The organism is Streptomyces sp. NPDC050439 (assembly GCF_040655335.1).
GTDB lineage: Bacteria > Actinomycetota > Actinomycetes > Streptomycetales > Streptomycetaceae > Streptomyces.
The window spans coordinates 688,181-918,295 of the sequence record NZ_JBFAJT010000002.1 but is presented as its reverse complement, the minus strand read 5'-3'; the positions used below and the strand labels follow the sequence as shown (position 1 = coordinate 918,295).

At 70.2% G+C, this 230,115-nt stretch carries 191 protein-coding genes, 1 tRNA gene and 10 pseudogenes (1 of these 202 running past the window's edge); 114 read left to right on the top strand and 88 right to left on the bottom strand.

Features of this window, described 5'->3' with window-relative positions; translation table 11 throughout:
* The 6 genes and pseudogenes from AB0I66_RS11290 to AB0I66_RS11265 all read left to right on the top strand — a co-directional run.
* A protein-coding gene (locus AB0I66_RS11290) for a class I SAM-dependent methyltransferase (protein ID WP_363207503.1) crosses the window boundary here: on the top strand, positions 1-565 show its 3' portion. 110 nt of this gene lie to the left of the window's left edge; only the last 565 of its 675 coding nucleotides appear in the window; the start codon falls outside the window, past its left edge; its stop codon occupies positions 563-565.
* Between the two features lie 413 nt (positions 566-978).
* Positions 979-1,458 carry an ATP-binding protein gene (locus AB0I66_RS11285; RefSeq protein WP_363207502.1) on the top strand — a complete coding sequence of 160 codons (480 nt, stop codon included), beginning with the start codon at positions 979-981 and terminating at the stop codon, positions 1,456-1,458.
* A 472-nt stretch (positions 1,459-1,930) separates the two neighbouring features.
* On the top strand, positions 1,931-2,305 hold the full coding sequence (locus AB0I66_RS11280; protein WP_363207501.1) for a hypothetical protein: 375 nt from the start codon (positions 1,931-1,933) through the stop codon (positions 2,303-2,305).
* A gap of 401 nt (positions 2,306-2,706) precedes the next feature.
* Positions 2,707-3,174: a hypothetical protein gene (locus AB0I66_RS11275; protein ID WP_363207500.1), complete on the top strand. Its 468-nt coding sequence runs from the start codon at positions 2,707-2,709 to the stop codon at positions 3,172-3,174.
* An 88-nt stretch (positions 3,175-3,262) separates the two neighbouring features.
* Positions 3,263-3,979 (top strand): SAF domain-containing protein, encoded by a 717-nt coding sequence (locus AB0I66_RS11270; RefSeq protein WP_363207499.1) that lies wholly within the window; start codon positions 3,263-3,265, stop codon positions 3,977-3,979.
* Between the two features lie 237 nt (positions 3,980-4,216).
* A pseudogene (locus AB0I66_RS11265) lies at positions 4,217-4,459 on the top strand (dihydrofolate reductase family protein); the annotation flags it as partial.
* A 394-nt stretch (positions 4,460-4,853) separates the two neighbouring features.
* On the opposite strand, the gene AB0I66_RS11260 reads toward AB0I66_RS11265, so the two are convergent.
* Positions 4,854-5,441: a class I SAM-dependent methyltransferase gene (locus tag AB0I66_RS11260; RefSeq protein ID WP_363207498.1), complete on the bottom strand. Its 588-nt coding sequence runs from the start codon at positions 5,439-5,441 to the stop codon at positions 4,854-4,856.
* Between the two features lie 532 nt (positions 5,442-5,973).
* Here AB0I66_RS11260 and AB0I66_RS11255 point away from each other — a divergent pair.
* Both AB0I66_RS11255 and AB0I66_RS11250 read left to right on the top strand, forming a co-directional pair.
* On the top strand, positions 5,974-6,459 hold the full coding sequence (locus tag AB0I66_RS11255; protein ID WP_363207497.1) for a TrkA C-terminal domain-containing protein: 486 nt from the start codon (positions 5,974-5,976) through the stop codon (positions 6,457-6,459).
* Position 6,460: 1 nt separating this feature from the next.
* Complete coding sequence (locus tag AB0I66_RS11250) at positions 6,461-7,714, top strand: cation:proton antiporter (protein WP_363207878.1); 1,254 nt, start codon at positions 6,461-6,463, stop codon at positions 7,712-7,714.
* A gap of 142 nt (positions 7,715-7,856) precedes the next feature.
* On the opposite strand, the gene AB0I66_RS11245 is transcribed toward AB0I66_RS11250, so the two are convergent.
* The 5 genes from AB0I66_RS11245 to AB0I66_RS11225 form a co-directional block, all read right to left on the bottom strand.
* Positions 7,857-8,969 (bottom strand): SPFH domain-containing protein, encoded by a 1,113-nt coding sequence (locus AB0I66_RS11245; RefSeq protein WP_363207496.1) that lies wholly within the window; start codon positions 8,967-8,969, stop codon positions 7,857-7,859.
* Positions 8,970-8,998: 29 nt separating this feature from the next.
* Complete coding sequence (locus AB0I66_RS11240) at positions 8,999-9,436, bottom strand: NfeD family protein (protein WP_363207495.1); 438 nt, start codon at positions 9,434-9,436, stop codon at positions 8,999-9,001.
* 252 nt (positions 9,437-9,688) lie between these two features.
* On the bottom strand, positions 9,689-11,242 hold the full coding sequence (locus AB0I66_RS11235) for a potassium/proton antiporter (protein ID WP_363207494.1): 1,554 nt from the start codon (positions 11,240-11,242) through the stop codon (positions 9,689-9,691).
* Positions 11,243-11,287: 45 nt separating this feature from the next.
* Complete coding sequence (locus AB0I66_RS11230) at positions 11,288-11,569, bottom strand: DUF3040 domain-containing protein (protein WP_363207493.1); 282 nt, start codon at positions 11,567-11,569, stop codon at positions 11,288-11,290.
* Between the two features lie 43 nt (positions 11,570-11,612).
* On the bottom strand, positions 11,613-12,911 hold the full coding sequence (locus AB0I66_RS11225; protein WP_363207492.1) for an ArsB/NhaD family transporter: 1,299 nt from the start codon (positions 12,909-12,911) through the stop codon (positions 11,613-11,615).
* A gap of 239 nt (positions 12,912-13,150) precedes the next feature.
* Between AB0I66_RS11225 and AB0I66_RS11220 the strand changes: the two genes are divergently transcribed.
* Together AB0I66_RS11220 and AB0I66_RS11215 are read left to right on the top strand one after the other, a co-directional pair.
* Positions 13,151-14,104 carry a HAMP domain-containing sensor histidine kinase gene (locus AB0I66_RS11220; RefSeq protein WP_363207491.1) on the top strand — a complete coding sequence of 318 codons (954 nt, stop codon included), beginning with the start codon at positions 13,151-13,153 and terminating at the stop codon, positions 14,102-14,104.
* 2 nt (positions 14,105-14,106) lie between these two features.
* On the top strand, positions 14,107-14,769 hold the full coding sequence (locus AB0I66_RS11215) for a response regulator transcription factor (protein ID WP_363207877.1): 663 nt from the start codon (positions 14,107-14,109) through the stop codon (positions 14,767-14,769).
* A gap of 165 nt (positions 14,770-14,934) precedes the next feature.
* Here AB0I66_RS11215 and AB0I66_RS11210 read toward each other — a convergent pair.
* A pseudogene (locus AB0I66_RS11210) lies at positions 14,935-15,248 on the bottom strand (transposase); the annotation flags it as partial.
* Between the two features lie 252 nt (positions 15,249-15,500).
* Here AB0I66_RS11210 and AB0I66_RS11205 point away from each other — a divergent pair.
* Together AB0I66_RS11205 and AB0I66_RS11200 are read left to right on the top strand one after the other, a co-directional pair.
* Positions 15,501-15,956, top strand: a complete 456-nt coding sequence (locus AB0I66_RS11205) for a CBS domain-containing protein (RefSeq protein WP_363207490.1) — start codon at positions 15,501-15,503, stop codon at positions 15,954-15,956.
* A gap of 153 nt (positions 15,957-16,109) precedes the next feature.
* Positions 16,110-17,039: pseudogene (locus AB0I66_RS11200) on the top strand (cation:proton antiporter); the annotation flags it as partial.
* Positions 17,040-17,064: 25 nt separating this feature from the next.
* Here AB0I66_RS11200 and AB0I66_RS11195 read toward each other — a convergent pair.
* The 7 genes and pseudogenes from AB0I66_RS11195 to AB0I66_RS11165 all read right to left on the bottom strand — a co-directional run.
* Positions 17,065-17,889 (bottom strand): hypothetical protein, encoded by an 825-nt coding sequence (locus AB0I66_RS11195; RefSeq protein ID WP_363207489.1) that lies wholly within the window; start codon positions 17,887-17,889, stop codon positions 17,065-17,067.
* A 77-nt stretch (positions 17,890-17,966) separates the two neighbouring features.
* On the bottom strand, positions 17,967-18,713 hold the full coding sequence (locus AB0I66_RS11190) for a hypothetical protein (RefSeq protein WP_363207488.1): 747 nt from the start codon (positions 18,711-18,713) through the stop codon (positions 17,967-17,969).
* Positions 18,713-20,029 (bottom strand): putative T7SS-secreted protein, encoded by a 1,317-nt coding sequence (locus AB0I66_RS11185; RefSeq protein WP_363207487.1) that lies wholly within the window; start codon positions 20,027-20,029, stop codon positions 18,713-18,715. Before AB0I66_RS11185 ends, AB0I66_RS11190 begins: the two co-directional genes overlap by 1 nt.
* A 2-nt stretch (positions 20,030-20,031) precedes the next feature.
* Positions 20,032-20,334: a hypothetical protein gene (locus tag AB0I66_RS11180; protein ID WP_363207486.1), complete on the bottom strand. Its 303-nt coding sequence runs from the start codon at positions 20,332-20,334 to the stop codon at positions 20,032-20,034.
* 838 nt (positions 20,335-21,172) lie between these two features.
* Positions 21,173-21,969, bottom strand: a protein-coding gene (locus AB0I66_RS11175; RefSeq protein ID WP_363207876.1) for an IS5 family transposase whose coding sequence is annotated in 2 segments (ribosomal slippage) — positions 21,173-21,633 and positions 21,633-21,969 — 798 coding nt in all. Because the reading frame shifts where the segments join, the coding sequence is not laid out codon by codon here.
* A gap of 44 nt (positions 21,970-22,013) precedes the next feature.
* A complete protein-coding gene (locus tag AB0I66_RS11170) occupies positions 22,014-23,162 on the bottom strand; it encodes a SpoIIE family protein phosphatase (protein WP_363207485.1) in 1,149 nt (382 codons plus the stop codon).
* Between the two features lie 786 nt (positions 23,163-23,948).
* Positions 23,949-24,074: pseudogene (locus AB0I66_RS11165) on the bottom strand (nitroreductase family deazaflavin-dependent oxidoreductase); the annotation flags it as partial.
* Positions 24,075-24,716: 642 nt separating this feature from the next.
* Between AB0I66_RS11165 and AB0I66_RS11160 the strand changes: the two are divergent.
* The 3 genes from AB0I66_RS11160 (at position 24,717) to AB0I66_RS11150 (ending at position 32,433) form a co-directional block, all read left to right on the top strand.
* A complete protein-coding gene (locus AB0I66_RS11160; RefSeq protein ID WP_363207484.1) occupies positions 24,717-25,340 on the top strand; it encodes a hypothetical protein in 624 nt (207 codons plus the stop codon).
* A gap of 86 nt (positions 25,341-25,426) precedes the next feature.
* Entirely contained in the window at positions 25,427-27,451 is a 2,025-nt protein-coding gene (locus AB0I66_RS11155; protein ID WP_363207483.1) for an SPFH domain-containing protein, read from the top strand.
* Between the two features lie 107 nt (positions 27,452-27,558).
* On the top strand, positions 27,559-32,433 hold the full coding sequence (locus AB0I66_RS11150) for a DNA repair ATPase (RefSeq protein ID WP_363207482.1): 4,875 nt from the start codon (positions 27,559-27,561) through the stop codon (positions 32,431-32,433).
* 104 nt (positions 32,434-32,537) lie between these two features.
* Here AB0I66_RS11150 and AB0I66_RS11145 read toward each other — a convergent pair whose 3' ends face one another.
* The 4 genes and pseudogenes from AB0I66_RS11145 to AB0I66_RS11130 form a co-directional block, all read right to left on the bottom strand.
* A complete protein-coding gene (locus tag AB0I66_RS11145) occupies positions 32,538-33,218 on the bottom strand; it encodes a hypothetical protein (protein ID WP_363207481.1) in 681 nt (226 codons plus the stop codon).
* 85 nt (positions 33,219-33,303) lie between these two features.
* Complete coding sequence (locus AB0I66_RS11140) at positions 33,304-33,834, bottom strand: MarR family transcriptional regulator (RefSeq protein ID WP_363207480.1); 531 nt, start codon at positions 33,832-33,834, stop codon at positions 33,304-33,306.
* A 35-nt stretch (positions 33,835-33,869) separates the two neighbouring features.
* On the bottom strand, positions 33,870-34,949 hold the full coding sequence (locus AB0I66_RS11135) for a PP2C family protein-serine/threonine phosphatase (RefSeq protein WP_363207479.1): 1,080 nt from the start codon (positions 34,947-34,949) through the stop codon (positions 33,870-33,872).
* A gap of 341 nt (positions 34,950-35,290) precedes the next feature.
* Positions 35,291-35,902: pseudogene (locus tag AB0I66_RS11130) on the bottom strand (STAS domain-containing protein); the annotation flags it as partial.
* A 129-nt stretch (positions 35,903-36,031) separates the two neighbouring features.
* Here AB0I66_RS11130 and AB0I66_RS11125 point away from each other — a divergent pair.
* The 5 genes and pseudogenes from AB0I66_RS11125 to AB0I66_RS11105 all read left to right on the top strand — a co-directional run bounded on the left by AB0I66_RS11125 (position 36,032) and on the right by AB0I66_RS11105 (position 39,517).
* A complete protein-coding gene (locus AB0I66_RS11125; RefSeq protein ID WP_363207478.1) occupies positions 36,032-36,439 on the top strand; it encodes a SagB family peptide dehydrogenase in 408 nt (135 codons plus the stop codon).
* Positions 36,440-37,122: 683 nt separating this feature from the next.
* Entirely contained in the window at positions 37,123-37,947 is an 825-nt protein-coding gene (locus AB0I66_RS11120; protein ID WP_363207477.1) for a hypothetical protein, read from the top strand.
* A gap of 13 nt (positions 37,948-37,960) precedes the next feature.
* Positions 37,961-38,182 carry a hypothetical protein gene (locus AB0I66_RS11115; RefSeq protein ID WP_363207476.1) on the top strand — a complete coding sequence of 74 codons (222 nt, stop codon included), beginning with the start codon at positions 37,961-37,963 and terminating at the stop codon, positions 38,180-38,182.
* Between the two features lie 111 nt (positions 38,183-38,293).
* Positions 38,294-38,647, top strand: a pseudogene (locus AB0I66_RS11110) (ISAzo13 family transposase); the annotation flags it as partial.
* Between the two features lie 651 nt (positions 38,648-39,298).
* On the top strand, positions 39,299-39,517 hold the full coding sequence (locus AB0I66_RS11105) for an EF-hand domain-containing protein (RefSeq protein WP_363207475.1): 219 nt from the start codon (positions 39,299-39,301) through the stop codon (positions 39,515-39,517).
* A gap of 734 nt (positions 39,518-40,251) precedes the next feature.
* On the opposite strand, the gene AB0I66_RS11100 is transcribed toward AB0I66_RS11105, so the two are convergent.
* The 4 genes from AB0I66_RS11100 to AB0I66_RS11085 all read right to left on the bottom strand — a co-directional run bounded on the left by AB0I66_RS11100 (position 40,252) and on the right by AB0I66_RS11085 (position 47,839).
* A complete protein-coding gene (locus tag AB0I66_RS11100; RefSeq protein WP_363207474.1) occupies positions 40,252-41,346 on the bottom strand; it encodes an integrase core domain-containing protein in 1,095 nt (364 codons plus the stop codon).
* A 426-nt stretch (positions 41,347-41,772) separates the two neighbouring features.
* Positions 41,773-45,354, bottom strand: a complete 3,582-nt coding sequence (locus tag AB0I66_RS11095; protein WP_363207473.1) for a serine protease — start codon at positions 45,352-45,354, stop codon at positions 41,773-41,775.
* A gap of 84 nt (positions 45,355-45,438) precedes the next feature.
* Complete coding sequence (locus AB0I66_RS11090; protein WP_363207472.1) at positions 45,439-45,741, bottom strand: trypco2 family protein; 303 nt, start codon at positions 45,739-45,741, stop codon at positions 45,439-45,441.
* 190 nt (positions 45,742-45,931) lie between these two features.
* Positions 45,932-47,839, bottom strand: a complete 1,908-nt coding sequence (locus AB0I66_RS11085; RefSeq protein ID WP_363207471.1) for a TerD family protein — start codon at positions 47,837-47,839, stop codon at positions 45,932-45,934.
* A gap of 327 nt (positions 47,840-48,166) precedes the next feature.
* Here AB0I66_RS11085 and AB0I66_RS11080 point away from each other — a divergent pair, with 327 nt between their 5' ends.
* Together AB0I66_RS11080 and AB0I66_RS11075 are read left to right on the top strand one after the other, a co-directional pair.
* Positions 48,167-48,799: a hypothetical protein gene (locus AB0I66_RS11080; protein ID WP_363207470.1), complete on the top strand. Its 633-nt coding sequence runs from the start codon at positions 48,167-48,169 to the stop codon at positions 48,797-48,799.
* 439 nt (positions 48,800-49,238) lie between these two features.
* Positions 49,239-50,357, top strand: a complete 1,119-nt coding sequence (locus AB0I66_RS11075; RefSeq protein WP_363207469.1) for a hypothetical protein — start codon at positions 49,239-49,241, stop codon at positions 50,355-50,357.
* Between the two features lie 794 nt (positions 50,358-51,151).
* On the opposite strand, the gene AB0I66_RS11070 is transcribed toward AB0I66_RS11075, so the two are convergent.
* Positions 51,152-52,783, bottom strand: coding sequence for an AraC family transcriptional regulator (locus AB0I66_RS11070; protein ID WP_363207468.1), 1,632 nt, complete (start codon positions 52,781-52,783; stop codon positions 51,152-51,154).
* Between the two features lie 168 nt (positions 52,784-52,951).
* Here AB0I66_RS11070 and AB0I66_RS11065 point away from each other — a divergent pair, with 168 nt between their 5' ends.
* From AB0I66_RS11065 to AB0I66_RS11030, 8 genes and pseudogenes are all read left to right on the top strand, one after another.
* Positions 52,952-54,862 (top strand): siderophore-interacting protein, encoded by a 1,911-nt coding sequence (locus AB0I66_RS11065; protein WP_363207467.1) that lies wholly within the window; start codon positions 52,952-52,954, stop codon positions 54,860-54,862.
* A 63-nt stretch (positions 54,863-54,925) separates the two neighbouring features.
* On the top strand, positions 54,926-55,918 hold the full coding sequence (locus AB0I66_RS11060; protein ID WP_363207466.1) for an ABC transporter substrate-binding protein: 993 nt from the start codon (positions 54,926-54,928) through the stop codon (positions 55,916-55,918).
* Positions 55,919-55,929: 11 nt separating this feature from the next.
* Positions 55,930-56,979: an iron chelate uptake ABC transporter family permease subunit gene (locus AB0I66_RS11055; protein ID WP_363207465.1), complete on the top strand. Its 1,050-nt coding sequence runs from the start codon at positions 55,930-55,932 to the stop codon at positions 56,977-56,979.
* A 17-nt stretch (positions 56,980-56,996) separates the two neighbouring features.
* The gene (locus AB0I66_RS11050; RefSeq protein ID WP_363207464.1) at positions 56,997-58,055 is read left to right on the top strand and encodes an iron chelate uptake ABC transporter family permease subunit; all 1,059 of its coding nucleotides are present in this window, start codon (positions 56,997-56,999) and stop codon (positions 58,053-58,055) included.
* Positions 58,052-58,261: pseudogene (locus AB0I66_RS11045) on the top strand (ABC transporter ATP-binding protein); the annotation flags it as partial. The gene AB0I66_RS11050 and the pseudogene AB0I66_RS11045, both read left to right, overlap by 4 nt.
* A gap of 160 nt (positions 58,262-58,421) precedes the next feature.
* On the top strand, positions 58,422-59,618 hold the full coding sequence (locus AB0I66_RS11040) for an alpha/beta hydrolase-fold protein (RefSeq protein ID WP_363207463.1): 1,197 nt from the start codon (positions 58,422-58,424) through the stop codon (positions 59,616-59,618).
* Complete coding sequence (locus AB0I66_RS11035) at positions 59,615-61,399, top strand: ABC transporter ATP-binding protein (protein ID WP_363207462.1); 1,785 nt, start codon at positions 59,615-59,617, stop codon at positions 61,397-61,399. Before AB0I66_RS11040 ends, AB0I66_RS11035 begins: the two co-directional genes overlap by 4 nt.
* Entirely contained in the window at positions 61,396-63,177 is a 1,782-nt protein-coding gene (locus AB0I66_RS11030) for an ABC transporter ATP-binding protein (RefSeq protein ID WP_363207461.1), read from the top strand. Before AB0I66_RS11035 ends, AB0I66_RS11030 begins: the two co-directional genes overlap by 4 nt.
* A 168-nt stretch (positions 63,178-63,345) precedes the next feature.
* Here AB0I66_RS11030 and AB0I66_RS11025 read toward each other — a convergent pair whose 3' ends face one another.
* Both AB0I66_RS11025 and AB0I66_RS11020 read right to left on the bottom strand, forming a co-directional pair.
* Positions 63,346-65,052, bottom strand: coding sequence for an alpha-amylase family glycosyl hydrolase (locus AB0I66_RS11025; protein ID WP_363207460.1), 1,707 nt, complete (start codon positions 65,050-65,052; stop codon positions 63,346-63,348).
* 126 nt (positions 65,053-65,178) lie between these two features.
* Complete coding sequence (locus AB0I66_RS11020) at positions 65,179-66,063, bottom strand: glycosyl hydrolase (RefSeq protein ID WP_363207459.1); 885 nt, start codon at positions 66,061-66,063, stop codon at positions 65,179-65,181.
* A gap of 382 nt (positions 66,064-66,445) precedes the next feature.
* Here AB0I66_RS11020 and AB0I66_RS11015 point away from each other — a divergent pair, with 382 nt between their 5' ends.
* Positions 66,446-67,534 (top strand): hypothetical protein, encoded by a 1,089-nt coding sequence (locus AB0I66_RS11015; protein WP_363207458.1) that lies wholly within the window; start codon positions 66,446-66,448, stop codon positions 67,532-67,534.
* Between the two features lie 40 nt (positions 67,535-67,574).
* On the opposite strand, the gene AB0I66_RS11010 is transcribed toward AB0I66_RS11015, so the two are convergent.
* Positions 67,575-68,870 (bottom strand): citrate:proton symporter, encoded by a 1,296-nt coding sequence (locus AB0I66_RS11010; RefSeq protein ID WP_363207457.1) that lies wholly within the window; start codon positions 68,868-68,870, stop codon positions 67,575-67,577.
* Between the two features lie 365 nt (positions 68,871-69,235).
* On the opposite strand from AB0I66_RS11010, the gene AB0I66_RS11005 reads away from it, so the two are divergent.
* The 11 genes from AB0I66_RS11005 to AB0I66_RS10955 all read left to right on the top strand — a co-directional run bounded on the left by AB0I66_RS11005 (position 69,236) and on the right by AB0I66_RS10955 (position 78,128).
* Positions 69,236-69,952 carry a FadR/GntR family transcriptional regulator gene (locus AB0I66_RS11005; RefSeq protein ID WP_363207456.1) on the top strand — a complete coding sequence of 239 codons (717 nt, stop codon included), beginning with the start codon at positions 69,236-69,238 and terminating at the stop codon, positions 69,950-69,952.
* A gap of 149 nt (positions 69,953-70,101) precedes the next feature.
* The gene (locus AB0I66_RS11000; RefSeq protein ID WP_363207455.1) at positions 70,102-70,803 is read left to right on the top strand and encodes an aspartate/glutamate racemase family protein; all 702 of its coding nucleotides are present in this window, start codon (positions 70,102-70,104) and stop codon (positions 70,801-70,803) included.
* Positions 70,800-71,666 carry a TIM barrel protein gene (locus tag AB0I66_RS10995; protein ID WP_363207454.1) on the top strand — a complete coding sequence of 289 codons (867 nt, stop codon included), beginning with the start codon at positions 70,800-70,802 and terminating at the stop codon, positions 71,664-71,666. The genes AB0I66_RS11000 and AB0I66_RS10995 overlap by 4 nt, the downstream gene beginning before the upstream one ends.
* A 73-nt stretch (positions 71,667-71,739) precedes the next feature.
* Complete coding sequence (locus AB0I66_RS10990; RefSeq protein WP_363207453.1) at positions 71,740-72,828, top strand: isocitrate/isopropylmalate dehydrogenase family protein; 1,089 nt, start codon at positions 71,740-71,742, stop codon at positions 72,826-72,828.
* A gap of 126 nt (positions 72,829-72,954) precedes the next feature.
* Positions 72,955-74,247, top strand: a complete 1,293-nt coding sequence (otnK, locus tag AB0I66_RS10985; RefSeq protein WP_363207875.1) for a 3-oxo-tetronate kinase — start codon at positions 72,955-72,957, stop codon at positions 74,245-74,247.
* Positions 74,244-74,939: a 3-oxo-tetronate 4-phosphate decarboxylase gene (gene otnC, locus AB0I66_RS10980; RefSeq protein ID WP_363207452.1), complete on the top strand. Its 696-nt coding sequence runs from the start codon at positions 74,244-74,246 to the stop codon at positions 74,937-74,939. Before otnK ends, otnC begins: the two co-directional genes overlap by 4 nt.
* Entirely contained in the window at positions 74,939-75,427 is a 489-nt protein-coding gene (rraA, locus tag AB0I66_RS10975) for a ribonuclease E activity regulator RraA (protein ID WP_363207451.1), read from the top strand. The genes otnC and rraA overlap by 1 nt, the downstream gene beginning before the upstream one ends.
* Positions 75,428-75,494: 67 nt before the next feature.
* A complete protein-coding gene (locus AB0I66_RS10970) occupies positions 75,495-76,865 on the top strand; it encodes an NAD-dependent succinate-semialdehyde dehydrogenase (RefSeq protein WP_363207450.1) in 1,371 nt (456 codons plus the stop codon).
* A 51-nt stretch (positions 76,866-76,916) separates the two neighbouring features.
* Positions 76,917-77,366, top strand: a complete 450-nt coding sequence (locus tag AB0I66_RS10965) for a cupin domain-containing protein (protein WP_363207449.1) — start codon at positions 76,917-76,919, stop codon at positions 77,364-77,366.
* Between the two features lie 40 nt (positions 77,367-77,406).
* Complete coding sequence (locus tag AB0I66_RS10960; RefSeq protein ID WP_363207448.1) at positions 77,407-77,733, top strand: antibiotic biosynthesis monooxygenase; 327 nt, start codon at positions 77,407-77,409, stop codon at positions 77,731-77,733.
* A gap of 35 nt (positions 77,734-77,768) precedes the next feature.
* Positions 77,769-78,128 carry a hypothetical protein gene (locus AB0I66_RS10955; RefSeq protein ID WP_363207447.1) on the top strand — a complete coding sequence of 120 codons (360 nt, stop codon included), beginning with the start codon at positions 77,769-77,771 and terminating at the stop codon, positions 78,126-78,128.
* 94 nt (positions 78,129-78,222) lie between these two features.
* Here AB0I66_RS10955 and AB0I66_RS10950 read toward each other — a convergent pair whose 3' ends face one another.
* Both AB0I66_RS10950 and AB0I66_RS10945 read right to left on the bottom strand, forming a co-directional pair.
* Positions 78,223-79,875 carry a methyltransferase domain-containing protein gene (locus AB0I66_RS10950; protein ID WP_363207446.1) on the bottom strand — a complete coding sequence of 551 codons (1,653 nt, stop codon included), beginning with the start codon at positions 79,873-79,875 and terminating at the stop codon, positions 78,223-78,225.
* Positions 79,876-80,112: 237 nt separating this feature from the next.
* Positions 80,113-81,249, bottom strand: a pseudogene (locus AB0I66_RS10945) (polysaccharide lyase family 1 protein); the annotation flags it as partial.
* Between the two features lie 171 nt (positions 81,250-81,420).
* Between AB0I66_RS10945 and AB0I66_RS10940 the strand changes: the two are divergent.
* The 3 genes from AB0I66_RS10940 to AB0I66_RS10930 are packed head-to-tail and all read left to right on the top strand — an operon-like array spanning position 81,421 to position 83,881.
* A complete protein-coding gene (locus tag AB0I66_RS10940; RefSeq protein ID WP_363207445.1) occupies positions 81,421-82,224 on the top strand; it encodes an alpha/beta hydrolase in 804 nt (267 codons plus the stop codon).
* Complete coding sequence (locus AB0I66_RS10935; protein ID WP_363207444.1) at positions 82,224-83,555, top strand: SpoIIE family protein phosphatase; 1,332 nt, start codon at positions 82,224-82,226, stop codon at positions 83,553-83,555. The genes AB0I66_RS10940 and AB0I66_RS10935 overlap by 1 nt, the downstream gene beginning before the upstream one ends.
* Positions 83,552-83,881 (top strand): STAS domain-containing protein, encoded by a 330-nt coding sequence (locus AB0I66_RS10930; protein ID WP_363207443.1) that lies wholly within the window; start codon positions 83,552-83,554, stop codon positions 83,879-83,881. The genes AB0I66_RS10935 and AB0I66_RS10930 overlap by 4 nt, the downstream gene beginning before the upstream one ends.
* Before the next feature lie 40 nt (positions 83,882-83,921).
* Here the strand turns inward: AB0I66_RS10930 and AB0I66_RS10925 are convergent, their stop codons facing one another.
* Positions 83,922-85,979 (bottom strand): glycoside hydrolase, encoded by a 2,058-nt coding sequence (locus AB0I66_RS10925; RefSeq protein WP_363207442.1) that lies wholly within the window; start codon positions 85,977-85,979, stop codon positions 83,922-83,924.
* A gap of 131 nt (positions 85,980-86,110) precedes the next feature.
* Between AB0I66_RS10925 and AB0I66_RS10920 the strand changes: the two genes are divergently transcribed.
* The gene (locus tag AB0I66_RS10920) at positions 86,111-87,286 is read left to right on the top strand and encodes an MFS transporter (protein ID WP_363207441.1); all 1,176 of its coding nucleotides are present in this window, start codon (positions 86,111-86,113) and stop codon (positions 87,284-87,286) included.
* A gap of 70 nt (positions 87,287-87,356) precedes the next feature.
* Here the strand turns inward: AB0I66_RS10920 and AB0I66_RS10915 are convergent, their stop codons facing one another.
* From AB0I66_RS10915 to AB0I66_RS10885, 7 genes are all read right to left on the bottom strand, one after another.
* Positions 87,357-88,355 carry an ester cyclase gene (locus AB0I66_RS10915; RefSeq protein WP_363207440.1) on the bottom strand — a complete coding sequence of 333 codons (999 nt, stop codon included), beginning with the start codon at positions 88,353-88,355 and terminating at the stop codon, positions 87,357-87,359.
* 98 nt (positions 88,356-88,453) lie between these two features.
* Entirely contained in the window at positions 88,454-89,803 is a 1,350-nt protein-coding gene (locus tag AB0I66_RS10910; RefSeq protein ID WP_363207439.1) for an MFS transporter, read from the bottom strand.
* Positions 89,804-90,032: 229 nt separating this feature from the next.
* The gene (locus AB0I66_RS10905; RefSeq protein ID WP_363207438.1) at positions 90,033-90,833 is read right to left on the bottom strand and encodes an aldolase/citrate lyase family protein; all 801 of its coding nucleotides are present in this window, start codon (positions 90,831-90,833) and stop codon (positions 90,033-90,035) included.
* Positions 90,830-91,603 (bottom strand): SDR family oxidoreductase, encoded by a 774-nt coding sequence (locus AB0I66_RS10900; protein WP_363207437.1) that lies wholly within the window; start codon positions 91,601-91,603, stop codon positions 90,830-90,832. Before AB0I66_RS10900 ends, AB0I66_RS10905 begins: the two co-directional genes overlap by 4 nt.
* Entirely contained in the window at positions 91,600-92,919 is a 1,320-nt protein-coding gene (gene hisD / locus AB0I66_RS10895) for a histidinol dehydrogenase (protein WP_363207436.1), read from the bottom strand. Before hisD (AB0I66_RS10895) ends, AB0I66_RS10900 begins: the two co-directional genes overlap by 4 nt.
* A 93-nt stretch (positions 92,920-93,012) precedes the next feature.
* A complete protein-coding gene (locus tag AB0I66_RS10890; protein ID WP_363207435.1) occupies positions 93,013-93,738 on the bottom strand; it encodes an alpha/beta fold hydrolase in 726 nt (241 codons plus the stop codon).
* Between the two features lie 5 nt (positions 93,739-93,743).
* Positions 93,744-94,883: a cupin domain-containing protein gene (locus AB0I66_RS10885; protein WP_363207434.1), complete on the bottom strand. Its 1,140-nt coding sequence runs from the start codon at positions 94,881-94,883 to the stop codon at positions 93,744-93,746.
* 132 nt (positions 94,884-95,015) lie between these two features.
* Between AB0I66_RS10885 and AB0I66_RS10880 the strand changes: the two genes are divergently transcribed.
* Positions 95,016-96,014, top strand: coding sequence for a LacI family DNA-binding transcriptional regulator (locus AB0I66_RS10880; protein ID WP_363207433.1), 999 nt, complete (start codon positions 95,016-95,018; stop codon positions 96,012-96,014).
* 4 nt (positions 96,015-96,018) lie between these two features.
* Here AB0I66_RS10880 and AB0I66_RS10875 read toward each other — a convergent pair whose 3' ends face one another.
* From AB0I66_RS10875 to AB0I66_RS10860, 4 genes are all read right to left on the bottom strand, one after another.
* Positions 96,019-97,455, bottom strand: coding sequence for an amino acid permease (locus tag AB0I66_RS10875; protein WP_363207432.1), 1,437 nt, complete (start codon positions 97,453-97,455; stop codon positions 96,019-96,021).
* Between the two features lie 180 nt (positions 97,456-97,635).
* Positions 97,636-98,997 carry a histidinol dehydrogenase gene (gene hisD, locus AB0I66_RS10870; RefSeq protein WP_363207431.1) on the bottom strand — a complete coding sequence of 454 codons (1,362 nt, stop codon included), beginning with the start codon at positions 98,995-98,997 and terminating at the stop codon, positions 97,636-97,638.
* Between the two features lie 97 nt (positions 98,998-99,094).
* Complete coding sequence (locus AB0I66_RS10865; protein WP_363207430.1) at positions 99,095-100,006, bottom strand: LysR family transcriptional regulator; 912 nt, start codon at positions 100,004-100,006, stop codon at positions 99,095-99,097.
* Between the two features lie 137 nt (positions 100,007-100,143).
* The gene (locus AB0I66_RS10860) at positions 100,144-101,502 is read right to left on the bottom strand and encodes a hypothetical protein (RefSeq protein ID WP_363207429.1); all 1,359 of its coding nucleotides are present in this window, start codon (positions 101,500-101,502) and stop codon (positions 100,144-100,146) included.
* A 128-nt stretch (positions 101,503-101,630) separates the two neighbouring features.
* Here AB0I66_RS10860 and AB0I66_RS10855 point away from each other — a divergent pair, with 128 nt between their 5' ends.
* Together AB0I66_RS10855 and AB0I66_RS10850 are read left to right on the top strand one after the other, a co-directional pair.
* Positions 101,631-102,917, top strand: coding sequence for a molybdopterin-dependent oxidoreductase (locus AB0I66_RS10855; protein WP_363207874.1), 1,287 nt, complete (start codon positions 101,631-101,633; stop codon positions 102,915-102,917).
* On the top strand, positions 102,917-103,393 hold the full coding sequence (locus AB0I66_RS10850) for a hypothetical protein (RefSeq protein ID WP_363207428.1): 477 nt from the start codon (positions 102,917-102,919) through the stop codon (positions 103,391-103,393). The genes AB0I66_RS10855 and AB0I66_RS10850 overlap by 1 nt, the downstream gene beginning before the upstream one ends.
* On the opposite strand, the gene AB0I66_RS10845 is transcribed toward AB0I66_RS10850, so the two are convergent.
* From AB0I66_RS10845 to AB0I66_RS10835, 3 genes are all read right to left on the bottom strand, one after another.
* Positions 103,336-104,028: a class I SAM-dependent methyltransferase gene (locus AB0I66_RS10845; protein WP_363207427.1), complete on the bottom strand. Its 693-nt coding sequence runs from the start codon at positions 104,026-104,028 to the stop codon at positions 103,336-103,338. The two genes, AB0I66_RS10850 and AB0I66_RS10845, sit on opposite strands and share 58 nt — an antisense overlap.
* Complete coding sequence (locus tag AB0I66_RS10840) at positions 104,025-104,690, bottom strand: DUF2064 domain-containing protein (RefSeq protein WP_363207426.1); 666 nt, start codon at positions 104,688-104,690, stop codon at positions 104,025-104,027. Before AB0I66_RS10840 ends, AB0I66_RS10845 begins: the two co-directional genes overlap by 4 nt.
* 100 nt (positions 104,691-104,790) lie before the next feature.
* Positions 104,791-105,570, bottom strand: coding sequence for a glycosyltransferase family 2 protein (locus tag AB0I66_RS10835; protein WP_363207425.1), 780 nt, complete (start codon positions 105,568-105,570; stop codon positions 104,791-104,793).
* A gap of 124 nt (positions 105,571-105,694) precedes the next feature.
* Here AB0I66_RS10835 and AB0I66_RS10830 point away from each other — a divergent pair, with 124 nt between their 5' ends.
* Both AB0I66_RS10830 and AB0I66_RS10825 read left to right on the top strand, forming a co-directional pair.
* The gene (locus AB0I66_RS10830) at positions 105,695-106,504 is read left to right on the top strand and encodes a response regulator transcription factor (RefSeq protein ID WP_363207424.1); all 810 of its coding nucleotides are present in this window, start codon (positions 105,695-105,697) and stop codon (positions 106,502-106,504) included.
* Between the two features lie 5 nt (positions 106,505-106,509).
* Entirely contained in the window at positions 106,510-107,622 is a 1,113-nt protein-coding gene (locus AB0I66_RS10825) for a HAMP domain-containing sensor histidine kinase (RefSeq protein WP_363207423.1), read from the top strand.
* Positions 107,623-107,644: 22 nt separating this feature from the next.
* On the opposite strand, the gene AB0I66_RS10820 is transcribed toward AB0I66_RS10825, so the two are convergent.
* Positions 107,645-108,694 (bottom strand): NAD-dependent epimerase/dehydratase family protein, encoded by a 1,050-nt coding sequence (locus AB0I66_RS10820; protein WP_363207422.1) that lies wholly within the window; start codon positions 108,692-108,694, stop codon positions 107,645-107,647.
* Positions 108,695-108,901: 207 nt separating this feature from the next.
* On the opposite strand from AB0I66_RS10820, the gene AB0I66_RS10815 reads away from it, so the two are divergent.
* Positions 108,902-109,306 carry an STAS domain-containing protein gene (locus AB0I66_RS10815; RefSeq protein WP_363207421.1) on the top strand — a complete coding sequence of 135 codons (405 nt, stop codon included), beginning with the start codon at positions 108,902-108,904 and terminating at the stop codon, positions 109,304-109,306.
* A 26-nt stretch (positions 109,307-109,332) separates the two neighbouring features.
* Positions 109,333-109,755: a hypothetical protein gene (locus AB0I66_RS10810; protein WP_363207420.1), complete on the top strand. Its 423-nt coding sequence runs from the start codon at positions 109,333-109,335 to the stop codon at positions 109,753-109,755.
* Positions 109,756-109,794: 39 nt separating this feature from the next.
* Here AB0I66_RS10810 and AB0I66_RS10805 read toward each other — a convergent pair whose 3' ends face one another.
* The 3 genes from AB0I66_RS10805 to AB0I66_RS10795 form a co-directional block, all read right to left on the bottom strand.
* Positions 109,795-111,228, bottom strand: coding sequence for a carboxyl transferase domain-containing protein (locus tag AB0I66_RS10805; protein ID WP_363207419.1), 1,434 nt, complete (start codon positions 111,226-111,228; stop codon positions 109,795-109,797).
* Positions 111,221-112,672, bottom strand: a complete 1,452-nt coding sequence (locus tag AB0I66_RS10800) for an acyl-CoA synthetase (RefSeq protein ID WP_363207418.1) — start codon at positions 112,670-112,672, stop codon at positions 111,221-111,223. Before AB0I66_RS10800 ends, AB0I66_RS10805 begins: the two co-directional genes overlap by 8 nt.
* A gap of 70 nt (positions 112,673-112,742) precedes the next feature.
* Positions 112,743-113,987, bottom strand: coding sequence for an SLC13 family permease (locus AB0I66_RS10795; protein ID WP_363207417.1), 1,245 nt, complete (start codon positions 113,985-113,987; stop codon positions 112,743-112,745).
* Between the two features lie 224 nt (positions 113,988-114,211).
* Between AB0I66_RS10795 and AB0I66_RS10790 the strand changes: the two genes are divergently transcribed.
* Together AB0I66_RS10790 and AB0I66_RS10785 are read left to right on the top strand one after the other, a co-directional pair.
* Positions 114,212-114,967 (top strand): FCD domain-containing protein, encoded by a 756-nt coding sequence (locus AB0I66_RS10790; RefSeq protein ID WP_363207416.1) that lies wholly within the window; start codon positions 114,212-114,214, stop codon positions 114,965-114,967.
* A 104-nt stretch (positions 114,968-115,071) separates the two neighbouring features.
* Positions 115,072-115,761, top strand: coding sequence for a triacylglycerol lipase (locus AB0I66_RS10785; RefSeq protein ID WP_363207415.1), 690 nt, complete (start codon positions 115,072-115,074; stop codon positions 115,759-115,761).
* 16 nt (positions 115,762-115,777) lie between these two features.
* Here the strand turns inward: AB0I66_RS10785 and AB0I66_RS10780 are convergent, their stop codons facing one another.
* The 8 genes from AB0I66_RS10780 to AB0I66_RS10745 form a co-directional block, all read right to left on the bottom strand.
* Positions 115,778-116,833, bottom strand: a complete 1,056-nt coding sequence (locus AB0I66_RS10780) for a YncE family protein (protein WP_363207414.1) — start codon at positions 116,831-116,833, stop codon at positions 115,778-115,780.
* 126 nt (positions 116,834-116,959) lie between these two features.
* The gene (locus tag AB0I66_RS10775; protein ID WP_363207413.1) at positions 116,960-117,496 is read right to left on the bottom strand and encodes an NUDIX hydrolase family protein; all 537 of its coding nucleotides are present in this window, start codon (positions 117,494-117,496) and stop codon (positions 116,960-116,962) included.
* A 15-nt stretch (positions 117,497-117,511) separates the two neighbouring features.
* Positions 117,512-118,579, bottom strand: coding sequence for an iron-siderophore ABC transporter substrate-binding protein (locus AB0I66_RS10770; protein ID WP_363207412.1), 1,068 nt, complete (start codon positions 118,577-118,579; stop codon positions 117,512-117,514).
* Positions 118,579-120,420, bottom strand: a complete 1,842-nt coding sequence (locus tag AB0I66_RS10765) for an ABC transporter ATP-binding protein (RefSeq protein WP_363207411.1) — start codon at positions 120,418-120,420, stop codon at positions 118,579-118,581. The genes AB0I66_RS10770 and AB0I66_RS10765 overlap by 1 nt, the downstream gene beginning before the upstream one ends.
* A complete protein-coding gene (locus AB0I66_RS10760) occupies positions 120,417-122,111 on the bottom strand; it encodes an ABC transporter ATP-binding protein (RefSeq protein WP_363207410.1) in 1,695 nt (564 codons plus the stop codon). Before AB0I66_RS10760 ends, AB0I66_RS10765 begins: the two co-directional genes overlap by 4 nt.
* A 47-nt stretch (positions 122,112-122,158) precedes the next feature.
* On the bottom strand, positions 122,159-123,010 hold the full coding sequence (locus AB0I66_RS10755; protein WP_363207409.1) for an ABC transporter ATP-binding protein: 852 nt from the start codon (positions 123,008-123,010) through the stop codon (positions 122,159-122,161).
* Between the two features lie 4 nt (positions 123,011-123,014).
* A complete protein-coding gene (locus tag AB0I66_RS10750; protein ID WP_363207408.1) occupies positions 123,015-124,055 on the bottom strand; it encodes an iron chelate uptake ABC transporter family permease subunit in 1,041 nt (346 codons plus the stop codon).
* Positions 124,052-125,077 (bottom strand): iron chelate uptake ABC transporter family permease subunit, encoded by a 1,026-nt coding sequence (locus AB0I66_RS10745; protein WP_363207407.1) that lies wholly within the window; start codon positions 125,075-125,077, stop codon positions 124,052-124,054. The genes AB0I66_RS10750 and AB0I66_RS10745 overlap by 4 nt, the downstream gene beginning before the upstream one ends.
* A gap of 214 nt (positions 125,078-125,291) precedes the next feature.
* Here AB0I66_RS10745 and AB0I66_RS10740 point away from each other — a divergent pair, with 214 nt between their 5' ends.
* The 4 genes from AB0I66_RS10740 (at position 125,292) to AB0I66_RS10725 (ending at position 128,159) form a co-directional block, all read left to right on the top strand.
* The gene (locus AB0I66_RS10740) at positions 125,292-125,834 is read left to right on the top strand and encodes an FABP family protein (RefSeq protein ID WP_363207406.1); all 543 of its coding nucleotides are present in this window, start codon (positions 125,292-125,294) and stop codon (positions 125,832-125,834) included.
* Between the two features lie 149 nt (positions 125,835-125,983).
* Complete coding sequence (locus tag AB0I66_RS10735; protein ID WP_363207405.1) at positions 125,984-126,499, top strand: lytic polysaccharide monooxygenase auxiliary activity family 9 protein; 516 nt, start codon at positions 125,984-125,986, stop codon at positions 126,497-126,499.
* Between the two features lie 95 nt (positions 126,500-126,594).
* Positions 126,595-127,674 (top strand): dihydrodipicolinate reductase, encoded by a 1,080-nt coding sequence (locus AB0I66_RS10730; RefSeq protein WP_363207404.1) that lies wholly within the window; start codon positions 126,595-126,597, stop codon positions 127,672-127,674.
* A 5-nt stretch (positions 127,675-127,679) separates the two neighbouring features.
* Positions 127,680-128,159, top strand: a complete 480-nt coding sequence (locus tag AB0I66_RS10725; protein ID WP_363207873.1) for a carboxymuconolactone decarboxylase family protein — start codon at positions 127,680-127,682, stop codon at positions 128,157-128,159.
* Positions 128,160-128,168: 9 nt separating this feature from the next.
* Here AB0I66_RS10725 and AB0I66_RS10720 read toward each other — a convergent pair whose 3' ends face one another.
* Together AB0I66_RS10720 and AB0I66_RS10715 are read right to left on the bottom strand one after the other, a co-directional pair.
* The gene (locus tag AB0I66_RS10720) at positions 128,169-129,812 is read right to left on the bottom strand and encodes a GMC oxidoreductase (RefSeq protein ID WP_363207403.1); all 1,644 of its coding nucleotides are present in this window, start codon (positions 129,810-129,812) and stop codon (positions 128,169-128,171) included.
* Between the two features lie 139 nt (positions 129,813-129,951).
* Complete coding sequence (locus AB0I66_RS10715) at positions 129,952-130,773, bottom strand: PPK2 family polyphosphate kinase (RefSeq protein WP_363207872.1); 822 nt, start codon at positions 130,771-130,773, stop codon at positions 129,952-129,954.
* A gap of 248 nt (positions 130,774-131,021) precedes the next feature.
* Here AB0I66_RS10715 and AB0I66_RS10710 point away from each other — a divergent pair, with 248 nt between their 5' ends.
* From AB0I66_RS10710 to AB0I66_RS10670, 9 genes are all read left to right on the top strand, one after another.
* Complete coding sequence (locus AB0I66_RS10710; RefSeq protein WP_363207402.1) at positions 131,022-131,678, top strand: helix-turn-helix domain-containing protein; 657 nt, start codon at positions 131,022-131,024, stop codon at positions 131,676-131,678.
* Positions 131,675-132,937 carry an MFS transporter gene (locus tag AB0I66_RS10705; protein ID WP_363207401.1) on the top strand — a complete coding sequence of 421 codons (1,263 nt, stop codon included), beginning with the start codon at positions 131,675-131,677 and terminating at the stop codon, positions 132,935-132,937. Before AB0I66_RS10710 ends, AB0I66_RS10705 begins: the two co-directional genes overlap by 4 nt.
* 143 nt (positions 132,938-133,080) lie before the next feature.
* The gene (locus tag AB0I66_RS10700) at positions 133,081-134,388 is read left to right on the top strand and encodes an extracellular solute-binding protein (protein ID WP_363207400.1); all 1,308 of its coding nucleotides are present in this window, start codon (positions 133,081-133,083) and stop codon (positions 134,386-134,388) included.
* Positions 134,385-135,365, top strand: a complete 981-nt coding sequence (locus AB0I66_RS10695; RefSeq protein WP_363207399.1) for a sugar ABC transporter permease — start codon at positions 134,385-134,387, stop codon at positions 135,363-135,365. Before AB0I66_RS10700 ends, AB0I66_RS10695 begins: the two co-directional genes overlap by 4 nt.
* Positions 135,366-135,376: 11 nt before the next feature.
* Positions 135,377-136,189 carry a carbohydrate ABC transporter permease gene (locus tag AB0I66_RS10690; protein WP_363207398.1) on the top strand — a complete coding sequence of 271 codons (813 nt, stop codon included), beginning with the start codon at positions 135,377-135,379 and terminating at the stop codon, positions 136,187-136,189.
* Between the two features lie 37 nt (positions 136,190-136,226).
* The gene (locus AB0I66_RS10685) at positions 136,227-139,625 is read left to right on the top strand and encodes an alpha-mannosidase (RefSeq protein WP_363207397.1); all 3,399 of its coding nucleotides are present in this window, start codon (positions 136,227-136,229) and stop codon (positions 139,623-139,625) included.
* Positions 139,626-139,681: 56 nt separating this feature from the next.
* Complete coding sequence (locus AB0I66_RS10680) at positions 139,682-141,397, top strand: hypothetical protein (RefSeq protein WP_363207396.1); 1,716 nt, start codon at positions 139,682-139,684, stop codon at positions 141,395-141,397.
* Positions 141,394-142,254 (top strand): ROK family protein, encoded by an 861-nt coding sequence (locus tag AB0I66_RS10675; RefSeq protein ID WP_363207395.1) that lies wholly within the window; start codon positions 141,394-141,396, stop codon positions 142,252-142,254. The genes AB0I66_RS10680 and AB0I66_RS10675 overlap by 4 nt, the downstream gene beginning before the upstream one ends.
* 24 nt (positions 142,255-142,278) lie before the next feature.
* On the top strand, positions 142,279-143,319 hold the full coding sequence (locus tag AB0I66_RS10670) for a LacI family DNA-binding transcriptional regulator (protein WP_363207394.1): 1,041 nt from the start codon (positions 142,279-142,281) through the stop codon (positions 143,317-143,319).
* A 48-nt stretch (positions 143,320-143,367) separates the two neighbouring features.
* On the opposite strand, the gene AB0I66_RS10665 is transcribed toward AB0I66_RS10670, so the two are convergent.
* Together AB0I66_RS10665 and AB0I66_RS10660 are read right to left on the bottom strand one after the other, a co-directional pair.
* Positions 143,368-143,991: a CGNR zinc finger domain-containing protein gene (locus tag AB0I66_RS10665; protein WP_363207393.1), complete on the bottom strand. Its 624-nt coding sequence runs from the start codon at positions 143,989-143,991 to the stop codon at positions 143,368-143,370.
* Between the two features lie 82 nt (positions 143,992-144,073).
* Complete coding sequence (locus AB0I66_RS10660) at positions 144,074-145,198, bottom strand: NADH:flavin oxidoreductase (protein WP_363207392.1); 1,125 nt, start codon at positions 145,196-145,198, stop codon at positions 144,074-144,076.
* Positions 145,199-145,385: 187 nt separating this feature from the next.
* On the opposite strand from AB0I66_RS10660, the gene AB0I66_RS10655 reads away from it, so the two are divergent.
* From AB0I66_RS10655 to AB0I66_RS10645, 3 genes are all read left to right on the top strand, one after another.
* Positions 145,386-147,989, top strand: a complete 2,604-nt coding sequence (locus AB0I66_RS10655) for an AAA family ATPase (RefSeq protein ID WP_363207391.1) — start codon at positions 145,386-145,388, stop codon at positions 147,987-147,989.
* A gap of 100 nt (positions 147,990-148,089) precedes the next feature.
* Positions 148,090-149,493, top strand: coding sequence for an FAD-binding oxidoreductase (locus tag AB0I66_RS10650; protein WP_363207390.1), 1,404 nt, complete (start codon positions 148,090-148,092; stop codon positions 149,491-149,493).
* A 55-nt stretch (positions 149,494-149,548) separates the two neighbouring features.
* Positions 149,549-150,208: a DUF6629 family protein gene (locus AB0I66_RS10645; protein ID WP_363207389.1), complete on the top strand. Its 660-nt coding sequence runs from the start codon at positions 149,549-149,551 to the stop codon at positions 150,206-150,208.
* Here the strand turns inward: AB0I66_RS10645 and AB0I66_RS10640 are convergent.
* The 6 genes from AB0I66_RS10640 to AB0I66_RS10615 form a co-directional block, all read right to left on the bottom strand.
* Positions 150,150-151,946: an acyl-CoA dehydrogenase gene (locus AB0I66_RS10640; RefSeq protein WP_363207388.1), complete on the bottom strand. Its 1,797-nt coding sequence runs from the start codon at positions 151,944-151,946 to the stop codon at positions 150,150-150,152. The genes AB0I66_RS10645 and AB0I66_RS10640 overlap by 59 nt on opposite strands.
* A gap of 113 nt (positions 151,947-152,059) precedes the next feature.
* Complete coding sequence (locus AB0I66_RS10635; protein ID WP_363207387.1) at positions 152,060-152,464, bottom strand: GntR family transcriptional regulator; 405 nt, start codon at positions 152,462-152,464, stop codon at positions 152,060-152,062.
* A gap of 47 nt (positions 152,465-152,511) precedes the next feature.
* Entirely contained in the window at positions 152,512-153,492 is a 981-nt protein-coding gene (locus AB0I66_RS10630; protein WP_363207386.1) for an ABC transporter permease subunit, read from the bottom strand.
* Positions 153,489-154,439, bottom strand: a complete 951-nt coding sequence (locus AB0I66_RS10625; RefSeq protein WP_363207385.1) for an ABC transporter ATP-binding protein — start codon at positions 154,437-154,439, stop codon at positions 153,489-153,491. Before AB0I66_RS10625 ends, AB0I66_RS10630 begins: the two co-directional genes overlap by 4 nt.
* Before the next feature lie 99 nt (positions 154,440-154,538).
* Complete coding sequence (locus AB0I66_RS10620; RefSeq protein WP_363207384.1) at positions 154,539-155,630, bottom strand: mechanosensitive ion channel family protein; 1,092 nt, start codon at positions 155,628-155,630, stop codon at positions 154,539-154,541.
* 198 nt (positions 155,631-155,828) lie between these two features.
* Positions 155,829-156,641: an SAM-dependent methyltransferase gene (locus AB0I66_RS10615; RefSeq protein ID WP_363207383.1), complete on the bottom strand. Its 813-nt coding sequence runs from the start codon at positions 156,639-156,641 to the stop codon at positions 155,829-155,831.
* A gap of 250 nt (positions 156,642-156,891) precedes the next feature.
* On the opposite strand from AB0I66_RS10615, the gene AB0I66_RS10610 reads away from it, so the two are divergent.
* The 6 genes from AB0I66_RS10610 to AB0I66_RS10585 are packed head-to-tail and all read left to right on the top strand — an operon-like array spanning position 156,892 to position 163,192.
* Positions 156,892-158,043: an ROK family transcriptional regulator gene (locus AB0I66_RS10610; protein WP_363207382.1), complete on the top strand. Its 1,152-nt coding sequence runs from the start codon at positions 156,892-156,894 to the stop codon at positions 158,041-158,043.
* A 22-nt stretch (positions 158,044-158,065) separates the two neighbouring features.
* Positions 158,066-159,322, top strand: coding sequence for a sugar ABC transporter substrate-binding protein (locus tag AB0I66_RS10605; protein ID WP_363207381.1), 1,257 nt, complete (start codon positions 158,066-158,068; stop codon positions 159,320-159,322).
* On the top strand, positions 159,319-160,266 hold the full coding sequence (locus tag AB0I66_RS10600) for a sugar ABC transporter permease (protein WP_363207380.1): 948 nt from the start codon (positions 159,319-159,321) through the stop codon (positions 160,264-160,266). Before AB0I66_RS10605 ends, AB0I66_RS10600 begins: the two co-directional genes overlap by 4 nt.
* Positions 160,259-161,113, top strand: coding sequence for a carbohydrate ABC transporter permease (locus AB0I66_RS10595; protein WP_363207379.1), 855 nt, complete (start codon positions 160,259-160,261; stop codon positions 161,111-161,113). Before AB0I66_RS10600 ends, AB0I66_RS10595 begins: the two co-directional genes overlap by 8 nt.
* A 34-nt stretch (positions 161,114-161,147) precedes the next feature.
* Positions 161,148-162,185, top strand: a complete 1,038-nt coding sequence (locus AB0I66_RS10590; RefSeq protein WP_363207378.1) for a Gfo/Idh/MocA family oxidoreductase — start codon at positions 161,148-161,150, stop codon at positions 162,183-162,185.
* Positions 162,182-163,192, top strand: coding sequence for a Gfo/Idh/MocA family oxidoreductase (locus AB0I66_RS10585; RefSeq protein ID WP_363207377.1), 1,011 nt, complete (start codon positions 162,182-162,184; stop codon positions 163,190-163,192). Before AB0I66_RS10590 ends, AB0I66_RS10585 begins: the two co-directional genes overlap by 4 nt.
* 434 nt (positions 163,193-163,626) lie before the next feature.
* Here the strand turns inward: AB0I66_RS10585 and AB0I66_RS10580 are convergent, their stop codons facing one another.
* Entirely contained in the window at positions 163,627-165,102 is a 1,476-nt protein-coding gene (locus tag AB0I66_RS10580; RefSeq protein ID WP_363207376.1) for a CAP domain-containing protein, read from the bottom strand.
* 180 nt (positions 165,103-165,282) lie between these two features.
* Between AB0I66_RS10580 and AB0I66_RS10575 the strand changes: the two genes are divergently transcribed.
* Positions 165,283-166,650 carry a radical SAM protein gene (locus AB0I66_RS10575; RefSeq protein ID WP_363207375.1) on the top strand — a complete coding sequence of 456 codons (1,368 nt, stop codon included), beginning with the start codon at positions 165,283-165,285 and terminating at the stop codon, positions 166,648-166,650.
* 28 nt (positions 166,651-166,678) lie between these two features.
* Here the strand turns inward: AB0I66_RS10575 and AB0I66_RS10570 are convergent, their stop codons facing one another.
* Positions 166,679-167,308 carry a TetR/AcrR family transcriptional regulator gene (locus AB0I66_RS10570; protein WP_363207374.1) on the bottom strand — a complete coding sequence of 210 codons (630 nt, stop codon included), beginning with the start codon at positions 167,306-167,308 and terminating at the stop codon, positions 166,679-166,681.
* Between the two features lie 82 nt (positions 167,309-167,390).
* Here AB0I66_RS10570 and AB0I66_RS10565 point away from each other — a divergent pair, with 82 nt between their 5' ends.
* The 4 genes from AB0I66_RS10565 to AB0I66_RS10550 all read left to right on the top strand — a co-directional run bounded on the left by AB0I66_RS10565 (position 167,391) and on the right by AB0I66_RS10550 (position 170,794).
* Positions 167,391-168,431, top strand: a complete 1,041-nt coding sequence (locus AB0I66_RS10565) for a saccharopine dehydrogenase NADP-binding domain-containing protein (RefSeq protein ID WP_363207373.1) — start codon at positions 167,391-167,393, stop codon at positions 168,429-168,431.
* A gap of 5 nt (positions 168,432-168,436) precedes the next feature.
* Complete coding sequence (locus tag AB0I66_RS10560) at positions 168,437-169,333, top strand: NAD(P)H-binding protein (protein WP_363207372.1); 897 nt, start codon at positions 168,437-168,439, stop codon at positions 169,331-169,333.
* Between the two features lie 135 nt (positions 169,334-169,468).
* On the top strand, positions 169,469-170,206 hold the full coding sequence (locus tag AB0I66_RS10555) for an SDR family oxidoreductase (RefSeq protein ID WP_363207371.1): 738 nt from the start codon (positions 169,469-169,471) through the stop codon (positions 170,204-170,206).
* Positions 170,207-170,239: 33 nt separating this feature from the next.
* Positions 170,240-170,794 (top strand): GNAT family protein, encoded by a 555-nt coding sequence (locus tag AB0I66_RS10550; RefSeq protein ID WP_363207370.1) that lies wholly within the window; start codon positions 170,240-170,242, stop codon positions 170,792-170,794.
* A 43-nt stretch (positions 170,795-170,837) separates the two neighbouring features.
* On the opposite strand, the gene AB0I66_RS10545 is transcribed toward AB0I66_RS10550, so the two are convergent.
* Positions 170,838-172,367, bottom strand: a complete 1,530-nt coding sequence (locus tag AB0I66_RS10545) for an amino acid permease (RefSeq protein ID WP_363207369.1) — start codon at positions 172,365-172,367, stop codon at positions 170,838-170,840.
* Between the two features lie 80 nt (positions 172,368-172,447).
* Entirely contained in the window at positions 172,448-173,440 is a 993-nt protein-coding gene (locus tag AB0I66_RS10540) for a hypothetical protein (RefSeq protein ID WP_363207368.1), read from the bottom strand.
* A gap of 244 nt (positions 173,441-173,684) precedes the next feature.
* Here AB0I66_RS10540 and AB0I66_RS10535 point away from each other — a divergent pair, with 244 nt between their 5' ends.
* The 7 genes and pseudogenes from AB0I66_RS10535 to AB0I66_RS10505 all read left to right on the top strand — a co-directional run.
* Positions 173,685-175,157 (top strand): FGGY family carbohydrate kinase, encoded by a 1,473-nt coding sequence (locus tag AB0I66_RS10535; protein WP_363207367.1) that lies wholly within the window; start codon positions 173,685-173,687, stop codon positions 175,155-175,157.
* Positions 175,154-176,605: an FAD-dependent oxidoreductase gene (locus tag AB0I66_RS10530; RefSeq protein ID WP_363207366.1), complete on the top strand. Its 1,452-nt coding sequence runs from the start codon at positions 175,154-175,156 to the stop codon at positions 176,603-176,605. The genes AB0I66_RS10535 and AB0I66_RS10530 overlap by 4 nt, the downstream gene beginning before the upstream one ends.
* A complete protein-coding gene (locus tag AB0I66_RS10525; protein WP_363207365.1) occupies positions 176,602-177,825 on the top strand; it encodes an FAD-dependent oxidoreductase in 1,224 nt (407 codons plus the stop codon). Before AB0I66_RS10530 ends, AB0I66_RS10525 begins: the two co-directional genes overlap by 4 nt.
* A 305-nt stretch (positions 177,826-178,130) precedes the next feature.
* Positions 178,131-179,318, top strand: a complete 1,188-nt coding sequence (locus AB0I66_RS10520) for a thiolase family protein (protein WP_363207364.1) — start codon at positions 178,131-178,133, stop codon at positions 179,316-179,318.
* Positions 179,319-179,377: 59 nt separating this feature from the next.
* The gene (locus AB0I66_RS10515) at positions 179,378-180,895 is read left to right on the top strand and encodes a long-chain fatty acid--CoA ligase (protein ID WP_363207363.1); all 1,518 of its coding nucleotides are present in this window, start codon (positions 179,378-179,380) and stop codon (positions 180,893-180,895) included.
* A 13-nt stretch (positions 180,896-180,908) separates the two neighbouring features.
* Positions 180,909-181,679, top strand: coding sequence for a sulfite exporter TauE/SafE family protein (locus tag AB0I66_RS10510; RefSeq protein WP_363207362.1), 771 nt, complete (start codon positions 180,909-180,911; stop codon positions 181,677-181,679).
* Between the two features lie 44 nt (positions 181,680-181,723).
* Positions 181,724-182,310: pseudogene (locus AB0I66_RS10505) on the top strand (precorrin-6A/cobalt-precorrin-6A reductase); the annotation flags it as partial.
* Between the two features lie 238 nt (positions 182,311-182,548).
* On the opposite strand, the gene AB0I66_RS10500 reads toward AB0I66_RS10505, so the two are convergent.
* The 3 genes from AB0I66_RS10500 to AB0I66_RS10490 form a co-directional block, all read right to left on the bottom strand.
* Entirely contained in the window at positions 182,549-184,639 is a 2,091-nt protein-coding gene (locus AB0I66_RS10500) for an MDR family MFS transporter (RefSeq protein WP_363207361.1), read from the bottom strand.
* Between the two features lie 96 nt (positions 184,640-184,735).
* The gene (gene cobF, locus AB0I66_RS10495; protein WP_363207360.1) at positions 184,736-185,515 is read right to left on the bottom strand and encodes a precorrin-6A synthase (deacetylating); all 780 of its coding nucleotides are present in this window, start codon (positions 185,513-185,515) and stop codon (positions 184,736-184,738) included.
* A 200-nt stretch (positions 185,516-185,715) separates the two neighbouring features.
* Entirely contained in the window at positions 185,716-186,231 is a 516-nt protein-coding gene (locus AB0I66_RS10490; protein WP_363207359.1) for a DUF309 domain-containing protein, read from the bottom strand.
* Between the two features lie 108 nt (positions 186,232-186,339).
* Here AB0I66_RS10490 and AB0I66_RS10485 point away from each other — a divergent pair.
* A tRNA-Pro gene (locus tag AB0I66_RS10485) sits at positions 186,340-186,413 on the top strand.
* An 81-nt stretch (positions 186,414-186,494) separates the two neighbouring features.
* Here AB0I66_RS10485 and AB0I66_RS10480 read toward each other — a convergent pair.
* From AB0I66_RS10480 to AB0I66_RS10465, 4 genes are all read right to left on the bottom strand, one after another.
* Positions 186,495-187,040, bottom strand: coding sequence for a hypothetical protein (locus AB0I66_RS10480; protein ID WP_363207358.1), 546 nt, complete (start codon positions 187,038-187,040; stop codon positions 186,495-186,497).
* A gap of 1,423 nt (positions 187,041-188,463) precedes the next feature.
* A complete protein-coding gene (locus AB0I66_RS10475; RefSeq protein ID WP_363207357.1) occupies positions 188,464-189,696 on the bottom strand; it encodes a glutaminase in 1,233 nt (410 codons plus the stop codon).
* 59 nt (positions 189,697-189,755) lie between these two features.
* Complete coding sequence (locus AB0I66_RS10470; protein ID WP_363207356.1) at positions 189,756-190,061, bottom strand: GNAT family N-acetyltransferase; 306 nt, start codon at positions 190,059-190,061, stop codon at positions 189,756-189,758.
* 209 nt (positions 190,062-190,270) lie between these two features.
* The gene (locus tag AB0I66_RS10465; RefSeq protein ID WP_363207355.1) at positions 190,271-190,738 is read right to left on the bottom strand and encodes a MarR family winged helix-turn-helix transcriptional regulator; all 468 of its coding nucleotides are present in this window, start codon (positions 190,736-190,738) and stop codon (positions 190,271-190,273) included.
* Positions 190,739-191,033: 295 nt separating this feature from the next.
* Here AB0I66_RS10465 and AB0I66_RS10460 point away from each other — a divergent pair, with 295 nt between their 5' ends.
* From AB0I66_RS10460 to AB0I66_RS10440, 5 genes and pseudogenes are all read left to right on the top strand, one after another.
* Complete coding sequence (locus AB0I66_RS10460; RefSeq protein WP_363207354.1) at positions 191,034-191,690, top strand: hydrolase; 657 nt, start codon at positions 191,034-191,036, stop codon at positions 191,688-191,690.
* Positions 191,691-191,744: 54 nt separating this feature from the next.
* Entirely contained in the window at positions 191,745-192,053 is a 309-nt protein-coding gene (locus tag AB0I66_RS10455) for a GNAT family N-acetyltransferase (protein ID WP_363207353.1), read from the top strand.
* Between the two features lie 67 nt (positions 192,054-192,120).
* Positions 192,121-192,351, top strand: a pseudogene (locus tag AB0I66_RS10450) ((4Fe-4S)-binding protein); the annotation flags it as partial.
* Between the two features lie 25 nt (positions 192,352-192,376).
* Positions 192,377-193,216, top strand: coding sequence for an alpha/beta hydrolase (locus AB0I66_RS10445; protein WP_363207352.1), 840 nt, complete (start codon positions 192,377-192,379; stop codon positions 193,214-193,216).
* Positions 193,217-193,299: 83 nt separating this feature from the next.
* Positions 193,300-193,719 carry an FKBP-type peptidyl-prolyl cis-trans isomerase gene (locus AB0I66_RS10440; RefSeq protein WP_363207351.1) on the top strand — a complete coding sequence of 140 codons (420 nt, stop codon included), beginning with the start codon at positions 193,300-193,302 and terminating at the stop codon, positions 193,717-193,719.
* Positions 193,720-193,769: 50 nt separating this feature from the next.
* Here AB0I66_RS10440 and AB0I66_RS10435 read toward each other — a convergent pair whose 3' ends face one another.
* Positions 193,770-195,050, bottom strand: coding sequence for a YeeE/YedE family protein (locus AB0I66_RS10435; RefSeq protein WP_363207350.1), 1,281 nt, complete (start codon positions 195,048-195,050; stop codon positions 193,770-193,772).
* Between the two features lie 650 nt (positions 195,051-195,700).
* Between AB0I66_RS10435 and AB0I66_RS10430 the strand changes: the two genes are divergently transcribed.
* A complete protein-coding gene (locus AB0I66_RS10430) occupies positions 195,701-197,053 on the top strand; it encodes a CARDB domain-containing protein (RefSeq protein ID WP_363207349.1) in 1,353 nt (450 codons plus the stop codon).
* Positions 197,054-197,055: 2 nt separating this feature from the next.
* Here the strand turns inward: AB0I66_RS10430 and AB0I66_RS10425 are convergent, their stop codons facing one another.
* From AB0I66_RS10425 to AB0I66_RS10410, 4 genes are all read right to left on the bottom strand, one after another.
* Entirely contained in the window at positions 197,056-197,814 is a 759-nt protein-coding gene (locus AB0I66_RS10425) for a GAF and ANTAR domain-containing protein (protein WP_363207348.1), read from the bottom strand.
* A gap of 228 nt (positions 197,815-198,042) precedes the next feature.
* On the bottom strand, positions 198,043-198,759 hold the full coding sequence (locus AB0I66_RS10420) for an alpha/beta fold hydrolase (protein WP_363207347.1): 717 nt from the start codon (positions 198,757-198,759) through the stop codon (positions 198,043-198,045).
* A 144-nt stretch (positions 198,760-198,903) separates the two neighbouring features.
* Complete coding sequence (locus AB0I66_RS10415; RefSeq protein WP_363207346.1) at positions 198,904-200,883, bottom strand: hypothetical protein; 1,980 nt, start codon at positions 200,881-200,883, stop codon at positions 198,904-198,906.
* Positions 200,884-200,994: 111 nt separating this feature from the next.
* Entirely contained in the window at positions 200,995-202,713 is a 1,719-nt protein-coding gene (locus AB0I66_RS10410) for a sulfite oxidase (protein ID WP_363207345.1), read from the bottom strand.
* An 814-nt stretch (positions 202,714-203,527) separates the two neighbouring features.
* On the opposite strand from AB0I66_RS10410, the gene AB0I66_RS10405 reads away from it, so the two are divergent.
* The 9 genes from AB0I66_RS10405 to AB0I66_RS10365 all read left to right on the top strand — a co-directional run bounded on the left by AB0I66_RS10405 (position 203,528) and on the right by AB0I66_RS10365 (position 213,698).
* A complete protein-coding gene (locus AB0I66_RS10405) occupies positions 203,528-205,684 on the top strand; it encodes a hypothetical protein (protein ID WP_363207344.1) in 2,157 nt (718 codons plus the stop codon).
* Positions 205,685-205,906: 222 nt separating this feature from the next.
* Positions 205,907-207,451, top strand: coding sequence for a GT4 family glycosyltransferase PelF (gene pelF / locus AB0I66_RS10400; protein WP_363207343.1), 1,545 nt, complete (start codon positions 205,907-205,909; stop codon positions 207,449-207,451).
* Positions 207,448-208,887 (top strand): hypothetical protein, encoded by a 1,440-nt coding sequence (locus AB0I66_RS10395; RefSeq protein ID WP_363207342.1) that lies wholly within the window; start codon positions 207,448-207,450, stop codon positions 208,885-208,887. Before pelF ends, AB0I66_RS10395 begins: the two co-directional genes overlap by 4 nt.
* A 97-nt stretch (positions 208,888-208,984) precedes the next feature.
* Positions 208,985-209,986: a GDP-mannose 4,6-dehydratase gene (locus AB0I66_RS10390; protein ID WP_363207341.1), complete on the top strand. Its 1,002-nt coding sequence runs from the start codon at positions 208,985-208,987 to the stop codon at positions 209,984-209,986.
* 47 nt (positions 209,987-210,033) lie between these two features.
* Positions 210,034-210,747, top strand: coding sequence for a nucleotidyltransferase family protein (locus tag AB0I66_RS10385; protein WP_363207340.1), 714 nt, complete (start codon positions 210,034-210,036; stop codon positions 210,745-210,747).
* 7 nt (positions 210,748-210,754) lie between these two features.
* Positions 210,755-211,717, top strand: coding sequence for an NAD(P)-dependent oxidoreductase (locus AB0I66_RS10380; RefSeq protein ID WP_363207339.1), 963 nt, complete (start codon positions 210,755-210,757; stop codon positions 211,715-211,717).
* Entirely contained in the window at positions 211,714-212,379 is a 666-nt protein-coding gene (locus AB0I66_RS10375) for a spherulation-specific family 4 protein (protein WP_363207338.1), read from the top strand. The genes AB0I66_RS10380 and AB0I66_RS10375 overlap by 4 nt, the downstream gene beginning before the upstream one ends.
* A gap of 119 nt (positions 212,380-212,498) precedes the next feature.
* On the top strand, positions 212,499-213,194 hold the full coding sequence (locus AB0I66_RS10370; protein ID WP_363207871.1) for an endo alpha-1,4 polygalactosaminidase: 696 nt from the start codon (positions 212,499-212,501) through the stop codon (positions 213,192-213,194).
* 117 nt (positions 213,195-213,311) lie between these two features.
* Positions 213,312-213,698 carry a hypothetical protein gene (locus tag AB0I66_RS10365; RefSeq protein WP_363207337.1) on the top strand — a complete coding sequence of 129 codons (387 nt, stop codon included), beginning with the start codon at positions 213,312-213,314 and terminating at the stop codon, positions 213,696-213,698.
* 67 nt (positions 213,699-213,765) lie between these two features.
* Here the strand turns inward: AB0I66_RS10365 and AB0I66_RS10360 are convergent, their stop codons facing one another.
* The 3 genes from AB0I66_RS10360 to AB0I66_RS10350 form a co-directional block, all read right to left on the bottom strand.
* Positions 213,766-215,880 carry an MMPL family transporter gene (locus tag AB0I66_RS10360; protein ID WP_363207336.1) on the bottom strand — a complete coding sequence of 705 codons (2,115 nt, stop codon included), beginning with the start codon at positions 215,878-215,880 and terminating at the stop codon, positions 213,766-213,768.
* A gap of 240 nt (positions 215,881-216,120) precedes the next feature.
* The gene (locus AB0I66_RS10355; protein WP_363207335.1) at positions 216,121-216,435 is read right to left on the bottom strand and encodes a hypothetical protein; all 315 of its coding nucleotides are present in this window, start codon (positions 216,433-216,435) and stop codon (positions 216,121-216,123) included.
* Entirely contained in the window at positions 216,432-216,815 is a 384-nt protein-coding gene (locus tag AB0I66_RS10350; protein ID WP_363207334.1) for a winged helix-turn-helix domain-containing protein, read from the bottom strand. The genes AB0I66_RS10355 and AB0I66_RS10350 overlap by 4 nt, the downstream gene beginning before the upstream one ends.
* A gap of 207 nt (positions 216,816-217,022) precedes the next feature.
* On the opposite strand from AB0I66_RS10350, the gene AB0I66_RS10345 reads away from it, so the two are divergent.
* From AB0I66_RS10345 to AB0I66_RS10310, 8 genes are all read left to right on the top strand, one after another.
* Positions 217,023-218,204, top strand: coding sequence for a sensor histidine kinase (locus AB0I66_RS10345; RefSeq protein WP_363207333.1), 1,182 nt, complete (start codon positions 217,023-217,025; stop codon positions 218,202-218,204).
* Positions 218,201-218,911, top strand: coding sequence for a response regulator transcription factor (locus AB0I66_RS10340; protein WP_363207332.1), 711 nt, complete (start codon positions 218,201-218,203; stop codon positions 218,909-218,911). Before AB0I66_RS10345 ends, AB0I66_RS10340 begins: the two co-directional genes overlap by 4 nt.
* Positions 218,912-219,011: 100 nt before the next feature.
* Positions 219,012-219,971 carry an ATP-binding cassette domain-containing protein gene (locus tag AB0I66_RS10335; protein ID WP_363207331.1) on the top strand — a complete coding sequence of 320 codons (960 nt, stop codon included), beginning with the start codon at positions 219,012-219,014 and terminating at the stop codon, positions 219,969-219,971.
* Complete coding sequence (locus AB0I66_RS10330) at positions 219,968-220,804, top strand: ABC transporter permease subunit (protein WP_363207330.1); 837 nt, start codon at positions 219,968-219,970, stop codon at positions 220,802-220,804. Before AB0I66_RS10335 ends, AB0I66_RS10330 begins: the two co-directional genes overlap by 4 nt.
* Before the next feature lie 134 nt (positions 220,805-220,938).
* On the top strand, positions 220,939-222,282 hold the full coding sequence (locus AB0I66_RS10325) for a hemolysin family protein (RefSeq protein ID WP_363207870.1): 1,344 nt from the start codon (positions 220,939-220,941) through the stop codon (positions 222,280-222,282).
* Complete coding sequence (locus tag AB0I66_RS10320; RefSeq protein WP_363207329.1) at positions 222,279-223,301, top strand: hemolysin family protein; 1,023 nt, start codon at positions 222,279-222,281, stop codon at positions 223,299-223,301. The genes AB0I66_RS10325 and AB0I66_RS10320 overlap by 4 nt, the downstream gene beginning before the upstream one ends.
* Before the next feature lie 133 nt (positions 223,302-223,434).
* Positions 223,435-223,842: an N-acetyltransferase gene (locus AB0I66_RS10315; RefSeq protein WP_363207328.1), complete on the top strand. Its 408-nt coding sequence runs from the start codon at positions 223,435-223,437 to the stop codon at positions 223,840-223,842.
* A gap of 101 nt (positions 223,843-223,943) precedes the next feature.
* Positions 223,944-224,780 (top strand): DUF1206 domain-containing protein, encoded by an 837-nt coding sequence (locus AB0I66_RS10310; RefSeq protein WP_363207327.1) that lies wholly within the window; start codon positions 223,944-223,946, stop codon positions 224,778-224,780.
* 12 nt (positions 224,781-224,792) lie between these two features.
* On the opposite strand, the gene AB0I66_RS10305 is transcribed toward AB0I66_RS10310, so the two are convergent.
* The gene (locus AB0I66_RS10305) at positions 224,793-225,398 is read right to left on the bottom strand and encodes an MBL fold metallo-hydrolase (RefSeq protein WP_363207326.1); all 606 of its coding nucleotides are present in this window, start codon (positions 225,396-225,398) and stop codon (positions 224,793-224,795) included.
* Between the two features lie 81 nt (positions 225,399-225,479).
* Between AB0I66_RS10305 and AB0I66_RS10300 the strand changes: the two genes are divergently transcribed.
* Positions 225,480-226,436 (top strand): helix-turn-helix domain-containing protein, encoded by a 957-nt coding sequence (locus tag AB0I66_RS10300; protein WP_363207325.1) that lies wholly within the window; start codon positions 225,480-225,482, stop codon positions 226,434-226,436.
* Here AB0I66_RS10300 and AB0I66_RS10295 read toward each other — a convergent pair.
* The 3 genes from AB0I66_RS10295 to AB0I66_RS10285 all read right to left on the bottom strand — a co-directional run bounded on the left by AB0I66_RS10295 (position 226,433) and on the right by AB0I66_RS10285 (position 230,073).
* Positions 226,433-227,221: a VOC family protein gene (locus AB0I66_RS10295; RefSeq protein WP_363207324.1), complete on the bottom strand. Its 789-nt coding sequence runs from the start codon at positions 227,219-227,221 to the stop codon at positions 226,433-226,435. The genes AB0I66_RS10300 and AB0I66_RS10295 overlap by 4 nt on opposite strands.
* Positions 227,222-227,314: 93 nt before the next feature.
* The gene (locus tag AB0I66_RS10290; RefSeq protein ID WP_363207323.1) at positions 227,315-228,943 is read right to left on the bottom strand and encodes a sigma-70 family RNA polymerase sigma factor; all 1,629 of its coding nucleotides are present in this window, start codon (positions 228,941-228,943) and stop codon (positions 227,315-227,317) included.
* A 239-nt stretch (positions 228,944-229,182) separates the two neighbouring features.
* The gene (locus AB0I66_RS10285) at positions 229,183-230,073 is read right to left on the bottom strand and encodes an alpha/beta hydrolase (RefSeq protein WP_363207322.1); all 891 of its coding nucleotides are present in this window, start codon (positions 230,071-230,073) and stop codon (positions 229,183-229,185) included.
* Between the last annotated feature and the right edge of the window lie 42 nt (positions 230,074-230,115).

The following is a 230,115-nucleotide window of genomic DNA, read 5'->3' as shown; positions in this document are numbered from 1 at the left end:
CGCGCCCGGGCCTGGCGTCGAACTCCTGGGCCTCCTGACCGGGGCAACCGTCGCGGAACTGGGGTGCGGCAACGGCAGCCGTCTCGCCCACATTGCCCAGCATGGGGTTGCTCGCGGGATCGGTAACGACGTCTCGCCCGTACGCATCCACCAGGCCGGCACCCAGTACGCCACGCAAGAACGTCTGGAGTGGTGGCTCGGGGACGCCATTCGTATCACCCCCCACCTACCGGTGTTGGATGCCGTGTTCTCCGTGTTCGGTGGGCTCTGGTTCGCCGACCCCCACCAACTCCTGCCCGCCCTCCGCCAACGGATCAAGCCCGGTGGGCGGCTCGTCTTCTCCTGCATGACCCGCGCCCCCGGCGCCCCCGAAGGGCGCCGCCAGATGATCGTCTACACCCCGGCTACCGGCCGCGTCCCCGTTGTGCGGTGGATGTACTCGATCCAGGGCTGGCTAAGGATCCTGGCTGAACACGGGTACCGCGTCGACACGGTCGACCAAGCCCACGACCAGCGCAATCAACGCGTCCGCAGCACCGTATTTGCCGCCCGTATCCCCCAGTGATGTCGCCGAGCGGTGCTCTCGGTACAGGGCGTCGCGTTCATCGGTGCCTGTGATCGGCCGGGCTCTCACGCGGGTCCCTATGCCGGATCGAGGGCCATAGCCATTGCGCCGGAGTCGGAGAGCGCTCCGGGCGTCTTCGGAGGTGGTCGGCGAGGACTCTGGCACCGTCGATCAATTCGGATCAGGGCGTTCCGCTCTTGTTGGAGCGGGGGGTGTGGTGGTCGCGGCCCAATGCCGCGATCACGGGAGGCCCCCATGTTTCTGTCTCTGCCACTGTCCGGCGCGCTCTTGCTGAGTGCGCTGTCCGTCTCGGCCGCGTGTGCTCTGGAGGACGTGCGAGTGTGCTTCCGCCAGGGGCGGGGTCGTCACCGCCGCGCTGGAAGCGGTCGGCACGCGCAGCGTGGCGGTGCGCGATGAGGCCCGGGGTGGGCCGCAGGGCTCCGGAATCTCGGCAGCTGTACACCTGGGGGCCGGGTGTCGAGAATCCGGTGGGGCTGGCGCGTGCCGCTGTATGCGCTGAGTTCGTCAGGCTTGAAGTGCCGGAAGATGTAGCCGAGAACGCTGTACTCGCAGTGTCCGAGCTTGTGGCCAATGCCGCCGAGCATGCATGTGGGCCATATGCGGTCTGCTTGCGCCGCACCGCGCGGGAGCTGCTCTGCGAGGTACATGACGGGTGTTGCCAGATGCCCGTAGTGACACCGGCTATCTCGACCGTGCCGTTTGAGCCCCAAGAGATCGATCGGGGCGGTGGACTGGACGCGCTGTGTGAGGCGCTGTCCGAGCGCGGGCGGGGCTTGGGCATTGTGAACTACCTCAGCGGGGGTAGTTGGGGCGTTCGCAGGACCTCGGTAGGCAAGTGCATCTGGGTGGACGTAAGTTCGTGCCGCTCGTGAGGGGTGCGGCGGGCGTCGTCGATGTAGACGCCCGCCGCGCTCACGTGACGGCAGTCCTCTGTGGCCATTTGTGGGGCTGTTCAAACCACGGAGTCGCATGTCCTTCCCGGCAGTTGAGGTGAACCACTTGCCGCGCTCCGATGCGGTACGCACCGTAAGGGTGAAGGGGAGGGCGTTCTTCCGCTGTCGGTTTAACTCACCGGAATCATCGGGCATGACGGGTGCACCAAGTGACCACGCGGACACTTTGTGTGCTTCATGGCTGGTGAGAGCGGGGCGTATGACGGTGATGAGAGCGCACGGGGTTGCGGTTCTTTGTGCCGCAGCAGGGTTGGCGGTTGGTTTGAGTGGGTGCGCGAAAGACTCGGCTCGGCAACCGGACGTGAGCGATTCGCGGGCGGTCAAGGCGGCGAGGCCTTCTTCGCCGTCTTCGGCGCCATCTCCTACAGGCGAGGGGGAGCGCGAGGCGATCGTGACGTACGGGGCGATGTGGGAGGACGCCGCTGCCGCCTCTCGCACGTCCGACTCCAAGCATCCTCGGCTCAATGACCATGCCAAGGGAGACGCTTTGAGCCTGTTGCGCTACATGATGGAGCAGGCCCGTAAGAAGGGGGTCACCAACCGGGGTACGGCCAGTACTACCCCGACGGTGGTGAAGTCGAGTAAGAACGAGTTCGAACTGTTGGATTGCGTTGACGGCTCCAAGTGGGTGCAGGTCAAACCCGCCAGGTCCCCTGATGGCGTCGCGGGTGCGCACTACCGCACGGAGGCGACCGTCGCCTTCAAATCCGGAAAGTGGATGGTTTCCAAGCTCTACTGGGGGGCGGCGGGGTCATGCATGGACTGAGGCCGCCTCTCGTGGCGAAGTCCATGGCCGCCTTCGTTGTGGCGTCAGCAATGCTCGGGGCGCTGGCAGCGCCAACTCGGGCGAGCGCTGAACCGGACCCCAGCATGGATCTTGGCACCGGCGTGAAGTGCCACGCGGGTAAGTGCGGTGTCGGGGCGGCGAGCGAAGCGCGTCCCCCGTCTCGTGGGAACCCTGCTCCCGGCTCTGCTTCCGGGGGCACGGCGGCGACGGGCGGAGATGCGAGTTCTGGAAGCGGTGCGATGGAGTGGAAGCGTCGGCCGGGCCAGATGTACGGTCCGCGCGGTGTTCCCCTGCCTGGGCAGAGCTTTGCTGAACCCGCTGACAAGAGGCCAACGGGGAAGAAGGGCGGCGGTGGCGGCGCTCGCCCGGAGCCTGCGGTCGTGGCACAGCAGGCGGTGCGGGAGTTGGTGCTGCCTGACCCGGAGATTCGGACCAACCCTGATGAAAAGCATGCGCAGTTGGTGCGAGTGCCGACGTGGATGTGGCTCGACCGGGTGATGTGGAAGCCGGTGTCGGAGACCGCGGAGGTGCCGGGTGTGTCGGTGACGGCCACGGCGATACCGCGTACCGCGACATGGCGCATGGGCGACGGCAAGAGGGTGGTCTGCGAAGGCGCTGGGACTCGGTATTCGGCGAAGCACGCGGCGCATTCGGAGTCCCCGGACTGCGGACACACCTATCTGCGGTCGTCGGCGGGGCAGCCTAAGGAAGCGTTCACGGTCTCGGTGACTGTCACCTGGGATGTGGAGTGGCACGGCGGGGGCGAGCAGGGGGTCATTCCGGGGCTGCAGACGCAGGCGCAGATGTCGTTGAGGGTGGCTGAGGCGCAGGCGTTGGTCGTGTCCTGACCGTCGGGCAGGGCTGGTGTATCGGGCGCCGGGGGGGCGGCGCCGCAGAGTTTCTCTTTGATCGAGTGGGTGAAGTGTGGGTACCTCTATGTCTTCTTCCAGGTCCGCGGACGCGAACGGTACGTGGGCGTGGCTGAAACCGTCGCGGCAGCCGGTTGAGGAACCGCCGACCGTCGAGGGGCTGGTGGGGGCGCGACGGCGCTGGCGGCCCGGCCTGATCGCGCTCGGCGTGGCGGGAGCGGTCGCCTGCGCGGGCGGGGCCGCGTGGATGGTAAGCAACGCGGGAGAGCGGCAGCCCGTGCTGTCCGTGGTGCGGCCGGTCGCCGCGGGCGAGGTGATCGAGCCGACTGATGTCGGCGTAGTGCGTCTGGGGGTGGATGACGCCAAGCAGGTGGTTCCGGTGAGACGGCTTGAGACGGTGGTCGGGCGGCGGGCTGTAGTGCCTTTGATGGCCGGGCAGTTGCTTGCGCCCGGGCTGGTGGGGGGCAGGGCGGACTTTCCTCCCGAGGGGCGGGCACTGGCTGTGGTCGGTGTGGAGCCGGGGATGCTCCCCGCGGGCCTGGCGTCCGGGCAGCGGGTGGCCGTCGTGCCGGGCATCGAGCCGGGCGGGCGTGCGGTGGCCGGTGAGGACGCGAAGCTTCCTGATCCGGTGCTGGGCGTGGTCAGTGCGGTGGGGCGGCCGGAGTCGGCTTCAGGCAAGGGGGCGGTGACCGTGCTGGTGGAGGGGGCGGCCGTGCGCCGGGTGGCGCAGATGCCCGAGCCGAGGATCGCGGTGCTGAGCGAGTCGGTGAAGGAGGTGTCGTGATGCGGCAGATCGTGGCCCTCGGCTCGTTCAAGGGGGCGCCAGGGGTGACCACGCTGGCCCTGGCGCTGGCCGCAGCGTGGCCGCAGGGCCACGTGGAGCGGCCGGTGGTGGTGGAGGCGGATGTCGACGGGGGTGATGTCGCGGTGCGTTTCGGCTTGCCGGATGCGGTGGGTCTGCTCGCGTTGGCGGCCGGGGCCCGGGAGGGCGGGGCGGAGAGGGGAGCGGGGGACCTCGTTGCTCCTCAGCACGATCGGCAGCCTCAGCCTGTGCCGCTCCCTCCTACGAGCCGGACTCGTCGACCGCTTCCGGGTCGTGATGTTCCCGGTGATCACCGGGGCCACGGGCGCAGAACGCATCTACGACGGCTATCCCGACGTGGCCCTCGAGATGACCGAGCACCGCACCTTCGACGGCCGCATCCAGCTGGTCGAGTACAAACCCCGCGTGCTCGAGCACCCGCCGCTCGCTGTTCCTGCGTGACCTCGCCCCGTCCGGCCTGCCGGGCTGGCGACTGATTCGCGGCGGTTGGGTTTGGTGAGGCTGGTGGGTGCCGCTTCAGGGCCGGAACTCGTGCTAGGACCCGCGTTCGCCGACGGCGACGAGCCTGCGGCCGTCGAACAGCCAGGTGCAGGAAAGCAGCGGCGTCTCGACGTGGCTGGCTGCGGCCCGGCCGGTGTCGGCGTTCCAGACGCGGAGCAGGGAGCCTGCGGTGGCGATCCACTTGCCGTCGCGGGACGGCGAGGCCGTTCACGGGACCGTAGGGGCCGGCGACGGTGGACAGGAGGACGCCGGTGATCGGGTCCCATCGCGCTTCGTAGTTGCGTGCGCCAGTCAAAGCGCACAGACCCGCGCATCAATGGGTAAACGAAGCTGCTCAAGTTGTACGCGCGGTGGAATTGCTGGCGACAATCAGCGTCACTGTCGCCAGCGCAAGAACGATCTCTTCGGCATGCTCTACACCTAGCCCGGCCTGTGCCAGTGCGTACGACGCCCCTGCTGATACTCGTGCGCTCCCTCTCGCCCGCGGGCGAATTGCCCGGCGGGGGACGCGCCACGGGTTTCCTCGTCGTCCGGAGACCTTGGATGGCGCACCTGGCAGCGGCGGGGACAGCACGTCGTTGATCAAAGCGTCGGCGATCATGACCGTGCCGTTGTGTGTGGTGATCCGGCTGATCTCAGCCAGCCCCTGGTGCGAGTCTTGCCAGTGGCGCAACGAGAGGGTGGAGAGGACCAGGCTGAATACGTGGTCGCCGAACGGCAGTGCCTCGGCGCGGGCTTGTAGCCACTGGGCTGGTGTCGGGCTTGTGTCAGCCTGGTCAATCATTTCGGCACAAGGGTCGATGCCAATCACCATGGCTTTGGGGAAGCAGCGGACGCATGACCGGGGGAGGCGTCCGGTGCCGCAGCCGATGTCCAGGATCAGATCGGGGTCGGGGACGCTGTGGCGGGCAAGCTCGAGCACTCTGCGGTGTACTGGCTCATACAGCATCTGTTGCAGCTGGCTGTGCTCGTAGTGCGCTGCCCATCGGGCAAAACGCACCTGCCGGACTGGCACATCCGCTGGGCCACCGGCTGCCGGCGGCTGGGACGGGGCGGAGCCTGCGGAGGGCGCCATGAGCTCAGCGTCTCATGCTCCCCACCCGTACTGAGGTTGTTTACGTCGTCTGCACGTCGTGCGAGCGCAAGCGCCGGCCTAGCGTCACGATCGGCCTGGACCTGAGCTCGATCCACATTCGCACGTCCGGTGGCCAGTGCGTTGCACACGTGCGGGCTCCGGGAACGGAGACGTCTGCGTCGGTGTCCGGCGCGGTACGCGGCCTGATTGCGCAAGCTTCTGTGCTCCTTGCCCCCGAAATCCAGCAGAAACGCCGTAGTTGGCGCTGGGTAATGTGGCAGTAAAAATAGCCCGGGCCGCAGTCGACGAACAGTCGTCGCCTGGGCGCACCGCCCGCCCCGCCGATACCTCAACTACCTGTACTTCAGGGGGACTCGACATGCCCGCTCCACGTCTGAGCCAGACGCCGCTGCCCGGTATCGGGGTGCGCTACGACCTGACCACCCGCGAGCATCGTCGTGTCTCGGTCGTCGCACACCGCGACGGCGGACGGACCCTGCACGCCTACCGCAGGGACGATCCGGATGAGTCCGTGCTGTCGTTGAAGCTGACCGTCGGGGAGAGCGCGGCGCTGATCGATGCGCTGATGCCCTCCCACCACAGCCCGAATCTTCTGCACACCACTGACCTTGGGTTGGTGGCTGAGCGCATCGAGCTGTCTGCCGTCTCGTACTGGAACGGCCGTGTGCTCGGCGACACGTGCATGCGCACCGAGACCGGCGTGTCCATCGTGGCGGTACTGCGGCGCGCGAACGCGATCCCTGCGCCTGGCCCCGACTTCCGGCTCGCAGGTGGGGACACCCTGATCGTGATTGGCACGCGCGAGGGCACCGATGCTGCCGCGACGATTCTGGGACGGGAGTGAACTGGTGCACTCCGCCGTCTTTCTGATCGAGTTCGGGGCGATCATTCTCGGCTTGGGACTGCTCGGAAGGTTTGCCGGCCGATTCCAGTTCTCCCCCATACCGCTGTACCTGCTGGCCGGGCTCGCCTTCGGCGAGGGCGGGCTGCTACCTCTGGGAGCCAGCGAGGAGTTCGTCGCAATCGGGGCCGAAATCGGCGTCATCCTCCTGCTGTTGATGCTCGGGCTCGAGTACACGGCCAGTGATCTCGTCTCCAATCTCAAGACCCAGTACCCGGCCGGGCTCATGGACGCCACCCTCAACGCGCTCCCTGGAGCCGGTCTGGCATTGCTGATGGGTTGGGGGCCGGTGGCGGCCATTGTCCTGGCCGGGGTCACCTGGATTTCCTCCTCCGGCGTGATCGCCAAGGTGATGGGGGACCTGGGACGGTTGGGTAACCGCGAGACTCCGGTGATCCTCAGCATCCTGGTTCTTGAGGACCTTGCCATGGCGGTCTACTTGCCGATCATCACCGCCCTGCTTGCTGGGGTCAGCCTGGCGGCGGGCAGTATCACCTTGGCCATCGCACTGGGCGTGGCAGGCCTGGTGCTGTTCCTCGCGGTGCGCTACGGCCGGATCATTTCCCGCTTCGTCTCCAGTGATGACCCGGAGAAGCTTTTGCTGGTCGTGCTGGGGCTGACCATCCTGGTCGCGGGCATCGCCCAGCAGCTGCAGGTCTCCGCGGCGGTGGGTGCGTTCCTGGTGGGGATCGCGCTGTCCGGGGAGGCGGCCGAAGGCGCCCACAGCCTGCTGTCCCCGCTGCGGGATTTGTTCGCCGCGGTGTTCTTTGTCTTCTTCGGCCTGCACACCGATCCGTCCACCATCCCCTCGGTCCTGCTCCCGGCCTCGGTCCTGGCCGTCGTGACCGCCGCTACGAAGATCGCCACCGGCTATTGGGCGGCTAAGCGAGCCGGGGTGTCGGTCAAGGGCCGCTGGCGCGCGGGAGGCACGCTGGTGGCGCGGGGCGAGTTCTCCATCGTCATCGCCGGACTCGCGGTCAGCGCCGGCATCGAACCTTCTCTGGGTCCGCTGGCCACCGCCTACGTGCTCGTCCTGGTGATCCTGGGGCCGCTGACCGCCCGCTGGACTGAACCCATCGCCTCCAAGCTCGCTCACCGAGGGGTTGCCGCGCCGGCGGAGGGCGCAGCCACGGTGCCGGCACCGCGTGGATCTCAGGAATCGCCGGCGACCGGGGCCGCCTCGGACGTCCATGACTGAGGAGAGGTAGTTGGCGCTCACCAGCAGTGACGCGGCCCGTCGGTCGTGCCGGCGGTGTTGTTCGCCTGTGTGCGCGAAGCGTGGTCGGGCTGAGCCTCAAAGCTCAACTGGCCGCCCAGCGTTTCCGGTGGCAGCCGGTTTGTCAGTCGCTGGATGGGCGCTCTCGGTCAGGTACTTGGGGCGCATTCGCAGCCGCTGCGGCCTCGGCCTTGGCGTCGCTCACTGCGGCGTCGGCTTGCTTTGCGGCCTCGTCCGCGGCTGCGGCAGCGTCAAGTGACGGCGGTGATTCTGCCTCGAGCTGCGCAGTCCGGTCTGTATCCGACGTGTCGTCAGCGTCGGCGGCGGTTGCCTTGGCGGACTGCGCAGTTGGAGGGAGGCCCATTGCTGACTGGTCACTGAATGCGCTGGTGACGGTGCGAACAGCTTCGGTCAGCTCCCCTGGGATCACCCAGAACGTGTTGTTGTCGCTGTTGGCCAAGTGCGGGAGCGTTTCGAGGTACTTGTAGGCAAGGATCTTCGGGTCGGCGTTGTTGCGGTGGACGGCCTGGAAGACGCGCTCTACCGCTTTTGCCTCACCGTCGGCCCGCAAAATCATGGCTTGTTGCGTGCCCTGCGCTTCGAGGATGTCCTTCTGCTTCGTGCCTTCCGCAGTAAGGATCTTGGCTTGCCGCTCACCCTCGGCGTGGAGGATGGCCGCGCGCTTGTCGCGCTCGGCCCGCATCTGCTTCTCCATCGCCTCTTTGATGGTGTGGGGTGGATCGATGGCTTTGATCTCGACGCGGTTGACTCGGATGCCCCACTTGCCGGTGGCATCGTCGAGGACCGTGCGAAGCCGGGCATTGATCTCTTCACGCGACGTGAGCGTGCCTTCCAGGTCCATGCTGCCGATGACGTTGCGCAGCGTGGTCACGGTGAGCTGATCGATGGCCTGGAGGTAATCAGCAACTTCGTAGGCCGCTGCCCGCGGATCGGTGACTTGGTAATAGAGCACCGTATCGATGTTCACCACGAGGTTGTCCTCGGTGATCACCGGTTTGGGTTCGGATGAGTACACCTGCTCACGCACGTCGAGTTTGGTGTTGATGCGGTCGGCCACAGGCAGGACAAAATTCAGACCGGGTTGTAGCGTCCGGCGATAGCGGCCGAACCGCTCGACGTTGTAGCGGCGCGCCTGCGGAACGACCCGCACAGTGGAGGCCGCGAGGAAGACGATAAAGATCGCCGCCACAAGAATGAGGATGACAACCGGATCCACACTATCTCCGATGCTCTGTCTTCAGTCGATCATGGAAGGAGTTCGCGGGGGTAGACGACAGCTATCGCACCCTCGATTTCCATCACATCCACCAACGCGCCCACCGGGATCACGTGGCTCTCGTCGAGAGCGCGAGCGGACCAGGTTTCGCCCGAAAGTTTGACCAGGCCGTGCGTCGCGGTAACTTCCTGCAGCACCTCTGCCCGCTTGCCGATCAGCGCATCGCTGCCCTCGCTGGTGAGGGGCGTCTGTGCCATCTGCCGCAGGGCGACAGGACGGATGAGGACGAGGCCCGCGGCAGCGGCTGCGGCAAGTGCCAAGAGCTGACCGAGAACGCCGACGCCCAAACCGGCGACTACAGCGGCAACCAAAGCGGCGCCCGCCAGCAAGCCGAAAACCAGCGTCAGAGTAAAGAATTCCGCGGCACCCAGTGCCGCGGCGGCGAGCAACCACAGGAACCACGGCATCGAATTAGGCCTCTCTGAGGGCTTATCTGCCAATCTACCTCGAAGGGCATCGGACGGGACAGACATGTGCCGTCTGATTGAATGCTGCGGCTCTCACCGTAATTGCGAGGAATCGGCCCCAACGGCTGCGCCCCGCACACCTACCGTCGTGCCTTGTGGGCCCAGGCGGAGCGATTTTGCACTAAGCGGCAGCGATCGACCAGGACAGGCATCTGTGTGGCAAACCGTGTGCGTGCCCAGTGTGACTGCTGCTCATGCGTGGCGTCCATCCGTGGTGGCACCCATACCGGCGTTTGCCTGGCCGGCCGGTTCGAGGGAGCCGTGTTCGCCGTGCCAGCGGGCGAGTTTTCCGCGGCGACCGACGGCTCTGAGTCTCCTTTCGGCGGCGTCTTTGGTGTCTGGGGTGGTGATCAGGAGGATTTCGTCACCTGTGCGCAGCACGGTGTCCTGGTGGGGGACGAGCGTGATGCCCTCGCGGATGATGAGTGTGATCACGGTGGGGTTCGGTAGACGCAGTTCAAATATCGCGACGCCGCTCAACAGCGAGCCGGGCGGGACGGTGGTGGTGAGCAGGTCGGCGTCGAGAACGTCGAGAGGCGCGGTTTCGACGTGCAGATCACGCAGGGCGTCCTTCTTGGTCAGACGAAGCCATCGGGCGGCTGTGGGCAGGGTGGGCCCCTGGACCAGGGTGAAGATGACGACCAGGACGAACACGACGTTCAATAGGTGCTGTGCCCCGCCCACCCCGGCCACGATGGGGAAGGTGGCAAGCACGATGGGCACCGCCCCGCGCAGCCCGGCCCAGGCGATGAACACCTGATCGCGCCAAGGGGTGCGGAAGGGGAGCAGGCACGCGGCCACGGACAGCGGACGGGCGACAAGGAGCAGGATGAGGCCTACGCCGATGGCGGGCAGGATCGCGGGGGGCAGCTCACTGGGGGTGACCAGGAGCCCGAGCATGACGAACAGGCCGATCTGGGCGAGCCATCCGGCACCTTCGGCGAAGGAACGGGTGGCGGCACGGTGCGGCAGCTTGGAGTTGCCCAGGACCAGGCCGGAGAGGTAGGCCGCGATGATTCCGCTGGCGTTGGACGCGCCGCCCGCGGCGAAGGCGATGATGCCGAAGCCCACGGTGGCCAGCGGGTACAGGCCGGTCGCGGGCAGGGCGATGTGGCGCAGAGCGGCTGCCCCGATGCGGCCGATGAGCAGGCCGAGCACGGCCCCGACGACCAGCTGGTAGAGCACGTTCCCGGCAATCGCGGCGGGGCTGGGCAGATCGGTGACGGCGGTGCTGAAGACGAGGACGAGGATGATGGTGGGGGCATCGTTGAACCCGGATTCCGCTTCGAGCAGACCGGTGACCTTCTGCGGGAGGGGCAGGGAGCGCAGAACGGCGAAAACGGCCGCGGCATCGGTGGAGGAGACGATGGCGCCCAGAAGCAGCGCCAGGTGCCAGTCCATGCCGATCAGGTAATGGGCTCCGGCGGCCGTGACGGCAACGGACACGGCTACGCCCAGGGTGGCCAGTACGCCGGCGGGGGAGAGCAGGCGGCGTACGTCAGCCCACCGGGTGGTCAGGCCGCCCTCGACGAGGATAACTGCGAGGGCGGAGGTGCCAAGGGCCTGGGCGAGTTGGGCGTCGTCGAAATGCAGGCCCAGTACGTCTTCACCGAGGACGACCCCGACGGCGAGGAAGAGCAGCAGGCCGGGCAGGCCGAGACGGTTGGCCATGCGGGCCGCGGCGATGCTGGCAAGGAGGACCGTGCCGCCGGCGAGTAGCACCACGTACAGCTGCTGCAGCATCATCTCGGTTCCTCCGTAGGGGGTATGGGGCGGTTGCGGCGAGCGCCTTCACCGATTGGCGTGGGGCCCGCGCCGTTGTCGCTCCGGCGGGTCGAACAGGTCTCCGGCGGTGCCGGCGACGACCAGTCCGGTGGCGATGAGCAGTCCATGGCCGATCGCAATACCGGTACCGAGGCAGGCCAGGGCTGCCCCCAGCACCCACCAGGCCCGACCGCGCCGGTACTCACGAGGACGGCGTGGGCGTCCGCTGGCCAGTGCCCGGGCGAACTCGGGGTCTTCCTGCTCCAGGCGGGCCGCGATGTCGCCGAGTGGGCCGTCGAAGTCGGCCATCTCTCCTCCTTCGGTGCGGGTGCCGTGAGACCCGGCAAAGCCGTCAGGCCAGAGCGAAATAGCGCAGCCACACGTACAGGCCGGCCACACTGACGGTGACGGCGGTGACGATCAGGCCGTAGCGGCTGAACTGCCAGAACGAGATGTGGTGGCCCTCGCGCTCGGCGATGCCGATGACCACGACGTTCGCCGACGAGGCGATGATGGTGGCGTTGCCGCCGAGGTCGGCGCCCAGGGCGAAGGCCCACCAGAGCATCCCGGCCTCCTCCATGCCGCCCGAGGCGGTGACGATCTCGGAGACGATGGGGCTGACGGAGGCCACGAACGGGATGTTGTCGATGACGGCCGAGGGGACAGCCGAGCCGAAGACCAGAGCCATCGAGGTACCAAGGAGTTCACCTTCGGTGGCCTGGGCGGCGGCTTTTCCCAGGTCTCCGATGACACCGGTCTGCACCAGGGCGCCGACCATGACGAACAGTCCGGTGAAAAAGGCCAGGGTCTCCCACTCCACGTCCTTGACGACCTCGGCGGCACGAAGCCGGGAGACGGCCAACAGCACCAGTCCGCCGGCTATGGCCACCACCGAGGGATCCAGGTGAAGCACGGTGTGCAGGACGAACGCGGTCATCACGAGCACGACGACCAGCCCACTGACGATCAGCAGCCGTACGTCTTTGATCGCGTCCCGCTCACGCAGCTCCATGACCGAATGCACTCGCTCAGCGTCGTAGAGGAACGCCTTGCGGAACATCACCCGGGCCATGAGGACGAAGACGCCCATCAAGACGATCACGATCGGCGTCATGTGGACGAGGAAGTCGTTGAAGGACAGACCAGCGCGTGAACCGATCATGATGTTGGGCGGATCGCCGATCAGCGTGGCGGCGCCACCGATGTTGCAGGCCATCACCTCAGCGATGAGATAGGGCACCACCGGCACACCGAGGCGCCGGCACACCAGAATCGTGACCGGAGCGATCAGCAGGACGGTGGTGACGTTGTCGAGCCACGCCGACAGAAACCCGGTGGCCACGATCAGCAGCACCATCAGCCGGTACGGTCTACCCTTGGACCGCTTGGCTGCCCAGATCGCGATGAACTCGAAGATGCCGGTCCGTTTGAGAACGGAGACGATCAGCATCATGCCGAGCAGCAAGAAGATGACGTTCCAGTCGATGCCCGCGTGCTTGGAGAAGAACGCGTGCTCCGGATCCGTGGCACCGATCAGTAGCATGACGACCGCACCGCCAAGGGCCGCCGCAACACGGTGCACTTTCTCCATGGCGATCAGGATGTAGACCAGGGCGAACACGGCCACCGCGAGCCAGGCAGTCAGGTCCATGCCCCTCTCCCTCCAGGGGACTACGTGTCGACACCACCCCCGCTGGTCCTGTGCATGGCCGGGGCTCCACCCTCACCTGAGAAGCCATCCGGCCACCATCAGGGCTGACACCCATATCCGGGGGGCCTTGACCTGCTGGTTCGCCGAGGAAATGGGTGCTGGTACCCATAGACGGCGCCGATTCACCAAGCGGACCCTGGCAGTGTTGAGACGCCCGACCTCAAGGAAGGACGTACTGCGTGTCCTTGTTCTGGCGGATCTTCCTGCTCAATGCCACGGTGCTGTTCATGGCAGCCGCCCTGCTGCTGCTCGGCCCGGTCACCGTCTCCACCCCGGTCCTGCTCACCGAGGCCCTGATCCTGACCGCCGGACTGGTCGCCATGCTCACCGCCAACGCCGCGCTGCTGCGCGTCGGCCTTGCTCCTCTGCAGCGTCTGACCCGGGCCATGACGACCACCGACCTGCTGCGCCCCGGCCAGCGGCCCGAGGCCTCGGGGCACGGCGAGATCGCCGACCTCATCACGACCTACAACACGATGCTCGATCGCCTCGAGGCCGAGCGGGCGGCCAGCAGCGCGCTCGCCCTGTCCGCGCAGGAGGACGAGCGCCGCAGGATCGCCCAGGAACTGCACGACGAGATCGGACAGACCCTCACGGCGGTCCTGCTCGAACTCAAGCACGCCGCCGATCAGGCTCCCGGCCCGCTGCGCAGCGAGTTGCACCACGTCCAGGAATCGACCCGGCAGAGTCTCGACGAGATCCGCCGCATCGCCCGCCGACTCCGCCCTGGTGTCCTCGAAGAGCTCGGGCTGACCAGCGCGCTCAAAGCCCTGACACACGAGATCACCGCCCACGCAGATCTTGCCGTCAGGCCGCACTTCGACAGTCCCGTGCCGAAGCTGGGCCACGCGGCCGAGCTGGTCCTCTACCGGGTGGCCCAGGAGAGCTTGACCAACGTCGTACGCCACTCGGGCGCGCGGCGCGTGGACTTCACACTCCGCACCACCCCCACCGGGGTGGACCTGCGGGTCAGCGACGACGGCCACGGCCTGAGCAGTGCCGCCGAGGGCGCGGGCATCCGCGGCATGCGCGAACGCGCCCTGCTCATCGGAGCCGACCTCACTCTCGCCCCGAAGCTGGGTGGCGGCACCGAAGTGCACCTTCACGTCCCAGCACCTCAAGGGAGCAAATGACCATGGCCCAGTCGGGCAGGACGACGAGGATTCTACTGGCGGACGACCACGCCCTGGTCCGTCGCGGCGTGCGCCTCATCCTCGAGAGCGAACCGGACCTGACCGTGGTCGCCGAGGCCGGTGACGGCGCACAAGCCCTAGCCATGGCCCGGGAGCAGACCCCCGACCTGGTCATCCTCGACGTCGCCATGCCACGTCTCACCGGATTGCAGACCGCACGTGAACTTGCCCGCCTGCAACCCGACGTGCGCATCCTGATCCTGACGATGTACGAACACGAGCAGTACTTCTTCGAGGCGCTCAGCGCGGGAGCCTGCGGCTACGTGCTCAAGTCCGTCGCCGACCGCGATCTCGTCGAAGCATGCCGCGCGGCCATGCGCGACGAACCCTTCATCTACCCGGGAGCCGTCAGCGCACTGATCCGCAACTACCTGGCCCGTATCAAGGACGGAGACAGGCCCCCCGCCAAAACCATCACCGACCGAGAGGAGGAGATCCTCAAACTCGTCGCCGAGGGCCACACCTCACAGGAGATTGCCGACCTTCTCTTCATCAGTGCCAAGACAGTCGAACGCCACCGAGCCAACCTGCTGCAGAAACTTGGCTTGCGTGACCGCCTCGAACTCACCCGCTACGCCATCCGAGTTGGCCTCATCGAACCGTGACCGTCGCAACGAGCGGCGCTCCGTGCATCAGTGACGGCCCCACGGCCAACCCCACGTCGTGACGCGGCTACCAACTTCCTGAAGTGGCGCGGGCGCAGTCCGGGAAGGGGCTATGCGGAACTGCGCCGATACCGTGTCTGCTCAAGCCGTGGCTGAGCTTGTTCTTTATCTTCGGTTCGCGTGGAGTTCGGCGAGGGTCTCGGTGCGTTTGACGGTTTTGCCGACGTCATAGCGGGGTGCTGGGCGGCAGTTCCGGGAGCCGGGCGGGCGTCCGGGCCCAGCGGCTCGGGGGCCGGGGAACACGGGCCGGGCAGAGCGGGTGAGCGCGGATGTTTCTGAACCCCAGGCGGACCCGAGCCGGGGTCAAGGAACCAGGTCCACTTGTCGGCGAATTCGGGCGTGCGCAGCTTCGGGGTGGTCCAGCCGAGGGTCTGTGCCGCGAAACGGAAGGTGTGCTCAAGATCGAATCTTCTGAGGAACCTGGCCGAAGTCACGGCGTCGATGACCTGCCGTGTGCCATCGGGCACTGCCTGTTGGTGGCCGGAGGCGGTGCATGCGCAGCGCTGCGCCTTGACAGAGAGTTGCCATCCGACCGCAAAGTGCGAGTAGGGTCCGTGCGGTATGCAGGGAGGCCGACGGCGGCAGCTCCAACGGCCCTCTGGTTGGCGAACGTTCGCGGTATGTCGTCCAGGCGTCGGTTGGACCGGTGGTGCCGGGTGAGGAGCTTAAAGATGCGCGCTCGAGACTTGGTGGAGTCGTACCCGTCGGTGTCCGCAGATGACGACGCTGTCGAGGCTGCCCGCATGGTTGTGGAGCGCAGGCTTCCCGCTCTGCTGGTCCTTGACTCGGATCAGCGTCCGTATGCGATCGTGCCCGGCTCCCAGCTTCTGACGGCCATGGTGCCTGATTTTGTCGTGCACGAGCCATCGCTTGCTTCTGTACTGCGGGCGGAGGACATCGAGACGTTCACCGAGCAGCTCGCTGGCTTGACAGTGGGGCAGTGGCTGCCGGCACACCGTACGTTGCCCACTGTGGTCGGCCCGGCGGCCACGCCGCTCGAGATCGCCGCATTGATGGTCCGTACGCATACACCACTGGTCGCGGTGGTGGAGTCGGACGGCCGCGACTCCCTGACCCTCGGTGCGATCAGTGCTGCACGGTTGATGGAGTACTTCCTCTCGCTGTAGAGCGCCGGTCACGAAGGCAAAAAAGGATGACGCTGCAGCAGCTGTATGGGCGCTGTTGGTCGGCGGCGTCACCCTGCTGGCCAGTGCCGCCGCTGCGCACGCGGCGTGCGCCTGGGTCTGCCGAGTCTGCTGCTGTTCCTCGGGGTCGGGTTCCCGGCTGCCGGCGTTTCCGCCCTGGTAGTAGGGCTCGTTCTGCTGGTGCTGGCACGCCCCTGTCCGTGTTGGTCTGCCTGTCGCCCTCCCGCGTTGCCTGGCACGAGCAACTCCTGGCGTCGTGGGCAGGGCTACGGGGCGCGGTACCCATTGTGCTTGCCACTTCCCGGTTGTTGACGGGGCCGGCGAGGTGTTGAGTATCGTCTTCCTGTTGGTCGTCGTCCTCACGCTGATCCAGGGCCCCACCCTGCCGAAGGTGGACCGCCGGCTCAGCGTGGCCCGCACCGGTGCATTGCGCGAGATCCAGGTCGAGCCAGCACCGTTGGACGTGCTGGACTCCGATCTGCTCACCATTACCGTGCCCACAGGCTCACTTCTGCAGGGCGTCGTCTTTTGAACTCCGCCTGCCTCCGCCCACCGCAGTGACACCGATCGTCCGCGACGGCGTCGGTCTCGTCCCCCTGCGATAGACCGTGCTACGGGCGGGAGACGGTCTTGTCCTGATCACCACCCCCGGCCGCGCAGCATGCCGCGGAAGGGCGGCTGCGGGCGATCGGACGGCGCGGGAAACTCGCGCTTGCCGGGGACGACTTCCATGGCGATTACGACCGTCAGCGGGTCACCTGCCCCCAGGGCCAGGTCAGCGCGGTCTGTCACGGCCCCTACCAGGCCACCTCGCCCACCGTGGCCCCGCTGATCGTGGCCGGGTTCAACAAGACCGAGCGTCGCCCCTGCCCGGCTCGCACCCAGGGCATCACCGCAGGGCACGGTCAACGACCACGGACACGACATCGGTGCTGCCGCTGCCGAGGAAAGATGCACGCCGAAGAGCCGGGCCGAGGCATCCGTAACGGCGGCCCGGTGTCTTCGCCCCTCTCGTCATGCCTCGGCGCCGTTCGGCGTGCTGCTGACCGCCTGGAGAAGGGGTGACTGCTGATCCGTCCGTTCTCTGGGCTCAGTCGTGCGGGACTTCCTCGACTACTGTCTCCCCGAAGCGCCACGAGCCCCGGTTTCCTGCCGCTTCCGCGTGCAGGCCCATCTCCCAGGCGATCCGGGCGGCCCGGTGCTGCGACACGTCGGGAAAGCTCTCGGGGTGCACCTTGATGTACCCGCGGCGGTCGGCAGGGTGGGCGCGCAAGGCCGTGCGCAGCTTCTCCTCCTGCTCTTCCTGCGTGCCGTGACCGGAGCCGACGGTCTTGTACATCCCGCGCAGCCCCGCCGACGGCTTGCCCTCATTTCGCCGCCCGGCTGCGTTTGATCCCCGCCAGGTCATCCAGCCGACGGAGCCGAGCGCGGCCAGGGCGAATGTCCCCGTGCCCAGCAGCTCGCCCGTGGCGCTTGCCTCGCCCGGTGTCCGAGGCGCGAGGTCGCCCTCGGGGTCCTCGATGACCGTCAAGACCTGCCCGACGTCGTACTGGTCGGAGGTTGTCTCCAGCTCGGGCCCCGGGACCAGGGTGCCGTTTTGCCGCTCCAGTGTGTAGTGGGAGTGCCGGGCCTTGCGGCCCTGCGCCGGGTCGAGACGTTCTTTGACGACGGTGGCGGCGACCTTCTTGCCGCGCTGCTGCAGCGTGAGGTCGTCGCGGGCCATTGATGTGACCGCCACTGCCATCACCGAGGCGGCCAAGATGAACACTGACGTGTACAGGCTAGATTCCCAGGAGACCCCCAGCCTCCGGACAAGCACGACGAGAAGTACCCCGTGCACTGTCCACAGGGGCACCACGACGCCGAGTCCGAAGTCGCCCGTCAGGACGAACATGCCCCCGATCACGGCAAGCACGTAGAAGCCGATTCCTACGGCGAGCGCGATGCGGTATCGCGCAGGTTTATCCTCAACGTCGTCCCTGGCAGGGGCTCTCACGTTCGCTGCTCCGTTTCTCCGGGGGCGTGGCCATCGGCCGTCAGGTCACCCTCGCCGTCCGGTTCCTCGGCAGAGATGGACTTCATGATGCCACCGAGCATCTGGAGGTACTCGGCCCAGTGTTTCCTGTCCTCGGTCATGAAGACGAAGAGCGCCGATCCCGGCCCGGTCTGCAGCGGCACACAGAACTGCACCTGCCGGATCGTGGTGGGGATGGGGTCGGCCAGCCCAAAGAGTACGCCGGGCAGTTCAAGCTCCTCATCCCGTATGCAGAGGGCCGACGGGCCGTACGGGAGCATGACCAGTGCGGCCTCGGCGTCCGGATACCGCTCGTGCCACTGAACTGCCGTGCGCCTGGCCGACCCCTGCCGGTCCTGGCTCTGCGGCCCGGCCTCCGGCCGCTCGATGAGCACGGACAGTGTTCCCTGGGATAGCTCGCCGTCGGGCATACGGAGCAGGCAGGCCGACACATGCTCCGCGCCTGCCGTAATCATGGTCTGGAGGGCGTATTCGCCGGACAGGACGAGGCTGAACTTCTGCATGGGCGTGGCGTTGATGAAGAGCGGGTCGATTGCCTCGGCCATCCGCAGCATGCGCGCCTCGGGGTCCTCTGCGAGGTCGAACTCGCAGAAGCCGGGGGGAAGTTCGAACCAGAAGTCGGGTACGTCGTCAACGGTCGGTGCTGCTGTAGAGCGTACGGCTTTGGCAGGGGGGACGCCCTGGGGCGCGTCGATGTCCGTCATCAGTCGGTTAGCTCCCAAGCACCCAGGCCGATGGCGCTGCCGATGGCGACGGCTCCGCCGAATTTCCCGCCACCGCTGCCGGTGGCGATGTTGCCTACGCCAGTGCCCCAGGTGGCGGCATCGTAGCGGCCGGTACTCGTCGCATAGGCGTTGACCGCCGTCGGAGCGGTCCAGGCCAGCGTGGCGGCGGCTTGAACACCTTCCGTGGCGGTCAGCGCGGCGCCGCGCGGAACGCCCAGCTTGGCCGCAGCGGCCATGATGGGCTTGTCGATGACCTTGGCGACCGGGTCGGCTGCCTTCATCGCACCCTTGGCGGTCGCACCAGCAGTCTTGATGCCGACCTTGGCGCCCGCAGCCGTGCCCTGCACAGCCCGCCCCGCCTTGACGCCGGCTTTCAGGCCTTGGGCCGCGGCGCCGACGCCGGGCACCATGCCGAGCGCGTCACCGCCCAGGGTCAGCCAGTTTCCGATGTTGCCGCCGGTAGGCGGGAAAAGGCCGGACATGCCGTACGCCGACGCGTGTGCGAGGAACGCGACCGCGCTCAACCCGATCGCCAACGGTGCCAGTACCGGACAGAAGATGGCGATGACGCCGATCACGGAGGCTGCGACGGTGATCCAGTCGGCATGGGCCTTGATCCATGCGCCGACGGAGGAAAGGAGCTCGCCGACCTGGCCGGGAAGGTCCGCAAGCGCTTCGCCGAGGTCTTCGATGGCGTTCCCGAGCTTCTCCCACATTCCGGGTTCGTTCGGGGCGATGTCCATGGCGCCCTTCAGCCGCTCCGCTATCTCCTCGCCGTACGTGTTGTAGTTCTTCTTCATCCGGCGGCCCTGCCTACGAAGTTCATCCAGTTCGAGATCCTGCGTATTCACCGCCCGATTGGCGTCCTGGACCTTGTCCTCGTGGTCCTTGGATTCCTTCTTCTTCTCGTCCGTGTCGTTGAGCTTGTCGACCTTGCCGTACGCGTCCTTCAGCGCCTGATTGACCACGGCCGCCTCGGCCTCCAGCTTCACGGCGGCCCGCTGCTTGCGCTCCATGTACTCCGCCCAGTCCTCCAGGGCGGAAGCGGCGCCACGGAACGAGTCACGAGCGTCGTCCATGCGGGGGCGGAAGTCGTCGTCAAACGTCTCCCGGAAGGCTTTCGCGGCCTTGCCCTCCCAGTCACCGACACCGGTGCCGTGCAGAACATGACAGATCTCAACCAGAGCCTTGGCCGTCCTGCGCACAGTCTTGGCCACCGCGTCGGCCACCACGTGATCACCAGGGCAGGGCACGAACCCCAGCGCCGGAAAGTCCTCCAACTGCGCTTCGGCCACGGCTATTTCCCCCTTGTCTTGTCCTGGTCGTTCACCTTGGCGAGTTCGTCGTCCAGGTCCTCGAAGGCCTTCTTGATCTTGAGTAGCGCGTCGGATGCCTTGCCGGAGAACTTCGTCAACTGCTTGATCCCGTAGGACCATTCGTCGCCGAAGTCATCCATACGCTTGGCCAGCTCATGGGCACCCATGGCGTCGCCGGAGACCTTCTCCATGTCCCGACCCGGCTGCTTCATCAGGTGGGCTATGTGGTCGAGGTTGTGCCGCACCCTGTTCAGGACGGCGTAGTCGACCGACAAATCACTCATGCCGTTTCCCCGTTCTCGATGCGCACCCCCACTGACGCGCACCAACGACAGTAACAAGACCACAAGAATCACCAGCCAGCAGCCGGGATCGCGCCGTTGGACAGGTGCTTGTCGAAGTTCCTATTGCGGGTCAGAGCCAGTCCGTGCCCGTGACGGGCGCCTCTTGCCGCCCTGGAGGCGGAGTGAGATCCGCGTCGTCAATGTCGTTATAACCCGCCCGCCCGGCCAGGACTCGTACGGTGCCGCTAGCCAGGGTGCTGGCGGCGCCGCACGCGCGCGTCCACGCGCCTTGCGCCCGCGAGTGACTGAGCCAGCCGAACTCTCCCAGGGCCGCGTCTAGTTGCTGGTTTCGGCCGCCCCGACACCCCGGTCTGCTGGAAATATGCTGGTAGTTGCGTCTGTTGCACCTTGCGGCATTGGCCGCCGGTAGCTCGGTGTGCACCCGCTTCGGCTGGGCCTCGTCGGCGTACAAACGGACTTGCGCATTTGGGTCTACAGAAGCCCGAGCAGCCATAGGCGGGACTTGGCCCAACTGCTTGGCCGGGGAGCCTGATGATCGGGCAGGATCGTGGAGAAGCAGCGGATCAATGCGCGCAGGGGCCCGCTTCGGGCCCCTGGCCCGGCTCCTAGCCTTTTGCCGTGCTCCGCGGTGACGTGTTCGCGTCGCGGTCGGCCCATGGCTCTCTGTGTGAACGTTGGTCTACAGAAGCCCTCAAGGGCGGCTCAACGGCAGGATGGCCGCACACGGCAGGTGCAAGTAAGCCACATAGCCGTGATGGATTGAACCGTGCCACGAGCTATTTCCGCAGGTCAGTCCATTTATGTCTTAGAGATCATCTCATTTGGCCAGTCTGCGGTAGCAGATCAGGGTGCAGGCGATGCTGGTGAAGGCGAGGAAGTGGATGGCCTGGCGCTCGTAGCGGCGGTGGAGTCGGCGGCATCCTGCCAGCCAGGCCATGGTGCGCTCGATGGTCCAGCGGTGACGGCCCAGCTTCTGTGACGTCTCGACTCCTTTGCGGGTGATCCGCGGTGTGATGTGGCGGGAGCGGAGCCATTGCCGCAGGCGGCGGTTGTCGTATGCCTTGTCGGCGTGCAGTTTGGCGGGACTCCGGCGGCGGGGGCCGCGCCGGGATCGGATCGGCGGGATGCCGCGTACCAAGGGTTCGAGGGCCTGACTGTCGTGGAGGTTGGCGCCGGATATGCCGACGGAAAGCGGCAATCCTGTCCGCTCCGTGATCAAGTGGATCTTCGACCCATACTTCCCGCGATCCATCGGATTGGGACCTGTCAGGTCCCCTTTTTCAGCGCCCGCATGTTCACCGAGTCGATTGCGCACCGCGACCAGTCCAGCTCACCCCGCGAGCCCAGCTCGTCCAGAACCAGCCGGTGCAGCTTCGCCCACACCCGCTGCCGGCTCCACTCCATGAACCGGCGGTGCGCGGTGGCCCCAGACAACCCGAACACCGGCGGGACCTGCGCCCACGTACATCCGGTCGTGGCCACGAAGATGATCGCTGTCAGCACCTCACGATCTCCATGGCGACGTCGCCCGCCGCCTTGCGGCCGTGTCGGCGTCTCTGGCACCACCCGTTGGAACAACTCCCACAGTCCGGCAAGCACCAGACGCTCAGTCAGCAGCACCGCCACAGACGACCGGCATCGCCAATTGAGATGATCTCTTAAGCCAGAGCCTGATCGGCTTGTGGCCGGGTCGGGGCGTCGAGCCAGGTCGGTGGGGTGCGGAGCGCCGTTGTGACGTGCTGGAAAGGGCGTTCTTCTTGTTGGAGGAGGAGCAGCAGCGCTTCGTCGCGGAGGCCGCCGAGTCCGCTTGCCGCATGCCGGTCGAGCTCGGTCACCAGGGCGTCGAGCAGCGCCGCAAATGGTCGGTCGCCCAGCGTTTGTGCCAGCTGTAGCAGTGGGAAGGGGGAGCCGTCCTGGTCCATGGCGTAGCCAACGCCGTCGGTGTAGACCAGGAGTTGCTGAGTGCTTCGAAGGGTGAAGGACGTGGTGAAGACGGTGCAACCGTGGGGCACGAGGCTGAACAGTCCGAGTGGTGGCAGCGGGGTGAGGGGGCTTACCTCCCGGACGCGGCCGCCCTCGCCGCCGAGGACGAGTGGCGGCGGGTGCCCGCAGCACACGAATTCCCCACGGCCGTTGTGGAGCGTGATGAGCAGTGTCTTGGCGAACCGGTCGGAGCAGCCGTCGAGTTCCGCATCGAGGCGGCGCGTGATCTCCGCGAGGCTCGGCTCGCTCGCGGCCAGATGCCTCCAGCTCTCGAGTAGATGGTCACCCGCGACTCGGGTGGCGTCGTCCTTGCCCATGAGGTCGGCTACGAGGATGCGCGTTCCGTACGGTGTTTCCCGCACATCGCACATATCGGCCACCATGGTCGTGTGGTTCGCCTGCGGAAGACTGCACAGCGCCATCTTGGCTTCGCCCAGGTGAAATGTTCGAGAGGACCGCTGGGGCGTCGGCAGCGCTGCGGGTTGGGGCGCGGCCGGTGACGAGGACGGGGCAGCTGAGGGGGTCTCGACGGAAGGGGAGCCGGGGGTCATCCGTCTGCGTTGCAACTGACCGGTGACGCAGGTCAGGAGGACGATGTTGATGATGGTTGCGAGCATCACAACGGGGCGGTCGCGCCAGTCCACCGCGCTGCTCACCAACGCGCCGGTCAAGGCGAGACCGCCGACATAGTAGGGCTGACATGCTCGCTGAGGGCCGGGCAAGGCCAGGAAGATCGCGGGGACGGCAACGAGCCCGACCACGATGCCACTCCGCTGCTCGTGGAAGGTGACGTCCAGCGAGGTGAGCAGAGCTGTGAGTGCCATCGGAGGGAGGTAGGCCATCCACGCCATGTTTTGAACGCTCAAGTGAACACGCATCGCACGCTCCCTCCCGGTTTGTGAGGCACATAGTAATGAGCATTGGGCGAAAGCAGGGCAGGAGTCCAGTACTGCGCAATTCTGATCAGTGACGCCCTCGTGTTCTGCCGGACCATTTCCGAGGCTCTGCGGGGTGCTCGTGGACGCCGATGGCTGGGTCGGTCCAGGGAAGGCTCCGCCGAGGCGGAGGCTCAGCGCTATTGCGGTGGTTTGCGTGTGCTGGAGACGCATGGCGGGTTGCCCTGCTCATGGCGGAGGAAGTGTCGGGGGCAACCCGTCTGACGCTTCTTCGGTCTGCTGGAGCGTGACACCACCTGGGAGGTCGCTCTCGGGGCCCGTCCCGCTGGGCGGGCGGGAGAGCGCGGCCAGCATGGCGATCAACACAGCGGCGGCACCCAGTAAGCCCGAGGCGCGGCGCACTCGGCCCCAGCTGTCCAGGTGGTGCCAGGCGGGCTGGTTCTGTGAGGGCTGGGGCTGCCACGATTCGCCGATAACCTCGAAGTCGTTCGGCGAGGGCTGTTGATGTGCACGATCGGTGTCCAGTCGTCGTGCCGCATCCTCGATCCGCTTTCGGGCCGAGGGCTCTTCGGGGGCGGTGCGGCGTATGGCGTTCTCGCTGTCCTGCAAGAATCTGCGCCATATCGCGTCCGACTCGTCCATTGATTTGCCGTCCCCCGAATCCCGTCTGCTGCCGGTCTGTTGCTCTTAGCTGCTGGCGTCCCGTGAAGTCCTTCAGGGCAGGTGCTGGCCGGCCGCGGCTTCGAGGCGTACGAACGGGATGTGACGGCCGGCCTGGTGGTAGGAGTGGATGCTGCCGTCTATGTCGAAGCCCATGAAGGCGCACAGGCGGCGCTCGGCGCAGGAGGCCGCTCCAGGTGGCTACCTTCTGCGCGTTGCCTGGTCCTCCAGGCGTCGGTGGTCGGCCAAATCGCGGCGGCCAGGCCGAGCATGCAGGCAGTGAGGCCGGCCAGGGACCAGCGCGGACGGTGGGGAAGAGTGAGCCGAGCCGGATGCCCCGCCCTGCGTGGAGCCCTGGAGGCAGGGTGGACCATCCGTGCGTGACCGTTTCCAAGACGACGGGTCGCCTGCCGCTCGCGGTAGCAAGCGCGTGGTCGTCCGGCAGGAGCCGCGGTCCCTCTTGCCCCGTACTGGCGGGCGAGCCCTCCACTCCTGCCAGGTCGTTGGTGATGCAGGAGAGCAGGGCGAGGGTGCACACAGCGGCGTCGGCGAATTCTCCGAGTCACGGCGCGGTGCCACCCGCTCCGGCCGTCTCGCAACACCACCGTGCGCCGGAACCCGGGGTGCGCCCTCCTTCCCGAGGAGTGCCGCCCGGCATCAACGGCGCGTAAAGATTGCCGCTTTCCGGCAATGCGCCAGTCGTACAGGCGAGGCCAGGATGGTGGAGGTAGGAACGGGGGCGAGTTCGGATGCCGGGTTCCGGAAGTGGGACCCGGCAGCCGGACACGCGTCCGTCAGCACTGACGGGCAGGGGGATGGGCCATGGAGGAGCTTCTCGGCGCGGCCGCGGGATTTCCGGGCGTCGCCTTCAGCGCCGCCCTCCTGGTCGTCATCGGCTTCTGGCTGCTCGTGCTGCTCGGTGGCTTTGACGCGGACAGCTTCGACGCGGATGCCGACATGACGGCGCTGGGGCTGGATGGTGTGCCGGTTGCGGTCCCTGTGTCCCTCATGGTCGTGATCGGCTGGTTCACCAGCGTGACCGGCTCGGTGCTGCTCGGGAGGGCCGGGCTCGAGGGCCTTGCGCATCTCGCCGCCGACGGCGGTGCGTTTCTGATCTCCCTCCTCATGGCCTGGTTGCTCACCAGATGTGTCGTACGACCGCTGGCCAAACTGTTCCCCGATGAACCCGGGCCGTCCCGGCAGGACTTCATCGGATCGACCTGCACCATCCGCACGGGGCGGGTGGACGCGGGCTTCGGTCAGGCAGAGGTCGCCGCGCGGGACGGCTCCACCGCGATCGTCCAGGTCAGGCAGCAGGGCACCGATGCCCTCGCCGCGGGCAGCACCGCGCTGCTCTACGCCTATGACGACACCGGAGAGTTCTTCTGGGTCGCCCCCTACGAAGCGGCGCTCGACCCGGGCCCCGGCTCCGTCGGCCGCGCCTGAAACACGCTCGTCCGCACCGAAGGCCGCCCGGTCAGACGCGTGCCTGGTGCGGCCCGTAGATCTCCTCACCTTTCTTAGGACTCCACATGGATGCCATCACTCTGGGCATCGGCGTGTCAGTCGCCGCTGTCCTGTTCATCGTCATCGTGCTTCTGTTCACGGTCACCCGCTTGTTCCGCAAGGTGGAGCAGGGCAAGGCGTTGATCGTCTCGAAGATGCGGAAGGTCGATGTGACCTTCACCGGGCAGGTTGTGCTGCCTGTGCTGCACAAGGCCGAGGTCATGGATATCTCGGTGAAGACCATCGACATCATGCGGGCCGGCAAAGACGGTCTCATCTGCCGGGACAACATACGTGCCGACATCCGCATCTCGTTCTTCGTGCGCGTCAACAAGACGGTCGAGGACGTCATCCGGGTCGCGCAGGCCATCGGCACGGCACGGGCCAGCGACCAGAACACACTCCAGGAGCTGTTCAACGCGAAGTTCTCCGAGGCCCTCAAGACCGTCGGCAAGCAGATGGACTTTGCCGACCTGTACACCAAGCGCGATGAACTGCGCGACCGCATCATCCAGGTGATCGGCACCGACCTGAACGGCTACAGCCTGGAGGACGCGGCGATCGACTACCTGGAGCAGACGCCGCTCTCCCAGCTCGACCCCTCCAACATCCTGGACGCTCAGGGCATCCGGAAGATCACCGAACTGACGGCGGTCGAGCACGTACGCACCAACGAGTACACGCGGCACGAGGAAAAGGAGATCACCCGGCAGAACGTCGACGCCCGCGAAGCCATCCTCGAGCTGGAGCGGCGCCAGGCCGATGCGGAGATCAAGCAGAAGCGCGAGGTCGACACCGTGCGGGCCCGTGAAGAGGCCGAAACGGCCCGCGTCGTGGAGGAGGAGCGGCTGCGGTCGCAGGGCGCCTTCCTCGTCACCGAGGAGAAGCTCGGCGTGCAGCGCGAGAACCAGGCCCGTGAGATCGCCGTGGCGCAGAAGAACCGCGAGCGGGTCATCGCCATCGAGAACGAGCGGATCGAGAAGGACCGGCTCCTCGAAGTGATCGCCCGTGAGCGGGAGACGGCGCTGACCCGGATCGCGGCCGAGAAGGAGGTGGAGGCGGAGAAGCGGGAGATCGCCGAGGTCGTCCGCGAGCGCGTCGCCGTCGACCGCACGGTCGCCGAGCAGGAGGAGTCCATCAAGAAGCTCCGCACGGTGGAGGAGGCGGAGCGTGAGCGGCAGGCCGTGATCATCGCCGCCGAGGCGCAGGCGCAGGAGGGCCTGGTCAAGAGCATCAAGGCCGCGGAGGCAGCGGAGCAGGCTGCCACTCACCGTGCGGCTGAGGAAGTCACGCTGGCCGAGGCCCGGTTGAAGGCTTCCGACCTGGATGCGCAGGCCAAGCTGCGTCTGGCGGAAGGCATCCAGGCCGAGGCGGCGGCGCAGGGCCTGGCGGCCGTGCAGGTCCGCGAGAAGGAGGCTGATGCCATCGGGAAGGCGGGACGAGCGGAGGCCGAGGCCACCGAGGCCCGGATGCGTGCGGAGGCCGAGGGCGTCGAGGCCAAGCTGAAGGCAGAGGCCGCGGGTCTCACGGACAAGGCGGCCGCGATGGCCGCGCTCGATGAGGCGTCCCGCACCCACGAGGAGTACCGGCTGCGGCTGGAGGCCGAGAAGGACATCCGCCTGGCCGGCATCGAGGTGCAGCGGCACATCGCCGAAGCGCAGGCCACCGTCCTCGCCACCGGTCTGGAGAGCGCGGACATCAGCATCGTCGGCGGCGAGTCCGTCTTCTTCGACCGCCTCGTCTCCTCGATCTCGCTCGGCAAGGGCGTCGACGCCTTCGTCCAGAACTCTGAGACCGCGCAGGCTCTGGCCGGGCCCTGGCTGGACGGCACCGCGAACTTCACCGACGACCTGGCCAAGGTCATCGGCTCGGTTTCCACAGCCGACGTGCAGAACCTGACCGTGTCCGCGCTGCTGCTGAAGCTCATGAACGGCGGCGGCGGACAGACCGGTCAGCTGCGTGAACTCCTGGATAAGGCAAGTCAGTTGGGACTGGCTGACATGCCGATCATTGAACTGAACGGCACCCACAGTAGCTCGTCCGCGAGCTGACACCGACCGGCCGGGGCCGTTGCACGGGGGCCAGCGGTCCCGGCCACATACACCCCTCGCACATTCAGCTGCGACATCACGGAACGCCACACGGAAGGAAGCCGGACATGGACACCCAGACCGGAACTGAGGCCGGTGCCGAGGCCGGCCCCGGCACCGGCATGGACGCGGGAACGTATGAGGTGCTGCGCGACCGGCTCGTGGCCCAGGCCCGGCAGCTGGCCGAACGCGCCACCGCCCTCAACGAGCGCCGTGTGGCGACATTCGGGTCCACCGAGCTGACACTCACCGGCACCCAGAGCATCCACACTGCGCACCCGTGCCTGCCGCGCGACATCATCGCCATCGGCGACACCCTCCTGTTCGGCCACAACGACCTCACGGCCGCAAAGCCGGAGACCGCGATCGGTGACGTCTTCGCCCTGCACGACCGCGACCTGAACCGGCTGCCCGACGACGAGGTTCCCGGCCTCCTCGACGACCCCGCCTTCGTACGCGAGTTCAGCGCGCTGTTCCGCTACTACCGCGAGGCCAGGCTCCTCCAGCTGAGGCATGTGGAGGGCAAGCTTCTGGCCGTGTTCCAGACCGGCGAGAAGAGCGAGGACATCCGCGTCCTGCGCTGGACCCTGACGGTCGACGGCCGCGCCGAGTTCCTGGACGCGCGCGGGGAGCGTGACCACATTTTCCCGCCGTCGCACGACTTCGAGTGGACGGTGACGACGCGCGACAGCCATGTCCTGGGCCGCCACCCGCACATCTCCATCGGTGGCGAAGTCTTTGTCGCGACGGTCGGCGGCTCCCTCACCCTCAAGATCGACGACGACACGGATACCGGACACGGGATTTACGAGGAGCCGGTCGACGAGCCGCTGCAGTCCCTCGCCGACGCCGACGTGGAGCACGCACGCGTGGGCGCGCTGATCCTGCTGCGTGTGCGCCCCTACAAGGAAGCCGTCTGGCGCCACCTGGCCTTCAACACCCTCATCAGGACGGCCGTACGCCTCGACGGCATCGGGCAGGCGTGCCGCCGTCTCCCCGAGGATCAGGGCATCGTCTTCCCAGGCGGGTACTGCCTGGCCACGGGAGCACACAAGACCTTCGACGGTCTGGACACCGCCGACCTCGAATTCGAGCGGATGACGCGCTCACCCAATGGTGAGGACGTCCTGTTCGTCTTCCACGCGCGCACGGAAGGGCGCAACCTCCTGCTGCCCTACAACATGATCCGCAAGGAGGTGGCCACCCCGATCTCCTGCCACGGCTACGCGCTCTTCGACGACGGCACGCTGATGGTGCTGCGCGCCGGCCGTTCCGATGAACCCGCTCGAGTGCACCCCTTGCAGATCTGGCAGACCCCGTACGTCGCCGACACCCACGCCTCAACGGGGCCGGCCGACGGCGGAGGGCCGCTGGCCCGCATCGGCAACGCCGACCTCGTACGCGGCGTGTCCGACTGCCTCTCCATCGCCCGTGCCGTCACCGAGACCACCCCCGCCACGGGCGTGTACGAGGCGCTCGTGGCCTCCTGTGTACGCGCCACCGACTCCTTCCACTGGCTCGGAGACGCGGAACTCGGCGACCTGCGCACGCCGTTGGAGTCGGTACGCTCCACCGCCCAACAGGTCCTCACCGAGTTCAAGACCGTCCAGACCCTCACCCGGCAGGCCGCCGAAGCCCTCACCGACTCCGCCGCGCGCGTCGCCACCCTCGTACGGCGCATCCGGGGCGAGGCGCCCCGTACAGCGCCCGAGTGGGTTGAGCGGCTCACCGAACTTCGGCAGGCGCAAGGCCACTTGCTGACCTTGAAGGAGATGCGATACGCCGACACACGCCACATCGACGAGCTGGCCGGTGATCTGGCGGGCGACATCTCCTCGGCCGGGCAGCGTGCCGTCTCCTTCCTGGGGCGTGCGGACGCGTTCGTCTCCCACCATGCCGAGCTCGAACAGCTGACGGCCGACGCCTCCGGGATCGGCACGGCCGCCGAGGCCACCGCGATCGCCGACCGCCTCCACGAGCTCACGGGGCAGCTGCAGACCGTCACCGAGGTCGTCGCGGGACTCGACATCGGCGACGCGACCGTGCGCACCGCCATCCTGGAACGCATCGCCGAAGTCATCGCCGGCATCAACCGGGCACGCGCCACTCTCGATGTCCGCCGCCGTGAACTGACCGCACACGAGGGGCGCGCTGAGTTCGCCGCCGAGTTCTCCCTGCTCGGCCAAGCTGTGACGGGTGCCCTCGCCACCGCGACGACTCCCGAGAGCTGCGACGACCAGCTGGCCCGTCTACTGCTCCAACTGGAGAATTTGGAAAGCAGGTTCGCGGAGTCGGATGACTTCCTCGATGAGCTGGATGCCAAGCGTGCCGAGGTGTACGAGGCGTTCGCCTCCCGCAAGCAGACACTCGCCGACGCTCGCGCCCGGCACGCCGAACGTCTGGCGACCTCGGCGAACCGCGTCCTGGAGACGGTCTCCCGGCGCCTGACCACGCTCGCTTCCACCGACGAGATCAGCACCTACTTCGCCTCCGACCCGATGGTCGGCAAGGTCCGCCGCACCGTCGACGAGCTGCGTGAACTGGGCGATCAGGTGCGGGCGGAGGAGCTGGAGGGCCGCATCGCGGCCGCCCGCCAGGAGGCGGCCCGCTCCCTGCGTGACCGCACCGAGCTGTATGCCGACGGCGGCGACACCATCCGTCTGGGCCGCCACCGGTTCGCGGTCAACACCCAGCCGCTGGACCTCACCGTCGTCCCGCACGGCGACGGCATGGCCATCGCGCTGACCGGCACCGACTACCGCTCGCCCATCACCGACCCGTCCTTCATCGAGCTGCGCCCCTACTGGAACCAACTGCTGCCCACCGAGAACGACGACGTCTACCGCGCCGAATACCTGGCCGCCCGGCTGCTCGACGAGCATGGGGCACAGGCGTTGCTCGCCGAAGACGACCTGCCCGCCCTGGTCCGGTCCGCTGCGGAGATGGCGTACGACGAAGGCTACGAACGTGGCATCCACGACCACGACGCGACGCAGATCCTCAGGGCGTTGCTCCGGCTGCACGACGGTGCCGGTCTACTGCGCTACACCTCACGGGCCCGAGCGGCCGCCCAGTTCTTTTGGGCGTACGACGCCATGGGGGAGGAGCGGGAGCTGTGGCGTCGCCGTGCACTGTCCATGGCCCGCGCCCGCGACACCTTCGGTCTCGCCCCCGCGATCGAGGATCTCCGCGCCGAACTGGCCGCGCGTATGACGGGTGATGCGGAGGCGGCGGCCTACCTTTTCGAGGAGCTCACCACCGGCCCCGCAGGCTTCGTCGTCGCAAGCGAAACCCGAGCCCTCCTGGACAAGTTCCGCCGCGCGGTGGACAGCTCGGGGTACGAGGACGACCTGAGCGCCATCCACGGTCCAACGGCCCGGCGCCAGTTGGCCGAGGCGTGGCTGACCTCGTACTTGACCGCCACCGGTGAGAACGGCGACCTGGATGAAGCGGTGGCCGTCGAGCTCTGCCGCGACCTGGAGCACTACGACTGCACCGCCCAGCTGACCGAGACCGTCGAGAACCTGCTCGGCACCCACCCCCGCATCAGCTGCCGTGACCTTCCGGTCCGCATCGATGAACTCATCTCCCGCACACGGCAGTTCCGCGCCGACACCACCCCTGGGTTCCGCACCTACCAGTCCCGCAGGGCAGACCTCGTGGCAGCTGAACGCACCCGCCTGCGCCTGGACGAGTACCGGCCCAAGGTGATGTCCGCCTTCGTGCGCAACCGCCTCATCGACGAGGTGTACCTGCCCTTGATCGGTGACAGTCTCAGCAAGCAACTGGACGCGGCTGGCGGCTTGTTGCTGCTCGTCTCGCCGCCCGGCTACGGCAAGACGACCCTCATGGAGTATGTTGCCGACAGGCTCGGCATGGTCCTGGTGAAGGTGAACGGACCCGCCCTCGGCCACGGGGTGACCTCGCTCGACCCGGCGGAGGCGCCCAACGCGACGGCACGCCAGGAGATCGACAAAGTCAACTTCGCCCTGGAGGCGGCCAACAACGTCCTGCTGTACCTGGACGACATTCAGCACACCTCGCCCGAACTCCTCCAGAAGTTCATCTCGCTGTGCGACGCCCAGCGCCGCATGGAGGGGGTGTGGGACGGGGCTGCACGCACCTACGACCTGTGCGGCAAGCGCTTCGCGGTCTGCATGGCGGGCAACCCCTATACCGAGTCGGGGCAGCGCTTCCAGATCCCCGACATGCTCGCGAACCGCGCCGACGTATGGAACCTCGGCGAGGTCCTGACCGGCAAGGAGGACGCCTTCGCCGTCAGCTTCATCGAGAACGCCCTGACCGCGAACCAGGTCCTCGCCCCACTCGCAGGCCGGGACCGCGGTGACCTGGCCCTGCTGCTCCGCCTCGCCGCCGACGACCCCACGGCACGCGGTGACCGCCTCACCCACCCGTACGCCACGGCGGAACTCGACCGTGTCACCGCGGTGCTGAGGCACCTGCTGACCGCACGAGCCACGGTGCTCGCGGTCAACGCCGCCTACATCGCCTCCGCGGGCCAGTCGGAAGCGACCCGCACCGAGCCTCCGTTCCGTCTCCAGGGTTCCTACCGCGACATGAACAAGATCGCGGCCCGGATCGACCCGGTGATGAACGACGCCGAGCTTGACGCCATCATCGAGGATCACTACACAGGCGAGGCCCAGACGCTGACCTCGGGCGCCGAGGCCAACCTTTTCAAGCTCGGCGAACTGCGCGGCACCCTCACCCCGGAGAGCGCCGAACGCTGGGCGCAGATCAAGGCAGCCCACGCCCGCGCCGCCCGCCTCGGAGGCCAGGACAACGACCCGGTCACGCACGCCGTCGCAGCCCTCGACCTGCTCGCCGACCGCCTCGCCGCGGTCGAAACAGCCATCACGCGGGCCGCCGACCCCCGCAACGCCCTGACCAACCCGACAGCCCGGCACGCCAAGGGGACCTGACCATGCCGTATTTGTGATGCAGGTTCCGCAGAGGAGGCCGGTGCACGCCGGCCCTCACCGTGTCTCTGTTGATCGATCGGCGTTTGGTGTGGCTGTCGCGGTGGTCAGCAGAGAGTTGCCGGGCCACGTCCGCCCTTGGGGGTGTCGGAATCCTCGTACGACGGCGTACTCAACCGGAAGGAGCGCGCCACAGCGACGGTGCTCACCGCCACCAGCGCGAGGGCGAGTACGCCGAGCTTGGCCAGCGGCTTCCCGTCAGGGCGGGCGCCCTCCGCCCCTCTCGGCGCCACCCGGCCGAGCGGGTCATACACCACGGCGAGCGTGTCTCCCGGCTGGGTCGACTCCCGGCAGCCTCGCCAGATCCGTACGCTCAGCGGAGATCCATCGGATCCCTGCACCGAACAGAGGTAACGCTCCCGCCCGGCGGCCGACGCGTCTGTCCCCTCGACCACTGTGACCAACGCCTGCTGCTCCTGGTCGCGGTGGGCCAGGATGAGCCCGGCGGCTGTCTGCGGGGTCAGCAGGGCCAGGCAGATGCCGAGCAGGGCGACGACCCCCACCAGAGCGCGGCCGGCCCGGATGGCGAACAAGTAGGAGGCGAGCACGCAGGTGACGGCGATGCCGGCCTCGCCGCTGCTCAGCGCGGGTGGCCCGGCCCACATCCCCAGGGCCCCGGCACCGATGATGGCCCCCGCGCCGAGGAAGCCGACAATGAGTCCCTGGGCTGTCAGCCTCCTGGGAGGCAGGCCCACGAACTCCGCGGGGCCCCACACGAAAGCCCTCATGTGATCCAGCAAACCGGCTTCTCGCACGGCCGGTTGTCTGCGCAGCCGACGCATCCGCTCCTCCCCTCGGTTCGGTCCCGTACAGTCAGGCGCCACCCGCCGAGACGTCGGCCCACCCCAGCGGGTGCATCTCGGGGCCGTCCGTCTGCGGGGCGGGAGGTTCTCCCCGCGCGTTGTTGAACGCGTTCAGCGCTTCGATGAGCGAGGCGCGCTGCTCCGGGGCGAGGCGCTCGACGATCGCGGCGATCTCGGCGCGGCGCCGACCTGTGACGTCGGCGACGGTGCGCCGACCCTCCTCCGTGAGTCCCAGCAGGGTCTCGCGGCGGTTGGCGGGGTTGATCTGCCGGTCCGCGAGGCCGGTGGCGATCAAGCGGTCGATCATCCGCATGGCAGTTGAGGGCGCGACTTGGAGGTGCTCGGCCAGAGCCACCAGTTTGGTGGCTCCACGGCTCGAGAGGACCACCAGCATCCGGAACTGGGGGAGCGTCACCCGTTCCTCGACCTCCGCGAGAGACCGGGCGGACACCGCCACCAGGAGTCGCGAAGCGGTCAGCACGGCACCCGTCACCGCATCCACATCATCCACGCCCCCGCACGGGGCCCCCTGCTCGGCCATGCCCCCCTTTCTACCGTCGACGGAGAATGTTGTGTTCACCGCCCCGCCCCCGCATGCCCGTGGTAGCGCAGCAAGAGCATCGCCGCGTCGTCATGCGGCGGGCCGTCGCCATGCCGCACCAGATCCGCACGCAACGCCTCCAGGGCGGCCCCCTCATCAGGGTCCTTCAGCAGGAACGCCCGGTCCTCCAGCGGATAGAAGGAACCTGCCGCATCGCGCGCCTCGGTCACCCCGTCGGTGTAGAGCAGGACCTGCTCGCCCGGGGCGAAGCCGACGCGGTAGGGGACCGGCGCATCACCGCCGTGTGCGCCAAGACCGAGCGGCAGCGCGAACTCAGGTGGGATCGGGAAAAGGACGTCGCCATCCTCGCGTACGACCATGGGGGCGGGATGACCATAGTTGAGGAAGACCACGCCGTCGCTGTCCGGGCTCACCTCGGCCAGTACAGCCGTCACGAACTTCTCGTCCCCCAACTGCCGCGAAACACTGCGCTCCAGCCGCTCGCCGAGCCCCGTCAGGTCCGGTTCGTCGTACGCCGCTTCCCGGAACGCGCCGAGCACGACGGCCGCAGTCTCCACCGCCTCAAGCCCCTTGCCCTGCACGTCACCGACGATCACCCGCACCCCACGCGGCGAGGAGACCACCTCGTACAGATCGCCGCCGATCTGCGCCTGCGCGAGAGCCGAGGTGTAGGAGACGGCCACCCGCAGCGGGCCCGCACGCAGCGGCACCGGTCGCAACAGCACGCGCTGCGCCGCCTCGGCGATGGAGCGGACGCTGGCCAGCTCCTCCTCCCGGCGTCCGCGCATCACGGCAGCGGCGATGCCCGCGACGGTCACGCCCGCGACCGACGCCATCGCCGTGTACCCCCGGCGGGTCGAGAACAGTCCGTCGTACAGCCCAAGAGTGATGCACAACAGCAGTGCCACCGCGCCGATCAGCGCGGTGCGCCGCCAGGAGCCGACAAGCCCGGCGAAAGCGGGCCCGAGCGACACCAGTGGCAAGAATCCCACACCTGGCCCCGCAGTCAGGTCCACGGCGGTCACGACCGCCATCACCATGACCGGCAGCCGCGCGAGCACGGAGCAACTGTGCCGCGGCTTGTTCTCGGTCATGACGCTCCCGGTGACATGGCGACGCTCAAGAGCCGCCTTCCCGGGCGCTCCTTCCCCCACGTTTTAGACTATGCAAAGGTGCGCTCGCCGAAGAAACTTCACAACTGCCCGTTATCTGATCGATGCTGACGGGCGGGTCTCGGGCGCCGGCGCCGGGTGCTGAGGGCGAAGCCGCCGAGCGGGCGCATGCGGACGAGTCGTCGCGCCTCGTACGCGAGCGTGACCTGGACCAAGCGGCGCCCCAGCGTGAGTTCGCCGGACCGCCAGCCAGGCTCGCCACTGGACAACAGCGGAGGGCCCCGGCTATGGCCGGGGTCCTCGGTGTGCGGTGGGGCTTGGTGTCAGTGGCTGGTGAGTTCGCCGGTGAGCTTGCCGTGGAGGTCGGCGCTGGGGTCGTTCAGGCCGATGATCTCCACCGTCTTGCCTCGCTGCTTGTACTTGGTCTCGATGGCATCGAGGGCCGCCACGGAGGAGGCGTCCCAGATGTGGGCCGCGGTCAGGTCGATGATGACCTTGTCGGGGTCGCCGGCGTAATTGAACTGGCCGACGAGGTCGTTGGAGGAGGCAAAGAACAGCTCGCCGGTCACGGAGTAGACCACGCTGGTGCCGTCCGGGTCGGTGCTGGCAGTGACACGGGCGAGGTGGGCGACGCGCTTGGCGAAGATGACCATCGCGGTGACGGAGCCGACGACGACGCCGATGGCGAGGTTGTCGGTGGCGGCGACGCAGATCACGGTGATCACCATGACGGCGATCTCCCCCGTGGGCATCCGCTTGAGGGTCTTGGGGGCGATGGAGTGCCAGTCGAAGGTCGCGAAGGACACCATCACCATGACGGCGACCAGAGCTGCCATCGGGATGTCCGAGACGACCGACCCGAAAACGATGCACAGCACCATCAGGAACGAGCCCGCGAGGAAGGTGGACAGGCGGGTGCGGGCGCCGGACACCTTCCTGGCGTTCCGCGACTCGCGCCGCTCATACGGCGAACAGCCCATCACCGTGTGCGAGGTGGGGGAGTTACTGTACCGGTCGGCCCGCATCCGCACCCTGCCCGATACCGCACCGGAGGGTGGCCACCCGTGCGCGGTCACCAGCCGCCCCTACCCCAGCGCCGGCTCCGCGCACCAACTGAGCTGTACCTCGCGGTGCACCGCTGCGACGGGCTAGAACGCGGCCTATACCGCTACGACCCGCTGGGCCACGCACTCATCGCGCTGCCCGGTGGCGACGGCGCGGTGGACGCCCTGCTGCGGGAGGCGGAGGCCGCAACGACGAGCGCGAGCCGCCCCAATGTCCACCTCACCTTGGTCTCCCGCATCAAGCGTCTTTCGTGGAAGTACGCCGCGCATTCCTACGCGCTCACGCTCAAGAACGCGGGAGTGCTGCTGCAGACCCTCTACCTCGTCGGCACGGAGATGGGCCTGTCCGGCTGTGCCCTGGGCGGCGGCAGCGCCCCCCACAAGGGCGTTGGGGCTCTCGCCGCATGAGGGATCCCCGTGGACGCCTTTCACTGGGCAGCGCCCCAGGCCCCGCTGAGACGAACAACCGCAAAGGAACCCGACATGCCCTGGATCACCACGGTCTCCAAAAGCGTCGTGCGGGAGTCACCGTGGGTTCAAATCCCACACCCCACCGCTTGCAGGTCAGCATGTGTGCTGGTCAGAAGGGTGCCTCTCATCGAGAGGCACCCCTTTTCGTGGGGGCGTGTCTCACCTTGATCCGCGGCTGTCACGGCTTTGACCAGTGTGTGTAAACCAGGCGTGGACCACGATGGGGCTTGAACGGGGCTTTTCACTGGGGACTTTGGGCTATAGGTGGCCCAGCGTTCAAGACTCTGCGGAAGACCGGTACGAGTGGTCAGCTCCGCCAAATATGGGAAGGGTGCAGCCGGAATCAGCCACGCCTTCAAGCCGCTGGGAACGATGCCTAGAATTCCGTGATGCCTCGTTAGTTGACTGGCGGACTAATCTGCTGGCGGCGCCTCAGGACGACTCTTTCATGATCCCGTTGTGCGCTTTCGGCGGCATTCTCTGGAAGATTCGATGAGCCCACTGGCTGTCACCAGTTAATTCATCGAACGTTTATCACCTGATGCGAATGTCGCACGGCGTTACAGGAGTAAGCAACGGGGGCGAACGGACGCGAACGACCTACCTGAATGGGAGAGTCTGTGAGTAAGCGTTCCAAGAGCAAGAGACGGATGCAGAGAGCACTGATCGCCGTCCCGATCGCAGCGGTGTCGGTGGTCGCTCTAGCAGGCTCCGCCAACGCTCACTACGTCTACGAGCGAGCCGAGTTGTGGGTCAGCGGTAACGGCAAGCACTGCATGACTAACAGAAGCGAGGTTTCCCACGGCACAGATAACCGGGGGTATGCCAAGGGTGACGTGACCTCGTGGATGGACCTGAACTCCATTCCCACGGACTGTCAGCACCAGTACAAGCGCCCGGCCGGCCACCTGCGCGATGGGATCGCGATCTACAAGTGGAACGGCACCGACTGGTACAAGTGTAAATGGACCACAGAGTGGTTCGCCAACACCAGCAATACGGCCAAGTTCGAGCTCGAATGGCCTGCCAAGGACCTGTCCTGGGGGTGTGGCGAAGGCTGGTACGGCACGATGAACTTCGCCACCATGACCTACAACGCGGAATCCATCTTCCCCAATGGCGTCCCAGGGCTCTGGTCAGGCGCGCACTCGGGCCTGAAGGGAATCTCGGAGGAGCCGCCGCCCCCGCCGGATTGGGTTGACGACGACGGTGTGGCCACTCCCGAGGCAACACCGGACAAGGTCGAGATCGTCGACTCGGAGGGGCGCGTGGTCATTGGGGACGATGGCAAGCCCGTCAAGGTAGATACGGCTCCCGAGTCCCCCACGGAGGCCAACACCACCTATGGTGGCAAGCGTTCGACATCTACAGATGAGGAAGGGAACGTCACCGAGACGGCTGAGATCGGGCTGACCAGTCCCGTCGCCAGCTCCTCAACTCTGTAGCCAGAGGAGGGTCATGCCACTGAACGAGAGCGACCGTGCGCAAGCATTAGCGGTATCTCATTACCTTGCCCGCTGGATCAGTGGTGTCGCCGCGCTCGGCTTCTTGGCCTACGCCATCTTCATCATCGTGATCACAGGCGGCTTCGGCGCGCAACCGTTTCTGGCTTTGCTGTTGATGGGGTTCATCGCGAGCGGTACGGCCTGGCTCTGGCTGAAGCTCTCCTACAGGGCATGATCCCGGCATGCATGTGAGGAGCCCTCACTCAGATCTGAGTGAGGGCTCCTCAGCTAAGGACTTGCAGGGAATCAAGGTGTTGCTTCCCGTTCCGGGGATCGTTGGTGTGGTATGCGCATCCCGGACGAGACACGTAACCAACTCGCTTTGAAGCTGGCGGTGTTGGTGCCGCATCTGGACGAGCGGCAACGACGGCTGTTGATGGCCGCGGAGGCACGTGCCCTGGGGCATGGCGGCGTTCGGGTCGTCGCACGGGCGGCCGCGGTCAGCGAGACCACGGTCCGCAAAGGCGTGCTCGAGCTGGAGGCCGGCGAGGAGCCCTTGGGGCGGGTACGGCGTCCGGGCGGGGGCCGCAAGCGGCTCGCGGATCTGGATCCGGGGCTGCGACCGGCACTGTTGGCGTTGGTCGAACCGGATGTGCGGGGTGATCCGATGTCGCCGCTGCGATGGACGGTGAAGTCGACCCTGTGGGTGCCCAAAACTCGACCGCCCTATGCGACCTGCGCGTATTCGTGGATCACGCCACCGAGTAGATCATGACGGACGACTCTGCCGTCTGGGTTTCCTCGGCCGGGGAGTGGTCGCAGGGGTGCTGCTTGGCGCAGAGCGCGGTGTGGGCGATGGGTATTGAAGTGTGTTTCCTATGCGGTCAGGATGCCTCGCAGGTGCGGAGTGCCGGCGCAGCAGCGTGCCCGGGGTGACGAACAGATGCCCTCGAAGAGGCTTGGGCAGCAGCCGGGCCAGTGCCGCGATCACTGCCCGGTCCGCCCGTAAGGGTTGTGGTCGGGCGACTTGGCGGCGGAGGACGGCGAGCTGGTGCCGCAGTACGAGGATCTCCGCGTTCTTGGAAGCTTCCGAACGTGCCGGCAGCGCAACCCATCCCAGGGACCTGCAGGAAGGTCAGGTACAGGAGTTACAGAGGCATGCCTCAGGATCTTGCCCTGCCCGGTCTCGATTGCAAGTCCGAGGTCAGCAGCGGCAACTTCGTTTCGGACACCCACGCCCTGGGCCTCCCTCGCCGATGGCGCGCAGTAGCGTGCGAACATCTTGTACGACCCTGGCTGGCGTGAGCGCTAGCCGGGGCGACCTGAACATCATAAGGAAAGGCGAACTCACGTGGTGGACATGCAAGCGGCCGCACGCAAGGTCTTCGACCGGTACGACCTCGACGGCGACGGTCAGATCACGGCCACGGAGTACCGGCAGGTCGTCGCGGAGTTGAACGGCGAGCACCTCACCGACGAGCAGGCGCAGCGGTTCATCGACGTGCTGGACACGGACGGCGACGGCACCATGTCCTTCGAGGAGTTCTGGGCACCGATGCAGGACGCCTGACAGCACTCGGTCGAAGTCAAGTGGGCGCAGGTGAGAGGCCGTTTGTGAACGGCCTCTTTCTGTTCTCCGGGCCCTCCGAATGGGAGCGTGAAGCGGGAGTACGCTCTCACGTAGCGGAAGAGTAATCGATGCGGCACCACCGACCAGACTCGTGAGCTGCATGGACGACATTTTCGGCAGGCGGCTGATGGCAGCGTCACGCAAAAGCGCCCGGCGTCGGGCAACGGCGTGTAGTAGGCGGGATACTGGCCGCCAGCTCATGGTGCCTCGTCAGGAGAAGAGAATTGGCGGTGCGATAAACGCGCGTGCCGTAGGCAGTAGCTGGCAACTTCTCTCGGAAGCGCTGAACTGTGTACCTGGGGTGTGTAGTTCCGCGAACAGCCGTGCAGTCGTTGGGAGCAACCCTCAATGGCTCACTGATGACTTGAAGGGCTCATGCGGGAGCGAGCGCAGCGCTGGGGGTCAAGGGGTCGCAGGTTCAAATCCTGTCGTCCCGACTAGTTCGAACATTCGAACGTCGCAGCTGAAGGGCCGTTTTCGAACGGCCCTTTTTCTGTTGCTCCCCCGCTCCCAGGGGGAGCGGGGAGTGGGAGCACGCTCCCAGTGCGACCCCTTGCCTGTTTGCTCCCACTCGGGAGGCTGTGCACATATTCGGCTTCTTGCGCGCACGTTCACATCGGTGTCCGGTGTGTTACCCGGGGCTCTGCGCCTGCCGAAAACTCCATCCGCGCAGTTCAGGCGGCATGTTGGTATTCGTGCAGGACTCCGCCGAGGCGGTCTTTCCGGCGTACCTTCAACTTGGTGATCTGTGCCCGGGGGAGTGGTTCGGGGGTGGCGCGCAGGGGTGCTGTCTGGTCTATCGCTTGGTGGGGCCGGTGGGTGTTGTAGTGCTGTTCGAACTGGCGGAGCGCGTGGCGTAGGTGACGTTCGTTCCAGGCGAGGGTGCGGTCCAGTAGTTCATGGCGGCAGGTCTGTACCCAGCGCTCCATGATCGCGTTCATGCGCGGTATCCGTATGCCGGTGCGGACGACTTGGATGCCGACGTTGGCCAGGATCTCGTCGAAGAGACTGGGGTACTTCGCGTCCCGGTCTCGGATCAGGTACGCGGGGGTGGCGTTGGCGTCCGTCAGGTCCATGGCCAGGTTGCGGGCGGCTTGGGTGACCCAGGCTGCGGTGGGGTGTGCGGTGGTGCCGAGGATCCGGATGCGGCGGGTGGTGTGCTCGATGACGGCGAGAATGTACTGACGCCTGCCGGTCAGGGTGATGGTCTCGATGAAGTCGCAGGCCAGGAGGGCGTCGGCCTGGGAGCGCAGGAAGTCGGCCCAGGTGGTGGCGGCCCGGTCGGGCGCCGGGTCGATGCCCTCGGACGACAGGATCTCCCAGACGGTAGAGGCGGCGACTTGGATGCCGAGGGTAGCGAGTTCGCCGTGCACTCTGCGGTAGCCCCAGGAGGGGTTTTCACGGACCAGGCGCAGGACGAGGGTGCGGATCGAACGGATGGTGGGTGGTCGGCCTGGTCTCTTCGACCGGCATGTGTGGGCATGGCGCTGCTTGATCAAGTCGCGGTGCCAGCGCAGCACGGTGTCGGGGCGGACCAGTAGCCGCAGCCGGCGCAGTACCTGGCGGGGCAGCGGCGCCAGCAGAGCGGCCATGAGCGCCCGGTCTTGCGGAGCGAGCTTCACCCGTTCTGCTCCGAGCTGCCGCTCGAGGACGGTGAGCTGGTGGCGCAGGGCAAGGATCTCTGCGTCCTTGGCGCGGTCGCTCATCGGCAGCATTCGCAGTGCGGCGAACAGGTTGGTGGCGGTCAGATAGGCGAGACGAAGCAACACGAGTGCTCATCCTGCCGCACACCGGCCAGGCTCCTGATCTGCATGGACGACATTTTCGGCAGGCGCACAGTCCGGCGATCACCGCCCGGTCTGCCCATGAGCATCGCGGCTGGGTGACTTGGCGGCGGAGCACAGCCAGCTGGTGCCACAGGACGAGGATCTCCGCGTTCTTGGAAGCCTCCGATCGTGCCAGCAGCGCAACCCATCCCAGGACCTTCAATAAGGTCAGGTACAGCAGTCGCAGAGCCATGTCTCCGGATCTCGCCCTGCCCGGTCTCGATCGCAAGCCTGAGGTCAGCAGCAGTAGCCGAGTTCTAGGCGCCAACACGGTCAGATAGGCGAGGCGAAGCAACAGAAGCGCTCATCCTGCCGCACCACCGGAGACGCTTCCGAGCTGCATGGATGACACTTCCGGCATGCGCAAGGTCAGGAACGGGGAGGTGATCCTAAGTCAGATCCTGGTTGCTCCCGCGAGGCGTCGCGCCGCGTTTCCGCGTTGAGCGCGGAGCGGAGGCGATCTGCGTACGGCAGGTCTTCGTGCCGGGTCAACCAGTCGGCTGCCAGGCGCGTCACGTGGACTCTTTGGTTCGGTGAGAGCGCCGGGAGAGTGAGCAGATCCTCGATGACCAGACGTACCTTCGGCCCCATGTCGTGCTCTTCGAGCCAGCTCAGGGCACTGTCGACGGCGCGGGATCGTCGGTCCTCGTCGAGGGCCGGGTGGCGCAGGACACCAGAGAGTACGGTGCGGGACTTCATCGAACGGTCGGTGCTCAGACGGTCCAGGGCGATGTCGATGCCGGTGCGTGCCTGCTCGACGGACAAGTCGAGGCGGGTGAGGAAGGAGGCGAGCACCGGACGCTGGACCTTGCCGCTGTGGCAGGCGAGCCACCGGAGGCTGATGTCCGCGAGGGACCGTGCCTGATCGCGCGTCAGCCCATCGAGCTGGCTGAGCATAGCTGCCATGAGCACGTGATTACCTGGATGTGCGAGGAGCGCGGCGCATCCGAGACAGTTGGCACGCTGTCGCTGTGCGGACGGAAGGTCCGGCATGTGCAGGAGAGCGCCCAGAACGGAACCGAACGTCTCGTGCTCCGGGTGGCTGTCGAGCCATGTGAAGGCGAGCGTGACCGCGGTCCGAGCCTGGTCCTGGGTGAGTTCCTCGCAGTGGACGAGCAGGCGAAAGAGTATGGCCGGGGCGGACTGGGCGTCAGGTTGCGACCTCAATCGTTCCAGGAGGAGGGCAGCGGCGTCCGCCACGCTGTCGGCGGACAGCAACGTGCCCAGGACGCGTGAGCCTGCCGGGTGGTCGGCATCTCCCTCGGCCGCCCACCAGCGGGCGACGGCGATCTGCCGGGGACGCAGCTCCGGCGGACACCCGGCCGTGGACAGGAGTCTTTGCACGACCCGGCCTGTGCTCGGGTACACCTGTCCCGTCTCCAGCCAGTCCAGTGCGCTTCGGATCAATGTCGCGCGGTCCGGCTCCGGGAGGCGGTCGTCTTCGAGCAGGACACACAGTTCCGGACCGATGTTCGAGCCTGGGCGCAGATTAGAACGCAGCCACACGAGGCCGCGGTCCACGAGCTTCCGGCGGGCGACCGTCTCGATGTCCGCACGCTGCAGGAACGCACGGGTCACGGGTGCGACTCCGAGGGACCGGTACGGGGTGAGCCACGCCAGTACGCTCGCGACCACTCTCTCCAGCCGATCCCGGGAGTGGTCCATGCCGAGCAGGCGCTTCAACAGCGCGGGCGTATGACGCCAGTCGGGCCGGGAAGACACCCAAGCGAGGGTGCAGTCGACCACCAGATCCTCGGTCCTCTGTGAAAGGTCGGGGCGCTCGATCAGCGCGAGTAGAAGATACTCTGTGTCGGTCTGTCCGCCCCGGCGAACGAGCCATCCGACGGAATCCTCGACAAGGAACGCGGGAGCGGGATCCATGCCTCTCAGGGCGGCGGTGAGGAACGGCTGCGCGGTGTGGTTGGCCTCGGCGCGGGAGAGCCAGGGAGCAACCAGCGTGTCCCACACAGAGCGGTCGAACCCTTGCCAGGGCCGACTCGTCACCATCGTCAGCAGTGCCTGGCCGCCGTCGTCACCGGCGTCCGCCAGGAGGTGGCCGAGCGGAACCACCTGGGCCGTGAGCCATTCCCAGCAAAAGCGTTCCAGGGCGGCGATCCGATGGGCGGGGCCATGCGCTGCCATGTCGACGGCCAGCCGACGGAGATGGCCGGTGAATACGGAGAACGTACGTGCATGTCGCGTGAACGCGTCGAAGAGCGCACCGGCAGCGCCTGCGTCGATGCTCCATCCGGGAGAAGGCATCAGTGACTGCAGCAGGAGTTCGTCGGTGACAATGTCGTGGACCACGACCAGCTGACCGCCGACCTCATCGAGCCACCCAAGAGAGATCAGCGTGTCGACGACGCGCCGCCCTCCGAACGGAAGGGCCAGCCCACCGGCCACCGTGAGGAACGTGTCGATGGCCTGTTCGACGACTATCCGGGACTGCGGGCTCGCCACGACCGCCACGGTGTAGGCCAGCTGCTCGATGGCAGGGGTGGTGATACCCAAGGGGGACGGGCTGAGTGCGGGGCTCGTGGCGAGCGCGTCCCGGCGCATGCCCTCGCGCAGCCAGTCCAGCAGCTCGCCGGGCCGGACCGATGCTGCCACCTCCGGTGTGTGATGAGCCAGCCCCTGCTCCTCGATCGCGCGCGCGATCAATAGCGCGATCACCGGACGCCGCCCGCAGATCTGGGACAGCGCCTCGGCCCCCCATCGGCGCGCGGTTTCGGGTGCCGTGTGGCGGACTACCTGGTCGATGATCGCGGACTGGTGTGGCCAGTCCTCTCGTACATAGATCTCGTCGAGCACTCGGCTGCTGCCACGGAGCTGAACCGTGTGCAGGGATCCGGGCCGTACGGAGGCCAGGCATGCCACGGTCACGCCACGTTGCTTGGCCTCTGGGATCAGCACTTCGGCGAGGGCGCGCAGGTCGACCTGTGGGCAGGCGTCGAGGTAGTCCAGTATCAGCAGCACGCGTCGGCGGCCGCACGAGACGACGGACGCGGCCACGTCGTCGACCGTCACGGCGCTGTCGGGCTGGACGTGCAGGACTTGCCAGCCCGCGCGGTCCGCCCGGTGCGCGACCTCGAAGCATGTTCGCGTCTTGCCCGAACCGGCCGGTCCGACCAGCAGTGCCCCTCGTGAACGGCCAGTGCTCAGCCGGGCGAACAGGTGGTCCGGATGCGATGCGTGGTCCATCCCCGGATGGATGAAGGGCAGGTGCTCCTCGTCGAGAAAGCTGCGTCGTCCGAGCAGTCGCCGCATGATCTCGGCATGGGTACGTACGCGGCCGCGCACGGCGGGGTCGAACGGTGTCGGCGCGATGTCCCCCGGCGGCACCGGCTTCACCTCGTGCTCGGCCAGCAGGCGCACGAATTCAGGATCTCGGGACACCTGGGAGAGGTCGGTCGCCGTGAGGCTTGCCGCGCCGGATGGAACGTGGTGGCTCGTGCACACGCCGACGAGAACGCCGCCTTGCGTGATGACCCCTGCCCCGGACACCCCCCGCCAGGGAGATCCGCTCGACTCCAGCGGCGCTGGGCTGCTGAGGGACAGCTCCATCTCGTGGCTCCCCAGTAAGGAGCCCAGAAGGATCGCCCCGGTCATCTGACGGGTTTTCGGCACATTCTGACGCGACGCATGGTTGGGGAACCCAATCGCGATGAACGGTACCGCCTCCACGGTTCGAGGCAGGACGCCCCACCGGGCGGGAGGGATGTCGGGCCCGCCCTCCCCGAGAACCAGGAGGGCGAGGTCCACCTCGTCGCTTCGGTGCCGCCGCACCGCGGTGACCTGAAGCCTCTGCGTGGACTGCCCCGGAAGTCTCACTTCGTAGCTGTCACCGGGCTGGGCAAAGCCGTGGCCGGCGCAGATGGCCAGTCGTGAGGCGAGCATGAATCCGGAAGCAGCGAATCGAGGGACGCCGTCGGATCCGCGGCGCACCACCATGGCCACACGCTCCAAGGGCTGCTTTGCGGCCATTAGATTAGCCACAGCCGACGCCACTCTTGCAGGACTGACTTATCCACAAGGTCAGTCCTCCAGAACGGTTCCACGCCCCGAATCTGTTAGGACGGATCCGCCGTTGGCCGTCTCGGCCGAGAGTTCCAAAGACACGGTGTGCGTGGCGGATGCGTCCCTGGTCGCCTTACCGCCAGCCGACAGCACCCAGAACTTGACCCCGCCCTCGGCCTCTGTCGATGCTGTCACCGCGACCTGTACGTCTAGCTTCACCGACTGCACGCGAAGGCGGACCGGTTGACCCTCGGCGTCTGACATCGCCTGCGCTAACTCACCGCGCAGTGCCTTGATTGTCTCCGACAGGCCGATGTCCACCAGTCCCCCTCTTCTGGCCCCCTGCCGCCGCCATCGTGCGCCCGTTCGGTGATGGTGGCGGAGACGGCCTACGTGATCACCCAATCATGGTAAACGGTCGAGCCGAAGATGTTCGAGGCGCCCTTTCCGGTCGGCGATGGGCTGTCTGCGGGCGCAGATCGTTGGTGCTCGGCGGGATGACACCGCAGGCTCAGTCGGCGATGTCGACGCCGTAGCCGCGCGCGAGGGCGTCGAGGCCGTGGTCGTAGCCCTGGCCGACGGCGCGCAGGCGCCAGACCGGGCCTCTGCGGTAGATCTCCGCGAGCAGCATGGTGCGTTCGGTGGTGGCGGCGTCCAGGGTGGCCCGGGCGAGCGGTGATCCGCTACTGCCGGGGGCGGAACCGATCTGGATCGCGCCGACAGTGCCGAAGGTCGTGGAGCCGTCGATGGCCGCGGCGACCACCACCTTGCGGCTCGCGGGCGGCAGGGACGCGAGGTCGACGGCGATGGACTGTTCGGCAGGGCCACCGGTGAGGAGCCGCACGGTGCCGGCGGGACTTTCAGGGGCGCCGTAGAAGATGAAGTCCTCGTCGAAGGTGACCTGTTCGTCCTCGTCGAGGATGAAGGCGACGACGTCGATCTCGCAGTCGGCCTGCGGTGCCCAGCCGACCGTGACGTACCACTCGGGCGCGGACGTACCGTGTGGCACGGGCAAGTCGATGACACCACCCCTTGGCATCACCTGTGGCCCCTGCGGTCGGACAGCCGCCGTGTCCCGATCGGTGGTGGTCGGGGCGTTGAGCCAATGCGGATCGTGCACCGGGAGTTCAAGGGCGGTGATGCGGCTCATGCGCCGGTCGCTCTCCCCGCCCACGAGCAGCACGATGTCGGTGACGCTGGCGGACAGGTTAATCGCCGCCGACCCACCCAGCTCGACGACACGGGTGCGAGCCGCCACAGCATCGGCATGGACACCACCGAGCACAAGTACCCGGTGTCCAGCCAGTGGCATGCCCAGAGTGTCGGCCAAGGGCTCTGGTCGGCGAGGGGCGGGGATGGGTACACCGGGGGAGGCCGTGGGGAGGAGGGCTGCTTCTGGGTCGACGGTGGCAGGGGCATGGGAGGACCTCGGTCCCACGGACCCGACTGGTGTCGCGGCAGGTTCGGTCACCGGGATGACCACAACGGCGGTTGCCTCATGAGTTGTCCCGGCCTGTACGTCGGCCAGCAACCGCAGGAAGGTGTCTTCATCGATGACTGGCACGCCTTCGGCGAGCGCACGCCGGGCTTTCGAGGACTGCGACGCCGGCTCGTTGGTGACCAGCGCGCTGGTGTGTCGGCTGACAGAGGTCATCATGTTCAGCCCGGCAGCCACGGCCCGCCCGAACAGCTCTGCTCGCGCGTGGGTGGTCTCGCCGGTTATCGCGATCTTCATCCCCTGCTGCAGTGGCCCGCCCGGAGTATGCCGTCCCGGATTGCGGTAGTCGCACGGAGTCTTGGGCGGCTTCGGCGTGAACTGGGACTCCGCCCGAGGAGGGCAGCTCACCAACGGCAACGGGAGATCGAGCCGTGCTGCCTCCCGGAGTGACGCCCGCAAGATCCCGGCAAGCACCCGGGTGTCGTCCAGCGCGTCGTGCGCCTGCTGTTGCGATACGCCGTAGTGGGCGGCCAGGGTGCCCAGCTTCATGTCGAGCGTCGGCGGATCGACCTGACGGTTCAGGGCCAGTGTGCATAGCCGCTGGGACACCGGCAGCCACATACGCGCGCGGGCGAACTCGTAGGCCAGGAAGTCGTAGTCGAACTGTGCGTTGTGAGCGACCAGGACCCGGTCCTGGAGCATCGTCGCGATCCGCCCGGCGACCTGATCGAAGGTCGGCGCACCCCGCAGCCGCTCGACGGTCAGCCCGTGTACCTCCACCGGCCCCGGGTCGCATCCCGGGTTGAGCAGCGTGGAGAACTCCCCGGTCTGCTCGCCGTCCGGCCCGATCGTCACCACCGCCACGGACAGCACCCGGTCCCTCCGGGCCATGAGGCCGGAGGTTTCCACGTCGACCAGTGCCCAGTCGCGCGCGTAGTCGCCCGTGGCGGGAACGTCGACGGAGGCAGAGACGAAACTCATGACGCCAGGATGATGCGGTATGTAGTCCTCCTTCAACCTGCATGCCGACTTTCCCCGCTACGGAGGCGCACAATGCTCTTCACTCACGTCTGCGTTCGCTACCGAATTGGGCGCGGCCGCGAAGGTGGGCAGGGTATCCGTGGAAGTAGGCATCCGGCACGAGTTCCGCGGGGGAGGCGCCAAGGCTGCAACTCGTGGTGAGACTGAGGGGCTACCGAGGGGGAGTCGGCGGCGGACGAAGCCGGGCGCTGGCGGCCTTCCCCGACTGAGTGTGATTCCCCCTGCCAGTCCTCCTGTGGCACAGAGGAATTCACGGGAGGGGCGTTGATGGAGGCAGGAGAGTTCTGGGCGCACCGTGTGAGGGCACATGCCCCGGTTGCCAAGGTGGAAGTGCTTCGTCTCGGTGCTAAACGTCCGCCGCGCGTCAAGGTCCGCTTCACAGCGGACGAGGACGAGGGCCGCGAGGCGTGGGTGCCGCGCTCGCAGTTGCACGTTCCGTGGGAGCAGACCGACCGTTGGCTGGCCGAAGAGCACCGCTGGAAAGATCTAGCAGCGGCCACGCCCCCGCGTGAGGTGCCCGAACGCCGAGCGGTAGACACCGTTTTCGAATCCTGCCCCTGGGGCGAATTGGCGGACGTCGGTTATTCGCGACACGACGGTGGCGTCTTGTACGTACACGATGTGACGGCGTTTGCCGATGCGCTGGGTGAGAGCACAGAGCTCTTCACGAGTGATCCGTTGACGACGGTTCATGCTGACGGAAGCGCACAAGCGCCCTGGCCCGTGGCACTGGCGTGCGCCCGCAAAGGTGCCGTCCTGCACGCAGAGCGCGTCATGGCCGACGTGGAGCAGGCCGTCGGCATGCTTCGCCAGGTCGGCCGGGACAAGGACGCCGCGAAGATAGAGGCGCAGTTCGAAATTCCCGTTGCGGCATTCCGCAGGATGGAGCTGCCCGACTGACCGCCTGCGGGTCGATATTCGCTTGGAGACGGCCAGGGCGCCGTCCGCAGCACGCAATGGGGAGGCAGCTATGGCCAAGGCTCCACTCAACGAGCAGCAAATGCACGTGCTCCGCTGGGTAGTCGGCGGCTGTCCGGAGGGAGCATGGGGCGAGGGCGACTTCACCTACAAGACCCGTGCTCAGGCGCTGCAGAATCGTGGACTGGTGAAGATCTCCAGGCGGCGTGGCGTGTGGCGTGCCGAGGCCACGGCTGCGGGTCGGCACTACCTTGAACACGGGGTCCCTCCCGTGCCTACGGCGCGGCATGAACCCGCCACACGAGACTCGGCGGGCGGGACCAGGTCTCGGGGTCCGGCCAACCCACGGCCCAGGCCGGCGGGGAACTCCGCCTCCGGGAAGCCCTCCGCTCTTGAAACTGAGGCGAACGCCACGCCCAGAGTGCATGCGGCGGCGAAGCAGCCTAAGAAGACCCTCGGCGAGCAGCTCATTGATGATGTCCTGGCCGCTGGCGGAATCCTCGTCACCAAAGAGGCGTACGGGCCAGGAGCTTCCAACTGGTCGGCCCGGATCAGGTCGGCGCAGCGATGCGGCAAGCTGCCCGCAGGGCAGGAACTGGTGCATCGTTGGCGGGCCGGTGGCCGCGAGATCACCATCCAGAACATTCCGGCGTGGAAGCTGGCGGTCCTGGACCCGATTCCGGTTCCGGAGCGACTCCACAAGCCACATGCTGTCGTAGCTGCACTTCGGGCCGGGGAACCCGCTCTGGGCCTGAGCAGGTCGGTACAGCCGCGAGCGCTACGCCTCGTACAAGCCATGGTTGCCGAGGCGGAGCGCCGAGAGCTCCAGGTTCAGCTCACCGCTGACGGCCGCCGAGGGCACTACTCACGCCGCCGGGATGCAAGCCTCTTCACTATCACGGCCCAAGGTCAGCCTTGCGGTGTCTCTCTCGGGCAGGAGCAGGACAGAACGGAGCATGTGCCGACGGCCAAGGAACTCGCTGATGCCCAGCAGTTCTCCTGGGTCAGGATCCCCAAGTATGACTACGCGCTCTCCGACCGTCTCACCATCACGCTGAGCGGTGGAGCCACCCATCGGCAGTCGGCATGGAAAGACATGCCGGATCATCCGTTGGAAGAACAATTGCCGGAGATTTTGCAGGAAGTTGACCTGCGCGGACTGGCTGCCGAACGAAAACGGGCGGAGGAAGCCGAGCAGGCGCGGCTCAAGCGCCTGCAATGGGAAGAGGCAGTGCGGCAGGCCCGGGTCGATTACGCCGAGGCATTCCGCGTCCGTGTGCTGGAACAGCAGGAAAAGGCATGGCAGCAGGCCAGACGACTTTCTACCTTCCTAGCTACAGCACGCGCACGGATCGAAGCCATGACAGCTGGCGCAGAACGTACCGAAGCTGAGGCGTGGCTGTCCTGGGCGTCCGATCACGTACGTTCAATCGATCCACTTAGTCGGGCCCTTCGAATTCCCACGGCGCCCGAGCCGCGGCACAGCGACCTGGAGCCCTTCCTGCACGGGTGGAGCCCGTACGGGCCTCAAAGCCGCTGAATGCCCTTTCGAATCGAGGGGCCTGGAGTCCATCACGCAGACGTGGGAAGGCGTAATGCTCTGTCGAGGTGGCGAGCAACTGAGTGGGGGAGGTACTGCTGGGGCGGTGTTCCCACTGCTGATGCTCTAGAGGATCGCTGGGGTGCGAGTGGCCGAGGGCTGTCCGGGCGATCGGAGTATCAACGTCCTCACCGGCAGGCGCTCGTCAGTCAGCGTGAGGCATGGTGCCGCGAACGGTGCGCAAGCGAGACTGGGGGACGCGCAATGGACGTGAACGTGTGCCAAGGGCTGGTCGCCTCTGGCGATCGCATTGCCGGAGAGGCGAATTGACACCTCGAGCGGACGCCTACGGTCATACGCGACTTCGAGTTGCTCCCCAGAGCATCCAACTGCGTGGCTCAGGCTAGTAGTTCCGCAGGTTGCATTATGGTTTCTGTAGAAGGCCCTCTACGGCGGGCTATCGTTTTCAGTCCTTGGTCGGGAGCGACCGCGCCGCTGGGGGTCAAGGGGTCGCAGGTTCAAATCCTGTCGTCCCGACTAGTTCGAACATTCGAACGTCGCAGCTGAAGGGCCGTTTTCGAACGGCCCTTTTTCTGTTGCTCCCGCGTGACCCCATACCTGTTTGCTCTCACTCGGGCGGCTGCGCACATATTCGCTTTCAGTGGTCGAGGCGACCTGTCCGGCCGGATCGCCGGATCGCCGGATCGTCGAGCCAGAGGTCAACCTGGGTTTCCAGGGCTTTGATGTGTTCCTGCGGCTCCGAACGCCTCGGCGTAGATGGCGCGAACGTCCTCTCAGTGGCCGTCCGCCACCTCGCGTTCCTGGTACTCGCGCGGGGAGAGCCCGTGGAAGCGGGAGAAGGCGGCGCTGAACGTGGGGAGGTGGGCGTATCCGATCCGGCGTGCGACGGCGCTGGGCGGGGCTCCCCCGGCGAGCAGGTCGCGGGCGATGCGCATGCGGGCGGCATAGCGCCAGCGGCCGAATGTCATTCCCGTCTCGTCGCGGAAGGCACGGTGGATCTCGGCGCCGACATCGGCATCATGCGTCCCGCCAGGTTCGCCGATACGACGCAGGCACTCCATCGCGACAGCACGCGCGCGCGGATCGGTGGGCATCGGCACCGACAGCGCTCGCTGCGCGGCGACTTGTTCCGCGAACAGGTCGAGGATGTGGCGGGGGTCGTGGTCGTCGGGGCGCAGTGCGGACCGGGCGCTGATCGAGCAGAACATCAAGTAGTCGTCCCACGCGGGCGAGAACCGCACCTGCAGCGGTGCGGTCAGGTGGAGGTCGGCGGTACTCGCGTTGCCCAGCGGCAGGGAGACGGAGTTCTCGCGGAGACCGGTGACATGCTCCCTGTCCGCCGGGATCCAGGTCGCCACGCCTCGCTCCCGCTCGTAGTGCTGGTCGCCGATGTCCAGGTAACCGCTGCCTCGGTACATCCAGCTGAGGACGTGGATGTCGTTGGTGTGTGACGGCGTGCTGGCCGCGGGCAGGGTCTCGGGCGCGGCGGGAGTGCCCGTCTCGCGCAGCATTCGGATCAGGTCGTCGGTCTGCTGTGCCGCCGTCGCCCGTTGCGTCAGTCCACCGGCGCCCGGCCGGGCGGACAGTCCCCGTCCGAACTCGTGGGGGGTCAGTCCGAACTGTCCCTTGAAGGCCCGTGTGAGGCCGTTGCGGCTGGCGAAGCCCACCAGGGCGACCACCTGGTCCACGTCGTAACCGGCGACGAGGAACTCCACGGCGGCACCGAGCCGGCAGAGCAGCCGCCATCGCTCGAACGTGAGGCCGGTGTCGGCGAGGAAGTCACGGCGAAGGGTGCGCTGGCTGCAGAGCACCCGCGATGCCCACCGCTCGACCGTGAGATCGAGCCCGGGGTCGCGCATCAGCTCCTCGGCGACCGCTCTGGCGCCGCGGGCTCGCGGCATCGCCGGGGAGGTGAACCGCGCTGGGCCTGCCTCCCTCCCGACCCCGGCCCCGACCCCGCCCCCGACCACGGCGGGCGCCGGCGGGCGCGAGCCGGGACGCCGGAGGAGCTCCTCGATCGCCTCGGGGGAGTACCCGCGGCCGCTGAACGGAGTGACCTGCAGGTTGAAGAGCTGGATCAACCAGTCCTGCCAGCCGCTGGGAACGTCGAATCGCGTCAGTTCCGACACCCCTCGGGTGCCGACGCCTGCGTGGGGACACAGCGGGAAGGCGACCGTGCCCGGCTCGGTGGTGATCGCCCGCTCCGCCCGCCCGTCCGCGGGAATCCAGGCGCCTTCGCCGGCCCTGAGGTGGAGCAACGGGCCATCGTCGAGGCGCACGTGTGCCGTGCCGGTGCGCACCCAGAGCAGCAGCGGTCGAACGGGCGCGTCCGCCTCACTCCACCGCGCGCCCGGAATCGGCGGAGGGCAACCGGAACCCGCGGCGAATGATGAGGGCAGGGACATGTCCTAACCGTACGGCAGTCTGCGCACGCATTCCGAGGTAAGGTTCCCCTAACCTTACCTGTGCGCGCCCTACTGACACCGGCACGCGGCTCCTTCCCTCGAAGCACGCGGCTCCTTCCCTCGAAGCGGGCGGCTCCTTCCCTTGAAGCGATGAGAACGGTTTCCCGCATGCCCAAGACCTCGCGCCGGCTCACCGTGCACCCGCCGACCCTGCGTGAGGTCGAGGTGGTCCGGGTCGTCGACCTCACCCCCGGAATGCGGCGGGTCACGCTGAGCGGGGAACAGCTGCGCGCCTTCACCACCGAGGCCGGCTTCGCGCGGCCGGCCTTCGAGTCCGAGGGCTTCGACGACGACCTCGGGCTCTACTTCCCCTACCCCGGTCAGCGCGACCCGGTGCTCCCGGTCCAGGGCGAGGCCAAGTTGACCGTGCCCAAGGATCCCCGACCGCTGTCGCGGGCCTACACGGTCCGCCGGTGGGACCCCGAGGCGGGCGAGCTGGACGTGGACTTCGTCAGGCACGGGGTGGGCGCGGGAACGACGTGGGCCTACCGTGCCCGGCCGGGTGACCGGATCCACCTCAGCGGCCCGAGCACGTCGAAGGCGTTCCCGGTCGGCGCCGACTGGTGGCTCGTGGCAGGCGACGACACCGCGCTCCCCGCGATCGGCCGCCTGCTCGACGAGCTTCCGTCCGACGCCCGGGCGCAGGTGTTCATCGAGATCGCCGAGGAAGCCCAGCGCCAGGAGCTGCGTGAGCTGCCCGGGGTGGACGTGACGTGGCTGGTCCGCCCCGGAGCGACGGCCGGAGCGACAGTCGGGGCCGCCTCGCCGCTCACCGACTCCGTCCGCGGTACGCGGTGGTGGCCGGGCCAGGCGTTCGCGTGGCTGGCCGGCGAGCACACGGCCGTCCGGGACATCCGCCGGCACCTCGTCGAGGACCGGGGTGTGCCCAAGGAGGACATCGACTTCGCCGGCTACTGGCGTCGCTCCTCGGTCGTCGCCCTGGAGACCGACGGGGCGATACCCGACCCGGAGAAGACGATCACCCCGTTCCAGAAGCTCCACGACCTCACCGAGCTCGTCGCGCCGCTCGCGATCCGCACCGCCGTCGAACTGGGCGTTCCGGATCTGCTCTCCCGCGGCGTGACCAGCGTGACCGAGCTGGCCGCCAAGGCCGGCGCCGACGAGCGCGCCACCGGCAAGCTGCTGCGCTACCTGCACACCCTCGACGTGGTGACCGAGACGGAACCGTCGCACTACGCCCTGACGCCGGTCGGCGACGTCCTCACCCTCGACTTCATCAACGACAGGCTCCACTCCGCCGGGGTGGTCGGTCGCGAGATGCTCGCCATCCACGGACTCACGGAGTCGGTCCGCACCGGCCGGTCCTCCTACGCCTCGGTCACCGGCCAGACCTTCGCCGACGTACGGGCCGAGCAGGACTACGAGGACCGTCACCTGGAGCGCCTGGCGAAGTTCCAGCCCGCACTGGCCGGACCGATCGCCACGTCAGGCCTGCTCGCCGGAGTCCGGCATCTGGTGATCCACTCCGGTGGTGCCGGTGCTCACGCCCGTGAGTACGTCGCGGCCCACGAGACCCTGCGCGTGACGATCTGCGCCCTGCCCGCCCAGGCCGACTGGCTGCGCCGCGACCTGCCCGCCACGATTCCCGACGAGCCGCAGCGCTCGCGGGTCTGCGTGCTCGAGCAATCCGTCTTCGAGCCCAGCCCGGCAGCCGACGCCGTGCTGATCAGCCGCGCCTTCAAGACCCTGCCCGACGCAGACGCCGCTCACGCCCTGCGCCGGGCAGCCGAGAACCTCACCCCCGGCGGACGAGTGCTGCTGATCGAGGAGGTCTTCGACACCGACGACCTCGACGACCTCGACGAGCACGACGGCGAGGCAGACCTGCTCGGCCTGGTCTGCCACGGCTCCGGCCTTCGCACCGCGGCTGAGCTGGACGCCGTCATCGCCCGGGCCGGCCTCACGCGCCGATCGGCGCACACCGTCGGCCTGGGCACCACCGTCCACGAACTCGTCCGCTCCACTGCTGGACAGCTCGTCCGCTCCACCGCTGACTGATCCCCTCCACCCAGGCACCCAGGGCAATCCCGCCCCCTGGGAAGAACAGAAAGACACACCACCATGAGCAGCATCCCTTTGACGAGACGCGGCACCGCCCTTGCCGCCGCGCTGATCAGCACGTCGCTCTTCCTCACCGCCTGCGGCGGTGACGGCGGCGACACCGGTGACACCGGCGACAAGGCCTCGGCGACCCGCAGCGTCAAGGCCGAGAACGGCACCGTCAAGATTCCCGCCGCCCCCAAGCGGGTCGTCACGATCGGCAACACGAACCTCCCCTTCATCGACCTGGGCGGCAAGCCGGTGGGCGTCACCGAGGTGTCCGACTCCGAACTCGCCGTGCTGCCGGACGAACAGAAGTCCGCATACGAGGCAGCCGAGGTCGTCGGCAGCGACGGGGGAGAGGTGGACCTCGAGAAGCTCGCCGGCCTCAAGCCGGACCTCATCCTGGTCCAGTTCCACTCGAAGGACTGGGACAAGGTCGGCAAGCGACTCGAGTCCATCGCCCCGACCGTGCTCTGGGGGCTCGACACCGAGTGGAAGAGCTTCGCCGGCGAGATCGCGGAGGCCGGCAACGTCACGGACGCGCTCAGCCGGCAGACCGCGGAGTTCAAGAAGAAGGTCGCCAAGATCCAGAAGAACTACCGCAAGACCGTCGACGGCACCTCGTTCGTCGACATCTCCCGCGGAGACTGGAGCGATCCCGGAACGTTCTACATCGCGGACATCGGCTGCTCCGAGATCGCCAGGGACGACATCGGCCTCGACCTGCCCGAGGCAGCCGAGGGCAAGGACCCCCTGGCCTACGATTCCCTGCCGTTCGAGCAGCTCAGCGGGCTGTCCAAGTACGACGTCATCACCTACCCCGTCGACGCCGAGGGCCGGCCGACCAAGCCCTTCGTTCCGGTGACCAAGACCAACACCTGGAAGACGCTGCCCGCCGTGCGCTCCGATCGCGCTCTGGGAGTCTTCTGCCCCGGCAACAACTCCTACGGGCCCGTCCTGCAGTACCTGGACTCGCTCGACCGTGCTCTGGCGACGCTCTCTTCGAAGTAAAAGCATCAGCGATGACCCTGACACCCCTGAGACGACTCGGCACGGCCCTTGCCCCGCCCAAGGTCTCGCATCGACGCCGCCGCGTCATCGGCCTTGTCGCGGCCCTCGCCGTGCTGACCGTGCTGATGGTGCTCAGCGTGATGGTCGGCTCCAAAGCGATACCGGCCCCGGTGATCTGGGACGCACTGGTCAACCCGCCTTCCACCCCTGATCAGTTCGCGATCCGCGACTTCCGGCTGCCGCGCACGATCGTGGGTCTGGTCGTCGGCGTCGCACTCGGACTGTCGGGCGCGCTGATCCAGGCGCTCACCCGCAACCCGCTGGCCGATCCGGGTGTCCTCGGCGTCCATGCCGGTGCGTCCTTCGCGGTGACGGTCGCCGTGGGCCTGCTCGGCGTCCGCGAATCACAGGGCTACATGTGGTTCGCGTTCGCCGGGGCACTGATCGTCACGCTCCTGGTGCTCGCCCTCGGCTCGACACGGCAGGCCTCCTCGCCGGTGGTCATGGTGCTCGCCGGGGTCTGCGTCGGCGCCGTGCTCGGCGGCGCCAGGGAAGCTCTCCAGTTGACCGACCCGGACGCTTTCGACGCCATGCGCAACTGGAACGCCGGGTCGATCGCGGGCCGCCCCCTCGAAGTCGTATGGCCGGTCCTGCCGTTCTTCGCGGTGGCACTCGTCCTGGCCTTCGCGATGGCGGGCCCGCTCAACGCGCTGGCCCTGGGTGACGAGCTGGCGGTCGCCCAAGGGGTCCGGTTGACACGCACCCGTGTGCTCGCGGTGATCGCACTCGCCCTCCTGGCCGGTGGCGCCACCGCGATCGCCGGACCCATCGGCTTCGTCGGACTCATGGTGCCGCACGTGGCCCGCTGGATCGTCGGCCCGGACCAACGCTGGATCTTCGCCTACAGCGCCCTCCTCGCCCCGAGCCTGCTGCTGGTCTCCGACATCCTCGGCCGCGTCGTGATGAGACCCGGCGAGATCCCCGTGGGCATCGTCACCGCCTTCGTCGGCGCTCCCGTCCTCGTCGCGCTGGTGCGGCGGAAGAAGGCGAGCGGACTGTGAACACTCACCTTTCGCGCGTGAACACACACCTTTCGCGCGTGCACTTCGGGCGGCGGGTGCTGGTGCTGCGGCACCGGCGATTCGCGGTTCGGCTCCAGTGGCGCTCGGTCGTCGTCTGCACGCTGCTCGCGGTCGCGATCGCCGGTACGGCGGTGCTCGCGCTGATGACCGGCTCGTACGCGCTGAGTCCCGGGCAGGTGCTCTCCGCACTGACCGGCCGGGAAACCGGCTTCGTCCACGAGATCGTGGTCGAGTGGCGGCTGCCCAGGGTGGTCGCGGCGCTGGTGTTCGGCGCGGCTCTGGGCGTGAGCGGGGCGGTCTTCCAGGCACTGTTGCGCAACCCTCTCGCCGACCCCGGCATCATCGGGCTCTCCCACGGCTCCTACAGCGGCGCGCTGTTCGTGATCCTGGTCGTCAACGGCACCTACGCGCAGCTGGTCGGCGGGGCGTTGCTGGGCGGGATGGCCACCGCCGTGGCCGTGTACGTGCTCGCCTACCGGCGAGGGGTGCAGGGGTTCCGGCTGATCGTCGTCGGCATCGGTGTCTCGGCGATGCTCGCGTCGCTCAACACCTGGCTGATCCTCAAGGCCGACCTGGACCAGGCGATGTCCGCGGCCGCGTGGGGTGCCGGGTCACTCAACGGCGTGTCCTGGAACCAGGTCGCCATCGGCGGCTCCTGCATCGCCGTACTCCTGCTGCTTGCCGGGATGTTGAGCCGGCCGATGCGGCAGCTGCAGCTGGGTGACGACGCGGCCGCCTCGCAAGGGGTACGGGTCTCGCCCACACGCTTCGGCCTGATCCTGGTGGGAGTGGCGCTGACGGCGACGGTCACGGCCGCGTCGGGTCCGATCGCGTTCATCTCCCTGGTCGCACCCCAGATCGCACGCCGACTCGCCCGCACCGCCGGGATCACCCTCGTACCCGCCGCCTTTGTCGGGGCGCTGCTGTGCCTGGCATCGGACTACCTCGCCCAGCACGTCGCCCCCACCCCGCTGCCGGTCGGCATCATCACCGTCGTGCTCGGCGGCGGATACCTCGGATACCTGCTGTTCACCGAAGCAAGGAGACGCCTGTGAGCGCAATCTCGACCGGCACCGCGCGTCTGAGCGTGCAGTCGGCGACGATCGGCTACGACAAGCGGATCATCTCCGATCATCTCTCGGTGGCGATCCCCGACGAATCGTTCACGGTGATCGTCGGCCCGAACGCATGCGGCAAGTCCACCTTGCTGCGCGGCCTTTCCCGACCTCTGAAGCCGTCGGCCGGGCAGATCGTCCTCGAGGTCGTCACGGCCGAGCTGGTCGAGGAGGTGTTCGGTCTGCGCTGCCTGGTGATGCGCGATCCGGTGTCCGGCAGCCCCGAGGTGGTCCCGCTCGGCCGCGAACGAACCCGGCACAGGCCCGCCGACAACACCGATGCCACCGATGTAGAGAGCGCGATACATGTCTGATCCGGCTGTCGAGAAGCTGTCGACCGGTGAGTGGAGCCTGGAGAGGTTCAGACGGCATCTCCAGGAGACAGGCACACCGCTTGTCGAGCGGGTCTCCGCGGACGAGGTGGAAGTGACTTTCGTCGACGAGCCCGGAGACGACACCACGGTCGCCCTCTCGGTGGTGATCGGCCCCAGAATCGGCTTCAACCTGATCGACAAGGAGTTCGCCCCGGTCGCGGGGACGCCTTTCCGTGTCCTGACCCTGCGGATGCGTTCCGACCTGCGCTTCTCGTATGTGTTCGTACGACGTGGGCCGACGGGGGAGGGGGACCAGTTTCCGGACCCGTTCAACCCGCCGCCGAGGTTCTCGGAGTGCTCGGTGGAGCGGTTCTCCGGGGCTTCGGTGGCAGTGCTGCCCGACGCGGTGCCGTTGCCCTGGCTCGACCAGGCCGAAGCGCGGCCGGCCCCGGCAGCGGAACCTGCCGTGCCGGGGAGTGAGTTCATGGGAGACGGACGACGCGTCTGGGTCTCGATGCCCCCGGGAGAGTTCTCGGACGAGAGCGCATTGCCCTTCGTGATCCACCTGGACGGGACACCGGACCACAGCGCTCCGAGCGTTCGTGACGCCCTGGTCCGGGCGGGACTCATCCGCCCCTGCGTGGTGGTCCTCGTCGAGCAACCTGCCGTGCGGCGCGACAAGGAGCTGCTCTGCAACCCGGCGTTCTCCCGGACGCTGGTCGAAGAACTGCTGCCGTGGCTCCACCACCGGTATTCGCTCTCGCGCGACCCCGCCGACATCGCGCTGGCCGGCGAGAGCTTCGGCGGTCTGTGCGCCGGCTGGACAGCGCTCCACCACCCGACGACCTTCGGCAACGCCATCCTCCAGTCCCCGTCGTGCGGTTACCACCCCGAGCTCAGGTGGGGCACCGGGGCGGCTGAGCTGCTGCACCGCACCCCCGTACCGACACTGATCGCCGACTTCCTGGCCGAGGCGACGGCGCCGATCCGTATCTTCCACGACGTGGGTGAGCTGGAGAGCTCGCTCACCCACAGCCGCTTGCTCGACCAGGTGCTCACCGGCAAGGGCTACGACACCCTCTACCGGGAGTTCGCCGGCGGACACGACTACGCATGGTGGCGAGGGCTCTTCGCCGATGCCCTGCTCTGGTGCTTCCCGCTCAGGAGCAGGGACGGGAGCCAGGCGTGAGCAGCTCTTCGCGTTTCTCGGGCGCCGACACCGCAGGACTGGGGCGAGGACCTCTGACCCGCCGGCTGCCCGTGCTGCTGCAGGCTCCTCCCGAACCGATCGAGGCTCCTCCGTTCGAGGCCGGGGCGGGGGTCACGCCGGGTCGGTTCCTGCTGCGGGTGATCTTCTCGGTGAAGCGGGTCACCGTTCCGGCGATGCTGCTCGCGGTCGTGTGGCAGGTCGGCGAGTCGGCGGTCCCCGTGGTGATGGGGGTGGCCATCGACCGGGCGCTGGCGACCGGGAACGCGGGACAGCTGGTGCTGTGGCTCGGCGTGCTGGTGGGCCTGTACGTCGCGTTGACGGTGGCGGCGAAGTTGGCGAACCGACTGACCTCGTACGCGGTGCAGCTGCTGCAGCACCGGCTCCGGAGCACCCTCTCGACCACCGTGCTGCATCCGGCCGGTGGCGCGGCCCGGGCGCCGGACGGCAGCGTCGTCTCGATGATGACCAGCGATGTCGCCCGCCTGGCCAACGGGGTGATCCTGGTGATCCTGCCGGTCTCCAGGATCGCGGCCATCGGGTTCATCGCCGTGTCGCTGCTGACGACGCACTGGCTGCTCGGGCTCGTGGTGCTCCTTGGAGCACCGGCCGCGGTGTGGCTGATGGGCGTGCTCAGCGAGCGGCTCTCCCGGGACACCCGCGCCTACCAGGAGCTCTTGGCCTCCACCGTCGGGCGGGCCACCGATCTGGTCGCCGGCTACCGGGTGGTCAAGGGCATCCGCGCCGAGGCCGAGGCGACCAGGAGGTACCGGCAGGCGAGCCAGGAGACCCTCGTCGGAGCCAAGCGCAATGCGGGGCTGCTCGGGAGGTTCCTCGCGGGCTCGGGTGCGGTCAGCGGCACGTTCGTCGCCGCGGTGATGGGTCTTGCGGGCTGGTTCGCCGTGGACGGGCGGTTGAGCATCGGCGAGCTGATCGCCGCCGTCGGTCTGACCCAGGCGCTGCTGCCGCAGATCCAGTCGATCGCGAGCGCCTCCATCCCCAACCTCGCCGGAGCTCGCGCCGCGTCCGCGCGTGTCATCGACGTGCTGCGCGGCAACGACAGCACGGGCCCCGCGCCGGACGACAGGACATCGGCAGAGCCGGCGCAGCTGCCGGTCGTGGAGGTGTCCACCCCAGGGGCGACGATCCGTGTGTACCCCGGAGAGCTCGTGGGAGTGCGCGCCGACGACCGGACCGCCGCCCGCATCGCCCGGGCTCTGCTCGACCCGCGGGCCGGCGGCGAAATGGAGGCGCGGCTCGACGGACTTCCGGCGCGAGAGCTGACCGCGCAGGAGTACCGCTCCCGCGTCACTGTCGCCCCGCACCGGGCCACACTGTTCAGCGGAACGATCCGCGACAACCTCACCGCCGGCGCCGGCGGTGAGGTTGTCGCGCCCGAACTGGTCGATGCCGCGGTGCGAGCCGCGGCGTGCGACGACTTCGCCGCCGATCTCGACCTCCCGGTCGGCGAGGACGGCAACCGCCTCTCCGGCGGCCAGCGCCAGCGGATCGCGCTCGCCCGCGCACTGGCGAGCGATGCGCAGGTACTCGTGCTGCACGACCCGACCACGGCGGTGGACCCGGTGACCGAGCACGCGATCGCGCTGCGTCTGCGCGGCGCCCGCGCGGGCCGATCGACGCTGTTGATCGCCTCGTCCCCGGTGCTGCTCGGACGCTGCGACCGCGTCGTCGACCTGTCCGAGGACGTACCCAAGGCACTCAAGGCACCCAAGGCACCCATTCACGGAAGGACGGTGGGATGAGCGCGGCATCCGCTACGACCGGGCACGCGCTGCCCGTCGCGGGCGGCCGGGCGACGGCCAGGGAGGTCCGGCGGCTCAGCCGCGGACACCGGCTCCGGCTCGCTGCCGTCGGCGTGGTCGGGATCGTCAGCACCGCCGTCGACCTGATCCCGCCGGTGGCGATCGGATACCTCGTCGACCGGGTGCAGACGGGCACCGCCGATCTCGGCACCGTCCTGACGGTCACGGCCGTCATGGCGCTCTCGGGCATCCTCGGCGCCGCGGGCACCGCGGTGGCGATCGTGCTCGCCACCCGCATCTACCACACCGTCCTCGCCGCGCTGCGCGAGCGGCTCGTGAGCCGCGCCATGCTGCTGCCGCAGCACCTCGTCGAGCGCGCCGGTACCGGGGACCTGATATCCCGGACCAGCGACGACGTCACCGCCGTCGCCGATGCCGCCCCCGCGGTGATTCCCGCGCTCACCGTCACCGCGTTCACCATCGTCGTGTCGCTGGGCGGGCTCGCGGCGCTGGAATGGCCCTATGCGGCCGCGTTCGCCGTCGTACTGCCCGTCTACGCACTCGCCATGCGGTGGTACTTGCGCACCGGGCCCCGGGTGTACCGGGCCGAACGTGCGGCGATGAGCGGGCGTGCCCAGCAGATCCTCGAGTCCCAGCGCGGATACGCCACCGTGCTCGGCTTCGGGCTCGCCGAGCGACGCCATCGCGCCGTGATGTCGGACTCCTGGGACGTCGCGGTGCAGTCGCTGCGGGCACGCACCGTGCAGAGCATGCTCAACGCCCGGCTCAACCTGGGCGAATGCCTGAGCCTGGCCGCCGTGCTCGTCGTCGGGTTCGTCCTCGTCGACCGCGGATCCTCGACCGTCGGCGGTGCCACCACCGCCATGCTGCTCGTGCTGCGCCTGCTGGGACCGGTCAACCAACTGCTGTTCGTCATCGACACCCTCCAGTCGGCCCTCGCCTCGCTGAGCCGCATGATCGGAGTCGTCACGATCCCGACGGTGGACGCGGGCGGCGCGACGACAAGGCCGGCGGACCCGGTGGATTCCGCGGAGCCGGACACGACAGCCGCCGCCGTCCGGCTCCGCGAGGTCGCGTTCCGCTACGCCGACGGTCCACTCGTGCTCGACGCCATCGGCCTCGACATCCCGGCGGGTCAGCACCTCGCGATCGTCGGCCCGTCCGGGGCAGGGAAGACCACGCTCGCCGCCGTGATCGCGGGCGTTCACCGGCCTGACGCCGGGACAGTGACCCGTCCCAGCCGCACCGCGGTGATCACCCAGGAAGTGCACGTGTTCGCCGGGACGTTGCGAGCGAACCTCAGGCTCGCCGCCCCCGACGCCACTGACCGCGAAGTCCGGGCCGCGCTCGAAACCACCGGCGCGGACGACCTGCTGGACCTGTCGGCGGAGGGACTCGACACGGTGGTCGGCACCGGGGGACATCCGCTCACCGAGGCACAGGCGCAACAGCTTGCTCTCGCCCGTTTGCTCCTGGCCGAGCCGGAGTTGGCGGTCCTCGACGAAGCCACCGCCGAGGCCGGTTCCGCCCACGCCGAGCGGCTCGACCGCGCCGCGGAAGCGGTCCTGGCCGGCCGGACCGGCATTGTCATCGCACACCGGCTTTCCCAGGCCGCTACGTGCGACCGGATCGTGGTCATGGACGCCGGCCGCGTCATCGAGACCGGCACCCACGACGAACTCCTCGCCGCCGACGGCACATACGCCCGACTGTGGGCGGTGTGGCAAGCCGGGCAGCACATCAGCGCGAACAGGTGAGGGTGGCGTCACGTGGCCTCTCATCGGCTCGGATGAGTGTTGTTCGGGCAGGGGCGTTGACGAGGTACGGGCCTGGCGGCGCTGGGTGCGCGGCACCCCCGTCAGAACGGGGCTGGATCCGTCATGTCCTGCCGGGCACCTGGGTCCCTGATCAGTGGGCCGAAGCCCTCAGTGGTCGGGCTCGGCCCCCGTCTGCACCCAAGCCGTCGTCCACGGTGGGAGTTCGTCGTTCGTCAGTGGGGCGGAGGTGAGGAGGATTTCGCCCTGCGGCAGGGGGGCGGGGGTGGGGGAGAGGTTGCTGATGTTGTGCCAGCCGTTGGGGCGGGTGAAATGTAGTAGTCCTTGGCTCGTTTGCTGGTGCGTGGCGGTCCACTTCAGGGTTTCGTCCGTGGCCAGTGTGCGGCGTAGGCGCAGAGCCTCGCGGTACAGCTCCAAGAACGAGCCCTTGTCGCCGGTTTGTGCTTCTGCCGCGTAGCTACCCCAATCCGCCGGTTGCGGCAGCCATGAGCCGGCGGGGCCGAAACCGTAGCTCGTGCCCTCGCGGGTCCATGGCAGCGGGACCCGGCAGCCGTCGCGGCCCTTGACTCGGCCGGCGCTGCGTACCCACATCGGGTCCCGCAGGTCCTCGCGGTGCAGGTCGGCCACCTCGGGCAGGCCCAGTTCCTCGCCCTGATAGACGTACGCCGATCCGGGCAGCGCCAGCATCAGCAGTGCGGCGGCACGCGCCTTGCGCTCGCCCGTCGGCAGGTCCGGGGACGGGTCCTTGCCGTCGGTCAGCAGCCATGCCTCGATGTCGCGCTTGGTGGGGGCGCCGGGCAGGGCGTAGCGCGAGACGTGACGCACCACGTCGTGGTTGGAGAGCACCCACGTGCTGGTCGCCCCCGCGCGACCGGCGTCGGCGAGCGCGGAGGCAATGGTCTTTTGCAGCTCCGTCGCGTCGAGCGGGGCGCCGAGGAAGTCGAAGTTGAACGCCTGGCCAAGGCCGTCCGCCGAGGCGTAGGCCGTGCGCCGCGAAGCACGCACCCACGCCTCGGCGACGGCGAAGCGCGGCGGGTCGTACGCGTCGAAGACCTGTCGCCAGCCGCGGTAGATCTCGTGCACCGCGTCGCGGTCCCACAGCGGGTGGCTGCCGTCGACCGGGAGGGCATTGGGCTGGTAGCTCTGCTGCTCGCCCAGGTCGCGCAGCGGCGCGCGCAAGTCCTTGGCGAGGCCGTGCGCGACGTCGACGCGGAAACCGGCGACGCCCCGGTCGGACCAGAACCGCAGGGTCTCGTGGAAGTCCTCGCGGACCTCGGGGTTGTCCCAGTTGAAGTCCGGCTGCTGGGGGGCGTAGAGGTGCAGGTACCACTGGCCGTCCGGGACTCGGGTCCAGGCGGGGCCGCCGAAGCTCGACGGCCAGTCGGTGGGCGGCAGTTCACCGCCCTGTCCCCTGCCTTCGCGGAAGACGTAGCGCTCGCGGGCAGGTGAGCCGGGTGCGGCCGCGAGCGCCTCCTGGAACCAGACGTGCTGGTCGGAGGAGTGGTTGGGGACGATGTCGACCATGATCTTCAGGCCGAGCCGATCGGCCGCGCCGACCATCTCGTCGAAGTCGTCGAGGGTGCCCAGGCGAGGGTCGACGTTGCGGTAGTCGGCTACGTCGTAACCTCCGTCGGCGAGTTGCGAGGGGTAGAACGGGCTCAGCCAGACCGCGTCGACGCCGAGGTCGGCGAGGTAGGGCAGACGCGAGGTGACGCCGGGGATGTAACCGATGCCGTCCCCGTCGGAGTCGGCGAAGCTGCGCGGGTAGATCTGGTAGATCACGGCCTGCCGCCACCAGTTGGCGAACCGGGAGCGGCATGTGATCCTGCCGGTGGAACTGGTCCCGCGCGGCAGCACCGGCCCGGTGCCGGGCCTGGTACCGGAGCCGGGGCCAGGGTCGGCGCCTCTGCCGGGACCGAATCCGAACCCGAATCCGAACCCGAATCCGGAACCGAACCCGTCCGCCCCCCATCAGACGGATCTCTAGCCGCCGAAGCGGAGTTTGTACTGCGCCTTGCCCTTGGGGTAGTCGTCCAGCGTGCCGCCGCCCCAGTCGAAGTCGAAGTACGCCTGGTACGTCGAGTCCTTCACCAGATCGGCCATGCGGTCGATGAAGTAAGGGGAGTCGCCGCCCATGTAGGCGTCGCCCCTCCCGTAAAGGCCCCATTCGGGGTAGGACTTGGGCTTTTGGTGTGCAGCGGCGAATTTCTTGAATTCGTTCACGCCCATGGGGGTGGTGAGGGTGTGGTTCCATCGCTGGGCGGGCGTCGCGTCCGGGTGCTCCCACCACACGTCGTAGATGTTCAGACCCACGATGTCGACGTACGAGTCGCCGGGGTACAGGGTCTCGAATGACGTGACCTTGCCCGAGGTGCCGACGGCCATGTTGTAGTCGAAGCGGAAATGCGTCCCGGTCTGGGAGCGCATGAGGGTGACCACCCTGCGGAACATTTCCCGGTAGGCCGCCGGGTCGTCCGTTCCCTGCCAGGCGCCGATGGTCTTGTTGTTGCCCTCGTATCCGAGGCGGACGACGGAGTCGGCGAGGCCGTTCCTGACCAGCAGGTCGGCGAGGTCGCGGAACTGGCCGTCGTACTTGCCGGCGAGCCCGTCCTTGAAGTTTCCGCCCTTGGGCAGCATCGGCAGCCCGAGCACGAACTGCCGGCCGTCCTCGGCCTTCTTCCAGTCACCCCAGTACTTGGCCGCGTACTGATTCCAGCCGTCGTTCTCCGACGGGTCCAGATAATCCGTGGCATCCATCTGCGACCGCCCGAGCCACGTCCGTGAATCGTTCACGGCATCCGTCTTGCCCGGCCCGGCATAGACACCCAGACGAGAGGGGACGGCGGCACCCTCGGAAGGCATGGCCATGGTCGCGAGGATAACCCCGGCCGCGGCGAAGATCGTCGCCAGATTCCGCGTCGCCAGTCTCCGCGTCGCCAGTTTCCGCGTTGCGAGTTTCCGCTTCAATTCTCATCCTTCTCGACCCTGGCCCCCAGTTCCGGGACATTGTGGGAAGGGCCGTGCGCGAAGGCAATGAGAAGACTTACTAGGCGCATTCGTAGGGTGGGCGGGAAGTGGGCGGTTCACCCGCCCGTCTCCCGCGTGGGTCGCTGCTATCGAGCGTCGTTGGAGCCGGGCGCGGCATGGCGCATCTCACGCGGAATGGTGCCGACCGGAGTTGTGTGATGATACGCGGATGTTGGCCGGCCCTGGGGAGAGGCCGGGCGTATCGAAGGGGCGGGGACGCGGCGTGGGCAAGGACGGGTCCATATCGGACGAGGAGTGGGCGCGCTTCCTGCGGGACGCGGAGGCCGGCACTGGGAGCGCTCCCGAGGAGCCGTCGGCGCGGGCCCGCATGGTGGCGCGGCGGTTGCGGGAGGAGCCCGGGCCGGAGGGGTGGCGGACCCATCAACCGCCCCGGCGGCGACGGGGCAAGGGCTGGTACGTGGTCGGTCTGGTCGCGGTCGCACTGGTTCTGGCGGTGGCGGTCGCGCCGGGAAGCCTGACGGGGTGGTTCGGAGGTGGTGGCGGGGATGATGCCCCGCCGGCCGCCGCGGAGTCGGCACGTCCGAGTACGGCACCGGCGACGGAGGCTGCGGCCGAACAACCCACCCTTGACGAGCCGTTCAGAGGGTCGCCCGCGGCGCGGTGGCATGACGGGGCGACAGGCATTCATCTGCCCGATGCACGGGCGACGGGCTGGATGAGCCGCGAACAGGTCGCACAGACCCTCGAGCGGTCCCGGGACTTCCTTGTGGCGTCCAGCCTCGACCGAGGGGTCTTGCGCGGGGCGCGGCCCGCCAAGGCGATCGCACTCATCAATCCACATCAGGCCGACACCAAGGAATTCCTGTCCGTCGCGTTCAGCGCGCCCAGCAAGGAAAACGATCCGCTGCTGATGTTCAGCCGGTTCGAGAAGTCGAAGGTGCGACTCGTCGGGGACGTGGTCAAGACGCGGGGCCGGATCACCTTCGAAGAAGGCAAGCGTGGCGCGGTCGAGGTGACCGCCGATGTCACCTATGTCTACCCGGTCGTGAGCGCCGAGGCGGGCAGCGAGGAAGTCGTACGTACCATCGTGCGCCGCGAGACCGTCATGAGCTGGGACGACCCGGCGAAGGTGATCACCAAGAAGGGGACGTTCTCCTTCGTCTCCTACAAGGTCGACACCACCAACGGCGGCTGCGACACCTACACCGGCTACCTCACCCCTGAGTTTGGTGCCGACCGCGTCGCCCCGGACGCGCACGAGGGCCCCGAGGTCGACCCGTATGACCGCAGCGAGTCGATGGCAGCGCGTATGCGCGACAGATCGGAGTGCGGCACTGCCTCACGGTCGTGAGGCAGTGCGGTTCCGTCGCGCGCCTCGCGGCGCCCCGCGCTCAAGCGATGGTGATCGCCCCGGTGATGAGTGCGAAGACGATGTAGGCGAGGGAGACCGGGACGCCCCAGCGCAGGGCCACCTTCTGGAAGTCGCCGAGGTCTGCCTTGACCAGGCCGAGCAGGACCCACAGGGGTGCGGAGGTGGGGCCCATGCTGTGGAGGATCTGGCCGATGGCTCCGGCGCGGGCGATCTCGTTGGCGTGGATTCCGTAGTGGCTCGCGGATTCGGCCAGGACGGGGACGACACCGAACCAGTAGGCGTCGTTCGACATGAAGAATCCGAGGGGGAGTGCGAGGAGGGCGGTGAAGAGCGGGACGACGTTGCCCCAGCCGTCCGGCACGAGGGAGAGCGCGCTGTTGGCCATCGCCTTGATCATCCCGGCGTCCGTCATGATTCCGGTGAAGATGCCGGCGGCGAGGACGAGCATCATGACGGGCACGGCGTTGGCTGCCTGGCGCTTGATGAGTTCCTGCTGCTCCTCGATGGTGCGGATGTTGAGGAGCAGGGCGATGACGAAGGCGACCATGAACAGGACGACGAGGTCGGCGACCTCAAGGATGAGCAGCACCATCAAAAGCGCGGTGAGGGCGGCGTTGGCCCAGATGCGCCAAGTGATCTCGACCTTGGGGATGGCCTCGCCGGAGGCGATCTCCAGCTGGTAGGCGTTCAGCTTCTCCGGGTCGATGGTGCGGCGCTCTCGTAGGCCGAGCCAGTAGGCGACGGCGATGATGGCCAGGCTGGTCAGCACCATGGGGCCGATCATGTGGACGAAGTAGTCGCTCGCGTTGAGATGCAGCGCGCTGATGCCGCGCGTGGCCGCGCCGCCCCAGGGTGTGGTGCCGGAGATGGTGCCCAGCGCCATGGTGGCGAGGGCTGCCAGGATCAGCGGATTGATGCCGAGGCGGCGGTAGATCGGCAGGAACGCGGAGCAGACGATCATGTAGCTGGTCGTGCCGTCCCCGTCGAGGGCGACCGCGAGGGAGAGCACCGCGGTGCCGACCACGATGCGCATCGGGTCGCCCTTGGAGGCGCGGATGATGAACGCCGATATCGGGTCGAAGAGCTTGGCCTCCATCATCAGGCCGAAGTAGAGGACGGCGAAGAGGAGCAGGGCCGCGGTGGGGGCGACGGTCTCCAGGCCGTTCATGATCATGTCGCCGATCTTGGTGCCTTTGCCGGCGATGACCGCGGCGACGATCGGCGTGACCATGATGGCGGTGAACGCGGAGAGGTGCTTGCGCATCACGAGCAGCATGAAGCTGCCCAGTGTGGCGAAGCCGAGGACGGCGAGCATCGTTGCTCCTTGGGGCAGGGCGTGAGACCGCCGTCGGTGGCGGCCGGGGCGCGGGTCAGCGGGGCAGGCGACTGCCCCGCGCTCCCCGGGGCGGCGCGGGGTGCGGGGCGCTCATGGGCGGTGCGGCTCCTGTGGTGGGTGTGTCCCGGGGCGTGGCCGATGGCTGTGCGGGTGCCCCGGGCGGTGCCGCACGTGTGCGGCGCGGTCGGGCGGCAGGGCTGATGAACGGGCGTGCCGGGAGAGCGGGCCTGCGGGGCGGCTCGGATTTCGTACGGGCACGTCCGGCTGCGGACGACCGGTTTACCGGTTGGCCGGTAGGTAACTAGACTTCGGGCTGATCCGTCAATAGCGAAGTGAGGGAATCCATGGCCGAACTCTCCAGAATCACGGTCGAACCACGTGAGCCGCTGGCCGCCGAGGTGTCCCGGCGACTCATCGACTACCTGATGTCCGGGGAGGTCCAGCCCGGCGACCGGATCCCCTCGGAGCGGCAGCTCACCGAGATGCTCGGCGTCAACCGGCCGACCGTGCGCGAAGCCATCAAGTCCCTCGGCTTCCTCGGCCTCCTGGAGATCCGGCAGTCCAGCGGGACGTACTTCCGCGGCGCGGACTCCGACGTCCTGTACCGCCTCTTCGAGCTCGGTCTCGTGCTGGGCGAGCGTGGCGCGAAAGACATGCTGCGAGCCCGTGCCGAACTCGAGGTCGTCGTCGCGGGACTGGCCGCGGAGGCGCGCGACGAGGCGGGTGTGAAGCTTCTGCGGGCCCGTCTCGCGATCATGCGCGAGTGCCCGGACGACGAGTTCGCCGAGGCTGACACCGCATTCCATGCCGCACTGGCCGAACTGGCCGACAACACGGTCCTGCGCGACATGCTCAAGGGCATGCGCACCATGATTCAGCGCGGCTGGGTCGAGCGGACCGGCGCCGTGCGCACCCGTGCGATCGCCTACGACGACCATGTGCCGATCTTCGAGGCGGTCGAGAAGGGGGACGCGGACGCGGCCCGCGCGGCGATGAGCCGCCACATGCAGGGCGCTTCGCGTCGTCTGCGCGAGGCGCTGGAACAGAACACCTCCGACTGACCGTCGGGCCGGGCCGGGGCGTTGCGCCATCGCGAACGGCCCCGCACACCCTCACTTGGTCAACCGGTTGACCGGTTGACCGCATGTGCTTAGAGTGACCCGGCGGCACCGAACCAAGCAGTGCCGCCACCCGGAAGAGGGGAAGCCCGGTGCCTGACCGCCCGCCGCTGATCGCCATGATCCACGCAGTTCCCGCCGCCGCGCGGATCGCCCAGGACAGCTTCGCCCGGGAGTTTCCCGAGGCCCGGCTCTGGAACCTGCTCGACGACCGCCTCCTCGACGACGCCCGATCCGTCGGCGGACTCGACGGCGCCCTGCGCCGCCGCATGCTGCGCCTGATCGGCCTCGCCGCCGAGGGTGGAGCCCAGGGCGTTCTGCTCACCTGTTCCTCCTACGGCGACGTCGTCGACACGGCCCGCACGCTCTGGAAGATTCCCGTCCTGAAGTCGGACGAGTCGATGTTCCGCGCCGCGCTCACCGGCCCCTACGACCGTCTCGCCGTGGTCGCCTCCACGCCGCCGGCCGTCCCTGCCGCGCTCTCCCAGCTCGACGGCCTCGCGGTACGTCTGCGGCCCGAGCGCCCGGCCCGGATCACCTCGGCGCTGAGCGAAGCCGCGGCGAGCGCCACCACCGCGCGAGAGGCCGCGCACCACCTCGCGGAGGCGCTGCGCGCGGAGGAGACCGCCGACGCCCAGGCCGTGCTGCTGGCCCAGTACTCGCTGGCCCCGGCGGGAGAGGCGCTGTCGGCACTGCTCGGCGTGCCCGTCCTGGACGGCGCCGGCGCGGCGGCACTCGAACTGCGTTCCGTACTGCTGCCCCGGGTGCCGGCCGCTGCCGAGGCGGCGCGGTGACCGCCCCCCACCCGCGGTCGGGTGTCCAGTCCGATCGCCTGCCCTGGACCCTGGCATACACGGTCTCCTCGGACGACTGCCGCACGCCGATGCCGCTCGGCTTCGACGCACCGCTCGCCGACGCCTCCCACGAGCTGGCCGCACTCGGCTACGACGCCCTGGAGGTCCAGGTCCGCGACGTGGACGCCCACGACGCGGAACGTGTCACCGCCGCGATCTCACCTTCAGGGCTGCGGATCGCGGCAGTGGGCACCGGGCCCATCGCGGCACAGGAGGGCCTGAGCCTCACCGACCCCGCCCCCGACGTACGGCGGCACGCGCTGGCCCGGCTGCGCGGCGCGGCTCGGCTGGCCGCGGCACTGGGTGTGCCGCTCACCCTGGGCCAGACCCGGGGCACCTTCCTGCCCGGCCTCGCGGACGTGCAGCACACCTGGGCCGAACAAGCCGTACGACAGCTGGCAGTCGATGCCGCCGCGCTGGGGACCCGCCTGCTGATCGAACCGCAGAAGCGCGCCAACACCTCTGTGTGGAACACCCCCGACGAGGCGCTCGCGTTCGCCCGCACTCTCGGCATCTCCACCGAACTCGTCCTGGACACGCACCACTTGGAGCAGGAGGGCCTCGACGCGGCGACCGCCGTGGGAGCCCACATCAAGGAGACCGGGTGCGTCCAGTTGGCCGACGCCACCGCTCGCGGTCCCCTGGCAGTGGGCGACCACCGGCTGCCCGCCCTGTTCCACGCGCTGCGGGACGGAGCCTTCACCGGATGGCTCTGCCTGGAGCACACCCAAGACGGCAACAGTGTCCTCGCCGCCGCCCGGTCATGGGCCGCGGTGCACGACGCCGCGGCCACCCTGACCTGAGGTGACCTCGTACGACGTACGACCCGCACAGCCCGCACATCCCCCGCACCACCCGACCGCAAAGGAACCGGACATGAGCACCACCACCTACCGCCTGGGCGTCCTGGAGGGCGACGGCATCGGCGCCGAGATCGTCCCGTCGTCCGTGGAGATCGCCACCGCGGCGGCCCGCGCCGCAGGGGCGTCCGTCGACTGGGTCACGCTTCCCCTCGGCGCCACCGCCATCGAGACCCACGCAACGCCGGTTCCGGACGAGACCAGGTCCGCACTGGCCGACCTCGACGGCTGGTACCTGGGCCCGCACGACTCCGTCTCCTACCCTGAGCCGCACAAGTCGGCGCTCAACCCCTCCGGCACCCTGCGCAAGCACTTCCAGCTCTTCGCCAACATCCGCCCGGCCAAGTCCTTCCCCGGCGCCAAGGCCGTCTGCGACAGCTCCGACCTCGTGATCGTCCGCGAGAACACCGAGGGCTTCTACGCCGACCGCAACACCTACGCGGGCACCGGCGAGTTCATGCCCACCCCGGACACCGCGATCATGCTCGGCATCATCACCCGCGAGGCCACCGAGCGCGTCGCCCGCGTCGCCTTCGACCTGGCCCGCTCGCGCCGCAAGAAGCTCACCATCGTCCACAAGGCGAACGTCCTCAAGCTCACCACCGGCCTGTTCCGCACCGTGTGCCAGGAGGTCGCCGAGGAGTACCCGGACGTCGCGGTCGACGACTTCCACATCGACGCCATGACGGTCCACCTGGTGCGCCGTGCCCAGGACTTCGACGTCATCGTCACCGAGAACATGTTCGGCGACATCCTCTCCGACCTCGCCGGGGAGATCTCCGGCTCGCTCGGCACGGCACCCTCCATCAACGCCTCCGCCGACCGCGCGATGGCCCAGGCCTCCCATGGCTCCGCCCCCGACATCGCCGGACAGAACATCGCCAACCCGGTCGCGATGATCCTCTCCGGCGCGATGCTCTTCGAGTGGCTGTCCGCCCGCCACGAGGACCCTGCCCTGGCGCAGGTCGCGAAGACCATCGAGGCGGGTGTCGCCCAGGCCATCGCCGCCGGCACGTCCACCCGCGACCTCGGCGGCTCGGCCTCCACCACCGAGTTCACCGCCACCGTCATCAAGGCGATCGAGGCCGGTGCCGGTCGGAACTGACCCGGGCCAGACCCAGGCCACCGGGACCGGCCCGCCGGACCCGATCGCGGGGCGGGCGTGCTCCTGCCCTGGCCGCGCCCGCCCCGCCGCACCCCCGTACCCCGCACGCCCATGGAGAGCCACGACATGACCCTGCGCATCGGCTGCACAGCCGACGACTTCACCGGTGGCACCGATGTCGCCGCCGCGTTCCGGCGCGCCGGTCTGCGCACCGCGCTCGTCTTCGGCGTGCCCGGTCCCGACACCGTGCTGCCCGCCGACTGCGACGCCGCCGTCGTCGCCCTCAAGTCCCGTTCCGCACCGGTCGACGAGGCCGTCGCCGACTCCCTCACCACCCAGAAGTGGCTGTGGTCGCAGGGCGCCGCACAGATCTTCTTCAAGTACTGCTCCACATTCGACTCCACCCCTGACGGCAACATCGGGCCGGTCACCGACGCCCTCCTCGCGGCCGCAGGCGCGCCGCTCACGCTGGCCTGCCCCGCCTCACCGCCCAACGGCCGCACGGTGTACCAGGGGCATCTCTTCGTCCACGACCAACCGCTCGACGAGTCCCCGCTGCGCCACCACCCGCTCAACCCGATGACCGACTCCTCGCTGCCCCGCCTGCTCGCCGCCCAGACCGAACACCGCGTGGGCGTCGTGGACTGGCCCACCGTCCGGCGCGGTGTCGAAGCCGTACGCGATGCGCTCCTGCGGCACGAGCGGGACGGCGTACGGCACGTGATCGCCGACGCACTGACCGACGACGACCTGGCCGTTCTGGGCGCCGCCGCGCTCGAACTGCCCGTCGTCACCGGGGCGGCCGGGCTCGCCGAGGGCCTCGGGCGCGCCTACCCTTCGACCGGGAGCCCTCTCGCAGAGGCGCCCGCGCGCACCGGCCGGGCCGCGGTTCTGGCCGGCAGCTGCTCGGCGCGCACCCTGGAGCAGATCGCGTACTTCCGCGCCGCCGGGCTCCCCGCCCTCCACCTCGACGTGCTCGCCGCCGCGGCGGGACGCGACATCGCGGGTGAGGCCCTGGCCTGGTACGAGGAGCAGGACCCGGAGGTGCCGGTACTCGTCTACGCCTCAGCCTCACCGGAGGAACTTGCCTCGGTACAGGCGCAGTTGGGAGTCGCCGCGGCAGCGGCCAGGGTGGAGGAGCTGCTCGGCACCCTCGCGGTCCACCTCGTCGGGCGCGGCGTACGCCGTCTCCTCGTCGCAGGTGGGGAGACGTCCGGGGCCGTCACCACGGCACTGGACATACGCGCCGTCCTGGTGGGCGAGGAAGCCGATCCCGGAGTGCCCTGGACCTACACCGTGCCGACGCACGCAGACCCGACCCAAGGCGGTGTGCGGCGAGGCGAGTTGGCGCTGATGCTGAAGTCCGGGAACTTCGGCGCCCCGGACCTGTTCGTCCGCGCACTCAAGGAGAGCCGATGAGGCCGTACGCCGACGAGGCGGCTGCCCGCGCCCACCTCGTACGCACGGCCCGCTCCCTGTTCACCCGAGGCCTGACCCACGGTTCCACCGGAAACCTCTCGATCCGCCTGGCCGACGGCAGCCTTCTGCTCACTCCCACCGGATCCAGCCTGGGCACCCTCACCGAGGACGGGCTCTCCCGCACCGACGAGGACGCCCGCCCCCTCGGCGGCCCGCTCCCGACAAAGGAGGCGTTCCTGCACGCCGCCTTCTACCGGGCAAGGCCCGGCGCCCACGCGGTCGTCCACCTGCACTCCACGCACGCGGTCGCCGTCTCCTGCCTCGCCGACCTCGACCCCGACAACGCACTGCCGCCGCTGACCGCGTACTACGCGATGCGCGTCGGCACCCTCCCCTCGCTGCCGTACCACGCGCCCGGGGACAAGAGCCTCGGACCGCTCGCGGAGGAGTCGGCCCGCACGCACCACGCGGTCCTGCTCGCCAACCACGGCCCCGTCGTCGCCGCCCCCACCCTCGATCAGGCGGCCGACATCATCGAGGAACTGGAGGAGACCGCCAGGCTCCACCTGCTCCTGCAGGGCCACCGCACCCGCCCCCTCACCTCCGCACAGGCCGCCGCGCTCGCGCCGAACTCCCTGGGCGGCCGACAGGCGCGCGGACCGCAGCCGTCCGCAAGACCCGAGGACCTCTGATGCCCCACTCCCACCAGCCCGTCCCGACCGCCGACCTCGTCGACGAGCACGGCGCCGAACTGCGCGTCTGCGACGTCCAGTTCCGCCGATTCGGCGGCCGGCGCGCCTTCGCGGGACCGGTCCGCACCGTCTCCTGCCACGAGGACAACGGCCTCCTGCGCGACCTGCTGCGCACACCGGGCGAGGGCCACGTACTGGTCGTCGACGGCGCGGCCTCGCTGCGCACGGCCCTGGTCGGCGACCTCATCGCGGGTTCCGCCGAGAAGAACGGCTGGGCCGGCCTGATCCTGTACGGCGCGGTCCGTGACAGCTCGGCGCTGGCCCAACTCGACCTGGGGATACAGGCGCTGGGCACCATCCCGCGCAAGAGCAGCAAGGACGCCGCCGGAGCCGTGGACGTCCCCGTCACCTTCGGCGGCGTCACCTTCCGCCCCGGCGACATCCTCCACGCCGACGACGACGGCGTCGCCCTGCTTCCGCGTGCCTGAAGACACCGCGCAGCCGAAGGCTCGCACCCACCCACCGCATCAACGAGCACAACGGAGTGACCCTCTGATGATCACCTCCACCAATCCGGCCACCGGCGCGGAACTCGCCCGCTTCAGCCCGCAGTCCTCCGACGAGGTCGACGCGATCCTCACCGGAGCCGCGACCGCCCAGAGCGTCTGGCGCCGCCGCGAGATCACCGAACGCACGGCGCTGCTGCGCACGATGGCGCAGGTCCTGCGCGACAACCGCGAGAGCTACGCGGCGCTGATCACCGCCGAGATGGGCAAGCCGGTCACCGAGGCGCTCGCCGAGATCGACAAGTGTGCGTACACCTGCGACTACTACGCCGAGCACGCACCGACCCAGCTGGCGGACAGGCCCGTCGAGTCCAACGCCACCGAAAGCGCAGTCGTCCACGACCCGCTGGGCGTGGTGCTCGCGGTGATGCCGTGGAACTACCCCTTCTGGCAGTTCTTCCGCTTCGCCGCCCCGGCGCTGGCCGCGGGCAACGGAGCCTTGCTCAAGCACGCCAACAACGTGCCCCAGTGCGCCCTCGCCGTCGAAGAGGTCGTCCGCAAGGCCGGCGCCCCCGAAGGCCTGGGCCGCACCCTGCTGATCGAGGTCGACCAGGTGGCGGGGATCATCGCCGACCCGCGGGTCGCGGCGGTCACCCTCACCGGCTCCACCGAGGTCGGTGCGATCGTCGCCTCCCAGGCGGCCGCCGTACTCAAGAAGCAGGTCCTGGAGCTCGGCGGCTCCGACCCGTTCATCGTCCTCGCCGACGCCGACATCGCCGCTGCCGCCGCCACCGCCGTCAAGGCGCGGTACGTCAACGTGGGCCAGTCCTGTGTCAACGCCAAGCGGTTCATCGTGGAGGAGTCCGTCGCGGACGAGTTCGTGGCCGCGTTCACCGCCGCCGCGGCCGGGCTGAAGGTCGGCGATCCGACCGATCCGGCGACCGCGATCGGCCCCATGGCGCGCGCCAACCTCCGAGACACCCTGCACGATCAGGTCGAGCGCACTCTCGCCGCCGGTGCCGAACTCAGGCTGGGCGGCCAGATCCCGGACGGTGAGGGCTGCTACTACCCGCCCACCGTCCTCGACCACGTCAAACCCGGCATGGCCGCCTTCGACGAGGAGACCTTCGGTCCGGTCGCCGCCATCACCCGCGCCACCGACGCCGCCGACGCGATCGAGCTGGCCAACCGCACCGAGTACGGCCTCGGCGCCGCCCTGTGGACCTCCGACCTGGACCGGGCACGGGGCCTCGCCCGCGTCCTGGACGCCGGTGCGGTCTTCGTCAACGGCATGGTCGCCTCCGACCCACGCCTGCCCTTCGGCGGCATCAAGCGCTCCGGCTACGGACGTGAACTCGGCGTCGAAGGCATCCGCGAGTTCACCAACACCAAGACGGTCTGGATCGGCCCGGCCGTCTGACGCGCGAGCGACTCCCGCCGCCGGCCCCTACCCACGTACGGAGAATGATCGATGAGCACCACCCCCGCCCCCGAGGCCCCCTGCTGCGGCGCCTTCCCGCCCGCGGTCCTGCGCCCGGCCGAACTGCCCGCCTTCAGCCGCGGCGGCGGCGCCCGCACCATCCCGCTGGTCACCCGTGCCGTAGGCGCCGAGGTCTTCCTCAGCGGCCAGACCCTCTTCGACGGCGGCGCCGGGATCCCTCTGCACACGCACAACTGCCCCGAGAGCGTGACCATCCTCGAAGGCGACGCCATCGTCGAGATCGACGGCGTCGAGCATGAGGTCACCCGATTCGACACCACCTACGTGGCCGCGGGCACTCCGCACCGCTTCCGCAACGCCTCCGACACCGAGCCCATGCGCATCCTGTGGATCTACGCCTCGGTCGACGCCACCCGCACCCTTGTCGAGACGGGCGCCACCGCACGGGTCGACGCCGAGCACGCCAAGCCCGCCCACTGACGACGCACACCCACACCGCACAGGAACAGGCCCCACCCTCATGATCACTGAAATCGCCACGATCGAGGTTCACCCAGGGCAGCAGGAGGACTTCGAGAAGGCCTTCGCCGAGGCCGTCCCCGTCTTCCTCGCGGCCGACGGCTGCCACGGAGTCGACCTGCACCGCAGCATCGAACATCCCACGCGCTATCGCCTCATGGTCCAGTGGGAAACGGTGGACCACCACACCGTCGTCTTCCGCGCCTCGGAAGGCTTCGCCCGGTGGCGAGCCCTCGCGGGCCCCTACTTCGCGGCCGCGCCGCAAGTCGAACACGTTCGCTCCGTCCGCGCACCGGGCCCCGAGGGGCCAGAGCGCGCCACTGCGTGAGCTGTGCAGGCGGAGGGCGATTAGAATCTTCTCCCATGTCGAAGCCTGACGAACTGCTTGTTGACGTCGCCGCCCTGGTGGAGTCCGGGCACAGCAATCAGATGTCTCTGACCGTGGTCGCCTGTGGTGCTGTCATCACCGGCCGGCTGGCTCCCGAATCCGTCTGGAGGCAGCGGGTGTCGGAGGTTCTGGCGGACTCGGACCGCCTGAGCGATTTCTCCGCCATGTTCACCGCCGCGGCGGACAAGGAGGGGCCCCCGCGCCATCTGCATTTCCACGTGGCGCGGATTCTGCAGGGCACGGTGGGAATCCCGGAGACCGGCGGCATGTACCGCGTGGCGATCGAGGATGTCAGCGCCTGGACCATCGGCGACTTCAGCTACTCCGATCACTGACCGACCCCCTGTGTGCGAACGTGCCGAAGGGCCCGGGTGCCAGTTGGCGCCCGGGCCCCGACGGCTGCGCAAGCGTTCCGTTCAGCCGTCTCGCTCAGTCATCCGCGCCGAGCCTGAAGTGGAAGATTCCCCAGGTCAGGTGCGCGTCGCGGCCGCCCGCGATCCAGTGGCCGAGACCCTTCTTCATCTGGGCCAGGTAGTCGTGGCTGATCCTCCTGGCCAGCCCTTCGGCCTCCTGCCGCTCCGTTTCCTCGAGGACCCGCGTGTAGTGGTTCACCAACTGCTCGCGGTGCTCCTCGAAGCCACCGTCGACGGCGGTGAAGCCGAGCCGGTCCAGCTCGCGCGTGTAGAAGCCGGGTGAGCCCATGTCGTCCAGGTGGATACGGTCGAGGATCGGCTGCAGCACGTCCGTGCTGCCGCCGTCCGCTGCCGCCATCGGGTCGGTGAAGATGAGACGGCCGCCCGGCCGCAGCACCCGCGCGATCTCCTGGAGGACCTGGACCCGGTTCCCGCTGTGCAGGAAGGCGTCCTGGGACCAGATGACGTCGACGTGGTCGTCCGGGTACGGGATGTCCTCGAAGGACCCGTCGACGACCTCGATCCTGTCGGTGAGCGAGCGGGCCGCGTTCAACTCCTTGTGGCGCTGGTTCTCGACCTCGCTGAGGTTGAGGGCGAGGACCCGGCAGCCGTACGTCTGTGCCAGATAGCGGGCCGAGCCGCCGAACCCCGAGCCGAGGTCGAGCACCACGGATTCCTGGGTCAGTTCCAGCTTCGACGCCATCCGTTCGACGGTCCGCCTGCTCGCGGCCGCGATGGGTTCCACCGGGCTTTCGAACAGGCCGATGTGGATGTCCTCGCCGCCCCACACCGAGGCGTAGAACGTGTCGGCGTCGGGTGAGTTGTAGTAACTGCGGGCGGTGCCGACCGCGCCCTTGTACTGCCCCTCGTTCTCGGTCCGGTACTCCTTCTCCGCCACGTGCACGAAGAAGTCCGGCTGCTCACCCCGGTAGGTGTGCTGGAAGTCGCCGTAGGTCTCGATGTGCTGGAAACCCACCTCGGACATCAGCCGCCGCGTGTAGTCCTTGCGCAGCGGGAACATGTTGAGGTGGTAGATGGAGTCGTCCGGGAAGCTGTACCGCATGCGGCACAGGCCCTCGTCGACATACTCCGGCTCCACGATGACGTCCTCACCGCAGTAGTAGTACCTGTGCTTGCTGGTGTAGCCGTCGTCCAGGACCGCGTCGTAATTGCGCTGGTCCAGGATGAGAATTCCGTCGTGCTTGAGCATCGCGTAGAACTCGGCCAGTGCCTTGCGCCGGTCCCGCTCCGAGAAGAGATGCGTGAAGGAGTTGCCGAGGCAGACGATGGCGTCGTACTCCCCGTGGACGTCTCTGTTGAGCCAACGCCAGTCCGCCTGGACGACCCGCAGGATGTGTCCGCCCTGCTTCGTGCCGTTCTCGAACGCCCTCGCCAGCATCTCCGCGCTGCCGTCCGCGCTCACGGTCTCGAATCCGGCGGCCAGCAGCCGTACGGAATGGAATCCCGTGCCCGTCGCGACGTCGAGCACGCTCCTCACCCCCCACTTGTGCAGCAGGTCGATGAAGAAGTTCCCTTCGCTCTCCTCTCTCTTCTCCCAATCGATGAGGGAGTCCCACTTCTCGACGAAGCTGGGGACGTACTCCTCCGTGTAGTGCCCGGTTTCGCGTACTTCGACAGGGTTGTCGCCGAACTCTTGGGCCGGTTGCACGATGATGGGGACCCTTCAGCCTTGAGGAATCCTGCCCGGCGCGGCAGCCCAGGCCGGCACATGCCGCAGGCCTGGGGAGCCGCGTGGTGTGAGCGCATTGCTATCCAAGACTGAGGGGTCTGATGCCTCCAAAGTTCGTATACGGACCCGGAGTTGGGCCCTACAGCGGTCTTGGCCAGCGGCTTTCCCGCCGCAAGATTGTTTGCGTCGGTGGGGGCAGGGCGGCCGCTGTGTCTAGCAGGTGCCGTCCGACACCTTGAGGCCGGTGTTCGCTCCCGCGGTTCTGGCCACGATGGCCGGCACGCAGGCGGCGCTGTCGAGTTTGTGCGCGTAGGGGATGTTCACCGTGGTGTTGGACGTGGGGTTCGGGCCCGCCGGCTTGTACTCGTCGTCGGCGGGGGACCAGGTCACCTTGTCGAAGGTGTTGCCGCTGACCTGCCAGGAGCCGGCCGCGTCGGTGTAGAAGGTGCCCAGGACGTCCTTGGAGTCCTTGAAGTAGTTGTTGTCGACCTTGGCCTTGGCCCCGGCGCGGGAGTTGATGCCGGACTCGTTCAGACCCACGTAGTAGTTGTTGTAGATGTGGGCCGTGCCGCCGCGGAGCAGGGGCGTGCGGGAGTCGATGTTCTCGTACTTGTTGTGGTCGTACGTGACGTAGCCGTTCGAGACGTCGCTCTCGCTGGACCCGACCAGGCCGCCGCGCCCGGAGTTGCGCAGGATGCTGTACGACAGGGTCACGTACTGGGTGTTGTTCTTCATGTCGAAGAGGCCGTCGAAGCCCTCCGACTCCCCGCCCGACGCCTCCAGGGTCGTGTGGTCGACCCAGACGTTGCGGACGTCGCTCTCCATGCCGATGGCGTCGCCGCCGTTGGACGTGGGGGAGCCGGACTTCTTGACGTTCTTGACGGTCACGTTCTGGATGATGATGTTGCTGGAATCCCTGATGTGGATGCCCAGCTGGTCGAAGACGGCGCCACTGCCGACGCCGACGATCGTGACGTTGCTGATCTGCTTGAGCTCGATCACACCGGCGGCGGTGTTGCAGCTGTCGCCCGACACCTTCGAGGTGTTGCCGTGGTTGATCGTCCCCTGCACCTCGATGGTGATCGGGGTGTCGTCGGCGGCACGGGTGCACAGCGCCGTGTGGATCGCGGTGCCCGTCGTGGCCCGCACCGTCTTCCCGCCCGCGCCGCCGGTGGTCCCGCCGTTCTGCGAGGCGTAGCCGGTGGCGCTGCCGACCGCGGCCGAGGCCCCGGGCTGCGCGGAGGCGTCCGTCTGCGCGGAGGCCTCCGGCAGTGTCAGCGCGGCGCCCGTCGCGGCCGCGGCGACCAGCGTGGCCAGCGTGACGTGCAGTCTTCGTGAACGTGCTCGGCTCATGGTCGGCTCCCTGTTCGTCGTTGAATCCCGGGTGTCGCTGTCCCGCACGCCGTAGTGGTCGCGGCGGTCCCCGAGGTTGCCGCCCTGACACCGCGTTCTTCGTGCCGTGTGGCGACGGTGGGCACGGACTCCGCGTCCGGGGCTCTCGGGGCAGGTGGGAGTATGGGCGGCATGGATATTCGAGCCAGGAACAATGTGACGGTCACGGGTCCGGCCGACGGGCCCGCGGTGGTCCTCGCGCACGGATTCGGCTGCGACCAGAACATGTGGCGGCTGGCCGTGCCGGCCCTGGCGGAGCGGCACCGCGTGGTGCTCTTCGACTACGTCGGTTCCGGCGGCTCGGACCTGTCGGCCTGGAGCCAGGAGCGGTACTCGTCACTCGACGGCTACGCGCAGGACGTGGTCGACGTCTGTGCGGAACTCGGACTCGAGCAGGCGGTCTTCGTCGGGCATTCCGTCAGCGCCATGGTCGGGGTGCTGGCCGCGCGGATGGCACCGGAGCGCATCGGGTCGCTGGTGATGGTGGCGCCCTCTCCCCGCTACATCGACGACGACGGCTACCGGGGCGGCTTCACCGCGGAGGACATCGACGAGCTGCTGGCCTCGCTCGACTCGAACTATCTGGGCTGGTCGTCCGCGATGGCACCGGTGATCATGGGCAACCCGGAGCGGCCGGAACTGGGTCAGGAACTCACCAACAGCTTCTGCGCCACCGACCCGGACATCGCCCGGGTCTTCGCCCGCACCACGTTCCTGTCCGACAGCCGCGAGGACCTGAAGAGCGTGACGGTGCCGACCCTGGTGCTCGAATGCTCCCAGGACATGATCGCGCCGCGTGAGGTCGGCGCCTATGTGCACGCGGCGATCCCCTCGTCCCGCCTGGTCACCCTGGACGCCACCGGGCACTGCCCGCAGCTGAGCGCACCGGAGGCCACCAACGAAGCCATACTCGACTTCCTGGGGGCCCGGCGTTGATGAGCTTCGCAGGCGAAGAACCGGAGCCGGCGGAGCTAGGGGACGCCGCGGGAACGGACGCCGCGTTCACCGCGCTGCTCGAGGACAGTGCCGAGGACCTGTACGAGACGGCGCCCTGCGGCTATCTGTCGACGCTGATGGACGGAACCATCGCCAAGATCAACACCACCCTGCTCGACTGGCTCGGCCTGAAGCGCGAGGCCGTGGTGGGGCAGGTCCGTTTCGCCGATCTCCTCACCGTCGGCGGGAAGCTCTACCACGAGACGCACTTCGCACCGCTGCTGCGCATGCAGGGCGAGCTGCGCGGCATCGCGCTCGAGATGAAGGGCGCCGACGGGAGCCGGCTGCCGGTGATGATCTCCTCCGTGGTCAAGCACGGCAGCGAGGGGGACCCGCTGCTGATCCGCACGACCCTCTCCGACGCCTCCGACCGGCGGGCCTACGAGCAAGAGCTCCTGCGCCGCCGCCAGGAGGCCGAGCGGGCGCGTGCCGAGGCCGAGCGGGCGCGCGCGGAGGCGGAGGAGGCCCGACGGCAGGCCGAGGCCGACCGGCAGCGCCTGGCCGACTCGCTCTCCGTGCTGCAGCAGTCCCTCGTGCCCTCCTCGCTGCCCGCCGTGCCGGGGCTCGAAGCCGCTGTCTACTACCACACGGCTTCCCCGGACCGCCTCGGCGGCGACTTCTACGACCTGTTCGCCCTGGGCGACGGCCGGTGGGCCTTCTTCCTCGGGGACGTGTGCGGCAAGGGCCCCCAGGCGGCCTCGCTCACCTCCCTCACGCGGTACACGCTGCGGGCCGCGGCACTGCACGATCCCGAGCCGGCCGCGGCCCTGGCCACGCTCAACTCCGTCCTCCAGGAGCGCTACGGGGCCAGTGGCGACCCCCGCTACTGCACGGTCATCTTCGGCGTCGTCCAGCCGGGCGCCGAGGACGGGGACATCACCGTGCGCCTCGCCTCCGGGGGTCACCCCCCGGCGCTGGTCCAGCGGGCCGACGGCACCGCCGAGTACCTCCCGACTCCCGGGGGACTGCTCGTCGGCGTCCTTCCCGAAGCCCGGTTCGCCACCGCGGAGACCACGCTCGCCGCCGGTGACACGCTGTTGCTCTACACCGACGGGCTCACCGAGGCCCGTACGGGCTCCTCTCGCCGGAGCCTCTTCGGCGACGAAGCCCTGCAGGCCTTCGCCGCCGAACACGCACCCAGCACACCCCACGAGATGATCGCCGCGCTGACCGGGCTCCTGGAGAGCTTCGGTGACGGCCTGGACGACGACACCGCACTGCTCGCACTGGGCGTCCCCACCGCCCACCCGGCAACGGATGACGCACGATGAGCCCTCTGAACATCACTTACCGCAGCACTGTCACCGGACCCGTCCTGCACGTGGCCGGCGAACTCGACTACGAACGGGCCCCCGCCCTGCGCGAACAGGTCGACTGCCTGGCCCTGTCCCGGGGCCAGAAGCTGATCATCGACCTGTCGCGGCTCGAGTTCTGCGACTCCACCGGCATCAGCGTCCTGCTCGCGGCCCGCCTCCGCGCCCAGGCCGCGGAGGCCGACCTGATCCTGGTCGGCATCCCCGCCAACACGCTGCGCATCCTGCGGATCGTCGGCCTGGACCAGGTCTTCACCATCCAGCCCGCGAGCGAGACCGCCTGAGCGGTACGGGCAGCCCGGCAGGTCGGGGCAGCCGTACGGGTCAGGGCAGTTGTGCGGGGCAGAGACGGTGGGGCTTCGGGTCGCCCTTGAGCCTGGCTTCCGCGCAGCCGCCCGGCAGTGACCCGTACGCCTTCTTGCCGAAGTTGGCCGTCACCGTCAGTTTCCCGTCGCCGAACTCCGAGCGCTGCACCGTCCCGTCAGCGGTGAGCCGGCGGTAGTCCGTCATCCGCTCGGTGCCCGCGGCCTTGTGCAGAGGTGCGAAGTAGCGTTGCAGCGCGGCCATTTCCTTGCCCGTGGACCTCAAGTTCTTTTCCCCGAGCGTGAAGTTGAGCGGGGTGTTGTAGAGAGCGGACATCAGCGCCCGGTCGGTCTTCTGCTCCGGGAGTTTGTTGTACGGCATTTCCCAGCGGTCGGTGTTGATGACGGAACCGTGCAACGCGGTCTCGTACAGGGGGACGCGATAGCGCGGGTCGTACATCGCCTTCGCCAGCGCGGGCGGCAGCGCGGCCTCCTTGAAGAAGAACGCGGGCTCGCCCTGCGGTGCATAGCCGCCCCACTTCTCCTTGTCCTTCTCCAGCTTCCACAGGCCGTCGGCGACCGGTGTCTGGCCGCCGTGGTTGAAGGCGAGCACGGGCGCCGCCCAGGCGCCCGCCGATTCGGAGCCGAGGACGAACTTGTCTTCCGAGGCCAGATTCCGCATGCGCTCCAGGCGATTGGCGCGGTCCTGCTTCTTGTTCATGCGGTGGCCCGCGCTGCTGTCGGTGAACAGTTCACCCGCCGCGTCGACATCCAGGAAATAGCTGTCGGCGCCATTGGCCGTCATCTTCTTCGCCCGGTCGGCCAGGTAGTGCTTGGTGGGCTCGGCCTGCTTGAAGGCCTGGGTGCTGACATAGCAGCCGCGACCGCCGAAGCCTTCCTTGATCTCGCCCTTCCAGTTCCGCACGCAGAAGTCCGGGTAGACCGAGCCCGGCCATTTCGACGAGGGGTTGTCGGCGGTCTCGGAGGGCTGGCCGTTGGCGTACGAGTCGTAGGGGCCGACCAGATAGCCGTTTCGTTTCGCTGCCCGCACGGCCCGCTTGTCCATCGGCCGGTCGTCCGCGTCGTAACCGAGCCAGAGCCGCGAGACGCCGAGCTCGCGCAGGGTGTTCACGCCCTTCGCGGTGCGTGCGCTGCCCCAGGCGTACGCGTGCACGGCCCCCAACAGGCGCCTCACTTCCGGGTTTTCGCGGATCTTCCGCTTCAGCGAGCGCAGCTTGCCGTGCTCGTCCAGGTAGGCCCGGTAGTCGGTGGCGGAGGAGACCGGGGACGCGTCGGTGAGGGAGAAGTGCACCGTGTAGTCGCGGGTCCGCTCGCGCCGCGAGAACTCGTGCCGCGCGGTGGAGCCGATCCGGCCGTCCTTCGACGCGAAGGCGAGCGACGTGCCGACCTCCTCCGGCACGATGTAGCCGACACCGTGCCCGCCCTGGGTGTAGCCCCAGGCCGGAAGGGGCAGGCCGCCCGAGAGTTCGGCCTCCGAGTCCTTGAGGCCGGACTCCCCGGAGTTCCAGAAGGTGTCGCTCACCGGGACGCGCAGGCCCTCGCCGCGGGGGATCTGCAGGGCCGCGCCCGCGCCGGGCGCCGTACTGGGCCAGGACAGGTTCTGGTCGGCCGCGGAGTGCACCGTCATGCGCAGGCGGCCGCGCTCGCTCCTCGCCGTGACGGTGAGCTTCTTGTCGGGGTACGCCCAGTGGGCCGTGCCGCCGTCCACGGTCACCTTGCCCGGTTTGCCGAGCCGCTGTGCCGCGGCGCCGGACACCGGGAGCGTGGCCCCGTCGCCGGTCCGCCCCGTGACGCGCAACGACGCGGTGTCCACGCGCGCGGTGCCGCCCCGCACCGTGAAGTCCACTGTGGCGCCGTGCACTTGAGGCGGCACCGACTCCCTGCCGCCGCCGGACGGCGGCTCGGCCATGGCCAGGTAACCCGCCGACGCCGTACCGGCGGTCAGCGCCACGGCCGCAGCGATGCCGTACGTACGGAGGAGTCGCCGACGCCGCGCGCCCGCGATGTCACTGTGCCGGGCTCCCTGGGGCTGACTGCTGTCGTTCATCGCGTAGTTCACGGGGGAGAGCGTCGGCGGTGAGCCTAAGAGGTTTCTAAGAACGTTTCCAAGACCGGCGCATGGCGGATCATCGGCATCTTCTGGCAGATTCTCGGAAGTGCGACACGGTCCCCGGCGCCGACGATGACGGGGTGCGAAGGAATACGTCCATCACCCTGTTGTCCGCCGGGCACGCCTGCGTCGACCTGTACCAAGGCGCCGTGGCGTCCCTGGTGCCGTTCTTCGTCGCCGAGCGCGCCTACAGTTACGCCGCCGTCTCGGGCATTGTGCTCGCCGCCTCGCTGTTGTCGTCGGTGGCGCAACCGCTGTTCGGCGTTCTCACCGACCGCCGGTCGATGCCGTGGCTGCTGCCGGTCAGCACGCTGCTCGGCGGTCTGGGCATCGCCCTGAGCGGGGTGAGCGGCTCGTACGGGCTGACCCTCGTGTTCGTGGCGGTGTCCGGCGTGGGCGTTGCCGCCTATCACCCCGAGTCGGCGCGGGTCGCCCGGCTCGCGAGCAGGGGCAGTCACCGGGGCATGGGGTGGTTCTCGCTCGGCGGGAACCTCGGCTTCGCGGTCGCCCCGCTCCTGGTCACCGCTGTCGTCGCCGCGGGAGGCCTGCGGCTGACTCCGCTGCTCGTCCTGCCGGCGCTCGTCGGCGCCGTGCTGTGCCTGCCCGTGCTGCGCGCGCTGGAGCGGCAGCGTCAGGCCGCCGGGGACAGCGCCGGCGCGGAGACGGTGGCGGCGAAGGACGACAAGGCGTCGTTCGTGAAGCTGTCGCTGGCCGTGGTGTGCCGGTCGATCGTCTTCATCGGCCTGAGCACGTTCATCTCCCTGCTCGCCAAGGAGCGCATGGGCGGCAGCACGGCCGCGGGTACGGCGGCGCTGTTCGTGCTCTACCTCGGTGGCGCGGTGGGCTCCGTCCTTGGCGGCGCGCTGGCCGAGCGCTGGGGCCGGGTCACCGTCGCGCGCTGGTCGTACCTGCTGACGGCGGGATGTGTCGCGGGTGTGGTGTCCGTGCCCGGTCCGGCGTTCTACGTGTGCGTGGCGCTGACCTCGGCGGGCCTGTACGTCCCGTTCTCGCTGCAGGTCACGCTCGGGCAGGACTACCTGCCCTCCCGCGTCGGCACCGCGAGCGGGATCACGCTCGGTCTGACCGTCAGCATCGGTGGTCTGATGAGCCCCTTGATCGGCGGCCTCGCCGACGCGACGTCCCTGCGGACCGCCTTGGCGCCGCTGGTCCTCATGCCCGTACTGAGCTGGCTCCTGTTCCGCACCCTGCCCGAACCCGAACCCACCGTGCCGCAACCCGTGGGCACGGCCCGCTGAACGAGGGGAAGGGCCCCGGATGCACCGGAGCCCCTCCACGTCCCATGGGTCATTCAGTAAATGTCGGCCATCAGTAGATGTTGGCCTCCACCTCCGGGCCGTCGCCCCGCGTGCTGTTGATCTGGGCCCGCAGCGAGATCTCGTCGTACACACGGAACTCCCGTACGATCCGGCCGTCCTGGACCAGGAACTGGGAGACGCCGAGCATGGTCACGGGCTTGTCGGTCAGGCGGCCGAAGTCCGGCGTGCCCCGGTAGGTGCCGTGCATGGTCCAGGTGACGGCCACGCGCAGGCCCGCGTACCGCGGCGAGTAGTTGGTCTGCACGTCCCGTACCTCGAACCGGGCGTCGGGGAAGGCGGCCACCATGGCCATCAGGTCGCTCTGGTAGCGCTCGGGGCGGATGACGGTCCGGTCGCCGATCGTGTGCAGGAAGAGGTCACGCGTCATGAAGTCGTTGACCTTCTGCAGCCGGCGCTGGGACCACACCTCGTCTATGAACTCGAGGACCATCTCGCACTCGGGCCGGTACTCGTCGGGTCGCGGCCCGCTGACACCGGCGAGCAGCACGTCCTTCGGCGGCTCCTCGGTCATCGATCCGCTGTATCCCTGGAACCGCAGGGCGCGGGCCGCCTCGTCGGGGTCGATGCCGCTCTGCAGACAGGTGGCCAGCTCGTCGCGGACCACCCACTCCTCGACCATCCGGCCGCGGCGGTAGAGGCAGTTGGCGACCGTGCGCTTGCGGATGCGGATGTTCCGGCCGTCGACCAGGTGCTCGTCGTTGGAGAAGACGAGGTGCGAGCTGAGGAAGGCGTCGTTCCCGCGTGCCTCCCACACCACGTCCTCGGCCTGGCCGATGTGTCCGGGCGTGCTGCCCATGCGCATCGTCGTGCCCTCGATCACGCCGTCGCGGCCCACCACGGTGCCCAGGCTCGTGTGGACGATCGAGTCCGGCTCGTAGTTGTCGACGATGTAGGAGATGTCCCGGTCGACCCAGATGCGGTCGGTGACCTCACGGATGAAGTCGTCGGGGTCGGCGTAGGGGAGGTAGGCGACGGGGTCGAGGGGCATGAGGGAGACCTTTCGGTGTGTGCCTGTACGTGTGTACGCGTGTGCGTGTGTATTGAGGTTGGCGTGTATGCGTATGCATAGACTGGCTGCTCAGCTGCTCAGCCGGCGGGGAACTTGTCCGCTCCCAGGTGGCTTCGGTACGTCTCCGTCATGAAGGCGGTCACGACCACGAGGGCCAGGATCGCGGCGGCGGCGAGGTAGACCCACACGGCGTAGATGGAGTCGAAGCTGGTGACGAGCAGGGCGGCGACGAACGGCGTGATGCCCATGAAGATGGAGAACGAGCTGTTGTACGCGATGGCGCTCGCGCTGAACCGGGTGCGCGTCGCGAAGAGTTCGGCCGTGAGGACGGTGACGATACCCGTCAGGAAGAACTCGGGGATGATGTAGATGAGTTGACTGGCCACGGCCGCGCCGAACGTACCGCCCTCGCCGACCCGGAAGGCCAGCGGGACCAGGACGATGCAGGCGACGGCGCCGCTGATCAGCATCGGTTTGCGGCCGATCCGGTCCGAGAGGATGCCTGCCAGGGGCAGCAGCGGCATGAGCACGGCGACCGATATCGCGTTGGACGCGAGTGCCATCCAGCGCGGCAGGCCCAGTGTGCCGGTCAGGTACTCGGGATAGAACGTGACCCAGCTGTAGGACAGGATCGCGAGCATGATGGAGACGCCGCACAGCGTGAGTATCGGCCGCCACTGCGTGCGCAGCGCCTCCCGGATCGGGGCCTTGACGACGTTGACGCCGCCTTCCGTGGCCCGGACGAACTCCGGCGACTCCGAGATGTGCCGGCGCAGCCAGATCCCGACCGCGCTCAGCGGCAGCGCGAGCAGGAACGGGATGCGCCATCCCCAGGAGTCGAGGGCGGGGCCCTGGATGAGCCAGCTGGTGAGCGCGGCGGTGCCGGCGCCGGCGAGGATGCCGGCGAAACAGCTGTTGGAGGCGTACGAGGCGTAGTAGGCGCGCCGGTTGGGCTCCGCCCACTCCACGATGAAGGCCACCGCGCCGACGTACTCGCCGCCCGAGACCATGCCCTGGACGACGCGCAGGAGCAGCAGGAGCAGGGGCGCGAGGACCCCGATCTGCTGATACGTCGGCAGGGCGCCGATGAGGGCCGTGGTGACGCCCATGAACACGATGGTCCACAGCAGCGTCTTCTTGCGGCCCACCCGGTCGCCCCAGCGGCCGACGAGGGTCCCGCCCAGCGGGCGGAACAGGCAGGCGATGGCGATGATCGCGTATGTGCTCAGGACGGCGACGGCCTGGTTGCTCTGCGGGAAGAACGCGGGCGCGAGGATCGGCGCCATGTAGCCGTAGAGGCCGTAGTCGAACTGTTCGACGAAGTTTCCGATGCTTCCCGCGCCGATGGCACGGCGTATCGCATTCCGCTTCTCCGCCTCGGTCCCTTGGGGGCCGACTGCGGTGGTGGGCGGCGCTACAGCGGACATGGCTTCTCCGTTCGCGCGGTTTCAGGACTATGCATACGTATGAACTTCCGCCGAACACTAAGGAGCGTGACGGGGGCCGTCAAGAGGTGGAGGAGGGGGTTCCGGTGGGGATTTCGGGCACGTCCCGAACGGCTCCTCCGGGCGCGGCCGGGCACACTCCTCCGAGGCGATCCGCGGAGACCGGAGGCGATCCGCGAAGATCGGAGGAGTCGTGCACGGCCGCGCGGCGTCATGCGCGCCGGCCCTGCCCCTCGCCCGGTGTGGGCGTCGCGAGGGACCGGTAGGTGTCCATCAGGACCTGGGCCATGTTGTAGAGCACCAGTTGGGCCCCCGACCGCCCGGCGGCCCGCGCGCCCTCGACGTCCGGCACGATCGACATCACGGTCCTGCCCGCCGCACGGACATCCCGGTGGGCCTGCGTGACGAGCGCGTCGACCACCTCCTGCGCCGGAAATCCACAGTCCGCCGCCAGGTCGGCCGGGCCCACCAGGACCGCGTCCACCCCCGGTGTCGCGGCGATCTCCGGCGCGGCGGCACAGGCCCGCTCCGTCTCGATCATCACCGCCACCAGGGCTTCTCGCGACGCGGCCACGTGCTCGGCGGCGGAGACCGTGCCGAAGCGGCCCGCTCTGCTGTACGTCGCGAACCCCCGTCCTCCCAGGGGCGGATAGTGGACCGAGGCCACCGCCCGCCGCGCGTCCTGCGCGTCGTCGACGTGCGGATGGATGATCCCCGCGGCCCCCAGGTCCAGGCAGCGCAGGGCGAGGGCGGGTTCGGACGTGCCCACGCGTACGAGGACTTCGATGCCCTGCGCGGCCGCGGCCGTCAGATGGTGCTGGAGGAGCGCCGTGTCCGCCGGGCCGTGCTCGCAGTCGATGACCACGTAGTCCAGGCCCGCGACCCCCGCCATCTCCACCAAGGTCTCCGAGGGGAGCCGCAGCAGCGCGCCGTACAGCCGCTCGCCCGCCGCGAGCCGTTCCTTGAGGGACCGCCGCCCGCCCCCGGCGGTCGTGGCCTCTCCCGCCGTCACCGCGCCACCATCCCCGCCGAGAGGTCGATGTCGGCGCCGCACAGCCCCGGCATCCGGAGCATCGCGGTGACCGCCGCGCCGACTTCTTCCTCGGTGACCATCCGGCCGAGGGCCGACCGCGACACGAACGCCTCTTCGGCCTCCGCATAGCTGCCGCCGGTGCGTTCCGCCTCCAGCCTGAAGTTCCGCTCCATCCGCGGGCCCGAAACCGGCCCGGGGGAAAGGGAGTTGACCGTCACCCCCGAGGGCCCGACCTCGCCCGCGAGGGTGGTGGTCAGGCCGATGACCGCCATCTTGGAGGCGCAGTAGGGCGTACGCCGCAGCAGCGGCCGCTTGCCCGACACCGAGGCGATGTTCACGACATCACCCGCGCCCCGCGCCGTCATGGCCGGCAGGAAGGCCCGGCACATCAGGAACACCCCGCGGACGTTCACGTCGAACACCTCGTCCCAGTCCCGGGCAGAGATCTCCGTCAAGGGCGCCACCGGTCCCGCGATCCCGGCGTTGTTGACGAGGACCGAGATCTCCTCGTCCGCGAGGCTCGCGGCGAGCGCCTCGACGTCCTCGGGCCTGGACACGTCGCAGACCCGGTGGACCACGTCAGGGCCAAGGCGTTCGGCGGTCTCCTTCAGGGCCTGCTCGTTGCGGCCGGTGATCACCACCCGGGCCCCGTCCGCGAGCAGGGCGCGGGTGATGGCGGCGCCGAGTCCGCTGCCGCCCCCGCTGACCAGCGCGGTGCGCCCGGCCAGCGGTGCCGTGGCGCCGCTCATGCGTCCGCCTCGGCGTTCTCGGTGTGCCACGGCAGCGTGCCGTCGCCGTACTTGGCCGCCCGTACGTCGCCGGAGCGGGCGTGTCCCTCGAACAGCTCGACACGCGCGGCGCGCCCGCACACCTCGCCCAGCAGCGCGGACGACGCGGTGTCCGTGACCTCTTGGTAGGTGACGGTCTTGAGGTACTTGCCCACCCACAGGCCGCCGGTGTAGCGCGCGGCGCCCCGCGTCGGCAGGACGTGGTTGGTGCCGATGACCTTGTCCCCGTACGAGACGCAGGTGCCTTCCCCGAGGAACAGCGCGCCGTAGTCGCGCATCTTGTCCAGCGCCTGACGCGGGTTCTCCGTCAGGACCTCGACGTGTTCGCTGGCGTAGGAGTCCGCGATCTCGAAGGCCTCGTCCAGGGAGTCCGCCACGACGATCTCACCGTGGTCGCGCCAGGCGGGCTCCGCGAAGTCCTTGGTCGGCATGCCGGGAAGCAGTCGCTCGATGTGGCGCTCGACCTCGCGACCCAGCTGCTCGGACGTGGTGACGAGCACCGCGGGGGAGTCCGGGCCGTGCTCGGCCTGGGAGAGGAGGTCGACGGCCACCACGAACGGGTCGGCGTTCTCGTCGGCGATCACCAGGATCTCCGTCGGGCCCGCGAACAGGTCGATGCCGACCTCGCCGAACAACTGCCGCTTGGCCTCGGCGACGTACGCGTTGCCCGGCCCGGCGATCAGCGGCACCCGGCCGACGGTCTCGGTGCCGATGGCCAGGGCGGCCACGGCCTGGACGCCGCCGAGGAGGTGGATCTCGTCGGCCCCGGCCAGATGCATGGCGGCGACCGTCGCGGCGGGTATCTCGCCCCGGATCGGCGGCGTGCAGGCCGCGACGCGCTCCACGCCCGCCACCTTCGCCGTCACGATCGTCATGTGCGCGGACGCGGTCAGCGGGTAGCGCCCGCCCGGCACGTAGGCGCCGGCGCCCGCGACGGGGACGTGCCGATGCCCGAGGCGGACACCGGGCAGGGTCTCGATCTCCACGTCGTGCAGCGAGTCGCGCTGTGCCCGCGCGAACGTGCGCACCTGCTCCTGTACGAAGCGGATGTCGTCCAGGACCGTCTCCGGCACATCGGCGACGATCTTCCTGATCTCGTCCGGGGACAGCCGGAAGGACTCCGGGCTCCAGTCGTCGAACTTCTCGGAGTACTGACGGACCGCTTCGTCACCCCGGCTGCGGATGTCGTCGAGGATGGCGCTGACGCGGTCCGCGACATCCGCACGGGCGGCGTTCACCGTGCCCGCGGGTACGGGGGACTTGAGGAAACGAGGCATGAGGGCTCTCTTTCTCGGGCTTCGAAGAACTCGGGCTTCAAAAAAGGGGGGCGGTTGTTCGTTCATTGAGATGTGCGGCCGGGCACGGGCGGCCTACGGCCGGGTCTCCCGTACGCGCGCCAGCAGGTCCCGCAGCGCGGCGGTGACGGCGGCGGGCCGCTGCCAGGGCAACAGGTGTCCGGCCCCGGGCACTTCGCGCAGCTCGGCGTCCGGCAGGGCCCGCGCGATCGTCCGGTGGAAGTCCGGCGGGCACAGCGCGTCCTGGGTCCCCGACAGGACCAGGGCCGGGCAATGCGCTCCGCGCAGGGCGTCGACCGCGTCCCGGCGCGTGGCCTGGGAGGCGAGCTGGGCGCGCGCCGCCTCGGGTCCCACGGCGTGTGCCATACGGCGGTAGCGCTCGGCCGACTCGCTCGGCGGCCGGGGGTCGGGGAACATGCCGGGCAGTGTCTGCTCGACGACGTCCGCGAACCTGCCGTCGGCGATCAGGCCGTCCATCGCACGCCAGGCCGCGTACTGTTCGGGCCGGGGCGCTCCCGCGTTCGTCGACATGACGCAGAGCCCGGCGATCCGCTCCGGGGACCGCCGCAGCGCCTCGAACGCGACGATGGCGCCGAGGCTGAGCCCGACCACGACGAACGGGCCGGAGACCGAGGACAGCAGGTCGTCGGCCAGGGCCCCGATGTCCGGCTCGCCCAGTTCGACGTGCTGGACCGGGTGGCCGTCGGGGAAGTCCACCTCCGACCACAGGCTCGGGTCGCACAGCATGCCGGGGACCACCACCAGCGGCAGCTGTCCGGACGGCGACTCGACGCGGGGCACGGCGGTCACCAGCGGCGCGCGGAGCGGGGGAGCAGTGCGTACGGCGCCACGTAGCCGTTGTGGTCGACGCCGAGGCCCGCGTCGGCGGCGGCCTTGGAGACCTCCTCGTCCCAGTCCAGGCGGACGCGGCCGTCGCCGGAGTTGACGACCATGAGGTCGCCCCGCTCGTCGCCCACGTTGCGCAGGGTGCGCCAGGCGTCCTGCGGCACAGAGAGCATGTCCCGCGGGCCCAGGCGTACGGAGACGGGGTCGGCGCGGTTGAGGGTGATCTCCCACTCCCCGTCCTTGACGATCAGCGTCTGCGTCTCGTGCTGGCGGTGCAGGGACACACCCTGGCCCGGTTCGGCTCGCAGCCAGGCGACGTTGTGGCCGTGCGGGTTGAAGATGCGGGGTTCCTGGTGCAGGTCCTCGGTCATGCCGTACCCGATGACGCAGCTCAGCTGTACCCCGCCGCCCGGCAGGGTGCTGTCGAGGAACGGCCGCTCGGACCAGACCAGTTCGTCCCCTGCCGCGACGCGGCGCTTCATCTCGTCGACGCTGTAGTGGCGAAGGCGGTCGATGTACTCCTGGGTCATCGGCTCGGTCAGCTCGGTGCCGGGCTCGATCTCGTCACCGGCGACCGTGTCGATCAGCTTGTTGTCGGCGGTCAGGTACAGGCCGTGGCCCTCGGCCTCGCGCAGGACCGACGGGCCCCAGATGATGCCGCCGGTGTGGTCCATGCCGAGGACGGTGAACATCCAGCCGTCGTCGGGCCCGGTGTTGGTGAAGCCGCGGAAGATCCAGGTCGGGATGGAGGCGATGTCCCCGGCCTTGAGCAGGAGCTCGCCCTCGGTGCCGTCGGCGCCCCAGCGAAGGAGGTACTCGCCCTCGGTGCAGACGAACACCTCGGCGGTGTAGTGCAGGTGGAGATTGTTGGTGATGCCGTGCGGCATGGCGGCCGCACCGATGTTGTAGCCGTGCGGAAGGCGGAGATTGACGTGCTGGCCCGCGGCCTGCGAGACGCCGGGCCCGATCATCGCGTAGTTCTCCTTCCGGTCCGAGCCCGGTGTGCGGCAGTCGATGAAAGCCTGGTTGCAGGAGACGAAGTCGCTGCGGCGAACCGTGCGACGCCCCAGCTCGGCGGTGGACACGACGACATCGTTCATGGCTGCTCCTCCGAATGGAATACGTATGCATTCCATGACAGGTTCTGCGCTGTCCAATGTCAAGGGGTATGGCATACGTATACTGAGATGCAGGCCGTCGGAGGGGCGCGCCGGGCGACGAGGAGAGGGCCGATGGCGATCACGAGTCACGATGTGGCGAGGCTGGCCGGCGTCTCGCAGCCGACCGTCTCCCGCGCCCTGCGGGACGACAGCCGGGTGTCCGCGGCGACCCGCGAGAAGGTCCGGCAGGCGGCGCAGGCCCTGAACTATGTGCCCAGCGAGGCGGGCCGCACGCTGTCGACCCGGTCCACCCGCCGTATCGGGGTGATCGTGACCGACCTGACGAACCCGTTCTACCCGCATGTCATCGCACCCCTGCACGACGAGCTGCAACTCCTCGGCTACCGGATGATGCTGCTCACCGAGCGCTCCGACGAGGCGGTCGCCGAGGAGAAGCTCCTGGACCAGTCCCTGGACGGCGTGGTGCTCGCGACGGCCACCACCGACTCCGGCCTCCCGGCGCAGCTCGACCGCCGCGGCATGCCGTACGTCTTCCTCAACCGCGACACGGGCGGCCGCGGCGACTACGCCTCGGTCGTCGACAACGAGGGCGGCGGACGTCTGGTCGCCCACACGCTCGCCGAGCTCGGGCACCGGCGCATCGCGGGCATCTTCGGCGCGGGCAACACGACCACCGGACGCGAGCGCGAGCTGGGTTTCCGCCTCGCCCTGGCCGACGCGGGCATCGGACTGCCCGAGGACCGGGTGGCGCGCGGCGCCTTCGAGTACGAGACGGGGTATCAGGCGCTGCCGCGGCTGCTCGACGCGGCGCAGACGCCCACCGCGGTCTTCTGCGGCAACGACGTGGTCGCCATCGGTGTCCTGAACGCGGCGCTCGCGGCCGGGCTCCGGGTTCCCCACGACCTGACCGTGATCGGCTTCGACGACCTCCCCATGGCGGCCTGGGAGGTGTTCCGGCTGACCACGGTCCGGCACGACCTGCGGGAACTTTCGCGTCAGGCGGCGCGGCTGCTGGTGCGGCGCATCGACGGTGACGCCGACCCCAAGGGTGAACGCCTCGTCCTGCCGACCGAGTTCGTGCCCCGGGCGACGCACGCCAGGCTCCCCTGACTTCTTACCGCTGACCGGTCATGGCGCCGGTACTGACGCCGGGGTCGCCGGTATCGCCGGTCTCACCGCCGGGCCGGTCGCCGTGCCGCCGCTGGCGCAGGACTCCCACGGTGACCAGGACCGCGGCCAGGGCGAGGGAGAGCCACAGTTCGAGGCGGTGGCCGGGCAGGACCGCCATCAGGACGAGGACACCGGCGATGAACGCGATCGTGGCAAGCGTCAGATAGGGGAACGCCCACATCCGCACCTCGGTCGGCTGCGGCTCCTTGCGCCGGGTGGCGTACTGGGTGATGGCGATGACCATGTACATCATCAGGGCGATCGCACCGCTGGACGCGATGAGATACGTGAAGACGCTCGGCAGCAGGTAGTTGGCGATCACCGCGGCGACGCCGATGACGGTCGAGGCGAGCACCGCGTTACGGGGCACGCCGGACGCCGATGTGGCGGCGAGCGCGGCCGGGGCGTCCTGGCGGCGGGCCAGCGAGAAGGCCATGCGCGACGCGGTGTAGATGGCCGAGTTGAGGCAGCTGCTCACGGCCACGACGAGGACCACGTCCATGATCCGTCCGGCGCCCGGAATGTTCATCACGTCGAGGACCGCTTGGTAGGAGCCGTCGGCGAGAGCGTCGGAGTTCCACGGCACCAGGCTCACCACGACGAAGATCGAGCCGACGTAGAAGAGTCCCAGGCGCCACACGACGGCGCGTACGGCCTTCTTGATGTTCTTCTTCGGTTCCTCGGACTCGGCGGCGGCGATCGTGACGATCTCGCTGCCCTGGAAGCTGAACATCGCCGTGAGCAGTCCGGCGAGCACGGCCACGCCGCCCTTGGGCGCGAAGCCGCCGTCGCTCCACAGGTGCGAGACGCCGTGGGCGTCCGAACCGGGAAGCACCCCGAAGATCGCGAGCGCGCCGAGCACGAGGAAGGCGACGATCGCGATGACCTTCAGGAGCGCGAACCAGTACTCGAACTCGCCGTAGTTGCGGACGGCGAGGAGGTTGCTGCCCGCGAGGAGGGCGATCATGGCGAGCGCCGGAATCCAGCTCGGGATGGCGGTGAGACCCGCGATGACCTCGCCCGCGGCGATGGCCTCGATGGGAATGACGAGGATGTAGAACCACCAGTACAGCCACCCGATGGAGAAGCCCGCCCAGCGGCCGAGGGCGCGGTCCGCGTACGTGGAGAACGAACCGGTGTCGGGGTGGGCGACGGCCATCTCCCCGAGCATCTGCATGACGAGCACCACCAGGGCGGCGGCCAGCAGGAACGAGATCAGTACGGCGGGCCCGGCGGCCGCGACGGCGGTGGACGAGCCGACGAAGAGGCCGGCCCCGATGACGCCGCCGATGGAGATCATGGTGATCTGGCGGCCCTTGAGCCCCTGTTGCAGGGCGGGGCCCGTGGCCGTGGGGGCCGGGTCTGGGGAGGGGTGGTGCATGGGGAGATCCTCGGGGAGTGGGAGCGCGGGTGCCCTTGGTACGGGACGGTACTCACTCGTCGCGGGCAGGTGACGCCGGCGGCGGCCCGGGGACCGGACGGAACCGGAGCGTGAGGCTCCGGGCGCCGGACCCCCTCGCCCCCGGCCGCAGGGGGCACGGGGGCGAGGCGCGGGACTGGATCAGAGCTGCTCGCGCAGCGCTTCGGGGACGGCGTCGAAGGCGCCGGAGGTGCGGCCGATCCGGTCGATGCGGATCGTGGCGGTGGCGCCGTGGGCGGCGAGGCCCTCGAAGGCGGAGATGCGTTCGACGGCGGGTGCCAGGGAAGCGGTGCCCTCCTTGACGGCCCGCTGGTACGTGAGGGGCTTGAGGAAGCGGGAGACCGAGAGGCCCGCGTTGTAGCGGGAGGTCTTGCCGGTCGGCAGCACGTGGTTCGTGCCGGCGATGCCCTTGTCGGAGTAGGCGACGGTGGACCAGGGGCCCAGGAAGACCGAGCCGTAGTTGGTGAGGTTCTGGAGGTAGAAGTCGTCGTCCTCCGTCTGGATCTCCAGGTGCTCCGGGCCGAGGATGTCCGACACGGCGACGGCCTCGTCCCGGTCGCGTACGACGATGACGGAGCCGAAGTCCCGCCACGCGGGTCCGGCGATGTCACGGGTGGCGAGGGTCTCCAGCTGGCGGTCCATCTCGGCGACGACCGCCCGGCCCAGCTTCTCCGAGGTGGTGATCAGGGCGGCCGGGGAGTTCGGGCCGTGCTCGGCCTGGCCGAGCAGGTCCGCGGCGACCCAGACCGGGTCGGCGGTGTCGTCGGCGAGGACGGCGACCTCGGAGGGTCCTGCGAGGAGGTCGATGCCGACCTGCCCGAAGAGCTGCCGCTTGGCCTCCGTGACGAAGGCGTTGCCGGCGCCGACCAGCATGTCGACGGGGGCCTCGCCGAGCAGACCGAAGGCCATCGCGCCGAGAGCCTGGACGCCGCCCACGGCGAAGACGCGGTCGGCCTTGGACAGGTAGGCGCCGTAGAGCACGGCCGGGTGGGCACCGTGCTCACCCGACGGCGGGGTGCACGCCACCACGGTGGGGACACCGGCCGTCTTGGCGACGCCCACGGTCATGAAGGCGCTGGCGAGGAGCGGGAACCGGCCCGCCGGGAGGTAGGCGCCGACCCGGGACACCGGGACGTAGCGCTGGCCGCCCGCCACTCCGGGGGCGATCTCGACCTCGAAGTCGGTCAGGTGCTCGCGCTGCGCGGAGGCGAAGCGGTGGGTGCGCTCGTAGCCCATCTCCAGGGCGGTACGGACGTCGGCGGGCAGCGCGTCGCCCGACTTCTTCAGCTCGGTGGCGCTGATCTCCAGGTCGCCGGACCAACCGTCGAGCTCCTGTCCGTAGGCGCGGACCGCGTCCATGCCCTTGCTCTCGATCTCCTTCAGCATCTGGGAGACGCGCTCGACCACCTTGGGGTCGCGCTGGGCGGGGGGACCGTCGACCTCCGGCTTCTTGAGCCACTGGAAGGGAGCGAGGGTCTTCTGTTCGTCGTGCGTGATCTGCATAACCGGGACCGTAGATGCGCGTGGGTCACAGGACTAGAGGGGCGATTCCTGCGCCTCCCACAGGGTTTTCCTGTGGGTCTGTCTGGGAGGGGGCAGATCAGGACAGCAGGCCGTTGCCGATCTCGCGGATCGTGTCCTCGGCGAGGCGGGCGAGCTCCCGGGTGGCGCGGGACAGGGGGCGGCCGCGACGCCTGACGAGCGCGATGGTGTCGTAGAGGGGTTCGGCGAAGGGCGCGGTGTGCAGTCCGGCGGGGAACCTGGGGCTGTCGATCACCGCCCGGCTCGCGATCGTGTCGCCGACGCCGGTCGCCGCCAACTTCAGCGCCGCTTCGACGTGTTCGAGCTCGATGAGGGGATCGATACGGGCTCCGGCGAGCTGGGCGCGCTCGGCGAGCTGACGCCGGGTCGGGTCCTTCCAGCCGTAGTGCGCGTCGTACAGCACGAGCGGCGCACGGCAGAACGCCTCGATGGTCACGGGCTCGCTGGTGCGTTCGGCGCTCGCGCTGACGTAACGCACCTCGTCCCGCATGAGCGGAGTGATGGCGAGCCCCTCGTCGTCGATGGGCAGGATGACGAGACCTGCCTCGATCCGCCCCTCCGCGACGGCCGACGCGGTCTCGGCGGAGTTCTGGCCCACGAGCCGTACGCGGACCGCCGGATACCGGGCGTGGAACATCTGCACGAGGTTGGAGAGCAGGTAGTAGTCGGCGTTGCGCAGCACCCCGAAGGTGGCGGTGCCGCCGCCGAGCGACCCCAGGGAGTGCACGGCCCGGGTCCCGCTGTCCGCCGCTTCGAGCGCCTCTTGCGCGTACGGGAGGAGTTCGCACCCGGCGGCGGTCAGGGTCAGGGTGCGGCTGCCGCGCAGGAACAGCTCCGCGTCCAGCTCCGCCTCCAGGCGCCGGACCAGCTCGGAGGCGGATGCCTGGGCGATGTCCATGGCCTGCGCGGCGGCGGTGAAGGACCCGAGCCGTTCGGCCTCGACGAAGGCCCGCAACTGGTTGAGGGTCACGCGGCGCCTCCCTTCGGGGCGGATACCGGCAGACGGCTGCCGCGAGGCCGGAGAGCGGCGGGGCGGGAGGTTGTTCTGTGCATACCCGCACCTTAGGAAATGGCGGGACGGCGGCGAAGCCGGCGGGCGCCGCGCTCTCACCAGCCCGTGAACAGCAGGTGATTCACCAAGAGCGCCAGTACGGCCTGCGCGGCGAGCCAGTGGCGCTGACCGGCCTTCGGCAGAAACGCGGTCGCCGCGAGCAGGAACGTGGCGAACGGCAGCCAGATGCGTTCCGTCTCCGCCTTGCTCATGCCCGACAGATCGGCGGCAAGCAGCGCAAGGAGGGCGGCCAGGACGAGGGCGGCCAAACGGTCGGCGGGTGTGGTGCGCCCGCTCCACAGGCGGCTGACCGCACCCGGCGCCGCCCTCACCGTCCTGCGCAGGCCCGCGACCGTCGCGAGGCCGACCACGAGCACCGTGCAGGCCAGGTTGGCCCAGACGAAGTAGGCGTACGGCCTGATGCCGCCCGCCCCCTGGTGATAGCGCTCGACGAGCAGGCGGTACGCCTCCCACCAGTCGAAGCCCGCCAGGGTGAAGACGAGCGGGGCCACCGCCGCCCCCGCCAGGAAGAACGGCAGGGGCCGCGGGGTGCGGGTGATCAGCAGGACGGCCGCGGCGACGAGCGCGAAGAGCGTCAGGCCGTACGAGAGGTAGCAGATGAGGCCGAACAGGAGGCCGGAACCGAGGGCCGCGGCGACGGGGAAGCGGGCTTCACGCGTCGCCGCAAGGGTGAGCAGGGCGATCATCCAGGCGGTGACGGCGGCGAAATAGCCGTCGGCCGAGGCGCCGACCCAGATCGCGCCCGGCGCCAGGACGAGGAACGGCGCCGCACGGCGGGCCACCGTTTCGTCGGCCAGCGCGCGCAGGGTGATCAGGACGGCCGCCACGGCGGTGCTGCCCACCGTGATGCAGAAGGCTCCGGCCCAGGCGCCGCCCCCGAGGCCGACGCGGTCGAGGAGGACGAAGGTGAGGGTGGCGCCGGGCGGATGGCCCGCGGTGTGGGCGGGCCAGTGGCCGGGGGAGTCGATGAGGATGTGCCGGGTGAAGTCCCGCAGCGTCGCGGGGATGTCCTCGAAGCGGTCGATGACCTGGAGGTATTCGTACTTGGTGGTGAGGCGCTCGGCGACGCCCCGGTGCCAGCCGTCGATCAGCGCGAGCGACCAGATCCAGGCCGTCGAAGCGGTCCATGCGGACAGGACGAGCGGCCGCCAGGAGAGGCGGGCGGCGAGGACGGGGGCGTACGCGATCACCGCGACGGCGACCGCGAGCGCGGCGGGGGTGCCGGGCCCGATGTGCGGGTCCCAGCGGGCGTACAGGGGCGGCCAGTTGAGGTGCAGTGTGCCGTCCGCGTGCTCGATCGACGTGCCGACGACGACGGCCGCGGCGACGAGCAGCGCCGCGATCCCGGCGGCGGCCAGGTCGCGGCGGCGGCCGGTGCGTTCCGTGGTGCTCACGTCTGCACCGTAGGCGCAGGTGGCGGGTGTGAACGGGCCCGGCGGCACGACGTCAGCGTTTCGTCATGAGTCGCGGGACCGTTCGAGCACATGGTCCGGCTTACGGTCGCTCCATGACCCGCCGCTCCATGCTCCGTCGCTCCACGCCCCCAGCGTCACGCGTCCCCTCTCCCGCCGACCCCGGCTTCTGGCGCAGTCCGCTGCGCGGGCCCTGGCTCACCTCGGTGCTCGGTGTCGTCCTGCTCGTCGGTGTCACCGTGCTGTTCGTGACCGGCCTGCTGTCGTACGCGGCTTACAACCCGGACCTGTCACCCGTCAACGACAAGACACCCGACAAGGGGCTCCTCGGCTTCTACCTCTTCGACTGGCCGACCGACCCGCACTGGCTCTACCGCCTCAACCAGGGCCTGCACGTGACGGTCGGCATCACGCTGATCCCGGTGCTGCTCGCGAAGCTGTGGTCGGTGATCCCGAAGCTTTTCGCGCTGCCCCCGGCGCGGTCGGTGGGGCACGCACTTGAGCGGGTGTCGCTGCTTCTGCTGGTCGGAGGCGCGCTGTTCGAGTTCGTCACCGGGGTCCTCAACGTCCAGCTGGAGTACCTCTTCCCCGGGTCGTTCTACCCGCTGCACTTCTATGGCGCCTGGGTGTTCTTCGGCGCGTTCGTGGCCCATGTCGTGCTGCGCCTGCCCCAGGTCGTACGGGTTCTGCGGGAGCGGGGGTGGCGGGAACAGCTGCGGGACCCGCGTGTGGAGCCCGCCGATGCGGAGGGTCTGGTCGCGCCCTCGCCCGCCGAACCCACCGTGACGCGGCGGGGAGCGCTCGGCATGGTCGGCGCGGGTTCCGCCCTGCTGTTCGTGACGACGGCTGGGCAGAACGTGGACGGACCCTTGCGCCACACCGCCCTGTTCGCCCCGCACGGCGGCGGTGACCCGGGGCGCGGGCCGAACGGCTTCCAGATCAACAAGACGGCCGCGAAGGTGGGGGTGGGGCAGCGGGACAGGGGCGAGGGGTGGCGGCTGTCCGTCGGCGGCCCACGGGGAGAGGTCAGGCTGTCCCGCGACGACTTGCTCCAACTCCCTCTGCACAGTGCCGCGTTGCCCATCGCGTGCGTGGAGGGGTGGTCGACGTCGGACCAGTGGTGGAGTGGGGTGCGGCTGCGCGACCTCGCGGCTCTTGCCGGCTACGAGGAGGACCCTCCGGGTGTCTTCGTGGAGTCCCTGCAACGGCACGGGGCCTTCCGCAAGGCCGCGTTGCGCGACAACCAGGTCCGCGACCCGCGCTCCCTCCTCGCGCTGTGGGTGGACGGCGCGGATCTGTCGCCGGATCACGGCTATCCGGCGCGGATCATCGTTCCGGCCGCGCCAGGGGTGCTCAACACCAAATGGGTGTCCCGGCTGACTTTCGGGGAGCTGTGATGAGCGGGTTCGTGCGTCGATTGCGACGGTGGTACGGGGAGGGCCCGCTGCAACTTCTTTTGCTGCTGGCCTCGTTCGCGCTCGCGGGATACGCGGGGGTGCGCCTCCTGAGCGGTGACGGGCTGCTGATCGCGGTCTGGTTCGTCGGCGCGGCGCTGGTGCACGATCTGCTGTTCGTGCCCGCGTACGCGCTCGCGGACCGTGCCCTGCGGACGGCTGCGGGGCGCGGGGGGTGGGTCAACTTCGTACGGGTTCCGGCTTTCCTGTCCGGACTGCTGTTGCTGGTGTGGTTCCCGCTCATCACCGGGCGGGTGGAGCGTTATGAGTCCACGACCGGGCTCCCCGCTGATGCCTTCCTGACACGGTGGCTGATCGTCACGGCCGCGCTGTTCGCGGGGTCCGGTCTGTGCCGGGTGCTTCAGGTGCGGCGAGCGCGGCGCAGCGCCAGGAAGGAACGGCCCTCGGTGGTCCACTGAGCGGCCGGGTCCCAGCCGAGCGGACGGGCGTGGCGCAGCAGGGCGGGGGTGCCGAGGCGGGCCCAGGGGAAGGAGTCGCCGGGAGCGCCGCGCCCGTCGTCGACGTGCACGTCGACCCGTTCGTCGACGTCGACGGGCACGGTCTCGGCAATCAACAGACCCCTGCTTGCCAGGAGTTGACCAACGCGAGCGAGTAGGGCACCGGGGTCCCCACCAATCCCCAGATTGCCGTCCATGAGCAGGGCGGTACCCCAGCGGCCTTCGCCGGGAAGCGCGTCGAAGACGGAACGGAGCAGCGCGGTGCCGCCGAGCCGGAGCGTGTGGTCGACGGCTGCCTGGCTGACGTCGACACCCAGGACGCGGTGGCCCAGGGCCGCGGCCCCGGCCACGAGACGGCCGGGCCCGCAGCCGATGTCAAGAACGCTGCCCTCGCAGCGGCGCAACGCGGAGAGATCCGCGGCACCAGCACTGGCGCACCAGCGCTCAACATCGAGCGGCAACAACCACCCGTCGCTACGGCGCAGAAAGAGGGGTCCGTGGCCATTGCGCAGGGCGTTGGTGTAGGGGTCGGCACGCCAGGGCGTGGGTGGGGTTGTTGTGTTGCGGAGGCCGGTGTCCGGGGGTGCTGTGCTCATCGGCTGCCGCCGGGGCTGGTGTGTCCGGCTGCGGCGGCCAGGCGGGTGAGTGTGGTGGCGAAGCGGCTGGCTGGTGTTGTCGCGGCGACCTTGGCGGCGTCGTCGGCTGTGTCGACGTCGCGCAGGGTGGGCAGGTTGCGCACCCGCAGGCCGGCGCCTGTGAGTCGGGCCCGTTGCTCAGCGCCGGTGTCGGGGCTCGACATGGGGACGCCTCGCAGCAGGCTTGGGTCGGGCTCGGCCAGGCCGAGCGCCCAGAATCCACCGTCGACGGCGGGGCCGAACCAGGCGTCGCAGTCCTGCCATGCGTCGGGGCCGAGGGCGGGGGCGAGCAGGCCCGGCGTGACCTGGGGGGTATCCATGCCGATAAGGAAGGCGGGCCCGGTACACCCCGCGAAGGCCGCGGCGAGCCGTTCGTCCAGGCCCCCCGCGCACTGCGGGACCACCTCGATCCCGGCAGGGACCCAGGGCCCCGGCTGCCCGGCAAGCACCAGGACACGCCTGCGCGCGGGCGCCGCGAGCACGGCATCAAGCGTGTCGGCGAGCGAGGCCGCGGCCAGCTCGGCGGCTTCGTAGGGGGTGTAGGGCGGTGTCAGCCGGGTCTTCACGAGCCCGGGGAGCGGTTCCTTGGCGATGACGAGGAGGGTCGTGCTGTGGGCGGTCATGCAGCACCGCCTGGGGTATGGGGTGGAGCGGGGAGGGTTGTCCGTGCGCCGGCAGCGGTCGGTTCCATGGCGATGGCGTGGCGGGTCGTGCCGGGCTTGGTCACTTCGCACCGCCCGGCGTGCGCCAGCCAAGCCCCGCGGGGGCCGGTCGTGGGGGTTCCGCCAGTACCGCTCGCATGTCGTGCACCGCGTGCCACGTCCCGCGCCATGTGCCGGTGACCTTCGACTTGCCCTCGCGCGGCAGGTAGGGCACGTCCCGTTCCTCGATCCGCCAGCCGGCGTCGGCCGCGCGCACGACCATCTCCAGCGGGTATCCGCTGCGGCGGTCGGTCAGGTCGAGCCCCAGCAGGCCTTCGCGTCGCGCCGCCCGCATCGGGCCCACGTCGTGCAGCCGTACGCCGGTACGCCGCCGCAGCATCCGAGCGAGCGCCAGATTGCCCGCGCGCGCATGCGGCGGCCATGCACCGCGGCCCTGGGGGCGCCGCCGTCCCACGATCAGGTCAGCCGTTCCGTTCGTCACCCCGCGTACGAAGGGCCGCAGCAGCCCCGGATCCAGGGAGGCGTCGCAGTCGCAGAAACAGACCACCTCCGCGTCGGACGCCATGAGGCCCGCGTGGCACGCGGCCCCGAAACCGCGCTGCGGCTCCCGCACCACCGTGGCGCCCAAGGCGCGGGCGATGTCCGCCGAACCGTCGGTGGACCCGTTGTCGACGACGACGGCCCGCCAGCCCGCGGGGACACGCTCCAGGACCCAGGGCAACGCCGCGGCCTCGTCGAGACAGGGCAGGACGACGTCCACCCGAGGGGAGTGCGGGCCGGGCGGGCCGGAGGGATCGGGTACGTCAGGTACATCGGGTTCCGCGGCGGGGGAGGGGGTCATGTGACTCACCCTATGAATCTGAACCGAACAAATGGGACTTGAGGTTCTTACGAAACGCGGACGTCGGCAACCGGGAGCACCTCTGACCGGCCGGTCCACGCGCCGCAGGTGCGAGGCTTGCGGCATGCAGCCGCCACCAGCACCGAAGGACCACCCGCCCCCCGGAAGCGCCGGTACCGCCGCCTCCGGCCCGCTCAAAGTCCTCGTCGTGGACGACGACCCGACCGTCGCCGAGGTCGTCGCGGGCTATCTGGAGCGCGGCGGTTACACGGTCGACCGCGCCGAGGACGGCCCCGGCGCGCTGGAACGTGCCGGAGTCCTCCGGCCCGACCTCGTCGTCCTCGACCTGATGCTGCCCGGCATGGACGGTCTGGAGGTGTGCCGCCGCCTGCGCGAAAAGGGACCGGTGCCGGTCATCATGCTCACCGCCCGGGGCGACGAGGACGACAGGATCCTGGGCCTGGAGGTGGGGGCCGACGACTATGTCACCAAGCCGTTCAGCCCGCGCGAACTGGTCCTGCGGGTGGATTCGGTGCTGCGGCGCAGCCGCGCCGCCACGCGCGCTCCCGAGGGGGTCGCCACGCTGGGCGCGGCGGGTCTCCGGGTGGACCCGGCGGCCCGCCGCGCGACCAAGGGAGGCGTCGAACTCTCCCTCACCCTGCGCGAGTTCGACCTCCTCGCCTTCCTCCTGCGCCACCCGGGGCAGGCGTTCAGCCGCGAAGAGCTGATGCGGGAAGTGTGGGGCTGGGAATTCGGCGACCTGTCCACGGTCACGGTCCACGTACGCAGGCTGCGGGGCAAGGTCGAGGACGACCCGGCCAGGCCGCGGCTGATCCAGACGGTGTGGGGCCTGGGGTACCGCTTCGACGTCCCTGATGCCGAAACCCCGCACGGTGACGACCACGACCACGTCCCACCCCGAGCCGAAGGCTGACCCGCATGCAGGACACCCTCCTCATCGCCCTCTTCGCCTTCCTGGGCGCCGCGAGCGCCGGACTTCTGGGCGCCCTGACGCTGCGCCTGCTGCGGCACCGCTCCCTCGTGGTGGCGATGACCGTCGTCGCGGCCGTCGCCGTGCTCGCGATGCTGGCCGGGACGCTCGCGGTGGCCTGGATGATGTTCCTGTCGCCGCACGACCTGGAGGTGGTCACCGTCGTCGTGGCGATGGCCGCCGTGGTCTCGCTCGCCACCGCGCTGCTGCTGGGCCGCTGGGTCGTCGCCCGCAGCAAGGCCCTGACCCTGGCGGCCCGTTCCTTCGGTGACGGCGGAAGCTTCGCGGCCCCGACGGAACCCGTCAGCGCCGAACTGGCCGCACTGACGCGGGAATTGGAGTCGACCAGCGCCAAACTCGCCGAATCCCGGGAGCGCGAGCGCGCATTGGAGCGCTCGCGGCGCGAACTCGTCGCCTGGATCTCGCACGACCTGCGCACCCCGCTGGCCGGACTGCGTGCCATGTCCGAGGCCCTGGAGGACGGCGTCGCCGCCGAGCCGGACCGCTACCTGCGCCAGATCCGCACCGAGGTCGAGCGGCTGAACTCCATGGTCGGAGACCTCTTCGAGCTCTCCCGCATCCACGCGGGCGCGCTCGCCCTCTCGCCGTCCCGCATCTCCGTCTACGACCTCGTGGGCGACGCGCTCGCGGGCGTCGACCCGCTGGCCCGTGAGCACCGGGTGCGGCTCGTCGGCGACAGCGTCGAGGCCGTCCCGGTGGAGGTCGACAGCAAGGAGATGAGCCGCGTCCTCGGCAACCTCCTGATCAACGCCATCCGCCGCACACCGGCCGACGGGACCGTCGCGGTGGCCGCGGAGCGCTCCCCGGACGGCGTGGTCCTGTCCGTGACCGACGGCTGCGGCGGCATCCCCGAGGAGGACCTCTCCCGCGTCTTCGACACCGGCTGGCGCGGCAGCCAGTCCCGCACACCCCCGGCGGGCGCGGGCCTCGGCCTGGCGATCGTCCGCGGCATCGTCGAGGCCCACCAGGGCCGGGCGGCCGTACGCAACGTCGCGGGCGGCTGCCGCTTCGAGGTGACGCTGCCGACGGCGGGGGCGTGAGCGGCAGCTGTGGAGAACCGCGCTACCCCCGCAGCGGCGCCTTGGCGAAAGACGTCATTCCCTCGGTGAAGCCGACCTCGGGCCGCCAGCCGAGCTCCGCCCGCAGCCGCCCCGAGTCCGCCGTGATGTGGCGGACGTCCCCGAGCCGGTACTCGCCCGTCACCGCCGGGGCCGGGCCGCCGAAGGCTCGCGCCAGTTCGTGGGCCATCTCCCCGACCGTGTGCGGCTCCCCGCTGCCGGTGTTGTACGCCGTGAACGCCTGCGCCTCCCGCTCGCGCACCGCCTCCAGTGCCAGCGCGTTGGCCGCCGCCACATCCCGTACGTGCACGAAGTCCCGCCGCTGGCGGCCGTCCTCGAAGACCTGGGGCGCCTCGCCCCGCTCCAGCGAGGAGCGGAAGAACGCGGCCACACCGGCGTACGGGGTGTCGCGGGGCATGCCGGGGCCGTACACGTTGTGGTAGCGCAAGGACACCGCGCGGCCACCGCTCGCCCGCGCCCACGCGGCGGCCAGATGTTCCTGCGCCAGCTTGGTGGAGGCGTACACATTGCGTGGATCGGCGGGCGCGTCCTCACCCACCAGGCCGGGGCTCAACTCGGCCCCGCAGTCCGGGCAGAGGGGCTCGAAGCGCCCGGCGTCCAGATCCGCCGCCGCGCGCGGACCCGGCCGCACCACCCCGTGCCGTGCGCACGCGTAGCGCCCCTCCCCGTAGACCACCATCGACCCGGCGAGCACCAGGTCACGTACCCCTGCCTCGGCCATCGCGGCGAGCAGCACGGCCGTACCCAGGTCGTTGCAGCCGACGTACGCGGGCGCGTCCGCGAAGTCCTTGCCGAGGCCCACCATCGCCGCCTGATGGCACACCGCGTCCACCCCGCGCAACGCCTCCCGCACCGCCTCCCGGTCCCGGACGTCGGCCACGGTCCAGCGCTGCCCGTCGGGCGCCCGCGGCGGATCGGCGTGCGCGGAAGGCAGCAGGGCGTCGTACACCTCCACTTCGTGCCCGCGTTCGGTGAGGGCTTCGACCACGTGCGATCCGATGAACCCGGCGCCGCCGGTGACAAGTACGCGCATGCGGCCCACGCTAGGCGCGCCGAGCAGGGACGACGGCCGACGACTGGCCCACGTCACGGGTCCGTAAGAATCCCGCGGCGACGGATCCGGTCGCAACCGCTGAAGTCCGCAAGGCGGGTGGGCATACTGGCGCCATGCCTTGAAGCCGTGTCCCGTGTCACGTGGCCCGTGTCACGTGGTCGGGGCGGCCGTAGGGAGGTGGTCTGGATGAAATTCCAGACATCCGTCAGGCAGGGCTGTCTGGTGGTGAAGTTGCCCCCGGAAGTGCGCGTCGGCAACGCCGAGCCGCTGCGGTCGGAACTGCGCGAGATGTGCCGGACCCGCCTCGACCGCGCTGCGCGGGGCGGGGTGTCGGCGGTGGTCGTGGACTGGGCGGCGGCGCCCTTCCTGACCTTGGCCGGGGTGGCCGTCCTGGAGGACTTCCGGCGGACGGCGGCCGAACGCGGGGTCCCGATGCGGCTGGTGGCTCCGCACAGAGCGCCGCGCGCGGTACTGCGCATCGTGGGCCTGAACGGCGTGCTGGCGATCCACGACACCGTGGATCAGGCGCTGGCCGCCGGTGAAGCCTCTGGTGAGGGCCGGGGTCGCCCTGAGATCGGGAAGACCTCCTGACCGGAGAGCGGACGGATGGTGCGGACATGACCAATGGCGAACGCCGGCGCAGCCGCGGGACCCCGGCCAGCCACCTGGGCGACCACCTGGGTCTGATATCCCAGTTCACCGAGCAGGCGAGGGTCGGCCTCGAGGAGGAGGACGACACGGCGCGGATCTTCATGGCGATCTACTCCGGCTTCCTCGTGGAGGCCGGGGCGGGCATCCGCTGGCTGCTGGAACCGTCTCTGATCGAGCGGGCGACCGTCGCCGTCCGCCGCGTGGCTCCCGAGGCCAGGGGAGCGGAGCGTGACCTGGCCACCCGTCTGCTGGCCACCTTGTGGACGGCGGGCGTCGTCGCCGGTGTCGACACCGACGACTGGATCCGGGCCGCCCCCGAACTCCCCGGGATCTGTCTGCGCATGGCCGCTGAGGTCGTCGAAGGGAGCGACGCCGGGCCCTCGCGGTGACGAGGGGAGACGCGGCCAAGAGAAGAAAGGCGGCAGCTTTCAGTCTTGACGTGTCGTCACAATGCCCTGCGCCAAACCTAGTTCGACCAGATCCTGCGGTCGCAGACGCAACTGCTCCGCCGTCGACCGGACCTCGTCGTGGCCCCGTTTGAGGATCGCGGCGGCCTGCTCGGGTGCGATCACCGAGAAGTAGCTGTCCGGTGTCGCCCAGAGGTTGTCCGGTGCCGCGAGCGCGAGCGCCCCGCCCGAGCCGCCCTCGCCGATGACCAGTGACGTGACCGGCACCGGTGAGGCGGCTACGGCGGCGAACAGATCGGCGATCGCCGCGCCCGCACCCGCCCGTTCCGCCTCCGCCCCGTTGGCGGCTCCCGGGGTGTCGACGAGGGTCAGGACGGGAATCCCGAGCCGCCCCGCGAGCCGCACGAGACGTGCCGCGGTGCGGTACCCGGCGGGTGTCGTCGCCGTCCCGCACTGCGCCGCGAAGGCGACGGTCCGCCCTTCGTGCCGCCCGAACCCGCAGAGCATCCCCGGGTCCGTGCCCCCGCACCGGTCGCCGCGCAACGGCGCCCGCTCCGTGAAGTAGGCGTCCAAATAGGCCGCCGCGCGCGGGCGTTCGGCGGCGCGGGCACGGCTGACGGCCTCCCATCCGGTCGCCGGCAGGTCGCGGCGGCCAAGCGCTCCGGGGGGTGCGGGGGGTGAGGGGGAGTCGAGCACGTTGGCCCCAGCGCGGGCACCGCCGGGAGCGGACAGCAGCGCGAGGCGCAGCGCCAGCGCCTCGCGCAGCTCCTCGGGGCGTACGACGTCGTCGATCGACCCGGCCGCGAGCTGGGCCTCGGCGGTGTAGGCGGTCGGATCCGCGTCCGCCGGGCGCACCCGGGACCCGGCGAAGCCGACCTGGCTGCCGGGCAGGGCGAGGATCAGGTCGGCGCCTGCCCCCAGGGTGGCCCAGCCGCCGCCCGTGGTCGGGTCGCGCAGCACGGCGATCCGGGCCAGGCCCGCCGCGCCGGTGAGCTCGGACTGCCGTGCCACGCGCTGTAGTTGGACCAGGGCGCGCATGCCCTCCTGCATGCGGCTGCCTCCCGTCGCGATCAGCGAGACGACGGGCAGCCGGTGCTCCCGGGCATGGTGGTGCGCGGCTTCCAGGCGGTCACCCGTGCGCTCGCCGAGGGAGCCGCCCAGGAAACCGAACTCGAAGGAGACGATCACCGTGGGGGTGCCGCCGACGGTGGCGGTGCCGCAGACCACGGACTCCCGCTCGCCGGTACGTTGCCCGGCGCGGGCGAGGGACTCGGCGTACCCCTGCCAGCCGAGGGGGCCATCCGGGCTGGATGCCTCGAAGTCGCCGACCCCCGTGCGGAGTTCGCAGAAACTGTCCTCATCCGCCACTGCGGTGATGGCCGCGCGGGCGGTCCAGTGGGGAGTCGTCCGGAGAGTCGAGCGCAGAGCCGGGCCGTCAGGCGTCGGCTCAGGCATGGAGGGACCGCTTCATGATCTTGCCCATGTCGTTGCGGGGGAGCTCCGACAGATAGCGCACCGTGCGGGGGCGCTTGTGCGGAGCGAGCTGGGCGGCCACGTGATCCGCCAGGTCCGCTGCTGTCGGCGGCTGTTCGGGGTCGGCCGGGACGATCCAGGCGACGATGCGCTCGCCCAGGTCGTCGTCGGGTTCCCCGGTCACGGCGGCCTCCCGTACGCCCGCGTGCTCAAGGAGGGCGTTCTCGATCTCGCCCGCGCCGATCTTGTAGCCGCCGCTCTTGATGAGGTCGGTGGCCTTGCGGCCGACGATGCGCACATAGCCGTCGTCGTCACGCACCGCCATGTCGCCGGTCCGGAACCAGCCGTCGGCGGTGAAGGCGGCTGCGGTGGCGTCCGGCCGGTTCAGGTACTCGGTGAACAGGTTCGGGCCGCGCACCTCGATCTCGCCGACCTCGCGCGGGTCGGCGGTCTCGGCGCCCGTCTCGTCCACGAGGCGCAGCTCCACTCCGCCCAACGGCACCCCGACGGTTCCGGCGCGCGGTTCGCCGTCGGCCCGCACGCTCGTGTTCATCAGGGTCTCCGTCATGCCGTACCGCTCGATCACCCGGCGCCCGGTGGCCGCCGCGATCCGCTCGTGGTCGTGGACGGGCAGCGCGGCGGAACCGGAGACCAGGAGCCGCGCGCCGGACAGGGCCTTGGCGAGACCCGGGTCGGTGGGCAGCGTCTCCGCGATGCGGTGGTACATGGTCGGTACGCCGAACAACATCGTGGCCCCGTCGGTCAGTTCGCGCTGCACCCCCTCGACGGAGAACCGGCCCAGGTGCCGCACCGAACCGCCCCGGCGCAGCGGCCCGAGGATGCCGAGGATCAGTCCGTGCACGTGGAACAGCGGAAGCCCGTGCACCAGCACGTCGTCGGACGTCCACTGCCAGGCGTCCTCCAGGGCGTCCAAGGTGGTGGAGAGCGCCCGGCGGGGAAGCACCGCGCCCTTGGGCGGTCCCGTGGTGCCCGAGGTGTAGACGATCAGGGCGGGGGACTCGGGGTCGGGCTCGGCGGGCGGAGCCGCGGCCGTCGTGGAGGGGGTGAGGGTCACGTCCACGCGCTGCAACGCCCGCAGGGGCGAAGGGAGTTCGTCACCGGGCGCTGCGAGCACCACCGTCGGGGCGCTGTCCGCCACGATGTGCCCCAGCTCGCGCTCGCCGATCTTCGGGTTCAGCGGCACCACCGGCACCCCGGCGAGCAGCGCGGCCACCACGCCGACGGCGGTCTCCAGGGTCGGCGTGGCCCACAGTGCCGCCCGGCGCGCCGAGCCGATCGAGGCGGCCAGGGAACCTGCCGCGGCGGCGAGCTCGGCGTACGTCAACGAGCGTTCGCCGAAGCGCAGGGCGGGGAGGTCGGGGCCCGCGACGAGGGCCGGGAAGAGGGGCGGATGGGGGGAGCTCACGCTGCGTATCTCCTTGGTTGTCGTCACGGACCGGTCGTCGTCGTTGACCGCTGGCTTGTGCTGGTTCGTCCTACCCGAATCCTGGCACCACGAAGACGAGCCACACCGCGGCGGGCACCACGGCCACGATGATCCCGCCGTACACCATCAGCTGCCGGAAGAAGCGCTCCCGGTCGACGTCCGGGGCGGCGGCGAGCACCAGCGCGCCGTTGGTCGAGAAGGGGCTGACGTCCACGACGGTGGCGGACACGGCGAGCGCCGCGATCATGCCGACCGCCCCGATCTCGCCCTGGGCCAGGAACGGTACGGCGAGCGGGATGAGCGCGCCCATGATCCCGACGGAGGAGGCGAACGCGGAGACGAGCGCGCCGATGTAGCAGAGGAGCAGGGCGGCGAGGAGCGGGACGCCGATGTCGGAGACGCCCTCACCGGCCCACTTGATGGTGCCCATCTCCTCCAGCACGCCCACGTAGGTCAGCACGCCGCAGATCAGCAGTACGGTCGCCCAGGCGATCTCGCCGACGGCCTTGCGGCTGGCGTCGGGCCAGAACGCGCTCAGGAGCACGGCGAGGGTGATGGCGCTCAGACCGGCGTCGAGATCGAAGGCCAGAACGGCGACGACGAGGGCGACCAGGGCGGCGAGCGTGGCGATCTTGGCCGGATCGAGTCGCGCGTCGGCCTCGTTCTCGGCCGACTCGCCGGTGTCGCGGCCGCCCAGCTTCAGCCCGCCGAAGAGGACGAAGACGATCCCGGCGATGATGAGGTTGACGCCGAGCGAGGCGAGGAAGAGCACGACCTCGTTCCCCGGCAGGTTCTCGCGCTCCATGATGCCGTTGACGATCGACCCGTAGATGCTGATGGGCGAGAAGCCGCCGCCCTGCGCCCCGTGCACGACCATGGCGCCCATCAGGAGCGGGCTGATCCCGTAGCGGGCGGCGAAGCTCAGGGCGATCGGGGCGACGATCGCCACGGCGGCCGGGCTGACCGCGCCGATCGCGGTGAGCGCCCCGGTGATCACGAACATCACCCAGGGGATCAGGGCTATCCGCCCGCGCACCAGGCGGATCGACGCGTGCACGAGCCAGTCGGTGGTGCCGTTGGCGCGGGCGATCGCGAACAGATAGGTGACGCCGACCAGGACGACGAAGAGGTCGCCGGGGAAGCCGGCGAAGATGCCGTCCGCGTCGAGGTCGGCGACCAGCTCGCCGACCACGAAGGCGGCGGCGAAGGCGAGCGCGCCCATGTTGATGGAGCGGGTGGTGGCGATCACGAAGACCACCACGAGTACGAGGATGGAGATGAGTTCGGCGGACATCGTGGGCTCCCGTCCCTGGGGCCGTCCCTCAGTGGCCAAGTGGCTGAGCCAATGTGGCCGTTGGCGGAACTCAGCGTCGGGGTATCGGTTTCGGCCGTCAAGAGATCGGACGCAAATTGGCTCAGCCACTTGCCCACTCGTCCACTGGATCGGCCGCTGTTAGGCTGCTAGGCCATCGGCACGGGGACCGAAATCCGGCACTGAGGCCGATATGGGGGGTTGGGATGTCGGACGCGCTGCGCCCCATGGGCAGGACGCGGCTGTACGAGCAGGTGCTCGACCGGCTGCGCGCCTACGTCGGCGAGGGTGGCCTGCGCTCCGGCGACCGGTTGCCGCCCGAGCGTGAACTGGCCCAGCGCCTCGGCGTGTCCCGCGCCTCCGTCAAGCAGGCCATCGTCGTACTGGAAGTGCAGGGCCTGGTCGAGGTGCGGCACGGCGGCGGCACGTACCTGGTCAAGGACAGCCTGGACGCCGAGCCCGTGGAGCGGCTCGTGGAGCGCAAGCGCAGGCTGCCCGACGTCCTGGAGGCGCGCGAGGCCCTTGAGACCAAGCTCGCCGAACTGGCCGCCGAGCGCCGCACGGACGAGGACGTACGGGCGATGCGGGCGGCGCTCGACACGATGGCGCGGGAGATCGAGGCGGGCGAGCGCGGGGTCGAGGGCGACCGGCTCTTCCACGCCGCCGTGACCGCGGCCGCCCATAGCGCGCTGCTCGCCGAGTTCATGCGCTCCATCGCCGAGCAGATCACCGAGAGCCGCAACGAGTCGCTGCGCCAGGTGCGGCGTCCCGCCCGGTCCCTCGCCCAGCATCACGCGATCCTCGACGCGATCGAGGCCGGCCGGGGACGGGCGGCGGCGGCCGCGATGCGCCGTCACGTGCAGACGGTGGCGAAGGTCCGGCTCCTCGACTGGAACCCGGACGAAGAGGCGAGCGCTACGGATCAGCCCGAGTCGAGCGCACCGGACCGGTCCGAGGCCTGATACCCGCGGTAACTTCCTTGCTGCACGGCTCTGTTCATTCGTCGCCCCAGACCTCACCATTCTCGGCTGAACGTGGTGAAGTCCGCCGGACCGAGAGGGAGCCCGTGCTGCGCCGTATCTCATTCCCGCTGACCGTCGCGGCCGTCGCCGCCCTTCTGCTGCCGCTGACCCCGGCCCAGGCGGACGCGACCCCGAAGGCCGCCCGCACTCCGGTCATCTTCGTCCATGGCTACAACGCCGATCCCGGGGTGTGGGGCTCCCTGCGGGAGGACTTCAAGGCGTCCGGCTACACGGACGGGGAGCTCTACTCCTGGGGGTACGACACCAGCCGGTCGGTGAACGAGGTGCTCTCCGGCCGGTTCGCCGCGTACGTCGAGGAAGTGCGCGCGCGGACGGGCGCCGCCAAGGTGGACGTCGTCGCCCACTCCTTCGGGAGCCTCGTCACCCGCTGGTACGTCAAGCACGGCGGCGGCACCGCGACGGTCGCCCACTGGGCCTCCCTCGCGGGCCCCAACCACGGCACCGCCACGGCCTGGGCCTGCGCCGCCTGGTCGCAGGCCTGCCGTGACATGACCCCGGGCTCGTACGTCCAGGACGGGCTCGCGGAGGGCGACGAGACACCGGGAGGCGTCGCCTACGCGACCTGGTGGTCCCACTGCGACGAGGTCATCAACCCCGACAGCAGCGTGCGCCTCGACGGCGCCACGAACAACGCGGCGGGCTGCCTGAAGCACAACGACCTGCTGGGAGATGACGGGGTGTCACAAGGCGTGCGCGACTTCGTCGGCCGCTAGCGGCAGTCGGCGACAACTAGCGGCGGACGCGGAAGCGGGACATCAGGTCCTCGCCCGCCGGGCCCGACGCCGACTTGTCGAGCACATAGGCGGTGCCCTTGTTCACGTGGACGTGGTTGGGCAGGGCGGCGGTGGTCACCGTCTTCACGACGGCGCCCTTGTGCGGGTCGACGATCGTGACGGTCGCGGAGAGGCGGTTGACGGCCAGGACGTGACCCGAGCGGTGGTCGACGGCAACGGACTTGGTGCCGAGGCCAGAGGCCACGGAGCGGGTGACGGCGCCCTTGCGGAGGTCGACGACGGAGACGGTGCCCGCGGTCTGGTCACCGGTGTAGGCGGTGCGGCCGTTCTTGGAGAGCGCCACCGAGAGCGGGCCGTCGCCGGTCGGGATGAGCCGCGGCCTTTCGGTGCCGGGGGAGACCTCGATGATCCGGTCGCCGGTGTGGTCGGCCGCGTACACCGAGCCGGTCCGCTCGTTCACGGCCAGGCCCGTCGGCCCCGCGCCCGGGACGGTGACGCGCCGCTTCTCCTTGAAGGTGCCGGAGTCGAAGGCGACGAGGGTGCCGTCGGCGAAGGCGCTCGCCCACACCAGGTCGCGCCGCTCGTCGACGACGATCTCCCGCGAGTGGTTCACGCCGGGCAGGGTGGCGAGGTGCTTGCCGGTGCGCTGGCTGTAGACGGAGACGGAGTTGTCGCGGGTGTTCGTCGTCCAGACGGTGTTGTGCTCGTCGTCGACGGCGACGCCGTAGACGGACTGGACGGCGCCCGTGGCCGCGTTGGTCGCCGGCGCGTATCTCTTCTCCACCCGCAGCGAGTCCGGGTCGACCTTCAGGAGGCTGGACCCGGTGACGGGCGCGGGCGGCTGGCCCACAGAAGACGCGACCCAGAGCGCGTCGTTCCGCTCCGAGTACGCGGACTGGTACAGACCCGGCGCGATCGGCGCGGAGGTGGCAGGCGTGCCGGTGCCGGCCGTGACGGCGCCCGCGCTCCCGGTCGAGGCCAGGGCGCCGCCCGCGGCGAGGGACACGGCTATCGCGGTGGTACGGCGGGCCCGGCGGATGGTTGAGCTCATGCTGCGTCGATCTCCTTGGCAGAGGTGCCTCCGGAGGGAGGCACTCGCCGATCAACTTAGCCGAGCCTTACCTAATCCGTCACCGGGGGTTTCGCCGGGCGATGGGCAGGGCCACGCCGACTCCGCTCAGGACAGGCAACCCGCGTGCGCGAGGGCCTGCTTGAGGAGGAGGCCGTGACCGCCCGGCATCTCGCTCTGGACCACCTCGGAAGAGGCTTCCTGCGGACTGAACCAGGCCAGGTCCAGAGCGTCCTGCCGCGGACGGCAGTCACCGGCCACCGGGACGATGTAGGCGAGGGACACGGCATGCTGGCGGGGGTCGTGGAACGGCGTCACGCCCTGCGTCGGGAAGTACTCGGCGACGGTGAAGGGCTGCAGCGAGGCCGGGACACGGGGGAGCGCCGCCGGGCCGAGATCCTTCTCCAGGTGGCGCAGCAGGGCGTCGCGCACCCGCTCGTGGTGCAGGACCCGGCCGGAGACGAGGGAGCGGCTGACCGCCCCGTCCCGCCCCATGCCCAACAGCAGTCCGATGCTGGTGACTTCGCCGTTGTCGTCGACGCGCACCGGCACGGCCTCGACGTACAGGATCGGCATGCGTGAACGGGCCTGCTCGAGCTCGTCGGAGGTCAGCCAGCCGGGTGTGGTTTCGGTCGTGTCAGACATCGGCTGATCATACGTTCACTGGCTCCCGGCGTGCTGCTTCACCTTGGTCGCGGTGTCGCCGTCGACGGCCGAGGCCAGCTGCGGCACCAGGCGTTCCAGCATGTACGGCAGGCTCAGGACCGACACGAAGGAGACGGAATTGCCGTAGTCGCTCGCCTCCGCCACATAGACCTCACGGTCCTCCTTGGCCACGTCCAGGTCGGCGTAGAGGGCGTTCTTGTCGAGCTTGGCCTCGTCCTTCGCGGGGTCCGTGGCGATCCACACGATCGCGTCGGTGTCCAGCAGGTCGGTGCGTTCCTTGCTGATGTTCGCGCCGAACTCGTCGCCGATGACCTTGTCCAGGTCGCCCGGCAGGGTGAAGCCGAGGCCGGTGAGCACGCGGGAGCGGGGGTCCTGACTGCCGAAGGCGAAGATCCCCTCGTACGGAGTGGCCATCACGGCACTGGACTTCGCGAACTCCGGGTTCTCCTTGGCCGCGGTCCTGAACTCGGCCTCGACGCCCGTCACCAGCTTCTTCGCCGCGGTCTCCTGGCCGAGCGCCTTGCCGATGGTCGTGGTCTGCTGCTGCCACGGGACCCCGAAGTCGTTGTACTCCTTCGGCTGGGCGACCACCGGGGCGAACTTCGACAGGGTCGTGTACTGCTCCTTGGTGAGGCCTCCGTACACCGCGAGGATCAGGTCGGGGCGCAGCGCCGCGATCTTCTCGGTCTGCGGTCCCGTGCCGGTGTCCTTCAGGACGGTCGGTGCCTCGGCGCCGTCGAGCTTGTCGGCGGCCCAGGGGCCGATGGCGCCCTTGTAGCCGCCGAGCCACTCGGTGGTGCCGACCGGCACCTTGCCCAGGGCGAGCACGGCGTCCTGGTCGGTGAGGCCGACCGTGACGATGCGCTTGGGCTCGGCCTTGACGGTGGTGCTGCCGTACTTGTGCGCGATGGACACCGGGAAGGCGCCGTTCGCGGACCCGGCGTCGTCCGATCCCGCGTCGGAGTCGCCCCCCGAGCCGCAGGCGGTGGCGGTGCCGATGAGGAGGAGTGCGGAGGCGAGCGCGGTCGCGAGGCGGCCTGCGCGTCTGGGAGAGCCGAGCATCAGTCGTCGTCCTTCACGGTGGTGGTGTCGGTGCCGGCATGCTGCGTGGGGGTCTGGTCGCTCGCGGTACGGGTGCCCGACCACGCCTGCCACAGGGAGGCGTAGGGGCCGGAGCCCGCGCGCAGTTCGTCATGGGAGCCGCTCTCCACGATCCGGCCGTCCTCCATGACGACGATCCGGTCCGCGGTCGCGGCCTGGGTGAGGCGGTGCGCGACGACCAGCGCGGTGCGTCCCTCGACCGCCCGGCCCGCGGCCTTCTCCAGGAGCCGCGCGCCGGTGCTGCCCGCCTCGGCGGTCGCCTCGTCGAGCACGGCCACCGGCGGATCGGCCAGCATCAGCCGGGCCAGGGCGAGTTGCTGGACCTGGGCCGAGGTGAGGCGGTGGCCTCCGTCGCCCACGACGGTGTCCAGGCCGTCGGGCAGGGCCTCGACCCAGTCGACGGCCTCGACGTCGGTCAGTGCCGTGCGCAGTTCGTCGTCGGTGGCGTCGGCACGGGCGAGGCGCAGGTCGTCCGCGAGCGGCCCGGCGAAGACGTGCGTCTCCTGGGTGACCAGGGCGACCGGAAGGCCGTTGCCCCGGCCCCGGGCGCCGGTCAGGTGCACCGATCCGGAGGTCGGCCGGTGCACCCCCGCGATGAGCTTGGCCAGGGTCGTCTTGCCCGCGCCGCTCGGGCCGACCAGCGCCACGCGCTCCCCGGCCCGCAGCTTCAGGTCCACCGCTTGCAGGACGGGCTGTCCGGGCACGTACTCGTGGTCGATGCCGATCACGGTGACGGTGCCGTCCGGTTCCGTGCCGGGCTGCGCCGGCGGTGTGGCCGCGGGCTCGGGGGTCGTCTCGTCGGCGACCCCGACCAGGCGGGCTAGCGAGGCCGTCGCCGACTGCGCGTCGTCCAGGAGGACGAGCGCGGAGTTGACCGGCGTGAAGAGGCTGTGGAAGTAGAGCGCGGCGGCGGTCGCCGTGCCGATGGACACGGAGTCCGCGCGGACCAGGTAGAAGCCGGTGACGAGAACCGCGGTGAGCCCGAGGTACTCGGCGACGTGCAGCCGGTTGTAGAAGTCCAGGACGAGCCGGATGCCGCGCATCTTCAGCTCGACCGCCTTCGAGCTGCGCCGGGTCACCCGCGCGGTGTGCTCCTCCTCGATGCGGAAGGCCCGCACCGTGCCCGCGCCGGCGATGGTGTCCAGCAGCTGCTGCTGCTGGGCCCCGGTGGCGATGCGCTGCTGGGCGTAGAGCGGAACGGCGTGGCGGACGTACCAGCGGGCGGTGGACGCCTGGATGGGCACCGCGAGCAGGGTCGCGACCAGGAAACGCCAGTCGAGGGCCGCCATCGCCACCAGCGTCAGCAGGATGGCGAGCAGGGAGCGGGCCAGTTCGGGCAGGGCGCTGCGCACCGCCTCGCCCACCACCGACACATCCCGGGTCACTCGCGCGGTGAGGTCTCCGGCCCCGGCCTTCTCCACCTGTTCCAGCGGCAGCCGCAGGGCCTTCTCCACGAACCGCTCGCGCAGGTGCGCGAGCACGGTCTCGCCGAGCCGGGAGACGAGCGTCAGGCCGAGCGAGGTGGTCCCGCCGTGCACGAGGGCGACCAGGACGAGCAGGACGACCGGCAGGGTGAGGTCGCCCGCCGGGCGCTGCTCGGCCACCAGGTCGACGATGCGGCCGAGCAGCGGCTGGACCAGGAGGCCCACGGCGGTCGCCGCGATCATCACTCCGAAGCCGCAGGCCGCCAGGCCGCGGTAGGGGCGCACCAGTTCACGGACCGCGGCGCGGGTGCGTGGTGCGGTGGCGGTGGGGAGCAGCTCGCGGGTGTCCGTGTGCCGCTCTGCCGAGGAATCGTTCATGCCAACACCGCCGTGCGATAGGCCTCATGCCGCTGGATCAGGTCTGCGTGCGGGGCCGTGTCGATGACCCGGCCCTCGTCCAGGAGGACCACCCGGTCGGTGACCGAGAGGAGCGCGGGACTCGTGGTGACCAGGACCGTGGTGCGGCCCTTGCGGATCTCGCGGACACCGGCCGCGATTGCGGCCTCGGTCACGGCGTCGACCGCGGTGGTCGGATCGTGGACCACCAGGACGGGGGGCTCGGCGGCCAGTGCGCGCGCGAGGGCGACGCGTTGGCGCTGCCCGCCCGAGAGCGAGCGGCCGCGCTCGCCGACCGGCGTGTGCTCGCCGTCCGGCAGGGTCCGGGCGACCTGGGCTACGCCGGCCGCCGCCATGGCCTGCTCCGGGTCGGTGGCGTCGGAGGCGGCGGCCGTGACGTTGTCGCGGACGGTGCCCTCGAAGAGGTCCGCGTCGTGTTCGGCGACCAGCATCGCCGTGCGCAGTTCGGCGGGGTCGAGGTCCCGCAGGGGGATGCCGTCCAGCTCCACGGTCCCGGTCTCCGGGTCGGTCCGCCGGGCCAGACAGCGCAGCAGGTCATTGGCGTGGGCGGGGTCCGTCGCGACGACGCCGAGCAGTTCGCCGGGCGCGACGTCCAGATCCACTCCGCGCAGCCCGCCGTGCCGTACGCCGTCGAGGCGTACCGCTCCGCGCACCGGGAAGGGCAGGCTCCGGTCGCCGCCGGTGACGACGGGCGCGGTGCCGACTACCTCCGCGATCCGTCCTGCCGACGCACGGCCCTGCGCGAACTCGGCGTTGACCCAGGAGAGCGTCTCCAGCGGGCCGAGGAGGAAGAGCGCGAGGCCCACCGCGGAGACCAGCTCGCCCAGGCTGATGCTGCCCTGGGCGGCGAGCCTGCCGCCGACCAGCGCCACGGCGGCGATCAGGCACCCGGTCAGCGCGAGGACCATTCCGCTCTGGAAGGCCTGCGCGCGTGCCGCCTTCAGGGTGGCGCCCAGGGAGTCGCGGCTGGTGGTGCGGTAACGGGCGATGGCGGCCGACTCGCCGCCGATGCCCTTGAGGATCCGCAGGCCCGTCACCAGGTCGGCGGCGACGGCGGAGGCGTGTGCCGCCCGCTCCTGCTCGGCCTCGCTGCGGCTTTCGAGGGGCTTGCTCAGGAGATGGCCGAGCCAGAGCAGCACCGGCGTGCCGAGCAGCACGACGAGGCCGAGCGTCAGCGACATGCGCAGCAGGACGACAGCACAGGTGAGGATGCCGGTCAGCGCCGAGATCCCGGTCATCAGGGCCATGTTGACGGAGCCGACCCGCTTGGCGTCCTCGGTCGCGATGTTGGCGAGGGCGCCGGGCAGCCGCCCGTCCTCGGCCCCGCCGCCGGGGTCCAGGATGCGGCGTACGAGAGAGACGCGCAGGGTGTGCTCGGCGAGGGCGGCGGAACGTTCACCGGCCATGGCGCCGAAGCGGAAGCTCAGTGCGAGCGCGACATAGCCGACGGCGAGGACGCCGAGACATATCAGCAGGGCGCCGGTGTCGGAGTCGGTGACGGCCTGGTCGATCGCGACACCGATCAGGACGGGGACCAGCGCCTCGCCTATCTGGTGCCCGGAACCCAGCACCGCGCCGACGGCGACATCGCGCCGTTGGCCTCGTATCGACTCTCTCAGGACGTCCCGCCCCGACGGACTTGAAGAACTCACCCGCCACCTCTCCAGGGCCGGACAGTAAAAATCTAGGTGAGGCTACCCTAAGTCGATTCACCGTGGTGACGGCCCATGGGAATGACCAGCGGGGTTCCGCTGACCGGGTCCGGCGTGATGCGGCACCGCAGGGAGAAGACGTCCCGCACGAGGTCGGCGGTGATCACCTCGGCCGGAGGGCCCTCGGCCGCGATCCGCCCCGCCTTCATGGCGACGACATGGTCGGCGTAGCGGCAGGCCTGATTCAGGTCGTGCAGGACCATCACGACGGTGCGGCTCTCGCGGCGGTTGAGATCGGTGATCAGGTCGAGCACGTCGATCTGGTGCGCCAGGTCGAGATAGGTCGTCGGCTCGTCGAGGAGCAGTACGGGGGTGCCCTGGGCGACCGCCATGGCGATCCAGGCGCGTTGGCGCTGCCCGCCGGAGAGCTCGTCGACGGGACGGTCCGCGAGCTCGGTCATGCCGGTCGCGGCCAGCGCCTCGTGCACGGCACGCTCGTCGGACTTCGACCACTGCCGCCACCAGGTCTGGTGCGGGGAGCGCCCGCGGTTGACCAGGTCGACGACGGTCAGGCCCTCCGGGGCGACCGGGCTCTGGGGCAGGATGCCCAGGCGCTGGGCGAGCTCACGGCTGGGTATGGAGTGCAGCGCGCGGCCGTCCAGGTGGACGCTGCCCTCGCGGGGCGCGAGCAGTCGGGCCAGGGCGCGCAGGAGGGTGGACTTGCCGCAGGCGTTGGCGCCGACGATGGCCGTGACGCGGCCCGGCGGGACCGACAGATCGAGTCCGTCCACGACAAGGCGGTTGCCGTACGACAGGCGCAGGCCGTCGGCCCGCAGGTCCACGTCGGCGGCCTCTGCGGGGCCGGGACCGGGGTCGGTCGACAGGGAGTCAGCCGACATGGGATCAACCTCCAGAACCCGCGCGGTTCGCGCGGACGAGCAGCCAGAGCAGGATCGGCGCGCCCAGCACGCCGGTGACGATTCCGACCGGCAGTTCCGTGCCGGTGACGAGTGTGCGGGCGAGGAGGTCGCTGCCGAGGACGACCACGGCCCCGGTCAGGCCCGAGGCCAGCGTGGGCGGCCACGCGGTGCGGGCGAGGCGTTGGGTGATCTGGGGTGCGGCGAGCGCGACGAAGGCCACGGGCCCGGCGGAGGCGGTGGCGAAGGCGACGAGGCCGACCCCGGTGAGCAGGACGGCCAGGCGCACCGGCTGCACCCGGGTGCCGAGCCCGGTGGCCACGTCGTCGCCGAGCTGCAGGGTGCGAAGGAGCCGTCCCAGGAGCAGCGCCGCCGGCAGCAGCACCGCGAGGGCGATGGCGAGCGGCCCGACCTGGCCCCACGTACGCCCGTTGAGATTGCCGACCAGCCAGCCGAGGGCGGCCTGCGCCTGGAACCGCCCGCCCTTGGCCACGAGATAGTCGGTGGCGCTGGTGCAGATCCAGGCGACCCCGATGCCGACCAGGATGATGCGGTAGCCGGTGGCGCCGCGTCGCCAGGCCAGCGCGTACACGACGAGCGCCGTGATCAGCGCGCCGAGCAGCCCGAGCGCCTGGGTGCCGAGCCCGCCGTCCCAGCCGAGGACGATGCCCGCGACGACGGCGGTGCCCGCACCTTGTGTCAGGTCGATCATGTCGGGGCTGGCCAGCGGATTGCGCGTCATGGTCTGGAACAGCGCGCCGGAGACACCGAAGGCGACCCCGGCGAGCAGTCCCACCAGGGCGCGGGGCAGCCGCAGTTCCTGGACGACGAGTACGGTGCCGGGGTCGCCGGAGCCGACCAGGGCGCGCACGACATCGGCGAACGCGATGGGGTAGTCGCCGATCGACAGGCCCCAGCAGAACAGCAGGAAGGCGGTGGCGGCGAGCACCGCGCCCAGCGCCACGAGCCGGGGGCGGATGATCCAGGAGACCGGCGGCACCGTCAGCCGGAAGGTGCTCACGCTCATACCTCCGCCAGGTGGCGTCGGCGGACCATGGCGATGAAGAACGGGCCGCCGATGAAGGCGACGATGACGCCGGCCTGGATCTCGGTGGGCCGTGCGACGACCCGCCCGACGATGTCCGCGGCGAGCAGCAGGCACGGGGCGAGCACCGCCGACAGCGGCAGCAGCCACCGCTGGTCGGGGCCGATGCCCGCCGACTGGGCCAGTACGCGGGCTATATGAGGCACGATCAGCCCGATGAAGACGACCGGGCCGATCATGGCGACCGCCGCGCCGGTCAGGAGCGTGACCGCGGCGACGCCCTGGAGCCGGACGAGGCCGAGCCGCCGTCCGAGCGAGGCCGCCACGTCGTCGCCGAGCGCCAGGCTGTTGAGCGCGGGCGCGCAGGCCAGGGCGAGGACCGTGCCGACGGCGATGAACGGCAGGATGCGCAGGACCGTCGCACCGTCCTGGTCGGCCATCGAGCCGGCCGAGAAGAAGCGGTAGCGGTCCAGGGCGTCGGGGTCGGTGAGCGCGATCGCGCTGGTGAGGGAGGAGAGCAGCGAGGTCACCGCGACGCCGGAGAGGGCCAGTTTGACCGGCGTCAGGCCGGAGCGGCCCAGCCTGCCGAGGGCGTAGACCAGGACGCTCGCCGCGAGAGCCCCGGCGAAGGCGAACCAGACGTACCCGTGGAGCGAGCCGATCCCGAACACCCCGACGGCGAGCACGAGGGCGAAGGAGGCACCGGCACTGACGCCGAGAATGCCCGGGTCGGCGAGCGGATTGCGGGTCAGGGCCTGCATGAGCGCCCCGGAGATGCCGAGCGCGGCGCCCGCCGCGAGACCGAGCGTGGTGCGGGGCACGCGTGCCGACCAGACGATGTTCTCCACGAGCCGGCTCGGGGCGTGACCGAAGAGGGCCCGCACGACCTGGTCCGGGGCGATGGCGGCCGCGCCGACGGCGAGCGACAGCACACAGAGCACGGCGAGGACGGTGCAGAGCAGGGCCACGAGAAGGGCCGGGCGGACCCTTTTGCTCGCCGTCACCTTACGGTCTCCAACAGCCGACTCCCCTGGAAGCGGCGGGACTTGGGGCGGTGCGGGACGCTTGTCGCGCCGAAGCCGGGCCGGTCGATGAGGTTACCCTAACTTTTTGGCCACCGCCGGTGAGGCCCCCGCCGCTGCCGCCGCCTTCCGCTCCAGGGCCGCGCGGCCCCCTAGGCTTCTCCTGGCATCGGCACCCGACCTTGGAGCGCACACCGTGTTCGACCCCGCACCGGAGCACCCGTACCCCGACGGCCACCGGCCGGACGAGGCGCCGACGCCGCACGCGCTGCTCGCGCCGGTGCTCGGCCTGCTGGGTACCTGGCACGGCCGGGGCCAGGGTGAATACCCGACCCTCGACGCGGACTTCACCTACGCCCAGGAAGTCACCTTCAGCCACGACGGCCGCCCCTTCCTCCGCTACGAGGCACGGGCCTGGCTCCTGGACGCGGACGACGCACCGCTGCGGCCGTCCGCGCGGGAGAGCGGCTGGTGGCGGCTGCAGCCCGACGGCCGGGTGGAGGCGCTGATCACCCAGCCCACCGGCATCGCGGAGATCGCGGTGGGCCGGGCGACCGGCGGCACGATCGACCTCTCCACCGGCGAGGTGGCGCGCACCCCCACCGCCAAGGAGGTCCAGGCGACCCGCCGCCGCTACACGCTCACCGACGACGGTCACCTCACCTTCGTCCACGGCCTCGAAGCGGTCGGCCAACCGCTCCAGCACCACCTCTCGGCACGCCTGCGCCGCACGGCGTAGACCGCGGCTCTCCTGGCGCACGCACCTGGCGCGAAAGGGGCCTTGACCGAGTCCCGCCGAAGTCTATGGTCTGGACTAATCGGCCCTCGCGAACATCTGGCCCCAGCACTTCACGCACACCCCCACCTCAGCGCCGTGAAGGAGTACGCATGCACAGGAAGCGGAAGATCGCCGCCATGATCGGTGCGGGCCTCGCACCGGTCCTCGCCCTCACCCTGCCGACCGGTTCGGCCAGCGCGCACGGATACGTCAACGCACCGGCCAGCCGGCAGGCGCAGTGCGCCGCCGGCACGGTCGCGTGCGGTGAGATCAAGTGGGAACCGCAGAGCGTCGAGGGCCCCAAGGGCCTGCGCAGCTGCAGCGGCGGCAACGCCCGGTTCGCGGAACTCGACAACGACAGCAAGGGGTGGCGGGTCAGCGACGTCAGCCGCACGCAGACCTTCACCTGGACCTTCACCGCACGCCACCGCACCGCGAACTACGAGTACTTCGTCGACGGCAGGAAGGTCGCCACCATCGACGGCGGCAACCAGCAGCCCCCCACCACCGTCTCGCACCAGGTCAACCTCGGCAGCGCCACCGGCAGGCACAAGGTGCTCGCGGTCTGGAACATAGGTGACACGTCGAACGCCTTCTACGCGTGCATCGACGTCAACATCCGTTAGGTCCCTGTCCCTTGTCCTCGGGGTGGGCGCTCTCGCTGGAAATTTCTCCGGTCATGGCCCTATGAAGTGATACGCCCTCTGGCTACCCTCCGCGCATGATTTCCACGGTTGTCTGGGGTACCGGAAATGTCGGCCGAGCGGCCATACGTGCCGTGGAGGCCCACCCGGCGCTGAAGCTCACGGCCGTGCTCGTCCACAGTCCCGACAAGGTCGGCCGCGACGCGGCCGACCTCGCCGGTCTCCAGGGGCAGTTGGGCGTCACGGCGACCGACGACATCGACGCGGTCCTCGCGGCATCGCCCCGGGCCGTGGTCTACGCGGCCTCCGGCGACATCCGCCCCGACGAGGCCCTGGAGGACGTCGGCCGGGCCATCCGGGCGGGCGCCGTCGTCGTCACCCCCGCCCTCTACGCGCTCTACGACCAGCGCAACGCCCCGCCCGAGCTGCGGGATCCGCTCCTGGCCGCCGTCGCGGACGGCGGCGGCTCCCTCTTCGTGTCCGGCGTCGACCCAGGCTGGGGCAACGACATCCTGCCGCTGCTGATCAGCGGCCTCGGCAGCACCATCGACGGAATCCGCTGCCAGGAGATCTTCGACTACTCCACGTACGACCAGGAGGACTCCGTACGCCACCTGATCGGCATGGGGCATCCGATGGACTACCAGCCCCTGATGCTCGCCGAGACCATTCCGACCATGGTGTGGGGCGGGCAGATCCGGCTGATGGCCAGGGCGCTCGGCGTCGAACTCGACGACATCCGCGAGACGTTGGAGCGCCGCGCGCTCGACACCTCGGTGAGCACCAGGACGATGGGCGACTTCGAGGCGGGCACCCAGGGCGCCGTGCGCTTCGAGGTGCAGGGCATCGTCGGGGGCGAGCCCCTCATCGTCATCGAGCACGTCACCCGCATCCACCCGTCCTGCGCACCGGACTGGCCCACGCCGCCCGACGGCGCCGGGGCGCACCGCGTGATCATCGAGGGCCGCCCGCGCATCGAGGTGACGGTCGAGGCCACCGACGAGGGCGAGAACCGGTCGGCCGGCGGCAACGCCACCGCGGTCGGCCGTCTGGTCGGCGCCATCGACTGGCTCGTGGACATGGACCCCGGCCTCTACGACGCGCTCGACGTCCCGCTGCGCCCCGCGACCGGCAAGCTCGGAAGGAGCAAGCAATGAGCTCGATGCACATAGACATCCCCGAGGGGCAGGAGCCGATCGGGTACGTGTGGGGTGAGATGGTCCCCGGGATCGGCATGGCCGCGGCGAACTTCTCGCTGTCGGTGTACGAGCACACGACCCTGGGGCTAAGGGAGTTCGAGGCCGCGCGGCTGCGTGTCGCGCAGATCAACGGGTGCCTGTTCTGCCTCGACTGGCGCACCGAGCGCGAGGGCGAGAAGGTCGAGGAGGAGTTCGCCGATGCGGTCACCCAGTGGCGCACCACCGACGCCTTCGACGACCGGACACGCCTTGCCGCCGAGTACGCCGAGCGGTACGCCCTGGATCACCATGGCCTCGACGAGGAGTTCTGGAAGCGGATGACCGCGCACTACAGCCAGCGCGAGATCGTGGAGCTGAGCATGAGCATCGGTTCCTGGCTGGCCTTCGGCCGGCTCAACCACGTGCTGGGCCTGGACGCGGTCTGCGTACTCCCCGGCCACTGAGGGGAGTTGTTAGACGTCCGTGGCGATGATCTTCTCGATGTTGCGTTCGGCGAGCGCCGTGATGGTGACGAACGGGTTGACGCTCGTGTTGCCGGGGATCAGTGAGCCGTCGATGACGTACAGGCCCGAATAGCCGTGCAAGCGGCCGTAGTTGTCGGTGGCCTTGTTCAGGACGGCGCCGCCGAGCGGGTGGTAGGTGAGATGGTCGCCCCAGATCTTGTACGTGCCGAACAGATCGGTGCGGTAGATCGTCCCCTCCTTTGAGTTGATCTTGTCGAAGATGGTCTTGGCCGCGTCGATGGACGGCTGCTTCCAGGCCGTCTGCCAGTTCAGCTCCACTTTCCCCGCCGAGGCGTTCCAGGAGAAGGCGGCACGGTTCGGGTTCTTGGTGATGGAGAGGTAGAACGAGGCGTAGGTCTCGATGCCGGTCGGCAGCGGCGCGACCTCGGCGAACGCGCCTCCGGCCGCCCAGTTGTCGATGCCGGCCGTGGGGATGGACGACTGCACCTTTCCGGTCGGGTCCCACATGTGGTTGGCGCGGCCGCACATGACGTTGCCGTTGTCGCCCCAGCCCTTGCCGATCTCCCCGTTCAGCCGGGGCAGCGCGCCGGTGGCCTTCAGTTTGACCAGCAGTTTGCTGGTGCCGACACTGCCTGCCGCGAAGAACACCTTCTGCGCGGTGACGGTCTTGGTGGCGGTGGTGGTGCCGCTGGTGTCGAGCTGCTCGATGACGACGGTGTAGCCGCCGCCGGACGCGGGGCTGACCGTGGTGACCTTGTGCAGCGCGGAGATGCTGACCTTTCCGGTCGCGGTGGCCTTGGCGATGTAGGTCTTCTGGAGTGACTTCTTGCCGTAGTTGTTGCCATAGAGGATCTCACCGGCGACCGCCGACTTGGGGACTGTTCCGGCCGCCTCCTGCTTCATGTAGTCCCAGTCATAGACACCGGGCACGAAGACGAACGGGAAGCCGGAACGCTGGGCGTGCTTACGGCCGACCCGGGAGTACTGGTAGCAGTCGACGCTGTCGAACCAGGCGGGGTCGATGGTGCTGACGCCGAGACCGGCGTTGGCGCGCGGGTAGTAGGTGGAGTACATCTCGTCGGCATTGACCGAGGGGAGGACGGCGCCGAAGTTCTCGCGCTTGGGCGTGACCGCCATGCCGCCGTTGACCAGGGAGCCGCCGCCGACTCCGCGGCCCTGGTAGACGAGGATGCCGCCCATGTCCTCGGCGTCGAGAATTCCGGTGTAGCGGGGGATGTTCTTGTCGATGGGGAAGCCGAGGAAGTTGCTCAGGGGCTGTTTGGTCTTGGTGCGCAGCCAGTAGGAGCGGCCGTCGGGTGAGGTCGTGTGGGCGAAGATCTTGCCGTCGGATCCGGGGGTGTCCCAGGCCATGCCCATCTCGACCATGTGCACGTCGACGCCTGCCTGGGCGAGGCGCAGGGCGGCGACGGAGCCGCCGTACCCGGTGCCGATGATCAGCACGGGGACGCGGGCTCCGTCGCCGATGGGTCCGGCCGCTGCCGCGGCATACGTCTGGGTCGCGGGGGCGAGCGTCACGATCGAAGCGACGCCCAGAATAGAACTGGTTCCAGCTATGAATCTTCGGCGCGAAACGCCTCCGGAACCGTCAGAACGCATGGTGGTGCCACTCATGTGACGTTCCTCACTCTCGTAGGAATGGGAACGAGTTCTACTGCTAGTGGCGCACTAAGTCACGGCATACCTAGAAGTAACTTCTGTCCGATCTTGTCGCAGTGATCTTCAATGTCCGATCTTGTGCCCACGTGCCGCCCTATGCGGCACCTTCGCCCGCGAGCAGCTCGCGCGCCGCGGCGACGTCGAAGTCCGCCTTCGGGTACTGCGGATCAAGGGCGGTCAGATGCTCGAGGAGAAGGCGGCTGACCGCCCAGTTGCGGTACCACTTGCGGTCGGCCGGGATGAGGTACCAAGGCGCGTCGGACGTGGAGCAGCGCTCGAGCGCGATCTCGTACGCCTCCTGGTAGGCGGGCCACACGGCGCGCTCCTCGATGTCGCCCGGGCTGAACTTCCAGTGCTTGTCCGGGTTGTCGAGACGTTCGAGCAGGCGGCGGCGCTGCTGTTCGTACGAGATGTGCAGGAAGCACTTGATGACGGTGACGCCGTCGTCGGTGAGGCTCTGCTCGAAGTTGTTGATCCTGCCGTAGCGGCGGCCGAGGTCGCTGGGCGGGACCAGCTCGCGTACGCGGGCGATCAGGACGTCCTCGTAGTGCGAGCGGTCGAAGATGCCGATCTCGCCGGGCACGGGGAGCGCCTGCGTGATGCGCCAGAGGAAGGGGTGGCTCAACTCCTCGGGTGTGGGCGTCTTGAAGGCCCGGACGCGGCAGCCGGAGGGGTTGAAGTGGCCGATGACGTGCTTGACCGTGCCGCCCTTGCCGCTGGTGTCCATGCCTTGCAGGATCAGCAGGATGCGGCGGCGGTCGCCGGCGGTGCTCGCCGCGTGCAGCCGCTCCTGGAGGTCGGCGAGCCGATCGCCCATCTGGGCGGTGGCGAGGACTCCGGCGGCTTTGTCCGCCGGCCCTCCGGGAGTCGCGTCGGCGGCGTACGAGGCGAGATTGACGCGCTCGCCCTCGGGGATGCGGAGGAGTTCGCGGAGCGGCGGGGTGGGGGGAGTCTTGGCCTTTCTGCTCCCCTGCTTCTTCTTGTCCTTGTTGTCCTTCTGGTTCTTCTTCTTCGGGTCTTTCTTGTCCTTGGCCACGGGGCGGTCCCTTCCTCCGGTGTCCCTCGATGGTGGGTCAGGGGGCGGGTACCCGCCAGCGGGATCGGGGCTCCTGCGAAGCCGGTGGAAGCCTTGTAAAGGGTTCTTTCTAAAGATATCTTTACATTATGGAGGAAACCCCGGAGACCTCGGAACGCCAAGACAACCCCAGGCCCGCCGAGCGCAGCATTCACCTCACCGACCCCCGCGCCCTGCGTGCCTACGCCCACCCGACGCGCATGGCCCTGGTCGGTCTGCTGCGGCGGAGCGGACCGTTCACGGCCACCCGGGCCGCCGAGCTGACCGGCGAGTCCGTGGCCAGCTGCTCGTACCACCTGCGGATACTGGCGAAGTACGGGCTCGTCGAGGAGGCACAGGGGGGCCGGGGGCGCGAGAAGCCGTGGCAGGCGACCGCCCGCTTCACCGACTGGCCCGGCTACAGCGAGGACCCGTCCGTGGCCGAGGCCTCCGACGCGCTGAGCGCGGCGGTCGCCCGGCGGTACTTCGAGCGGGCCGTCCGGGCGATGGAGCAACGCCACCTGTTGCCGCGCGCGTGGCGCGAGGCGGAAGAGTTCAGCGACTCGCTCCTGCACCTCACCCCCGAGGAACTCTCCGCCATCAACGAACGCATCGAGGCGCTGCTGCGGCCCTACGAGGACCGCGAGAGCGACCCGGAGCTGCGCCCCGAAGACGCGCGCCCCATCAGCATGGTGCGGCTCGCCTTCGTCGACCGGGAGATCCCGGAGGAAGTCCCGGGTGCGGCTGGAGAGAGTGACGGCGAGTGAAACTGCGGGAGCGCATACCCGAGCTGCTGCGGGAGCGGACCTTCCGGCGCTACTGGACCGGGCAGACCGTCTCGCTCATCGGCGACGAGATCTCACTGATCGCCATTCCGCTCGCCGCCGTACTGGCCCTCGGCGCCGACGCCGCCGAGATGGGCTGGCTCAAGACCGCCGAGCTGCTGCCCGCGCTCCTCCTCAACATCCCGCTCGGCGCGTGGGCCGACCGGCAGGCGCGGCGAAGGTACGCCATGATCGCCGCCGACCTGGCGCGCGCGGCACTGCTCCTGACGCTTCCGGTCGCCTATCTGCTCGACGTCCTCACGCTCGGGCAGCTCTACCTGACCGCCTTCGGCATCGGCGCGCTGACCGTCCTCTTCGACGCCTGCAACGCCACGCTGTTCGTGGCACTGGTGCCGAGCGAGCGCTATGTACAGGCCAACTCCCTGGTGCACGGCAGCCGTTCGATGTCCTGGCTGGCCGGCCCCGGGGCGGGCGGGCTGCTCGTGCAGTTCCTCACCGCTCCCTTCGCCCTGTTCGCCGATGCCTTCACCTACCTGATCTCGGCGCGCCAGCTGTCCCGCATCAAGCCGGTCGAGCCCGAACCGGCGCCGGTCGCCAAGGGGCACTTCACGGCGGGACTGCGCTGGGTCTTCAGGCAGCCGACGATGCGGGCGCTCTTCGCCTGGTCGGGCACGATCCAATTCTTCAACTACATGTTCCACACGCTCTTCGTGCTGTACGTGACGGTCGAACTCGGCCTGAGCGCGGGCGTTCTCGGCGCGATACTGGGCGCGGGGGCCGTCGGCGGGCTGCTGGGTGCCGTCTACAGCGGAAGGGTCGTACGCTGCTTCGGCATCGGGCCATCCATCATCGTCGGCTCCGTCGGCTTCACCCTGCCGCTGGTGCTCATTCCCCTCGCGGGCGGCCCGCTGCCGCTGATCGTCACCACGCTGTTCGTCGCCGAATTCCTCAGCTGTGTCGGCGTGATGGTCATCGACGTGGCCGCCGCGTCGCTCCAGATGGCGCTCATCCCCTCCGCCATCCGCTCCCGCGTGATGGGCGCCCAACGCACCCTCAATCACGGCTTCCGCCCGCTGGGGGCACTGACCGCGGGCGTCCTCGGCACGGCCATAGGCCTGCGTCCCACGCTCTGGATCGGCACGGCGGGAGCGGTCCTGGCGGTCCTGTGGCTCCTGCCGTCACCGGTACCGGGCATCCGGAAGCTGCCCGAGACCGTCGAGCAGGACACCGTGTCCGCCTAGTCCGTCGAGCAGGACACCGTGCCGGCCTGGTCCGCCCGGCTCGCACTGCGCGAACCATTGACATCCCACCCCGGCGCGGAGAAGCTCCATCACGCCCGTGTTAACGCTAACACCGGGCCGACACACACCTGGGGGAGCCGCCCATGTCAGGTAGTCGTCACCTCCTTTCTCCGGCGTCAGGTGCTCCGCTCGACCGCCGCTCCCTGCTGGCCGCGGCCGCCGCCGGGGCGCTCGCCACGGCCTGCGGGACCGCGAACGGGCAGCCTCCCGGGAAGGTCGCCGTGCTCGGGGACAGCGCCGCGTGGGAGAAGCCGATGGCCGCCGCGGGGGCGGCGATGAAGGCGGCGGCAGGGCTGCGGCTGGTGCCCGAGGTCAATCCGTCCCTGGAGTCGTTCGAGCAGGTCGTCAAGTCCTCGCTGCGCACCAGCAAGACGCCGGACATGCTCAAGTACTGGTCGGGCTACCGGCTCCAGGACCTCGCCCGCACCGGCGGCATCGTCGACCTGACCCGGCAGTGGGACAGCGCCGTCCGCAAGGGATGGGTAGACGCCTCCTTACGGGACGCGTTCACCCACCGGGAGCGGGTCTACGGCCTGCCGATGAACCTCGCGTACTGGGTGTTCTTCTACAACATCGAGGTCTTCGAGGAAAACGAGATTCAAGTCCCCGTCACCTGGGGGCAGTTCCTCTCCGTCTGTGCGCGGCTCAAGAAGAGCGGGATCACCCCGCTGCACGGCTCCGCGGCCGACCGCTGGCCCTCCTTCATCTGGTTCCAGGAGGTCCTCAGCCGACAAGACCCGCAGTTCTACGAGGACTTGATGAACGGCCGCGCGCGCTACACCGACCCGCGCGCCGAACGCGCCCTGCGCACGCTGGAGTCCTTCTTCGACAAGGACTGGTTCACCTCCATGGACATGAGCCACGCCGACGCCGCCGCTGCCGTCGTCCACGGCAAGGTCGGGATGGTGCCCTGCGGCACCTGGCTCGGCTCGACCCTGGTCGGCGCGGGCGCCAAACCCGGCAAGAACCTCGGTGCCTTCGTGCTGCCCATGGCCGACCCGAAGGCCCGGCCCTGCGTCATCTTCGAGTCCAGCGCCCTCGTCTCCACCGTCAAGGGCCCCGACAGGGAAGAGGCGTGGAAGGCGACGGGCAACTGGCTGCGGCCCGCCGTCATGAAGGCTTTCTCGCACAGCCTCCAGGACGGCTGCCCCAACCCCCGCGTCGAACCCCCGAACCCGGTGATCGCCGGCCTCGCGAAGAAGGTACGGGGCGACAAGCTCTGGCTGCTCAACCGCTTCTGGGAGCAGGGCCCGCCCGAACTGGTCGAGGCGACCGTCGACGACCTCGCCGGGTTCCTGCTCAATCCGTCGTCGGCCCGCACGACGCTGCGCACCATGCAGGACCGCGCGGACGAGGCATGGCAGGTATGGCGGGAGGCGGAGAAGACATGACCGAGACCGTCGCCCCCGCCCCGCACACCGCGAAGCCCGTACGCTCACGACGCATTCCCACCCGCAGCCCGCACCGGGCCGCCCGCGGCAACGGCAGGCTCGGCGGTCCGCTCGCCGCGCTGCCCTGGGCCCTGCCCGCCTTCGCCTTCGTCGGCGTACTCCTCGTCTACCCCTTCTTCCGCAGCGTCTACGACAGCTTCTTCGAGGACAACGGCTTCACGAGCAGCTTCGTCGGCCTCGACAACTACGCGCGGCTCGCCGACGACCCGATCCTCGGCCGGTCCCTTCTCAACACCTTGATGTGGGTGGCCGGAACCCTGCTCCTGCCCGTCCTGGCCGGACTGCTCATCGCCGTCGCCACACACCGGATGCGCTTCGGCGGCATCGCCCAGCTGGTGATCGTGCTGCCGTACGCCATCTCCGCCGCCGCGACGGCGGTCCTGTGGAACTTCATGCTGACGTCCGACGGCGCGGTCAATCAGGTGCTTCGCGGGATCGGCCTCGACTCGTGGGCGCAGACCTGGCTCCTGGAATGGCCGCAGAACACGCTCTCGATGATCGTCGCCAGTACGTGGCAGGCCACCGGGCTCAACGTCGTCCTGTTTGCGATCGGCCTGCGGGCCATCCCTCAAGACACCGTCGAGGCAGCCCAGTTGGACGGCGCGAGCGGCTGGCGGATGTTCCGGCACATCACACTGCCCCAGCTGCGGGCCGTCACCGTCGTCGTGGTCGGGATGGCCGTCGTGAACAGTCTCAAGGCGTTCGACATGATCTGGATCCTCACCAAGGGCGGCCCGTCCCGCTCCTCCGAGACGCTCGCCCTGAGCATGTACCGCGAGGCGTTCCGTCTCTTCCACATCGGTTACGGCTCGGCGATCGCCCTCGTCCTCTCGGTGATCGTCGTCGCCTCCTCCTGGATGTACCTGCGCCGCCAGATGCCCGAGGCCGATTCGCGCGCCGCCACCGCCAAGGCCTGAGGAGGCTCCTCATGGGTCGCACCGTGCGCCATCTCTTCGTCGCCGGATGCGTGCTGCTCTGGCTGATCCCGCTGTACCTCCTCGTGGTCAACGCGCTGACGCCCGCGACCGAGTACGCGGGCAAGCCCGAATGGACCGTCCAGGGCTTCGACCTCGTCGAGAACGTCAAGACCGCTTGGGACGTCGCGGGCATCGGCGACAGCTTCCAGGCCTCGCTGCTCTACGCGGTGGTGTGCGGCCTGGCCGCGGTGCTCGTCGCGGCCATGGCCGCGTTCGCCGTCGTCGTCCTGCCCATCCCCAGGCCCGCCTTCTGGTTCTGGCTGATCTACTCCGGCACGCTTTTCCCGCTGCAGATGTTCCTGGCACCGCTCTTCGGCCTGTACGCGGACGCCGACCTGTACGACACGCGGCTCGGGCTCATGCTGATCTACTCCGCGTGGGCGGTGCCGTTCGCCTTCTTCCTGATCCGCAATCAGATGACCACGATGCCGCCCGAGTTGACCGAGGCGGCGCTCATCGACGGCGCGTCCTTCCGGCGGATCTTCTGGCGCATCCACGTACCCCTGATGAAGGCGGGGCTCGGCGCTGCCTTCATCTTCCAGTTCACGGCCGTCTGGAACGACCTGCTCCTGGGCATCACGCTCAGCCGCAGCCCCGACGTCCAGCCCGTGATGGCGGCCCTGGCCACCCTCAACAACGCCTACGCCTCTACGGGGCCGCCCGTCATCCTGGCGGGCGCGCTGATCGTCTCCGTGCCCACGCTCCTCCTCTTCCTGGTGTTCCGCGGCCTGTTCCTGCGCGGCGTCACCGCATCCACCCGCTGAGCCCCGACCACCGTCCGTCCCACCGGGAGAGAACCGCATGACGACACGCGCCCTCGTCCGTACCACCGACTGGGACAACGACCGGATACGCGACAGCCTGCGCTCCTCCGTCATCACCGCGGAGGGCAGCCTCGGCGGCGCCACGCTGCGGCTGACGCAGGAGCCGCTGTTGCGCGAGGCGGCGGACGGCGAGGGCCTGACGCAGTCACTGCGGGTCGAGGCGGTCAACGGGGCCGTCATCCCACCTGAGTTGACCGTCCGCACGGAGTCCGGTGCCGCGCTCCCCGTCGAGCGGCTCGCCGGCCCCGGCGGATCCGTACGCCTCATGGTGCCCGCCGTCGACACCGAGACCCGCCTCACGCTCTGCTTGCCGGACACCGCCGACGACACCGAGGGCATCGACCTACGGCTCACCCCGCAGCGCCGCTGGACCCTCCACCTGATCCACCACTCCCACCTCGACATCGGCTACACCGACCCCCAGGGACACGTCCTCGCCGAGCACCTCTCCTTCCTCGACTCCTGCCTCGAGCTGACCCGGGCCACCGACACCTGGCCCGCCGAGTCCCGCTTCCGGTGGTGCGTCGAGTCGCTGTGGTCGTTCCGGCAGTGGGCCGATGCCCGCCCCGCCGAGCAGGTCGACGAGTTCGTACGCCGGGTCCGCGAGGGGCGCATCGAGCTGACGGCGCTGCCGTTCAATCTGCACACCGAGACCTGCTCGACGGACGAACTGCACGAACTGCTGCGCCTGGCACACGAGGTGCGCGAGCGGTACGGCGTCACGTTCACCTCCGCCATGCAGACCGACGTGCCGGGAGCGGTCGTCGGCCTGGTCGACGCGCTGGCCGCCGCCGGGGTCAAGTACCTCTCCGTGGCGCACAACTGGGCCGGACGCTCCGTGCCCCACCTGGTCGGCGGCGAGAAGCTGCCCCGCCTCTTCCGCTGGCGGGCCCCCAGCGGCAACAGCGTCCTCGTCTGGGTCACCGACACCCCGCACGGCCTCGCGTACATGGAGGGCCCGCTGCTCGGCTTCGACACAGCCTACGCGGACGTGGACGACCTCCTTCCCGCCTACCTCACCTCCCTGGCCACCAACCCCTACCCCTACCGCGGCGGCATCTTCGGCTGGGCCATGGACCGGACCGAGGTCAAGCGCGAGCCCTACCCCTGGGACGTGCTCCACCTGCGCGTCCAGGGCAAGTTCGGCGACAACGCGCCGCCCCGCCGCATCATCGCCGACACCGTCCGCCGCTGGAACGAGACCTGGGCCTTCCCGCAGCTGCGGCTCTCCCGCAACGAGGACTTCTTCACCGACGCCGAGGCCAGGCTCGGCGACGCCGTCCAGACCTTCGACGGCGACTGGACCGACTGGTGGGTCGACGGAGTCGGCTCAGGCGCGCGGCCGCTGTCCCTGGCCCGCACCGCCCAGTCCGTGGTCGCCGACGCCCAGACCATCGGCACGTTCGCAGGACTCCTCGGCGCCACGGGGGCGGAGGAAGACAGCGCGGACGCGTCCGGGGTCTACGAGGCGGTGTCGCTCTTCGACGAGCACACCTGGGGCGCCGGCGACCCGTGGACCCACGGGGACGAGGGCGGCCACTCCGGTGAGCACCAGTGGCACTGGAAATACGGGCAGGCGATGCGCGCATACGACGACGGACACGCGCTGCTCGGCAGGGCGAGCGCCCGCCTGGGGCAGCGCCTCGCGACGGCTCCGGGCGCGGCGGCCACGTACCACGTGCTCAACACCTGCTCCTGGCCGCGCACGGACGTCGTACGGATCTTCCTCCCGGAAAGCACCGTGCCGCTCGACCATCCGGTGGCCGTACACGACGCCCGCAGCGGACGCCGCATCGCCCACGAGGAGGAGCCCCAGACAAACGACGACCACCGAGACGCCGGACGCTTCCTGCTGGTGCGCGTGAAAGAGGTACCGCCCGCGGGATCGGTACGCCTGGACATCACCGCGGACGCGGCACGGACCGGCGAGCAGTCGGGTGCGACAGACGCAATGGCCGCCACGGGCTGGAGCCCCCCTGGCGGCAACCAGCGGTCGGCTGCCGCGGTGGTGAGGGCTGCCACCGGCAGGAACCCCACGGATGGCACCAAGCGGGTGGATCCGGCAGAGAGCGCGGTCGTTGCGGACACCGGGTCCTCGACCCGGGCGCGCCTGGCGAGCGGACGTCACGCCGGGGCGGACTGGGCCAGCCAGGGGTCGTCGGCGACGGTCGTGAAGGCCGCCACCGGGTGGAACCCCACCGGCGGCACCGAGCGCGAGGATCCGGCGGAGAGTGCCGCCGCGGCGCATGCGCGGCTTGAGCCGACGCTGCTGGAGAATGAACACCTTGCCGTTCGCGTGGACCTGGCCCACGCCTGCATCGCCTCCGTCATCGACAAGGCGACCGGGCGCGAACTCGTCCGGCAGGGTGCGATCGTCGGCTTCAACGGCTACATCCACGACAGCTACACCACCGCGGGGGCCTTCAACCACAACTCCAGCCGCACCACCGCCTCCGACCGCCTCGAACACCTCGGAGACCGCGCCGTCGCCCCGCCCGCCGCGCTCATCGCCCGCCGCTCCACCGCGATGGCCGAGTCGATCACGTACGAGACCCGTCCGGCCGGGGCCAACCGGCTGCGCACCACCCTCACCCTGCCCGTGGGTGTGCCACGCCTGGACATCGAGAACCGTCTCGACAAGGACGCGACGCTCCGCAAGGAGAGCGCCTACTTCGCGTTTCCCTTCGCCTTCGACGAGCCGGTCGTCCGTATGGAGGCCTCCGGCGGGCTCACCGGCAACACCCTTCCCGTGGTGCCGGGTTCGGCCCTGCACATGCGGGCCGTACGCCGCTGGGTGACCCTCGCCGAAGAAGGGCTCGCGGTGGCCTGGTCCACGCAGGACGCGCCACTCGTGCAGTTCGGCAACATCGCGCTGCCGTACGCACCCTTCCCGAAGACCATGGGGCACGACGAGCCGGCCACCGTCTTCTCCTGGATCCACAACAACCTCTGGGACACCAACTTCCCCAGTGAGCAGGGCTTCGAGTTCACCTTCCGCTACAGCCTCGCCTGCGCTCCCACCGCCGACGGGCTCGGCCCCCGCACGGCCGCGGCCTGGAGCCGCCCATTGCGCGGCGTGCGGGCCAGGGGAGCGGAGGGCGCAGGGCCTGCGTCGCTTTCCTTCGTCGACCTCGGGGACGCTCGGGTCCGCCTGGTCGGCTGCACCGTTCCGCGGCCCGGCGAGATCCTGCTGCGGCTGCAGTCCTTCGCCGAACAACCCGTGGCCTGCCCGGTGCGGGTCCACTTCCCCGTCGCGGCCGCGCACAGCGCCACCTATCTGGGCGCGAAATCAAGTGAACTGGCATGTGAACTTGGTGCGTTGACCGTCGATCTTCCCGCTCTCGGCACCACCGCCGTGCTGTTGACACGTCTCTGACCGCGTATCCCCGTATCCCCGCGTCCCATGAAGAACCCCCGCACGAAGGAGCATGCGTGTACCGGCTCGACCCGCGTTACCCCCCGGCACCGGGGACCGTACTGACCGCCGGATGGGAGGCCGTGGCCGCTCAGTTGCCGGCCGAACCCGCGGTCGTGGCCGTCGAGGGGCCGCCGGCAGCCGACTGGGAGACCATCGTGGCGCGGCTCACCGCCGCCTGCCCCTTGCCCGTACGCACCCTCGACATCCGTACGCGCTACGCGCCCCCGGCCGACGTCCGGCGTCGCACCATGAGCGCACCGGACGCGGACGACCCCTACTACTGCAAGCTCGCGGAGAATCCGCTCACCGACCTGTTCGATGAGATCCCGCAGGACGACGGTGATCTGGAAGGCCTGCTGCTCGTGTACGGGCCGGGCGCCTCGCTGGTTCTGCACGATGTGCTCTGGTACGCCGACCTGCCCAAGCGGTACGCGGAGGCCGCGGTGACGGCAGGGGAGGGGGGCAACCTCGGACTGCCGGGTGAGCCGCCCGAGTTGAAGCGGCTCTTCTTTGTCGACTGGCCGATGCTGGACCGCCACCGTGACGCGCTCGCGCGGCAGTTGGACGGCTGGGTCGACGTGCAAGAGCCCGGGCGTCCCGTGTTCGTCGACGGGGAGGGGCTGCGGGCCAGCTACGCCGAGCTCGCCCGGCGCCCCGTACGCGCCAGGCCGTTCTTCAACTCGACGCCCTGGGGCGGGCATTGGGGCCAGCGCGCGCTCGGATTCAACCCCGGCGCACGCAACACCGCGCTCGGGTACGAACTCATCGCCCCGGAGGCGGGCATCCTCATCGGGGACGGCCCCGAGGCGCAGGCGGAAGTCCCCTTCCAGCTCCTGTGCGTCCTGCACCCCGAAGAAGTGCTCGGACCGGAGGCGCACGCCCGCTTCGGCACGTCCTTCCCGATCCGTTTCGACTATCTGGACACCGTGGGCGGCGGCAACCTGTCGGTGCACTGCCACCCCAAGGAGCCGTACATGCGCGAGCGGTTCGGCTGGCACTACACCCAGCACGAGACGTACTACATGACGCTCGGCAGCGCGCACACCCGCGTCTATCTCGGCCTGCGCGAGGACGCCGACCTCGGCCTCTTCCGCAAGGAGATCGAGGAAGCGGCGCACGACGGCGTGCCGATGGACCCCGCGGACCACGTCATGACGTTCCCCGCCGAGCAGGGCAGACTCTTCATGATCCCGGCAGGCACCCCGCACGCGAGCGGCGCCGGAAACCTCGTCCTGGAGATCAGCGCGACCCCGTACCTCTACAGCCTGCGCTTCTACGACTGGCTGCGGCCGGACGCCGACGGCAACCCGCGCCCCCTGCCCTACGAACACGGCCTGACCAACCTGGAGACACGGCGGCGCGGCGACGCCGTGACCCGCGACCTCGTGCAGGAGCCGTACGTCCTGCGCCGCGGGGACGGCTGGTGCGAGGAACTGCTCGGCGCCCTGGACGAGATGTTCTACGAGGTGCGGCGCTACACGCTCGCCGCGGACGCCGTCGCCGCGGACGACACGGCGGGACGGTTCCACGTCCTGAACGTGGTGGAGGGGGCCGGGGTCACCGTGCTGACCTCGGCGGGGGAGCGGCACACCCTGGCGTACGCGGAGACGCTGACGGTGCCCGCGGCGGTCGGCGGCTACCGCCTGGAGTCGCGGGACGGCCCGGCGAAGGTCGTGAAGGCACTCGTGCGGGACCGCCGGGCCGCGGGCGCCGGCGCGGGACATCCGTGAGAGCCGTCCTGGAGATCGGCGGCACCCATGTCACCGCCGCTCTGGTGGACTCCTCGCGCACGCGGGTGAGCCGCAGCGTCCGGCGAGCGCTCGACGCGCGGGGCGACGCCGAGCACGTACTCGGCACGGTCGTGCGCTGCGCCGGGGAGCTCGATGTGCCCGCGGGGCAGGTGTGGGGCGCCGCCGTGCCGGGGCCCTTCGACCACGAGAAGGGGATCGCCCGCTTCGAAGGTGTGGGGAAGTTCGACGACCTGTACGGCGTCGACGTGCGCTCGGTGCTGCTCGACGGAGTGTGGCCAAGGCCCGCCGACGTGGTGTTCCTCAATGACGCGCACGCGTTCCTCCTCGGGGAGTGGAGCGCGGGGGCCGCGGTCGGCCATCGGCGCTGCGCGGGAATCACCCTGGGGTCGGGCGTGGGGTCGGCGTTCCTCGTGGACGGCGTCCTGTGCCGGGAGGGGCCGGGGATACCGCCCGAGGGACGCGTCGACCTCCTGCGCTGGTCCGGCGCCCCGCTGGAGGCCACCGTCTCGCGACGGGCGATCCTCGCCCGCTACGGCGGCGAACGCGGGGTCGATGTGCGGGACATCGCCGAGCGGGCGCGCCAGGGCGAACAAGGGGCCGCACGGGTCCTTGACGAAGCCCTCGCCGCCCTGGGTACTGTCCTCGCCCCGTGCTTACGTGACTTCGGCGCATCGGCGGTCGTCGTCGGCGGCGCCATGGCGCTGTCCTGGGACCTCGTCGGCCCCGCCCTGCGCACCGGCCTCGGGGATACTCCGGTGACACCGCGCCCCGGCACGCTGGGCGCGGACGCGGCGCTGATCGGGACGGCCGAGTATGTGAGGGCTGCCGGGAGGTGAGGCGACCCCCGGGAAAGGACACACATGACGATGCCCGAACCGCGTTCCCCCATGGACGGTCCGCCCACGCTGCGCGATGTCGCCGAGCGGGTGGGCGTCAGTGCGATGACCGCCTCCAGGGCCCTGCGCGACGACCCGCGCGTCCTGCCGTCCACCCGTGAACGCATTCGCGTCGCGGCGGCGGAACTCGGCTACCGGCCCAACGAGGTGGCCCGCAGCCTGCGTCTGGGACGCGGCACGGGCCTGGTCGGACTCGTCGTCACGAACCTGGCCAACCCCTTCTACTCGCGGTTCGCCCTCGGCGTCGACTCCGTCATCGCGGGCGACGGCTTCAAGACCGTCATCGGGAACACCGGCCAGGACCTGGACGCCGAACGCGAGCTGGTCGCCGACCTGGTGGCCCGTCGCGTCGACGGCATCATCGCCGTCCCCGCCGCGGCCGACCAGCGCCACCTCGCCGCGGCGGCCGCCGACGGCGTGCCCGTGGTGCTCGCCAGCAGGCCGCCCGAAGGGTTCGACGCGGACTGCGTCCTGGTCGACGACTTCGGAGGGGCCCGCGCCGCCACCGCCCGCCTCATCGTCCGCGGACACCGTCGGATCGGCTTCCTCGGCTCGCCGCCCGCCGTCTACACCGGCACCGAGCGTCTGCGCGGGTACGCGGCGGCCCTCGCCGCCCATGGCATCCGCTTCGACGAGGACTACGTACGGCAAGGGCAGACCGAACCGCGCGAGGCCCGGCGTGCCGCGGCCGAACTCCTCGCGCTGCCGGAGCCGCCCACCGCGCTGTTCTGCTCCAACAACCGCAACACGATCGGCGCGTTCCGCGCCCTGCGCGCGTCCGGCACCGACACCGCGCTCGCGGGCTTCGACGACTTCGAACTGGCCGACGCGCTCGGGCTGCCGCTCACCCTCGTCGCGTACGACAGCGATGAGATCGGCCGGGCGGCGGGCAGGCTCCTCGCCGACCGGATGCGGGGGAGGGAATCCGACCCGGGCAGGAAGCCGGCGGAGGGCCCGGCGCGCCGCGTCGTGACGCCCACCAGCTTGGTGGAGTACGGGAGTTGAGGCTCGCGGGGCCGGCCGGTTCTGGTGGTCCCGGTGGTCCCGGTGGTTCTACGCGTTGGCGTCCGGAGTGGGCGCCGGCTCCGGCTGCGCGCCCGCGCGGCGGCGTTGGCGCGAGGCCCGCAGGTTCGCGGCGTTGCCGCAGTCGCGGGTGGAGTGCCAGACGCCGCTGTTGTTGCGGGAGCGGTCGTAGAACGCCGTGGCGCAGCGTTCATTGCGGCAGATCTTCAGGCGGCGCCACTCTCCGGTGGTCTGGGCGAGCAGCGCCTCGCACAGCACGGCGGACGTCAGCCAGCGCCAGCCCTCGCCCTCGGGCTCGGTGGTCAGGGCGGCGTCGCCGTGCAGGTTCACCTGGAGGGCGCACGAGGTGAAGCGGGCGGTCTCGCCGTTCGTCGTGCCGCACCGGGAGAGCAGGGCGCGGCGCAGCTGTTCGCGCAGTTGCCGCAGCTTGGGCAGGTCCTCCTCGGTGAGGGTGAGCCGCACCGCCGTGCGTCCCGTCCTCTCGGCCCAGGTGGGGAGCGCGACGGACACCCAGCCCTGCGCGGCGGTCAGGTCCCCGAGGAGATCGGCTTCGGCGGCGTGGCCGGTCGGCGCCGTGTTCAGGATGTCCTGCACGAGCCCCAGGCCGCCGGGAACGGCGGTGGGGAAATAGCGCTCGGTGGCAGGCCAGGTCATGCGCATATCGTACGCGACCGCGGGCGACAGCAGCGTATGGACTTGACTGCTGTCGCCACGGAAGGCCGCCTGCCGGGCTCGCTCAGACCAGGCTCTTGAGAAGCGACTTGTCGAAGGGCAGTGCCTCGCCGAGCCGGTTCTCCAGGGCCTTGGCCGCCCACTCCGGGTCGGCGATGAGGGCGCGCCCCACCGCCACCAGGTCGAACTCGTCCCGCTCCAGGCGCTCGACGAGCGGCTCGATGCCGGTCGCCGCGGACGGTGCCGCCCAGCCCTGCGAACCGATGAACACCTGGTCGAGGCCGACCGAGCCCACGGTCACCACCGGCACGCCGGACACCTTCTTGACCCAGCCCGCGAGGTTGAGGTCGCTGCCCTCGAACTCGGGCTCCCAGTAGCGGCGGGTGGAGGCGTGCAGGACGTCCACGCCCGCGTTCACCAGCGGGGTGAGCAGGCGCTCCAACTCCTCGGGGGACTGGGCGAGCTGCGCGTCGTAGCTGCCGGCCTTCCACTGCGAGAGCCGGAAGAAGACGGGGAAGTCGGGTGAGACGGCGGCGCGTACCGCCGCGACGATCTCCGCGGCGAAACGGGTGCGGGACTCGATGTCGCCGCCGTAGCCGTCCGTGCGGCGGTTGGTGCGCTCCCAGAGGAACTGGTCGAGCAAGTAGCCGTGCGCGCCGTGCAGTTCGATGCCGTCGAATCCGATGCGCTCGGCGGCGGCCGCGGCGTCGGCGAACGCGCGGATCACGTCGTCGAGGTCGTCGGCGGTCATGGTGCTGCCCTTGGCCTGCCCGTCCAGGTCGATCCCGGAGGGGCCCGCCGCGGGAGCGGACGGCACCGGTCCCTTGCCCTCGTCGCGGGTGATGCCGACGTGCCAGAGCTGCGGAATGATCTTCCCGCCCGCCGCGTGCACCGCGTCGACCACCTTGCGCCAGCCTTCGAGGGCGTCATCGCCATAGAAGCGCGGGACCCGGTCGCTCGTGCCGGCCGAGGCGTGATCGACGTACGTCCCCTCGGTGATGATCAGGCCGACCCCGGCGGCGGCCCGGCGCGCGTAGTACTCCGCCACGTCCGCGCCCGGCACGCCACCCGGTGAGAACTCCCTGGTCATGGGGGCCATCACGATGCGGTTGGGCAGGGTGAGGCTGCCGACACCGAAGGGGCGGTCGAGGGTCTGGGAAGTGCGCGCGGTCTGTGACGCCGAGGTCATGTGTCCTCCTGGCAGGGAACGGGGGCAGCGATCTCCTGTGATCGATGACGTAAGCGTACGCGCTTTACTCATGTCGCCTGCGGGGAGGGCCATCCTTCTGCCCCTCCTGTACGAGACGGGGGAGGCGCGGGGCGGCGGGTCTCCGTACGGGCGACGGAAATGGGTGGCCTCGTGGGAGAATTTCCGCGTGGACGGGGGGATCCTGGAGCGGGATCGAGAACTGGCTCGACTGGCCGCCGCCGCACGCGAGGCGGGGGGCGGAGCGGGCTCGGTGGCGCTCGTCTTCGGAGAGGCCGGCATCGGCAAGTCGAGCCTGGTGAACGCTTTGCCGGGTGCGCTGTCCTCGCAGGCCAGGGTGCTTGTCGGACAGTGCGACGACCTTGCGACCCGGCGGCCGCTCGGCCCCTTCCGTGATCTCGTCGGCAGTGTCCGCACCGAGCTGGCGCAGGCGGTCACCGAGGGCGGTGACCGCTATCGCGTGTACGACGCGCTGCGGGCCGAGCTGGGCGACCCGCCGCATCCGACGGTCCTTGTCGTAGAGGACGTGCACTGGGCGGATGAGGCCTCTCTCGACGCGCTGCGGTTCCTGGTACGCCGCGTGGACCGGATGCCCGCGGTCCTCGTGCTGACCTTCCGCGACGACGAGCTGGGCCGCGAACACCCGCTGCGGCACCTCCTGGGCCAGGTGTCGAGGGCGGCCCGCGTGCACCGCGTACCCCTGCCCAGGCTCTCCCGCGACGCCGTGCGCACGCTGAGCTCGGTGAGCCGCCTAGACCCCGCGCAGGTGTACGCGGTTACGTCGGGCAACCCCTTCTACGTGGCCGAGGTCGTCGCGGCGGGCGGCACCGGAGACGTGCCCCCCACCGTGGTCGACGCCGTCCTGGCCCGGCTGCGCGGCCTCGACGACGCCGCACGCGACGCCCTCGAACAGCTCGCCGTGGTCCCCTCGGCGGCCGAGCGCACCCTGGCCGACGCGCTGCTGCCGGGCGGGGTCGGCCAGCTGGCCTCGGCGGAACGGCGCGGCCTGCTCGTCGTGACCCCCGAGCGCGTGATGTTCCGGCACGAGATCATCCGGCGCGCCATCGCCGACTCGCTGCCCGCGGCACGGCGCATCGAGCTCGACCGGAACGTGCTCGCCGTCCTGGTCGCGCAGCCCGGCGCCGACTCCTCCCGCATCGTGCACCACGCCGCCCAGGCGGGCGACCACGACGCCATCGCGCGCTACGGCCCCGACGCGGCGAGGGACGCGGCCCGCACCGGCGCGCACCGCGAGGCCGCCGCCCAGCTGCGGCTCGTCCTGCGGCAGCGGGACCGCTACGGACCGGCCGAACTCGCCGACCTCCTGGAGCGGTTCGCGGTGGAGAGCTACACCATCGCCGACTCGCCCGCCGCCGTCGGCGCCCAGCGCGAAGCCGTCGCCCTGCGCCGCTCCCTGGGCGACCTGCGGGCGCTCGGCGCCGATCTGCGCTGGCTGTCGCGCATCCACTGGTGGGCGGGCGACGCGGACGCCGCGCAGGAGGCCGCCAGGGAAGCCATCGACGTACTCGAACAGGCCGGTGACGAGCGGCTGTTGGCGCTCGCGCTCAGCAACACCTCGCAACTGCGCATGCTCTCCGACCGGTACGCCGAGGCCATCGGCTACGGCGAACGCGCCATCACCCTGGCCCGCCGCACGGACGACGCGGCGATCCTCTCGCACGCCCTGAACAACGTGGGCACCGCCCGCTGGCGCGGCGGCGACCCATTGGGCAGGCCGCAGCTGGAGGAGAGCCTGGCGGTCGCGCTGAAGGCGGGCGAGGCCGAACACGCCTGCCGCGCCTACGCCAACGTCATCTGGACCCTCCTGGAGAATCTCCGGTTCGTGGAGGCGGACCACTTCCTGGCGCCCGCCATGGAATACGCGGACCGCACGGAGCACCTGGGATTTCTGCGCTATCTCCAAGTGGAGCTGGCGCTGCGGCAGTTCGCCGCGGGGAGGTGGGACGAGGCGGAGAAGCACGCCGAGTCAGGCGACGCCTACGAATTCCCGCCCGCCCGCTGCCCCGCCCTGACGGTCCTGGCACGCGTACGCATCCGGCGCGGCGCGGAAGGCGCCGACGAACTCCTGGTGCGGGCCTGGGAGGTCGCCGAGCGGACCCGGGAGCTCCAGCGCACGGGCCCGGTCGCCGCGGCCCGCGCGGAGGCCGCCTGGCTGCGCGGTGACCACGCGGCCGTGCTGGACGCCGTCGGCCCCCTGTACACGCAGGCGCGCGGCCTGGCCGCGACGCCCTACCGCGCGGAACTCGGCCACTGGCTCGCCAGAGCGGGGCACCCGCCTCCCGCCGACGGCTCCGATCACCCCTACGCCCTGCAGGCCGCCGGCCAGTGGCGTCGGGCGGCCGAGGCGTGGCGGGCCGCTGGCTGCCCCTACGAGCACGCGGCGGCCCTCGCCGAGAGCCCCGACCCGGCGGACAAGCTCACCGCGCTCGCCGGCCTCGACGCCCTGGGCGCCGAACCCCTGGCCCGGATCGTCCGCGCCGACCTGCGCGACCTCGGCGTCGCCCGCATCCCGCGCGGCCCGCACGCGGCGACCCGGCGCAACCCAGCGGGCCTCACCGGCCGCCAGCTCCAGGTCGGACGGCTCCTCGCGGAGGGGCTCACCAACATCGAGATCGCCGAGCGGCTCTTCCTGTCCGTGCGCACGGTCGACAACCACGTCCGCGCGGTCCTGGAGAAGCTCGGCGCCCGCACCCGGCGCGAGGTCGCCGCCCGCGCCGCACAGCTGGGGATGGAAATCGGCCGCGAAAAGTAGGTAATCGCCGGACGTGAGCTAGGTGGTGGCACGGATATCGGTGGGTGGCGGACAGTACTAGAACGGGCGGATCGGACACGCCGAACCACCGGGGGAGCATATGTCCATCACGCCCGCACAGGCAGCGCGCAGCGAACTGGCAGGATTCAAGGGTGAGTTGACGGGCCCGGACGACGCCGGGTACGACGAGGCGCGTGCCGTCTACAACGCGATGGCCGACAAGCGCCCCGCGCTCGTCGCCCGCTGCACGGACGCCGATGACGTGTCCCGGGTCATCGGCTTCGCCCGCGCGCACGGTCTGCCGCTCGCGGTCCGCGGCGGCGGCCACCACGGAGCGGGCCTCGGCACCGTCGACGGCGGTGTGGTCGCCGACCTCTCCCCGCTCAAGTCGGTCGAGGTCGACGCGCCGAACCGCACCGTACGCGTCGGCGGCGGCTGCGTGTGGAGCGAGGTGGACCGCGCGACGCACGAGCAGGGCATGGCCACGCCGAGCGGCATCATCTCCACGACCGGCGTCGGCGGGCTCACTCTCGGCGGCGGCCTCGGCCACCTCACCCGCAGGTTCGGGCTGAGCATCGACAACGTCCTGGAGGCGGACCTCGTCCTGGCCGACGGCCGTCAGGTGCGGGCGAGCGCCGACGAGAACACGGATCTGTACTGGGCGATCCGCGGAGGCGGCGGCAACTTCGGCGTCGTCACCTCGTTCCTCTTCCGGCTGCACGAGCTGAGCACGGTCGTCGCGGGCCCCACCTTCTGGCCCGCGGAACAGGGCGCCGAGGTGCTCGCCGCCTACCGGGACTTCCTGCCCCGGGCGCCGCGCGAGGTGAACGGCTTCTTCATGTACGGCACCGTGCCGCCGGCCCCGCCGTTCCCCGAGACCCTCCATCTGCGCAAGATCTGCGGCGTCGTGTGGTGCCACACCATCGAGGACCCGGAGGCCGCGGCCCACGCCATGGCGCCCCTGCTCGACGCGCTGCCCGACCCGCTCCTGCACGCCGTGGCCCCGATGCCGCACCCCATGCTGCAGTCCATGTTCGACGGGCTCTACCCGCCCGGCGACCAGTGGTACTGGCGCGCGGACTTCGTCGACGAGATCCCGGACGACGCCGTCGCCCTGCACGCCAAGTTCGGCCCCGAGGTGCCGACCATGAAGTCGACGATGCACCTGTATCCCATCGACGGCGCCGCCCACGACCACGGCACGGCGGAGACCGCCTGGAGCTATCGCGGTGCCCGCTGGGCCTGCGTCTACGCGGGAGTGGACACAGACCCGGGCAACGCCGGTCTCATCAAGCGCTGGACCGTCGACTACTTCGACGCGCTGCACCCGTTCTCGGCGGGCGGCGCCTACGTGAACATGATGATGGAGGAGGGCCAGGAACGCGTCCGGGCCAGCTACCGCGACAACTACACCCGCCTGGCGCGGGTCAAGGCCACGTACGACCCGGACAACGTCTTCCGCCTCAACCAGAACATCGAGCCCGACCCCGGCGCCCTCGGGTAACCCCGCTGAACCGCCCGCCGCGCCCCGCTGTGGCGGGGGTCGTAGCGTGTGATCCATGTGCTGGAGCGCGACGGCCGATCTCGTGGCGGGTGTGGGTGTCGGTGCCGTGGGGGTCGCGTGTGTGACCCGGGCGGCGCGCGGGGGCCGGGTGCGTGATCTGCCGGTCGCCGCGCTGCCGCTGCTGCTCGGCGCCCATCAGATCATCGAGTCCGAGGTCTGGCGGAGCGACGGCGGCACGGGGTGGGCCACCGTCGCCTGGGCGGTGATCGCCCTGCCGCTGCTGGCGCTGTGGCTGCCCGTGGCGGTGCTGTGCGCGGCTCCGCCGAGCGCCCGCCGCCGTCTGCTGATCCCCCTCGTGGCGGGCATGGCGACGGCGGCGGTGCTCTCCTACTACCTGGCGACCCGCACCGTGACGGCCGAGATCCGCGGCCACACGGTCGGCTACGCGTTCGGCCTGCCCCGGCCCGAGCTGATCATCGCCGCCTACCTGATCGCCACCGTCGGCTCCCTGCTCCTCTCCGGCGACCGGGGCCTGGTCCTCTTCGGCGTCCTGGTCGCCGTCGGGGCGGCGGTGTGCGTGCTGCTGTGGCGTCGCGAGTACATCTCCACGTGGTGCGCGTTCGCGGCGGTGTGCTCGGTGTACCTCTATTTCTGGGTCAGAAGGCGTTCTCGTCCAGTTCGAGCGCGGTCCGGTCCAGGCTCTCCAGGAGCGTGAACTGGGCCTCCGTCTTGGGCAGTTCATGGCGGAAGAAGTAACGGCAGGCGGCGCGCTTGCCGGCGTGGAAGTCCTCTGCGCCGGGCTCCGCCGCGAGAAGCTGCTCCAGCCACATCCAGGCGACGACCACGTGCCCGACCGCTTCGAGGTAGACGCTCGCGTTGGCGAGCGCCGTCTGCGGGTCACCGGTCGACCAGAGCCGCTGGGTCACCTCCACGGCACGCGCCGCGGACGCGTCGAGCGCCCGCCCGTACCCGGACGCGGAACCGCCCGCCGCGGCGGCGCGGGCGGACGTCCGCGAGATCCGCTCGACGAGCAGCCGAAGGCCCGCGCCGCCGTCCATGATCACCTTGCGGCCCAGCAGATCGAGGCCATGGATGCCGTGCGTGCCCTCATGGATGGGGTTGAGGCGGTTGTCGCGGTAGAACTGCTCGACGTTGTACTCGCGGGTGTAGCCGTAGCCGCCGTGCACCTGGATCGCCAGGTTGTTGGCCTCCAGGCACCACTGCGACGGCCAGCTCTTGGCGATGGGCGTGAGCACGTCGAGCAGCAGCTTGGCCTCGTCGCGCGTCTGCGGAGAGGTGCCGGTGTTCTGCTCGTCGAGCAGCCGCCCGCAGTACAGGTTGAGCGCCAACGCGCCCTCCACGTACGCCTTCTGGGCGAGGAGCATCTTGCGTACGTCGGCGTGCTCGATGATCGGGACCTGCGCCGAAGCGGGGTCCTTCGCCGCGAGCGGACGGCCCTGCGGGCGGGTGCGCGCGTAGTCCAGGGCGTGCAGGTAGCCGGTGTAGCCGAGCGCGGTGGCGCCGAGGCCCACGCCGATCCGGGCCTCGTTCATCATGTGGAACATGTACGCGAGCCCGCGGTTGGCCTCACCGATGAGATGGCCGACCGCGCCGGGCTCACCACCGGGACGATGGGCGCCCTCGCCGAAGTTGAGGAGCGTGTTCGTGGTCCCTCGGTAGCCCATCTTGTGGTTGAGGCCCGCGAGCACGACGTCATTGCGCTCGCCGAGCGACCCGTCGTCGCCGACGAGCACCTTGGGCACGATGAAGAGCGAGAGCCCCTTCACACCGGGCGGGCCGCCCGGAATCCGGGCGAGCACCAGATGCACGATGTTCTCGGAGAGCTCGTGCTCGCCGCCGGAGATCCACATCTTGTTCCCGAAGAGGCGGTAGGTCCCGTCCTCCCGCTCCTCGGCCCGCGTCCGCACATCGGCGAGCGACGAGCCCGCCTGCGGCTCCGACAGGCACATCGTCCCCAGGAAGCGGCCCTCCACCATGGGGCGCACGAAGGTGTCGATCTGCTCCTTCGACGCGTGCGCGAGGAGCAGATTGGCGTTGCCCATGGTCAGGAAGGGATACGCGGCCGTGCCGACGTTCGCCGCCTGGAACCACGCGAAGCAGGCCTGCGCCACCACGGCGGGCAGCTGCCCGCCGCCGATCTCGTGGTCCATGGCGCTGGCCAGGAGCCCGGAGTCGCCGAAGACCCGCAGCGCCTCCTTCACCTCGGGGATGATGTGCACCCGCTCCCCGTCGAAGGTGGGCTCCTGGGCGTCGTTCTTCTTGTTGTGCGGGGCGAAGTGCCGCGTGGCGATCTGCTCGCTCAGTTCGAGCGCGGCGTCGAAGGTCTCCCGGGAGTGGTCCGCGTACCGCTCCCGGCCGGTGAGCGCGGGCACGTCGAGCCACTCGTACAGCAGGAAATCGAGGTCGCGACGGGACAGGAGCAGGGATTCCATGCGGTTTCTCCATGGGGTGACGGCGGTACCGATCCCGGGGCAGAGGGCCCCGCACACCCGATACTAAGCGGTTGCTTATGGGGTTTGTCGAGGGCGGCCCCGTGACACCCGGCTCAGCCGGCCGCGTCCCCCTGGAAGGTGGCCGCGCGCACCGCCTCGAACAGCGCCGTAACGTCCGAGCCCGTGAGCCCCGCGGACCGCGCCTGCTCCATCCACTCCGCCAGAGAACTCTGCAGGGGCGAGTCAGGACCCGCCTGGGGGCGGGCCAGCGAGCGGGTGATGAATGTGCCCGCCCCCTGGCGGACCTCCGCGAGGCCCGCCCGCTCCAGCTCGCGGTAGGCCTTGAGCGTCGTGTTCGGGTTCACCTTGGTGGCGGCGGCGACCTGGGCCGCCGTGGGCAGCCGGTCGCCCTCCACCAACGCGCCCATGCGCAGGGCCTGTTCGACCTGGCGCACGATCTGGAGGTACGTGGCCACACCGCTGCGCCGGTCGATGCGGAATTCGACCACTGTCCCCACTCTCTGCTCGTTTGCGGACACTTTACGTACTCGTCGTTCCCGGGGTCCTAGAGGGGCCGCCGCGAGGCCCACCACAGGACGAACACCGCCACGGCCGCGGTCGCGCCGAGCAGGATCGCGGCGCCGGTCCACTGCATGCCCGGCATCTGGTCGTAGCCGAAGTACTCGACCATGTTGTTGACGATGCCGTGCTCCTTGATGCAGGCGTTGGTCGCCTTCTCGGTCGGTTCGGCGCAGGTGCCCCAGCCGTAGAGCTGCCCGTCCGCGGTGCTGATCCAGCGGTCCGCCTCCACGGCACTGCCGCTGTTGACCAGGTCGGGCGTGTCGCCGTTCAGCGGCCAGGTGATCGTGCGCGGGGAGGCGAGGCGGTCGCGGAACTCGCCCCAGGCCACCTGGACGACCACGGCGAAGAAGAAGGTGGCCAGCATCGCGGGCAGCACCCGGCGCAGCAGCATGCCGATCGCGATGCCGCCGATGGTGGTGAAGAGGGAGAGCGCCGCGAGCATGGGGCCCGTGTTGTCGAACACCGATCCCGAGAGCCATTCCGCGAGGAGGGGGCCGCGGTAGGGCTCCCACCACCAGAAGAACAGCGTGGAGAGCACGAGGGTGGCCACCAAAACGAGCGCGAGGCACCAGGTCAGCTTGGCCGCGAGCCAGCGGCGGCGCCGCACCGACTGCGTGGTGACCAGGTGCGCGGTGCCGTGCTCCTGGTCGCTCGCGATCAGCGGGGCGCCGATGAAGACACCGAGGACGATGGGCAGGGCGCCGAGGGCTTCGGCGATGTACTGAAACCTCTCCGGGGCCTGCGTCAGGTTGACGTTCTTGCCGGGCCAGCCCATCCCGGCGAGCATGTCTGCCAGCTGGCCGCGCTCGTAGATGATCGCGGCCGAGCCGAGCACGACCAGGGCGACGACGATCCATGTCGTGGTGCGGTGCTGGCGCAGGACGAGCCAGGTGAGTCCGTGCAGCAGACCCGGCTTCCCGGCGGACTGCTCCGTGCGCGGCTGCTCGGTCAGGGTGGTGCTCATGCGGCGGCGATCCCCTCGGCCTCGATACGTGCGTCGTGCGTGAACAGCGGCTCCGCGTCCGGCGCGCGGAGATGGGCGAGCAGCACTTCCTCCAGGCTCGGCTCCGACACCTCCCAGTCGGGGGTCAGCGGGCCGTGGGGGCGGACGAGGGCACGGAACTGGCGTCCCTGGGACCGGAAATCGACGACCGTGTGCGGGGCGAGATCCGCGGGCGGCCTGCCGTCGGGGGCGAGCCCGGTCACCAGGGCGTGGGCCGGGACCAGTTCATCGGTGTCGCCCGCCATCCTGATCCGGCCGTCCGCGACGACCAGGAGGTAGTCGCACATGTCCTCAAGCTCGGAGAGCATGTGGGAGGACATCACCACGGTCGTGCCGCGCTCGACGGCCTCCGACATCAGCAGGGAGCTCATCTCGTCCCGGGCCAGCGGGTCCAGGTCGGCCATCGGCTCGTCGAGCAGCAGCAGGTCGGGCCGCTTGCCGAAGGCGAGCGCGAAGGCGACGCGGGTGCGCTGACCGCCGGAGAGCGTGCCGACCTTGGCGTCCATCGGGACGTTGCCGGAGCGCACGATCCGCTCGGCGGCCGCCATGTCCCAGCCGGGGTTGAGTTCACGGCCCATGCGCAGCGTCTCGGCCACGGTGAACCGCTTGAACAGCGGCTTGTCCTGGGAGAGGAAGGCGAACCTGGGCATCGCGGCCGGGTCGTCCACCGGGACGCCGAAGATGCGCAGCTCGCCCTCGGTCGGGGTCACCAGGCGCGTCGCGAGCCCCAGCAGGGTGCTCTTGCCTGCGCCGTTGGGGCCCACGAGGCCGCAGATCCGCCCGGCGGGGAGCCGGAAGGAGCAGTCGCGCAGCGCCCAGCCGCGGCGATAGCGCTTGCCCAGGCCGCGAGCCTCGAGCGCGGTCGCGCTCAGGGGGCTCTCGGCCTGGGTGGGGTGGGCAGGGGTCATGAGCACGCACGCCTCTCTCGATTCCATTAAACAATTAATGGAATCATGATCTGCGCGGTGTGGACCTGTCAAACCCCCTCCGAGTCGCCCGCCGATCCGCTACTGCACCGACTTCGTCGGCGCCGTGGCGTCGCGCTGGTGCGGGATCAGGCCCGGCGGCAGCTCGCCCTGCTGCACGTTCACCGTCCTGACGGGGGCGGGCACACGAATGCCCTCGGCGCGGTAGCGCTGGTGCAGCTGCTTGATGAACTCGTGCTTGATGCGGTACTGGTCGCTGAACTCACCCACGCCCAGAATCACCGTGAAGCTGATCCTGGAGTCGCCGAACGTGTGGAAACGCACGGCTGGTTCATGCTCCGGAAGGGCGCCGTCGACATCCTTCATGACGCTCTCCACGACCTCGGTCGTCACGCGCTCGACCTGCTCCAGGTCACTGTCGTAGCTGACGCCGACCTGGACCATGATGGACAGGTCCTGCTCGGGACGGCTGAAGTTGGTCATGTTGGTGCCCGCGAGCTGGGCGTTGGGGATGATGACGAGGTTGTTCGACAGCTGACGCACCACCGTGTTGCGCCAGTTGATGTCGACGACGTAGCCCTCCTCGCCGCTGCTGAGCTTGATGTAGTCGCCCGGCTGCACCGTCTTGGCGGCCAGGATGTGTACGCCCGCGAAGAGGTTGGCCAGGGTGTCCTGGAGGGCCAGCGCCACCGCGAGACCGCCCACGCCGAGCGCCGTGAGCAGCGGGGCGATGGACACGCCCAGCGTCTGCAGGACGACCAGGAAGCCCATCGCGAGCACCACGACACGGGTGATGTTGACGAAGATCGTCGCCGAGCCCGCGACGCCCGACCGGGACTGCGCGAGGGACTTCACCAGGCGGGTGACCACACGGGCCGCCGTCAGGGTCCCGGCCAGCACGAGCAGGGCGGTCAGCGTCATCGAGACGTTGCGGCCGGTCCTGGGGGTGAGCGGAAGAGCGGCGGCCGCGACAGCCGCCCCCGCGGTGATCGCCGCGCACGGGACCAGCGTGCGCACGGCGTCGACGATGACGTCATCGCCGCTCCACCGGGTCCTGCTGGCCCGTTCGCCCAGCCACCGCAGGATCATCCGCAGCAGCAGACCCGCCGCGATACCTACGGCCACCGCTATCCCGGCGGTGATCAGGTCGTGCCATGTGAGCGCTCGCTCCATCAGTTCATTCTCCAGGTTGTGCGGGCGCGCCGGACGCGTGTTCGTGGTCCGGCGCGAGCGTCATCCTGCCCCATGGGTGCGGCGCCGTTGCCGGGGGCCCGCACCCAGCTTGCCCCCAACTCACCGGCCGCGGGGTGATGTCCGACATCCCGCGCCGTATCACCTGACTTCAGGTCAGCCGGCTGCCCCGCCCCGCGGCTACGCCTTGCGCCCCACCCCGGCGTACAACGGCACCGGCGTCCCGTTCCTCACCTCGTCCACGGCGAGCTCCGGGTGCCAGTCAGGCAGCCAGGTGATGCCGGGGTCCAGCAGCTCAAGGCCCTCGAAGAACCGCTCCACCTCGGCGCGCGCCCGCGGCACGAGCGTGACACCGCCCGCCTTGTACATCTCCACCGCCTGCCGCGTCCGCACCGGATCGAAGTCGCCCGCCATCTGGGAGAGGACCAGATGGCTGCCGGGTGCGAGAGCGGACACGAGCCGCTCCACGATGTCGCGGGCGCCGTCGTCGTCACCGATGAAGTGCAGCAGCGCGATCAGGGACAGGGCGATCGGACGGCCGAAGTCCAGTACGTTCTCCGCCTGTTCGAGGATCTTGTCCGGCTCACGGGCGTCCACCTGCAGGAACTCCGTCGCCCCCTCGGGCGTGCCCCGCAACAGTGCCTCCGCGTGCGCGAGGACGATCGGGTCGTTGTCCACGTACACGACACGTGCCTCGGGAGCGGCCGACTGGGCGATGCGGTGGAGGTTCGGCTCGGTGGGGATGCCGGTGCCGATGTCCAGGAACTGGCGTATCCCGGCCTCCTCCGCGAGATGGCGCGTGGCGCGCTGCATGAACCACCGGTTGTGCTGCGCGCAGTACTTGGTCTGCGGTTCGAGCGACACGATCTGCAGCCCGAGCTCCTCGTCCACGGGGTAGTTGTCCTTGCCGCCGAGGAACCAGTCGTAGACCCGGGCGGGATGCGGCTTGCTGGTGTCGATCGGGTGGGTCACGGGCGGCGGGATCGCGGACATGTGTCAACTCCCATGCGGGCGGCGGGCGTTCGGGCGGACGCGGGGTACGTCCGGTCATCGTGCCCGCTCGGCCCACCGGGCTCAAGCGGTTCCTGCCCGAGGTGCCTCCCAAAGGGCGGGGTGTGATTCCGGTCCCGCGGAGGGGGTTCCCCGGCGGCCAGGGATATGCAAGTCTCCTCCTTAATCTCCGGGGCAAGCGGTTGACCCACTGGTCAACAGGGCTGTCCCGCCCCCGACATGAGGTGAAGAAGTGTTGCGGAACGGGACGACACGGGGGCACGATCTCGCCTCGCTGCGCCGGCTGAACACCACCGTCGTGCTGCGTGCCCTGCACCGCCGCAGCCCCCAGACACTCGCGGAACTCGCCGCCGGTACCGGGCTCTCCCGGCCCACCGTGGAATCCGCCGTCGAGGAGCTGGCCGCGCACGGCTGGGCGGGGGAGGCCGAGCGCGACGAGAGCGAGCGCGCGCCGGGACGCCCCGCCCGCCGGTTCCGGTTCCGCGTGGAGGCGGGCCGCGTCGTCGGCGCCGACATCGGCCTGCACAAGATGGTGCTGCTCCTCGCCGACCTCGGCGGCACGGTGCTCGCCGTACGGCGCGACGACATCGACCCGGAGCTGAGCGGAGCCCAGCGGCTCGACCTCCTGCGCCGGGGCCTCGATGCCTTCCTGGACGCGCATTCCGTGCGGCGCGACGACATCCTCGCCCGCTGTGTGGGCGTACCCGGCGTCGTCGACGCGGGCGGCACCATCACCTCCCACGTCATACCCGAATGGTCCGGCGTCGACCTCGGGCGGCTCCTCGCCGACGGGGAGGCGGGGCACACCCTCGTCGAGAACGACGTGAACCTCGCCGTCCTCGCCGAGCGCTGGCAGGGCGCCGCCACCCTCGCGCACGACGTCGTCTGCGTCCTGACCGGTCACCGCGTGGCGTGCAGCCTCACCATCGGCGGGCGACTGCACCGGGGGAGGCGGGGCGGCGCGGGCGAACTCGGCCTGCTGCCGCTGCTCGGCATGAACACCGCGCAGGACGCGCTCAGTTGGAAGGGCGACCGGCGCGACGGTGAGTCCGAGGTGGCCGCACTCGCCCGCGCCGCGGACACCGGCGACCCCCACGCCCTCGCGGCCGTCGCGGACTTCGCCGACCGCATCACGCCGGGCATCGCCGCCCTCGCCCTCGCCGTCGACCCGGAGCTGGTGGTGCTCACCGGCGGCGCGACCCCCCTCGGCGGCCACCTCGTGCCGCTGATCGAGGACCGGCTGCGCCCGCTGACCCTGCATGTCCCGCGCATCGCGCTGAGCACGCTCGGCGAACAAGGCGTCGCGATCGGCGCCGTACGCAAGGCACTTGACCGGGTCGAGTCCGATCTCCTGACGGATGCGGACTCGGCACCGGCGCTCTGACCAGTCCTGAAGGGAGGCGCTCATGCGCAGGAGGACTCTGCTGTACGGAGCGATGGCGGCGCCCCTGCTCGCCGCCTGCTCCGGCGAGAGCGACGACGGCAAGGGGAGCGGTGGACGCACCACCCTCTCGTACGGGGTGTGGGACGTGGCCCAGGTGCCGGGGCTGCAGAAGGTGATCGACGCCTTCGAGAAGCAGAACCCCGGCATATCCGTGCGCATGGAACTGACGCCCTGGTCGAGCTACTGGACCACCCTCAAGACGTCGATGCGCGGCGGCACGGCACCCGACGTGTTCTGGATGAACGCGGTCAACCTCCAGCTGTACGCCTCCAGCGGCGTCCTGGAACCCCTGAGCGGACACATCAAGAGCGACCGGACCCCCGTGGACCGCCACCCCGACTCGCTCGTGAAGATCTACGCCTACCAGGGCACGCAGTACGGGATACCGAAGGACTTCGACACCATCGGCCTCTGGTACAACAAGGCGCTCTTCGACAAGGCGGGCATCAAGTACCCCGACGCGACGTGGACCTGGGACGACGTGCGCGACGCGGCGGCCGAGCTCACGAACCCGCGCGCGCGGGTGCACGGCATGGCCGCCGAGATGGACCGCCAGGCCCAGATCTACCCGGCCATCCACGGGGCGGGCGGCCACGTCCTCGAGGACGGGAGGTCCGGCTTCGGTGACGAGCGGTCCATCGAGGGCCTGCGCTACTGGACCGACATGATCGACCGCGGCTGGTCACCGCCGCAGAGCGCGATGGTCGAGTCCAAGGCCCGCAACCGCTTCTGGTCGGAGAAGGCCGCCATGGTCTACGAGATATCCGCGTTCTCGGGGCAGTACTACGCCGTTCCCGCGCTCAAGGACCACGCCGGTGTCACCGTCCTGCCCAAGGGCCGGGAGCGGGCCACGATCATCCACGGTCTCGCCAACGTCATCTCCGCCAAGAGCCGCAAGAAGGCCGCGGCCTGGAAGTTCGTCCACTTCATGGCGGGCCGCGAGGCCGCCGAGATCCAGGCGTCCGCGGGCATCACCATCTCCTCGTACGAGGGAACGCAGGACGCCTGGCTCAAGTCGATGCCCGAGTTCGACCTGAAGCACTACATCGAGATGCTGGAGTACGCCGTGCCGTACCCGAGCTCGAAGAACACCGCCGTGTGGGAGAACCTCCAATACCCGCTCCTGGGCGCCGCGTTCAGCGGGAAGGGCGGCATCGAGAGCGCCGCACGCACCCTGGGCGAGCAGATGGACCGAGCCCTTGAGGAGGAGCGCGCATGATGAGTGTCTTCCCCTCCACGGCGGCGGCGAAGAAGGCGAGCCGCGGCGGCCCGACGACGCGCACCGCGCCCAAGTCCCCCGGTCAGCGCGCCGCTTACCTCTTCATCGCGCCGCTCGGCATCGGCTTCGCCGTCTTCTACTTCTGGCCGCTGCTCCAGACCTTCTACTTCAGTTTCACCGAGTTCGGGGCGTTCGGCGGCCACACCTGGATCGGCACGGACAATTACGTGCGCGTCCTCAAGGACGTCACCGTCTGGCAGGCACTCGGCAACACCCTGATCTACTGCGCCATCGGACTGCTCGCCCTCCCGGTCGCGATCGGTGTCGCGGCGCTGCTCAACCGGCGCGGACTGCGCGGCGTCCCGGTCTACCGCGCCCTGTACTTCATCCCGTTCGTCACGCTGCCCGTCGCCGTCGGTCTCGTCTGGAACTGGCTCTACAACGGCGACTACGGACTGATCAACGAAGTCCTCGAGTGGTTCGGCGGTGACCGCCGCTACTGGGTCTCCGACCCCTCGACCGCGGTCTACGCGATCGGCACCGTCATGGTCTGGTCGACCACCGGCTACTACTTGATCATCTTCATGGCGGGCATCAAGGGCATCCCGCAGGACTACTACGAAGCCGCCGAGCTGGACGGCGCCGGGCCGCTGCGCCGCTTCTTCACGATCACCCTGCCGCTGCTCAGCCCGACGATCTTCTTCGCGTCCATCATCTGCATGATCAACTCGCTGCAGACCTTCGACCTGATCTACATCATGATGGCCGAGAAGAACCCGGCGATCGGTGACACCCAGTCCGTGGTGAGCCTCTTCTACAAATGGGCCTTCATCGAGAACGCCCAGGGCGCAGCCGCCGCGCTCGCCTTCCTGCTCATGCTGATCATCGCGGCGCTGACGCTGGTGCAGTTCAGGCTGCAGAAGAGGTGGGTGCACTATGCGTGAGTCCTCGCTCCGATCCGCAGGCCGCCGTCGCTTCAGCGCGGGTTCGGTCGCCACCCACGCGGTGCTCTCCCTCGGCGCCCTGGTGATGGTCTTCCCCTTCCTGTGGCAGCTGCTCACGGCCGCCAAGTCCCTCGCGGAGACAGCGAAGGTGCCGCCGACGTTCCTGCCCGACACCTGGAACTGGTCGAGCTTCGACGAGGTCTTCAGCGCGCTGCCATTCAAGGAGATGCTCTTCAACAGCGTCCTCAACACCGTGGGACGCACGGTCGGACAGCTGGTGTTCTGCTCCCTTGCGGCCTACGCCTTCGCCCGCATGCAGTTCCGGGGCCGCAACGTCCTGTTCGCGGTCTTCCTCTCCGTCCTCATGGTGCCGAGCTCGCTGCTCGTCCTGCCGCAGTACGACATCATCCAGCGGCTCGGCCTGCTCAACTCGGCGCCCGCGCTGTTCCTGCCGGGCATGTTCAGCGCGTTCGGGACCTTCATGCTGCGCCAGTTCTTCCTCACGCTCCCCAAGGAGCTGGAGGAGGCCGCGCGGATCGACGGCGCGGGTGCGTTCCGCATCTTCTGGTCGATCATGCTGCCGCTGGTGCGGCCCGCGCTCGCGGCTCTCGCCGTCATCACCGCGATGTGGTCGTGGAACGACCTGCTGTGGCCGCTGATCGTCAACACCGACCCGCAGAAAATGCCCATCAGCGCCGGACTGACCTCGCTGGAGGGCCAGTTCGAGACCAACTACCCCGTGATGATGGCCGGTTCGCTCATCGCGAGCCTGCCCATGCTCATCGTCTACGTCTTCCTGCAGCGGCACTTCGTGCAGAGTGTCGCGCTTTCCGGCTCCAAGAGCTGACTCCGGCCACCCGACAGGAATGGTGAATCCCTTCATGCGACCGCTTCACATCGGCCTGATCGGCGCGGGCGGCATAGCCCGCGCCCATCTCCCCGGCTGGCTGGAACTGGGTGCGCGCGTCAGCGTCCACACCGTCGACGGCTCGGCGGAGAAGCTCGCCGCCGAGTACGCGGGCCGTGGGGTCACCGCGGTGGCCGGCCTCGACGAACTGCTCTCCGACTGCACGGCCGTCGACATCTGCACCCCCACCCCGACCCACAAGGACCTCGCCCTCGCGGCCGTCGCGGCGGGCCGCCACGTCATCTGCGAGAAGCCCCTCGCGCTGAACGTGCGGGACGCCGAGGAGATCGCGGCAGCCGCCGAAGCGGCGGGTGTGCGGCTGCATCCCGCCCATGTCGTGCGGTACTTCCCGGCGTACGCGGCCATGCAACAGGCAGTCGCGCGAGGTGAGTTGGGGTACCTGGCGGTGCTGCGCTTCACGCGCGGCGGGGCGCGTCCGCAGTGGGCGTCCTGGTTCGGTGACCCCGCCCTGTCCGGCGGCGTCATCATGGACCTGATGGTCCACGACATCGACATCGCGCGCTGGATCGCGGGCGACGTGGTCCGTGTGCACGCGCAGACGCGCGGCACCGAACACGCCACGGGCGACGCCCGGGCCGAGGTCGTGTCGGCGACCGCCGTCCTCACCCACGCCTCCGGCGCGATCAGTCACATCACCGGACTCTGGGGCCTTCCGGACCAGCGGTTCCGTACGACGTTCCGGGTCGCGGGCGGCGACGGGCTGCTGCGGCACGACTCCACGTCCGTGCCCGGCTACCGGATCACCGCGCAAGGGGTGCGCGCGGCCAACGAGGGCATCCCCTCCAGCCCGATGACCGAGAGCCCGTACCTCTCCGAGCTGCGGGAGTTCGCGGCTTCCTGGGAGGAGGGCGGCCCGGAGCCGCGGGTGGGCGCGCGGGACGGGATCGAGGCGGTGCGGATCGCCGAGGCGGCGGTGGAGTCGAGCCGTACGGGCCGGGCGGTCGAGCTCCGGACGTCCAGTGAGTCGATGATCAAGGAGGTCACGCGATGAAGGTCGCGGTGCTGTCGTTCGCCCATGTCCACGCGGCCGGGTACCTGCGGCTCCTTGCCCGGATGCCGGGAATCGAGGTGATCGGCAGCGATCCGGACAGCGGGTCGGGCGCGTCCGGTGAGGTGCGGGGGCGGGCGTTCGCCGAGGAGAGGGGGGTCGCGTACGTGGAGACATACGAGGAGGCCTTCGCCTGGGGCCCCGACGCGGTGATCGTCTGCTCCGAGAACGCGCGGCACCGTCCGCTGGTGGAGCTCGCCGCGGCCCGTGGCGTCGACGTCCTGTGCGAGAAGCCGCTGGCCACGACGGTCGAGGACGGGGAGGCGATGCTCGCGGCGTGCCGGGAGGCCGGCGTACGGCTCGCGGTCGCCTTCCCGGTCCGCTTCAGCCCGGCGTACGCGGCGGTCAAGGCGGCCGTCGCGTCGGGGGAGGTGGGCCGGGTCCTGACCGTGTCCGGCGCGAACAACGGCTCCATGCCGAGCTCGCGGCGCTGGTTCGCCGATCCCGAACTCGCGGGCGGCGGCGCCCTGATGGACCACACCGTCCACATAGCCGACCTCCTGGACGACCTCTTCGGCGACGCTCGCCCCGTCGACGTGTACGCGCAGACGAACAACCGGATGTACGAGGGTGAGGTCGACGCCGAGACCAGCGGTCTGGTCACCGTGACCTACGACAACGGCTCGGTCGCCACGATCGACTGCAGCTGGTCGCACCCCCGCTCGCACCACTCCTGGGGCGGGCTCGAACTCACCGTGGTCGGCGAACGGGCGACCCTGGAGATGGACGCCTTCGACCAGTCGGTCCACGGCTACAGCGAACGCCACCATCGGGGCCTCGAACTACCCTTCGGCGCAGACCTGGACGAACGGATGCTGCACGCGTTCCTGTACGGCCCCGGCGAGGGCGGCATGGCCGTGGCCGACGGCGAGGGAGGCCTGCGCACGCTAAAGATCGTGACGGCGGGCTACGTGTCGGCCCGGAGGGGGGTTCCGGTGGCGGTGGGCTGAGGGGCGCGACTGAGGGGGCGCGCGGCGGGGCGCGGCGCGGCTCTGCGGCCGACCGACCGACCGGTCCGCCAGGCGGGCGGTGGCGGCGGGGCGGCGGGCGCCTCGCGCCCCGCGCTGGCCGCGTGTCGGCTCCCGCTCTCCGCGTGCACCGCTCGCTGCTCCCGCTCGCCGCTCTCCGGCTCGCTGTTCGCCAGCCCCCTTCTCGCCCCCCCCGCAGCCGCTCGCCAACCTCTGCTCGCCGCCCCCCCCGGCTCGCCGCTCTCCAGCCCCCTTCTCGCCGCTCGCTGCCCGCGCCCTCCGCTCGCTGCCCGCGCCCTCCGCTCGCTGCCCGCGCCCTCCGCTCTCCGCGCAGACGTCGTCCGGCGGGTGTTCGTTGCTTGGCGGGTGCTGTGTCGGCACCGTTGTCGGTGGTTCTTGGTGCCGTTCGCCGCTTCTCAGCCGCCGAACAGCTGCGTCCAGTACGTGCCCGCTGAGCCGCCGGCCGCGAAGCCGACGCCGAGGTGGGTGAAGGAGGGCTTGAGGATGTTGGCCCGGTGGCCGGGGCTGTTCATCCAGCCGTCCACCACCTCCGCGGGCGTGCGCTGCCCGCAGGCGATGTTCTCGCCGATCGCACGGTGCGTGCTGCCCGCGGCGGACGCGCGGTGCCAGGGTTCACCGCCGTCGGGCGAGGTGTGGGAGTAGAAGGCCCGGGCCACCATGTCCGCACTGTGGGCCTGCGCCGCCGCGGTCAGGAGCGGGTCGGGGGAGAGAGGCCGCAGGCGCGCGGCGCTCCGTTCGGCGTTGGTCAGGCGGAGCACCGCCGCCGCCCACTCCGCGAGGCCCTGCGCGCTGAAGGGGGCGGCCCACAGCGCCGTCCAGTACATGTCGCCCGAACGCGCGTCGGCGACGTGGCCCACCCCGACGTGCGTGTACGTGCGGCTCAGCACCGTCAGCCGTGACTGCTCGCCGGAGAGGCAGTACTCCACGAAGTCGGCGGGCGAGCGAGGCCCGGAGACCAGGTGCTCGCCGATGGCCAGATACGCGTACCCACCTGCGACGACGCGCTGGTAGAGGGACGTGCCGTCCGCCTGCTCCGAGCTGAGGGTGGACCGCGCCGCCATTCCGGCGGCATGCGCGCCCGCGGCGGCGGTCAGCCGGGAGTCGAGGGAGACGGGAGGAGCGCCTGCCGACGCCCGGGCGGCGTTGACCAGCGGGAGGAATTCGGCGGGCGGGGTCGGCCCGGAAGGCGCGGGCCGGCCGGAGGGTATGAGCGGCCGCCCGGAAGGCACGGCGCGCAAAGGCGGCGGCCCAGCCGACGGCGACCCAGCAGCGCCTGACCGTGCGCCGGAAGCAGCGCCCGGCCTTGCACCGTAAGGAGCCCCCTGCCCTGCACCTGCACCGTAAGGACCGCCCCGTCGTGCCTCGGAAGTCACGGGTGGCTGCGTCCCCTCGTCCTCCGCCACGTCCACCCCGAAGTCGCGTGCCACCCCCGCGAGCCCGTCCGCGTACCCCTGGCCGAGTGCCCGCAGCTTCCACCCCGGGCCGCGACGATAGATCTCCGCGAGCAGCAGCACCGTCTCGCGGTCGGGCCGCGGCGGTGTGAAACGCGCCACCAGCACGCCGCCGGGCCCATGCACCTGGAGCGCGATGCCGGGCAGGCGGCCCAGCGGCGTGCCCGGCTCGGCGGGGCTCACGGCCACGGTGACGCGGCTCGCGCCGGCCCGCAGGCGCCGCCCGTCGATCGTGACCGTGTCGCCCTGGAGGCGGGCACCGGCCGTGGCGGGCTGGTTGTAGAAGACGAAGTCGCCGTCACCCGCGACCTTGCCGCTCTCGCCCGTGACGATCACGGACAGGTCGAAGGGGCCGGGCACCCTGAGGGTGACGGCACCGTCGGGCAGCGGCACGTTCCCCCCGGCAACCAGCTCGTTCATGCAAGGACAACGCGAGGCCGGCACCCCCAGGTTCCCGCCCCGCGGAGAGGGAGCCGGGGGTCCCGCCGAAGGGCGGAGGGCGGCTGAGACCGGAGGCGGATCCGCGCCGGAAAAGCCGCGTATTAGCGTGGGGGTCACGGGAAAGCACAAATCACCGACAGGATCCGAGGTGCCCGGCAGATGGCAAGCCGCAGCGAGAGCCGTACCCAGCTCGTAGAGGGACTCATGGAGCGGTTCCCGCAGGTGCCGCGGGAGGCGGTGATCAAGGAGGACCTGCTCAGGGGCGGGATGGCGTTCGACGAGTCCGCGCTCAGCGACAACGAGGGCGGCGAGGTCAAGCCGAAGTCGTACTTCATCTTCTCCTTCGACCACAGCACCCTGCCCGAGCTCGGCGCCGCCGCCCTGCGCCGCCCGCCCGAGGAGATCGTCCTCACCGGCGGCCCCTACGACCTGCGCCGCACCGTCGTCTCGGTCCGCGTGAACCCCGCCTCGCCCTACCGCGTGGCCGCGGACGACGACGGCGTACTGGGCCTCTACCTGGACGGCGTACGCATCTCCGACGTGGGCCTGCCGCCGATGCCGGACTACTACCGGCACACCCTGGAGAACGGCAAGTCCGTGATGGAGGTGGCGCCCACCATCCAGTGGGGCTACCTGATCTACCTGACGGTCTTCCGGGTCTGCCAGTACTTCGGCGCCAAGGAGGAGTGCGGGTACTGCGACATCAACCACAACTGGCGCCAGCAGAAGGCGGCGGGCCGCCCCTACACGGGCGTGAAGCCGATGGACGAGGTTCTCGAGGCCCTCGCCATCATCGACAAGTACGACACCGCGAAGTCCTCCACCGCGTACACGCTCACCGGCGGCGCCATCACCACGAAGCTCCAGGGCAAGGACGAGGCCGACTTCTACGGCCAGTACGCGAAGGCCATCGAGGAGCGCTTCCCCGGCCGCTGGATCGGCAAGGTCGTCGCCCAGGCCCTGCCCAAGGCGGACGTCCAGCGCTTCCACGACTACGGCGTGCGGATCTACCACCCCAACTACGAGGTGTGGGACCCGTACCTCTTCGAGCGCTACTGCCCCGGCAAGGAGCGCTACGTAGGCCGTGACGAGTGGCACCGCCGTATCCTGGACTCGGCCGACGTCTTCGGGCCGCGCAACGTCATCCCGAACTTCGTTGCGGGCGTGGAGATGGCGGAGCCGTTCGGCTTCAAGACGGTCGGCGAGGCCATCGACTCCACCACCGAGGGGCTCCAGTACTTCATGTCGCGCGGCATCACGCCCCGCTTCACCACCTGGTGCCCGGAGCCCACGACACCGCTGGGCAAGGCGAACCCGCTGGGCGCGCCGCTGGAGTACCACGTGCGTCTGCTCGAGGCGTACCGCGCGACGATGGAGGACAACGGCCTTTCCTCGCCTCCTGGTTACGGCCCCGCGGGTCCGGGACGCGCCGTGTTCTCCGTCTCCTCTTTCATGGACAGCCTGGCGCCGGACCAGGCCGCCCCCGAGGACCGCGTGACCGGGGACATCGTCCCCGAGAAGGCCTAGTTCCGAAGGGTCCTAGTTCCGAAGAGGTCTAGTTTCCCGGCGCGCCCAGCGCCGACAGGAGGCGTTCGGCCTCCGCCGTCACCGAGGTGAGGGCGGAGGCCGGGTCGGGCGCGCGGGCGAGGAGCATGCCCGCCTCGCACAGCGCGCCGAACGTCAGCTGACAGCGCACGTCCAGATCCCCGCCGCCCAAGTGCCCCGCGTCCGCCGCCGCGCGCATGCCGTCCGTCAACACCCGCAGCGTGTGCGCGTATTCGATCTCGCGGACGCCCTCCCAGCCGAGGACGGAGGGCGCGTCGAGCAGCACGATCCGCCGGAACCCGGGGTCCAGGCAGTGCTCCAGAAAGCGCCGGCAGCCGCGCCGCAGCGCGGACCAGGCGTCGGGCTCCTCGGCCGCGGCGCGCTCCAACTCCGCCGCGATCTCCTCCTGTTCGCGGACGAACACCGCGTGGAAGAGGGCCGACTTGCCCTCGAAGTGGTGGTAGGCCGCGCCCTTGGTGACCCCGGCGGCGGCCGCCACCGCGGCGATCGAGGTCGTCGCGTACCCGTCCCTGCCGAAGAGCCGCTGCGCCGCCGCGATCAGCTGCGCGGTGGTCGCGTCCGAGCGTTCCGCCTGTGTACGGCGGGCAGTTGAGCGCGCTGACGGCGGTGGGGGGATCACGATCGGCTCCTCTTGACGAACATACTCACGGTACGTAGGTTCCGCACCAGTTGCATACCTTCGGTATGAAAGCGAGTTGAGCATGACAAAGCCGCTCTTCGCAATCTACGGAGCCTATGGCCACACCGGACGCCTCGTGGCCTCCGAACTTCGCGCCAGAGGAGCGGAGTTACTCCTGGTCGGCCGCGACACCGAGGCCTTACAGGCCCTGGCGGACGAACTCGACGCGGGGCAGCGGGTGCGGACCCGCACCGCCTCCGTGGACGACGCCACGGCCCTGCGCGAGGTGATGACCGCCGCCGACGTACTCATCCAGTGCGCGGGGCCCTTCGCGATCACCGGCGCTCCAGTCGCGGCCGCCGCCGCGGAAGTGGGCTGCCACTACATCGACCACGCACTCGAACCCCACCACGTGAAAGGAGTCTTCGACACCGCCCAGGCCACGGCGCAGCGCACCGGTGCCGTCATGATCCCCGCCCTCAGCTTCTACGGCGGCCTCGGTGACCTCCTGGCCGGAGCGGTGTCGGACGGCATCGCGGGCATCGACCGGATCGTCGTCGCGTACGCGGTGAACGGCTGGCGGCTGACCACCGGTGCCAAGAACACCGCGACCCACCTCTTCGCCGAGACCGAACGCCTCACCTTCGAGAACGGCGCCCTGCACGCGGGCTACGTCGAGCCCCGCAACGCCGTGTTCCCCTTCCCGCCGCCGCTCGGCCCACGTTCGATGATCGCCCCGTTCCCGTCGAGCGAGGTCGTGACGGTCCCGCGCCATGTCCCCGTCCGCGCCGTGGACTTGATGCTCAGCACCAGCGCCTTCGAGGCCGAGAAGGCGTTCGAGAGCGAGCACATCGGCGCCGCGGAACGCGCGGCCACCGACTTCACCGTGGCCGTCCAGGCGATGTGGGAAGGAGGCAGCGCTGCAGGGCAGTTGACGGGCCACGACCTGTGGCGGGCCGGTGCGCTTGCCTCGGTGGAGGGCGCGACGCGGATCGCGGAGGGAAGGGGCCCGACGAAGACAGGGGTTCTCGCCCCCGGCGAGGCGTTCTCGGCGGAGCCGTTCCTGCGGGATCTGGAGCGCCAGGGCGCGTTCACGCTCACGCTGCGACGCGGGGAGGCGTGAGCGGGATGACGAAAACGTCATCGACCACGAACGAGCCGGTCCTCGTCACCGGGGCCGCGGGAGGGCAGCAGGGTTCCACCGGCCGCCATGTGGTGCGGCTGCTGCTCGACCGCGGCCAGGCGGTACGCGCCTTCGTGCGCACCGACGACGACCGCGCCGCCGCGCTGCGGAAGATGGGTGCGGAGGTGGTCGTCGGGGATCTGCGCGAGATCACGGACGTGCGCGCGGCGGTACGGGGCGTGCGCCGCGCCTTCTTCACCTATCCGGTCACCGACGGCCTGCTTGAGGCGACCGGCGCCTTCGCGGCAGCGGCCCGGCGGGAGGGCCTCGAACGCGTCGTCGAGGTGTCCCAGCTGGCGGCGGCCCCGGACGCGGGAACGCCACGGATGCGGCAGCACTGGGTCGCAGAGGAGGTCTTCGACTGGGCGGGGATCGGGGCGGTGCACCTGCGCGCCGGGGTCTTCTTCGAGAACCTGGACTTCCTGGTGCGCGCGGGCGGCGGCCGCGAGCTCGCGATGCCGCTGGGCTCCCCGGACACGGTGCTTCCGCTGATCGCGGGGGAGGACGTGGCGCGGGTCGGCGCGGGGCTCCTCGCGGACCCGCTGCCCTCGTGCGCCGATCCCGTGGTGCTGCTCACCGGGCAGATCCTGAGCGTGGGGGAGGCCGTGCGGACGTACGGCGACGGCCTGAGGTACGTGGACGTGTCACCGGAGGAGTGGCATGAGCGCGCGATGTCCCTGTACGGGGACGCGCACGTGGTGGCCCACTTGGACAAACTGTGGGAACTGTTCCGCCTGATCGGCGCGCACCACGAGCTGTATCAGGTGACGGAGGCGATCGAGCGGTTCGGGGGTGGCGCGCCGGGGACGCTGCGGGAGTTCGTGCGGGGCCGTCGCGCCTGAATCCATGCAGCCCGTCCGGCGTTTGAGGACGGACTCGGCTTTCGGGAAGGGGCGGGGGTGGGGAATGATCGATCAAACGGCAACCCTGCCCAACCCGCCCCCGATCTTCATCCCGACCCCGCACCGGAGGAATACGTGCAGCACCACCCCGTCACGGTAGTGACCGGCGGCAGCCGCGGCATCGGCGCAGCCATCTCCACCCGCCTCGCCAAGGACGGCCACCACATCGCCCTCGGCTACCACTCCGACGCCGACGCCGCCGAGAAGGTGGCCGCGGAGGTCCGCGCGACAGGCGCCCGCTGCCTCACCGTCCGGATGGACACCGCCGACGAGGCGGACGTCGACCGCCTCTTCGAGACCGCGGCCGCGGACCTCGGCCCGGTCACGGGGCTCGTGAACAACGCCGGGATCGGCGCCCCCGTGGGCCCCCTCGCGGACGCCGACGTCACCGCCATGCGCCGCGCGCTCGACGTGAACGTACTCGGTTATCTGCTCTGCGCGCGCCGCGCGATCCGCGACATGCAGCGGACCGGCGCCGGCGGCGGCATCGTGAACATCTCCTCCGCGGCGGCGACCCTCGGCGCCCCGGGTGAGTACGTCCACTACGCCGCCGCCAAGGGAGCCGTCGACACGATGACCGTCGGCCTGTCGAAGGAGGTCGCGGCGGACGGCATCCGCGTCAACGCGGTCGCGCCCGGCGTGATCTGGACCGAGTTCCACGCGGACCCGGAGCGTCCGGCGAAGCTCGCGGGAAACATCCCCCTGGGGCGCTCGGGCCACCCCGATGAGATCGCGGCGGCCGTCGCATGGCTGCTCTCGGCCGAGGCGTCGTACGCGACCGGGACGATCCTGCGGGTCGCCGGCGGACGGTGAGCCCGTGTCCGGCACGTTCCCTAGGCTTGGCGCATGATCACCGAATCCGCCCGCATCACCCCGGACGTCGTCATGCGCCCCGCCAGGCCGGAGGACGCCGATGGTCTCGCGCACGCCCGGCTGCGCAGCCGCGCTCATCTGGAGCCGTGGGAACCCAGCAGACCCGAGGACTACTTCACCCGGCAGGCTCAGGCGGCCCGGCTCCGCGCCCAACTGGAGGAGTGCCGGGCCGGGCGGACGGCTCCCTGGGTGCTCGACCGTGACGGGGACATCGTCGGCTCGGTCACGATGTCCCACATCGTCCTCGGCCCGCTGCGCAGCGGGAATCTCGGCTACTGGATCGACGTGGACCACGTCGGCCGCGGCCTCGCCACCGCCGCCGTCGAGCAAGCCTGCGCCTTCGCGGACACCGAGCTCGGCCTGCACCGCGTGGAGGCGGGCACGCTCCTCGACAACGTGCCCTCGCAGCGCGTGCTCACCAAGTGCGGCTTCGAGGAATTCGGGGTCGCGCCGAAGTTCCTGCACATCAACGGCGCCTGGCGCGACCACCGGCTCTTCCAGCGGATCCTCAACGACCGCACCCCCTGAGACGATCTCAGGGGGCGCGGTTGTCCGAACAGACTGCGAGCGTCTAGATGATGTCCTCCGCGATCTCCGCCTGCTCCCGCTCCGACCCGTACGCCGACGGCGTGCTGTAGGAGCGCCGCGCCACGAACCACCACACCGTGGCGAGCGTCAGCACCACGACGAGCGCGATCGACGCGTAGTTCATCGTGTCGACGGTCACCGGCGAGACCTGCGGCAGGCAGAACAGGACCGTCACGAACGCCACCCAGATCACCGCGACCCAGCCGATGGGCTTGCTCCAGCGGCCCAGGTTCCACGGGCCGGGCTGGAAGCGGTCGCCCGCCCGCAGCCGCAGGTAGATCGGGATGGCGTACGCGGGCGTGATGCCGATGACGTTGATGGCGGTGACGGCGGTGTACGCGGTCGTCGAGTACAGCGACGGCAGGGCGATGACCGCGGCGAGGCCGACCGAGAGCCACACCGCGGGCACCGGGACCTGGGTGCGGGAGCTGACCTTGCGCCACACCTTGGAGCCGGGCAGCGCGTTGTCGCGGCTGAACGCGAAGACCATCCGGCTGGCCGCCGCCGTCTCGGCGTTGCCGCAGAACAACTGCGCCACGATCACGATGAGCAGCAGGGCCGTCGCGCCGGACTCGCCGATGGCGTCGATCATGATCTGCGCCGGCGGCACCCCGGTCTCGGTGTTCTGGGTGCCCGCGTAGTCCTGGATCGCGAACGTGAGACCGGCGAGCAGCACGAAGCCGGCTATCCAGGACGCCCAGATGGCGCGCACGATGCCGCGTGCCGCGGTCACCGAGGCGTTGGAGGTCTCCTCCGACAGGTGGGCGGAGGCGTCGTACCCGCAGAAGGTGTACTGCGCCAGGAGCAGACCGATCGCGGTGACGTAGAGCGGGTTGTCCCAGCCGGTGTCGTTGACGAACTCGCCGAAGACGAAACCGGGCGACTGGTGGTGGTCCGGCACGATCGCGAGGACGCCCACGATCACGGCGACACCGGCCACGTGCCACCACACGCTGATCGAGTTGAGCAGACTGACCAGACGTACGTTGAAGAGGTTGAGGACGGCGTGCAGGAGCAGGATGCAGAGGAAGATCAGGAAGGTCTTCTCCGGCGTGGGCGTGAAGCCGAACTTCAAGTTGAGGAACGCTCCGGAGAAGAGCGCGGCGCCGTAGTCGATGCCCGCGATGGCGCCGAGCAGGCCGAGCAGGTTCAGCCAGCCCGTGTACCAGCCCCAGCGTCGGCCGCCGAGCCGGTCGGCCATGTAGTAGAGGGCGCCCGAGGTCGGGTACGCGCTGGTGACCTCGGCGAGCGCCAGGCCCACGAAGAGCACGAAGAGGCCGACGCCTGCCCAGCCCCAGAGCATCACGGCCGGGCCGCCGGTGCCGAGCCCGAAGCCGTACAGGGTCATGCAGCCGGAGAGGATGGAGATGACGGAGAAGCTGATGGCGAAGTTGCCGAAGCCGCCCATCCGACGTGCCAGGACCGGCTGGTAACCGAGCTCCCTGAGCCGTTGTTCCTCGTCGGGCAGGGGGGCCGCGGTCGAGTCGGGACTCGACCAGGTGGTGCGGGACACGGATGTACCTCCGTCGGGGAGCGGTGGACCGGGGGAGCTGGTGGTGCTGATTGCGATGGACCGTGCCGAGGAGGGTGTGCTCAGTCCGGATCCCGCACGGCGCTCAGACAGCGCGTACGTGCCTGCGTGAATACCTCGGCCGCGGCGTCTGCGTCGCCGGGCGAGCGCGTGCGGTACGTCCAGGGCGCCACGGTGTAGAAGGGGTCGAGCACCTCGAACACCCGCGCCGCGTCCGCGAATTGATGCGCGCCCCATAACGCGTGGGCGACGTGGCTGAGGTCGAGCAGTGAGGTCGCCGCGGGCCGGGTGTGCTCGAACCACAGGTGCAGGGCGCGCAGGGCGGAGCGGGTCGCGTCCTCCCCGATCCAGTGCAGGTCCAGGGCGTTCTCGGCGCCGCCGTCCTTGCGGTACCGCTCGACGCGCACATACAGGGGCAGTACGTGGAGCGCGGAACCGGTGGGCGCCGAACCGGACGCCCAGTGGGCGAAGTTGACCGCTTCGGTGAGCGGTCCTCCGGGGCGCCGGGTGTACGCGAACTGCAGCATCCGGTGGTAGGCCTCGCGGTTGCCGGGGTCCCGCTTGTCGGCCTCGGCGAGGAGATGCCACGGGCCGGGGAAGAGCATCGGCTCGGGAGCGGGCACCCGGTGTTCGTCCCAGCGCTGCCCCTTGTCGAGCTGGGCGAGGGCGAGCAGGCAGACCCACGGCACGGGGTCCTCGGGGGAGGCGTCGATCGTCGCGCCGCAGGCCGCTGCCGCCTCGCGCCACAGCTCGTTGGTGTGGCGGTGTCCGGCGCGATGGGCGCGCAGGGTCCGCTCGACCAGGACCCTGGTGTGCAGGACGGCTGCCGCCGCGCTGTGCGGCTCCTCGGCCTGCCAGGCCCTGACCACGTCGGAACCCGCGACGGCGGCGGCGAGGATCTGTGTGCGCTGCGTCCAGAGACCCCAGTCGGGGGTCGAGTCGAGCAGGTTGCGCGTCGACACCCAGCGACCCGTCTTGAGGTCCTGGAGAACGGCGCGCAACTGTTCGTCGTGGCCCGCCGGGTGGTACACGGGGCGGCCTGACGGAGTGGGCATGAATCCTCTGTGGGGGCAGAGAGTGGCGGGCAGGGGCTGAACTGGCTTGTTCGGGAGTGATGTTGTTTGTTCGGCGGTCAGTGTAGATCTGTAACTTCCGTTTGCAGGGCGGTTCGTGGATCTTTTGGGATCGAATTCCGTTCAACTCGGCGCGCCGGTTGGTAATTTGAGAAAAAGTCAGTCGGGGACCGGCCCGCGAAGGGGCCTCTTGACGCCTTCCCGGGCGCTGTAGCAGGCTTCCGCGGTGATCACCAACGGCGGAGGACCGCGCGGCGAGGCTGTCCTCGCCATCGACCAGGGCACGTCCGGCACGAAGGCTCTCGTCCTCTGTCCGGAGCGCGGGGTGATCGGTTCCGGCGCCGCACCCGTGCGCCCGCGCCACCTCCCCGGCGGCCGGGTGGAGGTCGACCCGGCGGCCCTTCTCACCTCGGTCGTCGACGCGGGGCGCCGCGCCCTCGCGGACGCCGGGGAGCCGGTCGCCGCCGTCGGCCTCGCCAACCAGGGCGAGACGGTCCTCGCGTGGGACCCCGCCTCCGGCAGCCCGCTGACCGAGGCGATCGTCTGGCAGGACCGCCGAGCGGAGCCCCTCTGTGCAGAACTCGCGCCGTACGCGGATGAGTTGAGGCACCTGACAGGACTGCCCCTCGACCCCTACTTCGCCGCCCCGAAAATGGCATGGATACGCCGCCACCTCACCCGGGAGGGCGTCGTCACCACCAGCGACGCGTGGCTGATCCACCGGCTCACCGGCGCGTTCGTCACCGACGCGGCGACCGCCGGACGCACCCAGCTCCTCGACCTGGACGACGCCACATGGGCGCCACGCGCCCTTGACGTCTTCGGCCTCGCCGACGAGCGGCTGCCCCAGGTCGTCGACGCGGCGGGCCCGGTGGGCACCACAAAGGCCTTCGGCCCCGAACTCCCGCTGACCGGCCTCCTCGTCGACCAGCAGGCCGCGCTGCTCGCCCAGGACGTGACCGAGCCGGGCACCGCCAAATGCACCTACGGCACCGGCGCGTTCCTGCTCGCCCAGACCGGCTCGCGCCCACGCCGCGGCGACTCCGGCCTGGTCAGCTGCGTCGCCTGGCGTCTCGCCGGGGAGAGCAGCTACTGCCTCGACGGACAGGTCTACACGGCCGCGTCCGCCGTACGCTGGCTCACGGACCTCGGCGTGATCGAGGGGGCGGCGGACCTCGACCAGGTCGGCTCGTCGGTGACGGACGCGGGCGGCGTCACCTTCGTGCCCGCGCTCGCCGGGCTCGCGGCGCCCTGGTGGCGCGGCGACCTGCGCGGCTCGATCACCGGACTCGGCCTCGACACGGCCCCCGGCCATCTGGTCCGCGCCCTGTGCGACGGCGTCGCGGCCCAGGTGGTCTCCCTCGCCGACGCCGTCGCCGCCGACCTGGGCGAGCCCCTGACGAGCCTGCGCGTCGACGGCGGCCTGACGCGCTCGGCCCTCCTGATGCAGACCCAGGCCGACCTCCTGCAACTCCCCGTGGAGGTATCGGCGTTGCCCGATGTCACCGCCCTCGGTGTGGGGGCCGTCGCCCGCATGGGCCTCGACCCGAAGCTCACGGTGCGCGACGCCGTCCCCCGGTGGCAGCCCGCCGCCGTGTACGAGCCGAAGATCGACGCCACGCGGGCCGCCGAGCGCCTCGGGGGGTTCCGCTCGGCGGTCGACGCCCTGCTCGACCGCGCGCCCGCCCCCTCGTCATGAGCGTCACCACCAAGGGCCCACTGCCGTCCGAGCCCTACGACGTGACCGTCGTAGGCGCCGGGGTGGTCGGCACGGCCATCGCCAGGGAGCTCGCCCGGCACCCCCGCCTCCGCGTCGCCCTGGTCGAAGCCTCCGGCGACGTGGGCGACGGCACGTCGAAGGCCAACACCGCGATCCTGCACACCGGCTTCGACGCCGTGCCCGGCTCCCTGGAAGCCCGCCTCGTACGCGAGGGAAGCCGCCGACTGGCCGCGTACGCAGCCGAGACGGGCATCCCCGTCGAACCCGTCGGGGCGCTGCTCATCGCCTGGGACGAGGAGCAACTGGCTGCGCTCCCGGGCCTGTTGCAGAAGGCGGAGCGCAACGGCTGCACCGACGCCCGCATCATCGGTGCCGACGAGGTCCGGGCCCGCGAACCACACCTGGGCGACGGCGTGTTGGGCGCACTTGACGTCCCCGGCGAGTCGATCATCTGCCCCTGGACGACGACACTCGCACACGCCACCCAGGCCGTGCGCGCGGGAGTGGACCTGCACCTCAACTGCGCGGTGGAGCAGGCCGGCCCGGCACGATCGCCGGACGACGACACCGCCACCCGCCACGAACTGACCACGCCCCGCGGCGTCATAAACACCCGCCACCTCATCAACGCAGCGGGCCTGCACGCCGACGTACTCGACCGGCGGCTGCTCGGCCGCGGCGAGTTCACCGTGACCCCGCGCCGCGGCCAGCTCATCGTCTTCGACAAGCTCGCCCGCGACCTGGTCAGCCACATCCTGCTGCCCGTGCCGACGGCACTCGGCAAGGGCGTCCTTGTGGCGCCGACCGTGTACGGGAACGTCCTTCTCGGGCCCACCGCCGAGGAGTTGGACGACAAGAGGGCCACCGGCACGACCGAGGACGGTCTCGCCGGACTGCGCGCCAAGGGCCGGCGCATCCTGCCCGCGCTCCTCGACGAGGAGGTCACCACGGTCTACGCCGGACTGCGGGCGGCCACCGAGCACGACGACTACCAGATCCACGCCTCACCGAAGGAGCGGTACATCACCGTCGGCGGCATCCGCTCCACGGGCCTCACCGCGTCGATGGCCATCGCGGAGCACGTCGTGGGCCTGCTCGCCGAGACCGCGGGCCCCGACCTCGACCTGACGGCTCCCAAGGACCTGGACCCGGTGGCCATGCCGAACCTGGGAGAGGCCTTCCCCCGCCCCTACCAGCGCGCCGACCTCATCGCGACCGACCCCGCGTACGGCAGCATCGTCTGCCACTGCGAGCGCGTGACCCGCGGGGAGATCAGGGACGCCCTCATCAGCACCGTTCCACCCGGCTCACTGGACGGACTGCGGCGCCGGACCCGCGCGCGGGGCGGGCGCTGCCAGGGGTTCTACTGCGGGGCCGCCGTACGTGAACTCTTTGACGGCTGGGGCGAGTCGGGGGCGACGCGATGAGGCGGCGGCGGAGCGTGGACGTACTCGTCGTGGGCGGGGGCCCCGCGGGGCTCGCCGCGGCCGCACGCCTCGCCGCGTCGGGCGCGGGCACGGTGGAGGTCCTGGAGCGTGAGGCGCGGGCCGGCGGGGTGCCGCGCCACTGTCACCACGGCGGGTTCGGGCGGTGGGGAGTGACGGGGCCGCAGTACGCGGAGAGCCTCGTCGAGGCCGCGCTCGGCGCCGGAGCGGCCGTGCGGACCGGGGTGAGCGCCACCGGCTGGGCCGGGCCACTGGCCGTGGAGACGACCGGACCGCACGGCCTGGAACAGATCACCGCACGTGCCGTGGTCCTCGCCACGGGCGCGCGGGAAAGACCGCGGACGGCACGTCTCGTGTCGGGCACGCGCCCGGCGGGGGTCTACACCACGGGAGAGCTGCAGCAGGCGGTCAACATCTACCGCCAGGAGATCGGGACCCGCGCGGTCGTCGTCGGCGCGGAGCCGGTGAGCTACGCGGCGCTGTCCGCTCTGCGGCGCGCGGGCGTGCGGGTCGTCGCGCTCGTCACGGAGGAGGCACGGGCCCAGGTCGGCCCGGGCAGGGCCGCGGTCGCCCGCCTCGGGGTCCCCTCGGTGCCGCTGCTGACGGAGGCGTCGGTGACCGAACTCCTGGGCCGCGGGCGGCTGTCGGGAGTACGGCTGCGGCGGCACGACGGCCGGGAGCGCGTGCTCGCCTGCGACACGGTGGTGTTCACCGGAGACTTCGTCCCCGACCACGAACTGGCGCGGCGCGGAGGCGTGCTCCTGGACCCCGGCACGCGGGGCCCGGCGGTGGACCCCTCGTTCCGCACCGCGACGCCAGGAGTCTTCGCGGTGGGCAGCGGGGTACACGCGGTGGAACCGGCGCGGGTGGCGGCGGGGGAGGGGGTGCGGGTCGCGGGTTCGGTGCGGCGGCATCTCGGGGGCGAGGGGTGGCCGGGCGGCGCGGTGCCGCTGGTGGCGGATGCCCCTCTGCGCTGGGTGGCGCCGAACCGGCTGGTGCCGGGCGCGTCGGGCGGCCGCTTCGTCCTGCGGACGGCGGAGGCTTTGATCTGCCCTGTCCTGGTGGTGAGGCAGGACGGGCGGTGCTTGTACCGACAGCGGGCGCTGGGGGCAGCTCTTCCTAATCGGGGGTTGTACCTCTCGGGGTCTTGGGTCGGGAAGGTGGACGCGGGTGGGGGGCCGGTACGGGTGGCGGTCGGTTAGGGCCCTTCTTTCGCCCCAGCCCCGCCCCTTCCCGAAAACCGTGCCTGCGCCCCGGGCCTACCTGAGGCTCCGCCCCAGACCCCGCTCCTCAAACGCCGGAGGGGCTGAATCTTTCAGCCCCTCCGGCGTTTGAGGAGGGCCCTCGCGCCGAGCGAGTTTCGGGAAGGGGCGGGGCTGGGGAAGGAAAACGGCTCTTCCGCCCAGCGCAGCCTCCCCGTACACTCAAAACTAGCAGTGCTAATTTACGTCAAGCCGTCACGCAGTGACCCCGCAGACGACGACCGCAAACGATCCGGAGCCGTATCGTGCGCCCAGTCCACTTCGCCGCAGCCCGCCGCACCCCCATCGGCAAACTCCGCGGCACCCTGTCCTCCGTCCGCCCGGACGACCTCGCCGCCACCGTCGTACGGGGCCTCCTCGCGGGCACGCCCCAGCTGGACCCCGCCCGGATCGACGACATCTACTGGGGCGCCGCCAACCAGGCGGGCGAGGACAACCGCAACGTGGCCCGCATGGCCGCCCTCCTCGCCGGCCTCCCGGACTCCGTGCCCGGCGCCACGGTGAACCGCCTCTGCGCCTCCGGCATGGAAGCCGTCACCGCCGCCGCCCGCACCATCGCCTCGGGCGAGGCCGACGTCGTCCTCGCGGGCGGCTCCGAGTCGATGAGCCGCGCCCCCTTCGTGCTGCCCCGCCCCGACGAAGCGCTGCCGCACAAGATGGAGACCGCCGACACCCGCCTGGGGTGGCGCCTGGTCAACCCCGCCATGAAGGACCTGCACGGCGTCCTCGCGATGGGCGAGACCGCCGAAGAAGTCGCCGAACGCCACGGCATCTCCCGCGAACGCCAGGACACCTTCGCCCTCCGCAGCCACCAAAAGGCCACCGAGGCCCGCAAGAACGGCCACTTCGACGACGAGATCCTCCCCGTCACGCTGCCCGACGGCACCCTCGTCGAGCGCGACGAATGCATCCGTGAGGACACCTCGTACGAGAAGCTCAGCGGCCTGCGTCCCGTCTTCCGCAAGGGCGGCACCGTCACCGCGGGCAACGCGTCGCCGATGAACGACGGCGCGGCAGGACTCCTCCTCGTCAGCGAGGAGGCCCTGAACGACCTCGGGCTCGAATCCCTCGGGCGGTACGTCGCGGGCGCCTCCGCCGGTGTGCATCCGGACGTCATGGGCATCGGGCCCGTACCCGCGACCCAGAAGGCGCTCACCCGCGTCGGATGGTCCGTCGGCGACCTCCAGGAGGCCGAGTTCAACGAGGCGTTCGCGGCCCAGGCGCTCGCCTGCGTCGACGCCCTGGGCATCGACCCGGAGCTGGTGAACCCGACCGGCGGCGCCATCGCCATCGGCCACCCCCTCGGCTGCTCCGGAGCCCGCATCCTGACCACGCTGCTGCACCGCATGCGCCGCACCGGATCGGCCCGCGGCCTCGCCACCATGTGCGTGGGCGTCGGCCAGGGCAGCGCGCTGCTCGTCGAGCGCGGCTGAGCCCGCCCCTCCTCAAAGCTGCAAGGCCGCACGGAACGCAAGGAAACGGAGCACCACCCATGGCCACGCTGTCCCTCGCCGCGATCCTCGCCGAACCCGCCCGCCGCCGGCCGGACCGCACCGCCCTCGTCGAGGGCGAACTGCGGCTCACCTTCGGCGAATTGTGGGAGCAGGCCCGTACGCAGGCCGCGGCCCTCGTGGGGCTCGGTGTGCGGCCGGGGGACCGGGTCGCCCTGATGGCGCCCAACACCGCGGAGTTCCCCCGCGCCTACTACGCGATCCTCGCCGCGGGCGGAGTCGTCGTCCCCGTACACCTCCTGCTCTCCGCGGAGGAGGTCGAGCACGTCCTGCGGGACAGCGGCGCCACCCTGCTCCTGTGTCACCCCGCACAGGCCGAGACGGGCAAGGCCGCTGCCGCAGCCACCGGCGTACGCATGCTGACCCTCGGCGAGGGCGGCGAACTGGAGACCCTGACGGGCGCGGCCGAACCGCTCCCCAGTTACGTCACCCGGGACGCCGACGACCCCGCCGTCGTCTTCTACACCAGCGGCACCACGGGAGTCCCCAAGGGCGCCGTGCTCAGCCACTTCAACCTGGTGATGAACGCGACCGTCTGCGCCTTCGACGCCCATGACGTGCGCGACGACGACATCGCGCTCGGCGCGCTCCCGCTCTTCCACGCGTTCGGCCAGAGCGTCTCCATGAACGCGACCTGGCGCGCGGGCGCGACGCTCGTCCTGCTGCCGCGCTTCGACGCCGCGCGGGCGATCGAACTGATGGCGGCGGAGGGCGTCAACACCTTCCACGGGGTGCCGACGATGTACGTGAACCTCGTGGCCGCCGCTGCCACCGCCCCCGAACTGCCCACGCTGCGGCTCGCGGTCTCCGGCGGCGCCTCGCTGCCCGTGGCCGTACTCGAACGCTTCGAGGAGGCCTTCGGCGTACCGGTCTACGAGGGCTACGGGCTCTCCGAGACCTCGCCCACCGCCTCCGTGAACCAGCCCGTCTTCGGCACCAAGGCGGGCAGCATCGGCCACCCGCTGTGGGGCGTCGACGTGGAGATCGCGCGGGCCGACGTCGAGGAGCGGATCGAACTGCTGCCGACGGGGGAGCTGGGGGAGGTCGTGGTCCGCGGCCACAACGTCTTCTCCGGCTATCTGGGCCGCCCGGAGGCGACCGCCGAGGCCGTCGTCGACGGCTGGTTCCGCACCGGTGACCTCGGGACCAAGGACGCCGACGGGTTCCTGGCCATCGTCGACCGCAAGAAGGACGTCATCATCCGTGGCGGCTTCAACGTGTACCCGCGCGAGGTCGAAGAGGTGCTGATGCGCCACCCGGACGTCGCGCACGTCGCCGTGATCGGTCTGCCCGACGACGTGCACGGCGAGGAGATCTGCGCCGTCGTCGTCGCGGCCCCGGGCGCCGCCCCCGACGCCGCGGGCATCACCGAGTGGTCCAAGGAGCACCTGGGCCGCCACAAGTACCCGCGCCGCGTCGAGTTCACCGGCGAACTGCCGCTCGGCCCCAGCATGAAGGTCCTCAAGCGGGAGCTGCGGGTCACCTACAGCGGGGCGTAGGCTTCGCCCGCGCATGGACATATCTTTCTGGGAATTCGCCGCGCTCGCCGCGGCCGCGGTGCTCGTCGGCTTCTCGAAGACCGCCGTCAGCGGGGCCAACACGGTCAGCCTCGCGGTCTTCGCCGCGGTCCTGCCGGCGCGCGAGTCGACCGGGGTCCTGCTGCCCATCCTCATCGCGGGCGACGTCCTGGCCGTCCTCACCTACCGCAGGCATGCCCACTGGCCCACCCTGTGGCGGCTGTTCCCCGCCGTCGCGGGCGGCGTGGTCGTCGGCACCGTCTTCCTGATGTGGGCCGACGACGCCGTGGTGCGTACGTCGATCGGGGCGATCCTGCTGATGATGGCGGGGGTCACGGTGTGGCGGCGCAGAGCCGCCGTGGGCGGGGCGGAAGGGGCGGAAGGGGCGGAAGGGGCGGAATACTCGCGTGGCTCCCGCCTCAAGGCCCCTTCCTACGGCGTGCTCGGCGGCTTCACCACCATGGTCGCCAACGCCGGCGGCCCGGTCATGTCGATGTATCTGCTTTCCGCGGGTTTCCAGAAGCTCAGCTTCCTGGGGACGTCGGCGTGGTTCTTCCTCATCGTCAACACCTCAAAGGTGCCGTTCAGCGCGGGCCTCGGCCTGATCGACGCGCACTCACTGCTGCTCGACGCGGCGCTCGTGCTCTTCGTCATCCCGGGCGCCCTCATCGGCAAGGCCGCCGTGCACCGCATCAACCAGCGTCTCTTCGAGCAGCTGGTGATCGGGGCAACGGTGCTCGGCGGCCTGCAACTGCTGCTGCGCTGAAACCGCCCGAGTCCCGCCGTGCGGTGCCGCGTAGCGTCGGGGCCATGCACGTGCTCGCCCTCGGCGGAACCACCGAAGCCCGCGGGCTCGCCGCCTCCCTCGCCGCTCGCCGGGCCGCGCTCGAAGGAGACGTACGCATCGGGGGGTTCGGCGGTGTGAAGGGCCTGGCCGCCGGGCTGCGGGAGCAGGAGGTGGCCGCCGTCGTGGACGCCACCCACCCCTTCGCCGCCGCCACCATCAGCGAGCGCGCGGTCCGGGCCGCGGCGGCCACCGGCGTTCCGTCCGTCATGCTGCGCAGGCCCGGCTGGATGCCGGAGCCGGGCGACCGCCGGCACGACGCCGCTTCGCCCGCCGACGCGGCCGCGCTGCTTCCTGCGCTCGGCCGCCGCGTCTTCCTGACCACGGGCCGGCTCGGCCCCGCCGCCTTCGCGGACTCGCCCTACACGGTCGAAGCGGAGACCACGCTGCTGCGCGAGTACCGCGTCGACGTCCTGGGTCCTGGGTCCCGGTGACCAAGGACAGCGGCGGCGCGGCCACCGCCGCCAGACTCACCGCTGCCCGCGCGCTGTCGGTGCCCGTGGTGATCGTCCGGCGCCCACCGCCACCGGAGGGCGCGACGGTGCTGCCGGACGAGAAAAGCGTGCTGTCACACCTGGGGGATGGCCTCGGCCCGGGACCCCGTCAGCGCCCTTCTGACGGATCTCCATGGCGTCGCGACGCCCGGCACGCACCCTCGCCGCACGGCGCAAAGGGGCGGGTGGCTCCGCCGCATGACCCTTCACACCGCACTCCCTCAGCCTCAGGCCGGGGGACCTCAGCGCACGCACCGAACGCCGCTCCGTCTCCCACGGGAATCCGTCAGAAGGGCCCTAGACGCTGCCTGACGGGACCGCGAGGTGTCGCCGCCCCTCGGGGGCCAGGCCGTGCTCCAGGTCCTCGACGAGCAGCCGCTTCGCGATCGCGTCGACCGCCTTGACGAGGTCCTGGTCGGCGGGACGGCCGCTGTCCCGCTCCACCTGCTCGCCCAGCCACCCGGCCCACGCCTTGCCGATCACGTCGGCCTCGCGTGCTCCCGCGGGCGTGTGCGAGAAGAGCAGGCCGGAGCGGGTGAGGAAGCCTTCCTCGACCATGCGGTCGAACACCGGCACAAGGACTTCGGCCGGCAGCTGACGCCGGGCGGCGATCAGGCTCAGACTGGCGTGCCCGACCATCCGGTCGAAGAGCGACACCTGCATCACGGCCCACGCCCCGGCGATGTCGAGGCGGGTGTCGGACCCGCGGATGACACGACGAGCGGTGTCCATGCCGGTGTTGCGGATGATGTTGCCCACCGCCAGTTCGAGCACCCGGTCCGGGCTGCCGCCCGAGGTCGGCGACGCGAAGCCCTCGCCCATGTCCGATGAACTCATCCGCGCGCTGTCCCGCAGCTGCACCTGCTTGAGGAAGAGGGCCACCAGGAACCCGAGCAGCGCCACGGGCACCGTCCACAGGAACACGGTGTGCAGCGTGTCGGCGTACGCCTTGATGATGGGTGCCGCCGCCTCCGGGGGCAGGCCGTGCAGCCCTGCCGGACTCTGCGCGGCCTTGGCCACCACGGCGGGGTCGGCGGACCCGGCCTTCGCCGCCGCCGCGATCCCGTCCTCCAGATTCGGCTTCAGCGTATTGGCGTAGATCGTCCCGAACACGGCGGTGCCGAAGGAGCTGCCGAGCGTACGGAAGAAGGTGACCCCGGAGGTCGCCGTACCCAGATCCGAGTAGACGACCGTGTTCTGCACGGCGATGGTCAGGACCTGCATGCAGAGCCCGATGCCGGAGCCCAGGACGAACATGTAGAGGGATTCGAGCCAGGTGCTCGTCTCGTTGTCCATCAGGGAGAGCAGATAGAGCCCTAGCGCCATGACCAGCGCACCCACGATGGGAAAGATCCGGTACTTCCCGGTCTTGCTCACCACGTTGCCGCTGAAGATGGACGCGATGAGCAGCCCGATCACCATGGGCAGCGTCCGCACACCCGAGATGGTGGCCGAGTCCCCGTCGACGTACTGCAGATAGGTCGGCAGGAAGGTCATCGCGCCCAGCATCGCGAAGCCGACGATGAAGCTGAGGATCGAGCAGACGGTGAAGACGGGATTGGCGAAGAGCCGCATCGGCAGCATCGGTTCGGCGGCCCGCGTCTCGACGACGCAGAACAGCGCGAGCGAGATCGCACCGCCGACGAACAGCGCGATGATGGTGCCCGACCCCCACGCGTACTGGTTGCCGCCCCAACTCGTCGCCAGGATCAGCGCGCTGGCGCCGATCGCGACGAACGCGATGCCGAGATAGTCGATGACGGGCCGCACCGCCGACTTCACGACGGGGATAGTGCGGGCCGCGGCGATCACCACGACGATCGCGATGGGCACGTTGACGTAGAAGGCCCAGCGCCAGGTCAGATGGTCGGTGAAGAGCCCGCCGAGCAGCGGCCCGATGACGGTGGACACCCCGAAGACGGCACCGATCGCACCCTGGTACTTGCCGCGCTCACGGAGCGGGATGACGTCGGCGATCAACGCCATCGACGTCACCATGAGACCGCCCGCGCCGATGCCCTGCAGGGCGCGCCAGGCGATGAGCAGCGTCATGTTGGTCGACAGACCACACAGGAACGAGCCGGTGATGAAGACGATCGCCGAGACCTGAAAGACGATCTTCCGCCCGAAGAGATCGCCGAACTTTCCGACGAGCACGGTGGCGACGGTCTCGGCGAGCAGGTACGACGTCACGACCCACGACATGTGCTCGGCGCCGCCCAGATCCGCCACGATCGTGGGCAGTGCGGTGCCCACGATGGTCTGGTCGAGCGCGGCGAGCAGCATCCCCAGCATGATCGTCACGAAGACGATGTTGCGGCGGCGCTTGTCGAGGACGGGCGGCCCCTGCGCGGGGGCCTCGGCGGCGGGCTCGGCGGTGGTCGTCACACCGTCACCCTCACACCGGGCACGGGCGTGTGCATGCGGGGCCGGTCCGGTCCGGTGACGCCGGGGTCCGGTGACGCCGGGCTCGCGCGGATTGCCTCAGTCCAGGTTGCGGCGCAGCAGATAGGTGTCCATGATCCACCCCTTGCGCTCGCGAGCCTCGGCCCGGAGGGCCTCGATGCGCGGAGCGGCCTCATCGAGAGGCCCGGAGACGAGGATCTCGTCGGGGGTCCCGATGTAGGCACCCCAGTAGATGAACATGTCGCCGCCGTCCTCACCCTGATACCGACGGAAGGCCTGATGAGCGTCGAGCATGACCACGACATCATCGACACCGTCGGGGAATCCGTGGTCCGCGAGGCGGCGCCCGGTGGTGATCTGCACGGGGCGCGCGATGCGGTTCAGGCCTGTGCGGTGCTTGGCGGCGAGCGAGGAGACGCTGCTGATGCCGGGCACGACGTCGTACGAGAAGGTCACCGCACCCCGGTCGAGCACTTCCTCCAGAATCCCGAGCGTGCTGTCGTACAGCGCGGGGTCGCCCCACACCAGGAACGCGCCGCACTCGTCCGCACCCAGCTCATCGGCGATCAGCCGCGCGTAGATGTCCGCCCGGCGGCTGCGCCAGTCCCCGACGGCGGGGGAGTAGTCCGCGCCCCCCGCCTTCCGGTCGCGCTCGGGGTCCCGCGCCTCGACCACGCGGTAACCGCCGTCGGCGCGATGCGCGTCAAGGAGGTCACGCCGCAGCTGGACCAGGTCGTCCTTCTCCCCACCCTTGTCGAGGATGAAGAACACGTCGGCGCTCTGCAGAGCCTTGACGGCCTGCAGGGTCAACTGGTCGGGATCGCCGGCGCCGATACCGATGACAAGAATCTTTCGCACGCCGAGAGTCTGCCGTACGGGGGGTGGGGTGGGTTGGTCGGGGCTGAGCCGGGGGCTGGGTTCCGGGGAACTGCGGCAGGGGGGAGCGGGGCCTGTGGCGCGGCTCGCGGTGCTACTCGCCGCCAGCTCCAGCCTTCCGAACTCCGAACTCCTCTCCTGACTCCTGCCTCCCCCTGAGCCCTCACCCCTGACTCCGGGTGTCACTTGCCGTCGGCTCCGCGCAGTCGGGGTGCATGCTCGGCGGCGTCCACCGTCGACCCGTCTGCCTCCAGAAGCCCCGCCAACTGCCGGGCCCACGACACGAGTCCGTCCACGTCGATCCCGTACGGCCGCTGGCCCCGCCGCCCCGCGTCGATCGCGCCCGCTCCCCTGAGCAGCAGCCGGGCCCCGCCCGTGAGGTTGCCGCGGGCCGAGTGGGTCAGCCCAACGGCCAGCTGGGCGAGCCCTTTCCACAGGTCACGCTCGTCATCGGGCCCCGACTTCCAGGCGTCCTCGAAGACCTCGTGCGCGTGGAAGGGCCGCCCCGCGTCGAGCAGTGCCTGCGCCTGAGTGACCGTCTCCTCGGGTGTGCGCGTGATGCCTTCGGGCTGCCGCTCGACGCCTTCCGTGCCGTATGGCAAGGGCCGCCCGAGACCGTCACGCGGCCGCGCGTTGCGGGCCCGCCCTTCGGTGTCACGGTCACGGCCACGGTCATCGGGTCGGGGTGCGGTGCTCATACGGCGATTGTCCCTCGCCAGGGGTCCGGCAGGGGGCGAGGACCACCCCCGAACGTGGGGTAAAGTTCTGTCTGCGCGATCACGCAGAACACAGCGGGACACGCGCATCGGGACGTGGCGCAGCTTGGTAGCGCACTTGACTGGGGGTCAAGGGGTCGCAGGTTCAAATCCTGTCGTCCCGACGGAAACGTCGCAGGTAGGGGCCATCTTCGGATGGCCCCTACTTCGTGTTCGGGTGCGTTTCTTGGGACACGCGGTCAGTGTCAGTCGACGTAACCGGGCGACCCGCCCAGGTTCCAGGTCTTGTCGCCGTCACCGTCGTTGTTGATGTTGTAGATGATCTTTCCGTCGGCGGTCCATGTACCTCCGCCGCTGTTCGTCGAGTCCGTGTTCAGGTCGCATTCGCCCGAGATGATGGTGGGTATGTCGCTGGGCTTAAAGGAATCCTCCTTGATCCAGTTGATGCCGCTTCGGAACTCGCAGCTCTCGGCCCTCATGAGGTCGTTGCTGCGCTCCAGCCTGAGGCTCAGCAGGAACTTGTCCATCTGGCCGATGATGTAGTTGCCCCCGCCGCTCCAGCTTCCCATCGCGTACGCGTGGTACTTGCCGGTGCTGCTGTTCAGCGACACGCACAGCTTGATCTTGAAGGTGACATTGGGGTTGGGAGTGTCGAACGTCTTGCTCTGGTAGTTCGCGTTGCACTTGTCCGGAACGGCCGCAGTCGCCGTGGCCACCCCGAACGTCGTGGCGCAGGCCAACGCGACCCCGCCGGTCAGCGCCGTGGCGCCCGCCCTCTTCAGCCAAGTCATGGGTCCTCCTGGTTGTGTGGTTCGCCTCGCGTCGCTGTGAACCTGAGCATCGCTGACGCGAGCAATGGACAACCAGAGCTTTCGGCCCTGCTTGAAACGAGCAGGCCACAGGGGCGGAAGCGAATGCTCCGGAGCCAAGTCACCACCGGTGGGCGGAACGCGCTGTCAGCCGGGGGGACCGTCCGGGCGAGCCAGGTGACGTTGGAGCCCGATGTGCTGGAACTGGTATGTGGCCCCGACCTGTCGCAGGACGCCCCGGTGATGGGCGTCCCTGAGAAACGCCATCAGACGCCAGGGGACCCGGCGCGACACAGCCAGATAGCACCGGGTGAGGAGGAAAGCTCCCCAAGCCGTGACGGCGAGGCTGGCCACCAGCCCGCTGATGAGCCCCTTCACTACCCCCGACCCCGCCCCGACGTGTGCGTTGATCCCCGGCCCGATTCTCGAGCCCCACCTTCTTGCCGCCCTCCACGGCACCGGTCATTCCGCCGACAAGTCCGCCGAAACCCCCGGAGAACAGCAGGATGGTGCAGAAGGTACGGCGATCCCGAGCGAGCAGCATGGCCGGGCCGACCGTCTTCGTCAGGTCTGGGCGAGCCACCCCTATCCCAAACGGGATCGCCGCCGAGAGTGCAGCCGCCGCTCCGAACATGATGCTGCCCGCAACACCCACTTTGGGAGCGAAGCCAAGAGTCACGGCCATACCGAAGACGGCTCCGATCGTGGCTGCGGGCCACAGGACGACGAGGCGTCGGGTGGGGAGGCATCGGGAGAAGACATCTGTGATGTCCGGGCCGCTACCGCCCAGTCCATCGGCGTTTGCGGGCCAGAAGGCCGGATCGGACGTCGGCCCGCCCGGGCCACACTCGGGCCGGCTCGGGCCGGGCTGCAGAGCAGCGGCCAGTCCTCAAAGAGGTCCGGGTCGCCGGTTTGCCAGGCGATGGGCAGCGGATAGGGATCGTGGAGTCTACGCAGGCGCGCCTCGTTCTCCCATGCCCGCTGCACTGTCACAGACAGATCCCCGGCGACGGCGTCCAGGTCTAACGCGCCGGCGGCCTCAGCGCGGGCGTAGCGGAACGCGGCCCACGCCAGATAGGTCGGCCCCAGTGAGGTCATCAACGCGGCAGCGATCGCAGCGGTTCCCAAACTGAAGCGGGTCGCCAACAGCAGCGCTCCCACTGCTCCGATCGACGTGAACAACAGATAGCGCCACCCGACCAATGCCGGCTCGACAGGCGCCCCCAGTTCTTCATGACAACCATCGTGCGCCTGCCCAAGCCACCGAGCACAGTCGCACATGAGGCGGCCAAAGGGCCGCGCCGGGCCCGTTGCACGGTGAGGCATAAGCGGCGCCACACTTCGCCCCCTCAGCGCGCCCCTGTGCCCCTGTGCCCCTGTGCCCCTGTGAGCGGGAGCCCGGGAGTCAGAGAACGTCCGGGTAACTGCCGTCCCCCAGATCAGGGTTCGGCAGCACGCCCGCCGGGTCGTGTACGGCGACCCTGTGTCCGTCCAGCCGCATTCGGCGCAGGCCCTCGAGTGACATGCGACGGCCGAGGTCCGAGAAGGAGTGCACCTTGGTGACGTCCAGGACCACGTCGGCCGTGCCGTCCGAGTCGGCCATCAGGTCCAGGAGCTCCGAAGCGGCGGTGAGCTGGACGTTGCCCCGCAGGGTGAAGGTGACCGTGCCCTCTGACTCGCTCACGTCGACGGCATCGAGTCGGCCCCGGTCGGAGGAGAACAGGTGCATTCCCATGTCCCTGGAGAGCCGTTCGAAGATGAGGCGTCCTCTCTGGCTGTTGCCGTGGGAGTCCAGGCGCGGGGAGAAAGTTCCGATGCCCACGAGGTCGGGCAGGACGCCGACGATGCCCCCTGAGACGCCGCTCTTGGCGGGGATGCCCACCCGGGTGAGCCAGTCGCCGGCCGCGTCGTACATGCCGGCCGCGGCCATCACGGCCATGACGTGCTGAGCGACGGCGGGGTCCATCACCCGTTCGCCGGTGACGGGCTGGATGCCTCCGGTGGCGAGCGTCGCGGCCATCACCGAGAGGTCCCGGACGCTGACCAGGATCGAGCACTGGCGCGTATATCCCTCGACGACGGAGGGCACGTCCCCGTCGAGGATGCCGTAGGTGCGCAGCATGTGACCGATGGCGAGGTTGCGGTGCGCGGAGACGAGCTCTGAGGCGCACACACGCTCGTCGACCTGCAGATCCCGGCCTGCGAGGCGGGAGAAGAACGTCACGGCACGGTCGACGCGATCGTCCTGGCTCGCCTCCGCGCCGACCAGGAGCGAGTGCGTGGTGATGGCTCCGGCGTTGATCATGGGATTCATGGGCCGGTGGGTGCCGCCTTCGAGGGAGAGCTCGTTGAAGGCCTCGCCGGACGGTTCGACCCCGACGGCATCCAGGACGCGGTCGAGGCCGCGGTCGATGATGGCGGCCGCGTAGGCGAACGGCTTCGAGATCGACTGGATGGAGAACTCGGTGTCGGCGTCACCGGCGGCGTACGTGCGACCGAGCGTCGTGGTCAGCGCCATGCCGAAACGCTCCGGATCGGCTTCGGCGAGCTCGGGGATGTAGTCAGCGTTGGCGCCGCTGGTGTCGTCACGCAGGCTGTCGAGCACTTCGTCGAGGTAGTCGGGCACGGGAGTCTTCACAAGGCAGATCCTTCTGTCGCAAGCGGAAGAAGCGAGGTCAACCTCCGGCGTGGCCCGCCTCAGAGCCCGAACCGCGCCCGTTTCCCCTGAGGCACCAGGTCGGCGTAGTCAGGGTGCTTGCCGATCCAGCCACGGATGAAGGGGCAGAAGGGAAGTACCCCGAGTCCTTGCTCCCTCGCCGCGCCGAGGGCCGCTCGGGCGAGTACACCGCCGAGGCCCCTGCCTTCGAACCGCGGATCGATCTCCGTGTGAATGAAGGCGATCTCGTCCTGGTACCGGTGGTACTCGGCGAAGCCGGCGAGCTCGTCGCCGTCGAAGACCTCGAAACGCGATCGGTCGGGGTTGTTCGCCACGCGGGATTCCATCGCTGCTCCTCGGGATGGTCACTGCGCCGTCGCTCAGCCTCCTCCGTACGAGGAGGAGGCTGCCGCGGCAAGACAACCATCAGGGTAGTTGATGGGTCAACTGGATTGGGAAGAAGTGATCGCGAGGCGTCTGATATGCCCACCGAGTGGCGGAAATGAATGCGGTCGGCGGCCGGAACAGGGGGTACGCCTCGCCGCATTCGGATCGGTCAGTCAGGCTGCTTCTTCATGTGTTCGAGGACGCGGTCCGAGATCCGGGCGAGCGTGTCGAGCTCTTCCTGGGTGAGCGCATCGATGAACAGTCTGCGGACGTGCGCGACGTGTACGGGCGCGGCGTCTTCGATCGCCTTGTAGCCGGCCGGGGTGGCGACGATGAATGCTCCGCGTCCGTCGTCGGGGCACTCTTCCCTGCCCACAAGGCCGCGCTTCATCATGCGCCTCACCTGGTGGGACATGCGGCTCTTCTCCCACTCCACCTGCTTGGCCAGGTCCAGGAACCGCATTCGCCCGCCGCCCCGTTCGGTGAGGCTCACCAGCACGATGTAGTCGGCGGCGGACATGTGGGAGTCGGCCTGAACTCGGCGGGAGAGCCGTCCGATGAGCGTCTCCTGCATGCGGATGAAGCTGTCCCAGGCGGCCTTCTGTTCCGAGGTCAGCCAGCGAGGCGTTGCGTTCATCGATGGAGTGTAACGAAGACGTTGACAGCTCATCTATCTCGTTGACGTGGCTGATTCCGTCGATTCCGTGCGATGCATGGCATGTCCGGGGTGCTGCGCACGTCGGCCAACTCCCCACCCTCGACCCTCTCGTGGGCGCGAACGCACACGGGCCGATCACCCTCGACATCTGGTTGACGCGTCAACCGGGCGACCCTAATGTAGGTGACACGTCATCTAGTCGGGTTGAGAGGGCTTGGGCCGTCGGCCCCGTTTCACCCCGCAGGCACACAGCGCCCGGAGAGGGATCGATCCCATGAGCACTGAAGCGAAATCCGGATTGCAGGCACTGCTGACGCCCGAGGAGAGCGTCGTCGTGCTGATCGACCATCAGCCGTTCCAGTTCGCCAACTTGAACAGCCACGAGCCCACGATGATCGTGAACAACGTCGTCGGCCTCGCCAAGGCCGCCAAGGTGTTCGACGTGCCGACCATCCTGACGACCGTCCTGGAGGAGCGCGGCGGCTACCTCATCAAGGGGCTGCAGGACGTGTTCCCGGAGCAGAAGCCGATCGACAGGACCTTCATCAACACCTGGGAGGACGAGCGCGTCGTCGATGCCGTCAAGGCGACCGGCCGCAAGAAGCTGATCATCGCCGGTCTGTGGACGGAGATGTGTGTCGCGATGCCGGCGATACAGGCGGCGGGCGAGGGCTTCGAGGTCTTCGCCGTCACCGACGCCTCGGGCGGCGCGTCGAAGGAAGCCCACGACATGGCCGTACGGCGCATGGTCCAGGCCGGTGTGGTGCCGATCACCTGGATGGCCGTGCTGGGCGAGTGGCAGCGCGACTGGGCCCGTGAGAAGACCGTCCCGGGTGTCGCCGAGGTCCAGTCGCAGCACGGCGGTGCCAGCGGTGTGGCCTTCGCATGGGAGATGCAGCTTCTGGCCACGGCCAGGGGGAGCGGCGCCTGACCTCGCTGCCGGCCCGGTGCCACGCCGTTCCGTATCGGTAGAAAAGGAGGACACATGCCAGTGGAAGTGAATGACGTTCCCGAAGCCAGGCGGTACGAGGCCCGCGTCGACGGAGAGTCCAAGGTCGCGGGCGTCGCGGAATACATCCGTACGCCGGAACTCGTCGCGTTCGTACACACCGAGGTCTTGCCGGAGTACGAAGGCAGGGGAGTCGGGTCGGCGTTGGCCCGCGCGGCCCTCGACGAGGCGCGCGCAGCGAACCTGCGGGTGCTCGCGACGTGCCCGTTCTTCGCGGGGTGGATCGCCCGGCACCCCGACTACGAGGACTTGCTGTACCAGTCCCGCAGCAAGGTCAGCGACTGAGTTGCCGGACACAGAAGCAACGGAAGCAACGGAAGTAGCGGAAGCAACGGAAGCGACGGAGGCCGGTATGAGCGGCGGAACCGGGAAGAAGGCGTACGAGGGCCGGTTGATCACCGTGACCTTCGAGGCCAGGCGCTGCTTGCACGCCGCCGAATGCGTCAACGGGCTGCCGGAGGTCTTCGACACAACCGAGCGCCCGTGGATCCGGCCCGACGGAGCCGAGGCCGAGCGCCTGGTCGAGGTGGTGCGGCGCTGTCCCTCGGGTGCGCTGCAGTACGAACTCGTGGACGGTGGGTCGTAGACCCGGAAAGGAACGAGTAAAAATGGGATACATCACCGTAGGCAGTGAGAACAGCACGCCGGTCGAGCTCTACTACGAGGATCAGGGCGCGGGTCAGCCCGTCGTCCTCATTCACGGATATCCGCTGAACGGCCACAGCTGGGAGCGTCAGACGCGAAGTCTTCTGGCCGCCGGATACCGCGTCATCACCTACGACCGACGGGGCTTCGGCGCGTCGTCAAAGGTGAACTCCGGCTATGACTACGACACCTTCGCCGCAGACCTGAACACCGTACTGGAGACGCTCGACCTGCACGACGTCGTCCTGGCGGGCTTCTCGATGGGCACGGGCGAGGTCGCCCGTTACGTCGCGCGATTCGGACATGAAAGGGTCGCCAAGCTCGCGTTCCTGGCCTCCCTTGAGCCCTTTCTGGTCGCCCGGGACGACAACCCCGAGGGCGTGCCCCAGAAGGTCTTCGACGGAATCGAGGCAGCGGCGAAAGACGATCGGTTCGCCTGGTACACGCAATTCTTCTCGGACTTCTACAACCTCGACGAGAACCTCGGCAGTCGCATCAGCCAAGAGGCCGTCACCGCGAGCTGGAACGTGGCGACGTCAAGTGCCCCCGTGGCGTCCTACGCAGTCGTCTCCGCTTGGATCGAAGACTTCCGCACCGACGTCGAAGCGGTCCGCGCCAGCGGCAAGCCAGCTCTGATCCTGCACGGCACAGCCGACAAGATCCTGCCCATCGACGCCACGGCCCGCCGCTTCCGACGAGCCTTGCCGGAGGCGCAGTACGTGGAGATCGAGGACGCCCCACACGGTCTGCTCTGGACGCACGCAGACGAGGTGAATGCAGCCTTGCGCTCGTTCCTCGGCTAGATCCACGACCCTCGCGTTGCCGGTAGCCTGATCGGCTGCCGCATGGAATGTCCATGTGTCCGGTGGTGAGTGATGGGGCCGTGATGAGTGAGCTGGCGAAGCCTGTGGTTGAGGTTCCGGGAGGGGATGCGCCCGTCGAGTTGGCCGTTCGGGACCTTGTGTTGGGGGACGGGGCCGAGGCGCTGCCGGGGAGGGTTGTCCAGGTTCACTACGTCGGGGTCACGTTCGCGTCCGGCAAGGAGTTCGACTCCTCCTGGGAGGAGGACCGGCCGTTCAAGTTCGCGGTGGGCGGTGGCAGGGCCATCAAGGGATGGGACAGGGGAGTGCGGGGAATGAAGGTCGGCGGTCGGCGCGAGATCATTGTTCCCCCGCGCCTTGGCTACGGCCGACAGTCACCCTCTCCGTTGATCCCGGCGAACTCGACGCTGATCTTCGTCGTGGACCTGCTCACCGTGGTGGGCGGACCTGCTGGAGGCAGGTCCGGCCCTACCGGTTCGGCCTGAATCTGAGAGCAGATGGCCACCGTTTACCGGCGGCGACTTGAGCCGGCAGGTCAGCAGACGCTGTCCGTCGGCTTCGGGTTGCCCAGGCCGAACAGGGGGCGCAGGCGCAGGCCGGCCCAGGTGCCGAGGATGGCTACGGCTGCCCAGATCCAGCCGTGCAGGGAACCCGAGGCGATGCCGGCCAGGTAGGCGCCGATGTTGCAGCCGCCGGCGAGGCGGGCGCCGACGCCCATCAGGATGCCGCCGATGACGGCGGCGAGTGCCGTGCGGGCAGGGATGTTGCGGTGCAGCTGCCATACGCCGCCGGCCGCCGCCGCGACGGCCGCGCCGACCATGATGCCGATGTCGGTGAGGCTGTTCTTGTCGGCGAGGACCGGCCCGGACAGCTGGGCCGCGTTGTTGGGCTGCTGCCAGAACGTCCAGGTCTCCGGCGCCCCGCCGAGTGCCTCCACGGCCTTCGAGCCCCACAGGGCGAACGCGCTGGTGACGCCCCAGGCACCACCCGAGACGAGCAGAACCCCGGCGCCGAGCACCGCCAGCGCGATCGCTCCCGCGGCCAGCGGCCAGGAGCCCCTGACCGCACGGCGGAGGGCGCCGCGTGCCGAGGGCGGGGTGCCGACCGGCGGGGGGTTGCGGCGGGCCTGCACGGTGCGGGCGATGAACCAGATCGCGGCGAGCGCCGCGATCGTCAGCGCCCAGGAGCCGAACCAGCCGACGTGGTCGGAGAGCACGTACGGGTCGAGCGCCGGCAGATCGTTCCAGAGGCCGAACTGCCAGGCGGCGAGGGTGGAGCCGGTGATGAAGCCGAAGAGGGTGAGCACGATGGTGCCCTGGCCGGAACCGACGGCGAAGAGGGTTCCGGAGGCGCAGGCGCCGCCGAGCTGCATGCCGATGGCGAAGAGGAAGGCGCCGATGAGCAGCGCCGCCCCGATCGGCCCGGCGCTGGGTGCGGGCACTGAACCGAACAGGCCGCTGCCTGTGCCGATGATCAGGGCGAAGAGCGTCGCGGTGGTGCCGAGCAGCAAGGTGTGGGCACGCAGCCCGGTCCCGTTGCCGACGGCCACCAGCTGCCGCCAGGCGGAAGTAAAGCCGAACCGGGAGTGGAACAGGGCGACGCCGAGTCCGATGCCGAGCAGCAGCAGGGTGCCGGGCTTGGCCCCGTGCTCCGCGAAGACGTAGCCGGCGAGCGCGACGCCGATGGCGCCCGCTATCGCCAGGGGCACCCGCCGGACCGGCGGCAAGGCCTCGGCCCGAGGGGCGGGGGCGGAGGTGGGGGAAGGGGGGAGCACGGCGATCCGGGGCGGCGCCCCGGCATCGGGAGCGGTGGTCAAGGGGGTCTCCGGGAGCGGGAGGGGATGCGGACGGACAGGCGGTGGTCGCTCGAGCGCGGCGCCGAGAACTGAGAACCGAGAACCGAGAGCCGAGAGTCAAATGTCAGCGGCTACGGAGCGCTGAGCGGGGGCATCAGCTGCTCTACGGGGTGCGCTGAGCTGGGCTTCAGCTGCTACAGAGCGCGTCGTCGACGCTCCACGGCGTGGCCGCGAAGAGCGCGAGGGCGAGCTGACGAGCGGGTCCGAACATGCGCACCACCATAGGCATCCTGCGGAGATCCCGAAACGCCGTCTCACATAGAGAGCACGTGAATGAGACGGCGAGGTGAGGGAGGGGGTGGGGCAGGGGGTGCGGGAGTGGGCGTGGGAGAGGGCCGGGTCGAGGCCACCGGAGCTCGTACGCGCTCCCGCGCGTCGCGGCCAATCCGTTCAGGCTTCCGAATCTGCTAGGTCGAGGTGGGCTGTTTTGGCGCGCTGATGGAGTGTCGTGGTGGATATGACCATTTCAGCCTTTATATGTAGTTCCGAAATCATTCTGGCCCGGCGGTGCGGCGAAGGCGCCGAGGAAGCCGTCCGGCGACAGAACCACCCAGCGAGAGGCACCTGTGAGGCTTGCGAACCTGACCCGCGCAACGACTGTTTCCGCCGCGGTGGTGTTCTCCGCAATCGCCTCCACCGGGTACGCCGTTCCCACCACCACGGACGGCGACCGCGCCCGCGCCGGCGCCGCAACCCCGGCGTCCCTGCGGGCAGCGGCCAACCTGCAGATCACGAAGTCGGTGTCCCCCGAGCCCCTGGTGATCGGCGGGTCCGCCGTCTACACCCTCACCGTGACGAACAACGGCGACGAGGACGCCACGGGTGTCACGGTGACCGACCAACTTGGGCAAGGGCTCAGCGTCGGGGAGCTGCCCGACTCCTGCGTCGCGCAGGGACTGCAGATCACCTGCGGCGGTACGGGCATCACCGTCCCGGCAGGCGGTACACGCGAGTTCCAGGTTCCGGTCACCGTGGATCCCTCCCTCTCGGACGGCACCAACATCACCAACCAAGCCGCCGTACAGCAGGAAGGCTCATCGCAGCCCGCGGACTCCACCACCCTGATCTCGCAGTCCACCACGCTCACGGACGTGGAGATCACGAAGACGGCCACTCCGGAAGTGGAGGCCGACGGCACGTACACGTTCACCGTGACAGTGACCAATCACGGTCCCTCCGACGCCGTCGACGTCACCGTCCAGGACCCCACCAACGGTCAACTCTCCTCCATCGAGGAGCGCCCCGAAGAGTGCCCGGACACGGGCCTCACCCTCAGCTGCCCCCTGAACACCCTCAGCCCGGGCGAGACGCGCACCTTCACCGTCACCATGCGCGCCAACCCCGACGCCGCGGGCCAGACCATCCCCAACTGCGCCGAGGTCTACACCGGCTCGCGCGAGACCAACACCGAGAACAACCGCTCCTGCGCCTCGACCGACGTCATCCCGCCCGTCACCCCCTCGCCTTCGCCCACGACGGATGAGCCGACGCCTTCCCCTACGACGGATGAGCCGACGCCGTCACCTACGACGGATGAGCCGACCCCGTCACCTACGACGGACGAGCCGACCCCTTCGCCCACGACGGACGAGCCGACCCCGTCACCTACGACGGATGAGCCGACGCCTTCGCCCACGACGGACGAGCCGACTCCGTCACCCACAACGGACGAGCCCACGCCCACCCCCACGACACCGGAACCGACTTCCACATCCACGACACCGGAGCCCACCCCCACCCCCACACCCACCACGCAAGAACCCACCCCCAGCCCGTCCAGCAGCGGTGGTTCCGAATCCCCCGCACCGACCTCCTCGCCCACCTCGTCCACCTCGCCCACCTCACCCCCCGACGAACTGGCCGAGAGCGGGCAGGGATCAACCCTTCAGCTCGTCATGGGAGTCGCCGCGGTCGTTCTGGTCGGGCTCGGTGTCCTGGTCAGGCGCGCCATCCGGCGTCGCTAGGTTCAGCGTTCGGGACGGAGCAGCGTGTCCGCGGCGCCGCCGTTCAGGACCTGGCGGGCCACGTCGGAGAGTTTGAGCCGCCGGTTGCGGGCGTAGGTGCGCATGCGGACGAAGGCCTGGTCCGCGCTGCATCCGCGGGAGCTAGCCAGGAATCCCTTGGCCTGCTCGATGAGGACGCGGGACTCCAGGGCGTCCTGGAGCTGCGCGATCTGCGTCCGCTGCTCGTGCAGCGTCTGCTGACGGGTGACGCAGGCGGTGGCGGTGTCCGCCAGGGCCTGGGCCAGGCGCAGCCGGGTGTCGTCCAATGGCGTCGGCCGGTCGTGCAGGAGGCTCAGGGCGCCGACCACCGTGTCCTGGGAGCGCAGCGGGACCGTCGCGACCGAGGTGAAGCCGAGCAGTAGGGCGCGCGGTGTGAACCGGGGCCACCGTGTGCAGGCGGGCTCGGTTTCCAGCCGGAACTCGCGGACGTGTGCCCGGGAGCGACGGCAGTCCAGGAGCGGGCCCTCGTCCCATTCGAGGCCGAACAGTTCCAGGGAGCGGGTGTACTCGTCGGAGGCCGCCACTTGCACGGCATGTCCGCGCGGACCGCGTGGACCGTCCAGCATCACCCCGGCCGCCGACACCTCCAGCAGATCCACACAGTGGTCGGTCAGTGCGCGCAGGGCATCGGGCACGCTCACTTCGCGTACCAAGGGAGCAGCGAGATCCACGAACGCGGACGCCAGCCGTTCCTCGCGCTGTCTCTCGGACATGGCGGTCATGCCGCCGCTCCCTTCCGTGGGCACACCGTCCGGGCCCCCGGCGGTCGTACGCCGGCGGTTCGCTGCCCGCGGGGTCGGTGTGAGGCCGCGGGGACGGTGTGAGGAGATGCCTGCCACGCTACCGCCAAAGGTCGTCCCATGGCAGACGCGCGCGCGTCGCCCCCGCACGCCAACTCACGGCGCCTTCAGTGGCCTTGAGGAGAATTCAGGTGTGCTTCGTGCAGCTCTTCAGGGCGTGTCGTACGACGACCCATCCCGCTCCCCGCCGCGCGTGCCGTGCAGCTGGTCGGCGATCGCGGCAGGCAGTTCGGCGAGGCCCAGGAACCCGGCCACGGTTTCCGCCGTCAGGGCGTGCCAGACGCGGGCGCGTCTGAGCATGGCGTGGTCACCGCCGCGCAGCAGCACGGCGGCCGCCTCGGCGCCCGCGGCACCGGCGCGCGACGCGAAGTCCAGGGAGGACCGGGGATCGGTCGTACGGTCCTGGTCGCCGTGCAGCAGCGCCACGCGACGGTCACGCAGGTGCGCGACCGGCTCTCCGGCGGGGCACCAGGGGGCCAGGCCGACCACCCCTCTTACCAGCGGATTTCCGGCGGCGCGCAGTGCGGCGCGGGCCCCCATCGAATGGCCCACCAGGACGGTCGGCACGTCACCGGTGAGCTGCTCCAGCTCACGCAGGGCCTGCCGGGCGTCCCGCGCGGGGTCCTCGCGCTCTCCGTTCCAGCCCCGGACGCGATAGCGCACCCGACCCATCAGCACCGCGCCCCCCGACGTGGACCGACGGATCGCGCCTTCGAAGAGACGCAGCCGTACGCCTGGCAGATTCCACGGCGGGGGCACGTCGGTCCCGTGTTCCCGGCCGCCGTGCAGCAGAAGCACGGCGGCACGCGGCTTCTCGACCGGTCTGCTCAGCACCAGTGTTGGGCGCTCGCCGTCGTTGAAGGACACAGGTACGGGACTCCTTGGGCTCGGGTCGGCTCGACTCGGTTCGACTCGGCTGTCGGTGACCGGCCGCACCAACGTAATGGACGTGACCTTCGTGGTCTTGGCCCCGTCCCGTCAGTCCCGCCCCCCGTCTAGCGCACGCCCCGCTCACCTCTGGCGCACGCCCCGCTCGCCGACCTCCTCCAGCCTCTCACCGTCGCTCAACCGCGCCCGCACTGTCGCGTCAGGGTTCTTGGGAGCCTTGACGGCCAGCGTGCGTCCTCGCTTCTTCGTTTCCACGTCACCGTTCACGTCGATCCCTTCGACTTCTCGGCTGCCCGCCGCCAGGAGGTAGTGGCGCCCGGACGGCGCCGTCCAGGGGGTGGCGGCCACGATGTGCTGGCCGAACCGGCTGCATGCCGCGGTCGACCGTGCCTGTCCGACGACCTTCGCCGGTGCGGTGGGGGACGCCGTCGACGTGCGGAACTGTACGAGGACGTCGCCGGGACCGCGCCAGGTGGAGGAACGGGTACAGGACCACACCGCCCGGCCTCCCCGCTCGGGCAGGTCCTGCTCGGCGAACTCCCATTGGTTGACGGCCCGTACGCCGCTCTCCCGCATCCCGGGGAGTTGGCACGCGGTGTGCGCCCAGCTCCGCAGTGCCGCGCTGCCGGTCGCCTCGCGGGGCTGGCGGGGCGGGGCGCCGGTGCCGGGCAGCGGGGTGTAGCTGAGATGCACGGGGGTGAGGCCGCCCAGGTCGGCCACGAGGAAGGCGTGCTTCTCCACGATCCGGCTGGAGGAGCGCAGTTGCAGCACCGGCAGGCTGTCGCAGGCTCCCTTGCCCGGTGGCTCGGGGACGGCGTCGGTGAGACCCTCGTCCGACACGTCGAGCGGACGCCCGGGGGATTCGGGGGTCAGCAGGTCGCGCGTCTGCGCCTCGGCGATCCAAGGTGCCGTCAGATAGCGGACCTTGTCCGCCTCGCGGCTGACGACGAGCGCTGCCGCCGTGGTCACGTCGGCCTCGTCGGAACGGGAGATGTCCAGGGTCGCGTCGCCCGGCGAGGCGAGCGGTTCGCCGTAGCGGACCACGCGCCGGCCGTCGTGGAACAGCACGACCGCCTCCCGGCCGACGACATCCGCGTACAGCAACTGGGTGTTCCTGGGCGGGGGTTCGGCGCTGGTGGCCTTCGCGACGTCGACCCGGGTGCCGGACGGCGGGTCGGTCCAGGCGCCGAGCGCGCGGGTGATCAGCGCGTCGTCGTCGGTGCGCGCGCCGCGGGCCGGCCACGCGGTGAAGTCCACCCGCGAGGTGTCGGCCCAGGCGTTGCCGGAGGTACGGAGCAACTCCTCGGGGCCGTAGGCGAGGGGGACATCGGCGGCTCGGGAAGGTTTTCCCGCGGGTGTGCCGCCGATGGTCGCCAGCAGCACCGCACAACACAGGGCGACGACCCCCGCGGTGAGCCAGGCCAGTTGGTACCGGCGTCTGCGGCGCAGCAGATCGGTCGGGCGGGTCTGCACGGAACAGGCGTCGAACTCCCGTGAGCGAAGCAGTGCTTCCGTCGCAGGGCCCGCGGCCGCCGCCACGTCACAAGCGGAGCGCACCGCCTCTTCGGGCCGGGGCACCTGGGCGGTGGTGAGCAACTCGACGGCCTCGGAGCGGGGCAGCCCGTCCAGCTGCAGCAGCACGAACGCCGCGCGGGCGGCCGCGGGAACCTCGGCGAGCGCCTGCCCCAGAGCGACCTCCTCGGTGGAGCCCGCGCGCGGGAACAGCCGCAGCCCCCAGACCACCGGGAGCATGGGGCGCAGCGCTCGGGGCGGCGGAAGGAAGCCGGGCCAGCCGCGCGGACGGTGGTCGTGCGCGAGCGCCGAGCGCAGGACGCGCGCCCGTGTGCTCGCCACCACGGGGTCGGGCGTGATCCTGCGCTGCTCGGGCACGCGGGGAGCGGCTCGGCCGACGCGGAATCCCGGCAGCGCGCGCTGTACCAGAGCGTGGGCGACGAGGACCCGCCGGTGCCTGCCGAGGGAGTGGGGGAGGGTGAGATAGGCGAGGCGTACGAGCCGGGTGTACTGGTCGACGATGACGGCCTCGGCCTGGTCAAGGGCCACCCGCCCGGACCCCTTCGACGAGGGCCGTTGCGATGTGCTCATTGATCAAAAAGCCTTCCAAAGGCTGACGACGTTGCGTCCTGACCACGTTCAAACGAGTGAATCGTGGGATGGTCACAGTCATCGGGTCGTCGCAGCCCGGGCCGGTCGCCGTCAGTCGACGTTGACCACCACCGAATGCCGGCCGCTCGCCCCGTCGGGAATCGTGCGGGTCCGCTTCTCTGTCTGGACCTCGCCCGTGCGGTCGGTCGCCCGCACCGTGAGCGTGTGGCCCCCCGCGGTCGCCTTCCAGGGGAAGGACCACTGCCGCCAGGTGTCACGGGTGTCCTCCGCGGCCAGATCAGCCTGCTGCCACGGGCCGTCGTCGACGCGCACCTCGACCTTGTCGATGCCTCGGTGCTGGGCCCAAGCCACCCCCGCGACCACGACCGTTCCGGCCTTCGGCCGGGCGAAGGGTTTGGGGGTGTCGATCCGGGACTGCGTCTTGATCGGCGCCTTGCGGGCCCAGTCGCGCTTCACCCAGTAGGGGTCGTAGTCGTCGAACGTGGTCAGCTCGATGTCCTTGATCCATTTACAGGCGGACACATAGCCGTAGAGACCGGGGACCAGCATGCGTACCGGGAATCCGTGCACGAACGGCAGCGGCTCGCCGTTCATGCCGAGCGCGAGCATCGCGTCGCGGCCGTCCATCACGTCGTCGACGGGGGTGCCGATGGTCATGCCGTCCACGGACCGGGCGACCAGTTGGTCCGCGGGGCCGCCCTTCGACGGGGGCTCGACGCCGCACTCCGCCAACAGGTCGGACAGGCGTACGCCGATCCAGCGGGCGTTGCCCACGTACGGGCCGCCGACCTCGTTCGACACACAGGTCAGGGTGATGTCGCGCTCGATCAGTTCCCGGCGCAGCAGGTCCTGGAAGGTGAGGGTCGTCGGCCGGCCGACGCCCTTGCCGTGGATGCGCAGGCGCCAGGCGTCGGCGTTCACCTTGGGGACCACGAGCGCGGTGTCCACCCGGTAGAAGTCCTTGCCGGACGTCACGAACGGACTGATGCCGGGCACCCGGAGCCGCGCGCCCTTGGGCACCGGTCGCGCGGCCGACGCCGGGGCGGGCAGCTTGACCCGGTTCCGCGAGGCGACGGCGTCCTGGCCGCCCGAGGCGTTCAGCGAGCGTCCCAGTACGCCGGCTCCGGCCGACGCGGCGGCAGCGGCGCCGGCCGCGATGATGAACCCTCGGCGGTCCCACTCCGGCCGATCGACGCCGTCCGGCACGGAAGTCGGCGTATCCCGCACTGAGGTCGGCTCATCCGGTGCGGACGGAGGCTCATCCGGCCCGGACGGCGGCTCGTCCGGCCCGGACGGCGGCTCGTCCGGCACCGACGTCCGCTCGAAGTTCCTGCCTACGGGGCGAAGGGTGAGGCGGCCCGCGAGCCAGTACAGCAGCGCGGCACCGACGACGGCCCCCGCCACCGAGGGCAGCGCGTCGGTGAAGCCGGTGGAGTCGGGACGGCCGGTGGCCGCCGCCGCGCCGATCACCCCGAAGAGCAGCACTCCCGCCGCGCCGAGAAGGCGGTGGCGCAGGGAGACAAGCCCCAGCACCAGCGCCAGCAGGGCGAGCACCGCGAGGATGCCCGCTTGCAGGACGAGTTTGTCGTCCGTGCCGAACTGCTGGATGGCCCAGTCCTTGACGGGCGCGGGGGTGCGGTCGATCGCCGCGCCGCCGACCGCCACCACCGGGCCGGCCTCGGGCCGCACCGCCGCGGACACCAGTTCCGCGACCGCGAGCGCGGCGAAGCCCGCAAGCAGCCCGCTCAAGGCACCGGCCGGGACACGCCACCGGTCCTTCGGTCGTCGCAAGTCTTCTCGCTCTGTCATCACATGAGGTATCCGGCACCGAGGGCCGCATGGATTGCTCGACGCCCCCATCGGTGTAGGGAGAAAGGTCCGCTTGGCCCAACGAACGCCCACTGAGCGCCCCGGGCGGGAGAGGAGGAGGTGGCGGCGGCAGTGTCCGGGCGGAGGAGGCTCACGCCTCGACATTCCGCCGGGATCTCCGACATCCGCCGCCACCTCTGTGCGTCCGGGTCCCTCACAAACCCGTGCGGACACAAGGGATTCGACGGCGGGAGCGCAACGGATTGGTGCGCGTCGCGAACTTCGCCGCGGTACCTGGAACGCCGCGAAGGCAAGAGCGCCCCCTCACGCGCCCCCCATCACGCCCTGAATTGCGCCCCCAGATGTTCATGGAACGCACTTGCCGTGCAGGTCAGAACGCGCTTTCCGGAAGAAGGCGCGGCGACACGGGTCGAGATCGCTTGGCTGAATCAGCGCGGTTCGGAGGTCCTTCGATTCCGGTGTCCGCCCGGTGGGCCCAGATCCGATGCGTGTGACCAGCATCTATCTGGTGGCAGGGGATCTACGACCCCTCTGAGCGGCCGCGATGCCCCGGAGCGCCTTGCTCCGGTGTGTCGTCTCCCGTCACGTGTCGCTCATTTTGTGCCGCTAAGCGTTCGCCATCTTTTTTCCGCCAGGTTTCACAGAATCCGCACAGGCCCCACAGGTGGGCCGCACTATGTGACGCGTCAGAGCGACGCGGACACGCAGTGCGATGTGTGTGTGCGTCGTTGGGGGGCGGGCCCTGGGGTGGAGACATCCCCTCGGCCCGACCGTGGAGGGGACCACGCACCGCATGAATCACACCGCACGAGCGGCGGCTCTCGGCGCCACCGCTCTGCTTCTCGCGCTCTCGCTGCCCGGCACTCCGGCTTCGGCTGCCGAGTTGCCACGCATCGACCTACGCATCCTCGTGGTGACCGACGGAGGCCCCGCCACCGCCGCGATCACCGCCGAACTCGACGGCCAGGGCACGCCGTACACGACCGTCGACCTGCGGCAGAGCGGGCGGCCGGTGATCAACGCCGCGTTCCTGGCGGACACCGTGGACGGCAGGGCGCGCGCCAAGTTCCAGGCCGTCGTACTGCCCAACGACAACCCGTTCGCGGCCGGTTCGGCCGAGATGGCCGCCCTCGCCACCTACGAGCAGACCTACGCCGTCCCGCAGGTGGACGCCTACACGTACGCCAGGCCCGAAGCGGGCCTGCAGACACCCGAGTTCAGCGGCCCGCTCGACGGGGTGCGGGCGCAGGTGACCGCGTCGGGCAAGAGCGGTCCCTTCGGATACCTCGCCGGGCAGGTGCCCTTCGAGGACAACGCGCCCGACACGAACGAGAGTTACGGCTTCCTGTCCGAGCCCGCGCCGGGCGCCGACTTCACGAGTTACGTCGACGCGCCGATCCCCGGCACCTCGGAGCGCGGCTCACTCGTCGGTGAGTACCGCCACGACGGGCGGCGCGAGCTGGTGGTGACGTTCGTCTACAACCAGCATCAGCAGCAGTTCCGGCTCCTCGCCCGCGGCATCGTGGACTGGATGACCCAGGGAGTCCAACTCGGCTCCTCCCGCAACTACTTCGCCGTGCACGTCGACGACGTCTTCGGGGCCGACGACCGTTGGGACAGCGAGCTCAACTGCACCCCCGGCGACGTGGACTGCCCGCCCGGCCAGGGCACGCCCGACCCGATCCGGATGACCGCCGACGACGCGGCCTACGCGGCCCAGTGGTCCAAGGGGCGCAAGTTCCCGCTCGACATGGCCTACAACGGCGGCGGCAGCGAGCTCTTCCGCGAGGAGAACGGCGGCGCCGACCCCCTGGCGGACCGGCTGATCGCCGACCGCGGCGAGCACCGATGGATCAACCACACCTACAACCACCCCTTCCTCGGCTGCGTCCAGGACGTCAGCGTCGTGCCGTGGACCTGCGCGAAGAACGCGGACGGCGGCACACGCTACGTCTCGCGCACGGAGATCTCCCAGCAGATCTCCGACAACCGCAACTGGGGGCAGCGTGCCGGACTCCCGCTCGACAACGACGAGCTGGTGACCGGCGAGCACTCGGGCCTCAAGGTCCTTCCGCAGCAGCCCGACGACAACCCGAACCTGAGCCCGGCCCTGCGGGACAACGGCGTGACCTGGCTCGGCTCGGACAACTCCCGGGACCGGGGACAGCGCCCGGTGGGCTCGGCCCTGACCGTGCCGCGCTTCCCGATGAACGTCTTCTACAACGCGGGCCGCGCGAGCGAGCAGGTCGACGAGTACAACTGGATCTACACCCGCAAGGCGGACGGCGGCAGCGGCGTCTGTGAGAACTCCTCCGTGGCCACCTGTCTGGAGAGCCCCCTCGACCCCGCCACCGGCTACGAGGACCACATCGTGCCGGTGGAGTCGACGATCGCGATGGGGCACGTCCTGGCGAACGACCCCAGGCCGCACTTCATCCACCAGTCGAACCTCGCCGAGGACCGCATCGCGTACCCCGTGCTGGGCTCCGTCCTCGACGCATACGGCGAGCTGTTCGCGGACAACGCCCCCGTGGTCAACCTGCGGATGGCCGACATCGGCGGCGAGCTGCGCTCCCGCGCCGCCTGGGACACGGCCGTCAAGGCGGGCCGCGTCACCGCCTACCGGATCGGCGGCAAGGTGACCGTCCAGGCACCGACCGGCGTAGCGGTCCGGGCCACCATGCCCACCGGGACCGTACGGCAACTTCTGCTGGGCACCGACAAGTTCGGGACCGCGTACGCGGGAAGAACCTCCGGCTGGGTGTCCCCGGGACTCCTCCAGAGCCGCGTCACGCTCAATCTTCCGTCCGCGCCGGCCCTGGCCAAGGCGGCAGGAGAGCCCGACATCGCGAAGGCGGCCAGGAAGCTGCCCGTCCCGCCGGGCGCCGCCACGTACGTGAAGCCCGGCACCGACGGTCACACGCCACGCGCGCTGCCGGCCCGGCGCTGACCTGACGGTCGCACCCGGTGGCCGGCCGGCCCCTCCCGGCCGGCCACCGGGCCCGAGAAGCCGCCCGCACCGCCCCGTCGGTCAGGGTTACACCGCACCACCATCCCCCCGCGCCCGTACGACCCGCATGCCGCCGTTCACGGAACGCGCCCACCCCGGCCCGCCGGGGAGGGCGCCGCCGTCGGCTCCCTCGCGTTCGTATCTCACCCGCGGAGCCTCACCATGTCCGACTCGCCCTCGCCCGTGCCGATACCGGCACCCTTCCCCGCTCCGTCGCGCCGGCCCGCACGGACCCGCGTCACCCTGCTGACCGAAGGCACCTACCCGCACAGCCACGGTGGTGTCAGCGTCTGGTGCGACCAGCTCGTCCGGGGCATGCCCGACATCGACTTCGGCGTGCTCGCCGTCACCGGCACCGGCCGCGAGAGCCTCGCCTGGGAACTGCCGCCACACGTCGACGAGCCCGTCTGCCTGCCCATGTGGGGCCCTACCCCCGCCGGGCACCCCCCGCGCGGCCGACGCCGACGGCAACTCCTCGGCTCCTACGAGCAGTTCCTCACCGCCCTGCTCGACCCGGCCGCCGAGGACGGCTTCGCCCCCGCACTGCACGACCTCGCCCGGCACGCCCGCGACGGCGCCCTGGCACCCGCGCTGCGCACCGACCGCGCGGTGCACGTCCTGACCTCCGTGTGGAACGTCCCCGGGCGCGCGACCGCCGAGGCGCGGCCGACGCTGCACGACGCGGTCACCGCCACCAGCCTGCTCGAACACGCGCTGCGCCCGCTCGCCGCCCGGCCTCCGGAGAGCGGCGTCGCCCACGCGGTGAGCGGCGGCATAGCGGCCATGACCGGTCTCGTGGGACGCCAACTCCACGGCGTACCACTGCTGTTGACCGAGCACGGCGTGTACCTGCGCGAGCGCTACCTCGGCTACCGCACGGGCCCGTACAGCTGGCCCGTCAAGGCCCTGCTGCTCGGGTTCTTCCGGCTGCTCGCCGAGGAAACGTACCGCCAGGCATCCCTGATCACCCCGGGCAACCGCTACAACCGCCTGTGGGAGGAGCGCGGCGGCGCGGAGCCCTCCCTCATCCGCACCGTCTACAACGGCGTGGACCCCGAGGCCTTCCCGCCCGCGGGCCCCGAACCGGCCAACCCCACCCTGAGCTGGGCGGGCCGGGTCGACCCCATCAAGGACCTGGAGACCCTGATCCGCAGCTTCGCGCTGGTCAGGCAGGAGATCCCGGACGCCAGGCTACGCCTGTTCGGCGGTACTCCACGCGGCGGCGAGGCCTACCGCGAGCGCTGCGAAGCACTGGCCGCCGAGCTCGGCCACGGCGACGCGGTGATCTTCGAGGGCCGCGTCGAGCACATCAAGGACGCCTACTCGGCGGGCAACGTGGTGATGCTGTCCAGCATCAGCGAGGGCTTCCCCTTCACCCTGATCGAGGCCATGTCCTGCGGGCGGGCCACGGTCTCCACGGACGTCGGCGGGGTGCGCGAGGCCGTGGGCCCCACCGGACTCGTGGTGCCTCCGCGCGCGCCGGAGGCCATGGCGCGCGCCGTCGTCGAACTGCTCCGCGACCCCGCGCGCCGAGCCGCGATGGGCGAGGCGGCGCGGCTGCGCGTGATCGAGCAGTTCACGCTGCGCCAGACGGTCGACGCGTTCCGTTCGATCTACGAGGAGCTGGGCACGCCAGGTCAACAGGGCCTGTATGTGGGCGAGTTCGCGGGCCATGGCGCCCCGGTCCCCGGCGAGGTGGCGGGATGAGCGGCCCCCTCCCTCTCAGGCCGCGCGGCACACACGCCCGCGGCGCGGAGCACGGCGAGGCGTACGGCGCCGACGACACCCTGGCACTGCGCCTGGCCCGTCCGCCCCGTACCGGCCCCCTCGACAACCGGCCCCGCACACGCCCCGGCGTCGCGCTGCGCCCCGCAAGGGCCGACGACCCCGTGGACCGCCTCGCCGCCGAACTCGCCGACGAGGCAGGCGCGGCCGTGCACGCCTACGAAGTCGCCGCGCTCCTGGAGTCGCAGGGCCTGACCGGCGACAGGATCCAGGAGACCTATGGGCACCCCGATCTGTTCTCGCTGGCGGACGCCGTCTTCCGGCGGGTGCCGCGCAGTCATCCGAAGCCGCCTGTGCCGCCCGACCCCTGGCGCCCCGACCACCTGCGCTGCGCCCTGCGCGGGCTGCTCTTCGCGCTTCCCGGCACGGCATACGTACTGGCGCAGGGCGCTTGGGGGCCGGCCTCCGGGCTGTACGGGCTGATCGCCGCCGCGCTGGTGTCCTGGGCCTGGTCGCAGGCGCTGAGCCACCGCGCGTACAGCAGGCTCGCGACAGGGCGGCACGAGGCGGGACGCACCCTGCTGGCCGGCGCGCCGCTCGGCGTCGTGGCCGCGTCGGTCACCGGCCTGCTGGTCGCGGGCCCGGGACCCGCCGCGCTGTTCGCCGTCGGACAGTCCTGCTACCTCGCCGCGGCCGGGCTGCTGCTGGTGCTCGGCCGCGAGAAGATCCTCGCGGCGGCGCTCCTGCCGGTCGTGGCGGGCGCGGCCGCCCTGCCGTGGTGGCAGCCGCCGGAACTCCTGCGCACCGGGCTGCCGCTGCTCACTGTCCTGCTCGCGACGGCCGCCGCGGGGCACGCCCTGCGCTCGGCACTGCGGGCGACCCCGGTGCCGGGCCCCGCGCCACGCCTGGCGCACTCCCTTCCGTACGGCCTGTTCGGGCTCGCGGCCGGTGTGCTGACCGCGGTGGCGGGACAGCAGGAGCCGTACGCCGTCATCGTGCTGACGCTCAGCATGGGCCTCGCCGAGTGGCTTCTCTACCGCTACCGCGGACTCGCCGTGGCCGCCCTGCACGCCTCGACCACTCCCAGAGGCTTCCGGCTGCGCTCCGCGCGTGCGCTCGCCGTGTGCGCCGCCGCCTATCTCGTGCCGCTCGCCCTGGGCGCCGTACTCGTCGGAGCAGGCGTGACAAGGCTCCTCCTGCTCGGGGCCGTGCTGTGGACCGCCCTGCTCCTGCAGGCGTTCGGTGCGGCCTGGCCGTCCGCCGCGCCCTGTGTCGCCGCCGCGGCCCTCGCGACGGCACTGCCGCTCACCGGCACCGTGTCGACGCCCACCGCCCAACTCATCGGCTGCGGCGCCGCAGCCGCGGCGCTCCTCGCCGTCGCCGTCCACCATCTGGGCAGGCCCACGGCGCACGCCTGAGCCGGCCCACGCCGTCCGGCGCCCCGTCCACCGGGCCCTGCCCCCCGCCCGCCGCACCACCTTCGTCACCGTCCCAGCATCAGCATCAGGAGCACTCATGGCATCCGCACCACTCGTCGCCGTCACCGGAGCCGAAGGCTTCATCGGCTCGCACCTCACCGAGGCGCTCGTCGCGTCGGGCCACCGGGTCCGCGCCATGGCGCAGTACAACTCCTTCTCCTCCTACGGCTGGCTGGAGACCCTCGCGCCCGAGGTGCTCGCCGAGGTCGAGATCGTCCTCGGCGACGTACGCGACCCCGGCTCGGTCCGCGGCCTGGTCACCGGCGCCGAGACCGTCTACCACCTGGCCGCCCTCATCGCGATCCCGTACTCCTACCAGGCACCGCACAGCTACGTGGACACGAACGTGACCGGCACGCTCAACGTCCTGGAAGCCGTGCGCCACCTGGAGATCCCCCGCCTGGTGCACACCTCGACCAGTGAGACGTACGGCACCGCGCAGACCGTGCCGATCACCGAGGACCACCCCATCAACACCCAGTCCCCGTACGCCGCTTCGAAGGCAGGCGGCGACCGGCTCGCCGACAGCTACCACGCGAGCTTCGAGACGCCCGTGGTGACCCTGCGGCCCTTCAACACCTTCGGACCGCGCCAGTCGATGCGGGCCGTCATCCCGACCGTCATCGGCCAAGTGGCCTCCGGTTCACGGGAGATCACCCTCGGCGACCTGCGGCCGACCCGCGACTTCACCTTCGTCGCCGACACCGCGCAGGCCTTCATCGCCGTCGGCACCGCGCCCGCGGACGCGGTCGTGGGCCGCACCTTCAACGCGGGTACGGGCGGCGAGATCTCCGTGGGCGACCTGGTGCGGCTCATCGGCAAGGTGATGGAGGCCGACCTCGACGTGCGCGAGGACGAACAGCGCATCCGCCCCGCGGCCTCCGAGGTGATGCGCCTGGTCGCCGACGCGAGCCGACTGCGCGCGGCCACCGGCTGGGCGCCCGGACACGATCTGGAACAGGGCTTGGCCCGCACCGTCGAGTTCTTCCGCGACCCGGCCAACCTGGCCCGCTACAAGACGGACATCTACAACATCTGACGCCCCGACGCCTCGTCACCCCCCTTTTCACACTAGGGAGTTCTGCCATGCACGCAGTCATCCTCGCCGGAGGCAAGGGCGTCCGGCTCCGGCCGTACACCACCGCGCTGCCCAAGCCGCTCGTCCCGATCGGCGACCAGCACGCCATCCTGGAGATCGTCCTGCGCCAGCTGGCGAGCGCCGGCTTCACCAGCTGCACCATCGCGATCGGCCACCTGGGCCACATCATCCGCGCGTACGTCGGCAACGGCGCCCGCTGGGGCCTGCGCGTCGGCTACTCCACGGAGGACAGCCCGCTCGGCACCATGGGCCCGCTCCTGACCATGATGGACCGGCTGCCCGAGCACTTCCTCGTGATGAACGGCGACATCCTCACCGACCTCGACTATGCGGACGTCCTCAACAGCCACCGCACGTCCGGGGCGCCCCTGACCATCGCCACGTACGCACGTCAGGTGCGCATCGACTTCGGCGTGCTGACCACCGACTCGGAGCGCGTGGTCGCCTTCACGGAGAAGCCGAGCGTGGACTACCGCGTCTCCATGGGGGTCTACGGGCTCTCGCGCGACACCCTCGCCTCCTACACGCCCGGCCTGCCGCTCGGCTTCGACGAGCTGGTCCTGGACCTGCTGAAGACCGAGACCCCGCCGCACGCCTACGCGTTCGACGGCTACTGGCTCGACATCGGACGCCCGGACGACTACGACCGCGCCAACGCGGAGTTCACCTCGCACCGCTCCCTTCTCCTCAAGGGAGCGTGAGGGGTCCGTGCGTGTTCTCGTCCTCGGCTCCACCGGATACCTGGGCGGGCACATCGCCGAGCGGCTGCACGCCCTGCCGGGCGTGCGGCTGTTCCGCGGCGGCCGCGCCCCCTCGGACGAACTCCGGGTCGACCTCGCCCACATGACGCCCGCCGCGCTGGCCGAGCAGCTGGCCCGGGCCGAGCCCGACGCCGTGGTCAACTGCGTGGGCGCGGTCGGCGGCAGCACGCTGACCCTCGCCGAGGTCAACTCCCGTGGCCCGGCGGCCCTGTGCGAGGCCATGGCGTCGGCGGCACCCGCCGCGCGCCTGGTGCATCTCGGCTCGGCCGCCGAGTACGGGCCGACCGGCGTCGGCGAGCGGACGGCGGAGGACGCCGGCGCCCGCCCGGTCGCCCCCTACGGAGCCACGAAGCTGGCCGGAACGCTGGCCGTCCTCGACGCGCGGCTCGACTCGCTCGTGCTGCGGGTCACCAATCCGGTGGGACCCGGCGCGCCCCGGGCCGGACTGCCGGGGCGGCTCACCGCCGAGCTCGGCCGCGCGGTGGCCAGGACCCCGCACGCCGCCATCCACCTCGGTGACCTGTCCGCGTACCGGGACTTCGTCGACGTACGCGACGTGGCGCACGCCGTCGCGCTCGCCGTGACGCTGCCGGGGCGGCTGCCGCGCCTGCTCAACATCGGCAGCGGGCATGCCGTGCCGGTGCGGGATCTGGTGCACGGCCTGGTCGGCGCCGCGGGCTTCACCGGGCGCGTCGAGGAATCGCTCGGCAAGGTGGGCCGGTCTGTGGCCGTGCCCTGGCAGTGCGCCGACATCGGCGCCGCGGAACGGGAGTTGGGCTGGACGCCGACACACTCCCTGCGGGATTCGGTGACCGCGCTGTGGACCACGGACGGTGCGCCGCGGACGCGGCCGCAGGGCGCCGACGGCGGCTCGCCGCCTCTCGCACAGACCGGCGGGGACGCGCGATGACCCTGCTGGTGCCGCTGTACGTCCACCCGGCCGCGGACCCCGCGGCCTGGCAGGCGCTGGTGGCTGCCGCGCCCCAGCTGTACGGCGTCGTCCTCAACGCCGCCGACGGTCCGGGCACGGCACCCGACCCCGCCTTCACCGCCGCCTCGCGGGCCCTGCGCGAGGCGGGGGTGCGGGTGCTCGGGTACGTCGACACGGCGTACGGGGAGCGGCCGCTGGCCGCCGTCACCGACGACCTGGACCGGTACCGCGCCTGGTACGGCGTCGACGGCTGCTTCCTCGACCAAGTCGCGTCCGGGCGCCGCGAGCTGCGGCACTGCCGGCGCATGGTCCGTGCGGCGAGGGAGCGGGGCGCGGACACGGTGGTCCTCAACCCAGGCGTGCATCCGGCGCCCGGCTATGCCCGCGCCGCCGACCTGATCGTCACGTTCGAGGGGCACTGGACGACGTATCTGCGCTCGTTCGACGCCCCGTCCTGGACGGCAAGACACCCCCCGGAGCAGTTCTGCCACCTCGTCTACGGAGTGCCGCCCGCGCTGGCCCGCCTCGCCGGGCGCACCGCCGTACAGCGGGGCGCGGGGGTGCACTGCGCGGTGCCCGGCGCGGGACCCAACCCGTGGACACAACCACCGCCCCTGCCGGTGTCCGGAGGCACGTCGTGAAGCATCGCGCTTCGTGGTTCGGCCCGCTCCTCGTCACCGTCCTGCTGCTCGCCGGGTGCACGTCGGCGGCGCGGGACGGCGGGGACGGCGGGGGCGGCGGGGACGGCGAGGCTCCCGAGATCTGGCGGCCCCGGCCCGGCACCGCCTGGCAGTGGCAGCTCGACGGCCGCGTCGACCCGCGCGTGGACGTGCCCGTCTACGACATCGACGGGTTCGAGAACCGCGCGTCCGACGTCGCCCGGCTGCACCGCGACGGGCGCCGCGTCATCTGCTACATCAACGCCGGTGCCTGGGAGTCCTTCCGCCCCGACAGCGACGACTACCCCGCATCCGTGCTCGGCCGCGCCAACGGCTGGAAGGGCGAGCGTTGGCTCGACATCCGGCGCCTGGACGTGCTGCGTCCGCTGCTCGCGAAGCGCTTCGACATGTGCCGCCGCAAGGGCTTCGACGCGATCGAACCGGACCTGCTCGACAGCTACCTCAACCGCACCGGCTTTCCCCTGACCGCGCGCAACCAGCTGGCCTTCAACCGCATGGTCGCCCGCCTCGCGCACGAACGGGGCATGTCCGTCGGCCTGAAGAACGACCTCCCGCAGATCCCGCGGCTCGTGCGGGACTTCGACTTCGCGGTCAACGAGGAGTGCGCCCAGTACGGCGAGTGCGCGTCACTCACCCCCTTCGTCAAGGCGGGCAAGGCGGTGCTGCACGTCGAATACGCCGTGCCCAACGAGAAGTTCTGCGCCCGGTCGAAGCGACTCGGCCTGTCGTCCATGCGCAAGAAACTGAACCTGGACGAATGGCGCAGGCCCTGCTGACAGCTTCGCCAAGGCACCTGGGGGCACCGCGTAACCGATGATCTTGCTCTCGCGTTGGTGTGCCGGGGCTCGGCATGTCCTGCCGGGCCATGACGCGAAGGCTTGGGGTCACTCATCATGCAGGACATCACCAGGAAGATCGCCGTGGGGATCGGGGCCATGGCCGCGGCGCTGGGCTGTGTCATCGTCTCGGGGCCGTCGGCGGTGGCCGACGGCAAGTGGTGCAACCACTCGGTGTGCATCGAGACGTACGACAGCGGCACGTACCTCGGCAGGGTCGAGGTCTCGGTCACCAACACCAACCAGCCGCACCGCATCAGCGCGCGCGTGTGGACGACCAACGGCTGGAGCGCCAACACCAAGGTGGAGGACGTCGCCAAGTTCCGCACCTACCGCGACCAGGCCTACCCCCAACGCCACTTCCCCGCGGGCACCCGCCTCTGCGCGGAGGGCTTCCGCGGCGGCGACAGCGTGGGCCTCCCCTGCGTCACCCTCACGAACTGACCGCGACTGGGCCGGGCCCGCCGCGTGCGGCAGGCCCGGCCATCAGGCCGTCAGGCCGTCAGGCAGGTTACCGTGTCGGGTTCGGGGCGGTGTGCGTGGCGGGGGCCGACCCCGCGTCGGCCTCGTCCCGGCGTAGGTCGTGGAAGAGGCGGCCCGGCCACCAGAACCAGTGGCCCACGTCCAGGGCGAGGGCGGGCACCAGGACCGTGCGTACCAGGAAGGTGTCCAGCAGGACGCCGATGCCGACCAGGACGCCCATCTGCGCCATCGTCACCAGGGGCAGGCCGGCGAAGACCGCGAACGTCGCGGCCAGCACGATGCCCGCCGAGGTGATCACTCCGCCCGTGCTGGTCAGGCCCTCCAGGACGCCGCGTGTGTGGCCGAGGCGCGCGGCTTCCTCCTTGACGCGGTGCATCAGGAAGATGTTGTAGTCGATGCCGAGCGCGACCAGGAAGACGAAGCCCATCAAGGGGATCGACCAGTCGACGCCCGCGAAGCCGAGCACGCTCTCGAAGAGCACGTTCGACGCGCCGAGGGCCGCGAGGAAGGACAGGACCACTGTCGCCAGGAGGAGGAGTGGGGCGACCAGCGAGCGCAGCAGCCAGATCAGTACGCCGAGGACGACCAGGAGGACGATCGGGATGACCGTCCGCATGTCGCGGTCGGCGGCGCGCTGGGTGTCCAGGGTCTGCGCCGTGGTGCCGCCGACCAGGGCGTCCGCGCCGTCGACCTTATGCACGGCGTCCCGGAGCCGGTCCACGGTGTCCTCGGCCGAGGGGCTGTCCGGGGCGTCCTTCAACACCACCGGGAGTTGGGTGAGTTCGCCGTCGGGGGAGCGGTCGCCGGTCTCGATCAGGGCGACCCCCTCCACTCCCGACGCGGCCGAGCGGACCTGAGCGGCCTGCCCCGTGTTCGTGACGATCTTCGCGGGGTCCGACGCGCCCGACGGATAGTGGGCGGAGATCTTCTCCTGGGCGACGACCGACTCGGGCTTGTCCTGGAACATCTCGGACTGCGTGAGGCCCAGGTTGATGCCGAAGGCGCTGAGCGCGAGGACTCCGGTGACGGCGACGGACATCATCCACGCCCACCGCGGACGCCGTGCGACGGCGGCGCCGACGCGCGACCAGACCGTACGTTCCTTGCGCGCGGGCGTGCCGTTCCTCGGCACGAACGGCCAGAAGACCCAGCGGCCCGCGACGACCAGCAGCGCGGGCAGCACGGTGAGCATCGCGAAGAGCGCGCAGACCACGCCGACGGCGCCGACCAGGCCGAGGGAGCGCGAGGAGTTGATGTCGGCGAAGGCCAGGCAGGCGAGCCCGGCCGCGATGGTCCCGGCCGACGCGAGGATCGCGGGGCCCGAGCGGCGCAGCGCGGTTGCCATCGCTTGGTGCCGGTCCTCCTGGCGGTGCAGTTCCTCGCGGTAGCGGGCGATGAGCAGCAGGGCGTAATCGGTGCCGACGCCGAAGACGAGCACCATCAGGACGCCCGCGCTCTGCGGGTCCACGGGCAGATGCGCGTACTTGGCGAGGAGATACGTGCCGACCTGGGTGAGCACGGCGGCGAAGCCGACGGAGATCAGCGGGAACAGCCACAGGACCGGGCTGCGGTAGGTGATCAGGAGCAGCACGGCGACGACGATGCCGGTGGCGATCATCAGCGTCGAGTCGAGGGTGTCGAAGACGGCGACCTGGTCGGTCAGGGAGGCCGCGGGACCGCCGATTTCCACGTCCACGCCCGGTGGCGCGTTGGCTCCGGCGATCTCGCGCAGCTCGTCGACCTTGTCGGTCAGGCCGTCGTCGTCGGCGGACATCGGGACCATGACGAGCTGGGCCCTGCCGTCGTCCGAGGGGACCGGCCGTGAGACCTGCTCGCCCTTGGCGGTGAACTCCGCGAAGGCGGCCCGGTCGGCGGCGGCCACCCGTTCATCCGCGCCCCGGCCGGTGTAGACGACCACGGCGGGCATGACGGTGTCGTCGCGGAACTTCTCGAGCTCGGTGTTGACCTGGGCCGACTCGGCGCCGCGCGGCAGGAACGCGTTCGCGCTGGTGTCCTCGACGTCGCCGAGTTTCCCGGCCAGCGGGCCGAGGGCCACCGCGAGGATCAGCCAGGCGGCGAGGACCAGCCATTTGGAGCGCCGGCCCGATGGTGCGGCGGCGACGCGCCGGAGCAGCGGACGCATGAGTAGTCTCCTTCGTCGTGGAGCGCGCCGCCGGTCGGAAGACCGGCACAGGGCGCACGGGGCCCGCACCACGGCGCTGTAGGTGTGACGACCTGCCGTGGCGTACGGGTGGGTGTGAGAGTCCGGGCCGCTCGGGCCCGGGGTGCGTGCCGCGTCGCACGGCCGGGAGTTGCCGCTCCCGGCCGTGCCGTCAGCAGACGGCCGTTCTTCGGACTTCCGCGTCCTGCCGGCCTCTTGCGGCTATTCGATCTCGCGCATCATCTTCTCCATGGAGCCGACGGAGTGGCGGGTCTGCGCCAGCTCCTCCCGGGTCTGCCTCATCTCCTCGATGGAGCGCCGGTGCAGCTCGACGTTGTCCTCCAGGAGCTGCGCGTACTTCGAGGCCAGCGCCTTGTACTGCTCCTCGCGGGCGGCGAGCATCCGGGCCCGCCAGGTGGCGGCGACCTGCCAGACGATCACGATGAGCAGAAGGAAGAAGCCGGCCGCGCCGACGCCCCCGACCCATGCGCCCACGGCGTCGCCCCCGTCCGCGAGCGTCACCAGTTGTCCGTTCACTTCGCTTCCTCTTTCGTGGGTGCCGCGGATCCCGTGGTCTCCGCGGTCTCTTTGGGGCGGGTGTCGGAGAGGGTCCGGACCGCCCTGGCGAACAGTTGCGGCGTCAACTCGTAGAGAAATGGCGCCACTTCGAAGTACTTCATGGACTTGCCGTCCTCGGCGACCTCCAGCGACCCGATGACGAGGCCGGCGGCCTCGAGCAGCTTCAGGTGCATGTGCAGCAGCGGACGGCCCATGCCGATCTCGCGGGCGAGCGCGCTGACGTAGTTGCGGCGCTCGGTGAGCGCCGCGACGATCCGCATGCGGTGCGGATTGCCCAGCGCGCTGAGTGCCTTAAGGAGCTCGTCGCCCGTCGGTTCCGGGGTCGGGACCTCGGCCATCGCGGCCTCTCTTTCGTGCCTGTCAAGAAAAGCTGACATGAGGACCCGCTACCTGTCAAAGATTCCTGACACATCTCAGGGTTAGTTAGGGGTCGGATGAGGGTCGCGGCCCGGGGAGTTCTCGGGGGCGCTTCTCGGGGGCGTCCGCGCCGGTCCTACTCCCTGTGTCGTACGCGCCCTGCGCGCGCGACTCCTATCGTGAGTTCCGTGACCACCGCCTTCCGCTCCTGGCAGCGGCGCCTCCCGTGGCCCCTGTCCCCGCAGCTCACGGACCTGGCCGTGGCCGCGGTCGTCGCGCTTCTCACGGGTCTGGACGCGGCGGTCAACGGCCCCGGCCACCGGCAGGCCGACTGGCTGACGTGGCTGCTGTTCGCCGTGTCCGTCGCGGCTCTCCTGGTGCGCAGCCGGTGGCCGGTCGCCGTCACCGTCGTCACCGGGGCGGCCTGCGCGGGCTGGGCGCTGTACGGGCACATCGGGGAGCTGCTCAATCTGCCGGTGATGGTCGCGCTGTACGCCCTCGCCGTACGGGGCGACCGGCGCCGCACGCTGCGGACCGCCGTGGTCGCCGCCCTCGTGTCGGGGACGGTCTCGGTCATCGCGGGCAAGGACGTGGCACAGCCGCAGGGCGCCCCGCTCCTGGAGATGCTCTGGCCCCTCGTGCCGCTGCTGCTCGGCGAAGTGGTGCGCGGGCGGCGGGAGTTGCTGCAGGAGTACGCCGAACGGGCCGAGCGGGCCGAGGCCGACCGGGAGCGGGAGGCGCGGCGCAAGGTCGACCAGGAGAGGGTGCGCATCGCACGCGAACTGCACGACGTCATCGCCCACACCGTGTCGGCGATGACCGTGCAGGCGGGCCTCGCCCTGGACGCCCTCGACAGCAGACCCGAGGTGGCGCGGACGGCGATGCGGCAGGTGCGGACGTCGGGCAAGGAAGCCGTGCGCGAGCTGCGGACCACGGTGGGGGTGCTGCGCGAGGGCCGGCGCACGAGCGCCGCCGATCCGGCGCCCCGCCTCGCGCAACTGGACGAACTGGTGGAGGGGGTGCGCGGCACCGGACCGCGCGTGTCCCTGCACACCGACACGGGTGGCCGGGAGCTGCCGCAACTGGTGGAGTTGGCGGCGTACCGCATCGTCCAGGAGGCCCTGACCAACGTGATCAAGCACGCGGACGCCCGGCACGTGGCCGTGTCGGTTGCGCTGGTGGGCGAGGACCTGGCCGTCGAGATCACCGACGACGGGCAGGAGCGTGCCGAGGCCTCGGGGGAGGGCTACGGCCTGATCGGCATGCGCGAGCGGGCCACGACGATGGGCGGCGACCTGGAGGCGGGCCCGCTGCGAGGCGGCGGGTGGCGAGTGCGTGCGGTGCTGCCCGTCGAGGGAGGCGCCCGATGAGTGAGCGGACGAACGAGCGGAGGGGTGAGCGGACGAGTGAGCGGATCCGGGTGGTCCTTGCCGACGACCAGACCGTCGTCCGTGCCGGCTTCCGCGCTCTGCTGGACCTCACCGACGACCTCGCCGTGGTCGGCGAGGCGGCGGACGGCCTGGCGGCGGTGGAGCTGACCCGCACCACGCGCCCGGACGTCGTCCTGATGGATGTCCGCATGCCGCGGGTGGACGGCCTCGAAGCCACGCGGCGCATCGTCGCCGACCACGCCCTCGACGCCGTACGCGTCCTTGTCCTCACCACCTTCGAGACCGACGAGTACGTCTTCGAGGCGCTGCGCGCGGGCGCCGCGGGGTTCCTGCTCAAGGACATCGAACCGGACGACCTGCGCGCAGCGATCCGCACCGTGGCCGCCGGGCAGAGTCTCCTGGCGCCCGGGGTCACACGCCGGGTGATCGAGGAGTTCGCCCGCCTCAAGGCGCCCGAGGCCCAGGCGCTGCGGCTCCTCGACCCGCTCACCGACCGGGAGCGCGAGGTGCTCGCGCTGGTCGGCCGCGGACTGTCGAACGACGAGATCGGCGCACGGCTCCTCATGTCGCCGCTGACGGCGAAGACGCACGTCAGCCGGTCGATGACCAAGCTCGGGGTGCGGGACAGGGCCCAGCTGGTGGTGCTCGCCTACGAGACGGGCCTGGTGCGCGCGGGCGAAGCCTGATCCCGCAGTACCGTCCGCGCCGGCCGGTACTCCGCGGGGAGTAGTCGCCGACTCCCGGCGGCAGATGTCAGGGGCGCCCGGCCTTCGTAGCGTCGACGGCATGATCGAAGCACGGGAACTCACCAAACGGTACGGCGACAAGGCGGCTGTCGACCGGCTCACCTTCAGCGTCCGCCCCGGCCGCGTGACCGGCTTCCTCGGCCCGAACGGCGCCGGGAAGTCGACCACCATGCGCATGATCCTCGGCCTCGACGCGCCGAGCGGCGGCACGGTCACGGTCGACGGGCGGCGCTACGACCGCCTCACCGCGCCCCTGCGCGAGGTCGGCTCGCTCCTGGACGCCAGGTCGGTGCACGGCGGGCGCACCACGCGCCGGCACCTCCTCGGCCTGGCCCGCAGCAACGGCATCGGCGCGAGCCGGGTCGACGAGGTGCTCGAGGCGGTGGGCCTCACGGATGTCTCAGGACGGCGGGCCAAGGGGCTCTCCCTGGGCATGGGCCAGCGCCTGGGCATCGCGGCGGCGCTGCTCGGCGACCCCGGCACACTCATCCTCGACGAACCGGTGAACGGCCTGGACACCGAGGGCATCCGCTGGATCCGCGACCTGCTCAAGTCCCTCGCCGCGGAGGGCAGGACGGTGTTCCTCTCCAGCCATCTCATGAGCGAGATGGAACTGACCGCCGATCACCTCATCGTGATCGGCCGCGGGCGTCTCCTCGCGGACACGGACATGCGGGACTTCATCGAGACCAACTCCCAGGGCGCCACCCTGCTGCGTACACCGGACTCCGAGGCGCAGCGGATGCGGGCTCTGCTGGAGACGGCGGGCGCGTCCGTGCGTCTGGACGCGCGGGGCGGCTGGCGGGTGGGCGGCCTGCGGCCCGCCGAGATCGGCGAGCTGGCCCGCACGCAGGGCCTGGCCATCCATGAACTCACCCCCGTCTTCTCCTCCTTGGAGGAGGTCTACACCGACATGACGCGGACCTCGGTGGAGTACCGGGGCACGGCGACGACGCCGCACGAAGCCGCGCCGTCCAAGGGAAAGGAACCGGTCCGATGACGACGACAGCGACGACGACGGCGACGACGAAGACGAAAGCGAAGGCGAAGGCGAAGAAGAAGGCGAAGAAGAAAACCGCCCCGCCCACCCCCGGCTTCCGCGCGGCCCTCGCCTTCGAGTGGACCAAGTTCGCGAGTCTGCGCTCCACCCGCTGGACCCTGCTGGTGACCGGCGCGCTCACCGTCGTCGGCGCGGTGTTCGTCGGCCTGAGCGGCAGCCTGCAGCCCGACGACACGGTGCTCGGCGGCAGCCTCACCCTCAGCGTCGTCTCGCTGATGGTCGCGGGCACGGTGGGCGCGCTGACCATGTGCGGCGAGTACGCGAGCGGCACCATCACCGCCACCCTCACCGCCGTACCGCGCCGCCGCCGGGTGCTGGCCGCGAAGGCGACGCTGCTGGCCTGCCTGCTGTACGCCACCGGCCTTGTCTCCTGCACGGTGGCCTATCTCCTCGGCGGCGCGGTCCTGGAGGACGGCACGTACGCCCAGGGGGAGCCGATGCCCGCGCTGCTCGGCATCGCGGGGCTCTTCGCGCTCGTCGGTCTCATCGGCCTCGCGGGCGGCACCCTCCTGAAGCACTCGGCCGGGGCGGTCGTCACGGTGGTCGGCGTGCTGCTCCTGCCGTCCCTGTTCGGACCGCTGCTCGGCGACCTCCAGCGCTGGGTCGCGGGCGCGACGCCCACCGCCGCCCTCGAAAAGCTCACGCAGACCTCGGACGCGAGCCCGGAGACCGTCGGCAGCCTCGGCGCCTGGCCCTCGCTCGGCCTGGTCGCCGCGTACACCCTGCTGCTCCTGGGCGCGGCCGGGTGGCGCCTGCAGCGAAGGGACGCCTGACCCGGCACTTTGCGATTCTTTTACAGTGGGTGTAGAAGTAAGGCGTACCGGGGAGTCACGCCTGACGTGGCGAGCCGCCCCGGTCCCGCCGAGAATGACCGGCACGCCCCTTCGTCGGAACGGAGCCACCGTTGCTGTCCGCCGTCCTCGGCCTCCTGGCCGTCCTCGTCCTGACCGCGGGCACCGGCTACTTCGTCGCGCAGGAGTTCGCGTACGTGGCCGCGGACCGCCTCGCTCTCGCCCGTGAGGCGGAAGCGGGCGACAGGCGGGCCGCCCGTGCCGTCCAGGTCCTCGGGCGCCTCTCGTTCATGCTGTCGGGTGCCCAGCTGGGCATCACCGTCACCGGACTGGTCGTCGGCTTCCTCGCCGAACCGTCCGTGTCCGGGCTCCTGAGACCCGCCCTGGACGGCACCGGCCTCTCCGACGGCGTCGTCTCGGCGCTCTCCGTGGTCCTCGGCTTCGTCTTCGCCACGGTGCTCCAGATGGTCCTCGGCGAGCTCGCTCCCAAGAACCTCGCGCTCGCCGTGCCCGAACGGCTCGCGAAATCCCTCGCCGCCTCCACGCTGGCGTATCTGAAGGTCGTCGGCCCCCTCGTCCGCGTCTTCGACGGCGCGGCCAACCGGCTGCTGCGCCGCATCGGCATCGAGCCCGTCGAGGAGCTGCACCACGGGGCCACGCTCGAAGAGCTCAGCCACCTCATCGGCGAGTCCCACGAGCACGGTCAGCTGCCGCGCGAGAGCGCCGAACTCCTCGACCACGCCCTGGAGTTCACCGAGCGCACGCTGGACGAGGTGATGGTGCCGCGGGCGGACGTCACGTTCGTGCGCAAGGACGCCACAGCGGACGAGGCGGTGCGGCTCATCGCCCTGCACGGCCACTCGAACTACCCCGTCATGGGCGACCACCCGGACGACGTCGCGGGCGTCCTCGGGGTGCGCGAGCTGATGCGCCTGCCCGCCACCCGCTTCGACCGTGCCACGGCGGGCGGCGAGGCCCGCCGCGCCCTGCTGCTGCCCGACACCCTGCCGCTGCCGGGCGCGGTGGCACAGATGCGCGAGCGCGACGACGAGTTCGCGGTCGTCCTCGACGAGCACGGGGGAGTGGCGGGCATCGTGACGTACGAGGACATCGCCGAGGAACTCGTCGGGGACATCGCCGACGAGTCCGACACCGTCGTGGAACTGGCGGTCGCGGACGGCACGGGCTGGTTCGTCGACGCGGGCCGCCGCCTGGACGAGGTGGCCGCCGCGACCGGCATCGGCCTGCCCGAGGAGGACGACTACGACACCGTGGCCGGACTGATCGTCGACCGGCTCGGCCGCTTCCCGGCCATCGGCGACCGCCTGACCGTGGAGCTGCCCGACGGCAGCCGCGTCGCCGTCGCCGTACTCGGCCTCGATCGCCACGTCCCCGAGCGCGTGCGGATCGAGCGCCTGCCGACGGCGGACGCGCCGACCGCCGAGGAGGCCCCGGCATGAGCTTCCCCCTGGCCGTCTTCGTGACCGTCCTGCTGCTGATCGCCAGCGGCTTCTTCGTCGCCGCCGAGTTCGCCCTCGTCGCCGCCAAACACCACCGCATGGAGCGCGCGGTCGCCGCCGGACAGCGCGGCGCCAAGTCCGCGCTCGCGGGCATGCGGGAACTGTCCCTGATGCTCGCCGGGGCCCAACTCGGCATCACCGTCTGCACCCTGGGTCTCGGCTCGGTCTCCAAGCCCGCGATCTCCCACGAACTCGACCCGCTCCTGGCGAAGCTGGGCCTGCCCGCCGGGCTCAGCTACGGCATCGCCTTCGCGCTCGCCATGATCGTCGTGGTGTTCCTGCACATGGTCGTCGGCGAGATGGCCCCCAAGTCCTGGGCCATCGCCCACCCCGAGCGGTCGGCGATGCTGCTCACCCCGCCCTTCCGGGCCGTGGTCAAGGTCGTGCGCCCGCTGCTCACCGTCCTCAACAAGGTCAGCAACGCGCTCGTGCGGCTCTGCAAGGTCACTCCGCGCGACGAACTCACCTCGGTGCACAACCGCGAGCAACTCGCGCACCTGGTCGAGGAGTCGTGGCGGCTCGGCCTGATCAGCGACGCCGACTCCGGCCTCATCACCACCTCCCTCACCGCGCCGCTGACCGCGGTGGGCGACCTCCAGACCGCGGCCGCGCAGATCACGTCCGTCCCGGCCGACGCGAGCATCGACCAGGTCCTGGAGACGGCCGCCGCCAGCGACCGCACGCGTCTCCTCGTCACGGACGGCGCCACCGTCCTCGGCTCGGTGCACGCCCGCGACGCGCTGGTCGCCCGCGCCCGAAGCCGCGCGCTGACCGCCCGCGAGCTGGCGCGGCCCGTCCCCGAGCTCGCCGCGGACGACACCGTCGCCCACGCCGTCGAGGAACTGCGCCGCCGCCGCGCCTCGCTCGCCGTGCTCTGCGACGAGTCGGGCCGGCTCACCGGTCTGGTCAGCCTGGACGACCTGCTGGCGCGCCTGATGGAACCCCGGCAGCCGGTCTGAGGCCGCCGATGAGCCCCCTGCCGGTACGCGCGCAACTCCTCTCCCCGGCACGCCCGAGGCGCCGTTCCCGGCAGGAAAAGCCACCCTGTACGGGGATATACGGGGGTCGTTTCCTGTGGCTAGTGTGCGGGCGGTGAAGTTCCGAAGACCGCCTCCTCCCTGCCCGCAGGCGGTCACCTACCGATGCGCCCCCGCCATGGTGGCGGCGGGCCGCCAGGTCGTCACGCTCCTCGACTCCGGCGGCCGGGAGATCGGCCACCTCGTCCACCAGGTGTGCCACCTCTGCGCCGCCGCCCACGTCAACACCATCGCGATCGCAGGGCCTTGGCAGGGCCTCGGCCTGGGGCGCGAGGCACTCCACCGCGCCACGGACCCCTGGCCGGGCTACGCGTGGACCACCTCCCGGCAGTCCGCGGACGGCCGGAAGTTCTTCGCCGCGATGGCAGAGGAGACCGGCACGGACTTCGTGCCGGGCGCCCCGGGATGCCCGCACATCAGCGCCCGGTCACGCGAGTCGAGTACCGGGGGAACGTCCCTCTGAGGCCCGGGCGGCGTGACGCATCCGTCAGGAATGTTCGGCCGCCGACGGGGGCACTCGGTGACCGGGCGCGTACCGCGCGCAGACGGTTCTGGGAGGACACGATGACGCTGTCTCGAGTGCACATACGAGGCTGGAAGAAGAAGCCCTTGGTCGGCCGCTCGGCGGAGAACGAGTCGCTGACGGCGGCGGGCCGCGCGGGCTTCGTCGCACGGGGTGTCGTCTACGTCCTCATCGGCGCGCTGGCCCTTGGGATCGCCTTCGGCAGCAGCGATGAGGAGGCCGACCGACAGGGCGCGCTGGCCCAGGTCCGCGAGCAGCCCTTCGGCGAGGTCATGCTGTGGGCGCTGGTCGTCGGCTTCGGCTGCATGGCCCTGTGGCGGGGCGCCCGCGCGGTGGGGCGGCGGGGGCCCCACCGCAAGGCCCCGTCCCGGGCACTCGACGGCGGCAGGGCGGTCTTCTACGCCTTCGTCTGCTGGGCGACCGCCTCGTACGCGGCCGGCGGAGGCCAGGGTTCCAGCGGTGACGCCAAGTCCCAGGACTGGACGAAGACCGCGCTGGAACTTCCCTACGGCCGCTACCTGGTGGGCGCCGGGGGCTGCGTCCTGATCGGCGTCGGGGTGGTGCTCGCCGTACGGGCGATGATGCGCAGCTTCCTGAAGCAGCTGGACCTCGGTTCCCTCAAGGGCCGCAAGCGGCAGGTCGTCACGACCCTGGGCGTGACCGGCGGTGTGGCGCGCGGCGCCGTGTTCGCCGCCGCGGGCGTCTTCATCGTGACGGCGGCCGTCCAGTTCGACCCCGACGAGGCCAAGGGCGTGGACGCGACGCTCCGCAGCTTCTCGCACACCCCCGCGGGCCCCTGGCTCCTGGCCGCCGTCGCGGCCGGTCTCATCCTCTACGGCGTCTTCTCCTTCGCCTCCGCGCGCTGGCGGCGGCTCTGAGGACACCGCCGCCTAGACCGGCGCCGACTCGTCGGCCTTGAACGCGCCGCCGTGGCCCGGCACGATCACGTCGGCGGTGGCAAGCACCCGCAGCCGTGACGTCCGCAGTGTCGTGAGGTCCGGGGAGACCGGGTCCTCCACCGGGCCGTTCGGACGCCACCACAGGTCGCCCACGAACGCGATGGTGCCCTCGGCGGTCCCCGCGAGCAGCGTGATGTCCTCGCGGCTGTGTCCCGGAGTGCGGATCAGCCGCAGGGACGGGGTGAGTTCGAAGCCCTCGGCGTCCCGGTCGGTCCACTGGTCGTTCTCGTAGATCGCCTTGTGGTCGTGGACCCGGGCCCGCCCGAACAGGCCCACGTTCATGGTGTTGTCCGGGTGGTGGTGGCTGAGCACCACGTCGGTGATGTCGTCCGGGCCCAGGCCCAACTCCGCGAGCGGGCCCAGGATCCGGTCCCGGCTCGCCACCATGCCCGGGTCGACGATCACATGCAGGTCGCCGTCGCGTACGTAGGAGACCGTGGCGGCGACCCCGGGGCCGGTGGAGCCCGTGTAGCCGGTGGTCAGGATCGTGTAGGTGGCGCTCTGGGCGAGGGGTGCGTCTGTCGCTGTGTTCGTCATGCCCATGAGTCTTCCGGTCGGGCGGCCCGGCAACGAGTGGCCCTTCTGCCACTGATCGCAGGAAACGTGCCACACTCCCGTATGCCGCCTTTCGTGACCATCGCCGCCTACGCCCCGACGGGCGTCGGCATCCTCGGCGCCGGCATCGTCTCCGAGGTGTTCGACGAGCGGGGCGCGGGTCTGCCCCGCTTCGACTTCGCCCTGTGCACCGACCGGCCCGGGCAGGTCCGCACCGACGCGGGGGTGCCGATCACCGTGGAGCACGGCCTCGACCGGCTCGCCGCCGCCGACCTCGTGATCGCCCTGCCCTGGGCCGACTTCCGTACGCCGCCCGCGCCCGCTGTCCTCGACGCGCTCGTCGCGGCCCACGAGCGGGGCGGCCTTGTCGCGGGGCACTGCGTCGGGGCGTTCGCGCTGGCCGCGGCGGGGCTGCTCGACGGGCGGCGCGCGACCACGCACTGGCGGTTCGCGGAGCTCCTCGCGGGGCGGTATCCGCACGTCACCGTCGAGGCCGAGGCCCTCTACATCGACGAGGGGCAGGTCGTCACGGGCGCGGGAGCGGCCGCGGGCTTCGACCTCAGCCTGCATCTGCTCAGACGGGAGTACGGGGCGGCGACGGCCAACACCATCGCCCGGGACCTGGTCCTGCCCTCGCACCGCGACGGCGGCCAGGCCCAGTACCTCGCCGCTCCCGTCCCCGAGGACTGCGGGGACGACCGTCTCGCCGAGGTGCTCGACTGGGCCCGCGCGCATCTGCACGAGCCGCTGCCGGTCGCGGAGCTGGCCCGCCGCGCCCTGATGAGCAGACGTTCCTTCGCCCGCCGCTTCTCGGCGGCGACCGGCACGACCCCGCACGCCTGGCTGGTCAACCTGCGGCTGAGCAGCGCCGAGGAACTCCTGGAGACCACGGACCTGCCGGTGGAGGAGGTCGCCCACCGGGTCGGGTACGGCAGCGCGGCCGTCCTGCGCGAGCAGTTCGTACGCCGCCGGGGCGTGCCCCCGCGTTCTTACCGCCGCGCCTTTACCCGGGCGCCCTAGGTGAACGAGGGCATCTCGCCCTCCGTGGTCGTCAGGTCGATGACGCTGAAGATGGCGTCCTGCTGGTCGGCGACCGTGGCGAAGCGGCCGAAAGGGCTGTCCATCGGCCCGAAGAGCAGCCGCCCGCCGAGCTTGGTGACGGTGGCGATCGCGGCGTCGCAGTTGTCCACGGCGAAGTGCACGTTGATGAACGGCGGCACGTCCGGCGGGAAGTCCTCGGTCATCCGCAGCCGGCCGAGCACGGCCTGCCCCTCGATCTCGAGGACGCTGAAGTCGACGTCGTCGACGTCCATCCGCTTCATCCCGAAGGGAAAGACGGCGGGCAGGAACGCGTCCGTAGCCGCCGGGTCCCGCGTGGTGAGCTCCGCCCAGCAGTACGCGCCCGCCTCGCCGGTCTTCTCGAAGCCCTGGTGGGCGCCCGGCTGCCAGACGCTCAGGTAGGCGCCGCTCGGCTCCTGGGCCAGCACCATGGTGCCGAATTCGCCGATCTGGGTCGGCTCCATGGCGAGGGTCCCGCCGTTGTCACGGATCCTGGCGGCTGTCGCCGCGGCGTCGGGCGAGGCGAAGTAGAGGTTCCAGGCGGCGGGCCCCTCCACGCCCTGCATCTGCGGGACGACGGCCGCCACGGCCTTGCCGTCCGAGCGGGCCTGCGTATAGCCGCCGTGCTCCTCCGAAGCGGAGTCGAACGTCCAGCCGAGCAGCTCGCCGTAGAAGCTCTTCGCGGCCGCCACGTCGGGGAACATCGCGTCCGCCCAACAGGGTGTGCCTTCCGGGTACGCCGACATCGCGAGGCCTCCAGTTCCGGCGGTTCCTGTTGCCTTCACGCTATTGGAGTGAAGGCACCCGCGCCCGTCGAAACCCCGGCCCCGTGGGCACGGCTACCGCGCGCCGAAGTTCTGTGTCCACCAGGGGCCGCCGCTGCCCTGCCGGTAGCCGACGCCGATCTCCTTGAAGGAGCAGTTGAGGATGTTGGCGCGGTGGCCGGAGCTGTTCATCCAGGAGTCCATCACGGCGGCCGGGGTGCGCTGGCCCGCGGCGATGTTCTCGCCGTAGGTGGTCCACTTGTAGCCGGCGGCCGTGACCCGGTCGCCGGGGTCCTTGCCGTCGGGGTTCGTGTGGTCGAAGAAGTCGCGCTCCGCCATGTCGTCGGAGTGGCCCTGCGCCGCGTCGTCCAGCTTGCTGTTGAGGGTCAGCGGGCCACAGCCGCTCTTGGCGCGCTCGGCGTTGGCGAGCCGGGTGACCTGCTCGCCGTACGAGTTGCCGGCCGGGGCCTGCGGGGCCTGGGGCGGGCTGCTGGTGCGGGTGGGCTTCGGGGTGGTCGCCTTCGGCTTCGGCGCCTTGGTCTTCTTGGAGGGCGTGGCCTTGGGGGACGCCTTCTTCGAGCGGCTGGGGGAGGCGGAGGGGGACTTGCTCGGCTTGGCGGCCTTGGTGGACGGAGCCGCCGAAGTGGGCGGCTGTGAGGCGGTCAAGGGCTGCGCCTCGGTCTTCTTGTCGTCCGAGGGGCGCGTGGCCGAGTAGATGACCCCGGTCGCGACGACGAGCACGGCGACCCCCGCGGCCACGGTCCGGCCCTTGCGCGGCGTCCGGCGGCGCTTGGCGGCATGTCTCGCCGAGGCCCGGGAGCCGGATATCTCGTACGTGTTGCCGCCCGTGGAGTGCGTGTCGGGCGATATGTGCGGTGAGCCGGCCGACAGGTGCTGGGTGTGGGCCGCGCTCACCGCGCGTATCGCACCGGGAGCGGCGAGCGCGGCGGACAGCGGCACCAGGGCGAGGCCCACGAGGAGGCGCTCGGCGAGCACCAAGCCCGCACCGTGGCCCGAGCACATCGGACAGTCACGGACGTGCCGGGCCAGACGCTTGCGCCAGAGGGCGGACGGCGTGCCGTCCCACGGCGCCACCACTTCGCGCAGGTACACGCACCGGGGGTCCGCGGCGAGGGCGCGGACCACGATCCGGGCCGTCTCCAGCTGCGTCTTCATCCGCTGCACCCGCACCGTGGCGTGCTGCGTGGGCAGCTCCATCGCGGCGGCGACCTCCGGCCGGGTCAGCTCGCCGGAGACCTCGAGCCACCACAGGGAGAGGAGCGCGCGGTCGTCGGTGTCCAGCCACCGGGTCGCCTCGGCCACCTCCTTGCGCTGTCCCACCAGGCCGAGCCGGATGATCGTCAGGTCGACGAAGTCGGCGCCGGGGTCCGCGACGTCGTGCGCCTCGTGAAGGGGGCTCGGGCTCTTCTGGCCGGACGCGCGCTGAGCCCAGTGCCTGCGGACCTCGTTCATGGCGATGGCCACGAGCCAGGACCGGAAGCTCGCCGGATCGCGGAGCGACGACAGACCGGCGAGCGCGCGCAGCATGGTCTCCTGCACGACGTCGTCGACGTCGGCATGGCCGTCGAGGGCCCGCCCGACGATGTTGTAGACCAGCGGCAGGTATCCGGCCACCAGCTCGTCCTGCGCCTGCTGGTCCCCGGTCTGCGCCGCCGTCACCAGAGGATCGTGTTCACCGATCATGGACTGCCTCACTCGCTTTCGTCGTCGGCACGTTTGGCCTTACACCTGGGAGATCGCGTGAGCGTACGGAGATAACAGAAATCCGCGAACAGATATCCGGGCCGAGTCGGTGAGCATACGCACCCGCCGGCCGGAGGAGGGCACGCATGGCCTTCAGTCCGGCATACCGGATATCTGCCGCTTCCGCACCGTTCGATGAGCTGAACGACGATGCCGGCCGGCCGGCGCGGTACGAGGGCTCAGCGCTTGAGAAGGTCCCGCAGCGCACCGGCGATCTCGTCCGGCGCTTCCTCGGCCATGAAGTGGCCGCAGGTGACAGGGGTGTGCCGCAGGTCCGGCGCCCAGGCGCCCCACAGCGCCGCCGCGTCGAAGCCGAGCGCGGCGCCCCAGTCCTGCTGGAGCACGGTGACCGGCATCCGCAGCGTGCTGCCGGCGTCCCGGTCGGCACGGTCGTGCCCGACGTCGATCCCGGCGGTGGCGCGGAAGTCGGCCACGATCGAGGGCACCGCGGCGCGGCAGGCGTTCAGATAGGCGGCGCGTACGTCGGCGGGGATCGCCCGCGGGTCGTTCGCCCAGATGTCGAGGAAGTGACCGAAGAACGCGTCCGGGGCGGCGGCGATCAACTGCTCAGGCAGACCGGGGGGTTGGGCCATCAGATACAGGTGGAAGCCGACGGCGGCGGTGACGCCGTGCATCACGTCCCACATGTCTAGGGTGGGCAGCACGTCGAGACAGGCCAGGTGCGTGATCGTGCCGGGGTGGTCGAGACCGGCGCGGAAGGCGACCAGCGCGCCCCGGTCGTGCCCGGCAAGCGCGAACCGCTCGTGGCCGAGGGCACGGGCCACGGCGACGACGTCGGCCGCCATGGTGCGCTTTGAGTACGCGGTGCCGTCGGTCTCCGCGGGTTTGTCGCTCGCCCCGTAGCCGCGCAGGTCGGGGCAGATCACCGTGTGGTCCGCGGCGAGGTCGGCGGCGACGTGCCGCCACATCAGATGGGTCTGCGGGAAGCCGTGAAGGAGCACGAGCGGCGGCCCCGAGCCGCCGACGGACACATGCAGGCTGACACCCTCCGCGACGGGCACGCGGTGGTGGCTGAAGTTCTCGATGGCAGGGGCGAGGGCAGGGGTCACGGTCGCGGTCCTTCGTGGTGGCGGAACAGGTGCTCCCGAGCC

Excerpts from the sequence above, each read along its gene's own strand:
- AB0I66_RS10405 (WP_363207344.1), top strand. The coding sequence starts at position 203,528 with ATGAATCACACCGCACGAGCGGCGGCTCTCGGCGCCACCGCTCTGCTT.
- AB0I66_RS10855 (WP_363207874.1), top strand. The coding sequence starts at position 101,631 with ATGCTCCGTCGCTCCACGCCCCCAGCGTCACGCGTCCCCTCTCCCGCC.
- rraA (WP_363207451.1), top strand. The coding sequence starts at position 74,939 with ATGCCCCACTCCCACCAGCCCGTCCCGACCGCCGACCTCGTCGACGAG.
- AB0I66_RS10795 (WP_363207417.1), bottom strand. The coding sequence starts at position 113,987 with ATGTCCGCCGAACTCATCTCCATCCTCGTACTCGTGGTGGTCTTCGTG.
- AB0I66_RS10965 (WP_363207449.1), top strand. The coding sequence starts at position 76,917 with ATGAGCACCACCCCCGCCCCCGAGGCCCCCTGCTGCGGCGCCTTCCCG.
- AB0I66_RS11115 (WP_363207476.1), top strand. The coding sequence starts at position 37,961 with ATGCCACTGAACGAGAGCGACCGTGCGCAAGCATTAGCGGTATCTCAT.
- AB0I66_RS11005 (WP_363207456.1), top strand. The coding sequence starts at position 69,236 with ATGGCCGAACTCTCCAGAATCACGGTCGAACCACGTGAGCCGCTGGCC.
- AB0I66_RS11055 (WP_363207465.1), top strand. The coding sequence starts at position 55,930 with ATGACCCTGACACCCCTGAGACGACTCGGCACGGCCCTTGCCCCGCCC.
- AB0I66_RS10375 (WP_363207338.1), top strand. The coding sequence starts at position 211,714 with ATGACCCTGCTGGTGCCGCTGTACGTCCACCCGGCCGCGGACCCCGCG.
- AB0I66_RS11060 (WP_363207466.1), top strand. The coding sequence starts at position 54,926 with ATGAGCAGCATCCCTTTGACGAGACGCGGCACCGCCCTTGCCGCCGCG.
- AB0I66_RS11145 (WP_363207481.1), bottom strand. The coding sequence starts at position 33,218 with ATGAGGGCTTTCGTGTGGGGCCCCGCGGAGTTCGTGGGCCTGCCTCCC.
- AB0I66_RS10590 (WP_363207378.1), top strand. The coding sequence starts at position 161,148 with ATGCGACCGCTTCACATCGGCCTGATCGGCGCGGGCGGCATAGCCCGC.
- AB0I66_RS10560 (WP_363207372.1), top strand. The coding sequence starts at position 168,437 with ATGACGAAAACGTCATCGACCACGAACGAGCCGGTCCTCGTCACCGGG.
- AB0I66_RS10455 (WP_363207353.1), top strand. The coding sequence starts at position 191,745 with ATGCCAGTGGAAGTGAATGACGTTCCCGAAGCCAGGCGGTACGAGGCC.
- AB0I66_RS10550 (WP_363207370.1), top strand. The coding sequence starts at position 170,240 with ATGATCACCGAATCCGCCCGCATCACCCCGGACGTCGTCATGCGCCCC.
- AB0I66_RS10415 (WP_363207346.1), bottom strand. The coding sequence starts at position 200,883 with ATGAGCACATCGCAACGGCCCTCGTCGAAGGGGTCCGGGCGGGTGGCC.
- AB0I66_RS10615 (WP_363207383.1), bottom strand. The coding sequence starts at position 156,641 with ATGTCCGCGATCCCGCCGCCCGTGACCCACCCGATCGACACCAGCAAG.
- AB0I66_RS10335 (WP_363207331.1), top strand. The coding sequence starts at position 219,012 with ATGATCGAAGCACGGGAACTCACCAAACGGTACGGCGACAAGGCGGCT.
- AB0I66_RS10310 (WP_363207327.1), top strand. The coding sequence starts at position 223,944 with ATGACGCTGTCTCGAGTGCACATACGAGGCTGGAAGAAGAAGCCCTTG.
- AB0I66_RS10595 (WP_363207379.1), top strand. The coding sequence starts at position 160,259 with ATGCGTGAGTCCTCGCTCCGATCCGCAGGCCGCCGTCGCTTCAGCGCG.
- AB0I66_RS11095 (WP_363207473.1), bottom strand. The coding sequence starts at position 45,354 with ATGGTGGTGCGCCGCGGATCCGACGGCGTCCCTCGATTCGCTGCTTCC.
- AB0I66_RS11140 (WP_363207480.1), bottom strand. The coding sequence starts at position 33,834 with ATGGCCGAGCAGGGGGCCCCGTGCGGGGGCGTGGATGATGTGGATGCG.
- AB0I66_RS10585 (WP_363207377.1), top strand. The coding sequence starts at position 162,182 with ATGAAGGTCGCGGTGCTGTCGTTCGCCCATGTCCACGCGGCCGGGTAC.
- AB0I66_RS10340 (WP_363207332.1), top strand. The coding sequence starts at position 218,201 with ATGAGTGAGCGGACGAACGAGCGGAGGGGTGAGCGGACGAGTGAGCGG.
- AB0I66_RS10320 (WP_363207329.1), top strand. The coding sequence starts at position 222,279 with ATGAGCTTCCCCCTGGCCGTCTTCGTGACCGTCCTGCTGCTGATCGCC.
- AB0I66_RS10880 (WP_363207433.1), top strand. The coding sequence starts at position 95,016 with ATGGCGATCACGAGTCACGATGTGGCGAGGCTGGCCGGCGTCTCGCAG.
- AB0I66_RS10730 (WP_363207404.1), top strand. The coding sequence starts at position 126,595 with ATGATTTCCACGGTTGTCTGGGGTACCGGAAATGTCGGCCGAGCGGCC.
- AB0I66_RS10750 (WP_363207408.1), bottom strand. The coding sequence starts at position 124,055 with ATGAGCGTGAGCACCTTCCGGCTGACGGTGCCGCCGGTCTCCTGGATC.
- AB0I66_RS10300 (WP_363207325.1), top strand. The coding sequence starts at position 225,480 with ATGCCGCCTTTCGTGACCATCGCCGCCTACGCCCCGACGGGCGTCGGC.
- AB0I66_RS10790 (WP_363207416.1), top strand. The coding sequence starts at position 114,212 with ATGTCGGACGCGCTGCGCCCCATGGGCAGGACGCGGCTGTACGAGCAG.
- pelF (WP_363207343.1), top strand. The coding sequence starts at position 205,907 with ATGTCCGACTCGCCCTCGCCCGTGCCGATACCGGCACCCTTCCCCGCT.
- AB0I66_RS10660 (WP_363207392.1), bottom strand. The coding sequence starts at position 145,198 with ATGACCTCGGCGTCACAGACCGCGCGCACTTCCCAGACCCTCGACCGC.
- AB0I66_RS11215 (WP_363207877.1), top strand. The coding sequence starts at position 14,107 with ATGGCCCAGTCGGGCAGGACGACGAGGATTCTACTGGCGGACGACCAC.
- AB0I66_RS10970 (WP_363207450.1), top strand. The coding sequence starts at position 75,495 with ATGATCACCTCCACCAATCCGGCCACCGGCGCGGAACTCGCCCGCTTC.
- AB0I66_RS11225 (WP_363207492.1), bottom strand. The coding sequence starts at position 12,911 with ATGGACCTGACTGCCTGGCTCGCGGTGGCCGTGTTCGCCCTGGTCTAC.
- AB0I66_RS10515 (WP_363207363.1), top strand. The coding sequence starts at position 179,378 with ATGGCCACGCTGTCCCTCGCCGCGATCCTCGCCGAACCCGCCCGCCGC.
- AB0I66_RS10360 (WP_363207336.1), bottom strand. The coding sequence starts at position 215,880 with ATGCGTCCGCTGCTCCGGCGCGTCGCCGCCGCACCATCGGGCCGGCGC.
- AB0I66_RS10875 (WP_363207432.1), bottom strand. The coding sequence starts at position 97,455 with ATGCACCACCCCTCCCCAGACCCGGCCCCCACGGCCACGGGCCCCGCC.
- AB0I66_RS10935 (WP_363207444.1), top strand. The coding sequence starts at position 82,224 with ATGAGCTTCGCAGGCGAAGAACCGGAGCCGGCGGAGCTAGGGGACGCC.
- AB0I66_RS10470 (WP_363207356.1), bottom strand. The coding sequence starts at position 190,061 with ATGGAATCCCGCGTGGCGAACAACCCCGACCGATCGCGTTTCGAGGTC.
- AB0I66_RS10720 (WP_363207403.1), bottom strand. The coding sequence starts at position 129,812 with ATGAGTGGCACCACCATGCGTTCTGACGGTTCCGGAGGCGTTTCGCGC.
- hisD (WP_363207431.1), bottom strand. The coding sequence starts at position 98,997 with ATGCAGATCACGCACGACGAACAGAAGACCCTCGCTCCCTTCCAGTGG.
- AB0I66_RS10460 (WP_363207354.1), top strand. The coding sequence starts at position 191,034 with ATGAGCACTGAAGCGAAATCCGGATTGCAGGCACTGCTGACGCCCGAG.
- AB0I66_RS10620 (WP_363207384.1), bottom strand. The coding sequence starts at position 155,630 with ATGGAGCGAGCGCTCACATGGCACGACCTGATCACCGCCGGGATAGCG.
- AB0I66_RS10645 (WP_363207389.1), top strand. The coding sequence starts at position 149,549 with ATGTGCTGGAGCGCGACGGCCGATCTCGTGGCGGGTGTGGGTGTCGGT.
- AB0I66_RS11150 (WP_363207482.1), top strand. The coding sequence starts at position 27,559 with ATGGACACCCAGACCGGAACTGAGGCCGGTGCCGAGGCCGGCCCCGGC.
- AB0I66_RS10755 (WP_363207409.1), bottom strand. The coding sequence starts at position 123,010 with ATGTCGGCTGACTCCCTGTCGACCGACCCCGGTCCCGGCCCCGCAGAG.
- otnK (WP_363207875.1), top strand. The coding sequence starts at position 72,955 with ATGACCCTGCGCATCGGCTGCACAGCCGACGACTTCACCGGTGGCACC.
- AB0I66_RS11080 (WP_363207470.1), top strand. The coding sequence starts at position 48,167 with ATGGAGGCAGGAGAGTTCTGGGCGCACCGTGTGAGGGCACATGCCCCG.
- AB0I66_RS11085 (WP_363207471.1), bottom strand. The coding sequence starts at position 47,839 with ATGAGTTTCGTCTCTGCCTCCGTCGACGTTCCCGCCACGGGCGACTAC.
- AB0I66_RS10385 (WP_363207340.1), top strand. The coding sequence starts at position 210,034 with ATGCACGCAGTCATCCTCGCCGGAGGCAAGGGCGTCCGGCTCCGGCCG.
- AB0I66_RS11170 (WP_363207485.1), bottom strand. The coding sequence starts at position 23,162 with ATGGCACTCACAGCTCTGCTCACCTCGCTGGACGTCACCTTCCACGAG.
- AB0I66_RS10605 (WP_363207381.1), top strand. The coding sequence starts at position 158,066 with ATGCGCAGGAGGACTCTGCTGTACGGAGCGATGGCGGCGCCCCTGCTC.
- AB0I66_RS10910 (WP_363207439.1), bottom strand. The coding sequence starts at position 89,803 with ATGTCCGCTGTAGCGCCGCCCACCACCGCAGTCGGCCCCCAAGGGACC.
- AB0I66_RS10830 (WP_363207424.1), top strand. The coding sequence starts at position 105,695 with ATGCAGCCGCCACCAGCACCGAAGGACCACCCGCCCCCCGGAAGCGCC.
- AB0I66_RS10930 (WP_363207443.1), top strand. The coding sequence starts at position 83,552 with ATGAGCCCTCTGAACATCACTTACCGCAGCACTGTCACCGGACCCGTC.
- AB0I66_RS10395 (WP_363207342.1), top strand. The coding sequence starts at position 207,448 with ATGAGCGGCCCCCTCCCTCTCAGGCCGCGCGGCACACACGCCCGCGGC.
- AB0I66_RS10695 (WP_363207399.1), top strand. The coding sequence starts at position 134,385 with ATGACCGAGACCGTCGCCCCCGCCCCGCACACCGCGAAGCCCGTACGC.
- AB0I66_RS10810 (WP_363207420.1), top strand. The coding sequence starts at position 109,333 with ATGACCAATGGCGAACGCCGGCGCAGCCGCGGGACCCCGGCCAGCCAC.
- AB0I66_RS10710 (WP_363207402.1), top strand. The coding sequence starts at position 131,022 with ATGGAGGAAACCCCGGAGACCTCGGAACGCCAAGACAACCCCAGGCCC.
- AB0I66_RS10295 (WP_363207324.1), bottom strand. The coding sequence starts at position 227,221 with ATGTCGGCGTACCCGGAAGGCACACCCTGTTGGGCGGACGCGATGTTC.
- AB0I66_RS10845 (WP_363207427.1), bottom strand. The coding sequence starts at position 104,028 with ATGAGCACAGCACCCCCGGACACCGGCCTCCGCAACACAACAACCCCA.
- AB0I66_RS10825 (WP_363207423.1), top strand. The coding sequence starts at position 106,510 with ATGCAGGACACCCTCCTCATCGCCCTCTTCGCCTTCCTGGGCGCCGCG.
- AB0I66_RS10960 (WP_363207448.1), top strand. The coding sequence starts at position 77,407 with ATGATCACTGAAATCGCCACGATCGAGGTTCACCCAGGGCAGCAGGAG.
- AB0I66_RS11020 (WP_363207459.1), bottom strand. The coding sequence starts at position 66,063 with ATGGCCATGCCTTCCGAGGGTGCCGCCGTCCCCTCTCGTCTGGGTGTC.
- AB0I66_RS11040 (WP_363207463.1), top strand. The coding sequence starts at position 58,422 with ATGTCTGATCCGGCTGTCGAGAAGCTGTCGACCGGTGAGTGGAGCCTG.
- AB0I66_RS11030 (WP_363207461.1), top strand. The coding sequence starts at position 61,396 with ATGAGCGCGGCATCCGCTACGACCGGGCACGCGCTGCCCGTCGCGGGC.
- AB0I66_RS10940 (WP_363207445.1), top strand. The coding sequence starts at position 81,421 with ATGGATATTCGAGCCAGGAACAATGTGACGGTCACGGGTCCGGCCGAC.
- AB0I66_RS11235 (WP_363207494.1), bottom strand. The coding sequence starts at position 11,242 with ATGATGCTGCAGCAGCTGTACGTGGTGCTACTCGCCGGCGGCACGGTC.
- AB0I66_RS11160 (WP_363207484.1), top strand. The coding sequence starts at position 24,717 with ATGGAGGAGCTTCTCGGCGCGGCCGCGGGATTTCCGGGCGTCGCCTTC.
- AB0I66_RS10580 (WP_363207376.1), bottom strand. The coding sequence starts at position 165,102 with ATGAACGAGCTGGTTGCCGGGGGGAACGTGCCGCTGCCCGACGGTGCC.
- AB0I66_RS11270 (WP_363207499.1), top strand. The coding sequence starts at position 3,263 with ATGTCTTCTTCCAGGTCCGCGGACGCGAACGGTACGTGGGCGTGGCTG.
- AB0I66_RS10445 (WP_363207352.1), top strand. The coding sequence starts at position 192,377 with ATGGGATACATCACCGTAGGCAGTGAGAACAGCACGCCGGTCGAGCTC.
- AB0I66_RS10915 (WP_363207440.1), bottom strand. The coding sequence starts at position 88,355 with ATGCCCCTCGACCCCGTCGCCTACCTCCCCTACGCCGACCCCGACGAC.
- AB0I66_RS10525 (WP_363207365.1), top strand. The coding sequence starts at position 176,602 with ATGAGGCGGCGGCGGAGCGTGGACGTACTCGTCGTGGGCGGGGGCCCC.
- AB0I66_RS11155 (WP_363207483.1), top strand. The coding sequence starts at position 25,427 with ATGGATGCCATCACTCTGGGCATCGGCGTGTCAGTCGCCGCTGTCCTG.
- AB0I66_RS10690 (WP_363207398.1), top strand. The coding sequence starts at position 135,377 with ATGGGTCGCACCGTGCGCCATCTCTTCGTCGCCGGATGCGTGCTGCTC.
- AB0I66_RS10670 (WP_363207394.1), top strand. The coding sequence starts at position 142,279 with ATGACGATGCCCGAACCGCGTTCCCCCATGGACGGTCCGCCCACGCTG.
- AB0I66_RS10410 (WP_363207345.1), bottom strand. The coding sequence starts at position 202,713 with ATGACAGAGCGAGAAGACTTGCGACGACCGAAGGACCGGTGGCGTGTC.
- AB0I66_RS10820 (WP_363207422.1), bottom strand. The coding sequence starts at position 108,694 with ATGCGCGTACTTGTCACCGGCGGCGCCGGGTTCATCGGATCGCACGTG.
- AB0I66_RS10775 (WP_363207413.1), bottom strand. The coding sequence starts at position 117,496 with ATGTCTGACACGACCGAAACCACACCCGGCTGGCTGACCTCCGACGAG.
- AB0I66_RS11230 (WP_363207493.1), bottom strand. The coding sequence starts at position 11,569 with ATGGCCGACTTCGACGGCCCACTCGGCGACATCGCGGCCCGCCTGGAG.
- AB0I66_RS10540 (WP_363207368.1), bottom strand. The coding sequence starts at position 173,440 with ATGCCCACTCCGTCAGGCCGCCCCGTGTACCACCCGGCGGGCCACGAC.
- AB0I66_RS10530 (WP_363207366.1), top strand. The coding sequence starts at position 175,154 with ATGAGCGTCACCACCAAGGGCCCACTGCCGTCCGAGCCCTACGACGTG.
- AB0I66_RS10480 (WP_363207358.1), bottom strand. The coding sequence starts at position 187,040 with ATGACTTGGCTGAAGAGGGCGGGCGCCACGGCGCTGACCGGCGGGGTC.
- AB0I66_RS10350 (WP_363207334.1), bottom strand. The coding sequence starts at position 216,815 with ATGGCCGAGGTCCCGACCCCGGAACCGACGGGCGACGAGCTCCTTAAG.
- AB0I66_RS10765 (WP_363207411.1), bottom strand. The coding sequence starts at position 120,420 with ATGAACGATTCCTCGGCAGAGCGGCACACGGACACCCGCGAGCTGCTC.
- AB0I66_RS10770 (WP_363207412.1), bottom strand. The coding sequence starts at position 118,579 with ATGCTCGGCTCTCCCAGACGCGCAGGCCGCCTCGCGACCGCGCTCGCC.
- hisD (WP_363207436.1), bottom strand. The coding sequence starts at position 92,919 with ATGCCTCGTTTCCTCAAGTCCCCCGTACCCGCGGGCACGGTGAACGCC.
- AB0I66_RS10305 (WP_363207326.1), bottom strand. The coding sequence starts at position 225,398 with ATGACGAACACAGCGACAGACGCACCCCTCGCCCAGAGCGCCACCTAC.
- AB0I66_RS10630 (WP_363207386.1), bottom strand. The coding sequence starts at position 153,492 with ATGAGCACCACCCTGACCGAGCAGCCGCGCACGGAGCAGTCCGCCGGG.
- AB0I66_RS10700 (WP_363207400.1), top strand. The coding sequence starts at position 133,081 with ATGTCAGGTAGTCGTCACCTCCTTTCTCCGGCGTCAGGTGCTCCGCTC.
- AB0I66_RS10990 (WP_363207453.1), top strand. The coding sequence starts at position 71,740 with ATGAGCACCACCACCTACCGCCTGGGCGTCCTGGAGGGCGACGGCATC.
- AB0I66_RS11205 (WP_363207490.1), top strand. The coding sequence starts at position 15,501 with ATGCGCGCTCGAGACTTGGTGGAGTCGTACCCGTCGGTGTCCGCAGAT.
- otnC (WP_363207452.1), top strand. The coding sequence starts at position 74,244 with ATGAGGCCGTACGCCGACGAGGCGGCTGCCCGCGCCCACCTCGTACGC.
- AB0I66_RS11065 (WP_363207467.1), top strand. The coding sequence starts at position 52,952 with ATGCCCAAGACCTCGCGCCGGCTCACCGTGCACCCGCCGACCCTGCGT.
- AB0I66_RS10600 (WP_363207380.1), top strand. The coding sequence starts at position 159,319 with ATGATGAGTGTCTTCCCCTCCACGGCGGCGGCGAAGAAGGCGAGCCGC.
- AB0I66_RS11010 (WP_363207457.1), bottom strand. The coding sequence starts at position 68,870 with ATGCTCGCCGTCCTCGGCTTCGCCACACTGGGCAGCTTCATGCTGCTC.
- AB0I66_RS11255 (WP_363207497.1), top strand. The coding sequence starts at position 5,974 with ATGCCCGCTCCACGTCTGAGCCAGACGCCGCTGCCCGGTATCGGGGTG.
- AB0I66_RS10565 (WP_363207373.1), top strand. The coding sequence starts at position 167,391 with ATGACAAAGCCGCTCTTCGCAATCTACGGAGCCTATGGCCACACCGGA.
- AB0I66_RS10735 (WP_363207405.1), top strand. The coding sequence starts at position 125,984 with ATGCACAGGAAGCGGAAGATCGCCGCCATGATCGGTGCGGGCCTCGCA.
- AB0I66_RS11240 (WP_363207495.1), bottom strand. The coding sequence starts at position 9,436 with ATGCCGTGGTTCCTGTGGTTGCTCGCCGCCGCGGCACTGGGTGCCGCG.
- AB0I66_RS10815 (WP_363207421.1), top strand. The coding sequence starts at position 108,902 with ATGAAATTCCAGACATCCGTCAGGCAGGGCTGTCTGGTGGTGAAGTTG.
- AB0I66_RS10840 (WP_363207426.1), bottom strand. The coding sequence starts at position 104,690 with ATGACCGCCCACAGCACGACCCTCCTCGTCATCGCCAAGGAACCGCTC.
- AB0I66_RS11180 (WP_363207486.1), bottom strand. The coding sequence starts at position 20,334 with ATGAGTGATTTGTCGGTCGACTACGCCGTCCTGAACAGGGTGCGGCAC.
- AB0I66_RS11285 (WP_363207502.1), top strand. The coding sequence starts at position 979 with ATGAGGCCCGGGGTGGGCCGCAGGGCTCCGGAATCTCGGCAGCTGTAC.
- AB0I66_RS10510 (WP_363207362.1), top strand. The coding sequence starts at position 180,909 with ATGGACATATCTTTCTGGGAATTCGCCGCGCTCGCCGCGGCCGCGGTG.
- AB0I66_RS10330 (WP_363207330.1), top strand. The coding sequence starts at position 219,968 with ATGACGACGACAGCGACGACGACGGCGACGACGAAGACGAAAGCGAAG.
- AB0I66_RS10900 (WP_363207437.1), bottom strand. The coding sequence starts at position 91,603 with ATGAGCGGCGCCACGGCACCGCTGGCCGGGCGCACCGCGCTGGTCAGC.
- AB0I66_RS11070 (WP_363207468.1), bottom strand. The coding sequence starts at position 52,783 with ATGTCCCTGCCCTCATCATTCGCCGCGGGTTCCGGTTGCCCTCCGCCG.
- AB0I66_RS10390 (WP_363207341.1), top strand. The coding sequence starts at position 208,985 with ATGGCATCCGCACCACTCGTCGCCGTCACCGGAGCCGAAGGCTTCATC.
- AB0I66_RS10425 (WP_363207348.1), bottom strand. The coding sequence starts at position 197,814 with ATGACCGCCATGTCCGAGAGACAGCGCGAGGAACGGCTGGCGTCCGCG.
- AB0I66_RS10290 (WP_363207323.1), bottom strand. The coding sequence starts at position 228,943 with ATGATCGGTGAACACGATCCTCTGGTGACGGCGGCGCAGACCGGGGAC.
- AB0I66_RS10625 (WP_363207385.1), bottom strand. The coding sequence starts at position 154,439 with ATGACCCCTGCCCACCCCACCCAGGCCGAGAGCCCCCTGAGCGCGACC.
- AB0I66_RS10465 (WP_363207355.1), bottom strand. The coding sequence starts at position 190,738 with ATGAACGCAACGCCTCGCTGGCTGACCTCGGAACAGAAGGCCGCCTGG.
- AB0I66_RS10640 (WP_363207388.1), bottom strand. The coding sequence starts at position 151,946 with ATGGAATCCCTGCTCCTGTCCCGTCGCGACCTCGATTTCCTGCTGTAC.
- AB0I66_RS10805 (WP_363207419.1), bottom strand. The coding sequence starts at position 111,228 with ATGCCTGAGCCGACGCCTGACGGCCCGGCTCTGCGCTCGACTCTCCGG.
- AB0I66_RS11135 (WP_363207479.1), bottom strand. The coding sequence starts at position 34,949 with ATGACCGAGAACAAGCCGCGGCACAGTTGCTCCGTGCTCGCGCGGCTG.
- AB0I66_RS10885 (WP_363207434.1), bottom strand. The coding sequence starts at position 94,883 with ATGAACGATGTCGTCGTGTCCACCGCCGAGCTGGGGCGTCGCACGGTT.
- AB0I66_RS10665 (WP_363207393.1), bottom strand. The coding sequence starts at position 143,991 with ATGACCTGGCCTGCCACCGAGCGCTATTTCCCCACCGCCGTTCCCGGC.
- AB0I66_RS10650 (WP_363207390.1), top strand. The coding sequence starts at position 148,090 with ATGTCCATCACGCCCGCACAGGCAGCGCGCAGCGAACTGGCAGGATTC.
- AB0I66_RS10850 (WP_363207428.1), top strand. The coding sequence starts at position 102,917 with ATGAGCGGGTTCGTGCGTCGATTGCGACGGTGGTACGGGGAGGGCCCG.
- AB0I66_RS10780 (WP_363207414.1), bottom strand. The coding sequence starts at position 116,833 with ATGAGCTCAACCATCCGCCGGGCCCGCCGTACCACCGCGATAGCCGTG.
- AB0I66_RS10490 (WP_363207359.1), bottom strand. The coding sequence starts at position 186,231 with ATGAGCACCGCACCCCGACCCGATGACCGTGGCCGTGACCGTGACACC.
- AB0I66_RS11190 (WP_363207488.1), bottom strand. The coding sequence starts at position 18,713 with ATGACGGACATCGACGCGCCCCAGGGCGTCCCCCCTGCCAAAGCCGTA.
- AB0I66_RS10365 (WP_363207337.1), top strand. The coding sequence starts at position 213,312 with ATGCAGGACATCACCAGGAAGATCGCCGTGGGGATCGGGGCCATGGCC.
- AB0I66_RS10955 (WP_363207447.1), top strand. The coding sequence starts at position 77,769 with ATGTCGAAGCCTGACGAACTGCTTGTTGACGTCGCCGCCCTGGTGGAG.
- AB0I66_RS10440 (WP_363207351.1), top strand. The coding sequence starts at position 193,300 with ATGAGTGAGCTGGCGAAGCCTGTGGTTGAGGTTCCGGGAGGGGATGCG.
- AB0I66_RS10575 (WP_363207375.1), top strand. The coding sequence starts at position 165,283 with ATGGCAAGCCGCAGCGAGAGCCGTACCCAGCTCGTAGAGGGACTCATG.
- AB0I66_RS10725 (WP_363207873.1), top strand. The coding sequence starts at position 127,680 with ATGCACATAGACATCCCCGAGGGGCAGGAGCCGATCGGGTACGTGTGG.
- AB0I66_RS10835 (WP_363207425.1), bottom strand. The coding sequence starts at position 105,570 with ATGACCCCCTCCCCCGCCGCGGAACCCGATGTACCTGACGTACCCGAT.
- AB0I66_RS10685 (WP_363207397.1), top strand. The coding sequence starts at position 136,227 with ATGACGACACGCGCCCTCGTCCGTACCACCGACTGGGACAACGACCGG.